Here is a 230,686-nt window from a genome sequence, read left to right on the forward strand (position 1 = left end):
TAAAGACCTCACTGCGGTTGTAGAGCAGTACAACATCTATAAAAACATCATGAGTAACATTGATGCCAACAAGGAAATCCTGTCTACCGAAAAAGATGAGGAATTTCGGGAGATGGCTAAAATGGAACTGGATGAACTGCTGGTACAGCGCGATGAGAAAGAGGAAGAAATCCGTTTGATGCTAATTCCGAAAGATCCGGAAGATGCGCGCCCGGCCATTGTAGAAATACGTGGCGGTACCGGCGGCGATGAGGCCGCCCTCTTTGCCGGCGACTTGTACCGCATGTACATGCGCTACTGCGAACGCATGGGCTGGAAAACCGAACTGGTAGATTACACCGAAGGCACCTCTGGCGGCTACAAGGAGATTGTATTCAACGTAAATGCCGAAGATGCCTATGGTACTTTAAAATACGAATCGGGCGTGCACCGCGTGCAGCGCGTACCTGATACCGAAACTGCCGGCCGCGTACATACCTCGGCCGCATCGGTAGTGGTATTACCTGAGGCTGACGAGTTTGACATTGATTTGAAAGTAAGTGATATCCGTAAGGATTTGTTCTGTGCTTCGGGCCCGGGCGGACAGTCAGTAAACACCACTTACTCGGCCGTACGCTTAACCCACATCCCTACCGGCATTGTAGCACAGTGCCAGGATCAGAAGTCGCAGCTAAAAAATTATGATAAAGCTTTAGGTGTGCTTCGCTCACGCATTTACGAGGTAGAATTACAAAAGCACCTGGAAGAAACCTCGAAAAAGCGTAAAACCATGGTATCCACCGGCGACCGTTCGGCTAAAGTACGTACCTACAACTACCCGCAAGGCCGTGTAACTGAGCACCGTATTGGTTTAACAGTATACAATTTACCTGCGGTAATGAATGGCGATTTGCAAGAGATTATGGAATCATTGCAGTTTGCTGAAAACGCAGAAAAACTAAAAGAAGGAACCGTTGCTTAATTTTTTTTGAAAAAACTTTTGGTGAATTAAAAGTCCTTCTTATATTTGCACACCGAAACGGAGGAGTGGTAGTTCAGCTGGTTAGAATACATGCCTGTCACGCATGGGGTCGCGGGTTCGAGTCCCGTCCATTCCGCAAAGAAGCCTGTAAATTTAATATTTACAGGCTTTTTTTATTTACGCTCAATTTGCCAAAAGATGCAAGCTTTCCCAGGAAAAGCAGTAAGTATTTGCCGAGAACTCGAAGGCATGTAACTCTAAATGTCGTTTATCAGATCACATCCAACAATTCTATTAAACTGATCCTTCGGCCCAAAATCCGGCTAAGTGCATTAAAAGGCCATCATCATTTAACCGGGCATAACTGTGGGCTGTAAAAAGCGCAACACCTTGCTTGTTATATTGCGTCCATTCTGACAGCAGTTGCCCGTGTTGCTGTCGAAACCAGTTTAAACGAAAATAGCCGCCAGGAAACTTTTTTTGGAAGTTAGTTGCATGTGCCAGCAGTTGACTTCGCCCTGTGCCATTCACGCCTGGATTTGAAAACACAACGTCTTCGGCCACACTAGATTTTAGCAATTGTTCCTGCTCAACAGGAGAATCTTTCGCAAATGCGTTTAAATAATTTTCAAAAACAGATTGTAATTCTTTATTAGTCATGGCTCATATGTTTTCTCAAAACTATTCCCTTAATTCGTACTAAACGCACCAGATTGTTCAATAAACTTGATAGATCGTACAAATCTAATGGATGCATTAAGTAAGATTTTAGAATCAATAAAGCTCAAAGGAGTTATATACCGAAAATTTGAGGCAACTGCCCCTTGGGGAATTGAGTTGCCCAAAAGCCGGTTTTTACAGTTTTGGAAATTATTAGAAGGCCCCTGTTGGCTTCAGATAGAAGAACAGGTCAGTATTCAAATGGCTAAAGGGGACTTGGTACTAATACCCAATGGAAGTAAGCATTCTATATCCTACCAATCTGACAGTATCAAGATTCCCCTAAAAACATATATAGATTATCGGGATACACCTAACGCTTATTTTGTAAATGGAGATTCTAAAACCGAGATGCTGGGCGGTCATTTTGAATTTGATGATCAATACGATCATCCTTTTATAACACATTTACCTGATTTATTATACTTAAACGCACTTCATAAAAACGAGCAAGACTGGGTTGAATTTACTACTAACCAATTACTGATAGAAATTAAACAACCACATGCCGGAAGTGATATTTTGGTGAACCGTTTATCAGAAGCACTATTTATACATTTAATACGTGCTTGTTTAGAACGAAAGCTTATTGACCACGGGTTTCTGCTGGCATTGGCAGATAAAAGAATAAGTACCGCTTTACAAAATATACAAAATTCTCCTGAAAAAAACTGGACGATGACTGAACTCGCTAAACTTTCAGGAATGTCAAGAACTCAATTTTTTAATACATTCAAATCTTTAGTAGGCCAAACTCCGCTTACCTATCTTCAAAATTGGCGTATGCAACGAGCAAAAGAAATGCTTCTGAAAAGTCAACTTAAGGTAAGTGTTATTGCTAATCTGGTTGGTTATGGTTCGGAAGCAGCATTTAACCGGTTATTTAAAAATAAATTTAGCATGACGCCTGCAAGTTTTAGGCGGTCAAAACATTGATTACAACAACACCAGTCCCCACTTAAATTATAACATATTTATAGCAGCTCAGATGCATCAATAAAAAGAAATCGGACTAAAAAAGCCCAAACTTCTTTGGTGGATGTTTGAGCTTTTATTATCAATGTTTGTACGATTAAAAATAAGCTGCAGGGTTGCCTAAAATATAAACTCAAAGCGTTAACCAATCCGACTCTAACCTAACTTGAATGGCGTGCTTACCATGATGCCCGAGCGATTTAATAGCACTCCGGCAAGCTTAACAGATTATCCGGCGTGTCAGTGTCGGCTTCTGTTTTCAAATACTTAACTTCATTTCTTGAAGCAATGATTACGTTCTGTTTGTGGCCATTCACTTGGGTATAAAATGTGTATCTACTTTGTTCAATACCCAAAATAGCTTCTGATAAAGATAGTTTCCACTTGAAACCATTGTGCATACCGCCGATACACTGAATTTTTTCATAAGCATCGTTCCTGTCATTTTTACTGATGCAGGAAACTTGTATTGATTCTGCTATATTAAAATCTTAATCAATTATGTAATGTATTTCTACACGCCTATTTTTCTCTCGCCCGGTTTCTGTACCATTCGGGGCAATTGGGTAATCGATACCTTTGCCTTCCGCAACAATTAAGGAAGCGGCGATGCCGTTACGAATCAGATACTTTTTATAAGCATCAGCCCTGCCTTGTGCTATGGCTTGGTTGTAAGCCAGATTGCCTTCGCTGCTGGCATACCCCAAAACTTCAATCTTCCGGACGTGTTGTTTTTTCATCTGGCTTTTGATTTCTGCTACGATATTCTGTGCCGGAAACTGAGGAAGGGAAGATCCAGCCGGGAAAACGGCTGCGATAAGTGCAACATTCTTTTGTGGCTCATCTGTTTCTTCGGGCGACAACTGATCAACCTGTAAATCACCCGCTGCGGCAGCATCAACGCGCCGGGCAAGCGCATCATCACCTACAGAGGCCCTTATATCTTTCGGTTCGTTTTCAACAGCTAAAGCCGTATCATTGCTTGCAGCAAAACCACTTATTGTTACTACCGGACCTACCGTGGTCTCACTTGCTGATGTAGTATCAGCTGCATTGCCGTAAAATAAATACCACACTGCACACCCTGCCACCAGCAAGGTCAGAACGGCAAATATCCAGCTTGGCTCTTTTGTATCTTCAAGAGAAATTTGCCATTTATCGTTTTTAGCCAAATCAAAGTGAGGGCGCTTGGTTGAGCTTACCTGCTCTTTGCTTTTTTGTACGTTAAAAGACATTTGATTATGGTTTAGGTACACTGTAAGCTAAGGTTGCAAACTTCCGGTGTGATCTCTATTGATGTCCTCAAATTCTGAGGTGTTACCGGTGCTACGGAAGTAATCAATAACTAGGTACGCCAACGCATTGCTGGCAGTAAACAGTTTTCAATGACAACAAACTTCAAAAACAGTTATTAACATGCTTTGAATATCATGCCCTAAAGGCGGGGATAAAAATTAATATTCATAAAATATTGTGATAAGGTTTAGGTTCTATGTTTCATTTATTTAATGTGGGTTTAACCACCTGCAAATGGCAGATTATATTTATTGTGCACCTGCTTCATTCACTATCTTTATCCAAATTAGTTTCCCAACGGCAAGGTGATTTTCCCGTTTTTTTCGCTTGGCTTAAACTGATTCCAATGACACGATAAGTGCAATTACTCAGCCCCCGGCATGTTTTGCTATTATGGTACCTGTTCGCATTTGGACTATCGCATACATACACAATTGTAGAATCTTTACAAGCAACAACAGTTAATTCAAACAGAATAACTATGAATACCTTCATCTGCCCGATCTTTGTGCGATAACCCAAGCTTTGAAATAAAACTACTTTGCTATATGTTAATGTTCAGTATTGCCTATAAACACCCATCATGGGATTGAACATAGGCAGATACACTTTCCAACCTCACATACGCCCAACCATCAGCTGTATGCTGGGCAATAAGCTTTTCCAATTGGTTGGCAATGGCGCTCGATGTTTCTTTTTGCTGGTTTAGCGTTGCAATGAAGGGAACTACTTTGTATTCCATTTCAAGTATCAATAATTTTGTATACTTCAAAAGTAAATCACTGCCTAAACCATTTTTTACGGGAACCCGTAATCCATTATTTTTATGAAAATTTATCCGCTTTTATTTAAACCTGCTTGATTGATATTGCAGGCATAGCAAAATCCAGGTACCTGGGAGTAGCTACCGCGTTTATAGCACAAAGTGAGAAAGTCAGTTCAACGCAAAGTAGCAGCACATGTATAAAATAGCTGCATTTCAAAGTCAGGCACTGGTAAAGGGTAGCCGAGAATAAAGCAGCCACCTATAGCAGGTAGCAGGTCTTTTCTCCTTAAATGATACCCATATCTTTACAAAAAGCCACTAATTGTTCATTCTTGGAAAAGCCTAAAACTTCTTTCATTAAGTTCAGTCGCTTTTCGATACTGCTGAGCCCGGAAGGGCGGATTTGGTGTTGTTGGAGATATGCCGGAATATCCTTTTGGCGCATGCCTTGTGCAAGCAGGGAGATGATAGTGATATCAAACTCGCTGAAATCATGCGTATTGCTGTGCTTGATGTTCTGGCGAAGGCGAATGGGAAAGTGTTGTTTACCTTGATATATTTTTTCAATAGCGGTTTTCAGCTCCTGGGCATCATACCGGGCTTTACGCACGTAGCCATCAATACCCAAATCATGAAACAGCGGTTCAATGGTGCCTGCCTTATCCTCGGCCGAAAATACCAATACCTTGAGTTTTGGCTGCACCTTTTTTGCAGCCGCAATAAGATCTGCACCATCTGAAATATGCTGAGTGAAGTCATCCTCCTCAAAAAACAAATCGGTGATCAGCAAATCATAAGGTTGGTCATCGCGCAGTGCCTTCTGTATTTTGCCAAAGGCATCATCACAATAATAGGCAACACCAAACTGGTTAATGTTCAGGTCTTCTAAAGACTTTCTGACCGAAATACTGGTGCTCTCATGGTCTTCCGCAATTAAAACGTTTTGAAACATAGATCAGGGTTAAGCGGCAGGTATGATTATTTTAATTTGCAGTCCTTTTGTGGAACTATTTTCAAAAGTAATCTGCCCTTCCAAACCATTTATACGGGTTCCCGTATTCACCATGCCATTTCCACGTACAAGTGGAGTGGGTAAGCCAATACCGTTATCTGTATAATAAACGAGCAGTTGTTTGCCTTTCCTTTCAAACCGAACGGCTACCTGGCTGGCCTGACTGTGCTTTTTCATGTTAATCATGAGTTCCAATAAAATATGCCTGAGTTCGCTGCGAATGTTAGCGCCAACACCGGCCCAAGTTTCCTGATCGTTGCCTACGCTCACAACTGCTATTTCATCACTCACAAAAGAATGCAGTAAATTGGCCACTCTTTCAACATATTCATCTTCACTAATGGGTTCTTTATCATAAGAGATATCCCTCGACTGCTCATACAAAGATTCAATCTTATCGAGTAAAGCTTCTTTGTCGGGTGCTTCCTCATACTCAATTTCAGTCATGATCCGATACAAGCCATTAGCTACCACATCATGAACCTTCTTGGAAGTTTTCAGCCGATACTCCTGCAAAGCCTGCTGCGCTTCCAACTCGAGGCGCTCTTTGCGTTTACGGTACCATAGTGCAGCAATAATGCTGCTGGCAACCAGTAACAACACCGCTCCACCGAGCAGCAACTGCTGCCTGATGATTTGGTACTTTTTGTCCGCATTATCTTTTTGCAATCTAAAATTATCAGATTTATTTTTTTCGGCATCATACCGAATTAAGGCAAACTGATTTTTAGCAGCATTTCTGGCCGTTTGCAAACTATCGTTAACATGTTCATATAATGCGAAATAACGCCTGGCTTCAACTACCGGTGCCAGTTTGATCAACCTTTGCAATGCCTCCAACTGGTCATCAGGGTTGTTGAATTGATGTGCTATTTTGTAAGCTTGTCCGGCATAAAGCAAAGCGGAATCCGGGCGGGAATGGGTATAGTAATCGACCAGGTGCAGATAGCTGGAACTTTGACCGGGGAGATCGTTTTCACTTTGACGAATCTTTAGCGCTTTCAGGAGCTCAGGCGCTGCATGGTAAGTGGAATCATTAAGGAACTTCGTTTTGGCCAAATTGGTTAACAGCCTGGCGTATGAACTGCCTTTTGAGCCGGCAGCCTTAAGATTTCTTCTGTATAAAGTGAGGGCTTTAGCGTATAGCTTCTTTCTTTGAAAGGCAGTGGCTTCGTTGTTCCATATAATGGATTGGAAATTACTATCTATAGTAAATTTCAGTGCACGATTAAAATAGCCGATAGCATCGTCATAACGTTTTAAATTTATACTTGCTGCTCCCAGCTCATTGTAATTCGCCACTAATGAACTACGGTTCTTTTCATTATTGGCATCCAGGTAGCGCAATGATTGAATTAAGCTTTCCTGACTGCCAAAATAATCGCCTGCACTAGATTGGATGATGGCCATATTCGTATAGGCCATGGAAATTTGCTGACTGTCTCTGGCACTTGTCACTACTTTATTAAAATAATAGAAAGACGAATCTCTGTCCTTATTCAATAAATTATAGGCTCTGGTATAATCCGCCCAATCCACTTTTGGGGTTGCCGGAGGTTTCTTTTTACATGACAACATGCCGCAAAGGCAAATTGTAAAGACATACAATAGCTTTTTCAAGAGGGGGAAACTTTCAAGCTTAAAATTATAAAAAAGTATGGTGTAAAAAACTATTGCCTGAAAATGAAGTAAGGCAAGCACTTGCTTGCCTTACTGAACCTAATCTTAGTGACCGGTTGGCGGCGGTGGCGGCGGCAGAGGGATGTGTCCAATATCACCGGTACCTCCCCCTTCGTCTGATGAAGTGGTGGTGGTTGTAGTGTTTGAAGTATTTATCAAATTTGAAGGCACAGGACACCCTGTTGCCAGTAAAAAGGCAATAATAAGCTCTAACATTTTCTTAAATTTTAAAAGGTGAAAAACTACCGCAGGCGCTACCGGCAAGGGCTGATAGCCGCGCTGCAAAACGGGTAAGCGACAATTGCTTACCTAATTTTTCGGGAAGTATGAGCTTTGATTGCGGGAGCCTTTATCTGCTTCCCGAGCCGGATATTGACTGCCGCTTTCGCTGCTCATTGTTAGAATCTGTTTGGTGCACCATCCTCGTTAGCTACACGAGTTGTTAACTGATTTCTGAAGCAAAAGTATAATAGCGTAAATCGCTCTATATTAGCCAATTCCGACAATTCCGTTAATTCCGGATGGGTTCCGGCAGAATTCCGAAAAGGCGGATCAGATTCCAAAAATTCATTAGCTTTACCTTTTTATTCGTAAGGAAATGTCACCTGAATACTTATCACATGTACTGGAAGACTATCAAAATAAGCTGGGCCGTTACCAACTGTCTCCCAACCTTGAGGCATTAACGACGGCCAAATTCAAACGGGAATGTTTGATCGTTGCTGAAAAGCGCTTTTTAAAAAAAGATGAAAAGTTACTGAACTCTTTTTTCAATGAAAGAGGAAAACATACCGACATCGGCCAGGCAATTAAAATGTGTGAGCCCGACCGGCTTAAGCCATTGATTAATTTTTTGAAAGGGATATCAAAGGGAACGGATGAGCAAAACATTGAGCTACTGGCCTGGCTGATTGATTACGAACCAAGGCCATTTCGCTCCCGTTTGGAGGATATGTATCAAGTGAGCGGGAAAGAAGTTGAAGGGGTAATGTCAACAGGTAGTTCAAGTGAAACCCCGGGCCGGCTTGCTGCGCAGGTATCTGCGGATACCCTGACTGCCACAACCAATTTTCAAACGCCCCTATCACCTGAATATCCTTTTCAGCCAGCTACTGAGCTTCGGCAGGCAGCAAGCCCGGCCAAATTACCTGCCGCCTTTATGTCGGCGCCCAAAAAGCGCCATCTTTTGATGTTAGGTATCATTGCCACACTTGTAGTTCTGATTGGTATAGCGGCTTATTACTTTTGGATGTTTCCGGAGGATAAGGTTACCCCTTTGCGGTTTCCGGTTACCGGAGAAGAGCAATGCATGTTTTGGTCAGTAGATCATTACCAGCCTGTAGCGTGTAATCAAAAAATAGAAGATGTACAGGTGTATGCATTAGACCCGGACAAAGTAGCGCATTTCAAAAAAATAACCACACCTGATACCATTACCACCAAGGCAATCGGAAGGGTGTGGTATATTAAGCTCAACGGGCATATCGAATTCTATACTGCAGCTGGCTTTCATCCTGTTGCCGCCGACAGAAGATTAAAACGGCTTACCAGTTATATACTTTACAAATACGGCCATCCTGAAGCGCGATAAGTGAAAATCGAGATTTAATTCATTACCCAAAAACCTTTCAATTTGCATTTAAATAGGCAAATTGCTCTGCTGTGCCAGCCGGGGTAAGCTCCAGGCAGGAAACAAAAGATTGCTAAAAAATGTATATTTTCGTATTGGTTAATACATCCACCTCTATCTATAAGTAACGTGTCCGAAATATATCCATTTTTGCAGGGAGGAGGTCGCATGGGCGAACTCATACGAGCTACTGATTGGTCTGCAACCTCTCTGGGCCTTCCTGAATACTGGCCCGAAAGCCTGAAATCGGCAGTTGCGATCAGTCTCAATTCCGGCTTCCCGATTGCCGTATACTGGGGCGAAGACTTTACGTTAATTTATAATGATGCCTGGAGCAGTATTCCCGGCGAGAAGCACCCTTGGGCGCTGGGTAAACCCGGCGCCGAAGTATGGCCTGAAATATGGCCGGGACTGATTGATGAGTTTCAGACCGTGCTGAACAAAGGGCAATCCTTTCGCCGGCCTGATGCGCCTTTATATATGCACCGTTACGGCTATACGGAAGAATGCTACTTTGATTATACTTTATCGCCCATTGTAGCCGCCGATGGAACAGTGGGGGGCGTATTCAATGCCGTTATCGAAACCACATATCGCGTAATTAATGAGCGACGGAATCAACTGCTGCACTCACTTTTAAATCAGGCTCATGCTGCCCGCGAGTTTAATGCCGCCATTACCAATATTAACGCCTTGCTTAGCGGCAGTACTGCTGATATTCCTTTTTATGCCTTATACACAACCACCGAACCTGACGGCACTTTGCAATTATCAGCCCATGGTGGCTTAACTGCAGCGCAACTTGCCGGTGTTAGCGACTTGGTGCACCAGCATACCAATTACAATGTTCCCTTGTATGTAGATAATGTAAGTCAGCATTTTCACGAACCTATGTACAGCATTTGGCCCGAGCCGGTTACCGAAGCTTTGGCCGTACCTATAACCAGCGGAGATGCACAACTAAAAGGATGTATGCTGATGGGTGTATCAGCGCGTAAGCGGCTGGATGACGATTACCGCACTTTTTTATCAACTGTTGGCTTTCATACCGGCACTTTGCTTACCAATGCGCTGGCATATGAAGTAAACACGGCCTATCGCAACGAGCAGGCGCTGAATGAAGAACTGGCCGCCGCCAACGAGGAGCTGCTTTCTACCAACGAGGAGTTGAACCGCACGCAGCACAACCTGGACAGGTTAAATACAGAACTGAACGAACGGGTAACCGACCGCACAAAGGCCTTTATGGCAAGTGAGCAGCGCTTGCGCCTGATGGTAATGAGTTCACATTACCCACTTATGATTTTGGAAGGTGAAGAATTTCGGATTGAAATTGCCAACCAGCAACTTGCTAATTTTTGGGGCAAAACGCTTAATGAAATTATGGGTCGTAAGCTGATGGATGTATTACCCGAACTTGAAGGCCAGCCTTTTCCTGAATTATTAAAACGTGTATACACAACCGGCCAGCCTTATGGGCAGGAAGAAGAGATTTTTTACTATGATACACCTGAAGGGCGCACCACCAAATACGTTAGCTTTTATTATGATCCGCTAACTAATGAAGAAGGGGAAGTAAATGCCATTGTAGTAGCTGCTAATGATATTACGGCTACAGTAACCGCCCGCAAACTACTGGAAGAAAGCTATGAACAGCAACAGGCACTAAACGAAGAAATAGCCGCTGCCAATGAAGAACTGGCTACCACCAATGAGGAATTAATAACCACAAACGAAGAACTGAGCGAAACGCAGGAGATACTGAAAAGAACCATCAACAGTTTATCTGAAAGCGAAAACCGCTTCGGTTTTATGCTCAATACCATACCACAACAGGTTTGGACGGCCATGCCTGATGGTGCACTCAATTATGTAAACCAAATGGTTTGCGATAATTTTGGCTACAGCGGCGACGAAGTAGTTGGCCACGGATGGCAAAAATTTATTCACCCGGATGATTTGCCCGGTTGCCTCAGAGCCTGGCAGGCATCGTTACAAAGTGGTAAACAATACCAAACAGAGTTTAGGCTGCTGATGCATGACGGCACCTATCGCTGGCATCTCTCGCGTGCCTTGCCCTTTATTAAAAATAATGAAATTACACTTTGGTTGGGCACCAACACTGATATTGAATTGCAGAAAAACAATGAGCAGCGAAAAGACGAGTTTCTTTCTATAGCCAGCCATGAGCTGCGCACGCCGCTTACCAGTATTAAAGCATTCAACCAGTTAATGCGGCGCACCAGCGATCCTGAAAAACTGGGTAATTTCTTAGCCAAATCATCTGACCATATTTATCGCCTCGAAAAGTTGATTAATGACCTGCTGGATGTTACCCGCATTAACGCTGGCAAAATGAGTTACAACATGGAGCCTTTCAATTTTGCCGAAATGCTAACCGGCAGTGTTGAGGCGGTACAACACACGGCCCCCCAATATGAGCTCAAGGTAGAAAGTAATGCGGATATCACTTATACCGGCGACCGCATACGACTGGAGCAGGTAGTGCATAACTTTCTGACGAATGCAGTAAAATATTCGCCCGAAAATAAATCCATCCTCATCAATTCAAGGGTTGAAGAAGACAGCATTATTGTTTCAGTTCAGGATTTTGGTATCGGCATTGCACCTGACCACCTCGATAAGATATTTGACCGCTATTACCGGGTTGATAACACGGCTATGCGATTTGAGGGATTGGGTTTAGGGCTTTTCATTTCATCAGAAATACTAAAGCGCCATCATGGCACTTTCTGGATTGAAAGCCGGCAGGGCGAAGGCTCGATATTTTATTTCAGGTTGCCACTCTCAGATCAGAATGGAAAAACAGCAACCGTAGTAAAAACCGACCAGCGCTACGAAGACCACTTAATCAGTATTATATACAACCCCGAACAGCAGCAGCTGGAAGCCGACTGGAAAGGCTTTCAAACTTTTGAATCGGTACAATTTGGCTGTATGATGCTGCTGGAACTCATTAACAAAAACAAGGTGCGCAAGCTATATAATGATAACCGCCATGTGCTGGGCACCTGGTCCGAAGCGTCGGAGTGGGTAGGCCAGGAATGGTTCCCGTTGGCGGAGCAGGCAGGCCTGCAATATGTGGCCTGGGTACTTTCTCCCAGTGCTTTCAGCCAGTTATCAGCCAAAAAAAGTGTGGACGTAATGCAGGGCAACGTAGTTACCCAATTTTTTACCGATGTGGCTGATGCTATGGAATGGTTACAAGATAAATAACCGGTTATCCAGGCGGCATACAATTTTATTCAAGCATTTCCAGGTTCAGCTTTAACAGGCTGAACCTTTTTTATGCCACAGCCTACCCGCATCTTTTCTGTGTATTTTTCACACTATTTAAAAACGGATATAAAATCCTTCATCATAAAAAGTTAACATTTCATTAAAAATAACGTGATATATAATTAAGCGGCAGCCCTGGCCTCCAGTCGGCATTTAAGCGTACAACCGTTGACGACATATGCATATATATGTCTAATTATTAACAATATACACGAGTTACAATATTTAACAACTACCTTTTTAACCAGCTCTCACCCCCTATATTTTATCTTTTGTAACATTCTTGCAGGCAATACAAGCATGACAGTGATTTAATTCTGCCTTAATACCACCGAGCGACTTTTGCCCCAGAAATTAACAGGTTATCACCACAATGCTAATTACCAACAAGAATGAATAAAACTTTTACTCACAACTTTATCCGTTATTTAAAATTTAAGATTGGCTTGGCATATCACCCTGCCTTTGCCATCTTGTGTGTTGCTTTTTTGTGCATCTGCACGCCCGGCCGGTTAATGGCCCAGTCTGACCTTGTTACCGTAAAAGGCAGTGTGGTAGATGACGGCGACTCGCAGCCATTGGCCGGCGTTACCATTACCAATGCTGCCAAAAGAGGCTTGGGCATTACCAACATCAACGGCGAGTTTAGCATCACTGTTCCCCGGGGCAGTGAGTTTAGCTTTGGCATGGTAGGTTATGCTCCCACCAAACTATCATTTAAAAACAACGAGAACAAACTGGTAGTGCGGCTAAAGCAGGCCACCAGTCAACTGAACGAAGTAGTGGTTACGGCACTGGGCATTAAACGCGAAGAGCGTGCCTTAGGCTATTCGGCCCCGGTAGTAAAAGGCGAAGAATTAACTAACGCCATTTCTGCCAACTGGACAGACGCTTTATCAGGTAAAGTACCCGGCTTGAATTTAGTACGTTCAAACAGCGGCCCGGCAGGATCAAACAAAATTATCCTTCGTGGCGAGAACAACCTTACCGGTAACAATGAGGCCCTGATTGTAATTGATGGTGTGGTCACCAGTAATAGTAGCGGCCGCCGTACGGCTATCAACGGTGAGTCTACTTATGGTACCAGCAGCGATAACATGCCGGCAGATTATGGCAGTAGCTTAAATGATATCAATCCGCAAGATATTGAAAGTGTTACGGTGCTGAAAGGCGCAGCAGCAGCAGCCCTGTATGGCCAGCGCGGCGCCAATGGTGCCGTATTGATTACTACTAAATCGGGTATCAGAAAAAACCATGGTTTGGGTATTACTTTTTCATCAAACGCATCTATTGAACAAGTAAACCGCTGGCCCGATATGCAGTTTCAATACGGCCAGGGATTGGCCGGTGCTAATTATTACTCTTATGGTGCCAGTGCCGATGGTGCCAGCACCAGTGGTACCAGTTCGGCCTACGGTCCTAAATTTGATGGCCAGCTGTTTTATCAGTACGACCCGATTACACAAACGCAAGGCACTACACGCACGCCCTGGGTAGCTTACCCTGATAAGATACACCAGTATTTTGAAACTGGTAAAACGTATACCAACCAAATTAGTGTAGACGGTGGCACCGATAAAACATCAGCCCGTTTTTCGGCTACCAATGTTAAAAACGAATGGATTATTCCGAATACAGGTTATACCCGCAACTCGGTTTCCATGTCATTCAACTCCAAGGTGAATGATAAGCTGAGCATTTCGTCGAAAGTTATTTACAACAACCGCAACAGTGATAATCTACCTGGCGCAGGCTACGGTAACCAATCGCCTATGTACTGGTTTATTTTCTGGCAACCCAATGCCGATCTGGATTGGCTGAGAAACTATTGGAAAAACGGGCAGGTAGGCCGCGTTATACAATACCCGTACAGTTCGTTCCCTGAAAACCCATATGCTGTATCTTATGAGTTTATCAATAAAACCAACCGGAACGAAGTTACCGGTAACATACAGGCCACATACAATTTTTCCAAAGAGTTAAGCTTACAATTAAGAACCTCACTGGATATGAGCTTTGAGCAGCGCGAGCAAGACCGCCCATATGATGCCGGTTCTAAATTTGTAAGAGGCTCATACCGTACACAAGATATTAACTCTCAGGAAAGCAGTGCTGACTTCTTATTACGCTACAACAAAAACGTTAATAAAGACATTAACATTACCACCACTTTAGGCGGTAGCTTACTGAGCAACAAGTACAATAAAGACGAAGTAAGAGCCGACTCTTTAACCATCCCTCAGATATATAAGCTTTCTAATGCGGCAGGTACCCCAATAGTGATACCAGATGCCAGCAGGTTTAAGCTGAACAGTGCTTATGCATTGGTTTCTTCTTCATATAAAGATTTCTTGTACCTGGATGTTACTGCCCGCCAGGATTACACCAGTACACTGGCTACGCCAGAGCGTACCGCTAACGTAGGCTTCTTTTACCCTTCAATCAGCGGTAGCTTTATTGCCTCAGAGGTATTTAAACTGCCTAAACAAATCAGTTACGCCAAACTCCGGGCTTCTTACGCTGAGGCAGGTAGCGGCGGTACTACTCCTTACTTAACTTCATACAATTATGTACAGCCTCCAGGCGGTGTATTCCCGGGCGGAGCATTGCAAAACCCAACTATATTAACTAATCCTAACCTTGAGTCTTTCCGTTCAAAAACCTATGAGTTAGGCGCTGATATCAGGCTTTTCAACAGTCGGTTAAACTTCGACATTACTTTATATTCCGGTAATACCAATAATCAAATTCTGACCAGACAGCTTGACCGCGCTTCTGGCTACAACGGAGCGGTAATTAACTTTGGCCGTGTAAACAACAGGGGTATTGAAATTGGCATTAACGGCAACCCGGTACGTACCAACAGCGGCTTCAACTGGACTGCCTTCTTTAACTTCAGTGCCAACAGAAACAGGATAACCCAACTGGGCGACAGTGCAGTAGTGTTAAGAACCGGCCCTGTTGGCGGCGGGCAAATTGTAGCCAACGTAGGCGGCAGCACCGGCGACTTATATGGCCGCGGCTATGTACGCGCCCCCGATGGCCAGGTGGTATATGATGCTACAACGGGTATTGCAAAAATATCGCAAAATGTAGTTTACCTGGGTAACACCACGCCTAAGTTTAAAACTAGTGTAGGCAGTAATTTCAGCTATAAGCAATTCAGCTTAAATGTACTTTTTGATGCTCAGTTTGGTGCAGTTGCCCACTCGCTGATGAATTATAAAATGGTAGAGCAAGGCAAGTTAACCAGCACCTTGCCGGGCAGATACAGTGGAATTATTGGTAATGGCGTGGTGCAAAATGCAGATGGCTCTTACAGCCCGAACACTACTATTTCTTATGACATAGATGCTTATTACCGTTCGCATATGGGCGTTGATAATGCTGAGGGCAGCACCTTCAGTACCGATTTTATTAAATTCAGAGAAGCCAGCTTTAACTATACTTTGCCACCGGGACTTACACGCAAATTAGGTTTACAGCGCGCCACAGTAGGCGTTTACGGCCGCGATTTATTTATCTGGTCGCCATGGCCAATGTTCGATCCGGAGTTTGGTACCCTTAGCGGAACCGACATTGTGACCGGCTTTGAAGTAGGCCAGTTCCCATCTACCCGAACCCTGGGTGTAAACCTCATTGTTCAATTTTAACACCTGCGAAAATGAAACATCAAATATTATATAAATTAACATGTTTAATGCTTGCTGCAGTGGTATTACTGCCTTCATGCAAAAAGGATTTCGATAAAGTAAATACCGACCCCATTGGCATCAGCAATGCACTGCCGCAGCAGTTACTGGCACCGGCACTGGCCGCTACCTTAAATGCCAACATGCAGCGCAACCGCAACTTTAACAACGAATTGATGCAGGTTACTGTTAACCAAACAGATGACGACGCTGCCATCTTCAGGTACGAGTATCGGAACACGATTTCTGATTATTTATGGAACTCCTGTTACATTCAGCTTACCAATTTCAAAGATATTTATAAAATTGCCGGCCAGCCTGCTACTGCTAACAAGTCTTACCAGGCCATCTCACTTATCTGCCAGTCATGGATTTACTCTATGCTTACAGATACTTATGGCGATGTTCCTTATTCGAAATCTAACCTTGCCCGAGACAGCAGTATTTATGAGCCGGCCTTTGACAGGCAGAAGGATATTTATACTGATATTTTTCAACAGCTGGAAACAGCCAATACCCTGCTGGCGTCTAACACATCTATTGTTGCCAGCAGCGATCCGGTGTTTAACGGCAATATTAGCAAATGGCGCAAATTTGGCAATTCATTGTACCTGCGCCTGTTGCTGCGGCTTTCGGGTAAAGCTGAGGTATCGTCTACCGTAATTGCAAAAATTAAGCAGATGGTAGACACACAAGCCTCTACCTACCCTATTATGACCAGCAATGATGACTCTGCCATTTTAAGATGGACAGGCGGTGCCTATGTTTCACCTTACCAAACCATACGAGAGCAGGATTGGCGCGCACCAGCTATAGGTAACTTTTTCATCGGGCATTTGGTAGACTGGTTTGATCCCCGCATCAATATTCCCACTTATGGTACCAGTGGGTTTAACCGTTGGAGTATTGCACAGGGGCCTAATGGTTTTGCCGGTGTACCCAGCGGCTATGCTGCCGGAACAGGTGCCCCCAAGCAATCTTACTTTTACTCCAATACCTCAGCTGTGAGCCTGCAAACCGATCCGCTAACAGGCATGATCATGAACTATGGCGAAGTACAATTTATACTGGCCGAAGCAGCCGCCAAAGGCTACATTTCTACCGGTACAGCCAAAACCTACTGGGAAACTGGCGTATTGAGTGGAATTACGTTATGGTTACCTACCTGGCCTAATGCAACTGCGGCCGGCGCACCAGCTACCACAACCACCATTAACACACCAGAATTCCGCAAATATTTGGTCGATGCCGATATCGAGTGGGATGAAACCGAATCACTGGATGCTAAAATGGAGCGCATTCACCTGCAAAAATATTATGCCTTGTTCTTAACCGATATGGAACAGTGGTTTGAATACCGCCGCACCGGCCACCCTATTTTACCAAAAGGCCCGGGCTTAAGAAACGGCGGTGTAATGCCGGCGCGCATGGTATATCCTGTATACGTGCAATCGGCTAACCCTACCAATTACAAAACAGCCGTTGCTGCACAAGGCGCTGATGTGATTTCAACACAGGTTTGGTGGCAAAAACAATAAGACATCAAAAATCCATTTTTGATAATTAGCATGATTCAAATGAAAAGAACAGTATATTATACCATCATATGTTTAGCCGCCCTTGTATGGGCCGGCTGTAAAAAAGGCTCCAACTATCCGGGCGGGCGTGTAAGCCCTTACCTGCCTATTTATGACCTGCGCGAACTGTACAAGGGAACTGACCTTACCTTATCTGAAGATAACATGTATGGCTCTGATCAGATTACAGGTATTGTAGTATCAGACTATACCGGCAAAAACCTGCCCGAAGGCCTACTGATGATTCAGGATAAACGCCGCCTCTCACAATTAAGGGGCATTACTATCCCTATCGGGGCTGATGCGGCCAAATATGTATCAGGCGATTCGGTTACGGTTAAAGTTACCGGCGGCGTACTTACACGCAGCAACGGTACGCTGCAAATCACCAACGTTCCGGCCAGCGCAATTACAAAAATATCCAGCGGCAACGCCATTGCTGTTAACCGGGTAGCCAGCAGCGCTATATTAAATGATCCTTCAAAATATGAAAGTACCTTGGTAGCCATTGTAAAAGGTGGCTTTGACCCGCTGCCAACCCCTACCGATAAGTTTGCAGGTGATAAAACAGTAAACGACGGCTTTGAAAACATTACACTGCACACTGAAACCGACGCTACCTTCGCCAACAATGTATTGCCCGTAAGCGCCAACTTTTTTGGCGTAGTACTTAATACGGCTGGGGCCGATGGTAAAATTACGCCTCAAATACGCATGCGCAAAGCTGATGATGTACAGTTACTGAGTTCTACCATCAATATCACGCCTATTGTCATCAGTGGTTTTATCAATGATGTTTCAGGTACAGATGGCAACTATGAATATATTCAGCTATTGGCTACACAGGATATTGATTTCGCTCAAACTCCTTTCTCAGTAGTGGTTACCAACAATGCCGGTGCCTCAGTACCTGCGGGTTTTCCTACCAATGGCTGGGCTACAGGCGGTGGTTCGGCTGCATCGGGCACTGTGGCAGCTACCATGTTCCGTACGTTTAAATTTAATTTAACTACCGGTACAGCAAAAAAGGGCACCTATATTTATGTTGGTGGTGCTGGTAAAGCCATCAATGGCTCCGGCTCTACCAGCCTTGCTTCTTCTAACTGGATACGTTCTTTTAATTATACCACTATTGATGGCGATGGTTTTGGTGCCCGTAACGGCAACCTGCTTGCCAATAGCGGAAACGCCTTTGGCATGGCTGTGTTTGCCGGAACCACGGTAACCAAAGACACCCAACCTATTGATGTAATATTTGTGGGTACAGGCGGCTCGCTGTTCTCAGCCGGCCCTCCTGCGGTAGGGTATCGGATTGCCAATACCGACTTTTATGATATCATAAATCCGGTTACACTGCAATCGCAGCCTTTTAACCGCCAAGGTTCTAACACCATGGCGCTAACGTATACTACCCCATCTGACCAAGGCTTTTTCTATAAGTTAGGTGGCACTTATAACTCCCGTTTGGGTAAATGGGTAAAGGCTAGAACGCAGTCTATTATTAAACTAAGTAAAACCTCTGCGCTCAACGAAATAGAAGGCATATTCCCGGCAGCTACGGCTACCGATCCGGGCGTTGCAGCTACCGGCCTTAAAGACTAAATTTTTATACTACTAATCAAAGGGCTGCTGCTGGTAATTGCCTAAGCAGCAGCCCTTCTTATATCATCATGAACCGCAGATTATTTTTACAAAAATCGCTTTTTCTGACAGGCGCTTTAACGCTTACCTTCCGTAACACTTTTGGCTTCAAAAAACCGGCCGCTACTGTTACCGGCAAAGTAACATCGGGCACTAAACCCTTAGCCAATGTATTGGTATCAGACGGTTTCAGCATTGTGCAAACCAACAAAGACGGCAGCTATCAGCTTACGCCTGATACTAAAGCCGAATTTGTATTCATCAGCGTACCGGCTGGTTATGACATTCCGCATGAAAACCAGATTGCCCGCCATTATCACCGTATGGACCAGGGCGGCAACTTCGATTTCAACCTGAAACCGCTACCCAAAAATGACAGCAAACACAGCTTTATTGTATGGGCCGACCCGCAGGTAAAAAACAAGAAAGATGTGGCGCAAATGCTGGCCCAGTCAGTACCCGATACACAAAAAACCATTGCCGACTTAGGTGCCGGCGAACTGGTACACGGCATTGCCGTAGGCGATTTGGTTTGGGATAACCATGAACTGTTCCCGATGTATAATGAGGCCGTATCAGAAATGGGTATACCATTTTACCAGGGTTTAGGCAACCACGATATGGATTACCGCCTGGGCGGTGATGAAACTTCAGACCAAACATTTAAAAAACACTACGGCCCTACCTATTACTCATTTAACCGTGGCCGTGCCCACTATGTAATGCTGGATGATGTACGTTACCTGGGCCGCGAGCGTGAATATGATGGCTACATTACCGAGCAGCAATTGAACTGGCTGGCTAAAGATTTACAATACGTAAAAAAAGATGACCTGCTGTTTATCTGCTTGCATATACCGGTATATGATCAGGTGAAAAATAACGAGGACTTATACAAGTTGCTGCGGCCATTCAAAAACGTGCATATTTTATCAGGCCATACCCATTACAACGTCAACAACATTAAAGGCAACATTTTTGAGCATAACCACGGCGCGGTATGCGGCGCCTGGTGGACCGGCCCTATCTGCGGCGATGGCACCCCGCGCGGCTATGCCGTTTACACAGTAGAAGGCAACCAGGTAAAATGGTATTACAAAGGCATGGATATGGACAAATCGCAGCAAATGTCGCTGTACATAGACCAGTCTACCGGCCAAAAGCAACTGGTAGCCAACGTTTGGAATTGGGATCCGGCCTGGAAGGTAGAATACTGGCTGGACGGCCAGCACAAAGGTGAATTAAAAAACCAGCACGGTTTAGACCCCGAAGCAGTAAAATTGTATAAAGGCGATCAGTTACCTAACCCACGCCCATTTGTGGAGCCTAACGATACCGAGCACTTATTCATGCTGCCATTGGCTGCCGATGTGAAAAACATCAAGGTATTGGCTACCGACCGTTTCGGCAACCAATATACCAGCGAAGCTAAAGCTTAAACCTATACCTTATCATACAAAAAAAGCGCTTAACCAATTGGTTAAGCGCTTTTTTTGTGCCCACTCTGCTGAAACTTTTATTTGACCTAAGTTTTTTGTATATTGTTAATATGCCGTTTTAAGGCATGCATACAGTTTAAATTTGGCTCCGGTACAATACATCCGTTTATCGCAGCTGGCCGATTGGGTACAGCAAACCATTGACGAAACTTTAGGTAGTTATGCCTTTTGGGTACTGGCCGAGGTAACCAGTCATACTTACCGGGCACACAACCGGCACCATTATTTCGAACTGGTAGAAAAAGATACCGGCAGCAGTGCGCTTACCGCTAAGTTCTCGGCACGGGCCTGGCAAGAGGGCGCGGAGCAGATTGCCGAATTTGAAGAAGCTACCGGGCAGCGTTTTACCAATGGCATACAGGTATTGGTACAGGTAACCATTCAATATCATCCGGCTTACGGCCTGCAGCTGGTGTTGCTTGATATTGATACCAGTTTTACGCTCGGCGCATTAGAGAAACAAAAGCAGGCTACCCTGCAGCGCCTGCTGGATGAAAACCCGGAGCACATCCGCCTGGCCGGCGAGGTGTATGAAACCAGCAACCGGTTATTAAAATTGAACCGGGTGATACAACACATTGCGGTTATTTCTTCCAGTACTTCAGCAGGGTTCGAAGATTTTCAACACACCTTACAGCAAAACTCGTTTGGTTATGCCCTGCGCATGGATAATTACTTTGCCGTGGTGCAGGGCGAAAACAATGCTAAGCAACTGGTAGATAAGCTGATTGAGATTTACCAATCAGGTATTGCTTATGATGCGGTGGTAATCATCAGAGGTGGCGGCGCGCAAACCGATTTTCTGTTATTTGAACAATATGCCATTGGCCGGGCGATTGCCCGCTTCCCCATCCCGGTGATTACCGGCATCGGGCATCAGAAGAATGAAACCATTGCCGACCTGATGGCGCATACAGCCGTAAAAACGCCCACTAAAGCGGCCGAACTCATTATTGCTCACAACCGGGCTTTTGAAGATGATTTGCTGTTTTTAGAGCAGCAGTTGGTCATCAGGGCACAGCAGCTGGTGGCGGATAAGCATAACGATTTATTACAGCTTAAAAACCAACTCGTCAGTAATACTGTGACTTATGTAACCGACCGTAAAGAAGCATTAAACCAGCAAAACCAAACCATCACTACCCAAAGCCGCGAATTGCTTTTTGAGCAACGTTCAGCATTGGCCGGGGTGAATGCGAAGCTGGTAACTGGCACTCAGCTACAGTTATTGAGCAGTAAGCACCAGTTGCGCTTTGCCCACTACACTTTAAAACTGGCCAGCCGTTATTATTTGAAGCATCGGAAACAACAACTGGACAATATGCAGCAGGTGACGACTCTGCTATCAACTGAAAATATTTTGAAAAAGGGTTTTGCCTTAGTGAAGCCGTTAGACGACACAATAGGTTTAGAGCCGGGCAGCAGCATTGAAATTACCTTAGCCGGGCAGCAGTTGGTGGCCACGGTAACCGAAAACAAGAAACAACCATGAAAAAGAATATAACCTACGAACAGGCCTATAACGAATTGCAGGAGATTGCCCAGGCCATAGAAGAGGAGACCATTGGCGTAGATGAACTGGCCGACAAGCTAAGCCGTGCAGCCGAACTGAGCGCCTACTGTCAATCGAAACTGCGGGCTACTGAGGATAGCGTAAACCGCATTTTAGAGCAGATGGATAAGCAGGGTAGTTGAATTACTAATTGCTCTTTTGAGTGGGATAAGGGGTAAAAGAAAACAATAAAATAAACGCTGTCACCCTGAGGCACTCGAAGGGTAGTTGCAGAGCCGTTTATATAAGCGGCCTGTGCACCCATGCTTCGAGTGCCTCAGCATGATAGTGTTTACTTATTTGCACAGCTCCTTAAATACAGGTGCTTTGCTATCATTCGGCATTGCAATTCCTTTAATTGCTTATTACCAATTACAGTTATATTATCCATTTCTATCTACTCGCCCCGCAAACCCTTTACCGGGTTTACCAACGCGGCTTTTATGGATTGGAAGCTGACGGTAAGGAAGGCAATCATCACCATGCCGGCACCGGCGGTCAGTAATATCCATAGCTGTATGTGCTGGCGGTAGGCGAAAGTTTGCAGCCATTGGTTCATAAAAAACCAAGCCAGTGGTATAGCAATCACCAGGGCAATCAGTACCAGCCGGATAAAGTCTTTGGATAACATCGCGATGATTGTTGCCACATCAGCGCCCAGTACTTTGCGGATGCTGATTTCCTTGTTACGCTGCTCGGCTGCATAAGCGGCCAGGCCAAACAAACCAAGGCAAGCAATGATAATGGCCAGCGAAGTGAAGATGATAAATATTTTACCGATCTGCTGCTCGGCACGGTAACTGGCTTCAAAGTCGGCATCCATGAATGAATACTTAAAAGGCTTGGCACTTAACTCCTTCCAACGGGTTTTCAATTGATCAATCAGCGCGGGTAGCTGCTTGCTGTCTGTACGGATGCTCAGGCTACCGTGATCCTGCCCGTACATTAATATGACCGGTGTAATATTATCGCGCAGCGAACTAAAATTGAAATCTTTAACCACACCAATGATGTGATAAGGCATCATTACCGGCTTCGAATCTACCAGCGATGATTTATACAGCACCTGATCTACCGGATTCTTCAAACCCAAAAATTTTGCTGCCGTTTCATTAATTACAACTGCCGCCGTATCAGTTGGCATCTGGGCCGAAAAGCTACGGCCGGCGGCCAGTTTCATATCCAATGTTTTGATGTAATCTTCATCCACCACCCATTGCTGCGGAAAAATAGACTGTTTACTGTCGGTTACGGCAGTTTTATAAAAGATAGCCGTGCTGCGGTTGCCCGATGTAGGCAAGAAACCGCTCAAGGTAGCATTGGTAACGCCCGGCAGCCGCTTTACTTCTTGCTTAAACGTACCGGCATGGTCGCCCAAATCATATACGTTATTTACAATTAATACCTGATTGCGGTTATAGCCCAAATCACGGTTTTGGATGTAGCTGAGCTGGCTGTATACCACCAGCGTACCAATAATTAAAAAGACAGAAACCGAAAACTGGAACACCACCAGAAAACTGCGCAAGCGCCCCCCTTTAAACCCGGCAGATAATTTTCCTTTTAGTACCTGTATAGGTTGAAAGCCTGACAGGAAAAAAGCCGGATAAGACCCTGCAATAAAGCCGATAACCACCACAGCCAACAGCAAAGCGGGTACCAGCCAAACCAAACTGTGCAAAGTTACCGTAATGTTTTTACCCGAAAGTTGATTGAATACAGGCAGCGCCCCCCAAGCCATAAATACGGCAATCAGCATGGCGCCAAGTGTTAACAGGGTAGATTCGGTTAAAAACTGACCTATCAGGAAATTACGGCTCGAACCCAATACTTTACGCACTCCTACTTCGCGGGCCCGGTCGGCCGAGCGGGCGGTGCTCAGGTTCATAAAATTTACACAGGCAATTAATAAGATAAATACCGCAATAGCCGAAAAGATGTATACATACTGCACGGTGCTGTTAGGGCTTAATTCACCCGTCATGCTGGAGTGCAGGTGAATTTGCGTTAACGGCATCAAATTCATGCGGAAAAAGCTGCCGCTGCGCTCAAAGGAGTCAATGTTCATTTTCAACTCTGTTTGCATCTGGCCGTTGCTATACTGGCGCAGCAATTGCGGAAATTTGGCATCTATCTGCTTATAGTCAGCATCCTTGCGCAGTAATACGTAAGTATTAAAATTGCTCCGCAGCCACTCGGGCGAAGTACTTTCCAGGTTGGTGGCCATAGAAACCAACACATCGTACCTGAAATGCGATTGCTGCGGCATATCTTCGATTACCCCCGTTACCTTCAGCGGACTTTCATCGGTAGCCAGCATTTCACCCACTACATTTAATTTGCCAAAATACTTTTTAGCTGCGGTTACACTCAATACCACCGAGTTAGGTTCTTTCAAAGCAGTAGCCAAATTGCCATACCGCATAGGCAGCGTAAATACATTAAATAATGAGGCATCGGCAAAAGCTGTATTGTTTTCGGTAAACAGCTCTGTGCCTCTTTTAAGGTGCATGCCATAAATAGGCTTAATACGTACGGCATCTTCCACCTGCGGAAAATCGGTTTTCATCACTTTTGCCAGCGGCGGCATGGCTGCGGCATAATGTACCCGGTTTTCACCCAGCTTTAAATCTTCGTTCACACGGTAAATTCGGCCGGCATTAGTGTTATAGCGGTCGTAGCTTAACTCATCTACTACATACAACACAATCAGTAAAAAGGTAGCCAGCCCCAAAGCCAACCCGAAAATATTAATCAGCGTAAACCCTTTATTTTTTTGAAGGTTGCGCAGTGCGGTTTTAAAGTAATTTTTAAGCATGGCGATGAGTGTTTAATGTAACGGATAGATTGAACTTGAAATTTTGTCATTGCGAGGAACGAAGCAATCTCGTAGCTGTGCTTATTCTCTCTGCTTACAACGAGATTGCTTCGTTCCTCACAATGACAAGTTTTACAATATGCTATTGAGGGCTGCTTTATAATTTCCCCTGATAATAATCTAATATTTTAGTACGGATAGCGTAATCATACTTGGCAATAATCAGGTTGGTATTGGCCTGATCCAGTTTGTTCTTGATCACTACAAAGTCAACCGAGGTGAGCACGCCGGAATTGTACCTGATTTGTGCTACCCGGAAAGATTCGTTAAAGGCGTTTACCTGCGTTTGCAATACCTGATAACGACTGTAAGCCGAGGTCATGTTCACATAAGCTTGTTCGATATTTTGCTTCAGTTGTATTTTGGTGCTTTCTTCTACATATTTGGTATTCAGCAAATTAATTTTCGACAATGATACTGCATTGCGCCTGCGGAAGTAGTTGAATACCGGCAGTTGCAAGCTGAGCCCAAAGCTTGAACTATAATTGTTTTTGAGTTGATTACCATAGCTTTGCTGTGCCCCCGGAAAATCATATTGATAAGCATAGCGCGAATACAAGCCACTGTATAAAGACAGCGTTGGAAAAAGTGCGCCTTTAGCCACCTGCACTCCCTTTTCGGCGCTCTCGCGTTTTAAGGTAGCCGATTTTACTTGGGCAAAATCATTTAGCGCCGTACTATATACTTGGTCAGCATTGTATGGGTAATTAGCCATTTCTGCTGCGGTAGAGATGGGCTGAATTTTAAAATTTTTCTGGTAAGGAATGTTCAGCAACTGTAATAAAGACAGCTTGGAAACTTCCAGCGTGTTTTGTGCATTAATAACCGCCAGTTCATCTGAAGCCAGCTGGCCTTGTATATCATATAAATCTGAAGGTTTTACAGCGCCGTTTTTATTTAATATCTCGGTGCGTTGCAGCGTTTGGCGCGATACTTCTACCTGCGCATTGGCCTGCTTTACCAAATCGGCATTGTTCAGCACCTGCAGATAGGCAGTGATCACGTTTAGCGTAACCGCGTCCTTAGCCTGCTGAAAGTCCATTTGCCCGGCTTGGTAGGCTAACCGGGTTTGCTTAATATTATTCAGCAGCGACAGGCCGTTGAATACGGTTAAATCGCCCTGTAAATTGTAATTGGCCGATAACAGCTTTTGATTTACATAAGTATAGGTAGTAGGATCCAAACTGCGTCCGCTGTTGATGTTATGATCTACACTGCCGTTTACTGCCGGCAACAGGTTTTCTTTAGCCTGCTGGTAACTGATGCGGGTACGCTCGGCTTCAAGGCCGCTTTGCCTTACCTGCAGGTTATTGTTTAAGGCCACCGCCACACATTGCTGCAGGGTTAAGCTGTCCTGTTCTGCCTTTACAGCCCGGCCTGCCAGCAAACCGCCAATCAGTAATATTAAATATTTATAGTTCATGGCAATCAGGCGTTGGCAGTTGAACTGATTTTGCCATCCAGCAGATGAATAATGCGAGAGCCGTATTCTGCGTTTTTTTCGGAGTGAGTAACCTGGATGATTGTTACCTTTTCCTCTTTGTTTAACCTGCTGAACAGCTGCATAATTTCATCGCCTTGCTTGGAGTTGAGATTACCGGTAGGCTCATCGGCCAAAATCAGTTTAGGCTTGCTGATGAGCGCCCGCGCTATACCCACCAATTGCTGCTGCCCGCCCGAAAGCTGCGCCGGAAATAAATCTTTTTTTCCTACAATCTGAAAGCGGTCTAGCATATCGGCTACCATGGCTTTGCGCTCTGCTGATTTAATGTTCTGATAGATCAGCGGGGTTTCGATGTTTTCATACACCGTTAACTCATCTATCAAATGATAAGCCTGGAACACAAAGCCAATGTTGTCTTTATACAAAGCCGAGCGCTGCTTTTCTTTCAGCAGGTGCACGGCCTGGTCGGCAAAGTAGTAATAGCCTTCAGAGGGTTCATCCAGCATGCCAATAATATTGAGCAAAGTAGATTTACCCGAACCCGAAGGGCCCATGATGGATACAAATTCGCCGGCATCAATATCAAGGCTTACATCATTCAGGATAAAGGTTTTGTTGCCGCCGGCCTGGTAGTATTTAGAAACGTGTTGTAGTGATAACATTTACAAATTATATAAAGGTTTAACATTTACTCTACTATCAACCTCGTGCCACTTTTTTAGCACCTTGATTTACAGTTAATTAAAAACAAAATAGCAAATACGGGCGTTCGTATTTGCTACTTGGTTGTACGGTTATGATACAGTTAACAGATGCTTTATTCGCTGCGCAAACTTTTTATAGGGTTGGCTACTGCAGCTTTTATAGATTGAAAGCTGATAGTTAAGCACGCAATACCCACAGCACCTAAGCAAGCATATACCGGTATCCACCATTGCATGGATGCCCGGTAAGCAAAGTTTTGCAACCATTTGTGCATTACAAACCATGCCAGCGGCGTGGCTATCAGTAACGCAATAAATACCAGCTTTATAAAATCTTTTGATAGCATGGCTAAAATGGTAGCCATATTGGCGCCCAAAACTTTGCGTATGCTAATCTCCCTGGTACGCTGCTCAGCGGCATAGGCTGCCAAGCCAAATAACCCCAGGCAGGCAATAGCAATAGCCAGCGAAGTAAATACAATAAATAGTTTTCCTGTACGCTGCTCTGACCGGTAGGCAGCATCAAAATCCTGATCCATGAATGAATAAGTAAACTCCTGGCCGGGCGCCATTTCCTTCCATCTGCTTTCTATCTGATTGAGTATATTTTGCACATGCTGTGCCGATATGCGTACACTTAATGCACCTTTATCTTTACCCAATGTTAAAGCCAATGGGGTAATATTATCGCGGAGCGAATTAAAGTTAAAATCTTTGATGACACCAATTACGTGATATGGAATCACTTGATGGGTGTTAATGTTTAAAGGGTAATACAGCGTTTTACTAACAGGGTTTGCCATACCGAGCATCTTCACAGCAGCCTCATTCAAAATCACCCCTGTGGTGTCCGTTCCCATTGTTTTTGAGAAATTACGTCCTGCAATTACTTTCATGCCCAAGGTATTGATATAATCCTCGTCTACCGACCAAAACTGGGTCAGCAACGCGCTCTTGGCATCCAAAGTTGGATCTTGAAACAGCGGAAGGCTGTTCCGCATCAAATTGGTGGGCGTAAAGGCGGTGAGCGTAGCGCCGTTTACACCATTAATCGATTTAATTTCCTGTTTAAAAGCTTCCGCCTTATTGTTTAAAGCCGAAGTATTGTTAATAGTTAGTACCTGATTGCGGCTGTAACCTAAATCCTTCTGCTGTATATATTTAAGCTGATGATAGATAACCAAAGTACCATTAATCAAAAACACCGAGATAAAAAATTGGAATACCACCAAAAAGCTGCGTAACCCGCTGCTTTTAAACCCTGATGCCAGTTTGCCCTTAAGTACTGCCGCCGGCTGGAAACGCGATAAATAAAGGGCCGGATAAGAGCCCGCCAAACCACCAATCACCAATGTGGCTATTAACATTAAGGGCAACAACCATAGCAATGTGTTCGCGGTAATAATCAGCTCTTTACCTGCCATTTGATTAAATTGAGGCAGCAGCACCCAGGCCATAAAGCCGGCTATAACAGTAGCCACAGCCGTAATGAGTACTGATTCAAGTATAAATTGGGTAATGAGTGATGCCCTGCGGGAACCCAATACCTTACGTACCCCTACCTCGCGGGCCCGGTTAGCCGAGCGGGCGGTGCTCAGGTTCATGAAATTTACGCAGGCAATCAATAAGATGAATATGGCTACCAGTGAAAAAATGTATACGTATTGTATGTTTCCGTTGGCAGCAAGCTCTGCTCCTTTGTTTGATTGCAGGTGAATAGCTGTAAGTGGTATTAAATTTAGCCGCCAGTAATTACCGGCCTTGGTAAACGCATCATAATCCATGTGCACGGTAGCAGCAAGCTCGGTACCAACATTTTTCTTAATAAGGGCAGGAAACTTAGCTTGTAACTGGCTGGCCTGCTTACCCGGTTTCAGCAACACATAGGTATTAAAGTTATTACTCAGCCATGTAGGATCTCTGCTTTCATTTAACGAAGGCATGGAAAGAAAAAAATCGAAATTAAAATGCGACTGTTTAGGAATATCTCTAATTACCCCTGTAATTTTATATAAGGCAGTATCATTTAACAGAAATGACTGCCCTACTACATTGGTACGGTTAAAATATTTTTTTGCCGTGCTTTCGTTAATAACAACGGTATGCGGTGCCGTTAAAGCATTAACTGGACTACCACTTACCATAGGCAGCGTGAATACATTGAATATGCTGTTATCAGCATATACCATCCGGTCCTCCATCACATTCTGGCTGCCCTTACGCACCCTGTTTCCGCCTAAGTTGCGAAAACGGGCGGCGCTTTGCACTTCCGGAAAGTTGTTAACCAGCGCTGCAGCCAATGGCGGACTGTTAACTGCCATTGCATTTTGGTTCCCGTTAAATTTGATATCTACATCTACCCTGAAAACGCGGTCGGCATTCAGGTTATACTTGTCATAGCTAAATTCGTCAGCTACATAAAACAAGATGAGCAGGCAGGTGGCCAGCCCCAAAGCCAAACCTGCAATATTGATGATGGTAAAGCCTTTGTTTTTCAACAAGCTTCTTAAAGCACTATTTAAATAATTTTTAAGCATAATGTAAGTGATAAAGGTTGAGAGTAATATATAAAGCTACTCGCTCCGCAGGCTCTTTACCGGGTTGGCTGTAGCCGCTTTAACAGAATTAAGACTTACCGTAGCCAGCGCTGTTAGCAACATGCCCGCGCCACTGAGGGCAAATATCCACCAGCTTACCGGCGTGCGTACGGCAAAATCATGCATCCAGCGGTGCATAGCCCACCAGGCTGCCGGGCTGACCAGCACAAAAGCCAGCGCCACCAGCATCACCAGTTCGGATGATAGCATGGCTACAATTTGCGCCACCGTGGCGCCCAGCACTTTACGTACACCAATCTCTTTCGTACGCTGATTGGCCGTATAAACTGCCAACCCTAATAAGCCCAGGCAGCTGATGAATACAGATAAGCCCGTAGCCCAGGTAAGGAGCTTTGAAGTATGTTGCTCGCCTTGGTAAAACTGCGCTATAGCTTCATCGAAAAAGCTGTAATTAAACTCTTCGTCGGGATATAGGGCCTTCCAGTTGTGCTGCAACTGGCTGATGGCTTGCTTCCATTCATCGCCGCCTTCAGTTTGGGGCTTTAAAGCAATGTGTATAGTGCTGGCACCATATTTTTCGTCAGGAAAAATAGCAATGGGTTTTATGCCCTGATGGAGTGAGTGCTGGTAAAAATCGGCAGTGACGCCCACTATCTGTTTATAAATCTTCTTTCCTTTTTCATCAAAGCCATAATCAATAGCCTTACCCAAAGCTTGCTGAGGCGTTTTAAAACCTAACACCTTAGTATAAGTTTCGTTCACCAGCATACCCGATGAAGTATCGCTGATGGCTATGTTACGGCCGGCCAATAGGCGAATGTGATAAAGTTTAATGTAGTTTTCATCGCCGCTTTTGTACTCTAAGGTCATTTTCACTTCCTTCTTTCCATCGCGGTAAGTAGCATCGGTAGAATTCCAGTTGTTGGAAGATGGCACATCATCGCTCAAACTTGCCATAGCTACCTGCGGCAGGGCTTTAGCCTGGTTAAGTAACATCTTTTTATTCATCAGGTTCTTTTCCTGATAAGGCAACTTGATGGTAATAATTGCGTCTTTTTTAAAGCCCATGTCTTTATGCAATGCAAAGCTGATTTGTTTGCCTACAAGCAACGTAGCCATAATAAAAAACTGGGCGATTACGAACTGCGTAACGGTTAATGATTTGCGCAAAAACGAATTGCGGGTTTTAGAAGTACCGCTGTAAGCCTGGTTCTTTAAAACCGATACCGGCTTGTAACCCGACAAAATAAGCGCCGGATAAAAGCCTGACAGCAAACTTACCACCACTGCCAGCGCCAGTAAAAACAACAGTATGAGGGGTTGATGAAAAACGTTGGCACTAACTCCCGCAGGTACAAAATCGGTAAACAACTTCAGGATAAGCGGCGCTATACCCATGGCAATGAGGATAGCCAGCATTGTAATCAAAAAAGTTTCGCTCAGGTACTGCCCAATGAGTTCACGGCGTGTACTGCCCATAGTTTTACGGATACCGATCTCCTTAGCCCGCTGGGTGGATTGTGCTGTAGTGAGGTTGATATAGTTAATACAGCCTAACAGCAGTAAAAATGCCGCAATAGCCATCAGTCCATAAAGGGTGGTAATGTTGGCGGTAGGCGTGTTATATACAGCATACTTTGCGTTAAAATGGATGTCGCTTAAAGGTTGCAGGCGCAGGGTTTGGGTATTGCCTTTATCCTCTGGTCTGAGTGGCTTATGCGCCTTCAGCACCTTGTTCAGCTGCGCTTCTACGTTTTGTGGCGTAGCACCGGGGGCAAGCTTCAGGTACAACTGCGAATTTGAACCCGTACCGCCCCAGTTTTCCAGGCGCCGCTTTAAATTTGGAATGCTGTTGATGGTGGAGTGAGAAATAAAATCATGAAAGATCAAATCAGTGTTTTCTGAAAAATCCTTTACAATTCCGCTTACCTCTGCTCTTACCGAATCATCCCGGTAAAACAGTTTTTGACCAATCATCTGACTGGCAGAAAGCTTAGGGAAATACTTTTGCGCTTGTGACAGCGTAAGTACTACCTGATTAGGCTTTTGCAGTGATGTTTTAGCAGAACCCGCCAGCCATTGGTATTTAAACAGATTGAAATACCGCTGATCAGCAAAGATCAGGTCATTTTGGTGTTTAAAAGTAGCCGGTGCTTTGCTACCGTTATCCGTCACCACATTAGAACTCCAGGTCATGAAATGGGCAGATTGCTGCAGGCCGCTTACTTCAGTTTTCACGGCCTCGCCTAATGGGGCAGTTACACCACCATTATTATTTACCTCGCCCGAAAATGTAAAATCGGAAACTACCCTATAAATACGGTTGCCATCCGGATGAAATTTATCAAAGGAGAAACTGAAATGCACAATCAGGTAAATCACCAGCGCGGCGCTCACGCCTACCGAGAGGCCTGCCACATTAATCAGCGTAAACAGCTTATGTTTACCAAAGTGACGCAAAGCAGTTTTGATATAGTTCTTCAGCATGGTATTGATGGATTAGACAAGATTATTAAATTATTCGCTTCGTAAACTCCTCACCGGTGTAACCAGCGCCGCTTTTACCGCCTTGTAACCTACCGTAACCCAAGCAATCAGCATAGAGGCGGCAATGGCAACCACAAATATGCCGGCGCTCAAACCAATGCGGTAAGCAAAGCTTTGCAGCCAGGCCGACATTACGTACCAGGCCACCGGCATGGCAATTACAAACGAAAGCAAAATCAACAGCATAAATTCTTTTGAAAACAGGTATACAATGCTGGCTACCGAAGCGCCCAATACCTTGCGCACACCTACCTCCTTGGTTTTTTGCAGCGTCATGAAAGAAACCAGCCCGTACAAACCCAGGCAGGAAATAAAAATGGCAATACCGGCAAATACTTTATATACCAAAGCCAGCTGGTTTTCCTGCTGATAAAATTGCGCTATGCTTTCATCTAAAAAGCCGCCATTGTAGGCATATTCAGGATAATTACGTTCCCATATCGCTTTAATTTCGGCCACAGTTTGTATCAGGTTACCGGTATTGAGGCGAACTGCCAGTTGTGATTCATACCCCTTGTATGAGCCCATGAGTATCGGCCTGATTTCTTCGCGTAGCGAGTTAGTTTTATAATCTTTGATAACGCCTACAATAGGTACCCAGGCGCTGCGTGCGCCCAACCTTACATCTTTACCAATGGCGTCCTGCGGGCGTTTTATTCCCAGTTTGCGAATAAAAGTTTCATTTACCACAATGGCCTGCATGGTATCGGATGCAGCGTAGCCATGACCAGCCAAAAATTGAAATTTGAACGTTTTAAAATAGTCAGCATCTGCATATTTCAGGTTGGTATTATAACCCTCGCCTTCACCGTTGTGATTGTAGTAGATATTTTGTACCCAGTTATTTTCTGAAGATGGTGCATCAGAGGTAAAAGAAACAGAAGTAACTTTAGGATTAGCCAGCAGTTGCTGCTTCACGGTAGCCATTTTTTGCAGGCTGATACTATCGGTATAACCCGGAATCATGAGCACGGCGCTTTTATTGAAACCTAAATCGGCATTATTCACATAGTTCATCTGCCTGATGGCAACGATGGTACCGATAATCAATACCTGCGAAATGGTAAACTGCGCAATCACCAATACTCGGCGCAGCGGAATACCCCCTACTGATGCAGCATTGATTTTATTTTTGAGCGCCAGCACCGGCTTAAAGCCCGAAAGCGTAAGTGCCGGATAAACGCCTGATAACAGGATAATAATTAAAGTGACGATGAATAAAAATGCTACGGTATTGATACTAAACAACCCAATATCATCGGGCACGCTGGCTATGTTCTTTAAGTAAGGCAAGGCCAGTTTAGCTACAACAATAGCCAGTACCACACTCAATACCACAATTAACGTAGTTTCGCCCAACACCTGACCAATCAACTGCAAGCGACTGCTGCCTAATACCTTGCGCACGCCTACTTCTTTTGACCGCCCTACCGACTGCGCAGTAGAAAGGTTAATAAAGTTGATGGAAGCCATTACAATAATCAGCATGGCTATGAACGATAGGGTACGAAGGGTAGCCATGCTGGTTTGATGATCGCCGATGGTGTTGCCAAAGCGGGTATCGAAATGCATAGCCGCCAGTGGCTGCACAAAATGCACATGCTTACGGCCCTGACCGGTTACATTATTTTCATGATACTTATCAGAGAAGGCCTTTAACCGCGCATCTATCTTTTGCTGCGAAGCGCCCTCCGGGAATAGCATATAAATCTGGTGATTACTGCTGTTGCTGTGCCAGTCGTAATTATAATTGTATTCATTAGGGTGCTGCTTCCAGGTCAGATAAGATACCGCTACTTTCACCTGGAAATCTGAGTTTGAGGGCGCATCGGCTAATATACCTGCAACTTTTAGGTTCAGGGTGTTATCCATTTTAATGGTTTTGCCCATGGCTTGCTGCCAGTCGCCAAAATACTTGGTGGCGGTACTCTGGTCAATTACCACCATATCGGGCTGCTTAAGTACCGAGGCACTGCCGGCCAGCCATTTAAATTTAAACAGTTCAAAAAACTGTGGCTGCATAAAAAACACGCCGAAGGGTTCAATAATCTTTTTATCGGCGGCAGCATTGCCACCCGGCGCCGCAATAGTAAACTGGCTGCCGTAGCTGGTATTTAAAGCCGCTACTTTAGCTTCCGGAAACTCCAGCCGCAAGGCATCTACAGCCGGGGTGGGTACGCCGGGAGTATAGTTTAAGTTATCCTCGCCCGAAGACAAGGTAACCACGTGGTAAAGATTATGGTAATTAGGCTGATCTTTATCAAAGCTCAATTCAAAATTTACCACCACAAAAATGAGCAGGCATGAGGCAATACCGGCAGTTAAACCGGCAATATTGATAATAGCGTAACTCTTGTGTCTTAACAAGTTGCGCCAGGCTATTTTGAAGTAATTTTTAAGCATAATGTATTTTTATTGTGAAAAGAATCTATTCGCTGCGCAAGCTCTTAACCGGGTTTATCAGTGCAGCCTTTACCGAACGCGCTCCAATAGTCAATAAAGCAATCCCTGTGGTAATCAGGGCTGCTGAAGCAAAAACCCACCATTGTATATCAATGCGGTATGCAAAATTTTGAAGCCAGCCCTGCATCAGGTACCAAGCTAACGGCGAGGCAATTAATATACCGATGGCTACAGGTTTCAGAAAATCTGCTGATAGCATCAGGGTGATGCGCGTTACCGTAGCGCCCAGCACTTTACGAACGCCGATCTCCTTGGTACGTTGCTGTGCTACATAAGACGCCATGCCTAATAAGCCAAGGCAGGCAATAAAAATAGCCACCAGCGCTGATGACATGAACAGTTTACCCATGCGCTGCTCATTTTGGTATTGCTGGTCGAATAAATTATCTATAAAAACGTATTCGAAAGGCTCGCCCGGAAACAGCTTTTGGTAAATTTGCCGGATGTGCTGCATTTTGCTATAAATGTTGCCACCGGTTATCTTAACCGTGAAATAGCCGTCGGCCACTGAAGGCAAAAATAGCATGGGTTCAATGGCGGTATGTAATGATAAGTGATGGTAGTTTTTTACCACACCAATTACTTCGAAATCACCGCCCCATTTAATTTTTTGCCCTGCAATATTCTCTCCGGTTTTAAAGCCCAACTGTGCAGCAGCAGCTTCATTAATTAATACCTGCCTTGCGGCCGACCACCCAAGCTGTATTGCGGCAGCTGAAAAACCTGTACCCTGGGCCATCTTTATTTGATAAGCATTCAGATAATGATCATCCACAATCAACATGTGGTAGGCTTTTTTCTCGTCTCCGGGTTTTGGGTTAAGCCGGGTAATGCCGTTGGCAGAAAAATTATAACCCTGGCCAGGGATGTTGTTAGAGGCTGCATATTTTTCAACATAAGACAAATTCGAAAGCTCATTTTCAAATTGCTGTGAAGTTTGCTTATGCCCGCTATTTATAATAGCCGGCCCTGTAATGCTTACCAGCTGACTGGGGTTGAAACCTAATTGCTGGGTTTGCATAAAATGCAATTGCCGGTATAAAGTAATGGTAGCAATAATGAATAATACTGATACCGTAAATTGAAATACCATGAGTCCCTGGCGTAAAGAGATGCCACCTGCTTTTGCATCAGCTTTGCTGCGGAGCGCTTTAACAGGAGTAATTGAACTCAGAAACCAAGCCAGGTAACTGCCTGCCGCAAAGGTGCCGAGCCATACCAAAATTAGGCATCCCAGCCACATCCAGCCTGAAAACAGCAGGTTTAATGACAATGGTTTTCCGGTGAATGAATTATACAGCGGTTGCAATGCCCATACCAGTAATAAAGCAATACTTGTACTTATGGTAAGCAACAGGCCGGTTTCGGTAAACTGCAAGCCCATTACCTGCCATTTACCTGCCCCCAGTATTTTGCGCATGCCTACCTCTTTCGAGCGGCCTAACAATTGGGCCGTGGTAAGATTGGTGTAATTTACCCAAGCAATTACCAGCATAAGAAAAGCAATAACCACAAATGAAAATACCAGGGTAAAACTGCCGGTAGTGGGATAGTTGTAAGTAAAGCCGGGCGCCAGGTGTAAGTTGCGCATGGGCTGTAAACCTGCTTTTTCTTCCGGGTGCTCCGGCATCAACCGGTGAATTAAATTCGTAAGCTGAGCTGTCACCGCATCAGCACTAACATTGGGCTTTAACAACAAATAGATAAAGCTATAGCCTGAATCCATTCCTTTAGGATCGGCCCAATCATTACCGTTGCGTTGCGCCGGGTTATTCAGCGTACTGTATGCCAGCAACACATCAGCTTTAATGTCTGATTGCTGCGGCATATCCTGGTAAACAGCAGTTACAGTATAAGCTGTGTTACCGAATTGATTGTTGACCTGAAGCACTTGCCCGATGGCATTGGTATTGCCAAAATATTTATGTGCTGTGCTTTGTGATATAGCCATAGTAAATGGCTGATGCAAATCGGCCCGGCCGGCCACTACCGGAAAAGTAAATACTTTAAAAAAGTTACCATCTACATAAGTAACTGCGTTTTCACGAAAAGTATTTACCGTGGTATGCGTTGCCAGCTTATCAGGCAAGGTAACCGTACCGCTGCCCAAGCCCTCAACTATGCGCACTACCTCGGCTACTTCCGGCACGTTTTGTTGTATCATTAATCCTGCACCCGGGGCTAAATGATAATCGGCCTGCCCCTCACCATGAAATACAGAAGCACGGTATAAGTGATTATAGTTTTTATGAAACCTATTGCTGCCCCACTCAAATGCCACAAACTCCATAATCAGCAAAAACACGGCAGTGCCTATAGCAAGCCCTGCAATGTTAATCAAGGAAAAGCCTTTTTTATTCAGCATTCTTCTCCAGGCAATGGTAAAATAGTTTTTAAGCATAAGGTTGAATTTTAGGTGTTCCCTTAGCCCTGCCCCTGGTTAAAGGGCAGAGTGAACGGGCAAGCAACAACTGTATAAAGGTTTAAGAACTAAAAACTCAAGTATTGAAATGGTAAAGTCAAACACTTATACCATAATGTTTTCCATCACAGTTTGCCCGTCAAGCAGGCGGATAATACGGTGACTGTAGCGGGCATCGTGCTCCGAGTGGGTTACCATTACAATGGTGGTGCCCTGCTCGTTCAGGTCGGTTAATAACTCCATTACCTCGTTACCATTGCTGCTATCAAGGTTACCGGTAGGCTCATCGGCCAAAATCAGTTTGGGTTTATTAACCACAGCCCGGGCAATGGCCACACGCTGCTGCTGACCGCCCGATAACTGCTGCGGATAGTGGTTGCGGCGGTGCATGATCTGCATTTTTTGCAGCACCTCTTCTACACGGCTTTTACGGTCGGCAGCGGCTACGCCGGTATATATTAAGGGGAGTTCTACATTTTCATATACGGTCAGCTCATCAATCAGGTTGAAGCTTTGGAATACAAAACCGATGTTATGCTTGCGCAGATCGGCCCGTTTGCGCTCGTTAAAATGGGCTACTTCAATATCATTAAACATATAGCTGCCGCCGTCCGGGTCATCCAGCATACCCAGTATATTCAACAAGGTAGATTTACCACAGCCTGATGGCCCCATGATGGCCACAAACTCACCACGGTTCACTTCCATTGACAGCTTGTTGAGCGCTACCGTTTCTACCTCTTCGGTGCGGTAAAATTTTTCAAGTTCAGTTATCTTTATCATACACCTCCCCAACCCCTCCAAAGGAGGGGCTTTTTGTTTTAATTGTGATTATTTTTAAGTTACAGTTTGAATGAACGTCTTTGTCTTGATTCTTGGTTCTTGTTTCTTGACTCTATTTTTTCAGCACCAGCTCCTGCATATTATCATAGGTATCGTAGCTGGAAGTTACCACTTTGTCGCCTGGTTTTAAGCCCTGCATCACCTCATAGTAATCCGGGTTTTGGCGGCCTAATTGGATGTCGGTTTTATAAGCCGTTTTACCATCACTGCTCAGTTTGAATATCCAGTTACCACCGGTTTGCTGGTAAAAGCCACCTTTTGGCACCAGTACCGCACGGGTTTCATCGCTCAAAGCCAGCCTGATTTGCAGCGTTTGTCCGCGACGGATTCCATCGGGTACTTTGCCTGCAAATACCATATCTACTTGGAAGCGGCCGTTGGTTACCTGTGTAAATACTTTTTTAATTTTTAATTGGTAAACTTTATCGCCAATGGTGACTTCACCCATCAGGCCGTTATATACACGTGAAATGTAGTGCTCATCCACATCTACCCTCACTTTATACCCCGAGGTCACATCAATTTGGCCCAGGCGTTCGCCCTGATGTTTATTCTGGCCTACTTCGGCATCCATAGAGGTGAGTTGACCGTCAATAGGCGCTTTTACCGTTAAATCCTGCACTTTGCGGCGCATCAGCTCCAGCGTGCTTTTCATGTGGGTGTACTGCTCTGCAGCCTGGCGTTCTTGCTGACGGTTAGAGGCGGTATCCTGACTTAAAATTTGGGTAGTCAGTTTTTTGCGGCGCAACTGGTACTGGTACATGTTCTCGGCCGACTGGTATTCCTGCAAACCGATAGCTTTTTGGTCGTACAGCTTTTTATCAAGTTTATACACACGTTCAGCTTCCTTAAAAGCATTGTCTACATCAGCCATCTGATTTAGTTTGGCTACTGTATTTTGTTGCGCATTATTGTGCGATATCTGCATTTGGGTTTGGGCAGCATATACGGCAGTTTCCTGATTAGCCAGGTTCAATTCCTCATCGGTGTTGGAAAGCTTTAAAATGGGCTGACCTTTTTTCATCATGGCACCATCTTCTACATAAAGCTTCTCTACCCGGCCACCTTCAGTAGCATCGAGGTAAATGGTAGTTACCGGCATTACCACACCGTTTACCGGTATAAACTCCTGGAACGGACCTTTAGTCACTTCGCTTACCGTAATGCGCTCCATATCCACATTCAGCCGGCTTTTACCCGAAGTAAAATAAATACTGCCCGATACCAACAGCACTACTGCGGCTATACCCGTAATGGTCATTACCCGCTTGCTGTTCCATTTTTTCTTTTGTATTACCCTGTCCACAGAAATATAAATTTGCCTAAGCTATATACAAACCTGTGCCACAGTATAAGCTATTAATTTACAGCAACTTAAATAGCAACACCACTATATACTCGTTCGCTTCCAATACATTAGGTGTTCGTTTATGATACAGTGTTTGTCGCAACAACAAAAGAAAAGTAACTGGAATACAACACATTGAATAAGATGGCTATGAATTTGCCAATTTTGGTGAAAAATATGCCACCACACTGCATCAACTATAAATAGTGAACAATAATTTGCAGTAAGGCATAATTAATTTAAATTTATTCAGCCTGTACAACTTAAACATATACACGATATCAGCCCATGTTATTAAGAAAAGCCAGCATACTGATTGTTGATGACGATAACGACGTACTTACCGCAGTAAAGCTATTGCTGAAAACTGAAGTTGCCGAAATCACCACCGAAAAAAATCCTGAAAACTTGCACGCCATTTTACAGCGCAAGCACGTAGACCTCATTATGCTGGATATGAACTTTAACAGTTCTATTAATACCGGTAACGAGGGCCTGTACTGGCTGCGGAAGATCAAGGAATGGAAACCTTCGGTGTATGTGATTATGATTACCGCTTATGGAGATATTGACCTGGCAGTACGCTCATTAAAAGAAGGGGCCAATGATTTTATTGTAAAACCCTGGCATAATGATAAGCTGATTGACACGATACAAGATTTATTGGAGAAAACGGCGACGACTAAACCTAAAGTTGCGGGTAAAAGCAATGCAACAGGCGGCACACCACTACTGGGTGAGTCTGACATTATGCAGCAAATATTTTATAAAGTTGATAAAATTGCCCCTACTGATGCCAACATTTTGCTGCTGGGCGAAAACGGAACCGGTAAAGATTTAGTGGCCAAACTCATTCACGAACGCTCCATGCGGGCCAAACAACCCTTTGTTAAGGTAGATGTGGGCGCATTAACCGATACCCTGTTCGAAAGTGAATTATTCGGCCATAAAAAGGGGGCGTTTACCGATGCCCGCGAAGACCGTGCCGGCCGCTTTGAGGATGCGCAGGGCGGCACCTTGTTTTTAGATGAAATTGGCAACATCAGCCTGCAGCAACAGGCCAAATTATTAACAGTGCTGCAAAACCGGCAGGTAACCCGCTTGGGCACCAATAAACCGGTTGATATTAACATTCGCTTAATTTGTGCTACCAACTTACCCCTCACTGAACTGGCCAATGAAAACAAGTTCAGGAAAGATTTAATTTACCGCATCAACACCGTAGAGGTGAACCTACCACCACTGCGCAGACGCGATAATGATATCATTTTACTGGCTAACCATTTTGCCAAAATATATTCAGATAAATACCTGAAGCCTGCTGTTACCTTTGATGCTGCCGCACTGCAAAAACTGAAGCAATACCCTTTCCCAGGCAACGTGCGCGAACTGCAGTACGCCATTGAGCGCGCCGTTATTATGGCCGAGCAGCCGGTAATTAAAGCTGATGAATTAACTTTTTCTTCGCTCGAAATGGCAATGCCCGAACCGGCAGAGCAGGAAAACGTACCCTTAAGCACCATGGAGAAAAACGCCATTTTAAGGGTGATTGATAAAAATAACGGCAATATCACCAAAGCCGCCAAAGAGCTGGGCCTCACCCGTACCGCTTTATATCGCAGACTGAGCAAGTATGACATCTAAAAGGCACGAGTGGAAAATACTGCTTCATGTGGTATTACTGCTGGCTACTATGTTTATGATTAGCTGGCTAATTAATAAGCACTGGTATAATTTTTTATTGATAGCCATTCCGCTGGGCATATATCAGACTTCAAAGCTGATTACCATTCAAACACGTTTGCACCGGGAAGTTAATCAGTTTGTAGAGGCTTTGTATTACCGCGATTTTTCCCGGAATTTTAGCATTGCCCGCGCCCCGGCCGAATTGCGCAGCCTGCGCGATGGCTTTAATAAAATTACGGCCACCTTTAAAATGGTAAGCCACGAGCGCGAAACCCAATACCGCTATCTCGAAAAAGTACTGGAACTGGTAGATACCGGCATACTCTCCTACAACCAGGAAAGCGGCGAAATTTTATGGCTCAACGAGGCTTTTAAGAAGCTGACTGGTATTCCCTACCTCAAAAACATACAGAGTTTAGAGAAGCGCAACAAAAGCCTGTACCAGGAAATTATGGAACTGAGCGCTGGTAACAGCAAAGTGCTTACCATGCATCAACAGGCACAGCATTTAAAAATATTAATGAGCGCCAGCACACTCAAACAAAACGGTGCACAATATAAACTCATCGGTTTTCAGAATGTAAGCGAAACCATAGCCGAAACTGAATCAAAAGCCTGGCAGCGCCTGCTGAACGTAATGACACACGAGATTATGAACTCAGTAGCGCCCATCTCTTCACTGGCCGACACCCTCATGAACCGCCTGCAAAGCGACAGCATTACCACCTGCTTGCCTGCTGCTGAGCTGGACGACCTGGAACTGGGTATTAACACTATTAAAAGCCGCAGCGAAGGCTTGCTTAAGTTTACGGCCAGTTACCGCAACCTCAATAAAATCACCAAACTGGATTTGGAAAAGGTATTGGTGCGCGATTTATTTGAGAACCTCGATAGCCTGATGCAGCCCACGCTGGAAAAGAAAAACATTGAGCTGGACATTATTCTGCGCGATCCTACCATCAGCATCGAGGTAGATATCAGCTGGATGGAACAATTGCTCATTAACCTGCTCACCAATGCCATGGAGGCCGTAAAAGAACGAGAGGAACCAATGATCAGCCTTTCGGCCGAAGCCGCCGACAGCAAAATTATCCTGAAAGTAAGCGATAACGGCACTGGCATTCCCGAAGATTTGATTGACCAGGTCTTCATTCCCTTCTTTAGTACACGCAAAAACGGCAGCGGTATTGGCCTTAGCTTGTGCAAGCAAATTATGCTGCTGCATAAAGGCTCCATCCAAATACAATCTACTTACGGCAAGGGCACTACTTTTTTGCTGACTTTTCCGGTGTAAGCTGCTTCACAAGATATTATAAGTGTATTACTTACGCTCGTTAACTGTTCGGAAGCGAACATAAACACAAAGCGCTTACAACAAGCAATAAATTGATTATCAATATTTTAAATCCATGGCACGATTTGTTAGGATAATGTGGGAATAACTATAGCTATCACTATGTTTACCAATTACCTGACTACTATTTTTCGCAACCTGCTACGCAACAAAATCAGCACGCTTATCAATGTTACAGGCCTGGCTGTAAGTTTAGCCTGCTGCATTTTTGTGTATGCCTTTTTAAGGCACGAGAATAGTTTTGACAGCAACCAGCCCAACGCCAGCCGCACCTACCGCATGGTAGGCGATTTACAAACAGCACAAGGTACCGAACATCAGGGTTGGGTACATTTCCCGCTGGGTCAGGCACTTCGCAATGATTTTCCGCAGGTAGAGAACGTAACGCAGATATATGCAGAAGGTTCGGCTATTATAGCGGTTAACAAAACAGGCAACAAAAACTTGTTTGAACAAAAGGGTTTGGTATACGCCGATGAAAATTTTTTGAAAATGTTCCGCCACCCCTTGCTGGCCGGAACCTATAACCACCTGCTTACCCACCCTGATGAAGTGATACTAACCAAGACAGTGGCCGATAAAGTTTTCGGTGGGCGAGATAAAAATAATTATACCCGATTGTTAGATAAAACCATCACTGTAAATAAGAACACTTATCGTATTTCAGGGATAATGGATAACATCCCTGCAAATACCAATGTTCCATTTAAAGTTTTACTGCCCTACAGTGCTTTTCTAAACAGTCATCCGGGCATTGGGCACGATTGGAAAAGCCTTTGGGGCAGCAGTTTTGTTTTTATCACCTTACCGCAGGGCGCTGATGTCGCTGCAATAAACAAACAACTGGTTGCTTTTAAAAATAAGTATTTTGAGCCGGCAACTGCTAAAAAGTTTACTTACCATCTGCAACCGCTTAATGAGGTGCATACCAATGAAATGTACGAAGGTACCAGCTATGCTACACCTAAAGTACTGGTGATTGCATTTATCACCATGGGCATTATTGTACTGCTTACAGCCTGTATCAACTTTATTAACCTGGCTACTGCACAGGCAGTTAAAAGGGCTAAAGAAATTGGTATCCGCAAAACTTTAGGCAGCAGCCGTAGCGCGCTCATGATTCGCTTTATGAGCGAAACGTTTGTGCTGGTTTTGTTTGCTTCAACTATTGGCTTATTGCTGGCTAATTACGCGCTACATGCATTTAACAGTTACCTCATCAATATCATCGACCTGGGTTTAAGTATCGATTATACAGTAATATATTTCCTGGCGGCTATTATTGTGCTCACCAGTGTATTGGCAGGTTATTATCCTGCTAAAATCATGTCGGGGTATCAACCGGTTCAAGCCCTGAAGAATACTCTTTCATCTACCAAATCCGGTTTTGCCAGTAAATTTTCGTTACGTAAGATACTGGTGGTTACCCAATTTACCATATCGCAGTTGCTGATCATCGGCACCCTTGTTATTGCCAGCCAGATGCAGTATTTTCAAAAAATGGATTTGGGGTACCGCAAAAGCGGGATGATGGTACTGGATGTTCCTGAAAATAATTCGCAGCAGTTAGAAGTGATGAGAAATCAACTTTTAAAGCTACCCGCCGTTCAGGATGTTTCTTTTAGCTCCACGCCACCTACTTCCAACGTACAATCTACAGTGGAATTCAGTCCTATTTCTGGCGCTACGTCTGAAAAAATGAGTATGGAGCGCAAGCATGTAGACGACCATTACATTCCGGTTTACCATATTAAACTAATGGCCGGTCGCAACTTGCAGCCATCTGATAAGCTGATGCCAAAAGATACCAGCGGCCGTTATAATGCTTTAGTTAACCAAAAGGCCTTACAGGCTTTGGGTATAAAAGATCCGCAGCAAGCCATCGGTCAAACTATAATGATCAACCAAAAAGAAAAAGCTACTATAATTGGTGTAACAGCTGATTTCTTTAACGTACCTGTAAAGCATGAGGTAACGCCATGCATGCTGTTTTATTCAACCGGCTGGGTAGGTATAGCTAATGTGCAATTTAAAACCAGTCAAACGGTAAGTAAATCAACATTAAACGCTGTTCAGCAAATATGGCAGCAAACTTTTCCCGACCATGTTTTTAAAGGATATAATATTGATACTTTTCTGAAGCATCAGGCTTTTTATGTAATTGAGGATGTAATGTACCAAGCCTTTAAAATATTTGTAGCTCTGTCTGTATTCATTGGTTGTTTGGGTCTTTACGGACTTATTTCTTACCTGGCATTGCAGCGGCAGAAAGAAATCGGCATACGCAAGGTACTGGGCTCATCAGTAAACAGCATTGTATTAATGTTTTCAAAAGAGTTTGCGTGGCTGGTATTCTTTGGTTTCATGATTGCCGCCCCGCTGGCCTACTTGGCTATGAGTACATGGCTGGAAAGTTTTGCGCACCGCATTGCATTGAGTCCGGCTTATTTCGCAGGGGCATTTTTTATTTCTTTGATTATTGCAGGCTTTACCATCAGCTTTCAAATGCTAAATGCCGCTTTGGCCAACCCAATCAGAAGTTTAAAGGCAGAATAAATAGTCTATTAAGCATATCCTCTAAATTCCCCCTGCCTGTTTAAGTCAATCAATTTAAACAAGCAGGGGCTTTTTGTTGATGCATTTTTAATAAATCAGTCTCAATTCACTGATAATTATCTATCTTGGTTAAAGCTAAGGGCCGTGCCCGAATGCTGCATTTAACCCAATTATAACCTTCTTTATTAAGTACCTTATGAAAATTGCCATGTTAGGCTCCGGCTTTATTGCGCGCTTTTATGCCGATTCTTTATCCGGCCAGCGCCGTAAAGACACCTTATTCACTGTTTACTCCCGCAGCGAGGAACGCGCCCAAAAATTTGCCGCCGACTACAAACTGCCGCACTACACCACCAGTATGGAAGAGGCCATTAACCACCCGGAGGTGGATGTGGTAATTATATCATTATCGAACGATTTACACTTGCCTGCGGTAGAAGCCTGTGCCAAAGCCGGCAAACATGTACTATGCACCAAGCCGCTGGGCCGTACCGGTGCCGAAGCCAAGCAGATGATGGAACTGGTGGAAAAAGCTGGCATCATGGGTGGTTACCTGGAGGATTTATGCTATACTCCCAAGTTTTTAAAATCATTGGACATTGTACAATCAGGTGGTTTAGGCCGCATCTTGTGGACTAAATCACGCGAGACGCACCCCGGCCCACACAGCGATTGGTTTTGGAACAAGGAGCAGTCAGGCGGTGGGGCCATTGTAGATTTGGGTTGTCACTGTATTGAAATTGGCCGGAATTTCATCGGCAAAAACATTAAACCGGTAGAAGTGATGTGCTGGGCAGCCACCCAAGTACACCCTATTGATGCTGAAGATAATGCGGTAGGCATGGTAAAATATGCAAACGGTGCTATCGGGCAGTTTGAAGTGAGCTGGTGCTTCAGGGGCGGTATGGATTTGCGCGATGAAGTGATGGGCACAGAAGGTACTATTTGGGTCAACAACTTTTTACGTACCGGCTTCGAGGTATTCAGCACCGGCAAAGGCGGGTATGTGGCCGAGAAAGCCGAAAGCAATACCGGCTGGCTGTTCCCGGTGGGCGACGAAGCACACGAGTTGGGTTACAGCCACATGTTTACCAATATGTTTGAGTGTATTGAGAATGGTTCGCAGCCCGCCGAAACTTTTTATGATGGCTACGTGGTAAACGCCATTATTGATGCGGCTTATGTATCAGCCAAATCGGGCCGGTGGGAACCGGTACAATTAGAAGAATGGCGTGGTGATACTGATACTTCTTATGCTACGCAATACAGCAGCTATGATGAGCAGTACTATCTGATTAAAGAAGAAGTGTTGCCCAACGGCGAAAAGAAGCTGTTATTAAAAGATAAAACCACCGGCGAAGTGGTAAGGCGGGATTTGAACTAATGCAGATCATCAAATTTGACACACCGGAAGCCTTAAACAAAGCTGCTGCGGATTTTATGGTAAACACTATTAAAGAAAATCCGCAAGCTTTATTATGCCCGGCTACCGGCAACTCACCTACAGGTGCTTACCGGCAACTGGTGCAGCAAAAAGAAAAACTTGATACCAGTCAGATAAAAGTAGTTAAGTTGGACGAATGGGCAGGTCTGCCCATGAACCATACCGGCTCGTGCGAGTATTACCTGCAAAAAGAGCTATTACAACCACTGGGCCTACCGGCCGAAAATTACATGGCTTTTAACAGTGAATCCGATCAGCCCGACGCAGAATGCGAAAGGATACAAAAATATTTAAACACACAGGGCCCTGTTGATTTATGCATATTAGGCTTAGGCCTGAACGGGCATATTGCCTTTAATGACCCGGCTGAAACATTACAACCAGATGTACACCTGGCCAGGCTTTCGGAGGCCTCGCTGGCACACCCTATGGTGCAGGATGTAGCCGGCCTAACCCACGGATATACATTGGGCATGGCTGATATATTAAAATCAAAAAACATACTACTAATAGTAAACGGCAGGCATAAGCACAATATCTTTCAGCAGTTAATGAAGAAAGAAATTGGCACTCAACTGCCGGCTTCGCTATTATGGCTGCATGCCCATGCCTACTGTTATTATTGTGAAGATTAACGCCTGAAACTTAAACGCTATGAATAGAAGAACCTTTATCCAACAAAGCAGCTTGCTCACTTTAGCTGCCCCGATTAGCAAGCTTTTACCTGCAGTTCAATTGAAATCATTTGGCATTCAATTGTATATGGTAAAAGAAGATATGGAGAAAGATCCATTAGGCACTTTGAAGCAATTGGGCCGTATGGGATATAGTTATATAGAAAGTTATGGCGGCAATAAAGGTCCGTTTTGGGGCATGGGTAATCAGCAGTTTAAAAGTACAGCGGCTGATTATGGACTGACTTTAGTTTCTACCCATTATAATGAAGAAGATATGCCTTTCGAAAAGCTGGCTGAACAGGCCGCAGCTATTGGCATGAAGTATTTGATTTGCCCCTGGAAAGGTCCGCAAAAATCTATTGATGCTTTTAAACGCTTTGCCGATGATTTTAACCGCCACGGTGAAATTTGCAAACAGCACGGCTTACGCTACGGCTATCATCCGCATGATTATCCTTACAAACGTATAGACGGGCAATTGCCTATTGATGTGTTATTAGCCAACACGGATAAAAATTTGGTTTATTATCAAATGGACTTTTATTACACCGTAACCGAAGGGCAAAACCCTGAAAGCTACCTGAAAAAGCACAAGGGCCGCTTTACCTCATGCCATATGCGCGATGTATTGAAGCAGCGCCTGCCTGCTGGCAGCAAAGATGAATCCGCCTGTGATTTGGGGCAGGGCGCTATCAATTATCCGCATTTGCTCAATGTAGCTGCTGCCAATGGTATGGAATATTATTTTGCCGAGCAATCGCGCTTTTACCAGGAAACACCGCTGCAAAGCGCCAGAGTTAATGCCGATTATTTAAAGCAGATGAAATTAGCTTAAATGCAGGAGCAACTCATCATTGGTGTTGACGGCGGCGCTACCAAAACACACATGGCGGTAGCCAATACAGCAGGCGAAATACTGGCCGTACATGAAGCCGGAGGTACTTATTATGTGCTGCATGATGCCTTGGAGCAGATGACAGCCCTGTTAAAGCCGGTAAGTAACCAGCATCTCAAAGTTGCTGTATTTACGGTTGCCGGATGGGATTTTGAGTCTGACCAGCGTCAACAGCAGGCCCTTATAGAACAAGCCCTGGCTTTAAACAGCATCACGGTAGAAAAAGCCATTTATGAGAATGACATCTATGCCACATTGAAATCAGCCAAAGGCATAGCCGACCCCTGTATAGTGATTGCCTGCGGAACCGGAATTATGGGCTTGGCTACAAACGGTGAAAAGTACTATAAAATGCCCGGTTACGAATACTTATCGGGTGAATGGGGCTCGGGCATCCATCAGGCTGAATATGCCATACATCTGGCATGTGCCTCATTATTAGGGCGTGAAGAGGAATATCCCATCCTCATTCAAAAAGCTTTGACTTATTATGAAGCTGAGGATATGGATTCATTGGCTTACAACATTGTCAACCGATTTGCCACCAACCGGCAACGCGGTTACTTTTTAGGCCCTGTATATGAGGCTTATCACGAAGGTTGCCCCGGTGCGGCCCGTGTGGTGCACCGCGCCGGCCACGAACTGGCGCGTACCGTATGGTGCCTGCTTAAAAAAGTTGAAGCCACCCAGGCTAACCTGATATTTAGCGGTGGCGTAACTAAAAATTTCGGCTTACCGCCTAATTTTAAAGATGAGTTATTCCGGCTTACCCAACAGCAGTTCAATTACTTCCAGGTTCACAACGCACCTGTATATGGAGCCTTGTTGTGGGCACTTCAAGAAGCTGGGGCACCTGTAAATGCTGTAGAAAAGCACTTGGTTTGTTCTTCAATGGCATAGTCAATCTTGTTATGCAGGGGTAGTCTTTCCATCAACATTATTACGCCTGCCAGCTAAGTATTTTTGTCAGGATAGTTTCCTACTCCCTATATTCGCCTGTTATAATATATCTATCATGAGATTTAAAAAATTTTGCTTCACCTCACTGTTGATGCTTGGCGGATTTACTGCTGCCTTAGCCCAGTCAAAAGTAGACAGCTGGCTAACCACAGCCGATGAATCTAAACTTTTTCAGCACCAGGCAACAGCCTTGGCATTTAAAGCAGGCGCAGGCAGCAGCAATCCTACCATTGAGGTAAACGAAGCCGAAAGCTTTCAGCCCATTGATGGCTTTGGGTTCACCCTTACCGGCGGCAGCGCACAGTTGCTGATGCAAATGACACCTGCCCGCCGTACCGAAGTACTGAAAGAACTGTTTGCCACCAACAACGAAAATATCGGTATCAGTTACCTGCGTGTATCAGTAGGCGCATCTGATTTAAATGCTTTCGTTTTCACTTATGATGACTTGCCTGCCGGGCAAACTGATTTGCCTTTAGCTAAATTCGACTTAAATCAGGATAAGAAAGATGTAGTACCGGTATTGAAAGAAATACTGAAGATTAACCCTAAAATTAAAATTTTAGGCTCACCCTGGACGGCCCCTGTATGGATGAAAACCAACGGTGATACCCGTGGCGGCAGCCTGAAACCTGAATACGGCGATGTATATGCCCGCTACCTGGTGAAATACATTCAGGCCATGAAGGCACAGGGTATTCGTATTGACGCTATTACTGTGCAAAATGAGCCATTACATGCCGGCAACAACCCCAGCATGTATATGCCGGCACCTGAACAGGGCGAGTTTGTGAAAAAACATTTAGGCCCTAACTTTAAAAAAGCCGGACTTGATACCAAAATTATCATTTACGATCACAATGCCGATAAACCCGAATATCCGATCAGCATTTTAAATGACCCGGAAGCAGCTAAATATATTGATGGTTCAGCCTTCCACTTATACGGTGGTAAAATTGATGCCTTAACAGAAGTGCACAATGCCCACCCTGACAAAAACCTGTATTTCACTGAGCAGTGGATGGGTGCCCCTGCCAAGTTCAGAGATTTCAGGCAGCACATTAAAGATTTAACCATTGGTGCTACCCGCAACTGGAGCCGTACCGTACTGGAATGGAACCTGGCCGGCGATCCGCAAAACAACCCGCACACCGACCGCGGTGGCTGTGACCGCTGCCTGGGCGGTATCACCATTGATAAAGACAATATTACCCGTAACCCGGCTTACTATGTAGCTGCACACTCGGCTAAGTTTGTGCGCCCCGGCTCGGTTCGTATCGCTACCAATTACTCGGATGCCTTACCTAACGTGGCCTTTAAAACGCCTGATGGCAAAAAAGTATTGATTGTAATCAACAGCAGTGAAACCGCACAAAACTTCAATATTAAGTATAAAGGTAAATCACTAAGCACTTCGCTCGAAAGCGGTGCGGTAAGCACCTATGTATGGAAGTAAACACCAGTTTGATACCAAAACAACAAAGGCTTGCCCGTAAAAGGCAAGCCTTTGTTGTTTGCAGCTTTACTTCTTATCTAATATCAAAAAGTTTACGCTGGTGGTATTGCCTTCGCCATCTACCAATGTAAGCTTATGCTTGCCGGGGGCTGGGTTGAGGGCCAACTGGTGGTAATCGCGGGTAACACCCGCATACTGATCATCCAAATGCCAGAATATTTTTGAGCCGGGTTGCCGGTGCGCTACAGTACAAATCATGCGGCTGCGCTGCCCGTCGGCCTGTATGGGTATGTATATTTTCGCGCCCTCTTTAGGATAGATGATTTCCATAGGCTGAATACGTTCAGCGGGCTGGCAATCTGCCCTGAAGGGTGGCAATACCTGGTATTGGTAATTTTTGGTTTTGTAATAATATTCCATGGCCGGGGGCAGCACAAACCAGTTTTTGTTCACTAGTTGGTCTGGCGGTACACAATCCAGGTTTACCTGCCATTGTCCGCTTTTATCTAAATGCACCAATTGGTGGTAAGGGCATACCGGCGATTTCAATCCACCTGCAGGCATCCATTGCTCTTTTACATCCGTACAGTAATCACCTGCCCGGAAACCGCTTTGGGCGCATACTTTGATTTTCACCATATCACTTACCGGCATTTCAAACCAATCGCGGGTAAGGGGCAGCTGCCTGAAAATTTCGAACATAGCCGGGGCAGCCGTATTGATACCCGTTAAATCAGGCCGCCCTTCGCCGGTGGTATTACCTACCCAAACGCCTACAACGTACCGGGGAGTAATCCCAATGGCCCACCCATCCCGAAAGCCGAAGCTGGTACCGGTTTTCCAGGCCACGCGCTGGGTAGAGCTGAACTGTTGCCACAACACTTCTTCACCGGGCCGCATTACTTCTTCCATGGCTTCTAAAGTATAATAGATGGAACCGGCATCCAACAAGCCGTTCTTTTCCAACTGTGGCTTTTCGGCTTTTGTTAAAGTATATACCGGTGCATGATAATCGGCTACAGTGTATTTGCCATTGTAAGTACGATAATGGTTAAGCACCCGTGCCATATCGGCGTAAGTACCTGCTAACTCCCATAAAGTGTTTTCGCCGCCGCCCAAAATGAGCGATAGTCCATAATAATCGGCCGGCTGTTTTAAGGTGCTGATGCCGGCCTGCTTCAAAAAATCATAAAAGCGCTCATACTTGTATTTTTGCAGCATTTTCACCGCGGGCACATTCAGTGAGCGCGATAAAGCTTTGGAGGCTTGTACCGCACCATCATAACCCAAATCAAAGTTTTCGGGGTGATAACCGGCAATTTGGGTAGGAATATCAGGCACCAAACTGTTAGGCAGTAAAAGTCCATCGTGCAGCATAGCCGCATATAATAAAGGTTTAAGCGTGCTACCGGGGCTGCGCGGCGCACCAATTACATCCACGCTGCTTTCCAACTGCGCATCTTCGGGGTGATAAACGTTACCGGCGTAAGCTAGTGTGGCGCCGGTTTCCACGTCCAATACAATAGCGGCAATGTTGTTTACATGATTCGCTTTCAGTACCGTATGATGCCGCTCCACAATCTCGTTCACCTGCTGCTGTAATTGCGCCTTTAAAGTAGTAGTGATGCGGGTGCTACCCTCCTGGTGCAGGGTTTGGTAATCGGCTTTAAAGCGTTCCAGCAAATGGGGCGCAATTTGCGGCAAGGGCACCGGCTTATCGGGCATAGGTTCCAGTTTGGAGAGATAAGCCGTACTACTATCTATCACACCTTCATGCTGCAATTTATCCAGCAACAGGTTACGCTTTTGCAATAACACCTTCCGGTTTTTGCCGGGATGCACTAACGATGGTGAATTGGGCAACACAGCCATAGCAGCCATTTCACCCCAGGAAAGCTTATCGGGGCTGCGCCCGAAGTAGCGCCATGAAGCAGCATCCAACCCCACCACATTACTGCCGAAAGGTGCATTACTGGTATATAAGGCTAATATTTCGGCTTTGCTGTAAGTAAGTTCGAGCCGAAAGGCCATTACCATTTCCAGCAGCTTGTTCCAAAATGTACGGCGATGGCGGGTAGCCAGGCGCACCACCTGCATGGTTAAAGTACTACCGCCACTCGTAACATGTCCGGCACGTAGATTTTGCCGGATGGCCCGCCCGAAAGCCAGTGCATCTACCCCCCAGTGGTGCTCGAAGCGTTTATCTTCAAAAGTGATGATGCACTGCTTGAATTTTTCGGGCACCACCGTGTCATACGGAAAACGCCATTGCCCGTCGGCTGCAATGGCGGCACCCAACAACTGACCCTTTTCATCATCAATTACAAAAGAGGTAGGACTATTAAACAGGCGCTTAGGCAGGCAGAGCCAAAAGAGCAGGAAAACCCCACCCAACCCTCCCCAAAGGAGAGGGCTTTTAAATAGCTTGCGTTTGGTAAGCCATGATGGAAGTTGAAAAATGCTTGCCATAAAAGATCTGTCATTGCGAGGAACGAAGCAATCTCGTAGCTATGCTTGTTCGACATACTTGCGACGAGATTGCTTCGTACCTCGCAATGACAAAAAATGTTATTTTACTTAATCACCTCTACCCATTTCCCCTTCTCCATTGCATTGATTGATGCATTATACATGGCCTCGCAATAGGCAGCCGGCAGATAATAGCGCCCGGTGTAAGCAGCGTTCAGCATCACATAATAAGTAACGGTCTGGCCTTCCGGCAATCCGAAATATGTATTCACCCGGTCGTCGCGGATATCACGGTAATCAGATGCAGAAGATTTGAACACCTCATCATTATTCATCATTCGGGTGTTTAAAATTTCCCATCCCGATGGGAATACCTGTGTGAGCGCCATATTATCATACCTGCCTTGGTGACCAGAGTTTTTGAGCGTTACCTGGGCTACAAAATCAGTACCCTGTTTCAGGGCGGCTATGTTTAGCGGCTTACCTTTTAGTGTAAAATAATTTACGCTCATTTGCAGTACATCAGCATTGTTGGCATGTACTGGTTCCTGACCGGCGGCAGGCTGCCCCTGCTGAATCAAACGCACATATAATAGATTGCTGCCTTGGTTCTTGAGTACCACTTTACCACCGTTGCCGGCCACAGGCGTTTGCCATAAGTAAGACGGCGAATTAACACCCACTGCACCTTTATCCAACTGATAATTGAACTGCATTTTATTACCTGATTTGTTTTGACCGCAATACTCAGCCACAGCCAGCAAAGCATAAGCCGTGGTTTGGGTACTATACCATTCATCCTGCGATAGATGTGCGGCAACGGTACGCAACTGCTGGGCTGCCTTTTGGCGTTGGCCTAATAGCATCAATGATTCCAATATCATGGCCTCATCGCGCAAATCGGAGCCATACGTGCCGTACAATTGCTTGTAAGGCTTAATGGTTAAGGGCAGGTTGGCAATTAACCGCAACCCAATTTCGGGCTGACCGGCCAACTTATAGGCAGCCGCTAAACGCCATTTGGCTTCAACACTCAGGTACTTAAACTCTTTCAGGCGATTCATGGCACCCAGTTCGGGCTGGCGGGCCAGGGCCAGCAGGTATAAGCGGTAAGCCTGGGTTAAATCGGCACCGTAAAAACTGCGGCTGTCGGGTGCCCAGTTGAGGGCCTGACGTTTTTGGTAGCGCTTCCAGTTATCCAGCAAACCTACAGGCAAGGCATAACCACGTGCCTGTGCAGCCAGCATAAAATGACCGGCATAATTGGTTCCCCATTCGTCGGCATCACCTTCGCCAGGCCAGTAGCTAAAACCGCCATCGCGGGCTTGGAAGCCGTTTAGCCGGTTGAGGGCAGATTTGATATTCCGCTCCACTTCTGCTTTCTGCTTTGCTGAAAGTTCTGTTAACTGGTTAATGTACAGTTGCGGGAAAGCTGCCGAAGTAGTTTGCTCAATACAACCATGCGGATAATCAATCAGATAATTTAATCGTTTGGCTAAGTTAATGGCCGGTATAGACGATATCTCCAATGAAGCTTTGTTAGTACCGCTGATGCCAATTGGCGTATAAGCCGTACTAAACGTTTCGCCGGGGCGCAACTCCTTTTGAATAATATGCGTCATGGGCGGGTTAGGATTGCGGATGTTCAGCTGCACATCATAAGCCGCAGTCTCTTTGCCGCTACGGGCAATGATGCTCACTTTACCCACCCCTACAAAATCCTTAACGTTCAAATCAAACGTCAGTAATTGATCACCGGGCTGCGTAAATGTAAGCGTTTGCTGGGTTGCCCCCTGTGCAGCCGTAAAAGCGTTTGATTGTAGTTGAACACTTACCGTTTTAATGTTTTTATCCATGGCAAACACGGTAACCGGCAGTTTAAAGTGTTCGCCCGGCCCTAATACCCGTGGCAAAGTGGCAAGCAGCATTAGCGGCTTCTTCACAGCTACCGGCTTTTCGGCATAGCCGTACCCTCCGGCATGGCCGGCAATGACCATGGCCCGCACCGAACCTACATATTGTGGTAACCTGAATTTCACTGTTTGCTTTTGCCCCTGCCCCAGATGGAAGGGACCTAAGAACTTCACTACCGGTTTAAAGCGGTTAACAGTGATGTTTTTATTATTATTTAAAGCCTGGTCACCACCAATACTGAGGATGCGCTCTAAACCACCGCCATAGGCACCAATAACATAATCATACAGATCCCAGGTTTTTACACCCAAGGCCTCGTGGGCATAAAAGGCGGTATGCGGGTTAGGCGTTTTGAAGTTGGTTAAATCCAACAAGCCTTCATCTACTAAGGCCACAGTATAGGTCATTTCCTTGCCCGATGCCTCTGAAACCGTAATGGCCGAATTGCTTTCCGGTTTAATTTCATTCGGCATACTGATTACCGGCTTTAACACCGTTGCCGGGTCATCCACCGTGAGCGGAATAGCGCCATACATACGTATAGGCAGGTCATTAGCCGTTTGGGCATGGCGTTGTAACAGCGTCACGTTTACAAACACATTAGGTGCCATGCTGCTTTCCACCGTAAACTTGTACTGGGTTTGTGCCTCTTTAGTATCAATCCAAACCGTTTTTACTACCCGGCTACCGGTTTCGAAACTGATTAAAGCTCGGCTGCTTTTCCCTGTCGGAATGGTAAGTGTAGCGGTTTCGCCTACTTTGTAGCTCTTTTTATCTGAAGTAAAAGAAAGCATGGTGGCATCTGTGGAGTTGGCCTCCTGCAAACGCTCGCCATAATCTACATAAACCACTTTGCCGGTAGAGTGCCCGGTAAGCGGGTCTTTAATGCGGATAAGGTACCGGCCCCAATCTGCCTGCTTCACCCGCAGGTTCCAGCGGCCACGGCCATTATTGAGCGTAACATAGGTATCAGATACCAGCTTATTATATTGGTTTTGCGTAAAATTGCTCAGTTCATCGCCGGTTTGGTCCCACCACCAGCGCCACTGCACTTTGTAAACCTCTACCTCTACGTTGCGGGTACCGGCAAAGGGCACGCCATTAGTGTTTACCGCAGCAATATCAATCGGGTTATCGGTATCCGTGTTTAGCATACCACTATAGGCGCTGCCTTCGGGTGTTTTAATACCCACATAACCATTGTACACATTGTAAGGAAGCGATACCTGATTGACGCTAAAATTACCACCCGGCTCAAATACTTTTACTACAAAGTTGGCTCTTAACTGCCCGGGGGCCTGTTTGTCCAAATTGATATTGGCATGCACTGGCGCTACACCGGCGGCATTCAGCCGCCCGTCAAACACAGTTTGCGTTTGCGTACCAAAGCCCAGTGTAGGGTCATCAAACGTGTAGTTTTCAAAGCCTTTAAAAGAGGTGGTTTGGGGCGATAAAAAGGCATCCACCTTAGCTTTCAGGTTTTGAGCTACGCCGCCAAACAGCCATCGGGCCGTAAGCACACCATCGCTGCTGCTGCCTTTGGTGAGTTCTGTTTTGCCACCAAAGGACAGGTCCAGCTTTAAGCGGTTAGGCATAATGGTTTCTACCTTAATGTTTTTTTCGAAAACAGCGCCGCCTACTTTTACCTTCGCCAGCCAGTTGCCGGTGGGCGATGTAGTTGTGGTAGCGGTATGAAAACTATAGAAACCGTCTACTGAACGGGTGCGCACCATCTGCCTGTATAACTGGCCTGATGGGTTGTAAAACTCAAACTGCACCGGATGGTCTGGCGGCAGCGATTTCAATTTATCCTCCAGCATAAAGGTGACATAAATAGAATCGCCAGGGCGCCATACACCGCGCTCGCCGTATATGAAACCTTTTAAGCCATGCTGCACTTCTTCACCGCCTACATCAAATTTAGAGAGTGACAGTGAGCTGCCATTATCCAGTTTTAAATAGCCACGTTCATCGCCATTTTTTGCTACGAGCAGGTAGGGCGTACGTTTAAGGGTGAACCGGGCAAAGCCATCATCATCAGATTTAGCGGTGCCCAGCACTTGTTTTTGATAATCTAATAATTCCAGTTCAACGCCCGACATCGGCATGGCACTGCGTATACCGGTTACGGCTACTAGCAGCTCATTGTTTACACCGCGCTTGGCAATCAGGCCAATGTTGGAAGCCATGATGTTGCGGCTGGCCCATTTATCCTTGGTATAATATGATTTACTGCAAGGGTCTTCGCGCTCATTCCAGTTATAGCCTTCGGGGTAATAATTATCATAACGTTGCCAGAAGTCATCATCTTCATCAATACCACTTCCCGAACTTTCTTCTGAGTCGCCTTCGTCATATCCTTCGTCCCCATCATTACCTTCCTTGGCAGAGAATACTTTGTTGGTTTTGCAATTGAACAGCGAGTATTCTTTCCGGAAACCAATCATGACCCGGTAAATGGCACCCGGCTCGGTGCGCACCAGGTGGTCTATATCCAGCATAAAGCGGTTATGTTTGGTCAGGTTCAGACTCTTGTCGTCATCCAGCCGGATGGTAATCTCTTTTACCGGGCGGCCTACCTGCCTCAACTGACTGCTGCCATCGGCGTTATTATTTTGAAAATATTGCGGAATATTGTTTTCGTAAATCTTAACAATAGTAACGTCCACCGCCTTCAGGTTCACGGCCTCGAAAGGCAAAGTCAACCGGCCGGAATCAGGCAGAATGACGCCTTTACCGGGGATGGTGACCTGCGGCAAACGGTTCTCGAAAAACACATTGGCATCATAAGTATCGGTGTTTTTTTTGCCGGTAATATCCTGCACACCCTCATGTGCATACACAGCATAGCTGCCGTTCAGGTGGTCGGGTGCATAAATTTTCACAAGGCTGCCATCAATGGTATAAGCCGGGTCGGTAATACCGGTGATGCCTACCAAACCATTCACCTCCTGCCCTACCTGTATAGGATTAGAGAACTGCACTTCTACATATTGATCCTGATCCTGAACGGCGCGGGCACCAATGACTTTAAATTCGCCAATAGCAGGAATAGCAAACTCCTTTACATCGTGGTCGGCTGCGCCTATAGGCTTACCATCCCAGTTTACAGTTAAGGTAGCGCTGCCAGATGCAGGCTTTTTGATATGATTGATAATGAAACGGTGTTCGGTTTGCGTAGCATCGTGCTGCCAGTTTACGGTAGTACCAGGCGTATAATTAATGGTCAGAAATTTCTCTACCTGCAGCGCGTTTTCCTTATCCGCCGTGCGGATGGTGCCGCTCAGTTTCATCTGGTCGAGCGAAGTGCGGCTGGTGCTTTGAAGCGCCCCGAACTCCATTTCCATACCCGAGCGGATGATTTGAAACGCAAACTTGAAGTGTTTCAAATCATTGGGCACATCAGTTACTTTACCCAAATCGAAATCGGCTTCATAAAACTCGGCAGGTTTCATATCGCCATCGGGCCTAAACTCTATGGTTTGAGCATCTACCCAATAAGCCTTACCTTTAAGGGAAGGCGAAAAGTCGAATATATCAGCATCTAAAGCCTCGTGTGCAGCATGGGCCGTTTGCACCGTACCTGCCAACTTAATACGAATAGCGCTGCCCTTGGAGATTACGCCAGAAGTATAAGACTCAATGTATTTACTGAAAGCAGGATTAACAGCCGTTGTATGCTTGTGCCTAAACACGAAGAACAAAGCAATACCAATGCTCAACAAAGCGGCTACAACTGCGATTAATGAGGTACGGGAAGCACCCGAAAAGCGGTTAGGTGACATGTAGATGATGTAAAAGGTGCTATAAATATAACTACATTACCTTTACAAAAAGGAGTTCTACAAAATGATTTGTTAATAGTAGCGTTACTTTATAATACCTATCAATCCGGCTTAACAATTAATACGTTAATTTGCAGTATGAAAGTTATCAGAGAAAAGCACTCGCTGGTTATGCGCTGGACGCACTGGATCAATTTTCCGCTGCTAACCATCATGATCTGGAGTGGACTGCTGATTTACTGGGCCAGCGATACTTACAAAATCACCTTATTTGGCCACACTTACTTTCATTTTTTCCCAGAGAGCTTTTACAAGCGCTTCAGCATCGGGCACCGCCTGGCCGAGGGCATGGCTTTCCATTTCTTTTTTATGTGGCTGTTTTTTGTAAACGGGGTGCTTTATGTGCTTTATACTTTATTTTCGGGCCAATGGCGCAACCTGGTGCCTCAAAAAGGTTCGTTTAAACAAGCCTGGCAAGTGCTACTGTATGATTTGCACCTGCGCAAAACAGCTCCGCCGCAAGGCAAGTACAATGCAGCGCAGCGCATTGCCTATACTGCAGTAATTGTGATGGGTTTCGGCTCTATACTTACCGGACTGGCGATTTACAAACCGGTACAGTTTCATACCATTACCTGGCTGATGGGTGGCTACGGAACTGCAAGGGTAATACATTTCATACTTACCATTGGCTATGTGCTATTCTTTATCATCCACATTATACAGGTGGCGCTGGCGGGATGGAACAACTTCCGGTCGGTGGTTTCAGGTTTTGAAGTAGTAAAACAGCCTCAAGCCGTAAGTATCGAGCCCACCGTGCAGGAAGATAACCAACGCACCGACCCTGAACAATAAACTTTTTACCTCTATTGTTATCGTATTCAAATGGAAACCAAGACTCAGCACCATACCCAACCAGAAGATAAAACGGTAAGCGAAAAGCAAATCAAGCGACGCAACTTTTTGGCGTTTACTACTTTTTTTGTTGCTGGCGGGGCAGCCTATGGCGGTTGGAAATGGTTATACCATTCGCCGCTGGAAACGCCGGGTATTACTGCGGGTACCCATAAACCCTTACGCCGCGCCTTAAATAAAACTGAGCTGTTTTTCCGTAACTTTTTCAGCAACAACCATCTGGTAAAAACTTATCCCAAAGAAAGGGCGGCTAAAAAAGTCAGGGTAAACAGTGATATTGGCATGGCGGATAAAAATTACAATACCGCTGCATGGCAACTGCAGGTAGTGAAAAGCCCTACCGAGGTTTTAAAAATCAGTATAGACGAAATAAAGGCGCTGCCTAAAACCGAAATTGTATACAGCTTTAAATGCGTAGAAGGCTGGGACCAGATACAGCACTGGGCAGGGGTAAAAATGACGGATTTTATTAACCATTTTGGCTTACAGGAACAGGCCAAGCTACCCTACATTGGCATGGAAACGCCTGACAGAAAATATTATGTAGGCTTAGACCGCGAAAGCGCCCTGCACCCGCAAACCCTGCTGGCTTATGAAATGAACGACCAGCCCATCACTCAAGCCCATGGCGCCCCTTTACGCCTTATTATCCCGGTAAAATATGGTATCAAAAATTTAAAGCGCATTGGCACTATCACCTTCAGCAATACCCGCCCAAGAGATTATTGGGCTGAACTGGGCTATGATTACTATTCGGGATTATAAGCTTATGATGACATTTTAAGCATTCAACCGGTTATTTAGTGTAATACATTTCAGGTCATCCTCCCTTAAAACCAAAATTCCCCCCTCATCAAATATTTCTCACAACAATAAGTTGTATATTTTCAGATATGCTGGTTACACCCTGAAATATAATGTATTACTGACACTTACGTTAACGGATGACAATTAAAAGCATTATTTACTCCCGTCAAATCGCCTCTATTTGTAACCGGTACACTAAGCTAAAATTGCGGGTTATTAATCGAGAGTTAATATTAGCTTATTGATTAAAACCTGTGTAACTTCATTTATACAGTTACCGTACACCCAACTGTATCCTGACCAATTTAACCAAGCGATAACCAATTTTTGCCTATAAGTATATGCTTTAAACCGGCGTATACCATGCCGATACTGTTGCTTTAAACTATTGATGTACTGTACCCGCTTCTGCTGTTCTTAAACCGCAGCCAGGAAGCCTTTTGCCGTACCATTAACCAATTATTTTATATAAACCAATCTTATGAAGAAGTACTCTACCCTTAACATCAGGGGCTTGCTGGCTATTGCGGCTACGTCGGCCGCTGTAATGTATGGCTGTAAAAAAGATGTAGCCGGCGGTCAGCCCGATGTCGTTGCATCAGCAGCTATGACAACCCCTCGGGCAGCTACAAGTGCTGTATCTGTATGGATGACCACGGGCGACAAATCCAAACTTCTTGCTCAGCAAGCCAGCCTTAATTTTGCTGCCGATGCCGGCACTAACCCTAACACAATTACGGTAAACGAAGGAACCAGCTACCAGGGCATTGATGGTTTTGGCTTTTGCCTCACGGATGGCGGCGCCACCCTAATCAACAACATGGGTGCTACCCAGCAAAATTCATTGTTGCAGGAGCTATTCTCCACCAGCGGTAGCAGCATTGGCATTAGTTACCTGCGCATCAGTATTGGCGCTTCTGATTTAAGCGCCAGTGATTTTACTTATGATGATGTCAACGCCGGAAGCACAGATTATAACTTGAACAATTTCAGTATTGCCCAAGCCCAAACGGCCTTAATTCCGGTTTTGAAGAAGATACTGGCTATTAATCCCAACATTAAAATACTGGCTACCCCATGGACAGCCCCGGTTTGGATGAAAACCAATACCACCGGTAACGGCGGCTTCACAGGCGGCTCGCTGAATACAGCAGCTTATGGTGCTTATGCCAACTATTTTGTAAAATACATTCAGGCCATGAAGGGGCAGGGCATTACCATTGATGCCATTACCCCGCAAAACGAGCCATTGAACCCTTACAATAATCCAAGCATGGTTATGCAGGCCGGAGAACAGGCCAACTTTATAAAAAACAATTTAGGCCCAGCCCTGCGCAATGGAGGTTTAAGCACCAAAATTATTGCCTATGATCACAACACCGATCGCATGGATTATCCGCAAACGGTGCTGGGCGATGCCGGTGCCAATCAGTATGTTGATGGGTCGGCGTACCACTTGTATGCCGGTAACATTAGTGCTTTATCAGACATTCATAACTCCTTCCCCAACAAAAATGTATACTTCACGGAGCAGTTTGTTTCATCAACAGGTGGCTTTGCCGGAGATTTATCATGGCATGTGAACAACCTGATTATCGGCGCTACCCGCAACTGGGCACGCAATGTGCTGGAGTGGAATTTAGCTGCCAATGCCAGTAACGGGCCGTATACCAACGGAGGCTGCAGCACCTGCCAGCCTGCTGTTACCATCAGTTCATCCGTTACCCGCAATGTTTCTTACTATATTATTGCACATGCTTCTAAGTTTGTAAGGCCGGGCGCAGTGCGCATCGGTTCTAATATTGCGGGCAGCATCCAGAACGTAGCCTTTAAAAATTCGGATGGCACCAAAGTAGTTGTGGCTTTAAATTCTGGCAGCAGCAGCCAGAGCTTCAAGGTGCTGTGGGGTAATCAATCGTTTACCTATACTTTACCTGCCGGTGCAGTAGCTACCTTTAATTGGGCAGGCACACCGGGCAGCGGCTCTTCTAACCCAATTGGGCAAACTATTACTTTAAAAGGCATCAATAATGCCTATGTATCTTCTGAAAACGGCACCCAGGCCATGACTTGCACCCGGGCTACAGCCGGCGACTGGGAGAAATTTACTATTGTAGATGCGGGTGGCGGCAAGGTGGCACTGCAAAGCATGGGCAAATATGTATCCTGCGAGAACGGCACCCAAGCCATTACCTGTAACCGCACCACCATTGGTGACTGGGAAAAATTCACTTTAGGCACCACTGCCGATGGCAAAACAACCCTGCAAGGCAGCAACGGCAAGTATGTAAGCAGCGAGAATGGCACACAAGCCATGACCTGTACACGTACCACGGTTTCGGGTTGGGAAGCGTTTGGAGTTAACCAATAAGTTACCGACTTTTAACCTTCCAATTATATAAACTTATACTTATGAAAGTTCTGTTCAAATCACTGTTGGCATACGGTATGTTGGCACTGCCCTTACTGGCTGTTTCTTGTAAAAAAGATACAACTACCAAACTGCCCGATGTGCCTGCCGTTACCGGCGGAGGTACAACTACCGGTGGCTCAAGCCCAAATCAAACCTATAAAATGATATGGAATGATGAGTTTGAGGGTACCAGTGTAAATGCCAACAACTGGGTATTTGAAACAGGCAACCTTAACGTAAATAACGAAAAAGAATACTATCAATCTCAAAATACCACACTAAGCAACGGCAATCTGGTAATTACCGCTAAGGCCGAAAGCAAAGGCATCTTTCCTTACACCTCATCACGGCTGAATACACAGAACAAGTTCTCGGTGCAGTATGGCCGCATTGAGGCACGCATCAAAATTCCGCTTGGTGCAGGTTTGTGGCCAGCCTTCTGGATGTTAGGTGACAATATTAACACCGTAAGCTGGCCTAAGTGTGGTGAGATTGATATTATGGAACACGTAAACGCCGACAATAAATTTTATGGTACCATTCATTGGGACAATAACGGCCATGCGCAGTATGGCTTAAGCGCCACTACCGATACCCCTGATGATTATCATATATATGCTATAGAGTGGACACCCACCGAAATTAAATGGTTTCTGGATGATAAGCTGTTTTGCACAGCCGACACTCATGGCAATGTAAATAGTACTGAGGAATTTAATGCAGGCAAATTTTTCATCATCCTTAACCTGGCTGTAGCCGGAGATTTTCCGGGGCAAAAGGTAGATTTAAGCAAGCTACCGGCCAGTATGTATGTGGATTATGTGCGCGTGTACCAGCTTTCTAAATAACGTTTTTACGTATTGGTTTCATAAGTGAAAGGTTTAAAAATCATTTTTTGAAATTCATTAAACCATCAAACACATAAAACCAATTGTTATGAGAAAACAATGCTTAACACTGCTGCGGGTTATACCTGTAGCTATGACCGCTGTATTATGCCTTGCTTCCTGCAAAAAAGATGTTGGCCCGGTACAAACTGATGCAGCTGCTGCCACAACAACCAATGCCACACCCAGAGCTACTACCTGGACGCAGGTTTGGGCCGATGAATTTGAAGGCCCGAACATTAACACGGCCAACTGGAACTTTGAAACCGGCACGGCACAAAACAACGAGAAGGAGTATTATCAGGCTTCAAATGCCTCAATCAGTAATGGTAACTTGGTTATTACTGCGCGTAAACAAGCCGTAGGCGGCATGCAGTATACTTCGGCAAGGCTTAACTCTTCGGGCAAATATTCGGTGAAGTATGGCCGTATTGAGGCTCGTATTAAGTTGCCAATGGTAAACGGCATGTGGCCGGCCTTCTGGATGCTGGGCAGTAATATCAATACCGTGGGCTGGCCGAAGTGTGGTGAGATTGACATTATGGAGCAGGTGAACACCAGCAATACGGTGCTGGGCACTATCCACTGGGATAACAATGGCCACTCGCAATACGGCGGCAATACCAATACCACTCCCGGCGATTACCATGTATATGCCATTGAATGGGATAGCAGCAGCATTCGCTGGTATGTGGACGGCACCTTGTATAACACGGCCAATATTGCCAACAATATTAACGGCACCGAGGAGTTTAACAACAACCCGTTCTTTATCATCCTCAACCTTGCTGTGGGCGGCGATTTAACAGGTGGTACTGCCATTAACGATGGCGCTTTACCTACCAGCATGTATGTAGATTATGTGCGGGTATACAAGGCCACTACAACCGCCGGTGCACCTATTGGCCAAACCATCACCCTTAAAGGTGTAAACAACCAGTACGTAAGCGGCGAAAATGGCACACAAGCCATGAATTGTAACCGCCCTACTGCCAGCGACTGGGAGAAATTTACCATTGTAGATGCGGGTGGCGGCAAAATTGCCCTGCGCAGCATGGGTAAATACTTATCTTCTGAAAACGGCACTCAGGCTATTACCTGTAACCGCACCACCATTGGTGATTGGGAGAAATTTACCTGGGGAACCACTGCTGATGGCAAAGCTACTTTTCAGGGCAGTAACGGCCGGTTTATTTCTTCAGAAAACGGTACTCAGCCCATGACTTGTACCCGCACTTCGGTTTCAGGGTGGGAGGCATTTAGCTATCAATAAAATTGTACATTAGCCATGCAGCATCATTTTAACATGATGCTGCATTTTAAAATGATGCATAAATCTTTTCTCATCATTATTTTCCTCATTGCGGCAACCGTTCAAGCGGTTAAAGGGCAGTCAGACCAACGGCTGCAATTCAGTATGCACTACGGTTTCCAGCAGGAGAGTTTGCATTGGTCTATTGCAGGCAACAGTAATGGTACCAGCCCCAATATATATTCCGAACTTAAATGGAAGCATTACAACGGCTTTGCCTCAGGCGCTTCGCTACAATGGCAAGTTTGGAAAAACTGGATCATAGCAGGTGGCTTCAACCGCCTGCAAATCAGTTCGGGTAAGGTAGATGACACGGATTATGCACAGGATAACCGAACCGGTGCAACTTATGCCGGTCATTTTGATGCTGATAAAGGATATTCCTCTTTATACCAAGCGAGTGCCGGATATGTATTTACGCTTGTTCCATCATTAAAAATCACACCTTATTTAGGCTATATCACCAGCAGGCAATCGCTGTATATTTTAGACAATAGTGGCCAGTTAACTAATTTGAACAGTACATATCATACTGACTGGAAAGGCCCTTTCATTAAAGCTGATATTAATTATAACCTGACCACCCGTATCGCCTTAAACGCAAATATCAACTACAGCCAGGTAAACTACCATGCCCATGCCGACTGGAACCTGATTCAAACCTTTCAGCATCCGGTAAGCTATCGGCATTATGCTAAAGGTTATGGTTTGGATGCCGGATTAAAGCTGCAATACCGCATCGCCCCTAACCTATCAGTATTTGCCGGCGGCACCTGTTTTAACTGGCAAACCGGTACAGGCACCGATGATTTATTTCTTAATAACGGCAATGTAGACCATACGCAACTGAACGGTGTTTTCCGCAACGGCTTTCAGGTAAATAGCGGCACAACATTTAGTTTTTAACAGCTTCCTTAACACCTGATTCAATTATCTGAAACCAACTTTTAAAGCGCTTGTTGATAGAAGCAAAATGATGTGTTGCCGAAAATGAGAGCTTTATTAATCTGTCTGCTTTTTATCCCTTTATATCTTACCGCACAGAAGCGCGTTCCTTTACCCCATGGCATGGTGTTCGGTGTTAAGCCCGAGGTAGTTAACTTACAACAAGCCACCAATATACGGTCTTACTTGGGTAACCGCAGCCGCATTAGTGCCGTTATAGTAGGCCGGGTACTACGGGTAACCAAGCCTAAAGGCGGCTGGTTTGATATGGATGCCGGTAAGGGCCAGGTGATTGGCGTACATTTTAAAAACTACAATATCACACTACCGGTAGAGTTAAAAGGGAAAGAAGTAATTATTGCAGGTACACTTACCCGGCAGTTTATTGCGGATGACAAACAAAAATATGCAGGCGAAAACCCGGCACGACATCGTACCTTAACCAACCCTAAAGAATTGATGTTTGAAGCTACCGGCTTGTATGTAAACCGGTAGTTAATTCTACAAGTCTTCTATCTCTATAGCCTCCCAGCCCTGCTTTTTGTACTGGCTGATCATCAGCCAGTAAATACCCGCTGCAGGCAAAATCAGTATCCAGATTACAGTTTCCCAGCGCATCAAAAAGTAATGCCCGAACCCGGCTACTGCAATAAACCCCGTAATCAATAATGAATTAATGATGCGCCCGCCCGATTGCTTAAGCAGTACTGGTTTGGAAAAAGGCAGTCCTTTAATTAAAAACAAGGATAACAGGATGCCATAAATAAGGCTGATGAAAAAGGCCAGTATAATATCATTGATAGCTTCAGGCCCCCAAAGGGTAATTATACCAATGCTTACCAACAAGAAAAACGGAAAGTAATATATAGAAACCACCGCTTTAAACATACCGGTTAATACCCGGCCGGGCTGCCTTACCGGCAAGGCATAATATACCCAGGAGGCCTTAAACTTATCACTGTATGATACATGCTGCAAAAATACCGATATCACAAAGGTGCATAGGTAAATGAGCAATATGTAATTACTGCCGCCGCGCAACGAAGAAAATCGGTTGCTTATATCTCCGCTGACATGATTTAAAGCAAAATATAAAAAGTAAATAGGCACATAGGCAAAAGCAGGGTACACTTTAATTTTAAACTCGCGCATACGAGCCGCCATCTTCCAGGTAATTTTAAAACCTGCGTTTTCGGCAGGATCAGGCGCAATTATATTTGCCATTTTATCCCTGAAATCAGATTTTAGCGGTTTGCCTGCCGTTAGCGGCTGTTGTTGTTGCTTACCATCAGATGTGGCCACCACCGCAAGGCGCCGGTTAAAACCGGGCGCTAGTACTTTAGCCACCAGCCACAAACCCAACAAGGGTACCACCAAACCTGCAATGGCCAGCAAACTGGTAACAATATTGGAACGCCCGGGGTGAATCAACACCTCATTCAACGCACCAATCCAAACTGGGGGCAGTGCATAAGCCCAAGCGTGGTCCAACACTTTAAATTGTGCCAGCTCTTTCATATCAATCAGGCGTGGCAACAGGTAGTAGCTACCAAAAATGATTACTGAGAATGCAATCTGGAAATAACTGATAACGCCTTTGAACTGCTCCGGCGTAACCAGGCGCATCAGTACCAGGTAAATCAGATTTACCATAAATACTGTAAAAAATGTAGCCTCAATGATTTGTACAAACAACAAGGGTACAGACAATAAGCCATCTTTAAAACCAATTAGCAGCACTGCAGGTAAACCCTGCAGCATGGCCAGCTTAAAAATATACACCCCAATGTGCATAATGCGCGATACTGCCAATGTGCGGTCATCCACCGGGCGGGGAAGAATAATATACTGGTCGCGGGTATCGAGCAGCACGGTGGTAAAATCGGAAATCATGGTGAGTGAAAGCAACACCATAAAAATGAAGAAGTAAATGGTTTGCCCTAAAAAAGGCTGATCGAACCCCATTAAAATAAACCCCAAAAACAAACCCATCAGCACCAGAAAGAAACTAATTCCCCATGAACTGCTAACCTTACCATTTTTAGCTTTACGTTGTTTTTGAGCAAACAGGGTACTAGGCCGCCTGCTGTCCAGCAGCAGCTTGATACGTAATATCTCATTCAGTTGCTCAATGTTTACACCGGTGCGCTCCAGCAATGGGTAAAAGAACGATACCAGTTTTAAAAAAAACTTATTCATGCGGCTGGCTTAGTCTAAAGCGTTAATGATAGCATCGGCTTCCCCGGCATTTTCTTCGCGGCCGGTCAGTTTAGCAAAAATCTGCTCCAGGGTATCGGCATGGTTTTGCTTTAATGATTCGAAGGTACCATCAGCTACAATTTCGCCTTTATTGATAAGCAAAATACGGTCTGATACCTTTTCCACCACATCCATCATGTGCGAACAGTAAAATATAGTTTTGCCTTCCTGCGACAGGCGCTGAATCAGTTCTTTAATCATAATCACGGCATTGGCATCCAAACCGGATAGCGGCTCATCCAGCACAATAATTTGCGGGTTATGGATGATACCCGAAATTAGCAGCACCTTCTGCCTCATCCCCTTTGAGAATGTATCCATGCGGTCGTTCAGGTTACTGCCCAACCCGAAAGCGGTAAGCAAACGGCGGGCGCGTTCCTGCAATTGCTTTTCTTCCATGCCATACAGTTTACCTATAAAATCCAGGTATTCCATCGGTGTCAGCACATCATACAGTTCAGCATTTTCAGGCACATAACCAATCATCCGCTTAATCTCCATGGGGTTTTGTGACAGGCTGATGCCATTTACTATCACCTCACCCTGAAACTCGGGAATCAGTCCGGTTAAAATTTTAACGGTAGTGGATTTACCTGCCCCGTTAGGCCCGATATAACCGATGACCTGCCCGGGGTATATATCCAGCGTCAGGTGCTTCAATACTGTTTTATCACCATAGGTTTTAGCCAGATTGCGTATCTGTATCAGCGGAGCCGCCTGCGTAGTTTCCATACATTGAGTTTAGAGCAGAAATATACAAAGGAAATTAATGGGATTTTTCGATAAATGAGATTATAAGTTTGTGGTGCTATCCGCTTTTCGGGGTTTGTGCTGTTATGTTAGTTGTTGTTCTTTTGTCTTGATACAAAAGAACCAAAAAATCAAGTATAGCCCCGTAAGGCTTTTTTGCCGCACAAGGCCTTAGCTGCAAAGGCGGTCAGCACCACAGGCTGTGCTTTGTTTCTGGCAGTGCAAACACTAAAAGGCCTCTCCCTTACGCTCGAGGCCACCATGTGCTGCCCGCCTTTCGCCCAAAGCTGAGGGGCTGACGGGGAAGAAGAGAGTCAAGAGCAAAGAGCCAAGAATCAAGAAATAACTGGATCACACACACATCACCATCGCGTCATTGCGAGGAACGAAGCAATCTCTATACGCTTGAAGAGGTTAAATGCAGAGAGATGGCGCCCGTTCCTCGCAATGACGTGTGGGATGAACTAAGCGTCACAACGCATTCTGCTCATTCTTAAATTCTATAAATTCTGATTCAGGCAACTGCAACCACTACACACACATACACTCTAACCTGTGGCCTTGGCTTTTTCGGCTACCACAACAGTTGCCTGCCCACCGCACCCCTCATAGAAAAAAACGCAGCCACGAGTTTTCTTTTTGGTTCTTTTTCTTTTGCGGAAAAAGAAAAAAAACATCCACTGGCTTTCATAACTGACAACTCTATCCTAATGAAACGCCAATTAGAAGTTCTTTACCACAAACTCATCCACAACCCTTACTGCCTCATTATACCGTTCCTGCCCTGTACCGGATATCACCTTGTAATTAGCATTCAAGTCTTTCAACTCCTGGTGCCATACCTGCATAAAGTGTTCACGTTGTGTAGGGAAATTGCGAAGCGGATCATCCTGCCAGGGGAGGTCGATATCCAGCAGCAGGTAGAGATCGTAAGGGCGTTTATGCAGCTCATCTAACACCACCTGGGGTGTTTGGCCAAACCAGGCATCGCTCCATATTTTTACGGTGATAAAAGTAGTATCGCAAATTAACAACCGGTTTGCTTTTGGCGCCAGTTCCTCTTCCAATGCCAATTGTCCGTAAAACATATTTACTTCATCTTCCAAGGTACAATCATGGGTTAAGTTTTCACAATAGCCACGTGCAAATTCGGGCACCCATATGGTTTGATAATTCTCAGCTAAATAGGCCGACATGGTAGATTTGCCGGTAGATTCGGGTCCAACTATTGCGATTTTTAAAATGGGTTTCATCTTATATGTTCTGCACCTAAAGGTATATACAATAGTAAACAATTAATATTTGTATAAAGTTGCACGTAACTCTATACCCATCAAAATTTGCTTATAGACAAATACTATATACAATCTTATTAATCAATAGATGATACCTATGGACCTTGCTTTACTATGTTTGTAATACAAACTCACAGGAGTGAACTAATTTATAATATGACAAACCAAGGGCTTGGCATATAGGTTTATATAACTCAACTCCTGCCTGATAACAACGCCAACTATAGAACTTATTAAAGCTATAACTATGAGCAACGAACAAAATGCCAACCAGAACGGGCAAGACAGCAACAAAACGCTGACTACCCGCCAAGGCCATCCGGTTACTAACAATCAAAACATCCGCACGGTGGGTAACCGCGGGCCAGCTACATTAGAAAATTATCAGTTTTTAGAAAAAATCTCACATTTCGACCGCGAGCGTACCCCCGAGCGGGTAGTACACGCCCGTGGTGCAGGTGCGCACGGTGTATTTGAGGCCTATGGTACTGCAGGCGATGAGCCCATTGCTAAATATACCCGCGCCAAGTTATTTCAGGAAAAAGGCAAGCAAACACCCGTGTTTGTTCGCTTTTCATCTGTAATACATGGCGGCCACTCGCCCGAAACCCTGCGTGACCCACGCGGCTTTGCCGTTAAATTTTATACCGAAGATGGCAACTGGGATTTGGTAGGCAATAACCTGAAAGTGTTCTTCATTCGCGATGCCATGAAGTTTCCTGACCTGGTGCATGCCTTCAAACCCGATCCGGTGACTAACCGTCAGGATGGTCAGCGTATATTTGATTTCATCAGCAATACGCCGGAGGCCATGCACATGATTACCTTCCTGTTTTCGCCTTGGGGTATACCAGCCAATTACCGCCAAATGCAGGGCTCGGGGGTGAATACCTATAAAATGGTAAATAAAGAAGGTACCGGTGTATTGGTAAAATACCATTGGGAACCGCTACAAGGCGTTAAAAACTTAACGCAGGAAGAAGCCGAAGCCATACAGGCCAAAAACTTCAATCATGCTACACAAGATTTGTATGATGCCATTGAAGCCGGTAACTACCCTGAATGGGAGCTTTGCGTGCAGATTATGAGTGATGATGAACACCCTGAGCTGGACTTCGACCCTTTGGATGACACCAAGATATGGCCGCAGGATAAATTTCCGTTCATCCCGATCGGTAAAATGACCTTAAACAAAAACCCGGAAAATTACTTTGCTGAAGTGGAGCAGTCTGCTTTCGGCACAGGTGTACTGGTGGATGGCTTGGATTTTTCTGATGATAAGATGCTTCAGGGCCGTACTTTCTCCTACTCTGATACCCAGCGCTATCGTGTAGGTGCCAACTATTTGCAATTGCCTATCAACGCACCAAAAGCGCATGTAGCTACTAACCAGCGCGATGGACAGATGACTTACCATGTAGATGTACCGCAAGGTGGTAATCCGCATGTTAACTATGAGCCATCAAACCTTAATGGTTTAACGGAAGCGCCTAAAGCCGGTGCCGACCATGAGCCACAATATGCGCCGGCTCGTTTGATACGCCAAAGCATTGACCGAACCAATAACTTTGCGCAAGCAGGCGAACGCTGGAGATTGCACGAAGATTGGGAGAAGGACGAACTGATTAAAAACCTGGTGAGCACCCTGGCGCCGGTTGAAAAAATCATTCAGGATAAAATGATTGCGCTGTTTAACCAGTGTGATCCCGAATACGGTCGCCGCGTAGCAGAAGGTTTGCAAGCCGCCAATACGGATCATATTTCAAGCGGCCCGATTGGCAACCCACATTCTGCCGAAGCGGTTAAACAAGCCGAAGACGTAGCACATGATGCCAAGCCTTATTAGTTCATCAGGCTGCATCAAGTAAAAAAGGTGCCTTACTTATGAAGTAAGGCACCTTTTTTATGATACCATTGTGAGGTAAATACCCTAACGGTATACAACAAAAAAATGCTGATTGCAACGCAACCAGCATTTGTGTTTTCATAGGGTAGATAGGAAAGATTTTATATTAGGCAGCTTTTTTAACCAGCTGATTTTTCAATTGTGCTGCTCTGAAATTCTGCAGATCCTGTTGCAATAATTTTTTCAATTCAATATCTAAAGCCTTAAGCAGTATGTCGGTTTTGTTGATAGTTTTCATAGCAGTTAGTTTTTTAGTTTGATGTGTATATGAATACGATAATGATGCCAAACTCCTTATCATTTTTAACTTTCACCTAAAAAAACGCACTTTATACCTCACATAGCTTTCCTTCCGAAACAAAGACTATCAATATTGAATAATTTGCTGTGCATTTGCGTACACCACACTGTACATCTTGTAATGTTTTCGTACAAGCTGCACTAAATCCCAGCAGTTGACTTTCAAACGCTACTGATTACCCTTTAATACTATTGTACAATTAACAAGGCAGTAACTGTGTATTACGAAATGCAAAAAAGCCACTTAGATTAAAGTGGCTTTTTTGCATTTCGGTACGATAAATCAGTACAAATTTATCTTTTCGACTAATCTTGGGTAATAGGTGTATGATGTGCATGGCAAGCCTCGGCGCAGGTACGGCAGGCCTCGGCACATTGTCGGCAGTGCTCAGCTTCATGCTTACCACATTCTTCGGCGCACATGCGGCATATTTCTTCACACAATAATAAAAATTGGTGGGCAATGGCCGAATCACGCTGCAGCAGGCGGGCAGCCAGTGTGCATATATCCGAACAATCCCGATCCAGTTTAATGCATCCGGCCATCATTTTTACATCCTCTTCCTGCAGGCATGAAGTAGCGCAGTGTTCACAGGCCAAAACACAGTCTAACAGTTTCTGAATAAGTGCTTGATGATTATGTTGTTCCATAACTGTAAAATTTTAGTTTATAGTTAAACAAGCATTTGTAAACTTAATGGTTTTCAAAAATTCAAATTACTCAGCGTTAGCTTTAAAATGGCAAAGGGCAAATGGATAATCCACCTGCCCTTTGCCTAATCAATCACCTTTAAAAATTATTGTTGCGGTTCTTCCGGCGCATCATCATCGCTTGGCAAACCGGCTACCACATAAATTTTGTGACCGCTACTGTCGCGTTGCTCACGGTAGTAAATACCATCCGGAGTTACATACAGCTTTTCGCCGTTTATTTTCACCTTGCGTGCGTCTGACGGAAGGCTGTTGGCTACATCGCCTATTTGCGGATAGTAACCACCGTCTTCAGTATCCACTCCGGCACCAGTTTCCAGTTTACCGTCTTTACCGGCAATTACATAAACCAATGAACCGTCTTCTTTAGTTACCGGCTGATAGTAAACACCATTCAGCTCGTAATACTGCTGGCCGTCTATGACTATAGATTGGGCATCGTCAGGTATTTTGCTGATCTCGGCACCTACCGGTGGCTCAACTACAGTGTATTGGTTGTTATTGTACTGGTAATAAAAACCGTCAGAATAGTAATATTGGTACGGACCGTAATAGAACGGGTAATAACCGTATGGCAATACATTTAAGCTAAAACCTAAACGTGGGTAATAGTAGCGGTTATAAAAGCCGCCATAATAGTGGTAAAAACCACGGCCACCATATCCCGGACGACCAAAGCGGCTACCATAACCAAAGCCACCACGAGGGCCTGCATAGTTAAAGCCGCGGCCACCAAAACCTGGGGTACGGTAAGCATAGCCTGGACGTTGTGCAAAACCACCACGGTTACCAAAGCCGCCTATGCGAGGCGCTACGCCTACGCGGTTACCACCGCCAAAGTTACCCCCAATACGACCACCGAAACCACCTTGTGGAGGAGCAGTCATTACCCGATTATTACCGCCGCCAAAACCACGGTTGCCAAACGACTGGTTGCCACGGCTGCTAAAACCGCCAGAGTTGCCTCCACGGTTGCCACCGCCGAAACCATTGCCGAATGCACGGCCGGCAAAGCCGCCGCCGCCACCACCTCCGAATGAACGGCCACCGCCGCCTCCGAAGCCGCCACGACCGCCAAATCCACCACGTTGTGCTAAGGCATCAGGTGTGGTAAATATGCCCACTAAGGCACTAAATGCTAATGATAAAACTAATTTATATGATGTTTTCATTTGTTTATTAAAAACTCCCTCTTTCTGAGTTGCTAATGATGTAAATAAGACTATAACAAAATGTTAAGGTTTAATGAATTGATTAAAATATTTATATCAATTAGCGCACCAATTTCATTTAACTAAAACCGCATAACACTCACCTCGTTATGATATCATACACTAATTGTAAATGTTATGCAAACACCTAATAATAACGATTTAACAAATCGGGATGATTTTTTAAATACCGATGAGAATGAGCGCCCGCAGGACACACAGAATGCTGATGCGGCTAAGTTTAATACCGATGAGCAGGAACGTGCAGTAAACGAGCGTGAAGATACCGAGTATCAGGATGCAGAAAACATAGATGCCGGTAGTGCTGTAGCACACAGCCAGGAGCGCCCACCATTAACCACTCAAGGTGATATCGGTGAAGTAGAAGAGCAAATGGGCGGTACCACTAATTTGAGCCTGGACCAGTTGAAGAAAGAGGGTGACCCGGAGGGAACAAATAATAGATAATATTGAGAAATGAAAAAGCCCGCTTGAATAAGCGGGCTTTTTCATAATCATTTAAAAAAAATACTATCTAGGTCCAGTGTACTTGAATGTTTCATCAAAAGTACGTGCACCACCATTACTGGTGTATTTTATATGGAATGTTTTTGTTGCAGGATCGTAGCTGCTTGAAGGATCTGTTGCAATTGGCAACAAAGTAGTCATTGATACTGTTACCTTGTTAGTTGCTGGATCTACAGTTAGATTTTGAACATTTGAATAAATTCCTAATAAACCATAAGTAACTATGTTAGCACCAATCGTTTTCATAGTAACTGTATTACTACCACTTGCTAAAGTAGAAGTGAAAGTGTGGGCATATACTCCATCATACGCATTCTTTGCACCAAATATGAATAAACTGGTTGCAAAGTTACCGCTGATAGGAGTGCCAGTGCTAACAGATTTAATAGTGAAACCTAAAGCCAGTTGATTAGCAAAAGAAAACTGGTTGGTATTTAGATTCACATTAAGCACACCATAAGTTTGACCTTTAGGAATAACTACAGTGTAAGTTGGTACAGTATAAGCTGCAGTAGGAAGTGCAACAGTGTAGTTTGCACTTGTACTGGCATAACCGTGATAAGTGTTATAACCTGCTATTATACTATTATTCAATTCCACAGTTACTGTGATATCTTGCGGAGCGGGTTGTCCACCTGAATATTTAATAGGAATTGCGAACGTTGTTGGAGTTGATTTGATATCAAACGACGTGTTATAAGTATTATACTTGAAATCAGCAGATGCATATTCTGCGATAGGGCCACCGGCATCACCAATCTCAATTACAGCAGGTGAGTTACCCTCATCCAATACAGGTTTATCTTTCAAGCAAGAGCTTAAGCCAACAGCTGTTAGCATCAGGACAAATGATAATTTTATATACTTTTTCATGTATTTATTCTTTTAAAAATTAATTTAAGTCCCAAAAAATACGACTAGTAAACACATTTACAGTTGGTACGTTTTGTGAGTTCAATTGATACTCAGTATCTGGATATGGCAGACGCACTGGTAAACGGTCAGGACGAGGTGAAGTTGAATTTGGCGATGCAAAAGTTAATACAGGATCAGTTGAACCGTTAACAATTGCTGGATAGTTAGTTCTTCTAAACTCAGTCCATGCTTCACTACCGAATAAAAAGTTTAAAGCAATATATTTTTGAGTAATAATAGCCTCTAACTTTTGCTCATTACTATTATTCAAATCGAAATTAACCAAACGGGCGTAAGGGTTTGTTTCAACACCATTAACAATTTTGGATGGATTGGCAGCTTTGTATTTAGTTAAATAACCAGCATCATCAGCAGTCGTAGTATTAGTTCCGTTCTTGCTTAAATACAAGTACGATTTTCTGATACCAGTTTCAAAATTGTCTTTAGCAACTCCTGGAAGCCTTCCGTTTAAATTTGCTTCTGCCTGCAAGAAATAGCTCTCTGCTGCCAGTAGTATTGGACGGCCTTGCGTAGCACTTTTAAAGATACCTGTACCGAAAGCTGTACTTGATACAGTAGGGTTATTTGTAGAAGCTAAAGTACCCACGGCTGCGTTTGGATAGCTTTTGTACATCAGCTTACCACGATCATCATCGGTAAGTTTAGCACCGCTGTAAAAGCTGAACGCAAAACGGCCGGGAATAATTACGCGTGATTGAGAACCTTGAGAACCTGCAGCAGTCAAATTATAAGTATTCCAATCAGGATTTTGCTTACCATCTGTTACAATATAACCAGGGTTAACAACTGCGTCGTCTTCTATGAAGCCAATTGAATTATCAAAATTAGCAAACTCGGTGTTTACAAAGCTTGCCAATGCAGGCACTGCTTGTATGTGGGTAAGCATACGCAGTTTTACTGTTTGAGCAAATTTCATCCAACGTGTTATTTCGGCGGTTGCATCTGATGATTGAGTACTGCCTGTAATTTGGCCATACAAAACATCTGCAGTCCGAAAAGCAGGAAGTGCAGTATTTTTTGACTTAAATTTAGTGATGGCTGTATCAATAGTTAAAATCATAGTTTGATACACTGCAGGTGCTGCATCATATTTAGGTGTTAACAGCGTATTTCCGCGAAAAGCTTCGGTGTATGGTACATCACCATATAAATCAATTAAACGGGCAAAATTGTAGGCTTTCATCACTCTGCCCACAGCAGCATATTGTACTAAATCCGGATCTTTATCAGATAGATTAATCATGTACTGATAATCATAGGAGTTGTTATAATTATTGTTATATAATCCTGTATTTTCAGTAGTAGCATAAGCATATGTGAATAAAGAACCGAAACCACCGTATCCGCCGCCGTTTACAGTATATCCCATCACACCAGAACCAAATGCATTTGAGGCTGTTAAAGTAGCAGCTGTATTGGTTAATGCTTGTGACATTAATACAGGAGGCGTGGCGCTTAATGCGTTATTAGGATTAGTGTTGATATCCAAATATTTCTTGCATGATGATGCTGTAATCACCAAAGAACCTAAAGCAAGTATTTTATATAATCTTTTCATTTTTAACATTTTAGAAATTTAATGTTACTGTTGCACTATAAAAACGTGTTGGAGGAGTTTGTGACAGTGTAGTAATACCAACAGCATTGCCATCAGATAAGCTATAATCTGGATCAGTATAGACATTAGATTTTGGCAACCAGATAAACAGGTTACGGCCTTGTAAACTTATACGTGCTCCTTTGATGTATTTATTATTTCTGAACATTGCCTGAGGAAAATCGTAAGACAATGCGGCTTCACGTAATTTCCAGTAATTACCTGAATATACGTAGTTTGTGGCCACACCTCTACGGTACGTATCATTAGTCCAAAACTCGGTACCACCATCACGTACAGTTATATTATTGTTGGCAATATAGCTACCAGGATTGTTAGGGTCAGGAATTGAAGAGTTTGGATATACAAAGCGCTCACGGTTATAAATAGCGCTGGTATAACCTGCACCACTGAAATCAAATCCGTTTCCGCCATCATTATAAACTACGTAGTTGCCACGGAATTCAAATAAGCCTGACAGGCGGAAACCTTTGTAGCTGGCAGCTAAGTCTAATCCTAAACGTTGTTTAGGAGTTGTATTACCTAAAATTTTACCGTTAGGATTAACAGTTGGATAACCGTTGATAGGATCAACAATTACACGGCCTTGAGGGTCACGGTAATAGTCAGTACCTACCAGTGTGGTTGATGAGTAGCCTTTAATAGCATAAACCTGTGCCAAACCACCTGTTGAAAGCGGTAAACGGCTCAAGTCATTAGAAATATCAACAACGGTGTTGTTGTTATAGGTAAAGTTACCACCCACAGTTAATTCCCAGCCAGTTGCTGTTCTTAACGGTGTGAAATGTATAGTAGCTTCTATACCTTCGTTTCTTACTTCACCAGTATTAGCCAAGAAGGTACTGAAACCTGTTGCACGAGAAATATTTACAGGTAAAGTTTGGTTTGAAGTATTAGTTACATAATATGTAGCACTACCCACAATTCTTGACTTGTATAAGCTGAAATCTGTACCAACTTCGAAACCTTTGGTAATCTCAGGTCTTAAACTCAATGATACAGTCTGATCGCTCGCAGAGTAACCACCTAAAGAACCGAATGGGAAACCTGAAGTTTGAACATAAGTTGGCACCAAGCTATATGGACCTACGTTTACATTACCCACTTTTGATACACCACCACGAATCTTGATCTGATCAATCGCCTTGATATCTTTCAAGAACTCTAAGTGAGCGGTTGGAATATAAGATAAGTTAGCTGAAGGATAGAAGAAAGAACGATTTTCTGGAGCCAACAACGAAGTCCAATCATTACGGCCAGTTACCTCTAAGAATAAGAAATCTTTGTAGCCTACCTTCAAATCACCGTATAATGATTGTGTATGAGTACCATAGCTGGCTTGTGATGGAGTACTTTCACCTACACGGTTACCTTGGTTGTAAAAACCTGGGATAACTAAACCGTTGGCAGTAGTAGTTAAGTTGTTCTCCTGATTGTTGGTGATGTTTGCACCTAAAGTAAGGTTGAAATTAAAATCACTTACTTGCTTTTTAAACGTAGCATACAAATCAGTGTACAAAGTAGTATTATAATAAGCATTATCAGTTACACCGCCAGCAATGTCAGTTTTACTTGACGAGATGCCTTTAGTATATTCTGTATAAGTGAACTTACCTGTTGTATTTTTGTAAGACTGGTTTCTGGTAGTGATACCCGGACGAGCAGTGATAGTCACCCAATCAGCAACTTTCCAATCTAACTGTAAGCTACCGATGAAATAATCATTTCTTAATTTTTGACGATTATTACCGATAGCGAAGTAAGGATTTTGATAATATTCGTTATAATAACCGTTTTGGTTAGCGAAAGGATTGTTGTTATAATCTTTGTATGACAACAAAGGCACAAAAGAAGGCGTGTTCAACAAGTTATCATAAACTGATGACGTAACCGTAGTTTGATCATAACGGTTTTGAACATAGTTGGTAGCATAGGTTAAAAATAAACTTTTACCTAAATCTCGTGTTCCGTTCAGGCGGAATGAAGCACGGTTATACTTATCCTGTGGTGTAGTACCTTTTACCGCAACATACTGACCTGCAAAGTAAAGGGTTGATTTTGCATCACCATTAGACAATGAGAAGTCGGTTTGGTTGGTTATACCAGTTTGCCAAAAATTGTATTTATCGCGATTAGCAGTGTAAGGCACTGTTTGAATACTACCGTCAGCCAAAGGACGACCAATTTGAACCAATGAGCCATCATAAGCAGGGCCGTACTGCTGATTTTCGAAAGGTGTATAAATCTGATATCCTGACGCTGAACCAGAACCAAATTTATCTTGCAATTTTGGATAGTAGCTAATTTGCTCTAAGTTGGTAGTGTTTGATACCGTAACACGGGTTGCGCTATTCTTAGTACCTTTTTTGGTAGTAATCAATAACGCACCGTTTGATGCTGCAGTACCATAAAGGGCTGCTGCACCTGCACCGTTTAAAACTTGGATATCGGCCACATCTTCAGGATTGATGTTACCTAAAATAGAGTTTGGAACAATTACGTTATCCAATACAATCAGTGCCTGGTTATTACCAGTTAATGAACGCTGACCACGTAATACAATACGAACGTTGGGATTAACACCACTGCTTACAGCGTTGATTTGCAAACCCGCTACTTTACCGGTTAAGCCAGCAGCAACGTTGGTAGCTTTACCAGCTGTTAAACGAGATGAATCGATACGGGTAGTAGCATAACCCTGAGCGCGTTGCTTAGTTACCAGACCACCTGCTGCCACGATTTGCACATCACTCAGCTGGCGTGCATCTGGCAATAAAGTTACATCAACTACAGTTTGGGTACCTGCAGCTACGTTTTGAGTAATGTAGCCGATAGAGCTAAAGGTTAAAGTAGCACCTGCTGGCGCACTAATTCTAAAACCGCCGTTACTGCCAGTTTGGGTACCTACTGATGTGCCTTTAACCCGAACGCTAACGCCGGGGATTGGCAATCCATCATCTTTCCCTTTTACTGTACCAGTTACTGTACGGTTTTGTGCAAATACATGTGCAACGGAGAGCACAAGAAAACACAAACTTACGAGTAGAAGTTTCTTCATGTTTGTTAATTATAAAATCAGTTAATAGTTAATAGATTATAAAAATAGGTGCTGATTTTTTAAAAATGAAATTTTTTGTTAAAAAAAGTTAAACTTTAACACCTAAAACCGCTTAACGATGAAATTATGCCCGTTTTCCACACAGTAATTTCATTTTCAACATACTAATATTTCAGGTCTGATTTTGCACGATCATTAATAATCGGCATAAAAAAAAATAAATTTAGTACTATGTATTGCAAGATACATTCTAAAACATATATCTTTGCATTATGATTGTTGAAAATACTCAAACCCAAATGAGGAAAGGTATTCTTGAATACTGCATCCTCTCTATTATAGCGCGGGGAGAAATATATGCTTCAGATATCATCGCTGAACTGAAGAATGCCCAGCTATTGGTGGTGGAGGGTACATTGTACCCGCTGCTTACCCGCTTAAAAAATAATGGCCTGCTCACTTACAGCTGGGTAGAATCTACTTCAGGCCCACCGCGCAAGTACTATAATTTATCCGCCGAAGGTAAAAGCGTACTCGAGCAGTTAGACAAAACCTGGCAGGAACTGGTTTTTGCTGTAACCACCTCTATAGATAAAAGAAAATAACCTACCTGAACATCCTGATCATCAATAAGCCATCATGAACAAAACCATCATCATTAACATCAACGGCGTGGTCTTCCATATTGAAGAAGATGCCTACGAGATATTAAAAAACTACATGACCGAGGTAAAACGTCATTTTTACAACTCGGCCGATAGTTTGGAAATTACTACCGATATAGAGAACCGCATAGCCGAAATGTTTACCCAACTGCTAACCGAAGGCAACCGCCAGGTAATTACCGATGCCGACGTAAATCAGGTCATCGCACAAATGGGCAGCGTAAACGATTTCGAGTTTAGCGAAGAAGAGCAGCCTGCTGCCGGTCAGCCGGTCTTTGGCGCGCCTATATCAGCCAAACGCAAACTCTTCCGCGACCCTGACGATCATATTCTGGGTGGTGTGTGTGCCGGCTTGGCCAGTTATTTTGACATTGATACCGTTTGGGTGCGCCTGGCATTTGTGCTTACCATATTTGCAGGCGGCGCCGGGTTACTGGCCTATATCGTGTTATGGGTAGTGGTGCCCAAAGCCCTCTCCCGTGCCGACCGCATGAGTATGCGTGGCCAACCTTTAGACCTACAGGGGTTTAAGCGTAATTTTGAAGAAGAAATGGGTGCTGTAAAAGGCCACCTGGCTACCTTGCAAGACGAAGCACGCCCCTTATATCATAAAACACGCTCATTTGCAGGTGCAGCCGCACAGCACACCGGCGAATTTTTAGGCGGTGCCGGCCGCATAATTGCCAAGGTGATTGCCGTATGTATTGCGGTGGCCTGCTGCTTTGGTATTGCCTCAGTATTAATAGGTATTGTTGCATTTGTAGGCTATGGGGTAACCAGCTTTGGCCCCGGTGGGTTTGAGAACATCTTCCCCATGAGTGTTATCGATTATCAGCACAATATTCTGTTTTTTGTGGCTGCATTTTTAGCCATTGCCATTCCGCTATTTGCTATTATGTTTATTGCCCTGAGCGCTGCTTTCAACCGGGCCCGCTTTACGCGGCAGGTGGGCTCTACCCTGCTCATCTTCTGGCTGGCCGCTATTAGTGTGGTTACTTATTATGGTGCACGCATTGCCAGCGAGTTTAAAGAGTCGGCCAGCTTTACGCAAACTGTAGCCATCAAAGCCGACAGTACCAACACCTACTATTTAAAACTGAATGAGGTGAAATACCTGAGCGCCCAGGATAGCGCCCGTCTTAACATCAGGGAGCGCTTTGGCGACAGAGTTATTATTAATGATGATAATGACAACTATAACGGCTTTGGCCACGATATTGACTTATACATTGAACGCAGCGATGTAGCACAACCCGTACTGGAAGAAACTTACAGTGCCCGCGGCAACACTTATCCTGATGCTTTAATGAATGCCCGCAATACCACCTACCTGTTTACACAGCAAAACCAAACCCTGCAATTCGGCAACCGACTGCAGGTAGCCGAAAATAAACTATGGCGCAACCAGGCAATCAGCATGCGGTTACTCGTACCATTAAACAGCAAGGTGGTCATCGACCAGTCGTTGTCACCCTACATTCGTAATTTAGATTATTATCAATGCCGGGATTTCAGCAAAGATGAAAATGCACGCTCTGCTGCCTTTAAAATGACTAATGAAGGCTTGAAGTGCCTGGCCGATACTGCAAAAGCCGAAACTTTGAAAGCCGATACTACAGATACCGAAAATCAGTAAATGTTAAATAGCGTTAAATAAACCGGCTGTTTGCCGCAGCCGGTTTATTTTTGTACTTGTTATGCAACCCTTTAGCACCTAAACCCGTCTATTTTCACAAAAATTGTAACCTTATCACCCCTAATTGCATCTAACCTCTAAATAACAAATAAAAGGCAGTAGCCTAATCAGCATCATTTTTAAAATAACTCTTTAAAAAAGAATGAAAATTCTTTCTGTGGATAGCTATTGCCTGACAAATACAAACCCTAAACATATAAACACCATGAAACTAATAGCTTGCTTACTTCTTACATTTTCAGCGCTGCTGCTATGCAGCCGGCGGTCTTCTGCCCAGCAGGCTTTACCCTCAAAAATTACCGGCACCCTGCAAACCGAACAAGGTAAACCGCTGGATTATGCTACCGTATCACTTTTACAAGCCAAAGACTCTGCCATAGTAAAAGGTACCTTGAGCAGCGAAAGCGGCATATACGTTTTTGCCAACATCAAACCGGGAAATTATGTGGTTAAAGTTTCGGCTGTTGGCTACAATAAGTTAAGCAGCAAAGCTTTTAACGCAAGCGGCGGCGAGGTAACCGTACCTACTATGATACTGCACGCTACCAGCCGCGAGTTGGGCGCAGTTAATATTACCGGCACCAAACCTTTAATTGAACGCCAAGCCGATAAAACGGTAATGAATGTAGAAAACAGCGTACTGTCTGCCGGTAACTCTGCCATTGAGATTTTACAGCGCGCGCCTGGTGTTACTATTGACAAAGATGACAACATCAGCCTGAAAGGTAAGCAAGGCGTAACCGTAATGATTAATGATAAATTAACTTACCTGTCATCTTCAGAACTGGCCAGTTTGCTGCGCTCTACTGATGGCACTACCATACAAAGCATAGAAATTATCACCAACCCATCGGCCAAATATGATGCGGCTGGTAATTCAGGCATTATCAACATTAAACTGAAGAAGAACCGCCAGGTAGGTACCAACGGCAGCGTTACCCTGGGTGCCGGCTATGGTAAATATGGGAAGGATAATACCAGCCTCACCTTAAACCACCGCCAAGGTAAACTTAATCTGTTTACCACACTGAGCCGTGGCGATAACAAACGTTTCAATAAAATAGGGCTCGACCGTAATGTGATAGATGCCGCAGGCAATAACAATTATTTTACTCAAAATACTGATTTAACAAATACCCGCAGTTTTAATAATTACCGCGCAGGTGCTGATTACGATATTACCGATAAGCATACGGTTGGCGTAGTGGTAAGCGGATACCGTAACACTGAAACAGACCGTGGCACAACACTTACTCAAATTGGCCGCCAAATTGGCAAACCGGATACTTTATTAACCACTACCTCTCACGTGCCCCAACGGTATAATAACTTTGCCGTTAATTTAAATGACCGTTTGCAGCTGGATACCAACGGCCAGCAATTGGGCATTGATTTGGATTACCTGAGATACAAAAACCGTTCAGATGCTCAATACAACGCCATTTATCGTAATATGGATGGCTCTACGCCGCGTGCACCTTCATTTGTGCGCAACCAGTCGCCTTCTACTATTAATATATATACCGGCAAAGCCGATTATACATATCCGTTCAACAAAACGCTGAAACTGGAAACCGGCTTAAAGTTCAGCCATGTAAAAACAGATAATGATTTACAGGCACAGGTTTCAACAGATGATGTAACCTATGCTAACGACACAAGACGCACGAATCATTTCATTTACAGCGAAGATATTGATGCCGCTTACGTGAATTTGAATAAAAGTTTTAGTAAAACATCTGTACAGGCCGGTTTGCGGGCAGAGTATACCAAATCTGATGGTAACCTGATCACCCAGAATAACCGTGTGCAACGCAGCTATCTGAACTTTTTCCCAAGTGTATTTATTAATCACGATTTCTCAGACAAGCACAGTTTGGGTTTCACGTACAGCCGCCGCATTGACCGTCCGAACTATGAGGATCTGAATCCGTTTGTTTTTTTCCTTGATCAATATAGCTATCAGCAGGGTAATCCGTTTTTACGTCCCCAATACACCAATTCATATGAACTGAACTATAGTTACAAAAAAACAGTAAACGTAAGCTTAGGCTATAGCCGTACCACTGATGTGATTACTGAATTGTTGTACAGCAATCCAAAATCCCTGGCTACCATTATCACCAAAACTAACCTGAATGTGCAAAACAACTGGAACCTGAGTTTGAACACCCCATATACCGTAACTAAATGGTGGACTGGTAACTTGAATGCTACTTCATTTTACTTAGGGTTTAAAACCGATACTTCAGCCAACGGCGCTTTAAATAATGGAAAGATTGCTTACCAACTGCAATCCACCCAAACTTATATTTTGGGTAAAACCTATAAAGCTGAATTGATTGGCAATTATCAATCCTCACTGGTATATGGTTATTTCCATGTAAAGCCGCAATACAGTATAGATTTTGGTATCAGCCACAGCTTTGCTAACAAAAAAGCCAACATCAAATTCGCAGTGAACGACATCTTCAATATCCGCCGCAACGATGTAACCAGTGTGGCCGGTGATAACAGGATTATGATTAAGCAGAAAAACGAAACCCGTATATTCCGCCTTAACTTCACCTACAACTTCGGCAACACCAAAATTAAAGGCAGCAGCCACCGAAGCTCGGTTGATGAAGGCAGCCGCGTAAGGGGCAACTAAGCATTTCCCACCCGGCCGGGTGTCAGCATATATATTATATAAAAAGGCCATCCTTTCGGATGGCCTTTTGCATTTTACTAATTACCTACCATAAACACTGCATTGCTGAACAACAATTTACCGCCCTCCCAAAAGCTGCGGAACAGCGGGTCATCCACTATATATACCACACTGCCACGGCCGGCGCTTTGCACACCTAATAAAGTGCCATCTGCAATTTTGGCTTTAGCCTTTTGCCCCACAAAACCCGATACATAAGCAGTTTTACCAACGGTGCCCACATCCCAGCCGTTATCGCCCAGGTAATCATAAATATCATCGCTCAACTTTAAAGTATAATAATAGTTAGGGTAACCATAACCCAATGGGTGGGTGTTATCCAGCTTAACTTTATAAATAGCCCCCGGCACGCCCGATTTAATGGATTCCCGCTCGCGGTCGCCGTACACTGCAGGGGCAGATGGCTTTTTGCTATCCTTTGCTGCTTCTTTGGTCTTAATGTTAAACCCGTTCTGGCCCGACAAGGTACTTACCGCACCTCCCATGGCAATTAGTTTACCGCCATCGCGCACCCAATCACGCAGTTTGTCGGTTGATATATTATTATAATATCCATCTGGCATTATGATTACATCAAAACTGCTTAGTTTGGTGCGGCTTACATCTTGCACTTTCACCTGTGTAACAGGATACCCCAGTTGCTGCTCAAAAAATTGCCATACCTCACCAGCATCAGATGCCGAGGTGCCTTCACCGGTGAGCATCATTACTTTTGGTGCGTTGATATAATGTACGAAGCGCGAGCCTAAATCGGCTCCTTTTTCAACAAAGCCGGTAGTTAGTGGCACCAGTTGCCGGTTAAAAGCGGTTGCCGTTTCATTGATGATTTGGTCGAAATTATTTTCATTGTTTCCCGCCCGGGTGATAATTAATGAACCGGCATTAAACTGTTTGCCTGCGGCATTAAAAGGAGTTTCGGCATAGCGTACCTTAATGCCTTTTTGCAGCAATGCTGCCAGAAAACGGGCATCCTGTACCGACTGCCAGTTGGCTACATAGGCATAAGCATGAGCATTAATGGCTACCGTAGGTGCAGGTGCAGCCGGCATATGGCCGTTTGCTTGCACGGCTTGCTTCAAACCGTATGTTTTTAAGCCATACACATAAGGCAGGGCCCAGGCGGTAATATCATAGGTATTAGAATCGGTAATCAGGGTTTTAGGCTCCATCAGTACATTTAATAATACTGCTTTAGGTTGGGCAGCATTAATAATCAGGTCTGATGGGGTAATGTTTACTTTTTCTTCTTTAGCGGTAAAGTAATTGAAGCCCGAGGCATTCTGATTGCCCCAAAAGCTGTACTGTATACGGTTTTTATCCAGTAGCTGGGTTAAAGCTTTTATATTATCGGCATTGGTATTTTTTACCACATAGGCTTTATATGCACCCGGTGGCTGGTTGCGTGCATCAGTAAAATACTTTTGATACTCGGCCAGCAATTTTGTGGCATTAGCCGAAGCCGCCTCTACAGTGCTTAAACCATTGGAATGGTGATGGGCAATACGGTCGGCCAGGGTAAGCGTATCGCCGCTGCGGGTAATTACGGCCAAACCGGCACCTATGCCGCCCTGCTCATATGTCATGCCGATAGCGCCGTTGTATAACGGGTAGGTATCACCATAAGATGGGTACAGCAAATCAAACTCCTCCTTGGTAAAATACAGCCAGCCGTTCTGATCGAAGTATTTGGCGTTGTTTTTACCAATGGTAACCTGAAAATCCCGCTGCCAGCGGGTAATGTCCCGATGCATAGGTTCGGCAGCCGGGGCAAAATAATACGGACTGTTATAGCCCTGCTCATGAAAATCTACATGTACCTGCGGCAGCCACTGGTTAAACAGGGCCACACGGGTCTGTACTTCCTTTTGCGTTTGCCAGGCCCAGTCCCGGTTTAAATCAAACATGTAATGGTTGGAGCGGCCACCCGGCCAGGGCTCTGCATGTTCGCGGGCCGAGGGGTTGGCATCGGGCATTATACCTTTAGCCTGGTTATAAAAGTTCACATAGCGGTCGCGGCCATCAGGGTTCAGGCAGGGGTCAATCACCACTACAGTATTTTGCAGCCAGCGGCGGGCTTGCGCATTGTTAGGGTTTACCAAATCATACAGCGTTTGCATGGCCGCCTCGCTCGAGCTGGGCTCGTTGCCGTGCACATTGTAACTCAGCCATACCACCGCAGGCGCATTGGCTAAAGCAGCTGACTCTTTACCCAAGCCGGTTAAAGCCATATTATGCTGGCGGATGTCTTCCAGCCTGCCGATGTTCTCATCAGATGCTATGAAAGCTGCTATCAGCGGCCGCCCCTCATTGGTAGTGCCATAACTCACCAGCTTTACATTTTTAGAAGCTGCGGCTACCGCATTAAAGTAGCCTGCTATTTGGTAATGGTAGGTGAACTGGCTGCCCAGCGGGCGGCCCAGGTATTCGGCAGGGGTAGGTATTTTTTGAGCGAAGGCACTCAAGGCAGCAGCCAGGCACAGGGTAAAAAGGGTAAATTTTTTCAGCATAAGGTAGGCTAATGTAAGGATTTTTGGGATGAAGGATGAAGAAGCACAAGCAATAATAGCTTTTACCTGCCTGCTGCGTAGTGCTGCGCGCAGCGGATGCAGCACTACGCAGCAGGCGCAGCACCCTGAAGCAGCGCGCAGCACCACGCAGCACCCGCAGCAGTGGCATGAATGTGTCAGTGGTTTTAGTTATATATTATATATCGTCACAAGGCCTTTAGTTGCAAGTTTCAAAAAGCGGAGGTAGAAAAACGCGTAGAAATAGTTATTTTAACAAAACATAGCACATAACAGCAACATGTATTATATATTTAGCGTACAATAAGCTCGTACTTAAAACCTTATCATGAAAAAATTTATTGCTTATGCTGTGCTATTGTGCATAGTATTGGGTGCATGCCGCAAAGGTCATGATCCACAAATTTCAACAACTGACATTTCTAAAATTGCCTATCTTGGTCAAAACGTCATTTCCAATGCAGGTATACAAAACTGGTTCTCTAAAAAAGAGATAGGAAAGTATATTTCTGTTGATTGGTCTAAAGCGCAGCAAAACATCGTAGATGGTGTTCCAGTGGTTAAAGTGCCGGTTAAAGGCATTCATAATGCTGCAGTGATGTCGGCCACCCAAACCAAAAGCCTTGCAGTGCAAACGCTGACAAATGACACCCTGCATTACTTCAACCCCGAACACCCACCCATGCTTTTCTTTTTTGCAGATAAAAAGGCGACAAATGCTGATAGCATTAAGGCACTACTAATGAATTTTTATCCCGATGACCCTTCTAAAGAAAACGGTAAAGACAAGATATGGACGGGGAAGCTGGTAGAGTGGAATATGGAAGGCGACAAAGTGTATATACAACAGTTGAACAAAAGTTACCCGGAGCAGAAAGGCGTGATCAGCTTGTCTCAAATTTCGAGCTCAACTAATAGTAAATCACAGGTACAGGTACTATCTACAGTAAAGCAGTTCAATATTTTATCTGATATATGGAATGCCTTAAAAAAGGTGGTTGAATTTATCGGTTACCAGTTTGGATTTCCTGGACATTACAATTATTATCATGATGGGACAGACCTCACTTGGTGCGATTTTCTTTGGGGAATGTTTTGTGGCAGTAGTGCTGGCCCTAATGGTGATATAGTTACTGGTGGTGGAAGTTCTAGTGCACCACCAAATTACATAGCTATTTATAATGGATATGTGGACGGTTATAACGGATCAACAGCAGGGAATCAGTGGATACCATATGATGGAAGTGGCAATACTTCCTCTGACCCCTGTGATAACTCTCCCCATCCATTAGCTACCACAAATGGTGTAAAAGTTTTCTATGCTGATCCTCATGGATGCCCTGTGTATATGCCTGTTCCGCCAAGCAATGGAGGAAGTATAATTCATTATTCATATGATGATATTGATGGTGATTTTGATTTTGATTATGATATAAATGGCACCGGAGACCCCAATCCAATACCGTTAACGGCAACACATACTTTTGAATTATTATCTTTAGGTACTTTTTCCGATGGAAGAAAAATTGGCAGCACAAATAATCGTGGAAACACAGAAGACATGACATATGGTACAAATGCAGATGTGAGTAAAATAACATCGAGTGAAACTTCAAAAACTACCAGTCAACTCTTCGATGGAATGACAGATTTGATGCATACATTCTCGATGGGTGAATTGCAGAATGCAACTGATCAATTTGTTCAGCGTTTCCGTAATAATACTGGCGGCACTTATGAGAATTATACTGTTAATAAATATGTTTCGGAAAGTAATGAGTTCAAAAACTTCGTTAGTATGTTCAATGATATACTTGATTCTAAGTTAAAAGCAGTTAACGGTGATCTGTCTAAAATAAGTGAAATTAAAATTAGCAATGCATTAAGAATGCATTTCGGCGGCTTATATAACCGCGCGCACGGCCTACAAATATTAATCAATGACACAGAATACACCGAAATACAAGTTGATAACTATAGTTTATTAGCCAGCGGTAAGTGGGCTGCAGACATCACGATAACAGTACATGATCATTTTGGACTGGATTTGCATGACGCTGTAGAATATCAAGGATGGAATAATGGTTTTGCAGATTGGTGGTTACTTCAGCATGACAGGGGAGTTAAACCTTTTGAAACTTTAGTAAGAATTGGTTTGCGTATTAATGGATCTATATAACTAGAACATGAATAAAAGCAGCTTTTTAGTAACATTTTCGCTTTGTTACTTACTACTAAGTTCTGCCTGCACTCACCGGATCAGGTATAACTATAGCTTGAAAACAAAATACGAAATTTTATTAAACAAGGAACTTTTAAAAAGAAATGTAACCAACAGCTCTAATTTTCATCCAGTAATTGTTGAATTTGCCTATTTAGATACACTGAACATAAAACATTATCAGCCGGATAAATTCGATATTAAAATTTTAAAGGATGGAAAATATATACCACTGTTAACAAAGGATACAGTAGCTGAATTTGATTTTATGCTGGCAGATATATCTTACAAAAAAGACTCATTAGTACTGCGGTTCCATGGCTGGGATAGTAAGCAATCAGAAGTCCATAGCATACATAATAATCGCGTCGAATCTTTTATATTAGAGTCTTACAATGAATTTGAAAGTTTCAAAGAAATAGCAGTTGGACCAATTGTCCATACACTTCGGGTTCCTGCCCGCACAGTAAGCTTTATACTGAGTGAACCGATATCAAAAAGTATCGATTTCATATATGGCGAGGTTGAAATCATTACCTCCCCATATTATTCACAATCAGCATTGTTTAAAGAAGGTTTTATAAAAAAAAGATACCGGGCAAAGTGTTTATTTAAAATTGCTGTTAAGGACTTGAGGTGAAGACCTCTATTTGAATTATAAGTTGGACATGCACATTTTTTGGGGTTAATGTTACCGTACCTTTTGCTGATACTACTTTGCACATAGCTACTCCATAGTACAGAAGCTTTGTTGAGAATTTGATTAAAAAGTATGAATTACAGAATAGCAGAAGCGAAGTTAAATGTATTGAGAGCTATGAAATTACTTCATTTAATATCACTATTTTTCATTGTTATAGTATTTAGTTGTAGCGCACAGACAATTGGACGGACAAGTTCCAATTATTGTATATATGTAGAACGTGGAGACCCAGTTTTTGTAAAGGTGCAGCGAACTCTGGAAGTTATCAGTTATAGATATAATTGCTCCTGCTATACAGAAACCTTTTTAGACTTTATACATGATAATAAAATGAATAGCTACATAGTAGATACTTTATCTCATCAGCCTATCACAATGCGTCAGTTTGCCAAAATTGCGAATGATAACCGCACCAATGATTGGCCAAAGCTTAACCAAAAAATCTACATCATTCAACAAACCAGTGATAAAAGATACCTCTATCAGCAAGTAACGTTTTATCTGATTCCAGGAACAGAGTAGTTGACTTGTTACTGTTAATAACGTTAAATTGACTAGAATGAAATATGTATATATTTTGTTAGTGCTGTTATTGCTGCTATTTTCATGCAGCATTCAAAACGGCGGCAGGTACCACAATCCGAAAGGCAACTATGAAATTAAAATAACAAAAACAGCAAGTGATGCCAACCCAGTAATTAAAGGCAGAACATTTGACCAGCAGACAAATGAAAGTTTACCTTTTACTGCGATAAAGATTAACAATAAAAAGCTGTTTAGGTCTGATAAAAAAGGAAATTACGAATTTAGCGTTTCCCCAGGGGTATATAATTACTATCCCGGAACCATTGGATACCGTTTCTTTAAAACAAAGCGATTTAGAGTTCATCGTGGTGATACAGTAACCATTAATTTTTATTTACAGGATGACCCCACACCTATAAGAGATTAATCTATAAATTTAGCAGTAAAGCATCCTAAAGTAGATATCTCCCTGCGGTTGAAACAACAAACTAAATTACAATCTGCTCATCCCCTTTCTTTTACCACATTCCCCTTTCAAATACTGTAAATTCTTATTACGTTTGAATTTTTTCTAATCGCGTAGCTTGCTTTTATTTTTAAGTTTTCTCTCCTATGCTACGTGTTGACAGTACCAAACCCTGCCAGTTGATATATTCGGTTGCCCGGCACGAGTACCTGTCGTATATTATTGAGCCGCACGTGGTACAATTAAACCCTAACGGCGAGTTTTCGCTCACCCACCAGCGCCTGTTTTCCAACACCGCCCAGGAGTTTACCAGTTGCTTAGACGATACCGACCTGAAGCTGATCAAGCTACTGGAGGATATTGAGCAGGGCAACCTCATTAAGAAATATCACAAAAAGCCGGTACGCCCTTACGAGTTTTTCAGTAAGATTTTTACCGAGCAGATGTATGAGGTCATCCGCCCCAAAATTGAAAAGAAGTTGTCAGAAGCATTGGGCCTGATGCGCCATAAGCCTATCTACCTCATGAGCAAGGAGGGCTACCCGGCCGGTAAGCAGCTGCACATTGCAGCCGATGCTGCCACGGTACTGTTCCACTTTAAGCGCAACGAGGAAGAAATACGCTATTACCCTACTATTAAATACCAGGGCCTTAAAATAGAGTTTATGTTTAAGGGCGCCGAGGTGATCTGTAACCACCCGGCCTGGCTGATGCTGGACGATACCTTGTATTATTTCGACAAGGAGATGGAGGGCAAAAAGCTGGTGCCTTTTTTGAACAAGCGCTACATCGCCATTCCGCGCAGTGCCGAGCAATCCTACTTCGAGCGCTTTGTGGCCCCGCTGATTGAGAAGCACCATGTGCATGCCGAAGGCTTTACTATCAACACCGAAAAGTATGATGCGGCACCGGTGCTCAAACCGGTGTACGTGGCCGACGGCGTATCGCAACTGCAATTGTATTTCAAATATGCAGGTTACGTATTCCCGGCCGATGGTGGCAAGCAGATTTCGGTAAAGGTAGAGCAGCAGGGCGATAGTCATATTTTCCATCGCATTAAACGCTCGGTGACCTGGGAAAAGAATAAGCTGCAGCAACTGCGCGATATGGGTTTGACCGATGAGCACAACCTGTTCGGCCTGCAGGTAAAAGAGCATAAAGAAATCAGCGATGCCTCATTCTCGGTTTTTGAGTGGCTGAACCTGCACCACGAGGAACTGGATAAGGCAGGCTTTATTATTGAGCAACCCGACGGCAGCAAAAAATACCTGTTTGCTAACCCGCGTATTGATTTACAGATTGAGGACAATAACGATTGGTTTGATATCAACGCCGTGGTTTACTTCGGCCCTTATCAAATTCCTTTCCTGGAGCTGCGCAATCACATTCTCAACCATAAAAAAGAATTCACTCTCCCCTCGGGCGAAATTGCGGTGATTCCTGAAGAATGGTTTTCGCAATACGGTAACCTGCTGCACTTTACCGAAGGGCATAACCAGTTAAAGTTGCGCAAGCACCATATCGGTTTAATCAATGATTTGGCCGAAGGCGAGTTGGCGCACATTACCATGAGCCGCAAACTGCAAAAGCTGGCCAATTTTGAAACGCCGGACGATGTACCGCCACCTATCAACTTTTTGGGCAGCTTGCGCCCTTATCAAAAAGCAGGTTATAACTGGTTCCATTTTTTAAAGCAGTACCACTTTGGCGGCTGCCTGGCCGATGATATGGGTTTGGGTAAAACCATACAAACCCTGGCCCTGCTGCAAAAAAACAAGGAGGATGCGGCGGCTATTGACACCCAAACCACCTCATTGCTCATTATGCCGACCTCGTTGGTGTACAACTGGCTGAATGAAGCTCATAAGTTTACACCCGGACTGCGCATTATGGTGCATACGGGTACCTTCCGCTATAAATCGGCCGAGGTATTTGCTAATTACGATGTAGTGATTACCACCTACGGCGTGAGCCGTATTGATGTGGAGATGTTCAAAGCCTTCTTTTTTGATTATATCATTTTGGATGAGAGCCAGAATATCAAAAACCCGTCGTCAAAAGCTTACCAGGCCGTACGGCAGCTCAAAGCCCGCCACAAGCTGATTTTAAGCGGTACGCCAGTAGAAAATACGGTGAATGATTTATGGACGCAGATGTCGTTTATTAATCCTGGTTTGCTGGGTAGCCAGCAATTTTTTTTGAATGATTTTGTAACGCCCATTGAAAAGAAAAAGGACGAGGACAAGGCGCATAAGCTGCAAGCCCTGATTAAACCCTTTGTGCTGCGCCGCACCAAAGAGCAGGTAGCTACTGAGTTACCTCCTAAAACTGAACACCTGTTTTACTGCCAGATGAGCGAAGAGCAGGCTGAGGTATACGAAAAAGTAAAATCGGAGTACCGGAATGAGCTGCTGCAAAGCCTGGAGGACGGCACCTATGCCCAAACCCAGATGCAAGTATTACAGGGCTTAATCAAACTGCGCCAATTGGCCAACCACCCGCGTATGCTGGATGAACAATACGAGGGCGATTCGGGCAAGTTTGAAAATGTAATCCATACGCTGGAGAACGTGATGGATGGTGGTCACAAGGTGCTTATCTTCTCGCAGTTCGTAAAACAGCTAACCATCTACCGCCGGTATTTTGAGCAGAAAAATATCAAATACAGTTACCTGGATGGCAGCACCCAGAACCGGGGCGAAGTGGTGCAGCGCTTTCAGCAGGATAAAAGCATTCAGGTGTTTTTGATTTCCATCAAAGCCGGTGGTGTAGGCCTCAACCTCACCGAAGCCGATTATGTGTTCATCCTCGACCCCTGGTGGAACCCGGCGGTAGAGCAACAGGCCATTGACCGTACGCACCGCATTGGGCAAACCAAAAACGTATTTATTTATAAGTTTATCACCAAAGATACGGTGGAAGAAAAAATCCTCACCCTGCAACAACGCAAACTCAGCGTAGCCCGCGCGCTCATTACTACAGAGGATAGTTTTATTAAATCACTTACAGCAGAGGATATTAAGGAGATATTGGGTTAAAACCTCACTCCGGCCCTCTCCTAAAGAGAGGGAGTAAAAGAGTTGTCATTGCGAGGTACGAAGCAATCTCGTAGTTATGTTTCTTCGCTCTGCTCACGACGAAATTGCTTCGTACCTCGCAATGACAAACTGTATGAATTTTACGGATTAATCACCCTGCACAACAAACCCTTAAGGTACTCTCCTTCCGGGAAGGATGACCGAACGGGGTGGTCTTCGGGCTGACAGAATTGGTAGATAAACTGTACCTGCTTACCTGCATCCAGGGCAGCCCAGGCCAGTACCTGCTTAAATGTTTCCATATCCATAGCGCCCGAGCAGGAGAAGGTAGCCAGCAAGCCGCCATTGTTCAGCAACTGCATACCTATGCGGTTTAAATCTTTGTAGGCGCGAGAGGCACGGTCTAAAGCAGAACGTGAGGGGGCATATTTGGGCGGGTCAAGTACGATGATATCAAAGGTTTGGCCCTCCTCTTTAAAGCGGCGCAGCTGCTTGTTTACGTCTGATTGTATGGATTGTTGTTTACCTACGTCTAAGCCATTTAGTTCAATGTTCTTCTTCAAAGTCTCGATGGCTAAAGCAGAACTATCCACACTGGTTACCTGTGTGGCACCCGCTTGCAGGGCATTTAGGGTGAAGCCGCCGGTATAGCTAAAGCAGTCCAACACCGATTTGCCTTCGGCATGGGCAGCCAGTATGCGTCGGTTATCGCGCTGGTCACAGTAAAAGCCGGATTTCTGACCTTCGGCGATATTGATACCGTAGGTTAGTCCGTTTTCCTTTACTTCTACTAACTCAGGCGGGGCATTGCCGGCCAGCACTTCGTTAACCGTCTCCAGGCCTTCGTGCGCACGCGAGCCGGCATCACTTTTATCAAAAATACCTTTGGGTTGCAACAAGCGCTGCAATTCGTCAATAATTACAGCTTTGTTTCTTTCTATACCTGTGGTGAGTATTTGCAGTGACAGGTAATCGCCGTACTTATCGGCAATTAATCCTGGCAAGTAATCGGCTTCGCTGAAAATCAACCGGCAGGTATTGGTTTGGTCATTTAAAATATAGCTGCGGCTGGCAATGGCAGTGGCTACTTTGTTACGAAACCAGCTTTCGTTTACTGCAACTGCTTCATCCCATTCCAGCAGGCGCACGGCCACGCGCGATTCGTGGTTGTAAAAGCCATAAGCCAAAAATCTGCCTTGGGTATCATTCAGCTTAATGATTTCACCATTAACCGGCTTACCTTTTACTCTCTCTATCGCCCCCGAAAATACCCAGGGATGGCGCTGCAGTACTGCTTTTTCTTTACCTTTTTTAAGGATCACCTCTACCATACCACAAAAGTACGCAAATTGGCGGTAAGCTATATTTCGAACAGCTTCAATTGCCAGGCGCTTTCCCCTTTTACTTTAATTACAGGTTCGTTAAAGTTAGATAAAGTAATACCCAGCAGGCGCACCTTATCTTCTTCTGTAAAAGCGGCTGCCATTAATTGTTTAGCTATAGTTTCAATTTCAGGCGCTTCGCTGATGGCCTGCGTGAAGGATTGACTGCGCGTAATTTGTTTAAAATCACTGTATTTTATTTTTAAGGTCAAAGTGCGACCTTGCAGGTTGTAACGCTTCAGGCGCTCGGCTACCAGTACGGCAATCTTTTCCAGTTCGGCATTCATTTCTTCAAGGGTGGTCAGGTCGTACGGAAAAGTATCTTCGGCCCCCATGGATTTAGTTTCGCGGTGGGGCTGCACTTCGCGGTTATCTATACCGCGCACAATGTGGTAGTAAAAGCGGCCCACTTTGCCAAAGTGCTGTACCAGTTGCTGTTCGGTCAATTGTTTTAAATCAGCACCTGTATGCAAACCCATCTTTTTCATCTTTTCGGCAGTCACTTTGCCTACGCCGAAGAATTTTTCTACCGGCAGGGTTTCCATAAACTTCTCGATGGAGGACGGACCGATAAATTTCAAGCCGTTGGGTTTATTGATATCAGAAGCAATTTTGGCTACAAACTTATTGATGGACACGCCTGCTGATGCCGTCAGCTGCAACTCATCATGAATAGCCTTTTTAATTTGCTGCGCCACCTCGATAGCCGAGCCAATACCCAGCTTGTCTTCGGTGACATCCAGGTAAGCTTCATCCAGAGAGAGCGGCTCAATTAAGTCAGTATACCGGCTAAAAATTTCGCGTATATGCCTCGACACTTCTTTATACACCGCAAAACGCGGCCGCACAAACAGGGCATGCGGGCACAATTGCAATGCTTTTTTAGATGACATGGCCGAGCGGATGCCAAATTTGCGAGCTTCATAACTGGCCGTAGCCACTACGCCGCCCCTACCTTCAGGCAGTCCGCCCACTACCAGCGGCTTGCCCCGGTATTCGGGATGATCGCGCTGCTCCACAGAAGCATAAAAGGCATCCATATCAATATGAATAATTTTACGATGCGGACCAGCGGATGACATGATACAAAGATACGCAGTGTGGCTACCCTTACACAAATGGATAAGTTAATTTTGACTTTGTGAACCTGGTAGTTTATTGCCTTTATTGAGTACTTTAGAACTTGTATTAACCAGCATAAAAGTGACCGGCCTCCGCATCCTCGAAATATTTCTCACCATCTTTCACCTGCTCATTGTTGGGTTTAACTTACTGGGCTGGATATGGCCGGCTACCCGTAAAGCTCATTTGGTGGTAGTAGCCCTTACTGCCTGCTGCTGGCTGTTGTTAGGCATGTGGTTTGGCATCGGTTACTGCCCGGTTACCGATTGGGAATGGCAGGTGAAGGAAAAATTAGGAGAACGTAACCTGCCCAATTCATTCATAAAGTATTACGCCGATAAAATTACCGGGCAGGACATCAGCGCTTCGCTGGTTGATACGATTACTGCAGTGTGTTTCTTTATGGTAGTGGTGCTGGCCGTGTATTTTAACTTTTTTAGTAAGAGAAAAAAGTTGAATATCAATTCATGATAGTGTTCACTTTTATCCACGTCATAAATGAAAAAGTCATTTCGACCGCGAGGCGAAATCTTATCCAAGAAGCCAGATCTGTTGAAGACTTATTGCTCGAAGAAGATTTCTCCCTACGGTTGAAATGACAACAGGAGATATATGAACTTAATGCGTTTTATACCATTGCTCTAAAAAGGCATAACGGGCGCGCTTGGTGTCGGGCTCGGCTTTGCTGTTTACATCGATGTTCATCAAACCGGAGGTATTGCCTTTGGTATTTACCGGCCATTTGGGCAGGTTGCCGCCGTTAGGGTTGCCGGTTTTAATAAAGTTAGCAAAGTAACTTTCCATAGTGTTGGATACTTTGTAGTCATCTGGTGTCCAGGCGTATACGCTGTTGCTGGCCAGGTTTCCTAAAGCATACTCAATTTCTGAAGCGTGAGGTGCGCCTACCGGGGCTGGGGTTTTAGGCATGGCTACGGCTTTACTGTCGCCTTTTACCACGCCACCGGCCAAACCCGCTTGCGCGTTGCCCATCTTGGCCGTCATGGCCGGGCGGATGCGCGAAAAAATGTAACGGTATACCGGCTTACCCCCGGTTTCGGTAGCCAGGTCGGCCCATTTCCAGGTACTGTACACAATAAAGCGGTCGCTGGCCAAATCGGTAGCCGATTTAATGACTTCTTCAGTCGTATTGCCTGGGTACAGTTTCAGCACCTCATCAGTTTGCTCGCCAAAAATGCGGCGCACCGCTTTTGGGTAATTTTCTACAGTAGGTGCATCGCCATACATAACGGCTTGGTAAGGGATTTCGGCCGAGTTCCAGCCAGCCAGTAAAGGCACATGTGCCTGCTCGCCTGCTGCAAAAATTTCGGGCAGACTTTTCGGAATCAACCAGCCATCAATGGCTGTGGCAACCGGTGAAATACCCGGGGCAGAAGCCAAATCCAGTAACTTTTCAGCCGGAATTGCCCGCAATTCGGCCAGTGAGGCAACACCGACTTGCTGCATAAATTCAGCTCCTTTCTTTTCGGCCTGCGCCAAAGGCACGGGTGCCAGCGTTGGATTAATAGCGGCACCGCTTTCACCAATAGCGCCGGCAATCAGGTTTTTAGACAATGGAGAAGCCATTTGTACCGATACCGAAATAGAACCTGCCGATTCGCCGGCAATAGTTACTTTTTTAGGATCGCCACCGAAGGCAGCAATATTCTGCTGTACCCAGCGCAGGGCCGCATTCTGGTCTAAATATCCGTAATTGCTGGATGAATGATGTGCTGATTCTTTGGTCAGCTCGGGGTGAGCCATAAAACCAAATACGCCGAGGCGGTAGTTTACTGTTACAGTTACCATTCCTTTGCGGGCCAGGCTTTCGCCATCATACCGGGGTTCTGAGCCATCGCCGGCTACCAGGCCGCCGCCATAAAAATAAACCAGTACCGGTAATTTGGCATTGGCGGTTTTGGCCGGCGTCCATACGTTCAGGTACAGGCAATCTTCACTCATGGCATCCGCCCTGAAACCCATATCTCCAAACACCGGCTTTTGCATAGCACGATGACCAAAATGATCGGCCTTGCGGATGCCCTGCCAGTTTTGCACCGGCTGTGGTTCACGCCAGCGCAAATTGCCCACGGGTGGTTGCGCAAACGGGATGCCTTTAAACTCGCGGATGCCTTTTACTTCCACACCTTCCAGTTTGCCATTGGCAACAGTTACCAGATTACTTTGCGCAAAAGCATTGATTGTTAACAGCTGACTTGCAGCCAGTAAACAGGTATATAATATTTTCATGAAATCTTTTTAAGCGTTAACAGGCTGAACTAAAAAGCGCATCTTTTGATTAAAGGATGCGCTTTTTGTTAATTTATACCAGGTTCTTTTTGATATAATTGATGCTTTGAGTAATGCTGATGAAAGGATCGCCTGGTGTCATGTCCTGCTCCACAAAAAAGTATTTGAGGCCGGCTTTTTTGGCGTGTTTGAATATGTTCTTAAAATCAATGCTGCCGTTGCCTACCTCGGTAAACCTGTGCTGCGGGGTGCGGTCCATATCTTTTACGTGCCACAACGGGAAACGGCCCGGATATTTTTCAAACATTTGTATCGGATCCTGACCGGCACGGGTAGCCCAATATAAATCCAGCTCCATTTTCACCAGGTTCTTGTCCGTATTTAACAGCATATCATACGGCAGTTTACCATCTTGCGCCACAAACTCAAAATCATGATTGTGGTAGCACAATTGAATACCGGCCTGTTTGCAACGTTCGCCGGCTTTGTTCAACTGGTCGGCAATGGTTTTGTAATCATCTATGGTTCCGCGCTCCGGCTGCGACAGATAAGCACATACCATGTATTTTACCCCTATGGCTGCAGCATCATCCACCGCTTTATCCCAATCGCGCATAATGGTTCCCTTTTGCGATTCGCCGTTGAACTGCTCTTTACCTAAACGGTAGTGGCTGCTGGGCATAATCAGTCCGTTTTGCTTTAACACAGCAGAAAACGCTTTGGCATCCATACCGTAAAACAACTCGTTGCCGGTGTAAGTAGCGCCCTCTAATGAGTTGTAGCCCAATTGTGCCAGGCGGGCCAGGGTACCTGCCGGGTCTTTTTGCATCGCATCGCGTACCGTGTATAATTGCAGGCCGATGTATTTATGGTTATACGAAGCTGCGGCCATTAAACGTGGCGCAACCAGCAGGCCAGCCGATAACATAGCCGACGATTTAAGAAAAGAACGTCTGGTGGTCATATAATTTGGTTTTAATTGGTGGTTTATATAAATGTAGCGGATTTCCTTTTTACCGGAAAGCCACCTGACTCTTAAACTTGCGAACAGGCTGCAGGGTTTAACAGCGTAGATGTAATATGAGATACAATCAACTTATCCGGATATTGCGGTAAGCTGCTCAGGCGCTTCCATTCCGAGTCTGAGCCGAATGATTTCCAAAGCCGGTCATGCGCAGCCATGTCATCAAACGTAATCATATAAGTAAGGTTGGGGCGCTGGGTACCAATCAGTGTTTCGGCAAAAAATACCGGGTTAAAGCCTAAGCGTTTGAATATACCGGCCTCATTATCCTCATCAAACATTTTGATTTTGGTTTTACCGGCGTTTTCAGTTGCGCTTTCATACTGGCGCAATTCGAATATACGCGGCTTTTGCGTGGGTGCTGCCATTTGGGGCGAATGCGGAAAGGCCTTCAGCAATGAACTTTCAATACGCTCATAAGCAGGGTTATCTGCAGGGGCGGCCAGGTAAGCTGTACCATTTTGCTGGTATTCGGCATCGGCGGCCAGGTGCTCAGCCATTTTACCAAAGGCATCCAGGCTGCGATACGGAATAAGCACAAACAAGCGGGTATAACCTTCGGGTTTTAACTCGGTGAATACACCTATGTGCTGACTACCATAGCGATTGTATGCCGGAATGGCTGCTGTAGCCCAGTAATTTTCTACCAGTTGCTGCTGGTACTGGCTTTTCAGGTGATAAACCCGAAGTTCGTAAAATTCTGTATCCTGCTTTTTTGCAGTAGTAGCAAGCGCTGAAGCCGTACCCAAGGCAGGTACCAAACCGGCGGCAGCACCAGTAATAGCAGTTGCTTTCACAAATGAGCGTCTTTTCATATTCAGGAAGAATTGGTGCTCTAATGTAGCAGTTTAATTACAAGATAAAAGCCGATAATGTATTTTTTACACTTTATGCTATCGTTTTATTCAAAACAATTCGCCTGCCTGCAAATCCGGCTTTATTTACTGAAGAAATGGATTTGGTCGATGCGCTTGATTACCTGGTCAATATCCTGGCAGGAAGCCTGTATTTTGTCAATTATTTCTTTAATCTCCTTCACTTCGCTGCAATTTGTTTCCTGTGCCTGGGTAAGTAAATGATACAGGCCCATAATGTTGGCTACAGGCCGGCGTAGTTCGTGTGAATTAAAATAAGCTACTTCCTCGAGGTGCCGGTTTTTAAGTTTTAATTCCTGCTGATGCTTTTTAATTTCAGTAATATTCTGAAAATAGATAGAAACATCGTTAACCGTTGGATAAATAGAAACATAAAACCATTTATCCATTTGCCCGAAATATTCTTCGAACTTTACTATTGTATTACTTTCAATAGCCTGCTGCACCTGGCTGTAAAAACCCGACTGCACAGCATCGGGGATGACTACCCAAAAATTGTGGTTTAAGATTTCCTCTTTCATTACCCCAGTGAGGGCCTCAGCAGACTTGTTCCAGGAGATGACCTCGCCCGCAGGGCTTAATATAAAATGCCCGTCGCTGATGCTTTCCAGCGTATGGGCCATTTTGCTTAAAGTCTGCTCAAGAGCCAACTGGTTTTGCAGCTGAACGGTTACATCAATAGGCATCACCAGCCGGGCGGGGTTGCTTTCCACCCTGATATCGTATGATATAATTTCTACATTAAATACAGTACCGTTTTTGTGCTGATGCCTGAAGCGGCGCTTCATTACCCGGTTACCTTTAAGGTTAATCAGTGCCCGCTCCATTTGAGGATAGTCTTCCGGTGGGCGGATGTCCCTAATAGTAAGCTGCAAAAACTCCTGCCGGGTATAACCATACTGCTGGCAGGCTGCATCATTCACATCTAAAAAGCGCAGGGAGCCCATGTCATAAATAAACATAGGTTGTGGGTTGTCATAAAATAGAATTTCAAAATCAACGCCGGATCTGAGCATGGAAATCAATACATAACAACGATGCAGGTACATGCCGCTGCGGGTGCTTGCCCCTTATTACAGTGACTATGTTTTGCCGCTGGAATTAATTAGTGATGCTAAGTATACGCAGTTTATTTTAAATAGGTTAACCTAAATAAAGGCAAATGTTAAATTCTGTTAAAAAGTGTTAATTATCAATGTGTTGTAAATTATAAATTTCACCTTCGCTCAAACACCTTAACTATTTTATTTGAATTCAATTTTACATACCACACATGCAGTATCACAAAATTAATAACCTGCTGGGCTGGCTTTGCTTCATCATTGCCACCATTACTTACGTACTCACCTTAGAACCATCGGTAAGCTTTTGGGATTGCGGCGAATTTATTGCCTGTGCTTATCGCCTGCAGGTATCGCACCAGCCGGGCTACCCCATGTTTGCCATGCTGGGTAAAGTATTTTCGCTGCTGGCTTTGGGCAATACAGCCAAAGTGCCTTATTTTACCAACCTGCTATCAGCTTTAGCCAGCGGTGCTACCATTATGTTTTTGTTCTGGACAATTACCGCCCTGGCCAGAAAAATACTGGTGAAACAAAGAAATGCACCAATCAGCGCTTATACGCTTGCGCTGATTATGGGTGCGGGCTTAATAGGCGCTCTGGCCTTTACCTACACCGACACCTTTTGGTTTTCGGCGGTAGAAACCATTGTATTTGCGGTATCTTCATTTTGTACCGCACTGGTATTTTGGGCCATATTAAAATGGGATGCCCATGCCGATGAGCCCGGTGCCGACCGCTGGCTGATTTTTATTGCTTATGTGATTGGCCTATCTATTGGCATTCACCTGCTTAATTTGCTTACCATTCCGGCTATTGCCATGGTGTATTATTTCCGCAGGTATCAGCACCATACTTTTAAAAAAGGGCTGCTGGCCTTTTTAGCCGGTATAGGTATTTTGGCCGTGGTACAATTTGGTATTCGTACTTACACCGTAAAGCTGGCCGCTTACTTCGATTTATTTTTTGTGAACTCGCTGGGCTTTGGGTTTGGAAGCGGCGCAGGTGTGTTTTTATTGTTGCTGGCCGGAGTTTTGGCCGCAGGTGTGGTGTACAGCATTCGCAAACGTAAACCTCTGCTCAATCTGGCGCTGCTGTGTGTAGTGTTTGTATATCTGGGCAATAGCACGTTCATGTATATCCCTATACGGGCGGCAGCCAATACCAATTTGGATAATGCCCACCCTGATAATGCTTTTACCTTGTACGGCTATTTAAACCGCATTCAGTATATATCACCACCGCTATTGTACGGACAGTATTTTGATGGTAAAGTGATTGAGGCCCAACCTGGCAGTACCCTATACCGCAAAGGCAAAACACAATACGAAAATTATGGCAAGAGCCAGAATTATGTGTACGACCACAACACACTACTGCCCCGTATGTACAGCAATGACAACCAAGACCCGCTGTTTTACCGCCAGTGGCTGGGCATGGGTGAAAACGACACACCCACCTTTGCCGACAATATGCGCTGGATGTTCAGTTGGCAGATGAATACCATGTACTGGCGTTACTTTATGTGGAACTTTGTGGGCCGCTACAGTCAGGATGATTTTGAAGGCCAGACCGCCCCCAACAGCATTAAAGGCGGCTGGACTACCGGTTTGTTCGACAAAGGCCGACACATCCCGGCGTCTATCTTAAACGACACTAACTACACACCCTTATATGCCCTGCCGTTGATTATCGGTTTATTGGGTTTGGCTTACCATGTACGTAAAAACAAAAAGGATGCATTGGTAATAGCCCTGCTGTTCTTTTTTACAGGGCTGGCTATTGTAATTTATGTAAATCAGCCCTCTATACAACCACGCGAGCGCGATTACTCTTATGTAGGTTCTTTTTATGCTTTTGCCATTTGGATTGGCCTGGGTGTAATTGCTTTGGCCGAATTGCTGCGGAAAAAGGCAGCGCCGCAGGTAGCTCTGATTGCCTCAATAGCTGTATGCTTTCTTGCCGCCCCCGCCTTAATGGCCAAACAGGAATGGCGAGCCCACGACCGCTCTACCAAATGGATACCACATGATATGGCTTATAATTACCTCATCTCCTGTCCGCCCAATGCTATTCTGTTTACCGAAGGCGATAATCAAACCTACTCGCTGTGGTATGACCAGGAAGTGGAGGGCATTCGCCCGGATGTGCGTATCGTGAATTTAAGCCTCTTGGGCGCAGATTGGAATATCAGGCAGATGCAGCAACCCATTAACAAAGCTGCGGCCCTGCCCATCACTATGCCTTATGATAAATATAAAACCGGCGTACGCGATTTTATTCCTTTCAGTGATGCTAAACTGACCGGTTATACCAACGTGAAAGAGATATTTGATTTCATTACTTCGGATAATCCGCAGGCGAAGGTTGAATTCGATAATGGCGAAACCGGCAATTACCTGCCTACCAAAAATTTCAAACTGGATATTAACGCGCAAACCGTGCTTAACAATAAAGTAATTACCCCGGCGCAGCAAAGCAAGCTTACCCGCAGCATGGAGTGGACTTACAACAATAATTACATTACCAAAGAGCACCTGGCCATGATTGATATGTTGGCGCATAACAACTGGAAACGCCCCATTTGTTTTGTTGACCCCCTAAGCTCATCGCTTAAGCTGGGCATGCAGCCTTACCTTTACCGCGAAGGTATGGCCAGCCGCCTGTTGCCATTGCAAAAAGATACTACCGCAGCCGATACCGGCAGGCCGCAGATCAATAGCCTGGTGATGTATAACAATGTGATGAACAAGTTCAAATGGGGCAATTTTAAACATGCCCACTATTTAGACCCCGAAGCACGTAATACCTTTTATCCCCTGATGGTAGCCGCTTTTGCTGACCTTACCCAAGGCCTGCTGAAAGAGAATCGCCCCCAACTGGCTTTAAATACCCTGCACAAATACGACCAGGTATTGCCCGAAATTAATCCTAACCTGCGCGTGGCCGACAACAAAATATTCTTAGCCGACTCTGCTTATAAACTAAATTACGCCGCTTTAGGCAATAAGCTGGTACACGGACTTAACACTTATGTAACCGAGCAATTGGACTATTACCACAGCCAGCTACAAAAAGAGGCGCATGTGGATGTACAGGACGTGCAAAACAATATGTACTATTTAAACAGCCTGGTGAATGTAACCAAAGCTAACCATCAAACCCAGTTGAGCGCACGCCTGGAAGCGCAGCTGGTAGATTATGAAAATAAGTTTGGGAGTTTGATGCGGATGTAAATCAATAAGCAAGCTCAGTATGCATTGTACTGAGCTTGTATATGAATGAAAAAGCCCGTCATTGCGGGGATGGACATCAAGGCCATATATCTGCATGTATCGCTAACGGTGGATAGCATGCATGGCACATCGAACCCCGCAATGACAGGTATTTATGCTTTTTTAGATTTCTTTTTACCCGGTGTAACCGGTGGGGGTACGGGCCGCTGCATAGCTTTCACCTCGTTAAGCAACCTGATTTTTAAAAACACAAACAGGGTACCAACAAATACAGCAATAGCAATATACCAGAAGTGTGCGTGGGTGATGCCAATGTAAATGAAAAACAAGGCAACCATAATCCCAAGGTTATACAGCACATTGAGTGCTACTTTCTTACCCATGCGGCAGTTTAATATACGGTAATATCCGGATCAATTTCCTGCTGCCAGGCCAGTATGCCGCCCTGCAGGTTATATAAGTTTTCAAACCCTTGCTGTTCCAGCTGCATTACAGCCATCGCACTGCGCTTGCCGCTGCGGCACATAATTACTACAGGTTTCTCCGTGCTGATTTTATCGCTTTCAATCAATACGCCGCCCAAAGGAATCAGTTCACCATCCAGATTCGACATTTCGTATTCAAAATCTTCGCGTACATCTACCAGTTGAAAGTCTTTGCCTTCATCTTTCCAGTTTTTCAGCTCCTGTACGCTTATTTCTTTTATAGCCATAGGTTTGTTCTGTATCTTAAGTTTCAAAGGTAAGGTTTTTCTTACTAACGTTTTTAACGTTTGAATGTTAACAACATTGTGCAGGGCAGTTTACAGGAACTGTATTACTACATATGGCAATCCTTTTGCAGTTAGTATTCGTATACTGTTGCATAACCTGCTAATATTGCTGCTGCAAAATCACCTATGCAAACGCCCTCTGTAATTTCAATTGTAATTGTAACCGACGAGCATTATGTAATTATGCTGGCGGCGCTGCTCAAGTCAATTGAAGAAAATCATATTACCACCGAAAACATTGATGTTTATGTGGTAGAAGACGGCGTTACCGCCAAAAGCAAGCAGTGCATTGCTGATACCATTACCTCGGCACAAATCCGTGTGCACTGGATTAACATTAGCGAGGCATTACCCGCAAACGTGCAGCTCCCGGTAGACCGTACCTCTTTTCCCATGATTGCTTACATGCGGCTGTTTATACCTTACTTTATACCGCCTGCGGTAAGTAAAGTTATCTTTTTGGATGTAGACATGTTGGTGATGACTGACATTAGCCGCTTGTGGACAATAGAACTGGGGCAATACCCGGTAGCTGCCGTGCAGGATCCGCTGCTGATGACTTTCAGCAATCATTGGGGCGGCGTTAAAAACTATAAGGCGTTAGGCTTTACGCCCGGCACCCCCTATTTTAATTCGGGGATGCTGGTAATTAATACCAAACAATGGGAGCAGGAACAAATTGCGCAGCAGGTAATTGATGTGGTGAACCGCAATAAAGCTTACGCCAACTACCCCGACCAGTATGGATTAAACATTGTACTGGCCAACCGTTGGCTGAAACTAGATAACCGCTGGAATTACTTCGCCTCCGGCTTGCTGCCCGACCCCTATATTATTCATTTTACTACCCGTAAGCCTTTTTATAAAAGCTATAACAAGAATGATGCTTACCAACAGCTATTTTATAAATACTTAAAGCTAACGCCCTGGCACAGTGCCCAGCCGGTAAGTGAGTTTCGCCGCTTCGGTAAAAAATTAAGTAACGTTTGGCAAAAGATAAAGCTTTCGTTTTAAGCAGATGACTGCCCATTATTAATCGAAAAGCATTGCACCACACATTTACAGCATAAAAAAAAGGGGTACCACATTGTTGTGGTACCCCTTTTTTCGCATTATTAATTTAAATTATTTTACCTCGAAAATATCACCGGGATTCCAGGTTGGCCGCTGCGGATTGTTGGCTACCAGGTAACCTATTAAGAAGTTGAGCTGGGCATAAGTGCGCCCGGCATTAAAATCAAACATACCATTAATATCATCCTGCGGTTTGTGATAATATTTCGCACGCCACTGGGCTACCATTTCATTCAGGTTATTTTTACCATCGGGCGTTTTACTGCCATATTTAATATGCAGCGCAGGTATGCCCTGTACTACAAAGCTATACTGATCGCTGCGTACAAAGCGGTTCTCTTTAGGCTCGGGGTCAGGCTCAACGCTGAGGCCTAAATCTGCCGCAGCTTCATTCACCTGGTTTTGCAACGATGAATGCTCGGCACCCAGTGCAGTTACCGAAAGCAGAGGTGCAATAATGGTAGGCATATCGGTATTTACATCGGCTACTATACTTTTAACCGGTACGGTAGGGCGCTTGGCAAAATAACCGGAACCCAGTTCACCCAGTTCCTCACCGGTTACCATTACAATCAGGATAGAGCGTTTGGGTTTTACTTTTAAATGTGAATACACATTGGCAATTTGCAGCAAGCTGGATACACCCGAAGCGTTATCATGCGCACCGTTATAAATCGAGTCGCCTTCTACCGGGCGGCCCACACCTAAGTGATCTAAGTGTGCACTGTGCACAACATATTCATTTTTCAGCTTAGGGTCGCTTCCGGCAATTTTACCCACCACGTTAAAGCCTGCAATATCAGTATAAGCCGATTCGTAACTGGCTTTTATTTGTGTATTTAATGACAGCGATTGCGGCTGACCACTTTTGATACTTTCTACCACAGCAGCGGTTTGTTTACCTGCTTTAGTCATCAGGTTATTAAGCACCCGGTAACCTATAGCGCCCAATATTTTAATTTGATTGGAGTAATAACTGCTGGATACTACAATATTGCCCTGTGCATCGGCCGCACTGTAAATACCACGGCTTAAATTGGGCATACGTGCTGTAGAATCTGTTTGCGCCAGCAATACACCAATGGCACCGTGTGCCGCAGCTGTTTTCTGGATGGTGATCAGATCGCGGCTGTGTGCTGCTTCTGATGAAGGGAAACCGGCAGGGGCACCACGCACAATCACTACTACTTTACCTTTTACATCAAGCCCCTTATAATCATCATATTTTTGTTCAGCATTTGTAATGCCATAACCGGCAAAGGCTAGCGGAGCATCTACAGTAACCTGTTGCAATACCGGGTTAGGATAAATAGCGGCGGCACGGGCGGCAATTAAATCACCTTCCTGTCCGCTGATGCTTAATTGAGCACCCGGTTTAGGATAAGCACGGCGTAAAGTCATTTTTTGCAACCACGAGCCGTTATCGCCGGCAGGCTGTACGTTATATGCTTTTAACCGCCCAATTACGTAATCGGCCGCCATTTGGAAACCGGGCGTACCGGGTTGGCGGCCCAGCAGTTTATCATCAGCCAGATAAGTAATATCTGCTTTAATCTGGTCGGCACTGGCCGCCTTCATGGCTTCAGCTATTGGTTTGGGTACTGCTTGCTGCGCCTGCACCGTTAGTGAACTTGCTCCGGCTACAAGCAATGAAGTTATAAATGATTTAAAATGCATACGAGAGATTATCGAAGCAAGATAGGGATTATGCTGAAACTTTTACAAGGAGAAACAAATCAAACAATTTTCGGATAAAGTCTAATTAATTTTAATCCGTTCTGTTCTAACTTACAATAACAGCTTGGCATTTCGATCGCAGGGAGAAATCTTCTTCAGGCGATAAGTCTGCTGTATACTGGCTTGGTAAAGAAAATTTCTCCCTGCGATCGAAATGACAAAATGAATGATATATTGTATACGCTATAGGTACAAAACAAGCAAGGCTGCTCTTGTGGAGCAGCCTTGCTTTTATAATGATATACGTGATTATTTGAATATAAAGTTCACATCGCGGTAGCCGGTGCCTGCGTTGCTGTACCAGTCGGTATACAGGGTGCCGCCTGATACTGCCCAATCACCAAAATGCAGGTAGGCCTTGGTTACGTCAACACCTTCGGTGGGGTAACTGAATGGTGCTACCGGCAGGGTTAAACCATAAGGCAAACCGGTTTTGGTTACATAATAACGACCAGCACCAACGTTGGTATCATCCTCCTGCGTACCAAATAAAGCCGTATTGGCTAAATCAGTAGGCACTTTACCCGGTAGGTGGATTTCGCGGCCCCGGGCTGAACCTAAGCCATCGTTCCAGATAAATGGATTAAACTCATCCAGACCAAAGTTTTGCAGGGTTGGGCCATTGGTAACGTTAAAGGTAACATTGTAAGTTTTTGCCGGTGTTAAGGCTTCGCCGGTTTTGGTATTCCAGGTAGCCATTTCAGAGCGCATATTGGTAAATAAGATAATTACCGCTTTACTTTGGTTAGCTTCCAGAGTAGCGCCGTTCAGGTTGCTTACACTGCTGCGTGATATCGGGAACTGCACACCAAAACCATTGCCCAGGTTACCACCAGTAGCCATCAGGTTGTAAGTGGCCGCCACCTGCACCACCTGGTTTTGCCCGTTGGTGATTACATTATATTTAAAAGCAACCACTACGTCGTTCAAATCATAATCACCTTTGTATGGCCATTGGTCTTCAAAAGCCACGGTAGCGCCGGTGCTTAGGTTATTAGGATAATAATTGTTATAGGCACGGCTAGCATCGTTCGGATAATCATCCAGGTCATCGGCTACGTTATCGCCATCGGCATCTGCAATAGCCGGGCTGCCGTTGCCTGCGGTATTACAGCCCGTAGCCGGAATGTACACACTGTTATCCTGCACGGCACCGCTTTTAATACGGTTGCTATACGTATTGCTGATGCCATTAACTGCCCAAACCTGTACGTTCTCGATAATAGCACCTGAATTTTGAAAAGCCGTAGTACCGGTAATTTTAACTAGCGAGGTACCGCCATAACCCTTAATGGTACCATTTACAATCAATCCTTTGGTTACAAACATGGCGCCGTTATACAAACCAAGCTCTACATTATCGTTTAAAGTTGAGGTTCCGCCTACAGTAATTAAGCTATAGTTTTTTACTAAGGCGCTCTGATTGTAATTACCGCCTACAGTTAAAGAGCAATTATTAACAAACGTACTATTGCTGTTGGGCTGGAAGTTGCCGCCAACCCTCATGGTACCATCATTGGTAGCCACGTTTGAGGTACCGTTCTGGAAGCTGCCGCCTACGTTTACAGTGCCGCCGTTATAAAACGTACTGTTGCTGTTCAGATTAAAATCGCCACCGGTGTTCAGGGTACCATAATTGTTAAGGATACCGCCTAGGGCAAATGATGATGAAGCATTAACAGTACCAAAATTGGTAAGCTTACTGCTGCTGGAGTTAAAGTTAAGGCTTAAAAAATTAACAGAGCCACCGTTGGCTACAATCAACTCGGCAGAGCCGCTAAGGTTTAAGTTTTGAATGGTTACGTTGCTGCCGCATACACGCACTGTACCACCGTTAACATTGCGAAAACTTACTGTGATGTTGCTACCAGTAATACAAAGCACATCGCCGTTATTTAAATCTACATTTCCTGCCGAAGCGGTAATTACGGGCAAGGTGCAACCGGTATTACAATCTGGCGAAGCCGGAGCAGTAGCCAAAGTTTTTTTAGCTGCACTATTGGTTTTAAGCGCGGCATCGGCGTAGCCCATAGTTAGGTTTACATCGCCTCCGGTAAGCTGTACCACTTGGGTAAGGCTTGAATTATCAGGCGATGACTTTTGAATATATACCTCTTTTAATTGTGTGGATAACGAAATTTTAGTTACAAAAGCTGAGTTGGCTTTAGCCGAGCCACGGGCCAGCAATTTACCGCCATTATACGGGTCGGCATCATATATTGCAATGCTATGAATAGCGTTGCTATTAAACCGGGTATCGTTTACGCCTACAGAAAAATTGATGCTGCGTGAGCTGGCCCAATTGAACCCTGCCGGCACTTTAATATCATTAACGCCGCCAATGTGAGTAGTACCACCTGAATTGTCATCAGGATTTACATATAATGATTTACGGCACGAAGCAGTTATCATGGCGCCGAGCAGCGCAGCGAAGAGTAAACTTTTTTTCATGAGCGAATAGCTGAAAGGTATGTTGAAAAATTGCGTTGCAAAAATAGATATAATTTCACTTATACGATAAATATAATTGATTATAACAGCAGCTATAAAATGATTATAACTAAATATTTAACGATTATATAAAGATTAAATACCTATGTTATACAATACGAGATAACACAGACATATAGTTTCTTAAAATTACATGTCTATTACTATTTTACTTAGCGTGATTGCACAAGCAAAATCATGGTAACATTTTAACTACGAAAATGATTGCCACTGCTTCAAAAAGTTTTAATCTATTTCCATCAGGTGATGCAATTTCACCCATAGAGTTTCCTTTAAAATGAAAAGATATACACTGTATATTTTATTGCTGTGCAGCGGCATCCTGAGGTTGGTCGAAGGGTAACTGCAGAAACGTTCATTGCCGATTCCTGTGCGCCTACGCTTCGAGTACCTCAGCATAACAAATGTCTGCCCTCTTAAAGAGCTGACTAAATATGAGTACCTTAAATATCGCTCAGTATTATTAAGAAGAAATACTTTACTCTGCTAATGGCAAGGTAAACCAAAAGGTACTGCCTTTGCCTACTTCACTGTCAACACCTATTTCGCCGCCGTGGCGTTTGATGATTTCGGCACTAATGTACAAGCCCAAACCTAAACCCGAATATTGTGCGCCGGAGTGATCAACCCGGTAATACCGATCAAATAAATAGGGTAACTTTTCGGCAGCAATACCGGGGCCGGTATCTTTTACGGCAATGCGTGCCTGCCCGTTTACCCGTTCGGCTATCAGGTATATTTCTCTGGAATTGGGCGCATATTTTACTGCATTATTCACAAAATTAACCACTACCTGGTCAATACGATGCTCATCGGCATAAATTCTTAAGTCCTGATCACCCTGAACAATTAACTCATGTTTACCACCTACTCTGATGTGGTGGCAGCAGCCGTTCAGCATCTCATAAATGGTGAATTTGGTTTTATTGAGCTTCATCTGCCCCTCATTCATGCGGGTGGCATTCAGCAGGTCATCAATCAGGGTGGTAATCTTGTCCATGCTGCGATTGGCCTGATCAATCATTTTAGGCAGCATGGTAGGCGATGGATTGTTTTTCAAACGCCCCATCAATTGCAAAGCTGCTTTTAAGCTGGTAATCGGCGTTTTCAGCTCATGACTGGCAATGCTGATAAAATCGTCCTTTCTTTGTTCCAGTTCTTTGCGGTCAGTAATATCTATCACTGTTCCTGCAAAAAAAGCAGCTTGATCATCAGTCGCCGGATAAAGCCTGCCTGTAGCTTTCACCCAACGCAATTGCTGATCGTGGTATCCCAAAATAGGATATTCCAGGTCGTAGCCGCTGTTCTGCGTAATGGCTGCTTCTACAGCTGCAACAACTTTACTGCGGTATTCCTCAGCAACTTGATTTACCGCAGCCTCGTATAGCATCTCCTCATCAGGGTAATAACCAAAAAGCTCTTTTAAACGTACAGAAGGTACAAATTTTCGGGTTTTGGTATCTATATACCAGGTGCCTAATTCGGCTGACTGGACCGCCAAGCTGAACATTTGCTGAGCACGTTCAATTTCTTGTTTGCGATGCACTGCTTCGGTTACATCCTCTAAAATAATCAGCACCCCTGTTATTACACCTTCAGCATTCTTGATGGGCTGGTAAACCGAATTGATATAGGCATCGCGCAGGCCGCCATGATGGTAGAGCCGGATAGCAATCTCACCATTATTGCGCACTGTACCTGTATGATAAACTTCCTTCAGCCATTGTATTATGGGCTGGCCCTGTAATTCAGGCCGTGCTTCTGCATGCGGCCGGCCTATCATTTCTTCGCGGCTGCGGCCCCATATGCGCAGTATGTTATCATTAGCCAGTTCAGTGATGTGCTCAGGGCCGCGCAGCAGGGCCATACCCAAAGGTGCCTGCTCAAACAAACCCCGCAGCTGGTTCTCGCTTTCTACCAATTGGTTAGTGAGTTTACGGCGCTCAGTTACATCCATAAATGTACCTACACCGCCTTTTAAAATACCGTCACTGTCAAACAAAGGAGCGGTGTTGATGGAAAGGTAATTTACCTCTTTACCCGGGGCAAGCACACCAATTTCCTGGTCAAATACAGGCTTCCCGGTTTTTAGGGTTGTATATATCGGGTGTTCTTCAAACGGAAGCAGCGAACCGTCAAGCCGCAGGTTCTGCCATTTTTCATCATTGTAGGCCCGTTGCGTGAGTTCTGTTAATTGAAGATTAAGCATGCGCTGCCCGATGTGATTCAGGTAAAATACTTTACCATTGGCATCAAATAAGCCTACGCCTTCGGCCATAGTATCCAGTATACCTTGTAAGCGGGCTTCACTGTTAGCCAGCGTTTCGGCAAGCTGTATTTTTTCTGCGAGTGTACGCTCCAATTGCAAGCGCGATTTTACCTGTTCGGTTACCTCTACAGCAATATCGATAATACCTGTAATCTCTTCATTTTCAATTAAGGGTGTATAAGAGAAATTAAAATAGCCGGTTTCTTCCTTTCCGTTACGCTTCAGCATCACCGGCGTTTCGTAACCGTATACGGGCTGGCCGGTACGGTAAATATCATACAGCATATTGCAAGCCGGCTGCCCCGCCAGTTCGGGTATAGCGCTCAGCAGGGGCTGACCAATAATATCGGGCTGCTGATCCAGCAAGTTTAGCATTGGTGGATTGGCAGCATCAATTACCAATTCCGGCCCTCTGAAAATGATAATGGCTACCGGCGACTGTTCAATTACCGCCTTAAACTTATTCTCGTTTTCTTGTGCTGTGAGCTGCTGCTTTACAGCTTCCTGCTGCGCTGAGTTATATTGTGCATTGCTTAGTTTCAAGCCCTCATTACTGGCATTCAATTCGAAATTAACTACACTTAATTCTTCGTTAGTAGCTTTAAGTTCCTCGTTTGATGCCGCCAGGTCTTCGTTTAGGCTTTGTACCCGGCTTTCGCTTTCAGCTATCCTTTTTCGCATCAGTACCTGCTCGGTAACATCGGCTGCCGTATGGAGAATGCAATACGTAGTGCCGTCCTCATTCTTTAAAGCCCGGTACTCGAAACTGTAATAAAAAGTTTGCAATTTGCCGTTAACCTGCAGCTGAGCAGGTGTATCGGCTGCTATATAGGTAACGCCTGTGCGCCATACGTCTTTAAGAATGGAAATAAAAGGTTGGTCCTTTAATTCGGGCACTGCTTCTTCTAAAGGCAAACCTACCACTTCTCTACCCTTGCCCCAAAACGCAATCATGGCGTCATTTGCCATCTCGATAACAATGTCCTCTCCGGCGTAAATTGCGGTGGCATCTTTAGATAAGGCCAGTATATCAAGAAGTTGACGGTCGGTAAAACGCCGGGGGCTTGGGCTCATGAGGGGATCGGAAAAATTAGTGACAAAGGTAATAAATTTTCAAAATAGGAAAATCAAGTCATTAACTTATTATGAAGGTATGATGGTTGAATTAACCATTGAAAATACAGAAAAAAGTATAGCTTAGGTATACGCTGCTTTTTATTTGAAGTTATTTAAAGCAATCAACTTAAACTTTGGTTGCAGGCTCAACCACTGCGCCTTTTACACTGCTAAAATGCGGGCAATGGCAGGGGTGAAATAAACCGCATGAAGAAACCAACGAAGCCACAAGCATTACCCCTATAATTTTAAGATTTTTCATTTTGCGTTGCTGATAATACTACTAAAATACAAAAAGCTGCCATACCTGCACCTACGCTATCGGCAAATAAATCACTCCAATCACCCTCGCGGTAAGTGAATACGTATAGCTGCAGGAGTTCAATAAGCCCCCCGAAAGCAACGCCTGCAATAAAAACACCGGCAATTTGTAGTATTGATAGTTGTCTATGCCGGCGCAGTAAGCCATGAGCCAGGGCTACGGTAAAAACAAAAAACAGCCCGCAATGCACCAGTTTATCAAAACCCGGAAAAAAGAATGAACTTGGCGAACTTTCTACGTTACCGATAGGTGCGCAGCAAAGTACCAAAACAAATAAAGCCCACAACAAGGTGAGCTTTTGGTATTTTAAAATGGCGTTCATTAATTACGCGCCTACTAATTCCTGGTATGCTTCTGCCGATAATAAACCTTCTGTTTCGGCTGCATCCTGCAAAGTAATTTTTACCATCCAGCCATCACCGTACGGGTCGGTGTTTACCAGCTCGGGCTGGCTGTCCAGCATTGGGTTTACTTCCAGCACTGTGCCATTTACCGGCATAAACAAGTCAGAAACTGTTTTTACAGCTTCTACTGTACCAAAAACTTCTTCTTTGGCTACTTCGTTGCCAATGGTATTGATATCTACATAAACAATATCGCCCAGTTCGCGCTGCGCAAACTCAGTAATGCCGATGGTGGCTTCATTACCTTCTACTTTAATCCACTCGTGGTCTTTGGTATATTTCAGTTCTGCCGGAAAATTCATATTCAATACGGTTAATGGCTCAAAAATAATAAAAGTTTAGGCTAACACAACACTGTAAAAATTATACCCGCATTTTATTAAATCAGCAGGCATTCAAACCATAACTTAATGTGTTTGTTATGTATTTCATTAAAACTTAAAAACACATACAACTACTATGAAAAAGTTATTCACCATGGCCATGATTGCCTCTGCAGCATTGGCCTTCCAGGCTTGTAACAACGGCGCAAAAGACAGCAAAGACATGGCTGACAGCAGCAATGCCGTAAAAGACACCTCAACTCAACCAGCCGCTACCGGTGGTATTGCCGTTGATAAAGATGATGCCGACTTTGCAACCAAAGCTGCTGATGGCGGCATGTCAGAAGTAGCTTACGCTAAGCTGGCATTGGAAAAAGCAACCAACCCTAAAGTAAAAGAATTTGCACAAACCATGATCACCGATCATACCAAAGCAAATACTGAACTGATGGCAATTGCCAAAACCAAAAACATTACTTTACCTGCTGCTCCAAGTGCTGAGCATCAAAAAATGACTACTGATGCAGCAACCAAATCAGGTGCTGAGTTTGACAAGCAATATGTAAATGACATGGTTTCTGACCACAAAGAAGATGTTTCTTTATTCGAGAAAGCATCAACTGATTGCAAAGACCCTGAGTTGAAAGCTTTTGCCGCTAAAACTCTGCCGACTTTAAAAATGCACCTGGACATGATCAACAAAATTCATGACAGCATGAAATAAGCTGCAGATAGATTAATATAAAAAAAAGCGAAGCCTTACAGCTTCGCTTTTTTTATGCTTTTACTTTGCACCTCGTTAAGCCTTTTAAGCCATTAGGGCAATTGGCTGAAATTTGGTACTTTACGCTACCTTATTTTTTCAGCATATGAATAAACTTTACGCACTGTTTGCTTTCCTGTTTACCTTTTGCTTTTCCTTACACGTATCATCACAAAACAAAACGCTTAACGAGTTCGACAGCAAAATACAAGGCCTTACCAAATACCCGGGCTATTTTAATTTTTACTGGAACGAGCGCACGGGCCATCTACTGCTGGAAATAGATAAACTGAACCAGGAGTTTTTATATGTGAATACCCTACCGGCAGGTATAGGCTCTAATGACTTAGGCTTGGATCGCGGACAAATTGGCGATACCCGTATTGTAAAGTTTATAAAAAGCGGCCCTAAAATATTACTCATTCAGCCCAATTATGATTACCGTGCGGTAAGCAGCAACCCTGATGAGCGCAAATCGGTAGAAGAAGCCTTTGCCCAATCCGTCATTTGGGGGTTCAATGCTGAGGCCATATCAAAAAAAGGCGGCTCCAATACTGACGATGATCGCATACTTATCGATATTACTGCCTTTTTGCTGCGCGACAGCCATCACCTGGCCGACCAACTGAGTGGCGCCAACCAAGGCAGCTACCACGCTGATGAAATGCGCTCGGCCATTTATTTACCACAAACCAAGAGCTTTCCTGATAACTCGGAGTTTGAAGCTACCGTTACTTTGAGCGGCCGGGGCACCGGCCAGGAGATACGTTCGGTAACACCGGATGCCGATTTTGTAACCGTGCGCATGCACCATTCATTCATTAAACTGCCCGATGGCAATTATAAACCCCGTAAGTTCGACCCGCGTTCTGGTTACTTCAGTACCGATTACATGGATTTTGCCACGCCTATTGAAGAACCCATTGTAAAGCATTTGATTAACCGCCACCGTTTGCAAAAGAAAGACCCGTCTGCCGCCATTAGTGAGCCGGTGAAACCCATTATATATTATGTAGACCGTGGTGCGCCCGAACTGGTACGCAATGCGCTGATTGAAGGTGCCTCCTGGTGGAACCAGGCCTTTGAAGCCGCCGGTTACAAAAACGCCTTCCAGGTAAAGCTGCTGCCTGCCGATGCCGACCCGATGGATGTGCGCTACAATATCATTCAATGGATTCATCGCTCCACCCGGGGCTGGTCATACGGCGCCTCTATTACCGACCCTCGTACCGGCGAAATCATTAAAGGCCAGGTATCTTTGGGCTCGCTGCGAGACCGGCAGGACTTTTTAATTGCCGAAGGCTTGCTGCAGCCTTACGAAGATGGCAAACCCCTCAACCCCAAATTAATGGAACTGGTAACCAAACGACTGTGCCAGCTGGCTGCACATGAGGTAGGTCATACTTTAGGCTTGTATCATAACTACATTGCCAGCACCCAAAGCCGCGCCTCAGTAATGGACTACCCACCGCCCACCATCAGTTTGAATACTGATGGTACCGTAAACGTTGATAACGCCTATACCGGCGAAATTGGCGGCTGGGACAAACGCGCGATCCTTTACGGCTATCAGGATTTTGCACCGGGAGTTAATGAAACAGAAGCTTTAAATAACATTATAAAGGAAACCTTGAAGCAAGGCTATGTTTTTATTTCAGATGCGGATGCACGACCCGCCGGGAGCGCTCACCCCAAAGCACACTTATGGGATAGCGGCACTGATGCCGCTGATGAGTTGAACCGTGTAATGGCTATCCGTAAGCAGGTATTGCAAAACTTTTCGGTTAAAGCCATCCGGCCGGATGCACCGATGGCTACGCTGGAGGAAGTGCTGGTACCCATTTATTTATTGCACCGCTATCAGGCCGAAGCCGCCTCAAAAGTATTAGGCGGTCTCACCTATACTTATGCTTTAAAGAATGATGGGCAGATCGTTACCCAAATGGTACCTGCGGCCGAACAATGGAAAGCCTTTAACGCCCTGATGGCAACATTAACACCTGATGCTTTGGCCATACCCGAAAAACTGATAGCACAGATACCACCCCGCCCGGTAGGCTATCCGCGTACGCGTGAATTATTCAAATCGCGTACAGGTTTAACTTTTGACCCAATGGCCGCCGCCGAAGGTAATGCCGGAACTATCCTTTCGTTTATGCTGCAGCCGCAACGCGCCGCACGTTTGGTAGAATACCAAGCCCGTAATGCCAGTCAACCTGGCTTAATTGCCGTACTTGACCGCATGACCGCCCAAACCTGGAAAGCCCCGCAACCCACAGGCTATAAAGGCGAATTACAACGACTGGTGAATAACTTGTACCTAAAGCAACTGCTTACTTTAGCCGCCACGCCACAGGCTGCCGAAAGTGTGCGCGGCATTGCAATGTTAAAAATAAGCGAATTGAAAAAATGGATGAATACCTCAGCTGCCACCGCATCAGGTTTGCAAAAAGCCCACTTACTATTCGGCCTGACACAAATTGAGCAGTTTGAGAAAAATCCTGATAAGTTTCAGCCTGCGCCGGAGGTACCAATGCCAGATGGCTCACCGATTGGCTGGGATGGAGCATATTAATTGAAAATAGAATTTACAAAGCCCTATTTAAACCGCTAAGTTTGCATCTATGGCATCAACACCTATTGTAACCGGCCTGATGGCTTTTGGCATGTCAGGGAAAGTATTTCACGCTCCTTTTGTAGAGGTAAACCCAAACTTTACCCTTAGAGCAGTGGTTGAGCGCAACCAAAAGAACGCAACCGAAACCTACCCCAACGTAATTAGCTATAATTCAACAGAAGAGTTGCTAAACGATTCGGAGATAGAACTCATTATAGTTAACTCGCCTAATTACCTGCATTATGAGCAGGCGAAAGCAGCTTTGCAGGCGGGTAAACATGTGCTGCTGGAAAAACCGGCAGCAGCTACCATTGCTGAATGGATGGACCTGCAGGAAATTGCCAAACAAACCGGCAAAGCATTAATGGTATATCAAAACCGCCGTTATAATAGTGATTTCATCTCGGTTAAAGAAATTATTGAAAGCGGCCGCTTGGGTAACCTGATTGAAGTACACTTCCGTTACGATCGTTACCGCGCAGCTGTAGGCGCTAAAAAGTTTAAAGAGCAGGCCTCCTACCCTGCCAATGGTCTGCTGTATGATTTAGGTCCGCACCTATTAGATCAGGCTATCAGCCTATTTGGCAAACCGGTATCATTTCACAAATTCACGGCAGCACACCGCGAGGGTTCAGAGGTTAGCGACTACTTCACTTACCAATTGATTTACCCTTATAATTTGATAGTGAATTTAACTGCCAGTTTGCTGGCGGCCGACCCAGGGCCTTCATACTTAGTGCATGGTACAGCAGGCAGTTTTACCAAAGACCGCACTGATACCCAGGAAGCACAGCTATTGGCCGGTATGCGGCCCGATGAAGCCGGGTTTGGCGTGGAAGCCGATGGCAGTGAAGGCCAGCTGGTGACCATACAGGGTATAGATGAAAAAATTACCGAACAAGTGCCTGCACACAAAGCTAATTATATGCATATATTTGATGCTGTGTATCATACTATCCGTAACGGAGCGTTATATCCCGTAACGCATGAACAAATTGGCTGGCAACTGGAACTGCTGGAAGCCGGGCCTCAATCATAAACGACCATAAATTAAGAATGAAACGTATACTATTATTTTTAAGTTTTATCATCATCGTTGCCGGCTGCACCCAGGCTCAAACTCCCGCTGAAGTTCGCGCACAGCATCTGGCACCCTACCGTATTTTGACTACTGACAGCACTTGGTCGACCCCGGCACAGCTGAAGAAAAACCGCCCGGTAATGCTGGTGTATTTCTCTCCCGACTGCGGCCATTGCCAGCGCCTGATGTATGAGATGAAGCCAAAAATGAAGCAATTTGGCAATACCCAGATTGTGCTGATTACCTTTACGCAATACCGCTCTATCAAAGATTTTTATAAAGCTTATGGCTTATCGGCTTTCCCTAATATTACGGTGGGCACCGAAGGGTATACGTATAATGTACAGCGCTATTACGAAATTAAAACCACGCCTTTTGTGGCTATTTATGACCGCAATGGTAAACTGGTTAAAATTTTTGACAAGCAGCCTAATGTAGACGACTTGATTGCGACTGCAAAAAAAGCTTAAGCCTAACTGCTCATTCTTATTACAGGAATAAGAAAATTTATTAATTTACGTAATATAAATATTACCATATAGCCCCCATACCTTAGCAATAAAGTTACAAGCAACATAAAGTAAGCCTTAGCAAAAAACCTGATTTTTGCGGGATGATTTTAAAGTTGTTTAGAACTGTATTTTGCATGGTAGTTCTGCTGGGAAGCACGGCTACTTATATTTTTGCTCAACAGGCAGCCGGTGGCAAAGGCACTGTATCCGGCCGCTTGATTGATGGCGCCAATAACCAACCTCTTGACTATGCTACGGTTGCTTTAATCAGCAAAGCCAATAATCAGGTAGCTAAAAGTTTACAAACCGATGCTCAGGGTAATTTCAAGCTCACCGGTGTGGCTAATGGCCGCTACCAGGTGCGTATCACCTTTGTAAGTTACCTTACTTATACCAAAGACAGTTTAATCATCAGCGATGCACGGCCAGCTATACAACTGGGCACCATCCGCATGCGCCAGTCTAAAGGCACCTTAAAAGAAGTAGTAGTTACCGGCCAACGCAGCCAGATACAACTGGGTACTGACAAAAAGGTATTCAGTGTAGACCAAAGTCTGGTAAGTCAGGGCGGATCTGCAACCGACTTACTGGCCAACGTCCCCACCGTACAGGTAGATGTCGATGGAAACGTAAACCTGCGTGGATCAAATAATGTGCGGGTATTAATCAACGGTAAACCTTCGGCTTTAACCGGCTCCAGCGTGAGCGATATTCTGCAATCTATCCCGGCCAGTTCTATTGAAAATATTGAGGTGATTACCAACCCATCATCTAAATATGATGCTGAGGGACAATCCGGTATTATTAATATCATCCTGAAAAAGAACGCATCTCTGGGCTTTAACGGCTCAGTATCGGGTACGGCAGGTACACAAAAAACTTACAATGGTAACCTTAACCTGGCTTACCAAACTTCAAAAGTTAATATTTATGGCAATTACAGCTACCGCCGTGGCGACCGCGTAGGTAATGGGTTTACCAATAAAACCATCACTTCAGGTAATGATGTAACTACCCAAAACCAGGTATCCGATCAAACATTCAGCTTTAAAGGGCATAACATCCGCACGGGGATTGATTACAACCTGGACAAGAATAACACATTAAGTTTTTCCAACAACATTAACATCCGCGACCGTGACCGCTTCCAGAACGGCACTACCAATACGGCGCTAAATGGTTTCCGTACGCAAATTTTAGAGCAGGATAACAAGAGCTATGGCTCAGGTACCAACCTGGATTTCAACCTGGATTACGTACACAAGTTTGCCAAGCCAAAAGAAGAACTGACCACTAACATTGGTTACTCCACTGAGCGCAATAGCAATACAGATTATTTAAATACCAACCGCTTCTATTTCCCGACTACTTTTGATCCGTTTTATCAAAATAACTATACCAAAGGTCGCCAGGGTAATCTGAATTTACAGGCCGATTATACGCTACCTTTAAAAAATGGTAAAATAGAAGCCGGTTACCGTACTACCATTAACCGTAATGAGAATGACTATATGGTTGATACTGCGGGTGCAATAACTGGCCCTTTCTTACGCCAGTTAGACCAAACCTATAATTTTGTTTACAAAGAAAATGTAAACGCAGCCTACACCAACTACCAGCACCAGTTTGGTCAATACGGTGTGCAGGTAGGCTTACGTTTAGAGGATGCACACATCCGTACAGAGTTGGAAACCCGCCAGGCCAACATTGGGCCAACTAACTTTAAAAATGATTATTTCAGGGTATACCCCAGTGTATTTTTAACCGATAAACTGACCGAAAATCAAACTTTACAGTTGAGCTATACCCGCCGTGTAAGCCGTCCGCGAGATCGCCAGATTTCACCATTTCTGGATCGCAGCAACCCTTTGAATTTCCAGCAGGGTAACCCCAATTTATTGCCGGAGGATATCCACTCCTTTGAATTGAGCTACATTAACTATTATAAAACGCTCACCTTAACATCATCCTTATATTACCGTTTAACCAACAACAATATTCAGAATATCCAGGAGCCATATTTAAATAGCTTAGATACCACGTTAAACACATTCCGTAACATTAAAAGCGCATCAAATGCCGGTTATGAATTGATTGCCAAGGTAACACCGAGCAGCGCACTTGATTTTACCTTCAATGCCAACGTGTTTTACCGTTACATTGATGGTGTGCCGGAATACAAAATTCCTACCACCTCAGGCTGGAGCTACAATGGCAACTTAACCGCCAACATAAAGCCATTGCCTAAATTAGGCTTTCAATTACGTGGTGATTACCAGGGTCGCCAGGTAATTGCACAGGGTTATATGCGTGCTATGTACGGCCTGGATGGGGCAATCCGTTACGATATTACCAAAGCGCTAAACGTAAGTGTAAGCGCACGTGACATTTTTAATACCCGCCGCTTCAAATCGGATATTAATTTCCAAAATACAGCAGGCACACAGTATACCAATCAGTATTCGGAGCGCCGCTTTTCTACCCGTGTGGTACTGTTTACAGCTTCGTACCGCTTTGGTTCAACCGGTGCCAACCGCCAGCGCCAGCGCCGCCAGCAACAAGATCAGGACAATCCGGATGATACCATACAGCCTACCAACAGCGTTGGTGGCGGTCCATCCGTAAAATAATAGCTTTCAAGTAAAAAAGCGGCTTAGTGATAAGCCGCTTTTTTGTTTTACAGGTAACTAAAATTATAGTCTTGAGCACCGTTAAGGTACAATCCAACTTCCCTGCCAATCATTCCCCTCAAGTTTAAACCTTGCACGGCGGTTACCAGTTTCACGGTTAAGTTTCAAATACTCAAAGGCATCTGCCTCAATAGTAATTACGGCAAAGTTTTTGTAACCAGCCATATCCTCATCGTCAAACTTCTGCCCTTGCAAATACGCTAAACCATCAGTTGGTTCGGTAACAGGTGTAGATGGCGGCTGCTGGGCCAGGTACGAAGTACGGCCTTTATACCCGGCCTCTTTCCAGTGCTGTAGTGCAGTTTCGTTTTGTGCATCAATCACAGCATTACCTTTCACAATTAACTGGCATTGCTGCTCTTTATCATAAAATAAGGCGCTAATGCGGGCATCGGCTTTTATATTGGCCACTTTCTCCGAGCGCACATCAGTATAAAAAATGATGCGATACGGTTGAATTTCAGCATGGCGTAGCACAACTGTATATTGGTTGACACCACCCTGCAAAGCCATATGTGATGCCGTTAAATTGCGGTAAGCGTGATGCGATTGCTTACCGGCTTCTACCAGTTGCTGCCAGCACTGTTCAAATATTTTCTCGAGGGTTAAATTCATTAATGAGTTAGATTTCAGCAAATTATATAAACCAAAATTATTTTAAGTTGTATAGTAACTATATAGACAATGTTAGCGTCTAACCTATAAAAAGTATAGTATTTTGTTCTTTATAAAATCAGTTAATAGTTAGCGGCTGCACAAATACTTGCAGCCGTTTTTTTATGCGCCAGTCAGGCGTGCCATAGTTACCGGCAACTGCTCAATCAGTTTACCTGGCAGTACCACCCGCATACGGTTGGGCAAGGCCAGTTCATCGCCGGCTTTACCATGTATATAATTACCTATAATGCAAGCTTCCTGGGGCGAGTGCTTTTGTGCTATTAATGCGGTAATAATGCCGGTTAACGCATCGCCCATCCCTCCACTGGCCATAGCCGCATTGCTGGTAGAATTGAAATACAACCGCCCGGCAGGTGTAGCGGTAATGGTATAATCGTTTTTAAGTATAATACATATTTTGAGTTCAACAGTTTTTTGCTTTAGGGTTTGCAACCTTTGCCACCAGGTTTGATGTTCGCCAAACAGGCGGTCAAACTCTTTCATGTGCGGGGTGAGCACACTGTTTTCAGGTAGCTGGGTTAATAATTCGGGATGTTGAGCCAGCAGGTTCAGGGCATCAGCATCAAACACTATAGGCTTTTTATAATTGGAGATCATATCCTTTAAAAGCGCCAGCGTATCGTCGTCTTTACCCAAACCGGGGCCCACACCTATTACACTGAACTTTTCCCAGTCAATATCAGGTTTTTGGCTACCTTGCCTTACCACTGCCATCACCTCGGGCTGATACGTATTGAGTGCAACCAAACCGCTTTCAGGAATACACGCGGTGGTTAAGCCCGCCCCGGCGTAGGCACAAGCAGAAGAGCAAATCAACGCTGCACCCATGGTTTTAGCCTGGCCTGCCACAATTAATGCATGGCCATAAGAGCCTTTGTTACTGAAACGCTGGCGCGGTGGCAAAATTTTTCGCACATCTTTTTCCTCTACCAACTGGTAAGGCGACTGCAGCGATTGCACGAAGCCCTCGTTGATACCAATGTTTACCACCTCGAAGCATTCGATATATTTACCCGACTCGGGTAACAAAAAATTGATTTTAGGCTGTTGAAAGGTAATTACCAGGTCGGTTTGTAAAATGATAGCATCAGGGTCAATACCCCCCTCGGCAGGCATCCCGGTAGGGATATCAACCGCTACTACAGTTTTATTTAAACTGTTCAGGTGCTTTACCAAACGCTCAAAATCGCCGCTTAACGGTTTATTTAAGCCGCTGCCCAGTAAAGCATCAATAATAACAGTACTTTCCTCAGCAGGGAAGTTTTCGCCTTTATTCAACTCCAATAGCTTTATGCCCGTACTTTGTAGCCGTTGAAGGTTGGCGTTGAAATCATCTGTAGTTTTATCAGAAAAACGGGCCACTTTAACCGTTACGTTTCCGTAACCATGCCCATGCAGCAAGCGCGCAACAGCCAGGCCATCACCCCCATTGTTACCTGTACCGCAGTAAACAGCAATAGCTTGAGATGAATCGGGAAAGTGATTGATAAACCATCCGGTAAAAGCTTTAGCCGCACGTTCCATCAAATCGGTTGAAGAAACGGGCTCATGAGCAATGGTATACGCATCAGCTTCGCGTATTTGGGCAGATGTTAATAAGGGCAACATGCTTTTAAAGCGAATAAAAAACATATTTGTTTGTATGCGCTTTTGCCTGATGACAAAGAAAAAGGCAACCCTGTTAAGAATTGCCTTTGATGATATAGTAAATTAATATTTGAAATTACTTTACCTTTTCGGGTACACGCATTTCTTTCGCCAAAAATTTACCTGTAAAGCTGTCTTTTACTTTGCACAAACCTTCGGGCGTACCGCTAAAGAGTATTTTACCGCCGCCGGCACCGCCTTCTGGGCCTACGTCAATAATATGATCCACCACTTTAATTACATCCAGGTTGTGTTCAATCACCAGTACGGTATTACCTTTATCAACCAGTTGCTGCAGCACACCCAACAATACATTGATATCCTCAAAATGCAAACCAGTAGTAGGCTCATCCAGAATATAGAACGTATTGCCGGTATCTTTTTTAGATAGCTCAGTAGCCAATTTTACGCGCTGCGCCTCACCACCCGATAAGGTAAGCGAAGACTGCCCCAAGGTAATATACCCCAAGCCTACGTCGTTCAGCGTTTTTATCTTGCGATAAATAGAAGGTATTGGTTCGAAGAAGGCCACCGCATCTTCAATACTCATATCCAGCACATCGCTGATGGATTTGCCACGGTAACGCACTTCCAGTGTTTCGCGGTTGTAGCGGCGACCGCCGCATTCTTCGCATGGCACCTGTACATCAGGCAAAAAGTTCATTTCAATTACCTTCAAGCCTGCCCCTTGGCAGGTTTCGCAACGGCCACCTTTTACGTTGAATGAAAAACGGCCGGGTTTATAGCCACGTATCCTGGCCTCGGGCAACTGCACATACAGGTTACGGATATCAGAGAACACACCTGTGTACGTAGCCGGGTTAGAACGCGGTGTACGGCCAATAGGCGTTTGGTCAATCTCAATTACTTTATCAATATGCTCCAACCCTTCAATTTTATCGTAAGGCAGCGGATGCTTTTTAGCCCTGAAGAAATGATGGTTCAGGATGGGATACAACGTTTCAATAATCAGGCTGGATTTACCACTGCCTGAAACCCCCGTTACCCCAATAAACGTACCCAATGGAAAAGTAGCTGTTATTTTCTTGAGGTTATGCCCGGTGGCCTTTTTGAGCACCAGGCTTTTGCCGTTACCTTTGCGGCGTTCCTTCGGGATGGCAATTTCACGCTCACCGTTCAGGTACGAAGTAGTTAAGGTGTGCGCATGCATTAATTGCTGCGGTGTGCCTTCGGCTACTACTTGGCCACCATGTACACCGGCTGCCGGACCCATATCTATCACGTGGTCGGCTTCCAGAATCATATCCTTATCGTGCTCTACCACCAGTACGGTGTTGCCCAGATCGCGCAGGTTTTTGAGGGCTTTAATCAGGCGGTCGTTATCGCGCTGGTGCAGGCCAATGCTGGGCTCATCCAAAATGTACATCACGTTCATCAGCTGCGAGCCAATTTGTGTAGCCAAACGGATACGCTGCGCCTCACCGCCTGATAAGGTGCGGGCGGTGCGGTCTAAAGTGAGGTAACTTAAACCTACATCCAGCAGGAAACCAATACGGGCTCGGATTTCTTTCAAGATCTCGCGGGCGATAACGTTCTGGCGCTCATTCAAACGGTCTTCCAAACCCACAAACCAGGCTTGCAGGGTGTTGATGTCCATACAAGCAAGTTCAAATATATTTTTCTCGTTTACTTTAAAATGCAGCGATTCTTTTTTAAGGCGGGCACCGTGGCAAACCGGGCAGGTTTTCAGCACGCGATAGGCTTCCATATCATCTGATATCTCTTCGCCTTTACGCTCCTGCTGTTCTTCCAGCATTTTAATTAAACCGTCGAAAGTAATCTGGTAGTTCTGTACATTCCATTTATTGTACTCCACTGCTACCGAAATCATTTCATCAGAACCGTTCAGGATGATATCCAGCTTCTCACGTGGTATTTTTTCAAGCGGCACCGACAATGAAAAATCATATTTCTTACCCAAAGCTTTCAATACCTGAAAAATCCAAGTTTCCCGGTATTCACCAATCGGGGCCAAACCACCGTTAACAATGCTCAGTTTCGGGTTAGGAATTACGGATGACTCATCAATTTCGAACACATAGCCTAAACCGTCGCAGTTTTCACAGGCACCGTAAGGCGAGTTGAACGAAAAGGTGTTGGGCTGCGGCTCGTCATAAGAAATGCCCGACACGGGATCCATGAGGTACTTACTGAAGTAAGATACGTTATTGTCTTTATCAGCAATACGAATGATGCCTTTGGCAATCTTTAAAGCCGATTGTACGGAAGTGTGTAAACGCTTGCTATCCTTTTCGCTTACCTGCAGGCGGTCTACCACAATATCAATATCGTGTATTTTATAGCGGTCTACCTGCATTTTGGGCTCTACGTCCATTATGGTACCGTCTACATAAACTTTCAGGTAGCCTTGCTTGCGTATTTGCTCAAACAGTTCGCGATAATGCCCTTTACGGCCTTTCACCACCGGGGCCAGGATATTGATGGGTTGTCCGTCGAAACGCTCGCTGATGGCGCGCATAATCTGGTCTTCACTCATGCGCTCCATCTTCTCGCCGCTTACATAAGAGTAAGCCTCGCCGGCGCGGGCAAAGAGCAGGCGCATAAAGTCATAAATTTCGGTTATGGTACCTACTGTAGAGCGCGGGTTTTTACTGGTGGTTTTTTGCTCAATGGCAATTACCGGGCTCAGGCCTGAAACTTTATCTACATCGGGCCGCTCCATACCGCCCATAAACTGGCGCGAATAAGCCGAAAAAGTTTCCATATACCGGCGCTGGCCCTCGGCATAAATGGTATCAAACGCCAATGATGATTTACCGCTGCCGCTTAAACCGGTAATAACTACCAGCTGGTTGCGCGGAAAAGAAACATCTATATTTTTTAAATTATGCACCCGGGCACCGTAAACTTCTACTTCGCTTTGTTCGCCCAGGTCAATTGTTTTATCTGCCATAGTATCAATAAGCCCAATCGTTATATAACTTTAATTATACCGCTAAGTTTGAGCCGCTTATAATTTGCTAAAAATAATGGCAAATATACAAAAAAAGGCCGGCATGCTTATCTAACATGCCGGCCTTTCAAGTGCTCCGTTATAATGCTAATGTCAATTTAACAGCAGTGGCTCAGCCGAGGGCAGCCAGGCATAAACGTTGTTTTGTTCAGGCTTTACTTCTGCAGGCGGGGCCAGTATTTTTTTAAGGGCCATCAGCTTATATACATAGCTGCCGGTTTCGCGGTTTAAACGCATAAAAAAGTAGTTGCCATGGTTACGGCGATTAATGGCATGCTTAATGCGCGGCGAACCCGCATTGTAAGCTGCTGCAGCCAGTGTCCAGCTATCCAGTTCGCCATATAATTCTTTAATGTACTTACAGGCCGCAATAGTTGATTTCCGTAAATTAAGCCGGTCATCATGGTGGCGGCTTACCCTTAAGCCATACTCGCGGGCGGTACCGGGCATAAACTGCCATATACCTGCTGCACCGCGAGGCGATACGCCCCTGCGCAGGCCCGACTCAATTAATGGAATGTATTTAAAATCTTCAGGGATGCCATAAGCATCTAAAATAGGCACAATCACATCAAATAACTGTTCAACCCGGCGCTGCATGGCCGCAGTTTTAAACGCATTAAAACGGTTGTGATGAAAAGATCGCGCCAGCTTGCCTTTTACTTTTTCGTTATGAACAGGCAGCGCCTCATGGGCAAAATTAAAGTTCCTTTTTTCCGATTCAGTGTAAAATGTAAACTTCGAAACATACCCGAAACGGGCAGCCGGTTTAACATCAGTAGTACTGTAAATAAAGAGCTTTGAAACGATGGTTAGCACTAGCATTACGGAGCACGTAAGTAAGTGTTTTTTGATCATTCTTATTCTTTTAAGTTTAACATACAGGTCAGGATGTGTTGCAAAGGTAAATAAACAAATCAGATTATCAAGCATTTAGGTAGCCTTAGTGTTTCTGAGGCATTTTTACAATGTTGAAAAATTGTTAAAACAATGGCTTCAGCGTGTCAAAAACACACTTTTGCGCTGTTGAAAAAAATTTTATTAAAGCTTAAAAAAAACGTACTTTTACAGGCTCTCTCAAGAGGTAACAATATAAAATTTATGGTATTCAGAAAACCAGGGAACAGTCGCGAAGACAAGTCCGGCAGATCATCAAACCGCAACCAGCGCGATGGTGATTCTTTCAAAAAATCATCCTTTAACAAAGACAACAACAGCCCTTCACGCTTCAAAAAATCAGACGCCGGCAGCAGCGATCGCCCAGCCCGGAAATTTGGCGATAACGCAGGCGGTAAAAAACCGTTTACTGCAGGTGGTGGCCGCTTTAAATCGGCAAGCGAGGGTGACCGCCCCTTCAAAAAATTTGGTTCACGTACCGATGGCAACCGCTCGGGCGAACGCCGCAGCAGCCAGGGCGAGGATACCCGCCCATTCAGAAGCCGCAACAACAATAACGAAGGTGGCTTTAACAAACGCGAAGGCGGAAATGACCGGCCTTACAGCGGAAAACCAAGAAGTACAGAAGGCCGCCCCGAAAGAGGAAACAGCCGCCGCAGCGACGATAACTCAAGAGGCAGCTACGGCGACCGCCCATCATCAGGCCGCCCGTACAATACAGAGCGCTCACGTTCAATTGATGAGCGCCCAGTGCGCACTATGCGCAGCCGTAATAAAAAAGCGGATGAGGATGCAGCGCCTAAAAGTAAATCTTCGAAAAGCGATAATAGCTTAATCCGCTTAAACCGTTATATATCCAACGCTGGTATCTGCTCACGCCGCAAGGCCGATGAGCTGATTGAAGCTGGTGTGATCTCTGTAAACGGAGAGGTGGTTTCAGAACTGGGTTTTAAAATTAACCCAACGAAGGATGTGGTAAAATACAACAACGAAACGCTGAAACGCGAGAAAATGGTGTATGTACTGCTGAATAAACCTAAAGACTATATTACCACTACCGATGACCCGCAGGAGCGCCGCACCGTAATGCAACTGGTAGATAAAGCCAGTAAGGAACGCATTTACCCCGTTGGCCGTTTAGACCGTAACACTACAGGCTTACTATTAATGACCAACGATGGCGATCTGGCCGATAAGTTATCGCACCCGCGCAACAATATCACCAAATTATATCAGGTAGAGCTTAGTAAAAGCCTTACTCAGGGCGATTTGAATAAAATCAGTTTTGGACTGGAACTGGAAGACGGTTTGATTAAGCCCGACATGATTTCTTACGTAGCCGGTGGCAGCAAGCGCGAAGTAGGCATACAAATACACAGCGGTAAAAACCGCATTGTACGCCGCATTTTTGAGCACCTGGGCTATGAAGTGGTAAAACTCGACCGCACCATTTACGCTAACCTTACCAAAAAAGACCTACCCCGCGGAAGGTGGAGATACTTGGAAGAAAAAGAGATTATACAGTTAAAGCATTTGATTTAAGCCCCCTAACCCCCTAAAGGGGGAACTGGAGTTGGAGTATACTAATACAGCAAAGAGCCGCTTATTTAAGCGGCTCTTTGCTGTATTATGCTACCACGTCATTGCGAGGAACGAAGCAATCTCTATATGCCTAAAAATCATGTGCAGAAAGATTGCTTCGTTCCTCGCAATGACGTGGTAATACAAACAATCAGGAAAACTTCCTATTCCACCAATTCCTTAAATCTAAAATTCGGGTTCCACCAATATTTTTGTTTATTTGTTTAATACCAGATAAACAAACCGATGAAGAAATTTTTCCTGATAGCGGCCCTGCTGATTCCCGCCTTGTCGCAGGCGCAAAAAAATAAAAAAGGACCTTCCAGCTATGATTTAGTAATTGGCACCTACACCAGCGGCCAAAGCGAAGGCATTTACGTATACCGTTTTTATGCCGAAACCGGCCGCATGGCCTACCTCAACAAAGCCACCGGAGTATCTAACCCCTCATATCTGACCGTATCTTCAGACAATAAATTTGTATACGCTGTAAACGAGAATGATAATGGCGAGGTAAGCGCCTTTTCATTCGAACCCAAATCGGGCCGGTTGGATTTCATCAATAAGCAATCCACCAAAGGCGGAGCGCCTTGTTATATTACTGAAGATAAATCATCAAAACATGTATTTGTGGCCAATTACTCAGGCGGCAGTGCTGTGGTTTTACCGGTAAATAAAGACGGATCCTTAAGTGCAGCTTCGCAGGTATTGCAGGACCAGGGGCATGGAGTAAACGCCGCACGTCAGGAAAAGCCGCATGTGCATACCACGGCTTTATCGCCCGATGAAAAATACCTATTGTACACCGATTTGGGTACCGACCGCATCAATATCATGCGTTACAAATCGTCGCAGCCACAGCCTTTAAGTCCGGCTTTGCCGCCCTACATTGCAGTTACAGCCGGCCATGGCCCACGCCATTTGGCTTTTACGCCTGATAAAAAGCACCTGTACCTGATCACCGAGATGGGCGATGCGATTCACACCTATGATTATGATAACGGCCAGTTAAAGCAAAAGCAGGTATTATCTATCCTGCCTGATGGCTTTACCGGTAAAAAAGAAGCGGCAGCCGATATTCATGTATCGCCTGATGGCCGCTTCGTATATGCCAGCAATCGTGGCGACAGTAATGATATTGCCGTATATGCGGTTGATGCTGAAACCGGCCTGCTTACTTTTGTAGAACGGAAATCGAGCATGGGTAAAGGCCCGCGCAATTTTGTAATTGACCCCAGCGGTAAATTTTTACTGGTAGCTAATCAAAACAGCGATAGTATTTATGTATACAAAATAGATACCGCCACCGGTAAGCTCACTTTAACCAACACACATCTGGAAATTCCGAACCCGGTGTGTTTAAAGTTTGCACCGGCTGAGTAGTATCATCACTAAAAAGAACGCGCCGTCATTTCGACCGTAGGGAGAAATCTTCTTCGCTTAGTTTTACACAACGTAGACCAGCTTGATGAAGAAGATTTCTTGCTATCGCTCGAAATGACAAAAAACATCTACCAACATTAATAACTAAACATCTTACATCTTCCTCACTTATGAATAAACAAGCATACGGCATTGTTGGCCTGGGCAAAATGGGCAGTAACCTGGCACTGCAGGCAGCCGAGAAAGGGTTCACCATTGCCGGTTACGATCGCTTTGTTTCGGCTGCGCCCGAGCACGAGAACCTGCATGTTACCGCTACTTTAGCCGAACTGGTAGACAGCCTGGAAACACCACGCAAAATATTTATGTACATACCAGCCGGTAAAGCAGTGGATGATTTGATTGCTGAACTGGCTCCCTTGCTCAGTTCAGGTGATATTTTGATTGATGGCGGCAACTCTTACTGGGGCGACAGCATCCGCCGGGCAGAAAGCTTGGCCGACCAAAACCTGTTTCTAATTGATTGTGGAACCAGCGGTGGTATTAGTGGTGCCCGTAACGGTGCTTGCTTTATGGTAGGCGGCGCTGCAGAAGCCGTAAGCCAGATTGAAGGCTTGTTAAGAAAGCTGGCCGTACCCGAAGGTTATTCATACACCGGTAAATCAGGCTCGGGGCACTTTGTAAAACTGGTGCACAACGGCATTGAGTTTGGCATGCTGCAGGCCATTGGCGAAGGCATGGCCCTGTTGGCTAAATATCGCGAACAACTCGATATCAGTGATATTTTACACACCTGGAACCACGGCTCGGTGGTACGCTCGTGGCTCATTGAGCTGATGAAACAGCTGTATGATGAAAAGCAAGGTTTCAATGTACCTTCATATGTGGATGATACTGGCGAGGTAAACTGGCTGGTAACCGATGCCATGAAAATGGAAGTATCCATTCCGGTTATTGCCCAATCGGTAATGCAGCTTATCGCCTCACGCGAGGCCGACCATGTATCGCCCAAAGCGATCGCCATGATGCGTAACGGTTTTGGCGGTCACCCCTTCGGCCCTGATGCACATATTGCTTTCGAGCGCCATCATGGCCAGGTAGGCGGCTATGTAGAGCCTTCGGAGTAAAAGTTTTAAATCAATATTGACTCATGAATGTTGAATAGCGAATAAAGTATAATAACTTGTTCAAATTCAACATTCATTATCAGTATATGCGTTACTACCTTTCACTTTTATTAGTACTGCTTTCAGTTACCGGCTTTTCTCAAACGCAGCCTGCCGCAAACACTTACACTTCGTTCGACGGTACCAAAATCAGTTATGTTTCTACGGGCACCGGTTACCCGGTGGTATTGTTGCATGGCTTTGCCAATACCAGCGCCAACTGGCTTAAAACTGCCACGTATGCCACTTTGGTAAAAGCCGGCTACCGCGTTATTGTGCCCGATATGCGGGGGAACGGCAACTCCGGCATGCCCGAAGAACAAGGCTATGCTAATGATGCACAGGTAAAAGATTTGGTTGGGCTGATGACCAGCCTCAATATCAACAAATACGATGTGGTGGGTTACTCCCGCGGTTCTATCGTAGCAGCCAAACTGTTAACTATGGATAAGCGCATTCGTAAAGCCATACTGGGCGGCATGGGTGATGCCTTTACCAACCCTAATTGGGACGTACCTCAACGCTTTTATAAAGTGTTAAGCGGCGATACCACCATTCGTAACAAATACAATATGCAGGGCACATTGGATTATATTGACAAAATGCACTTTAACCGCATGGCCCTCGCCTATCAGCAAAAATATCAGCCGGTAACCACGCCTCAAGAGCTCGGTAATATCCGCATCCCGGTAATAATTTTGCGCGGCAGCGAAGACGTAGATAATGGCTCGGAGATGGTATTGCAAAACCTCATTCCGGGGGCACGCCTCAAATACGTACCCGGCGACCATAACTATGCCTACAACACCCAGGAATTTGCCGATGCCGTTTTGGGGTTTATTAAGGAATTGTAGCAAGTTTAATGATTTTTAGCGGCTCATATTGTTCGTTTACAATTAATCTGCTACCTTGCCATACCTTTATAACTTATTAAATTACTTTACTTTATGAGAAAACTGCTGGCCTTATTGTGCTGCTGTGCCCTGCTTTCATCGGTGGCGTCGGCGCAGGTAATCCCTAACGATGTTACTGTAGTACCGCTTCCGGTAAAAACCACCCGGCTATCCGGCTACTTTACCTTGCCCAAAAATGTAAGCATTGCGGCACCCTCCAACGCGGAGTTAGCCCCTACAGTTGCCATGCTGAAATCAAAACTCAGTACAGCTACCGGAGCGGTAGTGACTTCAAAAAACAACGCTTCAGCAACCATCAGTTTACTGTTAACGGTTTCTAACAATGCCACTATTGGTAAAGAAGGCTACCTGTTATCGGTTACGCCAAGTAAAGTAGTGGTTACTGCCAATACGCCGGCCGGCTTGTTTTATGGTGTACAAACACTGTTGCAATTATTCCCGCCTGCTATTGAAAGTAAAACCAAAGCCACCAACGTAGCCTGGAAAGCCCCATGCGTACAAATTACCGACTACCCCCGCTTTGAATGGCGTGGTTTGATGTTTGACGTAGCCCGTCACTTTTTTACAAAGGCCGAGGTTAAACATTATATCGATGACATGGTGCGGTACAAATTCAATATACTGCATCTGCACCTGGCCGATGATGAAGGCTGGCGCATTGAAATTAAGAGCCTGCCCCGCCTTACCCAGGTAGGCGCTTTTAACGTAAAAAAAGAAGGCTACTTTGGTACATTCTCGCCTCCCGGTCCAAATGAGCCTCGTAATTACGGCGGTTTTTATACCCAAGATGATATTCGCGAACTGGTGAAATATGCCCAGGATCGTTTTGTAAACATTCTGCCCGAAATTGATGTACCTGGCCACAGTTTAGCAGTTATTGCCTCTTACCCCGAACTTTCATGCACACCAGGTGCCGATAAATACCAGGTACGTTCAGGTGAAGTAATTATGGACTGGAGCAAGCATCCACCTCAAGCTTTAGTTGACAATACCCTTTGCCCGGCTAACGAGCAGGTGTATACCTTTTTAGACAAGGTGATGACCGAGGTGGCACAGTTGTTTCCGTTTCAATATATCCACGTAGGTGGCGATGAGTGCCCGAAAAACTTCTGGGAAAAAAGCGATGCTGTAAAAGCCCTGATGCAGCGCGAAAACCTGAAAACGCAGGAAGAAGTACAGAGCTATTTTGAAAAACGTTTGGAAAAAATTGTAGAATCAAAAGGCAAGCGTTTTATGGGATGGGATGAAATTTTGGAAGGCGGCCTGGCGCCTAACGCTGCTGTAATGAGCTGGCGTGGTATGGCCGGTGGCATTGCCGCTGCCAAAATGCAGCACGATGTAGTAATGAGCCCTACCACTTATGCTTACTTGGATTACATGCAGGGCGACCAAGCGATTGAACCACGCGTGTATGCTACACTGCGCCTCAATAAAGCCTATCAGTTTGAGGCTGCGCCTGATAGTTTGGGAGCCTATACCAAATACATTAAAGGCGGCCAGGCTAATTTGTGGACTGAGCAGGTTTACAACATGCGCCATGCCGAATACATGACTTATCCGCGTGCACTGGCCATTTCTGAGTCGGTATGGTCGCCTAAAGCCAACAAAAGCTGGCCTAATTTTGCCAGCCGGGTAGAGCAGCAGTTTAAGCGTATGGATGCCGCTGAAATTAACTACTCGCCTGCCGTGTACGATCCGATTTTTACCGTAAGTACCAATGCAGCGAATGATTTACAAGTAGGCTTGAGCACCGAAATATCAGGACTGGATATTTATTACAGCTTTGATAATACTTTCCCCGACCGCTTTGGCCAGAAGTATACGCAAACATTAATCGTACCTAAAGATGCTTTCCAGATGCGGGTAATTACTTACCGGGGCAAGCAGCCGGTAGGCCGCATGATTACCTTAACGGTAGAAGATATGAACCGCCGCACCAAACGTAAAGTGCCGGTTGCAGCCGCAGAATAATAAGCATTTTCTATAAAAAGAAGCGCCGTTGCAGTAAATGTAACGGCGCTTTTTTATGCTCCATTATTTGAGGTTTAAGGCAATATGCTTTACTTTGTAACTTTATTGTTATAGCAAACTACTTAATAGCAATAAGCCCTGAATGAAATATTGCTTAACCTTATTGTTGCTGCTTACCCTTGGTTTATATACACGCTTATTAGCGCAGGAAACCAAGTCGGTACCCATCCCTTCTATTATCCCGGCAGGTAAGAATACCACACCTCAGAAAGATACACTGGTAATAGATAACAAAGGCGTACCGCAAAAAGATTTTGGCGATGTCATCCGTCAGTTGTTTCACCGGCCACCTGCAGCCGGTATTGACTCGGTTACTTCTAAACCCGAAATTTCTATAGTGCCAGCTATTGGTTATACTTTGGTTTCGCGTTTTGCCATTGTATTATCAGGCAACGTGGCCTGGCGCAGGGCACCGCAATCGCGCATATCTACCATCATCGCCAGCGCCGATTATACACAAAACAAGCAGTTCACTATCCCAATCCAAACCAGTATCTGGTCTAAAAATAACGAGTGGAACTTTTTGGGCGATTACCGCTTTTACAAATACCCGCAAAGCACCTACGGTTTGGGCAGCAATGCTGATATCAAAGACGAAAACCCGATGGATTTTAGCTTTGCCCGTTTTTACGAAACTGCATTGCACCACATTACCGGTAACCTGTATGCCGGTTTGGGTTATATTGTAGATACACACTGGAACATCTCAGACCAGGGGCCATTGAACGGAGCACCCAATGATTACCGTAACTATGGTGCCCGAAGCCATACCATTTCTTCAGGCAACACCTTAAATGCTGTATACGACTCGCGCGATTTTGCCATCAATCCGTCCAACGGCTGGCTGGCTTCGCTTACTTACCGCCGCGCCGACCGTTTTTTGGGCAGCACCACCCCGTGGTCATCTTTGCTGATTGATGTGCGCCGCTATTACCGCTTTCCGGCCAGTTCCAACAATATCATCGCTTTCTGGACCTACGACTGGCTCACCCTCAACGGCCGCCCCTCGTATTTAGATCTGCCCAGCACCTCCTGGGATCAAAACTCGGCCACCGGGCGCGGCTATATCCAAGGCCGGTTCCGTGGCGCGCAGATGCTGTATTTAGAAAGCGAGTACCGATTTCAGCTCACCCATAACGGCCTGCTGGGCGGCGTAGTATTTGTAAACGCACAAACCCTGTCAGCAGCACCAGGCACCAAGCTGCAATCTATACAGCCAGCCATAGGCCCCGGCCTGCGCATCAAGCTTAATAAAACCTCTCGCACCAACGTGGCTATTGATTATGGCTTTGGCCGGCAGGGTTCGAAAGGGTTGTTCATTGATGTGGGTGAGGCTTTTTAAAAAATCACCGTACCCTCTTGCATGTAGTTATAATATGTTATAACTTTATGCATGCGCTCTACATTAAGAAGTATAGGAAATTCAAAGGGAGTCATTTTACCTCAGTCACTGCTTAAGCAATGTTCAATTGACAACGAAGTGAACATTGAGGTAAAAGATGATGCCATTGTGATTACACCGGCAGGTGAAAAACGTAAAGGTTGGGCTGAAGCCTTCAAAACCATGGCCGATAATGGTGATGATGTGATGCAAATACCTGATGTATTTACCGATGAAGACCAAAGCGACTGGACATGGAAATAAAACAGTACGCTATCCACTGGATTAACCTTGACCCTACCCAAGGCAGTGAAGTGAATAAAACACGCCCGTGTGTTATCTTATCGCCTGATGAAATGAACCAGTATATCAAAACTGTAATCATTGCACCGCTTACCCATACCTTAAAGAAATATCCTACGCGAATTTTGTGTAATATTAATGGCGAGCAAGGTGCCATCATGCTCGACCAGATCAGGACGGTGGACAAATCCAGAATTGGTGCTCGACTGGGCAAGTTAAGTACAACTGAAGCAACTGCTGTTAAACAAATTTTATTTCAGATGCTGTGTTAGGTATATATTAATTAGAACAAGCTGAACATTGTTTCTGTTGTTGATAAGTAAGGTATTGTTTTATATTCTTTACTTATGCCATCTAACACTCCTCCTGCTTTTCTCTCCGGCACCAGCAACGTAGTAGTACCGGCTAAAAATAAGCAGGCCTACCCAACCGAATATCAGGAGAAAAGCCGCTTAACCTATTACGGCTCGTTGTTTAACAGCGTAGAAGTGAACAGTACCTTTTATAAACTGCCCATGGCTAAAACGGTAGCTAAATGGGCTGCTGAAGTACCTGATGATTTTAAATTTACTTTTAAACTATGGCAGGAAATCAGCCATCAGAAAGGTTTGAATTTTGATTCGGACCTGATCCATAAATTCATGGAGGTGATTCACCAGGCTGGTGATAAAAAAGGCGCACTACTGGTACAGTTACCACCCAGTACTACGCTAAATTTACCGCAGCTGAATTATTTGTTACAGGAAATACGGCAGGCCGATGAACAGCAAGCCTGGCAGGTAGCTGTTGAGTTCCGCAACCGTTCCTGGTACCAGGATGAGGTTTATGAACTGCTCGACCAGCACCAAATGGCCATGGTATGGCATGATTTACCCGCCTCTGCTGCCCCCCTACAAGAAGGTGATGTTGATTTCGTTTACCTTCGCTTCCACGGTCCGCAGGGCGGCTACCGCGGCAGTTACAGCGACGACTTTCTGTACGAGTACGCCCATTATATACATGATTGGCAACAAGAGGGCAAAACGGTTTATGCTTATTTTAACAACACTATGGGCGAAGCAGTGCAAAACCTGATGACACTAAATAAAATGATAAAAGAAATTAACGCTTAATCTTTTTACTTACAATACCACCCGCTTCCCGGTAGCAGCCGAGCGCTTGGCCGCATCCAGTATTTCCATTACAATCATATTGTATTTCAGGGAGGATAAATCATCCGTTCCGGATAGTTGGTGATGTAGTACGGCCGAAAGGTATACCAATGGGTCGGCATTCAGTTGTGGCAGTGGCTGCGCCTGCTGTGTGCTGATTTTCTTTTCGCGCATACGGCTGTAAATATGCACATCATCCAGCGCATAATAATAGCCGGTTTCACCGAACACTTCTAAATCTTTTATCGAATAAGGCCAGTTCCAAGAGGCTTCAATTAAGCCGGTGGCTTCCGGGTATTCCAGTACAATGGTGGCATCATCCTCCACTTTAGGGTAAACAGATGGTTTATAATGCCGCGTAATGGCTGTTACGGCTATGGGTTTGCGGCCCTGCATCATCCAGGTCATCATATCGGCCCCATAGCAGCCAAAATCATTCAGCGCCCCTGCACCATTGGTAACCGGGTCGGTGAGCCAGGCCAAAAACTCCGGATTGCAGCCAATTTCTTTCGGTCCCTGGTGACCATCGTGCACCACCATCTTTTTGATCTTACCGATACTATCTGCCTGTAATTTATTTTGCACGGCAGTTACCGAAGGGTACCAGGTAGTTTCGTAATTGGTCAATACCTGAATTTTGTATTGATTGGCCAGTTGTTCAATCTGCTTTGCTTGCTGCAAAGTAGCAGCCAGAGGTTTTTCTACCATTACCGGCAGGTGCAGCGGCGCACAAATTTGTACCACGCGCAAATGGCCGGCCACTTCATTATACCCCAGTACGGCATCAGGTTTCTTTCGCTTTAAAAGTTGTGCCAGATCAGGATAAAACAGTGAATCGGGCAGATGATACTGGCGACCAAACTTGCTCCATAGCTGCCGGTTAGGTTCAGCTATACCTATAATGTTTACCTTGCCCTCGGTATACGCATGTAAAATATTGTGCACATGGTCGTGGTTTAAGCCGGCCACCACCACACGCAGTTTGGGCTGGGCATGGGCAAAAGTGCAACAATTCAACAGCACTGCAAGCAGCAGCATTCGTAATAGATTAACCGATAATTGCTGCGGGAAGGAAAACAGTTTGTTCATAACAAGCAGATGTTTTTGGCTATTTCAATAGTAGTAATTTTAAACTAAACTTCTGGCGGCTACATACTATTTTTAATCCATATAAATAAGCATTTTACTTTTACGACAATTATAAAAACTACTATCTTGACATACATTAGCGATAATACTCTATGAAAGATAAAGATAGCTGTAACCTGCCGCCCGAACAGCAGCCGCAAGATAATCCGCGCCGTAATTTCCTGAAACAAACATCTTTGCTTACTGCTGTGGCTTTAACGCCGGGCGTAGCCGTAAAAGCTGCCGAAGCGCATCTGGATGAGCAGATTGCCGGGGTATTTGAAAAAATGCCTTTACACATTGAAGTAAACGGCATGAAGCATAGTCTTTCCATTGAGCCCCGCGTTACTTTGCTGGATTTACTGCGCGAGCAACTGGATTTAACCGGCACCAAGAAAGGCTGCGATTTGGGCCAGTGCGGTGCCTGTACTGTACATGTGAACGGTCAACGGGTTAACTCCTGCCTTACCTTAGCCATGACCACCGAAGGCAAAAAGATAACTACGATAGAGGGCTTGGCCAAAGGCGACAAACTGCACCCCATGCAGGAGGCCTTTATTAAGCACGATGGTTTTCAATGCGGATATTGTACACCGGGACAAATCATGTCAGCCGTGTGCTGTATACGCGAGGGGCATGCCAATTCAGAAGCCCAGATACGCGAGTATATGAGCGGTAACATTTGCCGCTGCGGTGCCTACCCTAATATTGTAAACGCCATTCAGGAAGTAAAAGCAGGAGGGCAACAGGTATGAAGCAGTTTCAATACATTCGTCCGGCCAACCAGAAAGCCGTACTGGAAGCCATTACCAAACCCGGCACCAAAATTTTGGCCGGCGGTAGCAACCTGGTCGATTTAATGAAGCGCGGTGTGATGTCGCCCGATAAACTGGTAGATATACAGCACCTGCCGCTCCGCAATATCAGTCTTAATGGCAACAGTGTAACAGTAGGCGCATTGGCCCTGAACAGCCAAGTAGCAGAAAGCAGTATCATCAAACAACACCTGCCGCTCCTGTCTATGGCGCTCAATGCCGGCGCTTCACCCCAATTGCGCAACATGGCTACAGTAGGCGGCAACATGATGCAGCGCACCCGTTGTAATTACTTTTACGATGTGACCATGCCCTGCAACAAGCGCGAACCGGGCACCGGCTGCGCTGCCATTGGCGGCTTTAACCGCATGCATGCCATTTTTGGCGCGAGCGATAAATGTATTGCCGTACACCCCAGCGATATGTGCGTGGGCTTAGTTGCTTTAGACGCCAAGGTGGAGCTCACCAGCCGAAAAGGCAAACGCATAATTCCGTTTATTGATTTTCACCGCCTGCCGGGCCAAACCCCGCAACTGGACAATAACCTGGCGCATGATGAACTGATTACACAGGTATTCATCCCCGCCAACAACTTCGCCAAAAACAGTTATTACCTCAAAGTACGCGACCGCGCTTCTTATGCCTTCGCCCTGGTATCGGTAGCGGCAGCCTTACACCTGGAAAACGGCACCATCCGCGAAGCCCGTTTGGCCATGGGCGGCGTAGCCCATAAACCCTGGCGTTTGCTGGAAGCCGAAAAATTTCTGGCAGGCAAACCGGCTACCGAGGCTACTTTTCAGCAGGCGGCACAGCTGGCTATGCAGGGTGCTAAAGCCTATGAGAATAATGCTTTCAAATTAAAAATGGCTCCGGCCAGTATTACCGAAGCTTTAAAACACGCCGCAGGACTGGCATAAATCCTACCCACACATGAAGAACGTAAAAGACGATACCTTAAACGCCATCAGCCGGGTAGACGGCCGCCTGAAAGTGACCGGCGGTGCCCGTTACTCAGCCGAATATAATCAGCCGGGACTCACCTACGCGGTGTTTACCGATAGCACTGTTACTAAAGGGGCGATCAAATCTATTGATACCAAAGCCGCCGAGCGTGCACCAGGCGTACTGGCAGTAATTACTTACCTGAACGCCCCCAAGATACCGGGCTATGAAACCGGTCGCGACCCCAGCAAACCACCCACTAAAGGCGGTCCGCTGAAATTATTTTACGACGAAAAGATATGGTTCAACGGGCAGCCGGTAGCCATGGTAATTGCTGATAGCTTTGAGCGCGCTACCCATGCCGCCGGACTGGTTAAAGTCCAATACACCAAAGAATCATACCAAACCGATACCATGAAGGCGATGGATAAAGCCACCACCCCAAAAGGTGAACGCTTTGCCGACTATCAGCGCGGCGATAAAACTGCGCTCGACAATGCGCCGGTAAAAGTAGAAGCCGAATACCTGGTACCCATCAACGTGCATAACCCGATGGAGCTGCACGCCATAATTGCCCGCTGGGATGCCGAGGATAAAGTAACCGTATGGGATAAAACCCAGGGTGTAAAATCAACCCAAAGCAGCATTGCGCAGGCCTTTAAATTAAAGCCGGAGAATGTGCAGGTAAACTCCAAGTTTGTAGGCGGTGCCTTTGGTGCCGCACTGCGTACCTGGCCGCATGAAATTGCTGCAGTCATGGCTGCACAAATGGTAAAAAAGCCGGTAAAACTGGTGCTTACCCGTACCGCCATGTTCAACTCGGTTGGTTACCGTCCTTTTACCTGGCAGAAGATTAGCCTGGGTGCTACTGCTGATGGTAAACTTACCGGTATCTATCACATTGCTACGGCGCAAACCAGCAGTTATGAAGAGTTTACCGAGGGGACCGTAAACATGACGCGCTTTATGTATGCCTGCCCCAACGTAGGCACACAATATAAAATTACCGGCCTCGATGTAAGTACCCCTACCTGGATGCGCGGACCCGGCGAAGCCACAGGTGCCGTAGCGCTGGAATGCGCCATGGACGAACTGGCGGCCAAGCTCGACCTTGACCCTATTGAACTGCGGGTACGCAACCATGCAGATGTTGACCCCGAGAACGGCAAACCCTTCAGTACTAAATATCTAAAAGAAGCTTATGAATTGGGTGCCGACCGCATTGGTTGGAAGGAACGCAAACTGCAACCCGCTACATTAAAAGAAAACGGCTGGCTGGTGGGCTATGGCATGGGCTCGGGTACTTTTGGTGCCGGGCGTGGCCGTGCTACGGTAAAAGCGACCATGCGTGCCGACGGTACCCTGCTCCTTCAAACAGCCGTGAGTGATATCGGCCCGGGTACTGGTACGGTAATGGTGCAAGTGGCCTCGGAGGTAATGGGTATCCCGCCTGAGCGGATTAAATACGAACTGGGCGATTCATCATTGCCGCCTTCGCCTACACAGGGGGGCTCGATGATTACATCTACCGTAGGTTCGGCGGTGCATGATGTGTGTGCGGCGCTGCGCGAGAAGTTTCAGCAGTTGCTGGGTAACGGCGGTACCGACAAGCCGGATTATGCAACCATACTAAAGCAAAAGAACCTGCCGCAGTTGGACGTTACCCTAGCTTCGCAGGGCGATCAGGAATCGCGTAAATACTCGATGTATTCATTCTCAGTACACTTTATTAAAGTGCTGGTGAACCCGGCTACCGGTGTAGTGAAGGTGGACCGTGTGGTATCCGTAGCCGACTCAGGCCATATTGTGAGCCCTAAAACGGCGCGCAGCCAGGTGGTAGGCGGTGCTATTGGCGGCATTGGTATGGCGCTGATGGAAGAAGGCATCATTGACCACCGTTACGGCCGGTATATCAACAACACGCTGGCCGATTATCATGTGCCCATCAGTGCGGATATCCCGCAGATTGACGCGCTGTTTGTGAATAAACCTGATTATAAGGTAAACCCCATAGGTGCCAAAGGCATGGGCGAAATTGCCCTCATCGGTATGGCGGCCGCCGTGGCTAACGCCATTTACAACGCCACTGGCAAGCGCATCCGCGAGCTGCCGATTACGCCGGATAAGCTATTGATGTCTTAAACAATAAAGAAGGCAGATTTGCACACCCGCAAATCTGCCTTTTTTATATGCTGTGCCCTGCTGCGTAGGTGCTGCGTGCAGCAGACGCAGCAGGCGGAGCACTACGCAGCAGGCGCAGCACCCTGCAGCAGTGCGCAGCACCCGCAGCACCACGCAGCACCTCGCGCAGCAGTGGCATCAACGTGTCAGTACAACAATGTTGATTTTTCAACCCGTTTACCTTATTTATTATACTGATTGATAGCGAAGTACTTGTACGCTTGATTATTCTACATCTTTCATATTGTCATTTCGACCGTAGGAAGAAATCTTCTTTAAGCGATAATTGTGCTGAAAACCGGCTTGATGAAGAAGATTTCTCCCTACGGTCGAAATGACAAGTTGGTGATTAGATAAGTATTTATGCAAGAGATTGGACAAACAAACCAGCATTACCGCTTGTCACCCTGAGCCCCGTCGAAGGGTAGGTGCAGAAACGTTGCTATGTAAGGCTTGTGCAACCATGCTTCGAGTGCCTCAGCATGACAATATTAGCTCATGTGGTAAATTAATGTACAGGTGCTTCGCTTTCACTCCGTATGCCATGAACTATATCAGGTGGCATCTCCCTTATTTTGGCATAACAGCAGGCAAAAATATTTATACTTGCATTAGCCACAACTCACCCTTACATGCTAAAATTTATTCACCTTGCATGCTTGCTATTTGCCCTTACCGCCAGTAGCCTGGCACAATCCACGCTTTCACCGCTGGTGCAGCCGCGTATGCGGGTAATTATAGATAATGATTTTGGCGGCGACCCGGATGGTTTGTTTGCGCTGGCGCATTTGATGCTGTCGCCTTCGGTGGAAGTAAGGGCCGTAATTGGCTCGCACCTGCGGGCGGGCGATGGGTTCGATCCTTCGGCGCAGCAGGCAGACCATGCCGCCCAAAAGGCCACCGAATTGTTGAAAGTGATGGGCCTGCAAGGCCTGGTACCGGTACTGGCCGGCTCCAATACCGCCATGCCGAACGACAGCACCCCGGTACACAGTGCCGCGGTGGATTTTTTGATTAAAGAAGCCCTGCGCACCGATACCCAACTACCCCTGTACGTACTCTGCGGCGGCGGACTCACCGAGATTGCTTCGGCCGCCCTTACCCGTCCCGAAATTGCCGGCAAACTCACCCTGGTTTGGATTGGCGGCCCCGAGCATGCCGGGCAGGCCCTGCCACCGCCCAATTACACTAACCCCGAGTACAATGTGAATATTGATATGGCGGCCACCCGGGCGGTGTTTAACCGCACGCAGCTGCGCCTGTGGCAGGTGCCCCGTAATGCTTACCGCCAGGCACTGCTGCCCTATAGCCAGCTGCTTACGCAGGTAAAACCCAAAGGCAAACTGGGCGCTTATTTAACCCATGCCGTTGAAACTCTGATGGCCAAAACCCGGCAATGGAAGCTCAACATAGGCGAAACTTATGTGGTGGGCGATAGTCCGCTGGTGCTGCTCACCGCCCTGCAATCCTCATTCGAGGCCGACCCCTCCTCGAGCACCTATACGCTGCTGCCCACACCCCGCCTCAACACCGAGGGCGGCTACGAGTACAACTCCACCGGGCGCAACATACGGGTGTACCAGCAGTTGGATGTGCAGTTGATGCTGAATGACTTTTTTGCGAAGTTGGAGCTGGTGAAATAAATTAATTTAATGATATATATATAAAACTTTGTCATTGCGAGCGGGAGCATAGCAATCGCATATTATACAGAAGCGCAGATACCTTTTTGCTTGCATTAATGTTGATTCAAATCCTTATTTTTTAAATTTTATAGTATACTTTGGGATAATATGACATGGGCCTTTCAAAAAATAATCAATTCCTTATTTACAAAGCCTAATCTTTTAAATACTACATTAGATATAGAAACCATATCTAAGAATATTAATCGATTAGAAAGTATCGATTTACATACTTGTCCTTATGATGACTTATTAAATCTTGTTAAAGATTTAGTTAAAGGTTATTTGAGTACAACTGTTATCTTTCCAAAAGGCGGTAGCCTTTTTAGAGCCATTCCATATGGTACAAAGCCACATAACTTTGATTACTTAAGTTACCCTCCTTCAAATATTGCCAGGCAGAATAGGGCTAATCGACATGGCGTTCCAGTGCTCTACTGCTCTACTACAAAAGGGACACCTTTATTTGAAGTTAAACCCGCAGTGGGATCTTATGTAGCTTTAGTACAATATAAAATTGAAAAGAACTTAGAAGTTGCCAAAATCGGATTTACAGATTCAAATTTTGAGTCATTAAAAACCAATAGAGAAGTTCCTCATTCTTTTGTCGAAAAGAATGAGCTTTGTTTAACAGATGAGAACAAATTTCTTGAAAATTATTTAGCTAAAACCTTCTCCCAAAATATAACAACTGATAAAATACATTTATACAAGCTTACTACCGCTATTGCAGATGTTCTTATAAGACATAATCATATTTTTGGTTTAGTTTACCCATCAATTGCAGCAAAAGGAGAAAGAGAAAATATTGTAATAAAAAAAAGCTTCATTGATGAAGGAGGAATTGGTATATCGCATGTCGAATGGGTAAAAATCACGTCTATTAATGAAGACACCATCGATATTTTTGAAGAGGATTTTGCAAGGGATTTTGGTAGAGATAAGAGCATTTATTGGAAGGGAGGGCCAGGCGTTTGGGAAACCCCGTTAGGATTTGAAATTAAAGAATCAGACGGATTACAAATTGTAGTTGATGCTAACAACCACATTGTCAGAAAATATTGATGTTAGCATCAACTTAGTTGTTTTCCTTGGCATATTTAATTTTTTGCTATATAAGTATGTAATAAGATTACCTATAATATAAACTCAAATTTTTCAGCCTCAACTAAATCTTCATATTGTTTTATCAAAGCATCATAATCCAAAAAGTTTACCCGTTTACTTGTATTCAAAGCACCAAAAGAAGAATATTTAATCTTGCTCTCATATTCAGTTCTCCGCGCTTTATCTGCTACTACGACCATCCTTGTATAAAAGTCCTGTAAGTCATTAAACTTTAACAAGGAATTTTGGATGTCCGTGGAATGCTCCACCTCAAAAAGTGAATGTGGCATGCTTCGCTCATTAAACCATATTACATCAATAGTAGAACTGCGCTGTAAAGTACTGTCATAACTAAATTTGGGCACTGCATTAAAAGTTCTCAACTCTCCCAAAGTCTGTCCTAAAAAAATTCTATTCTTATCCTGATTAGGCACGAAAGTATTTAGCTTTTTCAAATTACCTACTTTCACCAACACACCTTGATAATAAGAGTGATTAAGTTCTATAACTTCTTTTGAATCTTTATTTTTTGCAGTTTCCTGAATTAGTCCTTTAGCCTCATTTTGCTTTTCGTAAGCAAGCAGTCCATATAATCCCGGCTTAATTTTATAAATGTATTTAGGGTCCGTTTGTACGATACGTCGGATGCTGGCGAAAGGGGTTTTCGTTTTCCAAACGCAGTCTTTAATTTTCAGCGTTTCGTAGTTCAACTGCTCCAATGTTGCACTTCCCCCTAAGTTCTCTAAAGCTAACCGTACTGCTTCGTTCTGTTTCATTGATTAATAAATGGTTGAGGCAAACTAATCATTTTTACCAAAATACAATTCATCCGCTTCTATTAAACCCAAACACCACTTAATAGCCATATCTTCAGTTTTTGCTTGTTCTACCCAGCAGTTCCAATGTGAGTTATCAAAACATACATAATAATTTTCCTCCTTATAATAACCAACTATTGCAGGAGAGCTATATATTTCTCCAACGTCATACTTCTTGAGTAAATGCTTTAAAGCTATTTTAGCAATTTCTCCTACAAAAACTTCCATATTAGCCATAACATCACAAGATACACACTTATCCATGTTGTATTAACATGTGTTCCAAATCAATGTTAATGGCGGCTTAAAAATTAATGTCATTGCATCCCTCCCCTCAATTCCCTATCTTTCCCTCAACCAATACAACTAAATATGAACAATGAACCTTTGGTGATCGGGGTGGATTATGGGACGGATTCGGTGCGGTCGGTGCTGCTGAATGCGCTGAACGGGCAGGAACTGGCCACCTCGGTATACGAGTACCCGCGCTGGAAACAGGGCCTGTACTGCAATGCCGCCGCCAACCAGTTCAGGCAGCACCCGCTGGATTACCTGGAGGGGCTGGAAAGCACTATCAAAGCCTGCCTCCGTATGGCCGGCGGCGAGGCGGTGGCCGGGCGGGTAAAAGGCATTTCGGTAGATACCACCGGTTCTACGCCCGTGGCGGTTAACGCCCAGGGCGTACCGCTGGCCCTGCTGCCCGGTTTTGCCGAAAACCCCAACGCCATGTTCATCTTGTGGAAAGACCATACCGCCGTGCCCGAGGCCGCCGAAATCAACGCCCATGCGGCCACTTTCGGGGGCGATTATTTGAAATATTCCGGCGGCATCTACTCGTCCGAATGGTTTTGGTCTAAATTACTGCGTACCCTGCGGCATGATGCCGGGGTGCGCGAGGCCTGCTACTCCTGGGTAGAGCATTGCGACTGGGTATCTTTCCTGCTCACCGGCGGAACGGACGTGCACCAAATGAAACGCAGCCGCTGTGCTGCCGGCCACAAAGCCCTCTGGGCCGAAGAGTTTGGCGGCCTACCCCCCGATGAATTTTTCAGCACCTTAGACCCCGTATTAAGCGGCTTTACCCAACGCCTGTTTACCGATACCTATACGGCCGACCATGCCGCCGGTACCCTCAGCGCCGAGTGGGCGCAGCGTTTGGGCTTGTCTACTGATGTAATTATCGGTACCGGTGCTATTGATGCCCACATGGGAGCCGTAGGCGGGCAAATTGAACCCTACTACCTCAGTAAGGTAATGGGCACCTCCACCTGCGATATGCTGGTAGCCCCGCCTGCCGATGTGCAGCACAAACCCGTAAAAGGCATCTGCGGCCAGGTAAACGGCTCCATCATCCCTGGCCTCATTGGCCTCGAAGCCGGGCAATCTGCCTTCGGCGATGTATACGCCTGGTTCAAAAACCTGATTTCGTGGCCGATAAAAACAATGCTGTCGCAATCGAAAGTAATAGACGCTGATACCGCCGTTAAATTGGCTCAAGAACTGGAAGGCCAGCTGCTATACGAACTCAACCGCCAGGCAGCCCTGCTGCCCCCTGCCCAACAAAGCGAACTGGCTATCGACTGGTTGAACGGCCGCCGTACGCCGGATGCCAACCCGCTGCTGCAGGGCGCGCTTACCGGCTTAACCCTGGGTTCTGATGCGCCACAAGTATTCCGGGCACTGGCCGAGGCAACGTGTTTCGGAGCCAAGAGTATTGTGGATCGGTATATCGAAGAAGGTATCCCCGTGAAGGGCATCATTGGCATTGGCGGCGTGGCCAAAAAATCGCCCTTTGTGATGCAGCTAATGGCCGATGTACTGAATATGCCTATCCGTATCCACCAGTTTGAGCATACCTGCGCCCTGGGCGCGGCCATGTTTGCCTCGGTGGTAGCGGGCATCCACCCCGATACCGAAGCCGCCATGCAGGCCATGGGGACCGGTTTTGATGTGGAGTATACGCCCAATGCAGAGCTGGTACCGGTGTATGCCGAGCGGTATAAGGCGTATCTGAAGTTGGGGAGATTTTTGGCGGGAGAATAATCTGCTTTTGTCATTGCGAGCGACAGCGTGGCAATCGCACGGAGGCATTTGCGCCTCTGTATAGCAAGCGGTTGCCACGTCGTTCCTCCTCGCAATGACATTAGTGTTGTCATGCTGAGGCACTCGAAGCATGGGCGCACAGGCTGCTGCTATAAATGGCTCTGCACCTACCCTTCGAGTGCCTCAGGGTGACAAGTGGCAGTGTATTTTCAAATTAAAAAGCGAAGCACTTGTACGAGTGATTACCTCAGTACAGGTTCTTCGCTTTCGCTCAGCATGACATTAGGGGTTTGTTATGGGCGTTTACTTATCTCTTATATAAACCCCTCCCTGCCCTCCCGGGGGAGAAATAAAAATCCTTTTGGATTCTACTCTACCGTTACCGATTTGGCCAGGTTGCGGGGCTGGTCCACGTTGCAGCCGCGCAGTACGGCAATGTGGTAGCTCAGCAGTTGCAGCGGGATGGTGGCCAGCAGCGGCACAAAAGCTTCGGCAGTTTGCGGGATCTCGATAATATAATCGGCCATACCCTTTACCGTAGTATCACCTTCCGATACAATGGCAATCACCTGGCCTTTACGGGCCTTTACTTCCTGTATGTTGCTGATCACTTTCTCGTATGACGAATGGCGCGTAGCAATAAACACCACCGGCATTTCTTCGTCGATGAGGGCAATCGGGCCATGCTTCATCTCGGCAGCCGGGTAGCCTTCGGCATGGATGTAAGAAATCTCCTTCAGCTTCAACGCACCTTCCAGTGCTACCGGGAATGAGCTGCCCCGGCCCAAAAACAGGCAGTTGCGGCTATCTTTAAACTTTTCGGCAATCTCTTTAATATGCTCATTGCTTTGCAGGGCTTTCTCTACCAAATCAGGTATCTGGTTCAGCTCGGTCAGCAATTCAATCAGCTTGCTTTGCTTAATGGTGCCGCGCTGCTGGGCAATATAGAAGGCCATCAGCGTAAGTACGGTAACCTGCGCGGTAAAGGCTTTGGTAGAGGCTACACCAATTTCGGGGCCGGCATGGGTATACACCCCGGCATCCGTTAAGCGCGGAATGGAAGCGCCTACCACGTTACAGATACCGAACAAGGTAGCACCTTTCTCTTTAGCCAGTTCCAGCGCAGCCATAGTATCGGCTGTTTCGCCGGATTGTGAAATGGCAATTACCAGGTCTTTCTCGGAGATAATCGGGTTACGATACCTGAACTCGGAGGCATATTCTACCTCTACCGGTACACGGGCATATTCTTCAATCAAATATTCGCCCACCAAACCGGCATGCCACGAGGTACCGCAGGCCACGATGATGATACGGTCGATGTTTTTGAGTTTATCCGTATACTCTTTAATACCGCCCAACTGTACCTTGCCCTCATTAGGATAAATACGGCCGCGCATACAATCGCGGATGGAGCGGGGCTGCTCATAAATCTCTTTGAGCATAAAATGCTCGTAACCGCCTTTTTCCAGCATTTCCAGCTGCAGGTCGAGCTTTTGAATGTAAGGGGTTTGGATAGTATTATCAATATGCTTAATCAGCAGGTCATCCCGGCGGATGTAAGCAATCTCGTTATCATTCAGGTAGATTACATTTTTGGTGTACTCTACAATGGGCGTAGCATCTGAGGCCACAAAGTATTCGCCTTCGCCTACGCCAATTACCATCGGGCTGCCTTTGCGGGCGGCAATCAACAGGCCTGGATCATCAACACTCATTATCACAATAGCATAAGCGCCAATTACCGTAGTTAAGGCCACACGCACGGCTTCCTGCAGCTCGAGGCCGGTTTCGTGCTGGATATCTTCTACCAGGTGCACCAGCACTTCGGTATCAGTATCGCTCTTGAAGGTATGGCCTTTAGCTAACAATGCTTCTTTGATGGTAGCATAATTTTCAATAATGCCGTTGTGAATAATGGTCAACCGGCGGTCACCCGATGAATGCGGGTGTGAATTGCGGTCGCTGGGGGCACCGTGGGTAGCCCAGCGGGTATGGCCCATGCCGGCGGTGCCGCCCAGGTCAACATCTTTTACAAAGTTTTCGAGATCGCTTACCTTACCAGCCTTTTTATATACTTTCAGCTTGTCGGTTTGCAGGGCAATGCCGGCGCTGTCATAACCGCGGTACTCCAAACGGTGCAAGCCTTTAATCACAATGGGGTAAGCATCCCTGAAACCTATATATCCTACAATTCCACACATAAATAAATGCTCTTAATTTAAAATAAGGGTCAATTATACACAGCCTAACGCTTCGCCCTGTCATCTGTGTATAACAAAACCCGGGGCGAATATATTTTAAAAAGCTGAAGCAAAAAAAATCCCCCTAAGCGGGGGATGTATATTTTACTGGTTAGTTTTGGTATAGTAGATATTGAGCTTAATACCATACCCCGATAGCTTATCGGTACCTACCGCTATGGTTCGACCTGCAGTTTCGGCTGAGGGCAGGTAGTTGATACTGTTCTGCAAGGTAGCGGTGGTATCTACTGCCGTAATATAAGTACCATAATCGGTTAACTGTCCACGCAGCAATTGCTGTAAATAGCCGGTGACTACAAACCGGTAAGATTGCAGCGTACTGTTATAGCCCCCACCGAAAATGCCTGTACTTAAAAAATATTTGCTGGCAGAACTGGCATCAGGCAGCAAGGTAGGCTGCTTGGCCAGGTCATTGCGGTACATGGAAAGCTTTGGCTGCGGCACAAATGGCACCCCGCTGCCGGGGTTAGGCGTAATTACCAGCTCTGCACGGTTCAGGATGATGTTGTTGGCATTTACATTACCAAACAGTGTTGTCAGCGTCGGGAAAGCGATACGCGCTTTTAAACCCGCCAGTCCCTGCAAATAAAATACAGGGTTGGTGCTGGTGCTGCTGATCGCGCTGTTTACAGCTGCGCTGTACGTATGTTTGATTTCGGCCGAATGATTGGCCAGAGGTAAAGATACGATAGCGGTATCTGTGCTGGTAGCGCCCACATTACGATAATATACGTCAATCCGGCTCGAATCGAGATTGAACATGATGTTGCCGCCTACGCCGCTCTGGCCTTGATCCAGTTTCAGGTACAGACCTTTAATGGCCGCCTGAAAGACAGGATTATTAGCCAATTGGGAAGTTGAGGCATTCCAGAAGTTGTTATTGATAAAACCTGCATTAATAGGCACGCGCAGTTGTGCAGGTACTGTTTTCAGCGTATCGGCTTTACCGGGTACAATATCGGTAATTTTGATTTTGGTATGCGTATAGGGCTTAAATGCACGGCCGCCTATTACCGCAGAGCCCACACTCCAGCTTTTATTGCTGTAATAAACCTGTTTGGCCAAAGGCAATTCGTTTAACTGGTATACATTTACACGGTAATTGGAGTTTAAAGAATCGCCGTAAAAGCCATCAGCATAACGCAGCACCAGCACTGCCGAGTCGGTAGTAATGGTACCGGTGGGCTTGGTATAGGCTGATGACAGCGGCAAACTTACACCGCTCACTACATTGGCTTCAGTAGTACCCAGTACCGGGTCTTTAAAATAAGCCAAAGGCGTTTTAGCCAGCGCAGTAGTCAATACGCTGTCTACCCGCTCGGTTTTTACCGTAATATCATTACTTACCAGTTGTGTACCAGTTACCTGGTCTTCACTGTTTACAGGTAAACCTACCGTATCAGTATTTTTACAACTGCCTAAAATAAAAAGACTTATCAACAGGGTTAATAAGTCTAATCGTAAAAATTTCATATAAAGTTTCAAATCTTATCCAACGTTTACCAATTCATCATTGGTGATTTCGTCGTAAAAATTGTAATAATTTTCGAAATCAGCAGTAGCCGAATAATCTAAAACAGGTTTTTGACTGTTTTTAACATTATTTAACACATCAGCGCTGATGTTTTCGCTGCCTAATACAATGGCATCCGAGTATTGGATAGCGCCTGCATACAGGGCATCGCTGGTACCCGGCTTAAAAGTTTCAACCGTAGCTTCGGTCATATCCTCCATTACGGCTTTGGCAGCAAACTCAGGAGCCAGGGCCTCGCTGAAAGAATTTTCGTAAATAGAATATACCACTTTTGAATGTTTGAAAGTAGGATCATCTTTATACGTAGTTTTCAGGTAAGTTGGCACCAGGGCACTCATCCAGCCGTGGCAATGCACAATATCTGGCGACCAGCCCAGTTTCTTCACCGTTTCCATCGCACCCTTGCAGAAGAAAATCATGCGCTCGTCATTGTCGGCATAAAATTTACCTTCTTTGTCATTAAACACATGCTTGCGCTGAAAATATTCTTCGTTATCCAGGAAGTATACCTGCATACGTGCTGCGGGTATAGAGGCTACCTTGATAATTAACGGATTGTCATTGTCATTAATAATGATATTCATCCCCGATAAGCGTATAACTTCATGCAGTCGGTTCCGGCGCTCATTAATGTTTCCGAAACGCGGCATCAGGATACGAATCTCAAAGCCTTTGTCCTGCATGGCTTGTGGCAGCTGGCGGGTAATTTCAGAAATTTTTGTGAGATCAAGGAAAGGCGACATTTCATGAGTTATAAACAAAAGCTTAGATTTACCCATCTCCAAATCAGTATTAAGTATATGTTAAGAAATCAAAATAATTTGAGTGTGCAAATATACACATTATTTTAGCTTTTATCAACGAAACGAGCAAGTACTTTTGGAATTATTTGGCGAAATACACAATTTAGCCCACTTTTTACCAACGCTAAGGGTTTGAAAATTTTTACCACCAAACACGAAGCCGGCGCTTATTTGCAGCAGCAGCAAGCCGCCGGTAAAACCATCGGTTTTGTACCTACCATGGGTGCACTGCACAAGGGCCACCTCTCGTTGCTGGCCCGTGCCCGGCAGGAAACCAATATTACGGTATGCAGTATTTTTGTAAACCCCACACAGTTTACCAACGCCGCCGACCTGGAAAAATATCCACGCCCTATTGAGGCCGACATAGCCAAACTGGAGCAGGCTGGCTGCGATGTATTGTTTAACCCGGCGGTAACCGAAATGTATGACGGTAATGAGCAATGGCATTTAGAAATTGGCGAACTGGAGCACCTGCTGGAAGGCAAATTCCGGCCCGGCCATTACCAGGGCGTTACCCAGGTGGTGTACAAACTGTTTGATATCATTAAGCCTAACAAGGCCTACTTTGGCCAGAAGGATTACCAACAGGTATTGGTGATTAAAAGGATGCTGGAACTTACCCAACAGCCCGTGCAGCTGGTAATGTGCCCCATTGAACGCGAGGCCGACGGCCTGGCCATGAGCTCGCGCAATATCCACCTCACCCCTGCCGACCGCCAGCATGCCCTGGTACTGCACCGCGCGCTTGACTATGTAAAAACCCATTACCAACCCGAAAACCTCTACGCCCTGCAGCAGCACGCCGAGCAGCTGATAGCCGCCGAACCGGGCGTGGTACTGGAATACTTTGAACTGGCTGATGCGGATACTTTACACCGGGCAGGAAGTACCACCGAGCATGTGGTGGCTTTAACAGCAGCGCAGGTGGGGAATACGCGGTTGATTGATAATGAGGTGGTGCGGTAAGTGCGATTTATTATTACAAGAAATTAAAATTGTAAACATTTATGAGCGGCGGATGGATCGGAGTAGAAACGCCGGTGAATAGGAAAGAGGTGTCCAAAATGATACAAGAAATCAAGGATAAATATCGAACATTTAGTGATGCTGTAATAGAAAAAATTGAGTACCAGATTTTATCCGGTTCCGATACCAATAAGTACCTGAATGCATATATCACCTGTTTTAATTGGAAAACAGAAACATGGGAAAGGGTGATGTTCCAATTTACAGATGTTAAAAATATTAGACTAATAGAAACGCCCAGACTTTCAAGCTCTGTTATATTTGAAGCTCTACTACTACAAGATGATAGAAATGTTATTGTTGACTTTTTTCCCATACAGGTCGATGGATTAGGAAAATTAAAAGAAGATCCCCATTCAACCTTTTCAATACGTTGCAGTAAAATAACTTATGAGGTAGAGAATAAATAGCCCCTTTCTTTCTGCCTGTGGTCGGTGTTATCACCGCACCATCCGCTGGCAGGTCAATTATAAAGCAGCGCATATACAAACACTTTCATACTTCAAATCATTCTTATTTAACTTCTTTAAGCATCATGGTGATACTTGAGCCGTCTAAATTGTGATAGACCAGCTTTATAAACCCGAATTGCTCATTAAAATAAGAGGTAAGTGTACTTCGTCCGCTGGCTGTGGTGGCAATAGCTTCAACTTTTGTGGCTTCTATATTCCCAACAGGTAAGTTCAGCATTTCCTTTCCCTGCACCACATATCTGCAATTCAGCGTGAGCTTACCCTTCCAATCAAAAGCCTGAAACTCGGGCCACTTTTCGCCTACATCAAGTTTCCAGTCATACGTTTGCCCGGGTTTATACGGCAGCTTGATGTACGGGAATGGCGATAATTGCAATATTTCCAGCGCATGGAAGCGGAAGGGGTGCAACCACACGTTAACTTTGTTCTCCACCACACCAGTGAGTTCAGTTTCCAATGGTTTCATATCAGCATTATAATGGTACAGGAATACTTCTGTTTGATTATAATCCGGCTTATCCATCATAATCGGGCCTATTTTTCCTAATGTGGTTATACCTAAATATTCAACTTTGCTGCTGTCCTTTTGCCTGCTTGGGACGTAATGCCAAGACTTGGTTCCATCAGGATGTGATGCAATTGCATACTTAAGTGTATCATGGCCTCTAACAATGAAATAATCGTACACGTAAGTCTTTCCCTCCACAAAAAGCTTGTTGTCATAATTAAATGGATTGATGCCTTTGTTATTAGGCACCTTGGGTTCAATATACAACCTTTGGCTTTGTGCGAACACTGAAACATGAAAGGTCATCACAAAGCAGCACAGGAAAGACAAGCGAAATAAATTAGATGCCATATAACGAGTTATTGCTCCTAATTTATCACAATAGCGGCACACGGCAACCAAAAGTTATTTTTAATACTTATTTGCAGTCGGTGTACGCACCGTACCCCCTCGTGGGTCAATTATAAAAGTGGTACAGTGCGCGCACCGACCACAGGCAACTTCGAGTTTTTTGCAATCAAACCCACAACAATCGCTACCTTAGCTTTCCAATTTTACCTGTCTATGAAACAGCTATTTTATACTGGCCTTTTGTTATTGGCCGGCCTGAGCGCCTTTGCACAAAAGGGTGGCGATTTTTACCAGATCAGCATGTACCAAACCGCCAGTCAGGCCCAAACCGACTCGCTGAGTGCATATTTGCAGAACAGCTATGTGCCGCGCTTGCATAAGGCTGGCTTTAAAACGGTGGGGGTATTCACTTCCATGCAAAAAGATGCCGGCAGCGGGCAACAGGTGGTGGTTTGGGTGCCGATGAAAAGCTTGAACGACCTGACCAAAATCAGCCTCAGCGCTGAAGCGCCTAAATATACCCGGCTGCAAAATGTAATATTGAGCGCCTTCCCAAAAGCACAGCAGTTTAAGCTGCCGCACCTGAACGGCCCGCGCGCCGAGCATATTTTTGAGCTGCGCAGCTACGAGGGCCCTACCGAAGAGCGCTACCTCAACAAAGTAAAAATGTTTAACGTAGGCGATGAAGTCAGCCTGTTTGCGCGCCTCAATTTTAACGCCGTATTTTACGCCCATGTACTGGCCGGCAGCCGCATGCCCAACCTCATGTACATGACCAGCTTCGACAACCAAGCTGCCCATGATGCGCATTGGAATACGTTTAACAACGACCCGCAATGGAAGCAACTATCGGGCACCCCTGAATATAAAGGCAACGTGAGTAAGGCCGACATTATGCTGCTGCACCCAACGGCCTACTCGGATGTGTATTAAGCAAGATAATTTTAAAGCAGCTGAGTAAATTACTCAGCTGTTTTGGTATAACTTACCGGCGCATTTTCCTCAATAATGCGCTCTGCTTTCAGCTCCTGCCAAAAGGCTTCAGGGATATTCACTTTAAGCGATTCTACATTCTGCCTTACCTGCTCCGGTGTATGTGCGCCGGGGATGACCGATACAGCCACATCAGGATATAAGGCAAATTGAAGGGAAGCGGTACGCAGGTCTACCCCATGCGCCGCAGCAATGGCTTTTAATTTATCGCGTTTTACTATGTATTCCTGCGGAATTGGCTTCTTCGGGTCATAGTTGTACCGCTCACTGCCCGACAGGAAACCGGCGTTCAGGTTGGAGCCCATCACCAGCGACAAGTTGCGTTTTCTGACCTCCGGAAATACCTGATGAAGCGCATTGGCATGGTCAATCAGCGAGTATTGCGAGGCCAGCAGAAATACATTGGGGTCGGCCACTTCCATGGTTTTCAAAATCGGTTCCGGGCTATTCACGCCCAGGCCCCATGCTTTAATCACGCCTTCATCACGCAGCTGGCTCAGTGCCGGAAAAGCGCCTTTTTGAGCAATGGCAAAATGTTCCAGCCATTTGCCTTCCAACAGTTTATTATCGGGCGAAAGGTCATGCACAAATACCACATCCAAACTGTCAACACCCAGGCGTTGCAGGCTGTCTTCGATGGAACGTTTTACGCCATCAGCGGTATAATCAAAAATCACATCATTGGGCGAATGGGCGTTGGGGTAATATTCGGCACCTTTGTTATGCTTGCCGGCTTTGAGCAGTTTGCCCACTTTAGAGGAGATGATGTATTCCTCGCGCTTCTGGTTATGCAGCGACATGCCATAGCGGCGCTCGGCCAAACCCAAACCATACCAGGGCGATACATCATAATACCGCACCCCGGCCTGCCAGGCCGCCTCTAAAGTAGCATGTGCTTCCTCATCCGACACGTATTCAAACTCATTGCCAATGGCGACGCCGCCCAGGCCAATTTCGGGTATATGCTGCTGCGCCCAGGTGCGCTGTGTTGTTGTAGTCATAGCTTTGTGGTGGATAGGTAAATGGCTATCCGCTTTATTCACAACAGCAGAGTGTGGGGTGGGTTTTAGTATAGTTTAAACTATTGGTTTATGGATTTGAAGCCATAGGCTTCGAGAAACGAAGAATACAATCCTTTGTAAATAAAAATGTCATTTCGACGATAGGAGAAATCTTCTTTAAGTGATAAGTCTACAGCAGACTGGCTTAATGAAGAAGATTTCTCCTATCGTCGAAATGACAAGGGGTGGGGAATTTATTCTAGTTTAATGTGCCTCTAACCAATTCGTTCCCGTGCCAATTTCCACCACAATCGGCACTTCGGTAATAATAGCCGTTTTCATAAAATGCTCAATGATGGGTTTGGCTTTTTCTACTTCATGCTTAGGGGCATCAAATACCAACTCGTCATGCACCTGCATGGTCATGCGAGCGTCCAGCTTTTGGGCTTTAAATTCGTTCTGGATGTTGATCATCGCAATTTTGATCATATCTGCTGCTGAGCCTTGTATTGGGGCATTAATGGCATTTCGCTCGGCAAAGCCACGCACGGTAGCGTTGGCCGAGTTAATATCACGCAGGTAACGGCGGCGGCCTTTCAGGGTTTGTACATAGCCATGCTCGCGGGCAAAGTTGGTAGTATCGTTAATATAGCGCTGTATACCGCTGTATTTGATAAAGTATTGCTCTATAATATCATTGGCCTCCTTACGTGGTATGCCCAGCTTTTGCGATAAGCCAAAGCTCGACTGCCCGTAAATAATGCCAAAGTTAACCGCCTTGGCATTGCGCCGTTGGGTACTGGTTACCTCCTCTACCAGGATGCCGTACACACTGGCCGCTGTAGCGGTGTGGATATCAATATTCTTGGCGAAGGCATCCAGCATCGCCTCTTCCTTGCTGATTTCGGCAATTAAACGCAGTTCGATTTGCGAGTAGTCGGCAGAAATCAGGATATGGTCGTCATCGCGCGGAATGAAGGCTTTACGTACTTCGCGGCCACGCTCGGTGCGGATAGGAATGTTCTGCAGGTTGGGGTTATTGGAACTTAACCGCCCGGTAGCTGCCACCGCCTGGTTGTATGAGGTATGCACCCGGCCCGTTTTAGGGTTAATCATTAGCGGCAGCGCATCTACATAGGTAGTTTTCAGTTTCAATAACTGGCGGAAATCCAAAATATCCTGTGCAATATCACTTTTACCGGCCAAAGCCATTAGCACGTCCTCACCGGTTTGATACTGACCGGTTTTGGTCTTTTTAGCTTTGGGGTCGAGCTGTAGCTTTTCAAACAATACCTCGCCCAGTTGCTTGGGTGAAGATATATTGAATTTGACGCCCGATTTATCATAGATAGTTTGTTCCAGGCGGGTAATGTCGCTTTCCAAATGTCCGGAAAACTCTTTTAAGGCATTTTGGTCGATGCGAACGCCCTCAAACTCCATATCGGCCAATACATAAATCAGTGGGTGCTCAATTTCGTTAATCAACGTATCAGCGCCTACCTTTTTCAGTTTGGGCTCAAATACTTCTTTGAGCTGCAGGGTTACATCAGCATCTTCGGCAGCGTATTCTTTTACCTTTTCTACTTCTACATCGCGCATCGTCAGCTGGTTCTTGCCTTTGGGACCGATGAGAGAGGTAATGGATACTGGCTTGTAGCCCAAATAGTTTTCGGATAAAATATCCATGCCATGGCGGGTATCAGGGTCAAGAATGTAGTGAGCCATCATGGTATCAAACAGAGCACCCTGCACCTCTACATTATACCATTTCAGTACCAGGATATCATACTTTAAATTTTGTCCTATTTTGCTGATGGCCGGGTTTTCGAGCAAAGGCTTGAACTCGTTTACAATGGCCTGCGTTTCTGCCTGGTCGGCCGGCACAGGTATATACCAGGCTTCGCCCGGTTTGCAGGCAAAGGATAGACCTACCAGTTCGCAATTATTGGCATCAATACCAGTGGTTTCGGTATCAAAGGTGATGCTGCTTTGCTGTTGCATCAGCGCCAGTACTTCGGCGCGCTTTTCGGCAGTATCAGCTAAATGATACTGGTGTGGTACGTTGTCAATGTTTTTAGCTGCCACCACCGGTTCAGCCGCTTCAGCTTCACCTACGTTTAGCATAATGGTGGTGCGGTTACCGCCGCCTACCGGGTTGCCAAACAAATCGGTTTGTGCCGAGGCAGCTTTGATTTCCGTTACGCTGAAATCTTCGCCAAACACCCGGCGGCCCAATGTGCGAAACTCCAGCTCGGCAAACAGCGGCTCCAGCAATTCGCGGCTTGGCGGACAAACCAGCAAGCCTTCTTCATCCAGTTCTACCGGTGCATCCAGCAGGATGGTGGCCAGTTTTTTAGAGAGCAGGCCCTGTTCTTTATATTGTTCCACGTTCTCCGCCATTTTGCCTTTCAGCTGGTGGCGGTTTTCAATCACTTTCTCCATCGAGCCGTATTGCTTAATCAGCATTTTGGCCGTTTTCTCGCCAATGCCGGGGATGCCGGGGATATTATCCACTGCATCGCCCCAAAGGCCCAGAATATCAATTACCTGGCAGGGGTCTTGCACTTCCCACTTTTCACATACTTCCTTTACGCCCATAATTTCGATATCACTACCCATGCGCGAAGGCTTGTATACAAATATGTTTTCTGATACCAGCTGGGCAAAGTCCTTATCGGGCGTCATGCAGTAAACCTGGTAGCCTTGTTTTTCCGCTTTTTTAGCCAGAGTGCCAATAATGTCATCCGCCTCATAACCATCCGAGGTGATGAGTGGGATATTGAAGCCCAGTATCAACTTAAATACATAGGGCATGGCTTTGGATAAATCTTCGGGCATGGCCTGGCGGTGGCCTTTATAATGCTCAAAATCAATATGCCGCTCGGTGGGGGCATCGGTATCAAACACTACCGCCATATGGGTAGGGTTCTCTTTACGCAGTAAATCGAGCAGGGTATTGGTAAAGCCCATTACCGCCGAGGTGTTTAAACCATTGGAAGTAAAACGCGGGTTTTTGCTCAATGCAAAATGCGCCCGGTACATCAGGGCCATACCATCTAAAAGGAACAGTTTTTTCATAAATAATGATTACACCGATTAATTTAGGATTACACTGATTTAAATTGGCGATTTCATTGATTTTTAAAATGATCACACCTGTTTTAAAATGCAACTATTAAATCCGCTATCAGATTTACATAGTTAATTTAACCCTAACTATATGTTTTACGGGCAAGTCAAAAGTACAATTTATCTTTAATCAATCGGTGAAATCCTAAAGTAATCAGTGTAATCCTTATTTGAAATCGCAACTGGCCAAATGGTCGTTCACCATACCCGTGGCCTGCATATAGGCGTAGCAAATGGTGGTACCAAAAAACTTAAATCCACGTTTTTTCATGTCCTTACTAATGGCGTCCGACTCGGGCGAATGCACCGCTACACCTTGTTGCGGATGGTTAATGAGAGGTTTGCCCTGAGGCATAAAGTTGTATAGGTAGCTGTTAAACGAGCCAAATTCTTTTTGCACCTCCATAAACAACTGTGCATTGCGAATAGCCGCTTTAATTTTAAGCTGGTTGCGTATAATGCCGGCATCCTGCATCAGGCGTTCTTCGTCTTCAGCCGTAAAGGCAGCTACCTTTTCTACCTCGAAATTGGCAAAGGCCTTGCGGTAATTTTCGCGTCGACGCAAAATGGTAATCCAGCTCAAACCGGCCTGAGCCGATTCGAGGAGGAGAAATTCAAAAAGTACTTGATCATCGTGTACTTCTTTACCCCATTCCTGGTCGTGGTATTGGATGTATAAAGGGTCGGTGCCGCACCAGGTGCAGCGGTTTGGAGTTTGTGTTTCTTTCATGTTTAGATGTTTGCTGCTATCCGCTGGCTGGGTTAGTACTTTATGTTCGTTATTGTTCTTTTGTCTTGATACAAAAGAACCAAAAAAATCAAGTGCAGCCCCGTAAGGCTTTTTGCCGCACGGGGCCAGCCCTGCAAAGACGGTCAGCACCACAGGCTGTTTAGTGTTTGCGTATGAACAGGTTGTGCTTTCTTTGCAGGCAGGCAAACACTAAAAGGCCTTCCCCTACGCACTATCCATCAGTGCTGCCCGCCTTTCGCCCAAAGCTGAGGGGCTGACAGGGATATTCGTAATAACTTACTTTAAATTGCTTTCTTCGCCCAGGCGCGGTGGCCCGGCGGAAAAAGCGGGCCATGCGTCGGCCTTGCGCGGGGAAACTTTTTTTCTGCCTTGATTTTTTGTTACTTTTTGATCAAGCAAAAAGTAAACGAACATTCAATAAAGCACAAACCCCACAAAGCAGATAGCAGCACAATAATCAAACAACAAAACGCCTAATACTTCTGATATACATTATACAACACATTCAAATCCAGTTGACTCATGACCGGCGAACTATTTTGTTGTACGAAATGGCGCTTGAAGGCGATAATGGCGGCGTTGAGATCCCGGGTATCGTAACCAATAAGGCGCAGGGCGGTGGTAACGTCGAAGTTTGCAGGGGCCAGTTCCAGTATGTCATCGCTCCAGTAACCGAAGCCTTTTTGGGCCAGCAGTTTCCAGGGGAAATATACACCAGGGTCGGGTTTGCGCCTGGGGGCAAAATCCTGGTGACCGATGAAATTGGCTGCCGGAATGTTGTAAGTAGTTTTCAGAAAACTGAGCAGCGCCAGCAGGCTTTTAATCTGCACATCGCTATAAGGCTCGCTGCCGTTGTTGTCAATTTCAATACCAATGGAGCAGCTGTTCATATCAATCACATTGCCCCATTTACCCACACCGGCGTGGTTGGCGCGCAGGTAATCATTCACCATGTGTACCACTTTGCCATCGCGGCCTACCACGTAGTGGGCGCTTACCTGGCTCACGGGGACAGTAAAAGTGCGGATGGTTTGCGCCAGTGAATCCTGCGCGGTATAGTGGATAATGACATAATTGGCCTTGCGGATGCCCGAATTTACGGTACCCACCCATTGCGACGGGATAGGCACACCCATACTATCGGTAAGGGTAGCCGGGTTGGTTTGCGCAATTTTGGTTAAGTATTCGGCCACATGGTCGTTATATACCTTATCGGTTTCGGCATAGGGGCTGGCGGGCGTAGCTATAGTGATGGTTTTGGTCACCTTAGTTACTTTAGTTTTAGGCGAGCAGGACGCCAGTACAGCCACAGCCGCTACCAGCAGGTATAATTTAGATTTCATTGTTGATTAACCCCAGTTCGTATTTTCAATCCGTTGCATGAACTCAGCTAAGGTAAGCAATGCAATGAATGTTTACGCGGCCGATTGGTGCTTTTATAATTCAATTTATAATGAAAATACATAAGCGCCTGATGATTCTTATAAGCAATAACTTTAGTTCAAACTCGGGTCAGCAAATGTATTCCCCTGCCGCATATCCCCGGTTTCGAAACCTTTTTTGAACCAGTAGACGCGCTGGGCGCTGGTGCCGTGGGTGAAGGAGTCGGGCTCTACGCGGCCCTGGCTTTCCTGCTGCAGGCGGTCGTCGCCAATCTGCGAGGCTGCGTTCAGGGCCGATTCAATGTCGCCCCGTTCTAGCACTAGGCCGTTGTGGTGATATTTGTTTTCGTAATACGCCCAAACACCGGCATAAAAATCAGCTTGGAGTTCCAATTTTACAGAGAGGCGGTTGCGCTCTTCTTCAGTAGCATTCTGCTCGGCCTGCTGTACCTTATCAAAGGTACCCAACAGGTTTTGCACGTGGTGGCCTACCTCATGCGCAATTACATAGGCCTGGGCAAACTCGCCGGGTGAATTCAGGCGGTTGCTCAACTCATCAAAAAATGATAAATCGATGTATACTTTCTGGTCGCCGGGGCAATAAAACGGTCCGGTTTGCGAGCTGGCAAAGCCACAGCCTGATTGTACCTGCCCTTTAAAAAAGTGCATTATAGGCTTGCGGTACTCAGCATTGGAAGCGCGAAACAAACTATCCCAAACATCTTCGGTACCGGCCAGTACCTTACGGGCTAATACCTGCTCCTGGCTTTCGGGCCCGGTTACTTCTGTATTGTTTTGCTGCTGACTGCTTTGGCTATTGCCGCCATTCAATATCTGTGAAGGGTTTACGCCTGTGAACATGTAGATAATAAACCCGATGATGCCCAGCACACCACCGCCTACGGCCAAACCGCCGCCACCGCCGCCGCTGCCTTGTTCTACATTATCACTTTCGCGTCCGCCAAACCATTTCATAAGCTGCTGTAAAATTAATGTGAAGATTTAACAGCAGGCAGCGCCAGTTTGTTTAGGTGCAACAAAAAAGGCTGCATTATGGTGGGTAATGCAGCCGCTTTGAGTTAAACTCATTGTTATTGCGAGCAATAGCGTGGCAACCGCTTGTTATACAGAGGCACAGAGATGCCTACGTGCGATTGCTTCGTTCCTCGCAATGACATATTTTATAATTGCCCCTTAGTCAATCCACTCAAACCGGGTATAAGGCACCAGCACTTCGGGCACTTTAATGCCGTTTTCGGTTTGGTTGTTTTCCAATAAAGTAGCTACAATACGCGGCAAAGCTAATGCGCTGCCATTCAGCGTATGCGCCAGCTGGGTTTTACCCTCAGCATTACGGAAACGCAGTTTCAGGCGGTTGCTCTGGAAGGTTTCGAAGTTAGATACCGATGATACCTCCAGCCAGCGTTGCTGCGCTGCGCTCCAGGTTTCCATATCATAAGTTAAAGCCGAAGCGAAGCCCATATCGCCACCGCATAAGCGCAGCACGCGATATGGCAAGCCCAGCTTCTGCAGCAGGCCCTGTACGTGGGCGCTCATTTGCTCTAAAGTGTTATAAGACTGGTCGGGGTGTACCACCTGCACAATTTCTACTTTATCAAACTGGTGCAAACGGTTCAGGCCACGCACGTGTGCGCCGTATGAACCAGCCTCGCGGCGGAAGCATGGGGTATAACCGCAGTTTTGTACAGGCAGTTCTTCGCCTTTCAGGATGACATCGCGGTAAATATTCGTGATGGGCACTTCGGCGGTAGGAATCATATACAGGTTGTCGGTTCCCATATAATACATCTGGCCCTCTTTATCAGGCAACTGGCCGGTACCAAAGCCGGAGGCTTCATTCACCATTAAGGGTACCTGCAATTCGTTGTAACCCGCCTTTTCGGCTTCGTCTAAAAAGAAGGCGATCAGCGCCCGTTGCAGTTTGGCGCCTTTACCCTTATATACCGGGAAGCCGGCACCGGTAATTTTTACCCCCAATTCAAAATCAATCAGGTTGTATTTGGCAGCCAGCTCCCAGTGCGGCAGGGCGCCGGTGGGCAGGTTTGGTTTTTCGCCGTTTTCCAGCACCACTTCATTATCTTCGGCGCTTACGCCTTTGGGTACCGAGCTGTGCGGCAGGTTGGGCAGCAGTACCAGCTTTTGCTGCAGTTCGGTTTCTATATGCGTAAGCTGTTCGCTCAGTTGCTTGCTTTCTTCTTTCCAGGCACCGGTTTTAGCTTTAATTTCGTTGGCTTCGTCTTTTTTGCCATTGCGCATCAATTCGCCAATTTGCTTGGCGGCTGCATTGGCTTCGGCCGAAACGCTGTCGAGCTTGTTTTGCGTTTGCCGGCGTTGCTCATCCAGCTTCACTACTTCATCAACCAACTCGGGCTGCTTAAAATTTTTTACAGCCAATCGTTCCAAAACTTGTTCCCGGTTATCGCGGATATAACTAACTTGCAGCATTTATTTCAAAATTTAAGGCAAAGATATAATTGTAAGTTCATTGGTTCATTAGTTCATTGGGTTTTATTGATGCTTTATACAGTTGCTATAACTTTTAACCTAATGAACTAATTACCTAATGAACCAATGAACAATACCCATGACAGGCAAACTATATTTAGTACCCACCCCTATCGGCAACCTTGAGGATATAACTTTCAGGGCGGTACGGGTACTGAAGGAAGCGGATTTAATTTTGGCGGAGGATACCCGCACCTCGGCACCTATGCTAAAGCATTTTGGGGTAAGCCAGCGCGTGTTTGCCCACCACCAGCATAACGAGCACCAATCGGCCACTGAGATTGTGCGGCTGCTGAAGGAAGGTAAAAACGTAGCCCTAATATCGGATGCCGGCACACCTGCCATCTCCGACCCTGGCTTTTACCTGGTGCGCGAGGCCTTGAAAAATGAGTTGGAAGTTGAATGCCTGCCCGGTGCTACCGCCTTTGTACCGGCACTGGTAAACTCCGGCTTCCCTACCGACCGCTTTTGTTTCGAGGGCTTTTTGCCTTTGAAAAAAGGCCGGCAAACCCGATACAAGTTTTTGGCCGAAGAAGAGCGCACCATCATCCTGTACGAATCGCCGCACCGGCTGCTGAAAACGCTGGATGAAATGGCCACTTATTTTGGGCCGGAACGCCCGATTTCCGTATCGCGCGAGCTCACCAAATTATATGAAGAAACCGTGCGGGGTACAGTAGCCGAGGTAAAAACTTATTTTGAAACCCACCCCGTAAAAGGAGAGTTTGTGATGTGTGTGGCAGGAAAAGCGGATGCAAAGGGTAAAAAAAGCGAATAGCAAACTTTTGTCATTGCGAGCGATAGCGTGGCAACCGCACGAAAGCATTTACGCCTCTGTACAGCAAGCGGTTGCCACGCTATCGCTCGCAATGACAACTTAAACATTTCAACATGAGAAACAATATACTCCTTTCCCTCCTCTCCGGCCTGCTGCTATGGATTGCCTGGCCGCCTACAGCGTACACCCCCTGCCTGCTGTTTATCGGGCTGGTGCCCATGCTGGTGGCGATGGAAAATATTATACAATCTAACGTTACCAACAAGGGCAAGAAGCTGTTCTGGACTACCTTTGTCGGCTTTTTTGTATGGAACAGCTTGAGCATCTGGTGGGTGTATAATTCGTTAAAAACCATTGGCCCGCTGGTAGCCGTACCTATTACTTTAGTTCCGTATGCGTTAGGTCCTTTGCTGATGTCAACCGCCTGCTGGTTATATTATCGTTTACGCTTACAGGCAAAGCGTAATTTGGCGCTGACCGGACTGGTTTGCTTTTGGATAGGGTACGAATACCTGCACCAAACCTGGGATTTAAACTTTCCGTGGATGACCCTGGGCAACGGTTTTGCTATTAGTCACCAATGGGTGCAGTGGTATGAATATACGGGTGTATATGGCGGCACGTTGTGGATTTGGCTCACCAATATTTTTGCCTTCCTGGTCTACATCAGTCTACGCGAAGCACAACCTAAAGCTTATAGAACCCGGCTGGTTACAGCGTTTACATTAACACTGATTGTACCGCTGGCCTTGTCACTATATCAGTATCATACTTATGAGGAATTGCCTAATCCGGCCAACATTGTGGTGGCACAGCCCAATATTGACCCTTACGAAAAAGAGGGCAGCATCCCGGCAGGGCAGCAAATTGCTGTATTAACGCATTTGTCTGATTCGCTGGCGCAGCCCAATACCGAATATTTTATCTGGCCCGAGACCGCCATTGCCGAGAACGTAGACGAAGACAAACTGAGCAGCAGCCCTTATTATACCCAAATCAGGCAGTTTTTAGGTAAGTATAAAAATGCCAATGTGCTTACCGGTGCCGAAACTTACAAACTGTATAATGATGACCACACCCCTTCGGCCAGTAAACTGCCGGGCAGCAATCAGTACATTGATGCTTTTAATACGGCGGTAAATATTGAAAACTCATCTAAAATCCAGTTTTACCATAAATCAAAACTGGTGCCTGGCGCCGAAATGATTCCCTTTAGTGCGGCTATGTCTTTTTTAAAACCTGCTTTTGAGCATTTAGGTGGAGCCACCGGCAGCTATGGCCGGCAGGACTCGGCAGGAGTATTTTACTCGCAGGAAGGCATTGGCGTTGACCCGGTCATCTGCTATGAATCCATCTGGGGAGAGTATGTGGCACAATCAGTTCGGCAAGGGGCACAGTTTATTGCTATTATTACCAATGATGGCTGGTGGGAAAACACTTCAGGTAAAGACCAGCACCTGGATTATGCCAAGCTGCGGGCCATTGAAAACCGCCGCTGGGTATGCCGCTCAGCCAATACGGGTATATCAGCTTTTATTAACCAACGCGGCGATGTGGTTAAACAAAGCGGCTGGTGGGTAAGAACGGCTTTGAAGCAGGATATTAATTTAAACAGCGACCTTACTTTTTACTCCCGCTTTGGTGACTACCTACCTAAGATGACCAACGTACTGGCACTACTGGCACTGGCCTGGCTGCTGGTGAAGATGTGGAAGAGGTAAGGGAGGTTTACTTTGCCGCGTCGAGGGGTAGATGCAAAAGTGTTCATTGGTGCGGACTCTGCTACTATGCTTCGAGTGCCTCAGCATGACAGTGGTAGTGGTGTTTTGAAAAAGCTTTAAAATTGTCTCTTTGCCAACTGCGGTAACAGGTTCCAGTTGCCGGTAATTAACGCTTCTTTCTTTTCACGCCGCCAGCCTTTAATCTGTTTTTCAAAAATGATAGCCTGATTGACATAATTAAAGCACTGTTGGAATACCAGTTTCAGCGGACGTTTATTATAAGTAAAGCATGTAAGATTAATTCCATCCTGATGCTCTCGCATTCGCCTTTCTAAGTTGTTGGTTAGTCCCGTATAATAAGCACCATTGCTGCACTCAAGAATGTAAACGAAGTATAGCTTCATCATTAATAAATATTTCCTTTTAGACGCAAGCACCACTGCCGCTGTCATGCTGAGGCACTCGAAGCATGAACGCACAGGCCACACCTATGAATGTCTCTGCTACTACCCTTCGACGGAATTCAGGGTGACAATATTAGTGCTTATAGATAAGTGAAGTTACAATCCTCAATTGTAACTCAGCATAATAGCGTTAAACTATTACTTAATCAGCTTATTATCTGTATCGGGGAAAATGAGGATGGGTTGGTAGGCACGGGCTTCGTCCTGCTCCATGTAGGCGTATGACATGATGATCACAATATCGCCCACTTGCGCTAAACGTGCGGTGGCGCCATTGAGGCATATAGTACCGCTGCCGCGTTCGCCTTTAATCACATAAGTTTCGAAGCGGGCACCGTTGTTATTATTCACAATCTGCACTTTCTCGTTCGGTATAATGTTGGCCGCTTCAATCAAGTCTTCATCAATGGTAATACTGCCTACATAGTTCAGTTCGGCTTGTGTTACTTTAGCACGATGAATTTTTGATTTTAAAACTTCAATAATCATGCGGCAAAGTTAGTAAATATTAACGGATGCGATAATAAAGTAAAGCGCAGGGCTCATTTCTGACAATCGGACGATAGAGCAAGCACTAAATATTCACGTTCATTAACTGCCGCTTATAATCCCTGCGCCAATCTATATATCCTTTTACCGCAATCAGCGCATAAATAGCAAACATAAAAGCTGTAGGTTGCAAGCCTTTCACCAGGTAAATGCCTACATAAATTACATCTACAAACACCCAAAGCAGCCAGTTCTCTACCACTTTGCGAGCCATGTATACCTGTGCGGTAAGGCTGCAAACAGTGCAAAAACTATCCAGGTAAGGAAAGGCGGCTGGCTTGTAATGGAGTACCGGCGCAAGTTTTACCAGCGCGAAACCCAAAATAGGTGATACCAGCACAATAACCAACAGCGCTGTAAGTACCTGCTTAGAGGTCACCTGTGTTACCGGCACTTTTGGTGCATTTACCGGTTGCCTGCTCCAGTAATACCAACCGTAAATGTTAATGCCGAACAGGTAAATGTTTTGCCCCATATCGGCATATAAAGCCTGCTCTTTAAAAATAAAGATATAGATACCAGTGCTGATGATGGCGAAAGACCAGTTCCAAATATTATTGATGGCCGCCAGGTAAACACAAAGCAGGCCGGTAACTACACCTATGAGTTCCAGCCAGCTTTGGTGTTGCAACCAAGAGAAAACTGATGTGCAGATATGCAGATGTGCGAATATGCTGATGCAGGAAATCAATATTAATTAACTAATTATCGTGAAATTTACTTCGTCATCAGCATATTCGCACATCTGCATATTTGCACATTCACCTACCAAATCCTCACCCGCTTGGCCGGATCAAGCCACATTTTATCGCCAGGCTTGATGTTAAACGCTTTATAGAACTCCGGAGTATCCATAAATGGCCCGTTCACACGTAAAAAGCCGGGAGAATGTACATCGGTTAAAATCTGGTTAGCCAGTGCCTCGTTACGGGTTTGACCCAGCCAGCCTAAGGCATAGCCTAAAAAGAAACGCTGCAACGGGGTTAAGCCGTTGATGGGTTTACCTGTTTTATATTGCGCTGTTTTTTCAAAGGCACTTAAACCAATAGCAATACCGCCTAAATCAGCAATATTTTCGCCTAAGGTGGCTTTGCCGTTTACATGAAGGCTATCGAGCACTACAAAATTATTAAACTGATCGATCAGCATTTGCGCACGGGCGGTAAACTTTACCGAATCCTGCGGTGTCCACCAACCTTTCAGGTTACCCTGGGCATCATACTGGCGACCTTCATCGTCAAAACCATGGGTCATCTCGTGGCCAATGGTAGAAGCAGCGGCATAACCGTATACCACGGCATCATCCACCTCGCTATCCTTAGCGCCGGGGATAAGGAACTGGGCAGCAGGCAGTACAATCTCGTTGTTAGATGGATTGTAATAGGCATTGTAAGTTTGCGGTGTCATGCTCCATTCGGTGCGGTCAACCGGTTTGCCCAGCTTGTTTACATTTTTCAGGTAGGCCCAGTGGCGCGCCTGCAGCACATTACCATCATATGAAGTACGGGTGATGGTCAGCGTAGAAAAATCTTTCCATTTATCCGGGTAACCTACCTTGGGGTGAATGGTATTCAGCTTTTCCAAAGCTTTTTTCTTGGTAGCTGGGCTCATCCAATCCAGTTTTTCAATATGCTCGCGGTAGGCGGTACGCATATTGGCCACCATAGTTACGTAGCGGGCTTTGGTAGCGGCCGGAAAATATTCTTTCACAAACAGTTGCCCCAGCAGTTCGCCCATCAGGCTGCTCTCGGTATCCAATACTCGTTTCCAGCGCGGCAATTGCTCTTTACGGCCGGCCAGCACGGTACCCGTAAAACGGAAGTTTTCATCATTTAATGCCTGTGTTAAATAGGCGGCATTGGCAGTTAATACTTTGGCGCGCAGGTAAGCTTTCCAATCATTAACATTAAAGGTTTGCAGTGCAGTATTTACCGCGCGGTAATATTCGGGCTGACCCACAATCACAGTATCTACCGTTTTGTATTCCAAGTTTTTGAATACGGTAGGCCAGTTGATGAGCGGCGTCAGTTTATTCAATTGCGCTACCGGCATTTTGTTATAGTTGCGGTAAGGGTCGCGCAGGTCCTCCAACTTGCGGTTGCTGTCGGCCAAAAACTTTTCAATTTTATACACACTTGCCGCATAGGCTGAGGCCTGCGCTGCACTGAGGCCCGACAGCTTCATCATGTTGGGCAGATAGGCCGTTTGATAATCATTACGGATGCGGGTAGTGCGGGCATCCGTTTTAAAATAATAATCGCGATTGGGCAAGCCCAGGCCGCCTTGTCCCATTTGCAGCATCATTTTACTGCTGTTCTTATCATCCTGCCCTACCCCGGCGCTAATGAAGTTGCGCGAACCGTAGGTAGTGAGATAAGCTGCTGCGTATAAAATACCGTTTACATCTTTAGCGGCCTCAATGGCATCCAACTGTGCCTTTACCGGGGCAAGACCCTGTTTTTCGATGGCGGCGCTATCCAGGCCGCTATAATAAAAATCACCTATTTTTTGGGTGGCAGTACCCTGGGCGGCATGAGCGTTCAGGGCATCCTCGTTAATTTTTTTTAGTCGGTTACGGATATCCTCATTCACCACATTGCCAATCCCCCAGCTGGCGTAAGCCGCAGGTATAGGGTTGCGTTTCAGCCAGCCACCATTGGCATACTGAAAAAAGTTATCCTGCGGCCGCACCGAGGTATCAAGATTGTCAAATACCGGATCGTTGGTGAGCCGTTCAATAGTATAAGCGCTTAAAGCCAGGGCAGTTGCTGCTAAGGTGCAAGCCAACGCCTTTTTATAAATTGGAAATGTTTTCATGCAATGTTCAAACTTAATAAAAGTTCACCAGCATTACTACAGTTCCGGTTGTGGTTACCAATTAGTCATTAAAGCAGTATGATTTACAACAAAAGGGGCAGTTCCCTTTTAGAAACTGCCCCTTTTGTTGTATCCGTACGCACCACAACTGGAACGCACTATATTGCATTTATAAGCCGATTAATTACTGCCCACCATATTATTGGTCAGATTATTGGGTTTACCCAAATTGATATAATCTGTCAAAATTTGGCCAGCTTCAATTTTCAAAAAGTCCAAATCCTCGTTTTTAGGACGGGTTTGACCTTTTTTGAGCGGTGATAAGCCTAATGCGGCACGGCGCAGGTTGTCATGCTCCAGCGTGCGGGCATCATCAGCATCACGTTGCTGTTTCAATTGCTGCTCGTTCAGCGTAATGCTTTTTTCAGCTTCGCGCTTTTTAATTTCAGCAATGTCTTCCAACATATATTTATAATTCACATTATTAGCCATACGCTGCTCATGCAGTTTAGTGAGTTGCGGCACCACACCGGTTAAATCGCCAGCTTTAGTATAGTTGCTGCGCTGTATCATATCAAATGGCAGGGCAGACGGTTCAGTATCTTCACCATATTTATCCAGCGGAATAACAGACGGGAAAGAAATATCCGGCATTACACCCTTATGCTGGGTAGAACTACCACTGATGCGGTAAAACTTTGCCATGGTTAAGTTTAACTGGCCGAATTTGGTTTGGCTGCCGGTAGCTGTAGTTTTGCTGCTGCCACCCACTTTACCGCCGGTAAGGTTAGAGAACATATCGCGTACAGAGGGGCTAATAACGCGGTCAAGCTCGATAGCGCTTTGCACAGTGCCTTTACCATAGGTTTGCGTACCCAAGATGAGGCCACGGCCATAATCCTGAATAGCGCCTGAGAATATTTCTGATGCAGAAGCACTAAAGCGGTCAACCAGTACAGCCATTGGGCCAGTCCAGGCAATAGCCGGGTCTTCGTCCTCATCTACTTCTACGCGGTTGCGGGTATCGCGCACCTGCACTACCGGGCCGGTTTTAATGAACAGGCCTGTTAGTTCAATGGCTTCCATCAGTGAGCCGCCGCCATTCTGGCGTAAATCCATCACTACGCCGTCTACGTTTTCACGTTTCAGGGTATCTAATATTTTGCGCACATCGCGGGTGGTACTTTGGTAGTTCGGGTCATTGGCACGGTAAGCATTAAAGTCGAGGTAAAATGCAGGCACATTAATGATACCGATTTTTACCGTTTTGCCATTTACGTTATATGTGCGAATTTCCTTTTTAGCCAATTGATCTTTCAGCACAATTTTTTCGCGCACCATTTCCACAATCTTTGGCTTATCAGAAGCGCCTTTGCCTTTGGGCAGAATTTTAAGGCGTACAATGGTACCTTTTGCGCCACGAATTAAGGTGATGGCATTATCTGTACGCCAGCCTACAATATCAGTAAACTCACCATTGGCACCTTGCGCTACGCCAATAATTCGGTCATCCACATTAATCTGACGGCTTTTATCCGCCGGACCACCGGCCACAATGCTTTTAATGGTTACATATTCGTTTTCTGAATTCAGCGAAGCGCCAATACCTTCTAACGAACGCGACATTTCAATATTGAACTGGGCTGCATTGGCCGGGTTAAAGTAATTGGTATGCGGATCGATAGCTTCGGTAAAGGAGTTCATGAATACCTGGAACACATCCTGATTTGAAAGCTTGTTGGCTTGAGAAAGCAGGTTATTGTAACGTTTTTTCAGCGTTTCCTTGTTCTTGGTCATATCCGGCGTAGCCAGCTTCAGGTTCAGCAGGTCATACTTTACGCGCTTGTTCCACAGCTCGTTCATTTCACTCTCCGAGGCGATCCAAGGCTGGTTGTCACGGTCGTAAGTGAAGGTTTCGTTAGAAGTGAAATCGTAATTTTTGCCTAACTGCGCCAGCGAGTAACGCACCCTTTCCAGGTAGCGCTTTTGATAAACGTTGAAGATGTAAAACACATTGTTGAGGTTACCCGCTTTCAGGTCATCATCCAACGCAGTTTTATATTTATCAAAGTCCTTGATATCCGATGCCAGCAGATAGTTGTGATTTTCGTCTAATGCTTTGATAAAACGATCGTAAATAACGGCCGATATGGAATCATTAAGCGGAACCTTTTTGTAATTGTAGTTTGATATTAATGACGCTACTTCTTTGGCCACCACGCTTTGCTGCTGGTCGGGCTGCAAATCGGTAGAGCCTTCTACTTTTTTAGGATGCGATGGAGATGCCTTACAGGCCAGCGCAGCGCCCAGCATCATCATCAGGTATACATTCTTTAACATGTTTTTCACTTCTTTTAAATCCGGATATGTATTAAACATCAATACGTGTGCCTATAGTATGAATTTGCTAATGTAAAAAATAAGAGACATCTGCAAAGATGTCTCTCTATAGGAAATAACAATATTACAAATAATGTTTTAGCACTGACAATTATATCGGCCTGAGCAGGCAAGGGAGTTGACTGAATATGAATAGAATAGATATGGTATGCGAAACATACTGTAAGTGCTTATGCTATCACGATAGCAAGCAATAAAAACTGCTTAACATCAACTGCCTTGTGTCATGCTGAGGCACTCGAAGCATGGGTGCACAGGCCGCTCCAATGAACGTTTCTGCAACTACCCTTCGACGGAGCTCAGGGTGACAAAAGGAAGCCTCGTTATTTGTAGAGAGTTTCTCCCTACGGTCGAAATGACAAGTCAGAAAAAGTTGGGGTGAAAAAACTTAATTCACAGCTACCGTTTGCAACGCATCATCATACCGTAAATCGGTACGAACTGATACGAAGCGGCTGCGCTGCAAACTGTTCAAACGCTTTTCAATATCCAGCACATTATTTAAGTAACCATTGTTGCTGGCAATCTCCCGGGCTTCCAGTAAATCCTGCTGGGCCAGTACAAAATCGCCAATAGTGGCTTTAATATTGGCTAACTGCAACAGGTTGGCAATGGTAAGCCTGTGGTTATTTTGATTGCGAGAAATATTATTACTTTGCAGAAAGAACCATTTGGCTTCTGACAGGCGGTTTTGCTGCATGTACAACTGGGCCAAATCGCTGAAGTTATAGCTGGCTACATCGTAAATACGGAACCGCATATTGTGCTGGGCCGTTTTCATTACCTGTGCTTCGGCCAGCTCCAGGTTGTAATCGCTGCGGCCCACCGAAGTGGCATATAACCTTGGCCGGATTACCTTGTTTTTAGGCAATTTATAAACTAAGCCATGTGCCGGATTTAAATCGGGCAGGTGGGTACGTTTTTTAAAAAAAGCAAATTGTGCCGAAGCAGAATAACTAATGCAGGCGCACAATAACAACAAGGATAAACGTTTCATCGAATACTTACGCGGGTTTAATTAATTAAATTAATCAGTATGTAAATATAGCTATACTTTCACGAAAGTTGCAATCCTCAAATTGTCATTTATTCAAAAACCTGCACCTGCCCGTCATGCAGAGCCCATACCATATAAGGGTGAGTATCGGCATGGTAAACTTCGCCAGTGGCCGACAGCGCAATGATGCCTGCAAAGCCGTCATAAGGTTTTAATTCCTGCAGGGTTTTATCGCCGGCCTGGGTTAGGGCCATGCCATCGGTAACGCGGGTAACTACCTTGGCAGCAATGGCCCCGCTTACAATATCCTCGCCTACACCGGTGCAGGAAATAGCCGCATGCGCATTGGCATAATTGCCGGCCACAGTGGCTGAATCACTTACCCGGCCCGGAATTTCAAAACCTTTGCCACCGGTTGAGGTGCCGGCAGCCAGATTACCCTGCGCATCTAAAGCCACGCAACCTACAGTACCCAGGCGAATAGAATCGCTTAATTTTTTATTGTACTCCTCACGGCGCTGCGGTATCTCGGGGTTATAATACTCAAAGCCATGATCGCGCGCAAATTGCTGGGCACCTTCGCCACCCAGTACACGGTCATCCACCACCATCAGCTTTTCGGCTACCTGTATAGGGTTTTTAATGTCTTCCACATTAATTACACCCGAAAACCGTTGGGTTTTGCCATCCATTAATGCAGCGCTCAGGCGTATTTTACCATCGCTTTGTATTTGCGAGCCGGTACCGGCATTAAACAGGTCGCTATCTTCAAGCAAGCTCACGGTGAATACCACCGTTTCGGCCGCAGTATGGTGCTGTAAAAAGTTATACCCTGCTTCAACAAGGGTTTTTAAAGCTTCCTGCTTCGCTTCTTTTATTTCCTGATTAGTACCCGATTCGCTGAAAAAACCGCCGTGGATGATGAGTTTCATTAGGTGTTATTTTGGTTGCCACAAAGGTATGGCATTCTGTGCAATTAGTATATTTTCAGCTAATTTAATCTCCTACACGCTTGGGAGAGAGCCGGGAAGAGGCCCTATTGCAAATCGTTCTGGTCCGGCACCTGTATGTAAACCCCTTCTTCTACCTTTACTTCATTTTTAATCACTAAACGCTGCTGGTGCAGGTCATATTTATCATAAATAGAAAGCACGTGCACCTTCAGGTTTTCAATAGATACCGGTGCGCCCATTTCTACCTCGTAAATATTGGTGCGCACAATGCCCCGGCCATCCACCAAAATGGTTAAGCCCGAGCCAATGGCTTCCATGCAGTTGCCTTCGGTAATCAGCAGGCCGGCATCTTCGCCCAAACCAATGCCCAGCAGACCGGGGTTGGTAGCTACCGCATAAAACAAACGCCCAATGCGCCCGCGCTGCACAAAGTGGGTATCAATAATTACCGAGTCAATAAAGCCCAAGCCGGCAGTAATTTGTACTTCGCCCTTTACCAGGGCATCGCTGCTCTGGCCGCGGTAAATCATGTTGGACGAGGCCGCAGCTGCACCGGCTGAGGTACCGGCTACTACAAAGTTTTCATGGCAATAACGGCGCTTCAATATCTGCAAAAATTCAGTTCCGCCGAAAATAGAACTCAGGCGCAGTTGGTCGCCCCCGCTAAACATCACCACATCGGCTTTACGGATGCGTTCCAGTACCTCCGGGCTCATGGCATCTTCGCGGCTGCGGATATCGAGCACGTTTACATTGGGAACATTCAGCTGGTGGAAGGATTTGATATACTCAGCGCCTACCAGTTCGGGTATTTGCGAGGCTGTGGTGATAACCTCTACTAATGAACCCTCTTGATGCGCCGATTCGGTGATGATGCGACGTAGGATACCCTTTTCGAAAAACTTAATATAGTTGGGATGCAGGATGTGCTCCTGGTCGCTGATGCCGCTACCCATATCTACCGCACCGCCTATGATGATTAATTTACCTTTCGGGACGTTCATTATTTACTGCTCCTTGCTATTGCTATTTACAAATTAATAGAAAATGTGATAAAAACGCTATTTTTTATTAAAAATATTGAATTACAACACCAAAAGTTTCATTGTATTGTTACAATTGTTAGATTAGGAAACAGAAAATCACATTCTAAACATCCCATTAAGCTATTTATGAAAATTGAAAATATACAGGTGCTGCGCGGCCCCAACATCTGGAGCGTAAGCCGGAAAAAGCTGATTCAAATGCGGCTGAATCTGGAAGAACTGGAGCACCGGCCTACTAACACTATAGAAGGCTTTCTTGAACGGATGCAGGCACTGATACCCAGCCTGTACAATCACCGCTGTTCGCCGGGTGTACCGGGCGGCTTTTTTGAGCGGGTAAAATCGGGCACCTGGATGGGACATGTGATTGAACACATTGCGCTGGAGATACAAACCCTGGCTGGTATGGATACCGGCTATGGCCGTACCCGCCAAACCAAAACCGAAGGTGTGTACAATGTGGTATTTAACTACGTGGAAGAAAAGGTAGGCATTTATGCTGCTGAAGCCGCCGTGCGCATTGCTGAAGCCTTAATTAACGGTACCGAATATGAGTTGGACAAGGATATTCAACAAATGAAGGAAATACGGGAGCGTACCCGTTTAGGCCCAAGTACCGGCTCTATTGTAGAAGAAGCCATCAGCCGCAATATCCCGTGGATCAGGCTGAACAACCAATCATTGGTACAACTGGGTTATGGCAAAAACCAAAAGCGCATACGCGCCACCATGACGGAGAACACCAGCAGCATAGCGGTGGACCTGGCTGGCAACAAAGATGAAACCAAACGCATTTTACAGGAGCAAGCCATTCCGGTAGCTAAAGGTATTACCATTACTTCAGCCTCACAGGTACCCGAAGCCATACGCAAAGTAGGTTTCCCGCTGGTATTTAAACCCTTGGATGGCAATCATGGCCGCGGTGCTACCATCAACGTAAAAACTACAGAAGAAGCCATTGCCGCTTTTGAACATGCCGCAAAAATATCGCGCAAGGTAATTGTTGAAAAATTCATCACCGGTTATGATTTCCGGGTGTTGGTGATTGATAATAAAATGGTGGCCGCCGCCCAGCGCCAGCCTGCCCACGTGGTAGGCGATGGTATATTAACCGTGCAGCAACTGATTGACAAAGAAAATGAAGACCCGCGGCGTGGCTTTGGGCACGAAAACGTGCTGACCGAAATAAGCATTGACCGCGATACCATGGACCTGCTCACCAAAAAAGGTTATACGCTGGAAACTGTGCCGGAGAAAGATGAGGTGGTTTACCTGAAATCAACCGCTAACCTGAGCACCGGTGGTACCTCAATTGATGTAACCGACCAGGTGCATCCGCACAATGTGTTTTTGTGCGAGCGTATTTCGCGCGTCATCGGCCTGGATATTTGCGGTATTGATATTATGGCGCAAAACCTGACTGAGCCGTTGACTGATACCGGTGGTGTGATACTGGAAGTAAATGCAGCACCCGGCTTCCGGATGCACATTGCCCCAAGTGAGGGGCTGCCGCGTAACGTAGCGGGCCATGTGATTGACATGCTGTACCCACAAGGTCAATCTTCGCGCATACCTATTATTGCGACTACGGGCACCAATGGCAAAACCACCACAACCCGTTTAATTGCCCATATTGTGCGCAATAATGGCTACCGGGTAGGCTATACCACGTCAGACGGTATTTACGTGCAAAATACCATGATGCTGGAGGGTGATACCACCGGCCCCATGAGTACCGAGTTTATTTTGAAAGACCCCACAGTTGACTTTGCCGTGCTGGAAACTGCCCGCGGCGGTATACTACGCTCCGGCCTCGGTTTTGGGCATTGCGATGTAGGGGTAATTACCAACATACAGCCCGATCACTTGGGCATAGCCGATATTCATACCCTGGATGACCTGGCCCGTGTGAAAAGCGTAGTGATTAACGCTGTGAAAAAAGATGGCTGGGGTGTATTGAATGCCGATAATGAACACTGTGTACGAATTGGTAAAAAAGCTTACTGCAATATTGCCTACTTCAGTCGCTTTGAGGATAACCCGGTAATTAAAGCCCATTGCCAGAAAGGCGGCATTGCCTGCATCAGTGAAAACGGTTATGTGACGATTAAAAAAGGTGACTGGAAAATCAGAGTGCAGCGCCTGGGCTATATTCCGCTTACGTTTGGCGGTACTTTGCCATTTATGGTGGAGAATGTACTGGCAGCTACTTTAGCGGCTTATGTATATGGTTTTAAAATAGAAGACATTAAAAATGCCCTGGGCACCTTTGTACCTTCGGTAGCACAAACGCCGGGGCGGATGAACATCTTCCAGTTTAAAGAGTTTAAATTTATGGTGGATTTTGCCCATAATCCCGACGGTTACAATGGCATCAAAGAATTTTTAAGCCATGTGGATTCGCCTCAGAAAATAGGCTTGATTGCCGGCACCGGCGACCGCCGCGACGATGACATCCGCGAACTGGGGGCTATTGCGGCTACGATGTTCGACCATATTTTGCTACGGCAGGAAAACCACCTGCGCGGCCGTACCAAAGAAAACATCATTGGGCTAATGGCAGAAGGCATCAAATCCGTGAATCCTGATTTTCCTTATGAAATAATGGATAGTAAAACCGATGCCATTAAATACGCTATCGACCTGGCCAAGCCTGGTGCCTTTATTACCACACTAAGCGATGCCGTGGATGATGCCATTGATATTGTACAGGATTACATGGAGCGGGAAAGAGAGTAGAAGAGAGAGTCAAGAGCCGAGAATCAAGAGTCAAGACTTTTAGATAAATGATAGAAAGAGAAAGGACAAAAGATAAAGGAATTACACCCTTCGTCTTTTGTCCTTTCTCTTTTTATTTGGAGCTCCTCTTGGTTCTTGATTCTCGGCTCTTGACTCTATCTCCCTTCAACAGGGCTCAACTCTACCAGCACCGGGCAATGGTCGGAGTGTTTGGCTTCCGGCAAAATGGAGGCGCGTTTGATGTGCTTTTCCAATTCTTTGGTTACCATAATATAATCAATACGCCAGCCTAAGTTTTTGCCACGAGCCCCGGCGCGAAAGCTCCACCAGGTATAATTGTGCGGCTCAGGGTTTACATGCCTGAAGGTATCTACAAAACCATTGTCTATAAATTTATCCATCCATGCACGCTCTTCGGGTAAAAAGCCGGAGGAGTTGGCGTTTGATTTAGGGTTATGAATATCAATCGGCTTATGGCAAATGTTATAATCCCCGCATACCACCAGGTTTGGGTAAGCCCATTTCAACTGGTTCAGGTATTCGCCAAACTGGTCTAAAAAGCCATACTTAAACGTTTGCCGCTCATCGCCGCTCGAACCAGAGGGGAAATAAACGCTCATTACCGAAATATCCTCAAAATCTACCCGGATGTTACGGCCTTCGCGGTCAAATTCGGGAATGCCGCAGCCGTATTCTACATGCCTGGGTGTATGTTTGGTTAAAATGGCTGTACCACTATAACCTTTCTTTTCGGCCGGGTACCAGTAGTGCTGGTAGCCCAATACCTCTAACAGGTGCAAATCGGTAATTACATCAGGCGAAGCCTTAATTTCCTGTAAACATACCACATCGGCATCAGAGGCCTGTAGCCAGCTCAGCCAGTTTTTACTCATGGCCGAACGGATGCCGTTTACATTATAGGTTATGATTTTCATCAGTTTAAATCGTATTTCGGGAGAGAAAATTCCCATACAAATTAAGCAATTGGTACGGGCTTGAAAAAGTGTTTACGCGAATTTAAAATTGCACACATTTATGTACAATGTACACGCCGCTGATGTATTAACTGAACAGTTTTTAAGATATGCTATTGATGCCAGATGCAGCTAATGGCTGAAATACACAAATACAGCTAACACTGGCTTAACATGGAATGACTTTTGTTCACAGCTAAATACAAAACAATTACGTCCGTGAAAGCCGAATACCTGAAGCAGCTGATTGACGAGATGAGGCAACAAGCTGCAATTAACCAAGCCCGCCTGCAAGCCGTTAAAAACGGCGCTACCGCTTTTAAACAAAGCGTAAATACCTTGCAACGCGATTTAATTCAAACTCAAGACCAGTTTACAGCATTAACTACAGGTATTGCTTATGATACCCCGGTGAGAAATATGAATGCTCCTGAAGTTGGCTTACGCCAAACAGGTTCTTATTAAAGTTTCATTTTTTTGTACTGACTTTAAACTGTTAAAGCCTTACAGCCTTAACAGTTTATCCATTGCCTTACATTCTTTCTTGCTCAATACTTCCACCGTCATCGGTATATCTTCCATCGGGCGGTCGCGGCTGTCTTTTTTGACGGCAGCAATGCGGTCTACCATATCAATACCGGTTACCACTTCACCATATACGGTATAATTTTGGTCTAAGTGCGGCACGCCGCCTACTGAGGTATACCAGTTGCGCTGCCATGCGGGTATTGTATGGCCTGTCAAGCGGGTTTGTTCTAAGGTATCTAAACGGCCGGAGGTAAAACGACGGCCTTCTACAATATAAAACTGGCATCCACTGCTGGCTTTTTTAGGGTTATCATCGCGTGCAGCCGCCAATACGCCTCGTTTGTGAAACAGGCTATCATTAAATTCGGCAGGTACCGTATAACCTACATCACCATTGCCCAGTTCTGCACCCGGCTTGGATTTTTTCGAATCCGGGTCGCCACCCTGAATCATGAAGTTTTGTATTACCCGGTGAAACAGCGTGCCGTTATAAAAACCCTGTTTAGCCAGTTTAATAAAATTATCGCGGTGCTGCGGCGTTTGGTTATATAGCCTGATGATCACTTCACCGTAACTGGTTTTCATACGCACATACTGGTTTTTAGGCGGCTTGGCGTACGTGGCGCTAAAAGTAAACAGGAGCAGAAGGATAGTAAAAAGTTTTTTCATGAAGTGAAATATAGAAAAAAGATGCGATGTTGAAGAAACTGAGTTTTGTATTAAGCCAATAACTTGCGCTGTCATGCTGAGGCACTCGAAGCATGGGTGCACTGGCCACGCCTCTGAACGCCCGTGCAACTCTCCCTTCGACGGAGCTCAGGGTGACAATGGTAGTGCTTTAAAAAAATAAAAGAGAAGAATATAAGTACAGGTGCTTCGCTGCCGCTCAGCATGACATTGCTGGAGAAATAGAAGAACTAACTTTCCATTTCTTCAAAATAATTCACAATCAGCGTTTTCATCAGCATTTCCTGCTCCAGCAGGGTATAGGCAGGGATAGGTTTTACCAGTTTCCAGTGCGGCCAGCCGTCCTGGTCCTGCCCTTCCAACTCGTAAAAGCCCAGCTGACTGAACAGCTTGCAGTTGGCAATATGCATCAGCTCTTCTTTTTGTCGCTTGTTGAACTTTTTGGGCCCCTGGCCCAGTTCCTGCACACCAATCAAGAAGAGCAGTACTTTCAGGTCGGGAATATCGCTGTCAAAATCGGCAGCAATGCGTTGTTGCAGGTCGGCAAACCTCTTATTTACTTCGGCAGGGGTCATTTCAGGGCAAAAATACAGGTAAAAGATGGCTTTGCAGGCGTAAGCTAACAGTATTGTTACTTTTTTACCCTGATGTTATGAAATGGATGCCTATTTTTGCAACAGCATAACTGTTACCCGTAAGGTTTAGGTTTGAAATCAGGTAAACTACATATCGCTTTCTCATGGATACTGCTGCTGTGCTTTGTGGCCGGCCAGTACATGGTGTATGCACACCAGCACCATGCCAAGGTACATGCGATAGTAGTTAACAAAAAGCCCTTTCCGCCCACAGTAAAAGAACGTTGCGATTTGTGTGATGCCATGCACCACAACGTAATGCTGCCCGGCGTGCAAACACAGCTGCCGGTATTGTACAGTACTTCTTATTTTCACTTTGTGGCCAGCGAGCAGGACTTTGTGCCTATCGGCCTGGTACTGGCTTCCGGACGGGCGCCACCTGTAGCTTAAGTATTCCGTTTAATTTTTCGTATTCCTTGTTTTTTTGAATTGATGATGCTTCAGTAGCATTATCTTATTTAAGCTATTTACAAATTTTAAAAATGAAACTTAAGATCTCAGGCCTAATGCTGTTGATGCTGATTAAGCTTACCGCATTGGCCCACGTTATAAATTTTACCGGCCGTGTAATTGATGCCGATAATAAACAAACCCTGCCCGGCGCTACCGTTATTATTCCAGAACTTCGGCTATCTACTGCTACCAATGCAGATGGGCAATTTACTTTTCCTTCTATCCCGCAGCGCGGCCGTTTTGTGGTACAGGTACAATTTATCGGTTACCAAACCCTAACCCAATCTGTTGACTTTTCATCGCGCGAGCCTATTACCTTCAGCCTAAAGCGTAGTATTGTTGAAACACGCGAGGTGGTAATTACCGGTACACCCATTGGCGGCAGCAGTAAATCAAACAGCACCTCGGCCGATGTGGTGCATAAAGACCAATTGCTGCAAGCAGCGCCTACCAACTTAATTGACGCCTTAGCCCGGCAGGTACCCGGCGTAAGCCAGATCACTACCGGCCCCGGCATTTCAAAACCCATCATCAGAGGTTTAGGATATAACCGGGTAGTTACGGTAAATGACGGTGTAAAGCAGCAGGGCCAGCAATGGGGCGATGAACACGGTGTAGAAATAGACCAAAATCAGGCCGACCGTGTAGAAGTACTGCGCGGCGCGGCTTCTTTACTATACGGTTCGGATGCCATTGGTGGTGTAATTAATATTTTAGAGCCGCTTACCCCGGCCGAAGGCCATATCAAAGGCGAGGTGGTATCCAGCTACTCAACCAATAACGGCTTAACCAATAATTCGCTGATGCTAACCGGTAACGAAAATGGTTTTGTATGGCGTGGCCGTGGTTCTTACCAGAATGCCTACAACTTTAAAACACCAGACGGTTATTATTTTAACAGCGGTTACAACAACACCAGCCTGAGCGGTATGCTGGGCCTAAACAAAGAGTGGGGCTACTCGCATTTAAACCTGGAGTATTTTAAAAACAACATCGGTTTTTATGATTCCGAACCCGGCGATCCGCTGTATACCCAAGACAAAACCCGTACGCTGGATTTTCCCCGCCAGGATATCCGCCACTATAAAGTAGCCTTAAATAATAATTTCATTATTGGCAGTGGCTCATTAAAACTGGATTTGGGCTACCAGAAGAACCAGCGCCGTGAGCTGGACGAACCCACACCCGCTTTATTTTTCGATCTGAATACATATTCATTGGATGCTAAATATTACCTACCTGAGCAAAACGGATGGCAGCCTATTATTGGGTTGAGCGGCAGCCAAGAGCACAGCATCAATAAAGGAACTGAATTTCTGATTCCGGCGTATGACCAATTTTCTGCCGGCGCTTTTGGTTACATTAAAAAAAGCTGGAACCAAAGCACCTTCAATGCCGGTTTACGGTTTGATTATGTAAATAACCAAGGCAAGCAGTTGTTTGTAGAAGGCGCGGAGCAGTTCCCTGGCTTTAAAAACAACTTCGGCAACATCAGCGGCGCATTGGGTTATACCCACATCTTTAATGAGTATCTAAATTTTAAAGCCAACGCGGGTTCTGCCTTCCGTGCGCCTAACCCTGCCGAATTAGGCTCTAACGGTGCGCACGAGGGTACTACCCGTTTTGAAATCGGTAATGCCAACCTTTCACCCGAGCGCAGCTACCAAGCCGATGCCACATTGGAGTTTGACAAAAGCATCATTACCGGCAGCATCGGCATTTATGAGAATTATATCCATAATTACATTTATGCCTCGGGCGCTAAAGGCGATACCCGTACAGAGTTGGATGAAAACGGCAATCCGCAGGTATTGGATGTATACCGCTACGGTCAGGTAAATGCTAACTTGTATGGTGTTGAAGGAAGTTTAAACCTTCACCCTACCAAGTTTTTGCATTTGGATAATACATTTGGTTACACCCATGCCCGCAATACCAGTTTTGATAAACCACTGCCGCTCATTCCGGCAGGGGTAGTGCACAATACGCTGCGGTTTGAACCAGATATTAAAGGCCTCACCAATTTTTATGCATTTGTGGGTATAGATAACTTTTTCAAGCAATACCGCATTGATCCGGTGTTTGAAACCCCAACCAATGCCTATACGCTTTTAAATGCAGGTATCGGAACTACATTTAAAATTGGCAACCAGCAACTGAAAATATATGCCTCGGGCAATAACTTAACCAACAAACGCTATTATGATGCCCTGAACCGTTTGCGCCCGGGCCGGCTTTCGCAAGAAGACCCTACCTACGGCGTTTGGAACCCGGGCCGGAATATCACCTTCGGCGTGTACCTGCCGCTGAACATTAAATAAGCCCTTATTAAATAAGAGTGCTGTTAAGCGCCAAAACCTTACTGTTATGGTAAGGCTTTGGCGCTTTTTTTTATGTGAGTAATTTTACTGAAAAATAATCTGCAAACTACCGGCGCTATATAACAGCACCCTGTGCTTCTAAAACCAAAGCAGCCGTTCAAAGGTTGTTTAATTAATGGCTAAAGCACCCTTACTTGAATTTACCGACAAAGGCATTTACTGCAGCAAAGGCAAGTTTTATATTGATCCCTGGAAACCTGTAAACGATGCCGTCATCACCCATGCTCACTCCGACCATGCTTATGCCGGCCACAACCATTACCTGGCTCACCATTTATCGCGCGAGGTACTGCGCTACCGTTTGGGCGAGATTAACCTGCAAACGGTAGAGTATGGCGAAACGGTGTATAAAAACGGGGTGCAGATTACCATGTACCCAGCCGGCCATGTCATCGGCTCAGCACAGATACGGGTGGAAAGCCAAGGCGAGGTGTGGGTGGTATCAGGCGATTATAAAGTGGAGGATGATGGTGTTTGCACTCCCTTTGAACCGGTGCGCTGTCACCATTTTATTTCTGAATGTACCTTTGGTATGCCCGTCTACAAATGGAAGCCGCAACCACAGTTGTTTGAGGATGTAAACCGCTGGTGGCAACATAATGTAGAAAATAACCTGGCTACCGTAATCGTAGGCTACTCTTTAGGCAAAGCGCAACGCATTTTACAAAATCTGGATCTGTCCATCGGTAAAATATACACACATGGTGTGATTGAAAACACCAATGAAGCACTGCGCCGTAATGGCATCATCCTGAACCCTACTGAGCGTATTACGCCCGAAAGTAATAAGGAGGCCATACGCAAAGGAATTGTGATTGCACCGCCATCAGCTGTAGGCACGCCCTGGATGCGCAAGTTTCAGCCCTATAGCTTTGGTTATTGTTCCGGTTGGATGGCCCTGCGCGGAGCCAAGCGCCGCCGTGCGGCCGACCGCGGTTTTATCCTCTCTGACCATGCCGACTGGGATGGCCTCGTAAGCGCCATTGATGCCACCGGCTGCGAAAAAGTATACCTTACTCACGGTTATACCGCCAGTTTTGCCCGCTACCTAAGCGGCATTGGCTTTGACGCACACGAGGTACACACGCTATATGGTAATGACGAAGGTTTAGCTGCCAACGAGGTGCCAGCCGAGGAAGCCGGTTCTCAGCCCAATGACCAGGAACAGGATTTGGCCCAAGCCATGAAAGGAGCCGAAGCCAAATGAGAAACTTTGCCCAACTGTTTACCTCGCTCGACGAGACGAATAAGACCAACGAAAAGGTACGGGTCATCAAGGAATATTTCAACACCGTACCCGATACCGATAAAATGTATATGCTGGCCCTGTTTACCGGCCGCAACCCCAAGCGACAGATCAACGCCACGCAGATACGCAACTGGGCCATTGAGGCCTCGCACATACCCGCCTGGTTGTTTGAGGAAAGCTACCATGTGGTAGGCGACCTGGCTGAAACTATTGCCCTGCTGCTGCCCCAGCACGACCAAAGCAGCAACAAAACCCTCACCGAGTGGATGGGTGAAATTACTGCCCTGGGCGATCTGCCCGAAGAAATGCGCAAAGCCTGGCTGCTGGAATCATGGGCGGCGCTGGATGCACAGGAGCGTTTTGTGTTCAATAAGATATTAACCGGCAGTTTCCGAGTAGGGGTATCTCAAAACCTGGTAATTAAAGCACTGGCCGAGGTGACCGGCATGGAGGCCTCCGTACTCACCCACCGCATTATGGGCAACTGGAAGCCGGAAGTATACCAGTTTACCGAATTGATTGAACCCGGTGGCGCACTGGATGATGTATCGCGCCCCTATCCTTTCTTTCTGGCTTATCCCATTCAGGAAACCTCGGAACGCCAGAAAACGCATGAAGATTTGCAGAACGCTTTAGGCGATGCCGCCGAATGGCAGGTAGAATGGAAATGGGATGGCATCCGCGCCCAATTGATTAAGCGTGATGATCAAATTTTCATCTGGAGCCGGGGTGAGGATTTGGCTACTGATAAGTTTCCGGAACTGCATGCCTTTTTACATGAACTACCTAACGGTACGGTGATTGACGGCGAGCTGCTGAGTTTTAAAGAAGGCCAACCCCTGCCCTTCAGCTTTTTGCAAACCCGCATCGGGCGTAAAAACCTCACCAAAAAAATTATGGAGGAAAGCCCGGTAGCCGTAATTGCTTATGATTGTTTAGAGTATGATGGCGAAGACATCCGCTATAAAACTCAAACCGAGCGCCGCCAACTACTGGAAGGCTTGCAGGCGGCTACTTCATACCAGGAATTGTTCCGCATATCGCAACTGGTGGAGTTTGATACTTGGGAACAGCTGGCCGGTATCCGTGAGCAATCACGAGCGATGATTGCTGAGGGGTTGATGCTGAAGCGCAAGAGCGCCCACTACCAGGTGGGCCGCCGCCGGGGCGACTGGTGGAAATGGAAAATTGACCCGCTCTCGGTAGATGCCGTAATGATTTATGCCCAGAAAGGCCACGGTCGCCGGGCCGACCTGTATACCGACTATACCTTTGCCGTTTGGGATGGCGACAAGCTGGTGCCCTTCGCCAAAGCATACTCCGGCCTTACCGATACAGAGATCAACAAGGTGGATGCCTTTGTGAAGCGCAACACCATTGAAAAGTTCGGCCCGGTGCGTACCGTAAAGCCGGAGCTGGTATTTGAAATAGGTTTTGAAGGCATTAACAAATCCACCCGCCATAAATCGGGCGTAGCCCTGCGCTTTCCGCGCATACTACGCTGGCGGCATGACAAGCCGAAGGAGGAAGCCGATACCATTGAAAGTTTGCGGGCCCTGCTGGGCGAGTAAAGCAGGTGCTGCGTGGGTGTTGCGCGCAGCGGATGCAGCACGGCAGCACTACGCAGCACCCGCAGCAGTGGCATCAACGTGTCAGTAGTTTTTTAGTGAAGGTTTGGTAGGATTGTTACTGTAGTTATAATCTACAGGCATAGGCGTTCGAAGTTATAAACTTCGCACAGCAGGAGCCTCCGACAGGTATTTCCTTTTCTGGATGTGTGATGATGAGTACTCGGCATCTCATCGAATGATAGTTCACACTTTTATTTACAATGTAATCTTTTTTAATTTGATGAAAGGCGCTTACTTTAGCTCACCTTGTCCTGCAAGTGTAGGTTAATAAGCTGCAACGTCATCATACACCCGTAATCTACTGCCCCATATTTAAATCAATCAATAATGAAATACGCCCCCTTTTACGCTGTGTTATTTGCCTTTATTTCCTGTACCTGCTGTGGTCAGAACAAACCCACATTACATCAGGATACCAGTAATTATGCGGTAAAAGACCCTGTTTCATCCTTTGGGCCGAGCAAGATGATCCGGAATATCATACAGGGCAGAAACGGCACCATTCTTATGGCGGCATCGTTTGCCGGCATCTTTAGCTATGACGGCCACTCCTTCAGGAATTTGACTACTAAATTAGGCCCGCGCAGATACTGGAATGTGCTGGAAGACCGACTGGGCCATCTCTGGATAGCAACAACAGATTCAGGAGTGTATCGATATAGCGGTCAATCGTTTTATCATTTTACCACCAGAGAAGGGTTGGCGAGTAATAGCGTCTTTTCCATTTGTGAAGATAAGGCGGGGCACCTGTGGTTCGGCACCGGGAATGGACTCAGCCGCTATGACGGTCAATCTTTCCGGAATTTCAGCACTCAGGACGGACTTTCCAATAACAGCATACATACGGTCATAGAAGACCGGACCGGGAAGTTGTGGCTGGGCACAAGTGGAGACGCTTGCGTTTATGATGGGCAGACATTCTCCGTGCTTAAAAACAAAGAGGGGAAAGCCTTTTACAATGTGTGGTCGATTATGGAGGATAGAAAGGGTAATATTTGGTTCGGTGCATCCATCATCGACGATAAGAAGGGCAATACACTGTTCGTTTCCAACGGTCTTTGGCGGTATGATGGCCGCACTTTTACCAAAGCAGCCAACCGGGATGCTACTGCAATCATAGAGGATAAAGAAGGGAATATCTGGACGACCGGCAGTTCGCGTCACGATGGGGTGGACAACTGGATATTTTCACGTTATGAGCACAAATCATTGTACGACAAGATACCCATAGTTACCGACATCATGTCGGTAAAAAAAATGCTGTGTGGAATACTCGAAGCCAGCGATGGAAGTATTTGGTTCGGGTCTATCAACGGGGTGTACCGGTACGATGGCAAAACCATCACCGATTTTAGAAGTCAGCCACATCCAAACTAAGGGAGCAGCTTCCCAGCTGTTCGAAATTTCTAACTTTATACAGCCAAGGTATTAATATTAGAACACGACAAAATGTACAGATCAGTACTTGTCGAATATGGGCTTATCTCTTGGTGTCCATATACATGCTTTTTGCCCACAAGCTTTTAGCGCGTTATTGGCCCAGGTATTACAGGTATAAAAAATGTTGTATTTTCTTTTCGCCTCATAAAAAGCATCGTGATCATTATAATTAGCAGTGGTTTTTATATTTATTACGTTTCCGTTTGCATCCATTTGCAGGCTACTTTCAATATATCTGATTAGCCTTAAATATTGTTGCCTGCTGATGGTAATCTTTTTGCATGACGAGTTTTCGTTCAACTGGTTATAAAACGTTGCGTGTATGGCCGAACTGCTTAACCCAAAGGCTGCCTTAAAAGCAATACTGAATTTTAGCTGTGCCCAAGTTGGTGTGTTTAAATAAAAACCCTTATCGCCCCAGCCAAAAGCTATTAATGTTGCATTAGTATCAGGCTTAATTACGTTATTAAAACTAATTTCCTGGCTCCAATCCTTCTCTGCTGTTTTTAAAGGAACAACTACATCTGTATGCACACCGTTGGTTAGAATGTAGATAATAATATTTTTATCTAATTCCGCTTCCGCAGGTACACTAATCGCTGGTATAGTAAAGGCAGCAATTAAGTAAACAGCCACAAAGCCGATCAAGCTTAGCACTGTGTACATTATGACTTTGAGCAGTTTTTTCAAATGTTTAGTATATCAGTTAAAGCTTAATACATTTTTAAAGTCGAGGTAACCCATTTTTAAAGCAGAAGAAATAGCAAATGCTGGCTTGCTGTTCGAATTTTTCAACTTTGAACCATTATGCGATTAGTTTACAACTACCCGTCATTGCACATAAACCTTATCCTGCCCAAACCGTTATTTAACAGAATAATGTAAATTGCAGTTAAAATACAGAAACCATATGAGTACAGAAAAAGCCATTTTGGCTGGCGGATGTTTTTGGGGCGTGGAGGAACTGATCAGGCATCAGCCGGGGGTCATCTCTACACGGGTAGGGTATACCGGCGGCGATGTACCTAACGCCACTTACCGCAACCACGGCACCCATGCCGAGGGCATTGCCATTGAGTTTGATCCAGAGCAGCTATCATACCGCAAATTGCTGGAATATTTTTTCCAGATCCATAACCCCACTACCCGTAACCGCCAGGGTAATGATGTGGGCATGTCATACCGTTCGGCCATATTTTACCTGAACGATGAACAACGCCAAACGGCCGAGCAGTTGATTGCCGAAATGGAGGCTTCGGGCAAATGGCCAGGCAAAATAGTAACCGAAGTGGTACCCGCCGGCGATTTTTGGGATGCTGAAGAAGAGCATCAGGACTACCTGCAAAAAAATCCTTACGGCTATACCTGCCATTACGAGCGGCCGGAGTGGACGTTGTAAAAGCATTTGAACTAACAGCGCCCCGTCGTGGTTAATGTGATGACGACGGGGCGCTGCTTTTGTGTGGTTGTTCAGGCTTGCAATCTATAATAACACCTTTCGTTTATTACCATGGCGGTCAATGGCTTCAACCACGGCTTCATCTTTTTCATTTACATAAATCTGCAGGCATGGGTTTCCTTTGCTATCGTTCAGGAACAGGCCCACCGTCCCATTTCCATTTTTGCCCAAAAAGAGGCGCTTCTCCAAATGATGTGCGGCTTTAAACCGGCTAATACCTGCACTTAAGGCTGCAGTATCCTTCAAACGCTTTAACGAGTCGAAATAGTCCAGCTGTTGTAATAACGAAAAATCGTCCCTATCGTTAATAGTGAGTCCGTACCTGCGCTCCGGTTTACCCTGCCCGTTCTGCTGGCTATAGTTCAGCTGCACAATCTGGTCGTTCTTATACTGGTCCATAGTAAAACTCATATCAGCCGATGCCTTGCTACCTTCTGCTATCAGGCCGCCGCACTCATCGCCTTCATCATTAAAAAATATAATACCGGCAGGGCGATCCCGCTGCGGCAGATTTTGGTTATTCATACGCCCGGGGTGCTGCCGGGGCCGGTTGCTAATCACCATGGCCGGTTTACCATCGGGGTTAACTATATTGATGCGTTGCACGGTCAAGGTTCCGGGTTTACTGAACCGGGGTATCAGCGCCGTAGCGATCAAAACTATTACTGCAATTCCAAGGATGGCTACACATATTTTAAGCTGCCAAACCTGACGTTCAATTGATGAAGACATAATTCACATATTGAGAAATACGTTAAGTTAGCAAACCAGCCATTATTGATTATTGATACCTGCTTCAGCAGGTCCCCGCTTGCCTTTACTTACGCAACATTTAAAATAAATTTAATTAAATATTTGATTACGCGGATATAGTAGAAACCGGGAAACTTTTCTGCACACAGTAGAACTTTGATTTCATTACCCCCTGTGCTATTTTTCTAAGCCAGATTAAAGTATCGGCACTTAACTGTTCAATAGTGGCGATATAAAATAGCAAACCCCTTAATATCCTCATTATCAACTTAAATTAATTTGCCAAATTTACAGCCGCTGCAAAACTCAAATCAAAAGCAGCACTCATAAGTTATATTTATACATGAGTAACATATTGCATATTTTAAACGGCGATGCTACCCTGCACAGCTTTGAACAAACCGGACTGGAAGGCGACGTAATGATATGGCGTGAGGTACTATCGGAAGGGCCGCTGGCCGAAGATGTATCAACTGCCGAATTTTGGAAAGCACGCAAAGCCTGGATTACCCAAACCTTTGATGATACTGATGAGAATTACGAACAAAAAGTAATCACAGAACTGGCCAAACTGAATGAGCCTTACGAAGAAATCAACCTGTGGTTTGAATTTGATTTACATTGCCAGGTGAATTTGCTGGCCGTCATGCAATTGCTGAAGCGGCAGGTTGATTTATCGCAACCCCGTTTATACCTCATTAGCCCTGATGATTACCCGGAGGTAACCGATTTCAGGGGCATGGGCCAATTAAACGGTAGCCAGCTGGAAAACCTGTACGACGGCCGCCTCAGTATCAGCGAGGTAGATTTTTATGTGGCTGATATTGCCTGGAAGCTATTGGTGAAGAATAATCTGCCCGAACTGCGCCAATGGCTCAACACCAATAAGTATTGGGGTAACCTGCACTGGCTGTATGCCGCTTTAGAAGCGCACATTAACCGCCGCACTACCAATGCCAACGGTTTCAACAGTGTTGAGCAGGCCCTACTCAACCTGTACCAAAGCGGCATCACCGAGAAACACCATTTGCAGGAGCACTTTTGGCGTCAGTACCCCATTTATGGTATGGGCGATAAGGAACTGGATTTGTATTTGGCTAACTTGCAGCAAAAAGATTTAATTGCTTTATAAAATGAACCTCACCTCAAAAACATACCTCATCAGCGGGGCAGGCAGCGGCATTGGCCGCAGCATAGCACAGCAATTGGCTGCCGCAGGCCACCGGTGTGTGTTGCTGGGCCGCAGCACAGATGCGCTTACCTATACTTTACACATTTTGCAGGGCACAGGCCACCAGGTAGTGAGTGCCGACATACGCCATACAGACAGCCTGCGAAAAGCTGCCTACCAATGCAGCGGCATTCCGATCAACGGCTTAATTGCCAACGCCGGTATAGGTGGCGAGAATTACTGGGGCGAAGCCGATCGCTGGGATGATATTATCAGCACCAACTTAACCGGCACTTACAATTTTGTTAACACCTTTTTGCCCTTACTGCGTAAAACCGAAGGCACCCGGCACGTGGTAATCACCTCATCGGTACTGGCGCGGTTGGGCGTAGCCAATTACTCGGCTTATTGTGCCTCCAAGGCCGGACTGTTGGGCTTAATGCGTTCATGGGCAGTACAGTACGCACCCGAAGAAATTTTGGTGAATGCCATTTGCCCCGGTTGGGTGGATACCCAAATGTCGCAGGAGGGGTTGCAGGGTATTGCCGATGGCATTGGCATCAGCAAGCAGGAATTTTATGATATGGCTATGCAAAGCGTACCACTGCGCCGCATGAGCCAACCCGAGGAGATTGCACAATTGGTTACTTACCTGGTTAGCCAGCGCTCCATCACCGGCCAGGCACTGGATATCAATTGTGGCGCAGTGATGGCCCCCTAACCCCCTGAAGGGGGAATTGAAGTTTGGGAAATCAGATAAAAGAGAAAGGACAAAAGACAAAGCAAACAGCTTCCAATCTTTTGTCCTTTCTCTTTTAACCAAATTTCTGTTCCCCCTTCAGGGGGTTAGGGGGCAACGGTTACCGTAAACGGTTCCGAATGTTCGCTCTCGTTTTTGAGGCGATCAATGGCGGTTACGGCGTAAATGTACTTTTTGCCAGGTTGGGCAGTGGCGTCTTCGGCTGTGGGTGTAGCATTGTATTGTATGCTGATGATATGTGCCGGGCTGTTGAAGTCCAGCTTTTCGTTTTCTTCAAAGCGATAAACTACATATCCATACACGGGTTCTTTATCGCGGGCCGGTAAAGGTGCCGTCCAGTGTAGCAATACGCGGTTACGCTCGGTACGGGCAGTGAGCAGGCGCGGTGTATTAGGCGCCACAGAATCTAACCATAGCATGGGTGGCGGCAGGGCTTTGTATTGGTAATAATGCCGGCGCAGAGAGTCGGTAAAGCCCAACAGGTTTTGCTTCAATGAGGCCGAACTAAAGTAGATACTTCCCTGCACCCGTGGGTTGTTGCGGATGTAACGGATTTGTGCCGGCAACTGGTCGGGTTGCCTGAAACCGGGCGAGCGCACCTCATTAATTCGGTAGGCCGCCTGGCCTATATATAAGTGATGTCCGTTGGCCTGTAGGCTCCACCAATCCACCAGTTTCTCAAAAGCAGCCGAGCGGTTATTAAAAGGCCAGTATAGCTGTGGGCTAATGTAATCAATCCAGCCTTCTTTAATCCATTTACGGGTATCAGCAAACTGCTCCACGTAAGAAGCCCCGCCGTTGGTAGCCGAGCCTTCGGGACTTTGATTGGCATTTTGCCAGATACCGAACGGACTGATACCGAATTTCATTTGCGGCTTGTACTTGTGAATACTGTCGGCCATCATTTTAATCAGCACATCCACATTATTACGGCGCCAGGCGCGGATGTCGGTAAAATCACCGCCGTATTTCTGAAAAGCCTCGGCATCGTTAATGCGCTGCCCGGCAATAGGATAAGGGTAAAAATAATCATCCATATGGATGCCGTCTACATCATAGTTCTTAACCACATCCAGTATCACCTGCACAATGTACTCGCGTACATCGGGCAAACCCGGATTAAACAGTTTGATGCGCCCATAAGTAAAAAACCAGTCGGGATGAACTTTGGTCACATGCTGCGGGCTCAGGCTGGCAAAGTTACCATCAAAGGTGGCCCGGTAAGGGTTAAACCAGGCATGCAGCTCCATACCGCGCTTGTGCGCTTCGGTAACGGCCAGTTCCAGTGGGTCATACCCGGGATCGCGCCCCTGCTGGCCGGTGAGGTATTTTGACCAGGGCTCGCGGCTTTTGGCATACAGGGCATCGGCCGCAGGGCGCACCTGCAGCATTACAGCATTAATACCGGTTTGGTGATGAAACTCCAGCAGGTTGGTTAATTCCTGCTGCTGTTTTTCGGCAGTGGCCCTGGCATTCAGGGGCCAGTCAATGTTAACTACGGTAGCTATCCACACCCCTCTGAATTCGCGTTTGGGTGCAGGCTGCAGCTGTTTTATGGTATCGGTTTGCGCTTGTAAGGTAAAATGCGTTAATAAAACAGCCAGCAGCAGTATCCATCGTTTAGTCAAATTCATCTTCCTATAACCCCGTATTTTTAAAAGAGTTGCAAAGATATACAAACTCTTTTTACCGCTGCTTTAGTACGCTGCACATCGCCGAAGTTTTGATTTTTTAACTGATTATAGTACTTTAGGGCTGTTGTTACTTTACATCTGCCCCATTAAAAACAATATTTTTTACGGTGTGAAATACTTAAACCCGTATTTACATAGTTAATGAAGTAAAGCCCAACAATAATTTAAATATTGAATTTGCCTGCATTTGTAATTTACATAGCAGCATTTAACCAAGCACAGCCCGTAGGCTGCTGTTAATTATTTACTATTTTTTTATACGAATGGAAGTAAAAACTCAACAGAACCCTAATTCTAAAAAAAACTCTAACGTTATTTATTTTTTAGTGGCTGTACTGGTGGCTTTGTTGGGTACAGATGTATATCTGTACATGCAAAAGAAACAGGAAGTGCACAGCATCACTACGCGCAGCGAAGATGAAAAAAGCCGCCTGAAAACAGAGCTGGACAGCCTGGAGGTACAGCTGGAAACCCAGGTACAGGAAGCCAATGCCAGCAAAACTAAAATGACCTCAGCCATGCGGGCCCGTACCGATTCATTGCAGGCCAAAATACGCGAGTTGCGCGTACAGTTAGCTAAAGGCAAGCTTACCGCGGCCGATTTAAAAAACGCCCAGGAAGATATTAAACAACTACGCTACTTCGTAACCAAATACACTGCTGATATTGAGGACCTGAAACGCCAGAAAGCAACACTGGCCGAAGAGAATGATACTTTGAAAAGCAACCTGGCTGTAGTATCAACCAAGGCCACTACCCTGCAAAAGCAAAACGAGGAACTGACTACCAAAGTTAAAGTAGCATCGGCCCTTAAAGTAGCCGGCGCCGAGGTAACAGCTTATAAAATTAAAGGCAATGGCAAAGAAACCGATGTAACCAAAGCCAAGACGGCCAAAAAGCTGAAAATTAACTTTACAGTAGCCGCCAACGCCATTGCCGAAAAAGGCCTGCACGATATTTACATCCGTGTAATTGACCCTACCGGCAACCTCATTACCGGTACCGATGCGGGCACCTTCAATGCTGATGAGCAGGATTTGCAGTATACCTACAAAACCGCCATTGATTTTAAAGATGATGGGGCTACTTACACTATTGACTGGGTTAACCCGGCTACCTTTCAAAAAGGAGCTTACACTATTATCCTGTATGCTGATGGTTACACCATGGGCAAAACAACACTGACCTTGAAATAATTTTTTTCATTTCATATTTTATAAAAAGCGCCTTGGAATCATCCAAGGCGCTTTTTATTTAATCTTACTTTTTGGCAAGCCTGCAATTTGTCGCAAATACCACCCTATGTTGCCGTTTTTGCACCATGTGGTTTCGAGCCGCGCCACTTAACTTTGATTATATCAAACCAGCATTTAAAACGTAAATTCAATTAATTAACCTTTAACTTTTATAAACCCCTACCCTTATGTTTGCTTTAAACCCTTATTTAAATTTCAAAGGCAACGCAGAAGAAGCCTTTAATTTCTACAAATCAGTATTTGGCGGTGAGTTTGCCATGGTGATGCGCTTTAAAGACATGCCAGGCGAAGGCAGCGTTGACCCTTCCCTTCAGGATAAGATTATGCACATTGCCCTGCCGGTTGGCCCCAATATGCTAATGGCTTCTGATGTGATTGGCCCGATGGGTGACAACATGGTAATGGGTAACAGCACCTACATCATGATCAGTCCAGAAACTGAAGCCGAAACCCGCCGTATTTATGAAGCCTTATCAACAGGCGGCGACATCAACATGCCGCTGCAATTAATGTTCTGGGGCGATTTATACAGCAGCTTTACCGATAAATTTGGCACTAACTGGATGATTAGTTTCAACGAAAAGTATCACCAGCAGCAGTAATTTAATCAACTCTACACCTGTCATCACCTAACATTTAACCGTTCATATACAGAATGAAGAAATTGAATGCACTCTACTGGAGCTTAACGGGCCTGTTTGCCTTTGTAATGCTTGGCTCTGCCATTCCTAATATCTTGATGGTTGAAATGTCGGTCAAAGGGTTTGCCGAAATCAGCCTGCCTGCTTATCTGCTTCCTTTTTTAGGTGTGGCTAAAGCCTTAGGTGTAATTGCCATTTTGGTACCCGGCCTGCCCCGCCTCAAAGAGTGGGCCTACGCCGGCTTAACTTTCGATTTGATTGGCGCTATTTACTGCGTAGCGGCCAGTGGCAAACCGGCAAGCAACTGGGCACCTATGTTTATCTTTATTGCATTGGCCGCCGGCGCTTATATTGTTTATCATAAACGCGAAAAAACCCGGCTGCAGGCAAAAGTTGCAGCACCTGCTGAACCGGGAAGCTTATCTTACAACTTGGTTTAAGTATGTTGATTAATGAGTTATATTGTGGTAAATCCGTTGCCATTATATAACTCATTAATTAAAAATCTACCATTCTGACTTCCATTAATGCCTTGCATGGCATTAAACTTATATGTCCTTGCATATAAGTTATTTTCGGTTTTAATGCATCTTTACTGTCACGTTTCTATTTCTTGGGTGTCTTGTGTAATTGTATCATGAAACCTTACCTGCTTTGTTTTATTTCCTGTTTATTATTTGCCACCACAGGCCGCGCCCAAAAGAGCAGCGTTAATTTGATTACGACCGACATTAATCATTTTTGGAATGCTTATGACCGTATGAGTACAGTTAAAGACAGTGCGCAGCAGTACCAATTACTGAATGAGCTGTATATTAACAAAGCCACGCCCGGCCTTAAAGCCATGATGCAGGCCAGGGATTACACCACAAAAGATTATATAGATGCCATTAACCGGTATCCATTGTTCTGGAAGTCCCTTCGCCCCAATACCTACAAGGCAAAAACTTATGCCAATGCAATTGCAGCTAATGTAGCCCGTTTAAAAGCACTATATCCCAACCTTCAGCCTGCAGACATTTACTTTGTAATAGGTGCATTCCGGTCACCGGGTACCACACAAGGCCGCATGGTTTTAATTGGCAGTGAGACTGCTATGGCTGATAAACACGTGGTAACACAAGAATTGGCTGAAACATTACCCAATACAGCCGCCTTTATTAAAACCAGCCCCCTGCACACGTTGGTATTTACCAATGTGCACGAGTATGTGCATACCCAGCAAAAAACTACGGTATGTAATTACCTGCTGGGGCAATGTGTAATGGAAGGTGTAGCCGAATTTATGGCGGAAAAAGCAACCGGCCAGGCGTCTGAACTACCCGCAATAGCTTATGGAGAAAAAAACGCGGAAAGAGTTAAACAGGCATTTTCAAAACAATTGTTCAACGCATCAAATGGGTACTGGCTTTACAGCAATGCCAGAAACGAATTTAATGTACGCGACTTAGGTTATTACGTGGGTTATGCCATCTGTAAAGCTTATTACAACAAAGCAAAGCATAAAGTAGCCGCCGTTAAAGAAATGATAGAACTGGATTATAATAACGAGGCTGCATTAAGCCGCCTTGTAGATCAATCCGGTTACTTTAGTAAACCTATAACCACGCTGAAACTTGAGTATGAAAATGGCCGCCCGGCCATTACAGGTATCAAACCGTTTAGTAACGGAGATACAAAAGTAGATCCGGCTATTACACAAATTACCCTGGAGTTTTCGGCACCCATGAATAAAGAAACCCGTGGATTTGAATTGGGTCCGCTGGGAATAGATCACCTGTTGCGTGTTAAACGGTTCATCGGCTTTGCTAATGACGGCAAATCAGCCACGTTTGAAGTGGAAATAAAACCCAACCAGCATTACCAGCTAATGCCCAGTGAAAGGTTTACCAATATAAACGGCGCACCGCTTAAACCTTACCTGTTAGATATTACTACACGCAGTAATTAGCAGGCGCAAGTACAGGGTTTACGCTGCTTTGGCAACTCCTGCTTTTCCACGGCATGTAATGGTTAATTAATATTCTTATCCTCAATCATGGCAAAAAAATCATCACGATAAGTATCACCTATAGGAATAACTTTATCACCAATAAAAATACGGCTGCGCTCAATACTGTCTATTTTGCTGAGGGATACAATATATGATTTATGTACGCGGATAAAGTGACGCTCAGGCAATGCTTCCTCCATTTTTTTCATGCCTTGCAGGGTAATAATGCGCTCGGCCGGTGTAAAAATGGAGATGTAATCTTTCAGGCCTTCAATAAATTTAATGTCGTTAAGGTACACCTTCTGAATTTTATGCTCCGTTTTCACAAAGATGAAGTCGCTCAGAAAATCATCATAAGCTACCGGCGCGGGCTCTTCTTTTGCTACCTGCTTAACGGCAGGCTCTATCATGCCCTGCGCCTTTTGCACGGCTTTGAAAAAGCGGTCAAAAGCAATAGGTTTCAGCAAGTAGTCTATCACATCCAGTTCATAACCCTCAAGGGCATATTGCGGATAGGCGGTAGTGAGTATTACCTTGGCGCGGCCATTGGCAATGCGTAAAAATTGCAGGCCGGTCAATTCAGGCATTTGCACATCCAGTAGTACCAGGTCGGCCGCCCCCTGCTGCACCAGGGTAAGTGCCTCAATAGGGTTGGTGGTGGCTTTTACCAGTTGTAAAAACGGCACTTTTGCAATGTAATCTTCCAATACATGCAAAGCCAGCGGCTCATCATCAACTACCAGGCATCTGATCATGGTTATAAAAGTAATAAGAGTTTTTGTTTAGACGAAGGATGGAAAGACAAAAGATAAAGGATTAAGATGTATAGAGATAGCTAAACGGGTCTCGATTTATTGTTTTAAAGTCTTTTTGTCTTTTGTCTATCCTCTCTACACTTCCAATGTCAATTCACAACTATAGCTGTCAGGTTCATTGTTTACCGTCATGGTATGCTGACCGGGGTACAGTAATTCGAGGCGGCGCTTTACGTTGTGCATACCAATACCGCCTCCCGCATCGCGGTTGTGATGGTGCTTTTTGTTGTGCAGGTAAAAGTATAGCTGGTGCTCTTCTTTTACATATACCTGCATTAAAATGGGTTGTTTGGGATCATTGGCCAAGCCATGCTTAAAAGCGTTTTCAATAAAAGCAATCAGCAGCAAAGGAGCAATCTTTTGGTGAGTAACCTTTCCATGAACACTAAAATTCACAAACACATTACCGTCATAGCGTATTTTCTGCATGTCAATATAGCTCTGCATGTACTGTAGCTCTTTGGCTAAATCCACCTTGGCATCGTTACACTCATATAGCATATAACGCATAATTTCTGCCAGTTTTAAAATAGCTTCCGGCGTGGTTTCTGAGCGTTGGTAAGCCAGTGAATAAATACTGTTGAGTGAATTGAATAAAAAATGAGGATTGATTTGTGATTTCAGGAATGACAACTCAGCTGTTAAGCGCTGGTTTTCCAGATCGCGCTGGATGCGCTCGCTCCTGAACCAGTCGGTAGTAAATTTTAAGCCGGCGCTTAACAGTATAAATATAGTGGTGCTAATGCCGGCGCTCAATATATATTCACCAAAGGTTGCCATGCGTCCATTTTCATGCACCAGGGCAATAGATTTTAGGCTTAGCGCAAGTATATATTTGATTAATACATAACCCACAATAGTCAGACAGGCGGCAATCACATATTTCCGGTACTGGTTTTTGTCCAAAAACTGCGGAATCAGCCACAGGTAATTCAAATAGAAAAGGCTGATGTTTATTAGCCCGTATCCTACAAAAGTAACCAGTATGGCCAGTATGGGCATCTTGGTATTGGTATACGCCACATAAGAAAAGAAGCTGATACTTACCACCCAAAACAAGACGTGCCCCAATATCCTACGGCTTTTTTTCATGCATCTAAATTAAATGTTACAACGGTAAAGCGCAGTTTATTTATATCTACGGCACCTATTTTCAGACCAACGCCTAAAAATTACCGATGAACGCCCAAAACAGATGCTTTACCCGTTCATCTACAATAGGTGGCAGTTGGTCTAATACTTTTTAGCAGCCCGATGATTTGCTTTTTCTTTGTTTCATCAAATCAATCACAACCATGAAAAAGCTGAGCGATGTTTTAAATCCGTTTGTATTGTTACTGGTACCAGTAATTGCTGCTGTACTGATGGGCCTGAGCTATGAATTGCACCAACAAAGTGAAACTGCTCTGAGCCACATACAAACCACTGAGCAGGCTGTGCCTTTATTTTATAAAGGCGTTAACTTAGTGAAAACCGTATGCACTATTACAAAAGATAACGTATGGTAATCGCAACCAATAACCTAAGCTTTAATTTCGGCAATCAGGCAGTAGTTAAAAACCTGTCGCTGGCTGTGCCGGCCGGCAGCATTTATGGCTTTTTAGGGCCAAATGGTGCCGGTAAAACCACCACCATAAAACTGCTGCTCAACCTTCTGCAAATTCAGGAAGGTGATATCCATATATTCGGGCAGGAACTGCAGCGTAACCGCATCAGCATCCTTTCAAAAATAGGCTCGCTTATTGAACAGCCAGCCATTTATGCCCATTTAACCGGCCGCGAAAACCTGGTCAACCGGGCTATGCTGCTGCAGGTACCCAAAAGCCGGGTAGATGAAATGCTGCGCCTGGTGCACCTTACTGACGCAGCCGGTAAAAAAGCCGGCAACTATTCATTAGGCATGAAACAGCGCCTCGGTATTGCCCTGGCCCTGCTGCCCGACCCCGAACTGCTGATTTTGGATGAGCCCACCAACGGCCTCGACCCAAATGGCATCATCGAAATGCGTGAACTGCTGATTAAGCTGACGCATGAGCAAAATAAAACAGTATTTGTATCGAGCCACCTGTTAGCTGAAGTGGAGCGTATGGCTACCCATGTAGGCATCATCAATCATGGTCAGATGATGTTTCAGGGCAGTATACAGGAATTGCAATCGGTTAACCAACCTACTATTACCATTGAAGCTGAGCAGGCGGTGGATGCCGCTAACCTGCTTAACCGCAAAGGCATTGCCGTTACCGCTTTGAATGACAACCAATTAAGCGTGCCTTATACCAGCAAGCAGCAAATGGGCGAGATTAACTCATTGCTTATATTAAATGGTTATAATGTATATAGCATTCACAAGGTACAACAAGACCTTGAAGCGCTGTTCTTATCCATCACCCAAACCGCCTGAACCACATGAAAGGATTTTTACTCTCTCTCCGCTCCGAATTTTATAAAAGCCGGAAAACTTTAGGCTTTTGGTGCGCCGTAGTTTTACCGCTGCTTATAGTGGGCTTAATACTTATTGGCTTTTATAGTAACGCCGCCAAACTGAGTATGCTGCCGGGCCAAGCTTTATGGGCCCAGTTTGCAGTAGCCATATTTGGGGTGATGGGCATACTGTTGCTCCCTATATATGTGGTATTTGTAACCTATTCAGTAAACAGTATGGAGCACAAATCAGATACCTGGAAAACGCTGTTCAGCTTACCCATACCGAAGTGGTCTATATATACTTCAAAGTACGTATATGCTACATTTTTAGTTGCACTATGCCTTGCCCTGTTTGCCTTGTTTACTATAGGCGGGGGCAACCTGTTAAGTGTATTAAAACCACAGCTTAAGTTTTCCGAGTACAATTTTGCCCCTCAATTAGCCAAATTGTATACCAAGCTGTTCCTGGCTTCACTGGGTATATTATCTATCCAGTTTTTATTGAGCTTATTATGGCGCGATTTTTTGAAACCTATGGGTGTAGGCTTTGTGTGTACCATTGCTGGTGTAATTCTGGCCTCTAATAAATGGGAGTATGCCTATCTGTTCCCTTACTCGCACCCGGTATTGGCTTTAAATATGGCTCCTTCTAAAAAACACGGTGCAGTACCTGTTTTCGAATATTTTACCAAAGATATTGTTGCCGGATTGATTATAGCAGCGATAGTTTTCATCGCCGGTTTCTTTATCATCCAAAAGCGTAGCATCAAATAATACTTTCTGACCTGTACAACCTCACAATGGAAAAGGGCATTCATCCTGTAAGATGAATGCCCTTTTTTGATTATTTTCTTATTCTAAATTTATTGGATAATTATACAGTTCAATTGCTCCGTCAGGAGCTACCTGTTTATAGAGAATTATTGCCTATGTGCCTGTGCCCCGTTAGGGGCTACCCTTTTGTGAAAAAATGGGTAACCCCTAACGGGGCACAGTATTAAGGCTGTTACGCTGCTATAAACAGGTAGCTCCTGACGGAGCAATTGAACTGTATAATTGCAAGAGTAACTTAAGGATGAAAAGCTGATTTTATCAGATACTTATCTCGCATTACCTCACCGGTTTCGGAAACACGGGCAGGCTTTCGTGGCCTTCGGTATCTACAGCCTGTACGGCAAAAAAATAATTATCTTTAGAGTAATCCAGTGTGGCCTGGGTATCGGTTACAAAAAATTTCTTTTCCCAATAGGGGCTAATGGTTTCGCGCATCAAGATGTAATAGCCCGCAGGCTTACCGGCTTTGGGCGCTTCCCACTTCAGGGTGGTGCGGTTAGTTAAACCACTGGTACTTACGCCTACGTTTTGCGGTTCTGATGGCGCTAAAGCTAAGTTAGCAAGCGTTGACAGGTTAGCCCGCGCTACTTTCTGGATGTAATCATAATCGGCATATTCCGGGTAATCACCATAGTTAAAGCCGTTGGCAGTGCGCAAATCCTGATGCTGGCGGTTAAAGTCTTCATTCATTTCGGTAAAGCGCACAGCGCTAAAGCCCTGCTGCAGAAAAGGCACATGATCGCCGCTGCGCAGAAATCGGTCGCGGCGGTATACCATTTTAATATTCAGCTGATCTACATATCGCTCGGCTACTTCTTTAATATAGCGGGCCAATTGGCGCGATGGACTGTCGACTTCGCCCCCATTGCCTACCAAACTGTTAATAGTTTGGGCCATACGGCGCATGGCGGCGCTGTCGCGGCCACCGGATACCACTACTGACGGAATACCATCACTGAATACGCGCAGGCTGCGGTTATCTTTCAGGCCAGTTTCCATGCCGTAGGTGTTGCCTACAATATCATTGTTCAGCATGGCGTCAATGTTCCAGCCCTCGGCCTTGGCGCGCTGGGCTACATGGCCCGAGCCGCTCAAACCCTGCTCCTCGCCGGGCACAGCCATAAAAATAATGGTAGCCGGAAACTTGCGCTTGGCCATTACCCTGGCCATTTCCATGGAAACGGCGGTACCTGAGGCATCGTCCACCGCGCCGGGCGCATCAGATTTGCGGTTCATTACATCGGTTACCCGCGAATCGTAATGACCCGATACCATGTAGATGCGGGTATCATTGGGATCGGTACCCCTTAGTATAGCCAATACGCTTTTCAGCACTGTTGGCTGATCGTAACGGCCGCCGGGCTGCTGGGTATAAGTATCAAACTCCACGTGCATCCGCCCGCCCGATTCCTTTGCATAGCGCTCCAGTTCAGCTTTAATCCAGTTACGGGCAGCGCCGATGCCTTCGGTTTTGCTGGTGGTATCGCTCATGGTATGGCGGGTTTTAAAGCTCACCAGTTTACGTACAATGCCCTCAATATTTTTACTGGACACTTCATCATTCATTTGCTTGATATAAGCGTCCCGCTTTACTATAGTAGTTTGCGCCATGGCCGGCACTGCAAGAAGGGCAAAAGGAAGTAAAAATCTATATCTCATATAAAATCCAGCTGGTTAATGGCTTAAATATAAGCGGATGAGGAGGGAGAAGCAAGCTTTTGGGATGAAAGACGGTAAGATAAAGGACAAAAGAATTAAAAGACACTTAAAGGCATTAGTTAATAGATCCCGTCATTGCGAGGAACGAAGCAATCACTATACGTCCAATCAAAACAAAGGCGCAGAAAGATTGCTTCGTACCTCGCAATGACGTGGTGGGATGCTTGCACACTTTCTTATCCCTTTTATTCTTCTTGTATCTTGCTTCTTGGCTCTTGATTCTTGACTCTCACTCCTGCCCTAAATCTGCCTTAATGGCCTGCTCGGCTTTCAGCACAGCATCGGCAGCATTTGTTTCGGAGGGATTGATGGGTGGTAATACTTTAAACTTTAAATGTTCAAATGTACTAAGCGGGAATATACCCCATTGCACTACCTTCCACGAGTTTTGAATAGTGACTGGCACAATCAGCGCATGGGGGCATTTTTTAAGCAGCGTGGCTATACCTGCTGATTGAAAGCTGCGTACCAGGCCGTCTTTTGAACGGGTGCCTTCGGGGAAAATAACAGCGCCCCAGTTATTTTCTTTCATGCGGGTGCCCAGTTTTACCAATTCCTGGATAGACTGGCGCGGATCCTTGCGGTCAATGTTGGCACCACCGCCAACCTTCAGGTTATAAGAGATGGAAGGAATGCCTTTGGTTAGTTCAATTTTAGAAATAAACTTGGCGTGGTAAGCCCGCAAAAAGTAAATCAGCGGCGGAATGTCATATAAACTTTGGTGGTTGGCTACAAAAATAAGCGGCCTGTTCAATGGTAAACTTTGCTGGTTTGTAAAAGTAACACGGCTGCACAAAGTATAGTAATTGGCGGTAATCAACCCGTTTAAAAAATCAACTACCCGCTTATGCGTCAGGTAACCAAAAAACTTATAGCACACCCACTGCACCGGTTGAAACAGCGCCAGCAACAGGCCAAACATGATATAATGCAGGGGCGATAATATAAAGCCGAAGAACTTTCTCATAAAATGGGCTTAAAGATACAGGTTTCTATCGCTCTTATGCAATACTCGGGTGGTTACAAACTGCCTTCCAGCAACAGTAATTGTACTTTTAATATACCGGCCACACTCATACTATCAGTAATTTCTTGGTTGCACACCATGCGGTAGGCTTCACTAAACGGGAGTTTCTTAATGATCAGTTGCTCAGTTTCTTCGGGTTCGGCCTCGTGCTGTTGTAAGTCTTGCGCCAGGTAAACTATACTTTCCTCATCGCTTACCGAGTTGGATAAATCCATGTGCTGCAATATACGCCACTTTGCGGCTTTCAAACCGGTCTCCTCTAAAAGCTCACGTTGTGCAGTAGCCAGCGGCTCTGTATCCACCGGACAACCGCCGGCCGGTATTTCCCAGCTGTACTTATTCATGGTAAAACGGTACTGGCCTACCAGGTAGGTGTTCATATCTTCATCCAGCGGTACCACACCAATGGCCAGGTTTTTGAAATGTACCTTACCATAAATGCCGGGATTACCTGCAGGATTGATCACCTGATATTCAGTAACCTGTATCCATGGATTATCATATACAGGTTGCGCTGCTGTAACCTGCCAGGGGTTATCTTCGGTAGTTTGCATAAGGGCAAATGTAGTTTTGTGAGGAGATAATTAAAATAGCTACGGCGCATTTAAGTGCCCAGGAAACCCATGCGGGTTTGCAGAACTTTTTTGCACTTCGCCCTGTTATTAACCTGAACTTAAATAAATTTAACATGAAAACCGCACCAGAAATAGCTGCCGAGATAGTTGATGCCATTGAAGCGTTTGACAACCACCACGAAGCGGCTCAAACCGGTTACCAGGATAAAGGTGTTGACCATAGTAACTTGCAAGTTGTACGCGATTCGGAACGGATGCACGTGAAGAACTTTTTGGGCGATATGCAATTTACCCGTACCGACGGCCAGCCTGTTAACCGCAAAGACCTTGAGCAGCACATAGCCGGCATACTGGCCAACAAAACCCAGGATGAAGTAGATACCTTTTTACAGCAATTACACAACGATGTAAACATTGCCCGCACACTGCACCAACATTTGAACCAGTAAGGCTACAGCTGTATAGAATCACAAACTTGTCATTTCGACCGTAGGGAGAAATCTTCTTCATCAAGCCGGTCTGCTGTAGGCGTATCGCTTAAAGAAGATTTCTCCCTACGGTCGAAATGACAAGCGGGTATGGATTTTTACTTAAATAGTTGCATTCAATTACAACCCCGTGCCATTCTTAAATTGCTCATTTACCGTTACTGAGAGTTTGCCGGTTGGCTTTAACTGCCCGGTAATTACTTTTACGGCCGAGCGCTGCATGCTGTCATCTTTCTGGTAACAGGCTAACAAGGCCCCTGCCTTTTCAATACCAGGCAAACCGGTAATACTGTATGGATTAGCAAATAAGCTGATTACCGTATTTTTGCGGGCAGCCACATTAGTAACAAACTGCTTTACAATGTTGGTATAATTTAACTGGCTGGCGGGGCGGGTACGAATATCATGTATACCCACAATAATCTGGTCGTAGCCATTTAAGTTAGTCATCATCTGGTTCAGCTCATTGGTAGTGATGTCTTTATCTACCAAAAAGTAAGTGCTGTTGGCATAAGTTCTTTTCAGCTCCTGCTGAAAAACCGTTGGCGTTCTGATACCCACGCTGATGATAGCTGTTTTTTTAGCCGGATTTAAATTTCTGATCAGGGTATCACCTTTCAACAGGGTAACAGCCGCGTCGCTCAGTTGCTGCACCAGGTTTGTTCCGGCTGTGCGGTTCAGGTCGGTTACCAGATTGTTAATTTCTGCCGGGCGGTAATGATTCAAACCAGCCCAATACTTGGCAGTTAACACCTTCTTTACCCGGAGGTCTAAATCTTCTTTACTTACCTGCCCTTTACGTACCGCTTTACGCATCAGCTTAATAGCACGCTTTGAATCCTGCGATAGCTCAAGCATATCATTACCGGCCACAAAAGCCAGCACATCGGCCTGCCCATCCGGAAAAAATTTAACCACGCCTTTCATGTCCATCGCATCAGATACTACTAAGCCTTTAAACCCTAACGAGTTTTTCAGCAATCCGGTAATAATAGGCTGCGATAAAGTAGAAGGCAGGTTTTTGGTGCTATCCAGTGCCGGTATATTCATGTGCGCCACCATAATACCGCTGATGCCTGCTTTAATGGCCTCTTTAAACGGGTACTCTTCTAAAGTATCCAGCCGCTCGCGGGTAAAAGGTAGCTGGGGTAAATCCTGATGAGAATCTACATTGGTATCGCCATGGCCGGGAAAGTGTTTGGCGGTGGTTAATACCTGCCCGTTTTGCATACCTTGCATGTAAGTAATACCCTTAGCGGCCACCTTGTATTTATCATCGCCAAAAGAGCGGTAGTTGATGACCGGGTTAGCCGGGTTATTATTGATATCCATATCAGGTGCGAAATTCATCTGGATACCCATACGGCGCAGGTCGTAGGCTACGTTCTGGCCCATTTTATAAAGCAGGCTGTTATCCTGTATTGCACCTAATGCCATTTGGTAAGGATAAGCCGTGGTTGAATCCAGGCGCATGCCTGCGCCCCATTCAGCATCAATAGCAATCAATAATGGTATTTCTGAAATTTGCTGGTAACGGTTGCTCAACTGCGCCTGCCTTACCGGCCCACCCTGAAAAAACACCAACCCACCTATCTTTTGATCTTGAATAACCTGGGCAATTGAATCTTCATAGGCTTTTCCTTTGTTGGAGTAAGCCCTGACCAAAAGCAACTGGGCTACTTTTTCGCGGCGGTTCAACGTTTTAAAAACCGAATCCACCCATACATTAGGCCGGTTTAATAAATCAATGTAGGAAGTTTCTTGTGCTAACACTGGCGCTGCACTCATCAACAACAGCAACGCAAAAACAAATTGTATTTTTTTCATAAAATATGATAGTCAAAGGTAATTGAATTGTGCTGAATCCAAATACCGTTTAAACCCTTGATCCCGTAAAGCGGACAACATATAACCCCGTTTTTAACGTTATAGTTTGAAAGGATTTTCAGCTACGACGAAATGTCAGTTTGCACAAGCTACAATGGAGATTTCACAGGCACGGAATACTTTTTGAAGTATAGATAGTATAGAATACAGTTAAAGAAACAACGAACATGCAAATACAAATGATAACCGCTTATATTGCTGCCGGCGGATTTAATTCGGCCTGGCTGCTGCTGATTGCCGTTGGGCTCGTCAGCTTTGTGGTGCAGTGGCGCTTTAAAAGCAAATTTAAACAATATGCCGAAGAAGGCCTGCTTTCAGGCTTATCAGGCGCCGAGGTAGCGGAGCAGATGCTGCGCGATAACGGCATTTACAACGTAAAAGTAATTTCGGTAGAGGGCCAGTTAACCGACCATTATAACCCTGAAACCTACACTGTAAATTTAAGCCCTGATGTATACTACGGGCGTAGTGTAGCTGCTGCTGCCGTAGCGGCGCACGAGTGTGGCCACGCTGTACAACATGCCAAGGCTTATACTTGGTTAAGCCTGCGTTCGGCTATGGTACCGGTGATTAACATTGCCTCTACCGTTACCCAGTGGACGCTAATGATTGGCGTAATGCTGCTCATTTTTTCGGGCAACCCTTTTATTTTAGGTATTGGCGTAGCTGCTTTGGCTATAGTAACTACCTTTAGTTTTGTTACCCTGCCTGTAGAGTTTGATGCCAGCCGACGTGCGTTGGCATGGCTAAACAATAACTACAGCGTAATGCAAACCCGCCAGGAACATGAGCAAGCTAAAGACGCCTTATGGTGGGCTGCCATGACTTATGTGGTAGCTGCTTTAAGCGCCCTGGCTACCCTGCTGTATTATGCTTCGATGCTGAACAGAAGGAACTAATTTTGTTTATGCGAACAAGAAAAAGCAACCCGATCGAGGTTGCTTTTTTTTATACCCTGCAAGCAGGTACATCCTTTACACCCTGTCATTTCGACCGTAGGGAGAAATCTTCTTTAGGCGATAAGCCTACTGTAGACCGACTTGATGAAGAAGATTTCTCCCTACGGTCGAAATGACAAGAGGGTTACTTGGTATGTATGTCTTTATAAAAAACAATGCGTTAAATACAAAAACTTCGCTATCGCTTATCGTGACAACCTATTCATAGTTGGCTCTACTCATTCAACAAATGCTTAATCTCCTCTGCGGTTTCTGTTACATCAAAGTTGCTGTCGCCTGTAAACACTTTGGTGGTGTTGCCGTCAAAGTCGGCTACTTCATAAAAGTAAAGGATATGGTCGGCGTTAAAATACAACTTGCGGTTATCCGGCGCTTCGGAGAGTACTATAATTTTGGGCATGTGCTGATGATTGTTTGTAAATTAATGTTTACATGCAACAGCATAGGCAAGCGTAGGTTTGCCTGGTGGTAAATATAAGCGGGCAATTTATCATATCTATTAAACAAAAAACGCCTGCTGTATCAGCAGGCGTTTTTTGTTTATGTTAAACTCTCAATTCATTTTATAAGGCGCAATTAAATAAAATTCAGGTATCTCCGCATCAAATAAAGCATTATCCATCAGGCGCACCATTTGGTATTCGCCCTTCATGGTACCCATATCTGTTTTCAAGTTACAGCCCGAAATGTATTCGTGCGACTCACCTGGCTCAAGCACGGGTTGCTGGCCTACCACGCCCTCGCCTTCTACTTCGCGGTAGCTGCCGTTTGAATCAAAAATACGCCAGTGGCGGCGCAGCAGCTGTACACTAAAATCGCTTAAATTCTCTATGTTAATTTTATAAGCGAACATAAAATGCTCATTGGCCGGGTTTGAATACTCGGGCTGATATTGCGTTTCTACAGAAACCCTTACGCCATCTGTAACTGTGGTAACCATAAATCTGATGCTTTGGTTAATCAAATATATCAACCAGTATTACAACAATCAAGCCATTTCGGTTGAATATTTTTCGTGCACTTCGTGCAGTATCTCATCCAGCTCTTCCAGGCTGCCGGCAGTTACCAGCCGCATCCGGAACTCTTTGAAATGGTCAATCCCCTTAAAATAATTACTGTAATGGCGGCGCATTTCAAAAATGCCGGTTTTTGGCCCCTTCCATTCTATTGATTTATGCAGATGCGTTTTGCATACCTCAATGCGCTCGTCAATGGTTGGCCCTTCCAGGTGCTCGCCGGTAGCAAAAAAGTGTTTCACTTCACGGAATATCCAAGGGTAGCCAATGGCAGCACGACCAATCATCATTCCATCCACACCATACTCCAAACGCCAGTTGGCTGCTTTCTCGGGCGAATCAATATCCCCATTACCAAAAATCGGGATTTGGATGCGCGGGTTCTTCTTGATCTCGCGGATGAGTGTCCAATCGGCCACGCCTTTATACATTTGGGCGCGGGTGCGGCCATGTATAGTGAGGGCTTTAATGCCTACATCCTGCAGGCGCTCGGCTACCTCATACACGTTTTTGGTATTGTCATCCCAACCCAGGCGGGTTTTTACCGTTACTGGCAAATGGGTAGCTTCCACCACGGCCTTGGTCATAGCTACCATTTTGTCAATATCCTGCAGTAAACTGGCACCGGCGCCACGGCAGGCTACCTGCTTTACCGGGCAGCCATAATTAATATCCATCAGGTCGGGGCCGGCCTGTGTGGCTATCTCGGTAGCTTCGCGCATGCTGTTGATATCGCTGCCAAAAATCTGGATGCCAATGGGGCGTTCATATTCAAATATGTCCAGTTTCTGGCGGCTCTTGGCGGCATCGCGTATCAGACCCTCCGAGGAGATAAATTCGGTATACATCATATCTGCCCCGTTCTGCTTACACACGTAGCGAAAGGGTGGATCACTTACATCCTCCATCGGCGCTAATAAAAGCGGGAACTCACCTAAATCAATATTTCCAATTTGTACCGACATCACTTATATTTATCCACTGCAAAAATACGAAATTTGCAGCGTAACTATGCGCACAGAACGTCCTTATAACCAGCCCGCTCCCGGCACGCAATTTTTAATATTTATTGGTATCACCATTGGCTTACTGGTGCTTGGCGGGTTTATAGCCCTCGCCCTTATTGCCTTAATGTATGGCGGCGATACCGCAGCCCAGGTAATGCAAATGAATGTGAGCAACCCCAAAGCGGTACAAGCCTTATGGTTTTTGCAGGTAGTAAGTACTACGTTGCCCATATTCCTTATCCCGGTGGTATTTGCCCGCTGGGTAGTGCGCGAGCCACAAGCTTACCTTAAAGCCAATACCCATTTCGCACCATCTATTTTAATGCTGGTTTTGCTGGTAATGATATTTTCGTCGCCTATTGTTGAAGTACTGAGTAATTTAAACCAGCGCATGGTATTACCACCTTTTTTGCGTGGCTTAGAAACCTGGATGCGTAATTCAGAACAATCGGCACAAAAAGCGACTGAGGCCCTGTTAAAAATGGATACCATTTGGGACTTGCTCAAAAGCCTGCTGCTGGTTGGGTTATTTACGGCTATTGCCGAAGAATTTATGTTCAGGGGTGGCATGCAAACCATTTTTATCCGCTGGATGCGTAACCACCATGCTGCCATCTGGATTACAGCGGCGCTGTTCAGCGCCTTTCACATGGAGTTTTACGGCTTTTTACCACGGATGATGCTGGGCATACTGTTTGGATACTTTGCTTACTGGAGCGGCAGTATATGGCCGGCAGTGTGGGCACATTTTATTAACAACGGATCGGCCGTGGTTATTACTTATTTGTATCAGCATAAAAAAACTGATATTAACCCTACCGACCAGCATGTTTTTAATTACACCAGCTATGTGTTAAGTATCATAATTACCGTATTTTTGCTATATACCTACCGCAATATGGCGCTGGCGGGTAACAGGGAGCGTAATTAATAATGGAAAGAAACTGGGTAAAGGTATTTACCTCCACCAATTATATACAATCTGAAATTGTGAAGCAGATGCTCACCGAGCACCAGATTGATGCTGTATTATTAAACAAGCAGGACTCATCACACCGTACCTTCGGGCATATTGAGGTGTATATTCATCGCGAGGATTTTGGCCAGGCGGTTGAACTGCTGATTGCCAATCAAATTGCTTTATGAAAACACGCGCCATCACGGGCATTTTCTTTATTGCCGTTATGCTGGGCTCCATGCTGGCCGGCCCGGTAGTATTTAGCTTATTTTATTTATTACTGAGTTTGCTGTGCCTGCAGGAGTTTTATAAACTGGTAAAGCAAAGCGGCCAGCAGCCCGATATCATCAACGGCATACTGGTGGGCGGAATTACCTTTGCTGCTTTTGCTTCTGTGTATTACACCAGTCACAACTATGCCTTTGTAGCTTTAGTGCCGGTAGTATTAGTCAGCATTTTTGTACAGCAGTTATTTAAACAATCGGCTACGCCGTTTACAGCTATTGCCTACACTTATTTAGGGTTAATTTTTACCATTCTGCCGTTTTGTTTCTTCCATGCTTTAGGCTTTGTACAGGGCGGCGATTTTAATTTTCACTTACCGCTATCCTTCTTTATTTTATTATGGAGCAACGATACCGGTGCTTACCTGGTGGGCCGCTTTTTGGGCCGCACTAAACTGTTTGAGCGCCATTCGCCTAAAAAAACCTGGGAAGGCTTTTTTGGCGGCGTGGCTATTGCAGCAGGCGTAAGCTTGGTTCTAAGCCATTTCTACCCGGAGCTGAGCTGGCGGCAGTGGATATCAGTAGCTGTGCTGATCGGCTGCTTTGGCACCCTGGGCGACCTTACCGAATCTATGCTGAAACGCAGTATCAATATTAAAGACTCGGGCAGCATATTGCCCGGCCACGGCGGCCTGCTTGATAGGTTTGACGGTGTTATACTTTCGGCACCTGTGGTTTTTACCTATCTCTACTTGATCTTTAATTCGTAATTTTGCTTTTTAATTATATCGTATTAGCTTTATATCATGACGTTTCATAAAGAAGGTTATACCTCAATGGCCCTGTGCATTCTGTTTATTTTCGTATTGAATGCGCTGGTTCACTTTTTTTACCCTGATGTAGCCGCCCTGCGCTGGTTTGTATACCTGTTATCCTTTGTGCTGTTTGTTATTATCCTGCAATTTTTCCGCAGCCCTAAGTTTGCCCTTACCACCGGAGATCAACAGGTCATCTGCCCTGCAGATGGCAAAGTGGTAGTCATTGAGGAAACTGAAGAAACCGAATACCTTAAAGATAAACGCATACAGGTATCGGTGTTTATGTCGCCCATCAACGTGCACGTTAACCGTAACCCTATTGCCGGTGTAGTTAAATATTTTAAATACCATCCCGGCAAATACCTGGTTGCCTGGCACCCCAAATCATCTACTGATAATGAGCGTACCACCATTGCGGTAGAAAGCAACTCAGGCTATACTGTATTATTCCGCCAAATTGCCGGTGCATTGGCTCGCCGCATTGTTTGGTATGTAAAAGAAGGACAGGAAGTAGAACAAGGCCAGCAATTTGGCTTTATAAAATTTGGTTCCCGTGTAGATATTTTTTTACCTTTAGGCTCGCAGGTGCTGGTAGGCCTGGGCGAAAAGGTGAAAGGCGGCCGTACCATACTGGCCGAACTGCCCGCTGCAGATAACGTATAAACCCTATAAACTCAAAATAAAGAACATGAAAAAATTAGCATTAATGATGGCGCTGGCTTTCTCAGTAGCTTCAGTAAGTTCATTTGCCGGCGATAAAGACAAAGGCAAAAAAGAAGAAAAATGTGCACCCGGCAAATCTTGCTGCAAAAAAATGAACAAACTAAGCGCCTCTGAAAAAGCCAAATGCGCTAAAGAGTGTGCAGATAAAGAGAAAAAAGCTGCATAAGCTTTTCTTTTAAATGTATAAAAAGCCGTTTAACATTAAGTTGAGCGGCTTTTTTTGTGGTTTATAAACATTGGTAGTAATACTTTACAATCGGTTGAATTATTTACTACCGATTGTCATGCTGAGGCACTCGAAGCATGGTTGCACAGGGTGCTGCTATGAATGGCTCTGCAATTACCCTTCGAGTGCCTCAAGGTGACAAGCGGAAGTAGTTTAAAACAAGAGCGAGTATATCAGTAAGTGGCAGACAAGCGCACAATCACTTAGAACGACAAAATGATTGTATCAAATTAACTAACAACAAAAAAGCCTTTATACATAAAGTATAAAGGCTTTTAAAAAATAAAAATATGAAAAGTTTTGTATAAAGCGGAGTTATACGCGTTTTGATTTGATACGGGCAGCTTTACCGGTAAGGGCACGTAAGTAGAACAGTTTTGCTCTGCGTACTTTACCGTAGCTGTTTACTTCAATTTTATCAATGTTTGGAGAATTGATAGGGAAGATACGCTCAACGCCTATACCGTTTGAAACTTTACGTACAGTGAAAGTTTCGGTAGCACCATTGCTGTTACGCTGGATAACTACGCCCTGGTACACCTGGATACGCTCCTTGTTACCTTCTCTGATTTTATAGTGTACGCTTACAGTATCGCCTGCATTAAATGAAGGAATCTCTTTTTTTACTATTGATTGCTCTTCAACAAATTTTACTAAATCCATGATTTTAAGCTCTTAACGCAATTTTTAACCCGTAAAAATCGGATTGCAATAATAGGGATATTTTTTGTGAATTAAAAGTGGATTTGAAATTTTTCCACAAATATTGTTTTTACTTATGTTAATAAATCGGGCCGGCGCTGCTTGGTTCGCTCCAGCGATTGCTCAAAGCGCCATTTTTCTATTTCGGGCGTATTGCCACTCAACAAAATTGCAGGCACCTCGTGGCCTTTCCAGTTAGCCGGGCGGGTATATACCGGCGCATCCAATAATTCGCCTTGAAAGGAATCAGACAGCGCCGAGGTTTCATCAGACAGTACACCAGGAATCAGCCTCACCACGGCATCCACAACAATGGCAGCGGGCAATTCACCACCGGAGAGTACATAATCCCCAATGGACAGCTCACGGGTTACATATAGGTCTCTTACGCGCTGATCGATGCCCTTATAATGACCGCACAGGATGATAATATTTCCTTTAATAGAAAGCTCATTGGCAATAGACTGATTAAGCGTTATGCCGTCAGGCGTCATGAAAATGACTTCATCATACTCGCGCTCACTCTTTAAGTGCTCTATACAGGCTGCAAAAGGCTCTATCATCATTACCATGCCACTACCGCCGCCGTAAGGATAATCATCTACGTTTTTATGCTTGCTGGTGGCATAATCGCGCAGGTTGTGTACATGTATTTCGGCAATACCTTTTTTTTGCGCACGCTGTAAAATAGAGTGTGCAAAAGGACTTTCTAATAAGCCGGGTAAAACGGTAATAATATCAAAACGCATAAAGGCAAAGATACATGATTATATAGCTTGAAGGCTTTATTGAAATGAGCATAATCAATCAGTTTCTTCGAGTGTAAATACTTCATCAACAGATTTACCGAATACCCGGGCTATTTTAAGTGCCAGTACTGTAGAGGGCACATAACGATTGCTTTCAATAGTGTTTATAGTTTGTCGCGATACGCCAATGAGTTCGGCAAGTTCTGCCTGAGTAATACTTTTGATAGCACGCTCTATGCGAATAGTATTTTTCATGCTAAACTTGTTTCTTTACTTATCAGCTTGTTATTCTTATAGATCATCCATCTGAAGCGTATAATGAAAAATACAAGCAGGGTTAATATGTTGTACATGGTGTAAAACAAGAAATTAAGACCGTAGCTACAAAAAATAATGACGATGAAAATGGCATAGTTTACATATACAGCCCACTGAAGTGAATCTAACCGTAGTTGACCTATGTGTTCATCTTCCACGCGTTCTTTTGAAAATGCAACCAGTAACAAGCCCAGCACTATACCAGCCAGTTGGATTTCATCATCAAAGCTTTCATCATTACTAAGTGCACCGGATGCACCCTCTATCTTGCTGTGAAATTCGGGCCAGATAAACCTATTGGTTGAGGCTTTTAAATCAAAAACAAAAAATAGCAGGCTGGCTAATATTAACACATAACCAATCATGCGCCAGTGCGCAGCGAACAAAAAACGTGCTTTCATATATCAAATAAATTTTACCAAATGTAAAATTTATTTGATATATGTCAAGTTTATTTTACACTTTAAGATAAATATACATCTAACAGCCCATCAGGTAAATCAATATACACTTCGCCACCTTCTACATCAATTCCTTTAATCAATTCGGTATTGAGCGGGAATAGCACCTCGTGACCCTGGTAATTCACCGTAGCGATAATCTGCTGTGGATAATCTACAATTTCAATAATTTCACCCAGTTCACCTTTTTGTTCATCTACTGCAATAAAGCCTTTTAAATCTTTCAGGGTAAATTCTTCTTTCTTTTTTTTAGGCTTTAATTTATTGGGCAGGTACACATCCTTTTTAGCAAGCAGGCTGGCCTTTTCAATAGTGTTTACATCTTCCAGCCATATATAAGCCGTATTGGCCTGCGGGTACTTAATATTTTCAATAAAGAAAGGCACCAGTTTACCAGCCACATCAATAAAAACCGATTTAAAATTAATCTGCTCCAGGCCTTCAAAATCCACATATAACTGCATTTCACCTTTTAATCCGCGGGTTTTGGTGAGCGTGCCTATACGGAAGCTATCTTCTATTTTCATTTACAGTATTTGTATTAAAACAACAATAGCGAAGTGCTTTTAAAGGCGCTTCGCTATTGGTATAATTTAAATAAGAGCTTAACTTATGCAGTTGCTTCAGGAGTTTCTTCAGCAGCTTCGGTTTCATCAGCAGCAGGTGCTTCTTCGGCCGGAGGGGTATTTTTAGCAGCAATGGCTGCAGCTCTGTCTTCTTTCTTTTTAGCTTCGGCAGCTAAAGCAGCTTTGCGGGTTTCTTCTTTAGCGCTGCTCAGGCTATCTTTCTTACCGGTAATTTTACCTTCTTTCTGATCCATCCAGTTGGTAAATTTCTCATCAGCTTGCTCTTGGGTTAAAGCGCCTTTAGCAACACCACCTTGTAAGTGTTTTTTGTATAATATGCCTTTGTATGACAGGATAGCACGGCAGGTATCAGTTGGCTGTGCGCCATTGTTTACCCACTCAAAAGTTTTGTCGAAATCGATGTTGATAGTCGCCGGGTTGGTGTTTGGGTTATATGAACCAATACGCTCAATAAAGCGGCCATCACGTGGAGCACGGGCATCGGCTACCACAATGTAGTAAAAAGGCTTGCCTTTTTTACCATGTCTTTGCAATCTGATCTTAGTTGCCATTCTTTTTTCTTTATGTATTCAACATTCCCCCGGAGTTCTTTCTGCGGGGCTGCAAAGATAAGTAATCAAAAACAGCAATGCAAGTGTTTGATTATCAAATTTAACAGGGTATTACCCAGTAAACTTAAGCTTTCGGCTTATAATTACAGCAAAGCTTTTATATCTTAGCGCCTTATTAATCAACTCAATTAACCTTTTTCACGAAATGAAAAAATTTATTCCTTTGATGGCGGTGGTTATTATGCTGTCAACTTCGCTAACCTCATGCTATGTTAACACCTTTGCAGTTGGTAAAGGCGCACAATCAAACAATTCAGTAAGTAAGTGGAATCATTACCTGATTGACGGCTTAATTCCTATTTCTGTATCGAATGTAAATGACCTTACAGGCGGCGCAACAGATTATACTGTAACTGTTAAGCATAGCTTTGTAAACGGTTTGTTAGCAGCTATTACATTTGGTATTTACACCCCTACCACCACCACTGTAACTAAGTAACAACTTAGCTTTACCCACCTCTGATATAGCAGCATAATGAAGTATTTTATTTTTGTGTTAAGCGTTTTACTGATAATAGGTATTGTGATCAATCTGATTACCCTTCAGTTAGATTACAGTAAACTATCAAGGTTTGGCTATGGATACATGACGGGAGAAATATTACTACTAGTTTTATTAAGTTTAGCTGTGTTCTTTTCTGGAAAGAAAATACTAAAAAGCTACTATGCAGGTATTGAAGTATAGTTGCGATTTAGTAGCTATACTTCATAAAAAAAGCCTTTTATCTAAAATAAAAGGCTTTTTTTATGAAGTATAATTTATATAAACTCCTTACAACGATAATATCTCTACAATCTTCAGCAGGTTTTGGTCTACTTCAACCGTATGCTTAATGGCATGCTCAAATGGCGTATAGGTAATCTGATTATTAATGATACCTACCATTTCGTTGCTGCGGCCGGCTAATAAGCCCTCAACAGCAGCTACACCTACACGGCTGGCCAGCACCCGGTCCATACAGGTGGGATGTCCGCCGCGCTGCATGTGGCCCAGTACCGATACGCGGGTATCATAGTTCGGATAACGTTCTTTTACCAGTTTGCCAATTTCAAATGCACCGCCGGCTTCATCACCTTCGGCTACAATTAATATTTTTGATGATTTATCACGGCGGCCGGTATCCAGGCGCTCATACAAGCGGTTGATATCGGTTTTTGATTCCGGAATTAAAATCGCCTCAGCGCCCGAAGCAATGCCGGTACGCAGGGCAATCAAACCTGAATCGCGGCCCATTACTTCTACGATGAACAAACGGTCGTGCGATTCGGCGGTATCACGTATTTTGTCCACGGCTTCAATTACGGTATTGATAGCGGTATCGTAACCGATAGTAAAATCGGTGCCAATCAAATCATTATCAATAGTACCAGGCAGGCCCAGTACGGGGATGTCATACTCGTGGCCGAACACTTTGGCACCTGTAAATGTACCATCGCCACCTATGGCTACCAATGCATCTACATTATGTTTTTTTAACTGCTCATAAGCTTTTTTGCGGCCTTCCGGCTCACGAAACTCCAAACTGCGGGCGGTTTTTAAAATAGTACCGCCACGCTGAATAATGTTGGCTACCGAGCGGCGGTCCATCGGCAGTAAATCGCCGTTGATCATGCCCTCATAACCACGGCGGATGCCGGTTACTTCGAGGTTATAGTATAAAGCCGTTCTCACTACCGCGCGGATGGCGGCGTTCATGCCGGGCGAGTCGCCGCCCGAAGTATATACACCTATGTTCTTTATCTGAGTCATTATCGTTCGTTCTGATAAGCGGTAAGGCCGCTGTCTAAAAACTTAATATAATTTTCTACGCTATAGTTAGCCCCCTGCGGTGGCACCAGTACCTTACCCTGGGCGTCAATAATTACATAATAAGGCTGCGAATTTACATTAAATTTTGAAGCTTCATAATCACTATTTTTCGCACCAATGGTAGTTATTTTTTTACCGCTGAAGGTGGATGTGTATTGTTCTGCCGACGGTAGCTCGCCGCGCTTTTCATCTACATACAGTTCAAGCAATACAAACTTATCGCGCAGGCGCTTATGCACTTCAGCATCAGACCATACATCGGCTTCCATTTTACGGCAATTAGGGCAATTCCAACCGGTAAAATCTATCAGTATAGGTTTCTTTAACTCTTTTGAAACCTGTATAGCCTGCTCATAATCATACCACTCATCCAAACCTTTGTGCTTTCCACGCACAAACAGGTCTTCATACTTTTTCTGTTTGATGGAAACAGCCTGGGCCGGCGCAACTACATTATTGCCGTTACTAATGTCAGACAAATCAAAATCCTGCGTAGCCATAGGTGGCAAAAATCCGCTGATGGAACGCAACGGCGCTCCCCACAAGCCAGGTACCATGTAAACAGTGAAAGCGAAAACGATTATTGCAAAAAAGGTGCGGGTAACCGACAGGTATTGCAAATCACTATCGTGCGAAAATTTAATTTTACCTAACAGGTATAAAGTAGTCAGAACACCTAAAACAATCCAGATGGACAGGAACACCTCACGGTCAAACCAGTTCCAGTGATAAGCTAAGTCTACGTTCGACAGAAACTTAAGTGAAAAGGCCAGTTCTAAAAAGCCCAATACCACTTTCACGCTATTCAGCCATCCGCCCGATTTGGGCAGGCTTTTCAACGCCGAAGGGAACAAGGCGAATATGGTGAAAGGAATAGCTAACGCTACCGAGAAACCCAGCATACCCATAGCCGGAGCCAGGCGCTCGCCTCTTGAGGCTGCTTCTACAAGTAAGGTACCGATGATAGGGCCAGTACAAGAGAATGATACCACTACCAGCGTAGCGGCCATAAAGAATATGCCAGTTAAACCGCCTTTATCCGAATTTTCATCCAGCTTATTGGCTAATGAACTTGGAAGCGTAATTTCGAATGCACCCAGAAAAGAAGCACCAAACACCACCAGCAGCAAAAAAAAGCAGAAATTGAATATACCATTTGTGGCCAGGGCATTTAAGGCGTTAGAACCAAAAAATGCGGTAATCAGCAATCCAAGCAATACATAAATAACGATGATAGACACACCATAAAGTAAAGATTGATAAACCGCTTTACTGCGCGAGCCGCTCTTTTTGGTGAAAAAGCTTACCGTTAGCGGCAATAGCGGATAGATACAAGGCATAATCAATGCTGCAAAACCACCCAGCAAGCCGGCAATAAATATTTGCCATAAAGTTTTAGGCTTTTGATCGGCACTTGGTGGTACTGCGCTTGCTATAGCGGTTTTAGTTGCAGGTGCCTGCTGCTGCAATTTGGCTTTGGCAGCCATACTATCGCGCGCAGTAGCAATAGGCGTAAAATCGACATCAGCCGTTGAAATGGTATCAGCTTTTCCGGAAGCCTGTGCATGTGCAGCATTGCCGCTGGTAGTTAACAGCAAAGCAGCGCACAACAGCCATACCGTAAATAAAATGCGGTTTAAAAACTTCATCAGCTTAATCAGTATTACTTAGCGGCTACAGGAATGGTAAAATCTACATCCTCCGGCGGAAGACATTTACGGTCGTTACAGGTCATGTAAGATAATTTGCCTTTTACTGTAGTAGCCTTAGGCGATTTTAATTTGATGCGCTGCTGAAACACTACTGAGTTTTCAAAAAAGCCCACATTCATTTTAAATGAGTTATCGTACTTCTCAATAGCCTTAGGCTCAGCTGGTTTGCCCACCAGGGTATAATCTTTTGAAGGTGCAAAAGTAAATTCGGTAGCCGATGGGCCGCCATCCTTTACATGCTGCGAATAAATATGCCAGTCGCGGTCAATGGTGGCTTTAATTAATACTACAGCTTCGGTGGCGCTTACCCGTTTAGCGGCATAAGCCCACTGCACATGGCTTTCAATCTGGGCAAAAGCCGAGCCGGTAAGAACAAGCAGGGCTACCATTGCAATTAACTTTTTCATGTATCTGTTACTTATTTAAAAACTCAATTTCTTTAAAATCATACTCGTGCAGGCCATCCGCTTGCTGTACCTGCAACAGGCCGCGCTCAGTGATACCCGTAACTTCACCGGTAAACACCAATCCGCCGGCCTTAAAATTTTTCACCTCTCGGTACCAGTATAAAGCATTCAAATAGGCTGTTTTAATTTCGTCCAATTGCCCGGCTTTCAGCCTTAAATACCAGCCTTCTATGCGGCTGCAAATGTCTGATAATAATAGCCGTAAATCATAATCTTTATGTAAGATTTGTTTCAGCGACACCGGGTTGGGCACCCAATCCGGAAACTGCTCCTGGTTGATGTTGAGCCCGATGCCTGCCACAGCGTGCTTAATCTGGCTGCCCTGTAAAATATTTTCAATTAAAATACCACCCAGCTTCTGATCGTTATAATAAATATCGTTAGGCCATTTGATGCTGATGCGGCTTTGCGCTGCGGCTTGCAGAGCTTCGGCCACACCCAGGCTTATGACACGCGTAAGGTAGAACTGGTTTAACGGCGATAAAAAAACAGGATTGAGCAGCAAACTGAAGGTTAAATTTTTACCGGGCTCGCTGTTCCATTTGTTTTGCTGCTGCCCGCGGCCGGCATACTGGCTTTCTGCCATTATGACCGTTCCTTCGGGTAATGGCTTAGAATTTGACAATATATTCTTAAGGAATGTATTTGTAGAGTCAACTTCTTTTAGGGTAACTAAATTTTGCCCAACAAATAGTGCTGAAAATATGTTATTTTGCAAAGTATAATATCCTTTAAACCAAAATCGTTCAAAACTAATTCTTTTTGATGGTAAAAAACAAAGTGTTAAATGAATCTGCTGTAATTTCCGAGTTAGCCATCCACGGTATTCAGGAAAAAAAAGGCAACGATATCGTAAGGCTCGACCTTCGGAATATAAACGGTTCAGTGGCAGATTACTTTATTGTATGCCATGCTGATTCCACTACCCAGGTAAAGGCAATTGCCAACAGTGTTGAAGAAGAGATTTTTAAAGCCATAAAGCAGGACCCCTGGCGCAAAGAAGGCCTGCAGCACGGCGAATGGATTCTGCTCGATTACGTGGATGTAATTGTTCACGTTTTTAAAACTGATAAGCGCGAATTTTACGGTGTAGAAGAACTGTGGGGCGATGCTGATATTCAGTATTACAAAAGCGCCTGATGCTGCTTTATGCGCAGCCTAATTAATTATTTAAACTATACGTTTGAGGTTACAATAAAATGAGTGAAGAAAGACCGGATAAGCCTAAGTTTATTAGGAGACCGAACAATAAAAGAATTACGCCGCGCCCCCCACGGTTTAACTTCATGTGGATTTATGCCATTGTGATTTTAGCCCTGCTGGTGGTGCCTTACATTTTAAATGGCAACGGCGGCAAAGAAATCAGCTTTCAGCGGTTTGAAACCGAAATGCTGAAAAACAATGATGTTGAAAAAGTAGTGGCTTTTAAAGACGGCGACCGCGTGGTAGCCGAAGTTTACCTGAAGGATGCCAGCAAGAACAAGCCTGAGTACAGTGATATCAAAGATCAGCGTTCGTTGAACATTTCATCGGGCGGGCCACAGTATTACTTTACCCATGCCTCTTATGACAGCCTGAACCAGGCATTGGCCGCTGCCCAGAAAGATATTCCTGATGCCGCAAAAGTGCCTGTACAGTATGCCCAGCAACGCGAAAGCTTGTTATCTAACTGGCTGGTACAGGGCATTATTATGCTGGTGCTGTTTGCAGCCCTGTGGCTGTTTATTATGCGCCGCATGTCTGGCGGAGCCGGCGGTGGCCCGGGCGGACAGATCTTCAACATTGGCAAATCAAAAGCTACGCTGTTCGACAAAGAGTCGCAGGTTAATGTAACTTTTAATGATGTAGCCGGTTTAGAAGAAGCCAAGCAGGAAGTAATGGAGATTGTTGACTTTTTGCGCAATCCTAAAAAATATACCAACCTGGGCGGTAAAATTCCGAAGGGTGCCTTATTGGTAGGCTCGCCGGGTACAGGTAAAACCTTGCTGGCTAAAGCCGTTGCAGGTGAGGCTCAAGTACCTTTCTTCTCCTTGTCAGGTTCCGACTTTGTGGAGATGTTTGTGGGTGTGGGTGCATCACGTGTACGTGATTTGTTCAAACAAGCCAAAGACAAGGCCCCTTGTATCATCTTTATTGATGAGATTGATGCTATTGGCCGTGCCCGTGGTAAAAACAATATTGTAGGTGGTAACGATGAGCGCGAAAACACACTGAACCAGTTGCTGGTTGAAATGGATGGTTTCGGTACCGATTCTGGTATTATCATTCTGGCGGCTACTAACCGCCCCGATGTACTGGATTCTGCTTTGATGCGCCCGGGCCGTTTCGACCGTCAGATTTCTATCGATAAACCGGATTTGATTGGCCGTGAGCAAATTTTTAAAGTTCACTTAAAACCTTTGAAACTGGCTGATGATGTAGAAGCTAAAAAGCTTTCTGCACAAACTCCTGGCTTTGCCGGTGCCGAAATTGCCAACGTATGTAATGAGGCTGCCCTGATTGCTGCACGCCGCGATAAAGCTGCGATTGATATGCAGGATTTTCAGGATGCGATTGACCGTGTGATTGGTGGTTTGGAAAAGAAAAACAAAATCATTTCACCGGAAGAAAAACGCATTGTGGCTTACCACGAAGCTGGCCACGCCATTGCAGGCTGGTTCCTGGAACATGCCGACCCACTGGTAAAGGTTTCTATCGTTCCGCGTGGCGTTGCTGCGTTGGGTTATGCCCAATATTTGCCTAAAGAGCAGTTTCTGCACACCACCGAGCAGCTGATGGACGAGATGGTAGTATCAATGGGTGGCCGCGCTGCCGAAGATATTGTATTCGGCCGTATATCTACCGGTGCCTTGAGCGATTTGGAACGCATCACCAAGCTATCTTATGCCATGGTTAAGATCTATGGTATGAACAGTAAGGTAGGTAACCTATCATTCTATGATCCGCAAGGCGAGTACCAGTTTAATAAACCTTACTCTGATACCACAGCCGAGCTGATTGACGAGGAAGTGCGTACCATGATTGACGGTGTATACCAACGTACTAAAAACCTCTTGAACGAAAAGCGTGAAGGGTTAGAAAAACTGGCTGCCAAACTGCTGGAAAAAGAAGTATTGTTCCAGAGCGATTTGGAAGAACTGCTGGGTAAGCGACCGTTTGAAGAACGTACCACTTACGATAAGTTTGTGAACGGCGAAGCGGCACTGAACCCCGATACTGATAATAACGCCATACCTGAATCGGTAACCAACCCCGAAACCAGCCATATTGACGATATTCAAACCAGTAAAGGTTAATTTATATTAAAATTTTATGTTAAAGCCACTACCTTAGTAGTGGCTTTACATTTTTATATGCGCGATATTACTACCTCGAAAGAAAAATTACTGAAAAAAATCAGGAAAGCATTGCTGGTAAAACGGGATAACCCCTACCCTAACCAGGAAGAGCAGCCCTTGTATCCGGCCACAGACGAGATACTGGAAGTGCAGTTTGCCGAAGAGTTTGTAGGCGCTGCCGGGCAGTTTATGTTTTGTGAGGATGAAATTCAGTTTATTGAAAGCTTACTCAACCTGGCCGAAGAGCGCAAATGGCATAAAATCTACTGCTGGGAGCCTGCCCTGCAAGAACTGATGGACAAGTACGGTTACCCTTACTACGCTACTGACAAAAGCTTTGAGCAGGCAGAAGTAGGTTTTACCTTATGCGAAGCTTTGGTAGCCCGCAATGGCAGCATCATGCTTTCCAACGGCAATATGGCTGGCCGGAGGTTGAGTATTTACCCACCTGTGCACATTGTGCTGGCTTACAGTTCGCAACTGGTATTGGACTTAAAAGATGGTTTTAAATTGCTGAAAGATAAATACGGTAACCGCCTGCCCTCTATGGTAACCACCATTACCGGCCCCAGCCGCACGGCTGATATTGAAAAAACGCTGGTGTTGGGAGCCCATGGGCCTAAAGAGGTATTTGTGTTTTTATTAGATGGTTAAAATTTAAATTCCTTTTGTAAAAGTTGACTATAAAAGTAACCTGTTGTAGTTTCTAAAAGCGTAAAATTATCATCTAAAAGCTGGTGGCCGTTTACCTGTTTGGTATTGGGGTCAATCAGCCAGTATTCTTTTACACCGTAACGCTCATAAATTTCTTTCTTTTCTATCTGATCGTATCTGGCATTTGAAGGAGATAATATTTCTATAACTAAATCAGGCGCATAGTGTAACCCGTTATTACGGATATGATCCAAATGAGCATTTGCAATAAAAATAATATCCGGCTGGTATACATTCTCCTCATCAAAATGCACATCATAAGGTGCAACCCTTGTTACGCCCAAATCTTGTTCCTCCACAAAGTTGCCTAACAAGCGGTATATTTTATCCAATACTCTTTGGTGGCTTTCAGAAGGAGAAGGTGACATGATTAAATGATTCTGAATAAGTTGGCAAAGCGTTCCTTCTGGCAAAAGCTGGTATACTTCAAGTAAAGTTTTGGGAGGATGAAATGCGGTTTCCATGATATAACGCCTTTATATAAAGATACAACTATAACTTTAAATCTGCCAATTTGCTTTCCTCCAACACATACCTCCCTGAAACATTATCCGCATCGTATTCCCATTTAATGAGCCTGATACAGCCATCAGCAATTTCAATTCCGGTAATGTCACCATCATTATAACAGCAGCAGCCGCTGTTAAAGTAGGTATCTTTGTAGCCTTTAAAGTTAAGCGAAGCATCTCCCTTTAAATGCCGATGGTCAATCTCTGCTTGCAGTTTCGCCACTATAGCGGTATCAGCTGCGGCTTTAGCCCTATCTAACAATATATACAGTCGCTCAATATGGGTAACTGAGGCAAATACAGGTTGATGCGTGTGGCCGGTAATCAGCAGCAAATTGCTTTGGGCAGCGCTCCACTCGTACATTAGTGTATTGTGCAGTGTTTTTAAATCATCATTGTTAGCAGGCGTATTAGGGTTAATGCGAAGGTAAGCCTGCAGCCGCTCCCATACATTGGCTACAAACCATTTACTAAACCAGTTTCCATCACTTTGTAAATCGCCCTGATGTCCATGCGTGAGGTAAACATCTGCACCTTCACCCACTAAAGCTTTTAATATAAGCCCTTCGTAAATCTTTACCTCTTGTCCATAAATACCTTTAAGGGTTAAAGGTGCCAATGGGTCGTTATCCCAATACAAATCATGATTGCCGAATACTTTAATGAAGGCGCCCCGCTGTAAAAACTGCTGTTCGGCAGCAAAAGTATTTTGATTGTGCTTTCGAACGGGTTCCAGGCGGTTTTTCCATAACTCTTCACTGTCGCCCAGGCAAATCAGGGTGTAGCCTTGCTCGTTATAATATTGCAAAGCTGTAAGATAGTTTCGCTCAGCCATAGCAAAATCATCTACCTCATTGCGGGTACCTTTATGCTGGTCGGAAAATATGATGAACTTATCTTGTAACGGATGGAAAGGAATAACCAACCCACGCTTGGTTTTATGATTACTGATCTGCTCATATAACTTAGAAAGTGCTTCAAACACCCTCCCCTTATCTGGCCGCGAT

The 230,686-nt window shown here is 45.2% G+C and carries 186 protein-coding genes and 1 tRNA gene (2 of these 187 only partly in view); 93 read left to right on the forward strand and 94 right to left on the reverse strand.

What is annotated here, in order from left to right:
• Together prfA and ACYVNW_RS12425 are read left to right on the forward strand one after the other, a co-directional pair.
• A protein-coding gene (gene prfA / locus ACYVNW_RS12420; RefSeq protein ID WP_460680191.1) for a peptide chain release factor 1 crosses the window boundary here: on the forward strand, nucleotides 1-961 show its 3' portion. It extends 113 nt beyond the left edge of the window; only the last 961 of its 1,074 coding nucleotides appear in the window; its start codon lies off the left edge, out of view; the stop codon is at nucleotides 959-961.
• A 62-nt stretch (nucleotides 962-1,023) separates the two neighbouring features.
• Nucleotides 1,024-1,097: transfer RNA gene (locus tag ACYVNW_RS12425), tRNA-Asp, on the forward strand.
• Nucleotides 1,098-1,255: 158 nt separating this feature from the next.
• Here the strand turns inward: ACYVNW_RS12425 and ACYVNW_RS12430 are convergent.
• Nucleotides 1,256-1,621 (reverse strand): hypothetical protein, encoded by a 366-nt coding sequence (locus tag ACYVNW_RS12430; protein ID WP_460680192.1) that lies wholly within the window; start codon nucleotides 1,619-1,621, stop codon nucleotides 1,256-1,258.
• A gap of 87 nt (nucleotides 1,622-1,708) precedes the next feature.
• Between ACYVNW_RS12430 and ACYVNW_RS12435 the strand changes: the two genes are divergently transcribed.
• Nucleotides 1,709-2,617, forward strand: coding sequence for an AraC family transcriptional regulator (locus ACYVNW_RS12435; RefSeq protein ID WP_460680193.1), 909 nt, complete (start codon nucleotides 1,709-1,711; stop codon nucleotides 2,615-2,617).
• Between the two features lie 239 nt (nucleotides 2,618-2,856).
• Here the strand turns inward: ACYVNW_RS12435 and ACYVNW_RS12440 are convergent, their stop codons facing one another.
• From ACYVNW_RS12440 to ACYVNW_RS12465, 6 genes are all read right to left on the reverse strand, one after another.
• A complete protein-coding gene (locus ACYVNW_RS12440) occupies nucleotides 2,857-3,138 on the reverse strand; it encodes a DUF3892 domain-containing protein (protein WP_460681015.1) in 282 nt (93 codons plus the stop codon).
• Between the two features lie 9 nt (nucleotides 3,139-3,147).
• Nucleotides 3,148-3,828, reverse strand: coding sequence for an OmpA family protein (locus ACYVNW_RS12445; RefSeq protein WP_460680194.1), 681 nt, complete (start codon nucleotides 3,826-3,828; stop codon nucleotides 3,148-3,150).
• Nucleotides 3,829-4,520: 692 nt separating this feature from the next.
• Nucleotides 4,521-4,694 carry a hypothetical protein gene (locus tag ACYVNW_RS12450; RefSeq protein ID WP_460680195.1) on the reverse strand — a complete coding sequence of 58 codons (174 nt, stop codon included), beginning with the start codon at nucleotides 4,692-4,694 and terminating at the stop codon, nucleotides 4,521-4,523.
• Nucleotides 4,695-5,004: 310 nt separating this feature from the next.
• A complete protein-coding gene (locus tag ACYVNW_RS12455) occupies nucleotides 5,005-5,670 on the reverse strand; it encodes a response regulator (protein WP_460680196.1) in 666 nt (221 codons plus the stop codon).
• Nucleotides 5,671-5,679: 9 nt separating this feature from the next.
• Nucleotides 5,680-7,188 carry a sensor histidine kinase gene (locus tag ACYVNW_RS12460; protein WP_460680197.1) on the reverse strand — a complete coding sequence of 503 codons (1,509 nt, stop codon included), beginning with the start codon at nucleotides 7,186-7,188 and terminating at the stop codon, nucleotides 5,680-5,682.
• Nucleotides 7,189-7,455: 267 nt separating this feature from the next.
• Nucleotides 7,456-7,626, reverse strand: a complete 171-nt coding sequence (locus ACYVNW_RS12465) for a hypothetical protein (protein WP_460680198.1) — start codon at nucleotides 7,624-7,626, stop codon at nucleotides 7,456-7,458.
• A 382-nt stretch (nucleotides 7,627-8,008) separates the two neighbouring features.
• On the opposite strand from ACYVNW_RS12465, the gene ACYVNW_RS12470 reads away from it, so the two are divergent.
• The 8 genes from ACYVNW_RS12470 to xseB all read left to right on the forward strand — a co-directional run bounded on the left by ACYVNW_RS12470 (nucleotide 8,009) and on the right by xseB (nucleotide 22,444).
• The gene (locus ACYVNW_RS12470) at nucleotides 8,009-9,001 is read left to right on the forward strand and encodes a hypothetical protein (protein ID WP_460680199.1); all 993 of its coding nucleotides are present in this window, start codon (nucleotides 8,009-8,011) and stop codon (nucleotides 8,999-9,001) included.
• 168 nt (nucleotides 9,002-9,169) lie between these two features.
• A complete protein-coding gene (locus ACYVNW_RS12475; RefSeq protein WP_460680200.1) occupies nucleotides 9,170-12,277 on the forward strand; it encodes an ATP-binding protein in 3,108 nt (1,035 codons plus the stop codon).
• 455 nt (nucleotides 12,278-12,732) lie between these two features.
• Complete coding sequence (locus tag ACYVNW_RS12480; protein ID WP_460680201.1) at nucleotides 12,733-15,993, forward strand: SusC/RagA family TonB-linked outer membrane protein; 3,261 nt, start codon at nucleotides 12,733-12,735, stop codon at nucleotides 15,991-15,993.
• Nucleotides 15,994-16,004: 11 nt separating this feature from the next.
• Nucleotides 16,005-17,570: a SusD/RagB family nutrient-binding outer membrane lipoprotein gene (locus tag ACYVNW_RS12485; protein ID WP_460680202.1), complete on the forward strand. Its 1,566-nt coding sequence runs from the start codon at nucleotides 16,005-16,007 to the stop codon at nucleotides 17,568-17,570.
• A 39-nt stretch (nucleotides 17,571-17,609) separates the two neighbouring features.
• Nucleotides 17,610-19,211, forward strand: a complete 1,602-nt coding sequence (locus ACYVNW_RS12490; protein ID WP_460680203.1) for a DUF5689 domain-containing protein — start codon at nucleotides 17,610-17,612, stop codon at nucleotides 19,209-19,211.
• A gap of 68 nt (nucleotides 19,212-19,279) precedes the next feature.
• Nucleotides 19,280-20,689 carry a calcineurin-like phosphoesterase C-terminal domain-containing protein gene (locus tag ACYVNW_RS12495; protein WP_460680204.1) on the forward strand — a complete coding sequence of 470 codons (1,410 nt, stop codon included), beginning with the start codon at nucleotides 19,280-19,282 and terminating at the stop codon, nucleotides 20,687-20,689.
• A gap of 142 nt (nucleotides 20,690-20,831) precedes the next feature.
• Nucleotides 20,832-22,241 carry an exodeoxyribonuclease VII large subunit gene (gene xseA / locus ACYVNW_RS12500; RefSeq protein WP_460680205.1) on the forward strand — a complete coding sequence of 470 codons (1,410 nt, stop codon included), beginning with the start codon at nucleotides 20,832-20,834 and terminating at the stop codon, nucleotides 22,239-22,241.
• Nucleotides 22,238-22,444 carry an exodeoxyribonuclease VII small subunit gene (xseB, locus tag ACYVNW_RS12505; protein ID WP_460680206.1) on the forward strand — a complete coding sequence of 69 codons (207 nt, stop codon included), beginning with the start codon at nucleotides 22,238-22,240 and terminating at the stop codon, nucleotides 22,442-22,444. The genes xseA and xseB overlap by 4 nt, the downstream gene beginning before the upstream one ends.
• A gap of 254 nt (nucleotides 22,445-22,698) precedes the next feature.
• Here xseB and ACYVNW_RS12510 read toward each other — a convergent pair whose 3' ends face one another.
• The 9 genes from ACYVNW_RS12510 to ACYVNW_RS12550 all read right to left on the reverse strand — a co-directional run bounded on the left by ACYVNW_RS12510 (nucleotide 22,699) and on the right by ACYVNW_RS12550 (nucleotide 39,466).
• Entirely contained in the window at nucleotides 22,699-25,119 is a 2,421-nt protein-coding gene (locus ACYVNW_RS12510) for an ABC transporter permease (RefSeq protein WP_460680207.1), read from the reverse strand.
• 157 nt (nucleotides 25,120-25,276) lie between these two features.
• Entirely contained in the window at nucleotides 25,277-26,602 is a 1,326-nt protein-coding gene (locus ACYVNW_RS12515; protein ID WP_460680208.1) for a TolC family protein, read from the reverse strand.
• Between the two features lie 5 nt (nucleotides 26,603-26,607).
• Nucleotides 26,608-27,285: an ABC transporter ATP-binding protein gene (locus ACYVNW_RS12520; protein ID WP_460680209.1), complete on the reverse strand. Its 678-nt coding sequence runs from the start codon at nucleotides 27,283-27,285 to the stop codon at nucleotides 26,608-26,610.
• Nucleotides 27,286-27,440: 155 nt separating this feature from the next.
• The gene (locus ACYVNW_RS12525; RefSeq protein WP_460680210.1) at nucleotides 27,441-29,864 is read right to left on the reverse strand and encodes an ABC transporter permease; all 2,424 of its coding nucleotides are present in this window, start codon (nucleotides 29,862-29,864) and stop codon (nucleotides 27,441-27,443) included.
• 36 nt (nucleotides 29,865-29,900) lie between these two features.
• Complete coding sequence (locus tag ACYVNW_RS12530; RefSeq protein ID WP_460680211.1) at nucleotides 29,901-32,372, reverse strand: FtsX-like permease family protein; 2,472 nt, start codon at nucleotides 32,370-32,372, stop codon at nucleotides 29,901-29,903.
• Between the two features lie 30 nt (nucleotides 32,373-32,402).
• Entirely contained in the window at nucleotides 32,403-34,835 is a 2,433-nt protein-coding gene (locus ACYVNW_RS12535; RefSeq protein ID WP_460680212.1) for an ABC transporter permease, read from the reverse strand.
• Between the two features lie 25 nt (nucleotides 34,836-34,860).
• Nucleotides 34,861-37,296 carry an ABC transporter permease gene (locus ACYVNW_RS12540; protein ID WP_460680213.1) on the reverse strand — a complete coding sequence of 812 codons (2,436 nt, stop codon included), beginning with the start codon at nucleotides 37,294-37,296 and terminating at the stop codon, nucleotides 34,861-34,863.
• 126 nt (nucleotides 37,297-37,422) lie between these two features.
• The gene (locus ACYVNW_RS12545) at nucleotides 37,423-38,100 is read right to left on the reverse strand and encodes an ABC transporter ATP-binding protein (RefSeq protein ID WP_460680214.1); all 678 of its coding nucleotides are present in this window, start codon (nucleotides 38,098-38,100) and stop codon (nucleotides 37,423-37,425) included.
• A 112-nt stretch (nucleotides 38,101-38,212) separates the two neighbouring features.
• Entirely contained in the window at nucleotides 38,213-39,466 is a 1,254-nt protein-coding gene (locus ACYVNW_RS12550; protein ID WP_460680215.1) for an efflux RND transporter periplasmic adaptor subunit, read from the reverse strand.
• A 330-nt stretch (nucleotides 39,467-39,796) separates the two neighbouring features.
• Here ACYVNW_RS12550 and ACYVNW_RS12555 point away from each other — a divergent pair, with 330 nt between their 5' ends.
• The 8 genes from ACYVNW_RS12555 (at nucleotide 39,797) to ACYVNW_RS12590 (ending at nucleotide 50,536) form a co-directional block, all read left to right on the forward strand.
• Nucleotides 39,797-41,152: a sigma-54-dependent transcriptional regulator gene (locus ACYVNW_RS12555; RefSeq protein ID WP_460680216.1), complete on the forward strand. Its 1,356-nt coding sequence runs from the start codon at nucleotides 39,797-39,799 to the stop codon at nucleotides 41,150-41,152.
• Nucleotides 41,142-42,488: a sensor histidine kinase gene (locus ACYVNW_RS12560; RefSeq protein WP_460680217.1), complete on the forward strand. Its 1,347-nt coding sequence runs from the start codon at nucleotides 41,142-41,144 to the stop codon at nucleotides 42,486-42,488. Before ACYVNW_RS12555 ends, ACYVNW_RS12560 begins: the two co-directional genes overlap by 11 nt.
• A 162-nt stretch (nucleotides 42,489-42,650) precedes the next feature.
• Nucleotides 42,651-45,104, forward strand: a complete 2,454-nt coding sequence (locus ACYVNW_RS12565; RefSeq protein WP_460680218.1) for an ABC transporter permease — start codon at nucleotides 42,651-42,653, stop codon at nucleotides 45,102-45,104.
• A gap of 196 nt (nucleotides 45,105-45,300) precedes the next feature.
• Nucleotides 45,301-46,488, forward strand: coding sequence for a Gfo/Idh/MocA family protein (locus ACYVNW_RS12570; RefSeq protein ID WP_460680219.1), 1,188 nt, complete (start codon nucleotides 45,301-45,303; stop codon nucleotides 46,486-46,488).
• Nucleotides 46,488-47,183, forward strand: a complete 696-nt coding sequence (locus tag ACYVNW_RS12575) for a 6-phosphogluconolactonase (RefSeq protein WP_460680220.1) — start codon at nucleotides 46,488-46,490, stop codon at nucleotides 47,181-47,183. Before ACYVNW_RS12570 ends, ACYVNW_RS12575 begins: the two co-directional genes overlap by 1 nt.
• Nucleotides 47,184-47,202: 19 nt before the next feature.
• Nucleotides 47,203-48,060 (forward strand): sugar phosphate isomerase/epimerase family protein, encoded by an 858-nt coding sequence (locus tag ACYVNW_RS12580; protein ID WP_460680221.1) that lies wholly within the window; start codon nucleotides 47,203-47,205, stop codon nucleotides 48,058-48,060.
• Nucleotides 48,061-49,020 (forward strand): N-acetylglucosamine kinase, encoded by a 960-nt coding sequence (locus tag ACYVNW_RS12585; protein WP_460680222.1) that lies wholly within the window; start codon nucleotides 48,061-48,063, stop codon nucleotides 49,018-49,020.
• A gap of 115 nt (nucleotides 49,021-49,135) precedes the next feature.
• Nucleotides 49,136-50,536 (forward strand): glycoside hydrolase family 30 protein, encoded by a 1,401-nt coding sequence (locus ACYVNW_RS12590; protein WP_460680223.1) that lies wholly within the window; start codon nucleotides 49,136-49,138, stop codon nucleotides 50,534-50,536.
• 66 nt (nucleotides 50,537-50,602) lie between these two features.
• Here ACYVNW_RS12590 and pbpC read toward each other — a convergent pair whose 3' ends face one another.
• Entirely contained in the window at nucleotides 50,603-53,005 is a 2,403-nt protein-coding gene (gene pbpC, locus ACYVNW_RS12595) for a penicillin-binding protein 1C (RefSeq protein WP_460680224.1), read from the reverse strand.
• A 104-nt stretch (nucleotides 53,006-53,109) separates the two neighbouring features.
• On the reverse strand, nucleotides 53,110-58,704 hold the full coding sequence (locus ACYVNW_RS12600) for an alpha-2-macroglobulin family protein (RefSeq protein ID WP_460680225.1): 5,595 nt from the start codon (nucleotides 58,702-58,704) through the stop codon (nucleotides 53,110-53,112).
• 138 nt (nucleotides 58,705-58,842) lie between these two features.
• On the opposite strand from ACYVNW_RS12600, the gene ACYVNW_RS12605 reads away from it, so the two are divergent.
• From ACYVNW_RS12605 to ACYVNW_RS12635, 7 genes are all read left to right on the forward strand, one after another.
• On the forward strand, nucleotides 58,843-59,559 hold the full coding sequence (locus tag ACYVNW_RS12605) for a cytochrome b/b6 domain-containing protein (RefSeq protein ID WP_460680226.1): 717 nt from the start codon (nucleotides 58,843-58,845) through the stop codon (nucleotides 59,557-59,559).
• A gap of 30 nt (nucleotides 59,560-59,589) precedes the next feature.
• On the forward strand, nucleotides 59,590-60,384 hold the full coding sequence (locus ACYVNW_RS12610) for a molybdopterin-dependent oxidoreductase (protein ID WP_460680227.1): 795 nt from the start codon (nucleotides 59,590-59,592) through the stop codon (nucleotides 60,382-60,384).
• A 523-nt stretch (nucleotides 60,385-60,907) separates the two neighbouring features.
• A complete protein-coding gene (locus tag ACYVNW_RS12615; RefSeq protein ID WP_460680228.1) occupies nucleotides 60,908-62,797 on the forward strand; it encodes a glycoside hydrolase family 30 beta sandwich domain-containing protein in 1,890 nt (629 codons plus the stop codon).
• A gap of 41 nt (nucleotides 62,798-62,838) precedes the next feature.
• Nucleotides 62,839-63,687, forward strand: coding sequence for a glycoside hydrolase family 16 protein (locus ACYVNW_RS12620; RefSeq protein WP_460680229.1), 849 nt, complete (start codon nucleotides 62,839-62,841; stop codon nucleotides 63,685-63,687).
• An 88-nt stretch (nucleotides 63,688-63,775) separates the two neighbouring features.
• A complete protein-coding gene (locus ACYVNW_RS12625; protein ID WP_460680230.1) occupies nucleotides 63,776-64,999 on the forward strand; it encodes a family 16 glycosylhydrolase in 1,224 nt (407 codons plus the stop codon).
• Between the two features lie 15 nt (nucleotides 65,000-65,014).
• Nucleotides 65,015-65,944, forward strand: a complete 930-nt coding sequence (locus ACYVNW_RS12630; RefSeq protein WP_460680231.1) for a hypothetical protein — start codon at nucleotides 65,015-65,017, stop codon at nucleotides 65,942-65,944.
• Between the two features lie 84 nt (nucleotides 65,945-66,028).
• Nucleotides 66,029-66,478 carry a DUF4920 domain-containing protein gene (locus ACYVNW_RS12635; protein ID WP_460680232.1) on the forward strand — a complete coding sequence of 150 codons (450 nt, stop codon included), beginning with the start codon at nucleotides 66,029-66,031 and terminating at the stop codon, nucleotides 66,476-66,478.
• Nucleotides 66,479-66,484: 6 nt separating this feature from the next.
• Here ACYVNW_RS12635 and ACYVNW_RS12640 read toward each other — a convergent pair whose 3' ends face one another.
• From ACYVNW_RS12640 to ACYVNW_RS12650, 3 genes are all read right to left on the reverse strand, one after another.
• The gene (locus ACYVNW_RS12640) at nucleotides 66,485-68,182 is read right to left on the reverse strand and encodes a hypothetical protein (protein WP_460680233.1); all 1,698 of its coding nucleotides are present in this window, start codon (nucleotides 68,180-68,182) and stop codon (nucleotides 66,485-66,487) included.
• Between the two features lie 9 nt (nucleotides 68,183-68,191).
• The gene (locus ACYVNW_RS12645; RefSeq protein WP_460680234.1) at nucleotides 68,192-68,974 is read right to left on the reverse strand and encodes an ABC transporter ATP-binding protein; all 783 of its coding nucleotides are present in this window, start codon (nucleotides 68,972-68,974) and stop codon (nucleotides 68,192-68,194) included.
• Nucleotides 68,975-69,714: 740 nt separating this feature from the next.
• A complete protein-coding gene (locus tag ACYVNW_RS12650; RefSeq protein WP_460680235.1) occupies nucleotides 69,715-70,245 on the reverse strand; it encodes an AAA family ATPase in 531 nt (176 codons plus the stop codon).
• 289 nt (nucleotides 70,246-70,534) lie between these two features.
• Here ACYVNW_RS12650 and ACYVNW_RS12655 point away from each other — a divergent pair, with 289 nt between their 5' ends.
• Nucleotides 70,535-72,133, forward strand: coding sequence for a catalase (locus ACYVNW_RS12655; protein WP_460680236.1), 1,599 nt, complete (start codon nucleotides 70,535-70,537; stop codon nucleotides 72,131-72,133).
• A 166-nt stretch (nucleotides 72,134-72,299) separates the two neighbouring features.
• Here the strand turns inward: ACYVNW_RS12655 and ACYVNW_RS12660 are convergent, their stop codons facing one another.
• The 3 genes from ACYVNW_RS12660 to ACYVNW_RS12670 all read right to left on the reverse strand — a co-directional run bounded on the left by ACYVNW_RS12660 (nucleotide 72,300) and on the right by ACYVNW_RS12670 (nucleotide 74,376).
• A complete protein-coding gene (locus tag ACYVNW_RS12660) occupies nucleotides 72,300-72,431 on the reverse strand; it encodes a hypothetical protein (RefSeq protein WP_460680237.1) in 132 nt (43 codons plus the stop codon).
• Between the two features lie 368 nt (nucleotides 72,432-72,799).
• Nucleotides 72,800-73,144, reverse strand: coding sequence for a four-helix bundle copper-binding protein (locus ACYVNW_RS12665; protein ID WP_460680238.1), 345 nt, complete (start codon nucleotides 73,142-73,144; stop codon nucleotides 72,800-72,802).
• Between the two features lie 146 nt (nucleotides 73,145-73,290).
• Entirely contained in the window at nucleotides 73,291-74,376 is a 1,086-nt protein-coding gene (locus tag ACYVNW_RS12670; RefSeq protein ID WP_460680239.1) for a DUF6515 family protein, read from the reverse strand.
• A 177-nt stretch (nucleotides 74,377-74,553) separates the two neighbouring features.
• Between ACYVNW_RS12670 and ACYVNW_RS12675 the strand changes: the two genes are divergently transcribed.
• The gene (locus ACYVNW_RS12675) at nucleotides 74,554-74,883 is read left to right on the forward strand and encodes a hypothetical protein (RefSeq protein WP_460680240.1); all 330 of its coding nucleotides are present in this window, start codon (nucleotides 74,554-74,556) and stop codon (nucleotides 74,881-74,883) included.
• Between the two features lie 63 nt (nucleotides 74,884-74,946).
• On the opposite strand, the gene ACYVNW_RS12680 is transcribed toward ACYVNW_RS12675, so the two are convergent.
• Genes ACYVNW_RS12680 through ACYVNW_RS12690 form a run of 3 tightly spaced genes read right to left on the reverse strand, consistent with a single transcriptional unit; the run spans nucleotide 74,947 to nucleotide 80,555 of the window.
• Nucleotides 74,947-75,816, reverse strand: a complete 870-nt coding sequence (locus ACYVNW_RS12680; protein WP_460680241.1) for a DUF1735 domain-containing protein — start codon at nucleotides 75,814-75,816, stop codon at nucleotides 74,947-74,949.
• A 19-nt stretch (nucleotides 75,817-75,835) separates the two neighbouring features.
• Entirely contained in the window at nucleotides 75,836-77,437 is a 1,602-nt protein-coding gene (locus ACYVNW_RS12685; protein ID WP_460680242.1) for a SusD/RagB family nutrient-binding outer membrane lipoprotein, read from the reverse strand.
• Between the two features lie 10 nt (nucleotides 77,438-77,447).
• Nucleotides 77,448-80,555, reverse strand: coding sequence for a SusC/RagA family TonB-linked outer membrane protein (locus tag ACYVNW_RS12690; RefSeq protein WP_460680243.1), 3,108 nt, complete (start codon nucleotides 80,553-80,555; stop codon nucleotides 77,448-77,450).
• Nucleotides 80,556-80,827: 272 nt separating this feature from the next.
• On the opposite strand from ACYVNW_RS12690, the gene ACYVNW_RS12695 reads away from it, so the two are divergent.
• The 3 genes from ACYVNW_RS12695 to ACYVNW_RS12705 all read left to right on the forward strand — a co-directional run bounded on the left by ACYVNW_RS12695 (nucleotide 80,828) and on the right by ACYVNW_RS12705 (nucleotide 85,566).
• Nucleotides 80,828-81,160: a PadR family transcriptional regulator gene (locus tag ACYVNW_RS12695; RefSeq protein WP_460680244.1), complete on the forward strand. Its 333-nt coding sequence runs from the start codon at nucleotides 80,828-80,830 to the stop codon at nucleotides 81,158-81,160.
• 34 nt (nucleotides 81,161-81,194) lie between these two features.
• Complete coding sequence (locus ACYVNW_RS12700) at nucleotides 81,195-82,856, forward strand: PspC domain-containing protein (protein WP_460680245.1); 1,662 nt, start codon at nucleotides 81,195-81,197, stop codon at nucleotides 82,854-82,856.
• A gap of 265 nt (nucleotides 82,857-83,121) precedes the next feature.
• Nucleotides 83,122-85,566: a TonB-dependent receptor domain-containing protein gene (locus ACYVNW_RS12705; RefSeq protein WP_460680246.1), complete on the forward strand. Its 2,445-nt coding sequence runs from the start codon at nucleotides 83,122-83,124 to the stop codon at nucleotides 85,564-85,566.
• A gap of 77 nt (nucleotides 85,567-85,643) precedes the next feature.
• On the opposite strand, the gene ACYVNW_RS12710 is transcribed toward ACYVNW_RS12705, so the two are convergent.
• Entirely contained in the window at nucleotides 85,644-88,133 is a 2,490-nt protein-coding gene (locus tag ACYVNW_RS12710) for a M14 family metallopeptidase (RefSeq protein ID WP_460680247.1), read from the reverse strand.
• A 346-nt stretch (nucleotides 88,134-88,479) separates the two neighbouring features.
• On the opposite strand from ACYVNW_RS12710, the gene ACYVNW_RS12715 reads away from it, so the two are divergent.
• The 5 genes from ACYVNW_RS12715 (at nucleotide 88,480) to ACYVNW_RS12735 (ending at nucleotide 95,104) form a co-directional block, all read left to right on the forward strand.
• On the forward strand, nucleotides 88,480-90,330 hold the full coding sequence (locus ACYVNW_RS12715; protein ID WP_460680248.1) for a DUF3289 family protein: 1,851 nt from the start codon (nucleotides 88,480-88,482) through the stop codon (nucleotides 90,328-90,330).
• A gap of 97 nt (nucleotides 90,331-90,427) precedes the next feature.
• Nucleotides 90,428-91,012 (forward strand): hypothetical protein, encoded by a 585-nt coding sequence (locus ACYVNW_RS12720; protein WP_460680249.1) that lies wholly within the window; start codon nucleotides 90,428-90,430, stop codon nucleotides 91,010-91,012.
• A 132-nt stretch (nucleotides 91,013-91,144) separates the two neighbouring features.
• The gene (locus tag ACYVNW_RS12725) at nucleotides 91,145-91,597 is read left to right on the forward strand and encodes a hypothetical protein (RefSeq protein WP_460680250.1); all 453 of its coding nucleotides are present in this window, start codon (nucleotides 91,145-91,147) and stop codon (nucleotides 91,595-91,597) included.
• 37 nt (nucleotides 91,598-91,634) lie between these two features.
• The gene (locus ACYVNW_RS12730; RefSeq protein ID WP_460680251.1) at nucleotides 91,635-92,027 is read left to right on the forward strand and encodes a peptidase associated/transthyretin-like domain-containing protein; all 393 of its coding nucleotides are present in this window, start codon (nucleotides 91,635-91,637) and stop codon (nucleotides 92,025-92,027) included.
• Nucleotides 92,028-92,212: 185 nt separating this feature from the next.
• Nucleotides 92,213-95,104, forward strand: a complete 2,892-nt coding sequence (locus tag ACYVNW_RS12735; protein ID WP_460680252.1) for a DEAD/DEAH box helicase — start codon at nucleotides 92,213-92,215, stop codon at nucleotides 95,102-95,104.
• 140 nt (nucleotides 95,105-95,244) lie between these two features.
• On the opposite strand, the gene ACYVNW_RS12740 is transcribed toward ACYVNW_RS12735, so the two are convergent.
• Both ACYVNW_RS12740 and dinB read right to left on the reverse strand, forming a co-directional pair.
• The gene (locus ACYVNW_RS12740; RefSeq protein ID WP_460680253.1) at nucleotides 95,245-96,435 is read right to left on the reverse strand and encodes a class I SAM-dependent rRNA methyltransferase; all 1,191 of its coding nucleotides are present in this window, start codon (nucleotides 96,433-96,435) and stop codon (nucleotides 95,245-95,247) included.
• A 29-nt stretch (nucleotides 96,436-96,464) separates the two neighbouring features.
• Entirely contained in the window at nucleotides 96,465-97,568 is a 1,104-nt protein-coding gene (dinB, locus tag ACYVNW_RS12745) for a DNA polymerase IV (RefSeq protein WP_460680254.1), read from the reverse strand.
• A gap of 85 nt (nucleotides 97,569-97,653) precedes the next feature.
• On the opposite strand from dinB, the gene ACYVNW_RS12750 reads away from it, so the two are divergent.
• Nucleotides 97,654-98,079, forward strand: a complete 426-nt coding sequence (locus ACYVNW_RS12750) for a DUF2784 domain-containing protein (protein WP_460680255.1) — start codon at nucleotides 97,654-97,656, stop codon at nucleotides 98,077-98,079.
• Between the two features lie 147 nt (nucleotides 98,080-98,226).
• Here the strand turns inward: ACYVNW_RS12750 and ACYVNW_RS12755 are convergent, their stop codons facing one another.
• The 4 genes from ACYVNW_RS12755 to ACYVNW_RS12770 form a co-directional block, all read right to left on the reverse strand.
• Nucleotides 98,227-99,855 (reverse strand): carboxylesterase/lipase family protein, encoded by a 1,629-nt coding sequence (locus ACYVNW_RS12755; RefSeq protein WP_460680256.1) that lies wholly within the window; start codon nucleotides 99,853-99,855, stop codon nucleotides 98,227-98,229.
• 73 nt (nucleotides 99,856-99,928) lie between these two features.
• Complete coding sequence (locus ACYVNW_RS12760; RefSeq protein WP_460680257.1) at nucleotides 99,929-100,819, reverse strand: sugar phosphate isomerase/epimerase family protein; 891 nt, start codon at nucleotides 100,817-100,819, stop codon at nucleotides 99,929-99,931.
• Between the two features lie 71 nt (nucleotides 100,820-100,890).
• Entirely contained in the window at nucleotides 100,891-101,694 is an 804-nt protein-coding gene (locus tag ACYVNW_RS12765) for an NIPSNAP family protein (protein WP_460680258.1), read from the reverse strand.
• A gap of 122 nt (nucleotides 101,695-101,816) precedes the next feature.
• Nucleotides 101,817-102,770, reverse strand: coding sequence for a PAS domain S-box protein (locus ACYVNW_RS12770; protein ID WP_460680259.1), 954 nt, complete (start codon nucleotides 102,768-102,770; stop codon nucleotides 101,817-101,819).
• A gap of 257 nt (nucleotides 102,771-103,027) precedes the next feature.
• Here ACYVNW_RS12770 and ACYVNW_RS12775 point away from each other — a divergent pair, with 257 nt between their 5' ends.
• Nucleotides 103,028-106,051, forward strand: coding sequence for a glycosyltransferase family 117 protein (locus ACYVNW_RS12775; RefSeq protein ID WP_460680260.1), 3,024 nt, complete (start codon nucleotides 103,028-103,030; stop codon nucleotides 106,049-106,051).
• A 152-nt stretch (nucleotides 106,052-106,203) separates the two neighbouring features.
• Here the strand turns inward: ACYVNW_RS12775 and ACYVNW_RS12780 are convergent, their stop codons facing one another.
• Complete coding sequence (locus ACYVNW_RS12780) at nucleotides 106,204-106,434, reverse strand: DUF6358 family protein (RefSeq protein WP_460680261.1); 231 nt, start codon at nucleotides 106,432-106,434, stop codon at nucleotides 106,204-106,206.
• A gap of 8 nt (nucleotides 106,435-106,442) precedes the next feature.
• Nucleotides 106,443-106,757 (reverse strand): rhodanese-like domain-containing protein, encoded by a 315-nt coding sequence (locus tag ACYVNW_RS12785; RefSeq protein ID WP_460681016.1) that lies wholly within the window; start codon nucleotides 106,755-106,757, stop codon nucleotides 106,443-106,445.
• Between the two features lie 192 nt (nucleotides 106,758-106,949).
• Here ACYVNW_RS12785 and ACYVNW_RS12790 point away from each other — a divergent pair, with 192 nt between their 5' ends.
• Nucleotides 106,950-107,837, forward strand: coding sequence for a glycosyltransferase family 8 protein (locus ACYVNW_RS12790; RefSeq protein WP_460680262.1), 888 nt, complete (start codon nucleotides 106,950-106,952; stop codon nucleotides 107,835-107,837).
• Between the two features lie 111 nt (nucleotides 107,838-107,948).
• Here the strand turns inward: ACYVNW_RS12790 and ACYVNW_RS12795 are convergent, their stop codons facing one another.
• From ACYVNW_RS12795 to gcvH, 5 genes are all read right to left on the reverse strand, one after another.
• Nucleotides 107,949-109,574, reverse strand: a complete 1,626-nt coding sequence (locus tag ACYVNW_RS12795) for a M28 family peptidase (RefSeq protein WP_460680263.1) — start codon at nucleotides 109,572-109,574, stop codon at nucleotides 107,949-107,951.
• A 309-nt stretch (nucleotides 109,575-109,883) separates the two neighbouring features.
• Entirely contained in the window at nucleotides 109,884-112,085 is a 2,202-nt protein-coding gene (locus ACYVNW_RS12800) for an LruC domain-containing protein (protein WP_460680264.1), read from the reverse strand.
• 538 nt (nucleotides 112,086-112,623) lie between these two features.
• Nucleotides 112,624-115,488, reverse strand: a complete 2,865-nt coding sequence (locus ACYVNW_RS12805; RefSeq protein ID WP_460680265.1) for a PAS domain-containing protein — start codon at nucleotides 115,486-115,488, stop codon at nucleotides 112,624-112,626.
• A gap of 290 nt (nucleotides 115,489-115,778) precedes the next feature.
• Nucleotides 115,779-116,174 (reverse strand): VanZ family protein, encoded by a 396-nt coding sequence (locus tag ACYVNW_RS12810; protein ID WP_460680266.1) that lies wholly within the window; start codon nucleotides 116,172-116,174, stop codon nucleotides 115,779-115,781.
• A gap of 3 nt (nucleotides 116,175-116,177) precedes the next feature.
• Entirely contained in the window at nucleotides 116,178-116,558 is a 381-nt protein-coding gene (gene gcvH / locus ACYVNW_RS12815) for a glycine cleavage system protein GcvH (RefSeq protein ID WP_460680267.1), read from the reverse strand.
• A gap of 157 nt (nucleotides 116,559-116,715) precedes the next feature.
• Between gcvH and ACYVNW_RS12820 the strand changes: the two genes are divergently transcribed.
• From ACYVNW_RS12820 to ACYVNW_RS12840, 5 genes are all read left to right on the forward strand, one after another.
• On the forward strand, nucleotides 116,716-117,303 hold the full coding sequence (locus tag ACYVNW_RS12820; protein WP_460680268.1) for a DUF4142 domain-containing protein: 588 nt from the start codon (nucleotides 116,716-116,718) through the stop codon (nucleotides 117,301-117,303).
• Nucleotides 117,304-117,448: 145 nt separating this feature from the next.
• Nucleotides 117,449-119,917 (forward strand): zinc-dependent metalloprotease, encoded by a 2,469-nt coding sequence (locus tag ACYVNW_RS12825; protein ID WP_460680269.1) that lies wholly within the window; start codon nucleotides 117,449-117,451, stop codon nucleotides 119,915-119,917.
• Between the two features lie 49 nt (nucleotides 119,918-119,966).
• Nucleotides 119,967-120,998, forward strand: coding sequence for a Gfo/Idh/MocA family oxidoreductase (locus ACYVNW_RS12830; RefSeq protein WP_460680270.1), 1,032 nt, complete (start codon nucleotides 119,967-119,969; stop codon nucleotides 120,996-120,998).
• Nucleotides 120,999-121,015: 17 nt separating this feature from the next.
• Complete coding sequence (locus ACYVNW_RS12835; RefSeq protein ID WP_460680271.1) at nucleotides 121,016-121,510, forward strand: TlpA family protein disulfide reductase; 495 nt, start codon at nucleotides 121,016-121,018, stop codon at nucleotides 121,508-121,510.
• 176 nt (nucleotides 121,511-121,686) lie between these two features.
• Nucleotides 121,687-124,182: a TonB-dependent receptor gene (locus ACYVNW_RS12840; RefSeq protein WP_460680272.1), complete on the forward strand. Its 2,496-nt coding sequence runs from the start codon at nucleotides 121,687-121,689 to the stop codon at nucleotides 124,180-124,182.
• Between the two features lie 81 nt (nucleotides 124,183-124,263).
• Here the strand turns inward: ACYVNW_RS12840 and ACYVNW_RS12845 are convergent, their stop codons facing one another.
• The 4 genes from ACYVNW_RS12845 to ACYVNW_RS12860 form a co-directional block, all read right to left on the reverse strand.
• Nucleotides 124,264-124,857 (reverse strand): hypothetical protein, encoded by a 594-nt coding sequence (locus ACYVNW_RS12845; protein WP_460680273.1) that lies wholly within the window; start codon nucleotides 124,855-124,857, stop codon nucleotides 124,264-124,266.
• Between the two features lie 162 nt (nucleotides 124,858-125,019).
• Nucleotides 125,020-126,528, reverse strand: coding sequence for an NAD(P)H-hydrate dehydratase (locus tag ACYVNW_RS12850; RefSeq protein ID WP_460680274.1), 1,509 nt, complete (start codon nucleotides 126,526-126,528; stop codon nucleotides 125,020-125,022).
• A gap of 115 nt (nucleotides 126,529-126,643) precedes the next feature.
• A complete protein-coding gene (gene uvrA, locus ACYVNW_RS12855) occupies nucleotides 126,644-129,502 on the reverse strand; it encodes an excinuclease ABC subunit UvrA (protein WP_460680275.1) in 2,859 nt (952 codons plus the stop codon).
• Between the two features lie 153 nt (nucleotides 129,503-129,655).
• A complete protein-coding gene (locus tag ACYVNW_RS12860) occupies nucleotides 129,656-130,387 on the reverse strand; it encodes a lytic transglycosylase domain-containing protein (protein ID WP_460680276.1) in 732 nt (243 codons plus the stop codon).
• A gap of 276 nt (nucleotides 130,388-130,663) precedes the next feature.
• On the opposite strand from ACYVNW_RS12860, the gene ACYVNW_RS12865 reads away from it, so the two are divergent.
• The 9 genes from ACYVNW_RS12865 (at nucleotide 130,664) to ACYVNW_RS12905 (ending at nucleotide 140,330) form a co-directional block, all read left to right on the forward strand.
• Nucleotides 130,664-132,001 (forward strand): pseudouridine synthase, encoded by a 1,338-nt coding sequence (locus tag ACYVNW_RS12865; protein WP_460680277.1) that lies wholly within the window; start codon nucleotides 130,664-130,666, stop codon nucleotides 131,999-132,001.
• Nucleotides 132,002-132,286: 285 nt separating this feature from the next.
• Nucleotides 132,287-133,423 carry a lactonase family protein gene (locus tag ACYVNW_RS12870; RefSeq protein ID WP_460680278.1) on the forward strand — a complete coding sequence of 379 codons (1,137 nt, stop codon included), beginning with the start codon at nucleotides 132,287-132,289 and terminating at the stop codon, nucleotides 133,421-133,423.
• Nucleotides 133,424-133,593: 170 nt separating this feature from the next.
• Nucleotides 133,594-134,550 (forward strand): phosphogluconate dehydrogenase (NAD(+)-dependent, decarboxylating), encoded by a 957-nt coding sequence (gene gnd / locus ACYVNW_RS12875; RefSeq protein WP_460680279.1) that lies wholly within the window; start codon nucleotides 133,594-133,596, stop codon nucleotides 134,548-134,550.
• Between the two features lie 86 nt (nucleotides 134,551-134,636).
• A complete protein-coding gene (locus ACYVNW_RS12880) occupies nucleotides 134,637-135,443 on the forward strand; it encodes an alpha/beta fold hydrolase (protein ID WP_460680280.1) in 807 nt (268 codons plus the stop codon).
• 93 nt (nucleotides 135,444-135,536) lie between these two features.
• Nucleotides 135,537-137,474 (forward strand): beta-N-acetylhexosaminidase, encoded by a 1,938-nt coding sequence (locus tag ACYVNW_RS12885; RefSeq protein ID WP_460680281.1) that lies wholly within the window; start codon nucleotides 135,537-135,539, stop codon nucleotides 137,472-137,474.
• Between the two features lie 142 nt (nucleotides 137,475-137,616).
• Complete coding sequence (locus ACYVNW_RS12890) at nucleotides 137,617-138,876, forward strand: BamA/TamA family outer membrane protein (RefSeq protein WP_460680282.1); 1,260 nt, start codon at nucleotides 137,617-137,619, stop codon at nucleotides 138,874-138,876.
• A gap of 51 nt (nucleotides 138,877-138,927) precedes the next feature.
• Entirely contained in the window at nucleotides 138,928-139,179 is a 252-nt protein-coding gene (locus ACYVNW_RS12895) for an AbrB/MazE/SpoVT family DNA-binding domain-containing protein (RefSeq protein ID WP_460680283.1), read from the forward strand.
• Nucleotides 139,170-139,490: a type II toxin-antitoxin system PemK/MazF family toxin gene (locus ACYVNW_RS12900; RefSeq protein ID WP_460680284.1), complete on the forward strand. Its 321-nt coding sequence runs from the start codon at nucleotides 139,170-139,172 to the stop codon at nucleotides 139,488-139,490. Before ACYVNW_RS12895 ends, ACYVNW_RS12900 begins: the two co-directional genes overlap by 10 nt.
• 75 nt (nucleotides 139,491-139,565) lie before the next feature.
• On the forward strand, nucleotides 139,566-140,330 hold the full coding sequence (locus ACYVNW_RS12905; protein ID WP_460680285.1) for a DUF72 domain-containing protein: 765 nt from the start codon (nucleotides 139,566-139,568) through the stop codon (nucleotides 140,328-140,330).
• 9 nt (nucleotides 140,331-140,339) lie between these two features.
• Here ACYVNW_RS12905 and ACYVNW_RS12910 read toward each other — a convergent pair whose 3' ends face one another.
• Nucleotides 140,340-141,458 carry a Gfo/Idh/MocA family protein gene (locus ACYVNW_RS12910; protein WP_460680286.1) on the reverse strand — a complete coding sequence of 373 codons (1,119 nt, stop codon included), beginning with the start codon at nucleotides 141,456-141,458 and terminating at the stop codon, nucleotides 140,340-140,342.
• 152 nt (nucleotides 141,459-141,610) lie between these two features.
• Between ACYVNW_RS12910 and ACYVNW_RS12915 the strand changes: the two genes are divergently transcribed.
• From ACYVNW_RS12915 to ACYVNW_RS12925, 3 genes are read left to right on the forward strand one after another with little or no spacing between them, the layout of a single operon-like run.
• The gene (locus tag ACYVNW_RS12915; RefSeq protein ID WP_460680287.1) at nucleotides 141,611-142,252 is read left to right on the forward strand and encodes a (2Fe-2S)-binding protein; all 642 of its coding nucleotides are present in this window, start codon (nucleotides 141,611-141,613) and stop codon (nucleotides 142,250-142,252) included.
• Nucleotides 142,249-143,229: an FAD binding domain-containing protein gene (locus tag ACYVNW_RS12920; RefSeq protein WP_460680288.1), complete on the forward strand. Its 981-nt coding sequence runs from the start codon at nucleotides 142,249-142,251 to the stop codon at nucleotides 143,227-143,229. Before ACYVNW_RS12915 ends, ACYVNW_RS12920 begins: the two co-directional genes overlap by 4 nt.
• A gap of 13 nt (nucleotides 143,230-143,242) precedes the next feature.
• Nucleotides 143,243-145,396, forward strand: a complete 2,154-nt coding sequence (locus tag ACYVNW_RS12925; RefSeq protein WP_460680289.1) for a xanthine dehydrogenase family protein molybdopterin-binding subunit — start codon at nucleotides 143,243-143,245, stop codon at nucleotides 145,394-145,396.
• 43 nt (nucleotides 145,397-145,439) lie between these two features.
• On the opposite strand, the gene ACYVNW_RS12930 is transcribed toward ACYVNW_RS12925, so the two are convergent.
• Nucleotides 145,440-145,607 (reverse strand): hypothetical protein, encoded by a 168-nt coding sequence (locus ACYVNW_RS12930; RefSeq protein WP_460680290.1) that lies wholly within the window; start codon nucleotides 145,605-145,607, stop codon nucleotides 145,440-145,442.
• 460 nt (nucleotides 145,608-146,067) lie between these two features.
• Between ACYVNW_RS12930 and ACYVNW_RS12935 the strand changes: the two genes are divergently transcribed.
• Complete coding sequence (locus ACYVNW_RS12935; RefSeq protein WP_460680291.1) at nucleotides 146,068-147,078, forward strand: nucleoside hydrolase; 1,011 nt, start codon at nucleotides 146,068-146,070, stop codon at nucleotides 147,076-147,078.
• A 150-nt stretch (nucleotides 147,079-147,228) separates the two neighbouring features.
• Entirely contained in the window at nucleotides 147,229-148,185 is a 957-nt protein-coding gene (locus ACYVNW_RS12940) for an RES domain-containing protein (RefSeq protein WP_460680292.1), read from the forward strand.
• 71 nt (nucleotides 148,186-148,256) lie between these two features.
• Here ACYVNW_RS12940 and ACYVNW_RS12945 read toward each other — a convergent pair whose 3' ends face one another.
• On the reverse strand, nucleotides 148,257-149,003 hold the full coding sequence (locus ACYVNW_RS12945) for a hypothetical protein (protein ID WP_460680293.1): 747 nt from the start codon (nucleotides 149,001-149,003) through the stop codon (nucleotides 148,257-148,259).
• A 24-nt stretch (nucleotides 149,004-149,027) separates the two neighbouring features.
• Nucleotides 149,028-149,309 carry a hypothetical protein gene (locus ACYVNW_RS12950; RefSeq protein WP_460680294.1) on the reverse strand — a complete coding sequence of 94 codons (282 nt, stop codon included), beginning with the start codon at nucleotides 149,307-149,309 and terminating at the stop codon, nucleotides 149,028-149,030.
• Nucleotides 149,310-149,417: 108 nt separating this feature from the next.
• Here ACYVNW_RS12950 and ACYVNW_RS12955 point away from each other — a divergent pair, with 108 nt between their 5' ends.
• Nucleotides 149,418-151,088, forward strand: a complete 1,671-nt coding sequence (locus tag ACYVNW_RS12955; protein ID WP_460680295.1) for a ribulokinase — start codon at nucleotides 149,418-149,420, stop codon at nucleotides 151,086-151,088.
• Between the two features lie 368 nt (nucleotides 151,089-151,456).
• Here the strand turns inward: ACYVNW_RS12955 and glmS are convergent, their stop codons facing one another.
• From glmS to ACYVNW_RS12970, 3 genes are all read right to left on the reverse strand, one after another.
• On the reverse strand, nucleotides 151,457-153,292 hold the full coding sequence (gene glmS / locus ACYVNW_RS12960; RefSeq protein WP_460680296.1) for a glutamine--fructose-6-phosphate transaminase (isomerizing): 1,836 nt from the start codon (nucleotides 153,290-153,292) through the stop codon (nucleotides 151,457-151,459).
• Between the two features lie 144 nt (nucleotides 153,293-153,436).
• Nucleotides 153,437-154,825 (reverse strand): DUF4270 domain-containing protein, encoded by a 1,389-nt coding sequence (locus tag ACYVNW_RS12965; RefSeq protein WP_460680297.1) that lies wholly within the window; start codon nucleotides 154,823-154,825, stop codon nucleotides 153,437-153,439.
• Between the two features lie 15 nt (nucleotides 154,826-154,840).
• Entirely contained in the window at nucleotides 154,841-155,665 is an 825-nt protein-coding gene (locus ACYVNW_RS12970) for a glycogen/starch synthase (RefSeq protein WP_460680298.1), read from the reverse strand.
• A gap of 156 nt (nucleotides 155,666-155,821) precedes the next feature.
• Here ACYVNW_RS12970 and panC point away from each other — a divergent pair, with 156 nt between their 5' ends.
• Together panC and ACYVNW_RS12980 are read left to right on the forward strand one after the other, a co-directional pair.
• Nucleotides 155,822-156,658, forward strand: a complete 837-nt coding sequence (gene panC / locus ACYVNW_RS12975) for a pantoate--beta-alanine ligase (protein WP_460680299.1) — start codon at nucleotides 155,822-155,824, stop codon at nucleotides 156,656-156,658.
• Nucleotides 156,659-156,699: 41 nt separating this feature from the next.
• Nucleotides 156,700-157,128, forward strand: a complete 429-nt coding sequence (locus ACYVNW_RS12980; RefSeq protein ID WP_460680300.1) for a hypothetical protein — start codon at nucleotides 156,700-156,702, stop codon at nucleotides 157,126-157,128.
• Nucleotides 157,129-157,231: 103 nt separating this feature from the next.
• Here ACYVNW_RS12980 and ACYVNW_RS12985 read toward each other — a convergent pair whose 3' ends face one another.
• Nucleotides 157,232-158,050, reverse strand: a complete 819-nt coding sequence (locus ACYVNW_RS12985) for a hypothetical protein (protein ID WP_460680301.1) — start codon at nucleotides 158,048-158,050, stop codon at nucleotides 157,232-157,234.
• Between the two features lie 213 nt (nucleotides 158,051-158,263).
• Here ACYVNW_RS12985 and ACYVNW_RS12990 point away from each other — a divergent pair, with 213 nt between their 5' ends.
• A complete protein-coding gene (locus ACYVNW_RS12990) occupies nucleotides 158,264-158,983 on the forward strand; it encodes an NIPSNAP family protein (protein ID WP_460680302.1) in 720 nt (239 codons plus the stop codon).
• Nucleotides 158,984-159,012: 29 nt separating this feature from the next.
• On the opposite strand, the gene ACYVNW_RS12995 is transcribed toward ACYVNW_RS12990, so the two are convergent.
• The 6 genes from ACYVNW_RS12995 to serS all read right to left on the reverse strand — a co-directional run bounded on the left by ACYVNW_RS12995 (nucleotide 159,013) and on the right by serS (nucleotide 167,772).
• On the reverse strand, nucleotides 159,013-160,044 hold the full coding sequence (locus ACYVNW_RS12995) for an aldo/keto reductase (RefSeq protein WP_460680303.1): 1,032 nt from the start codon (nucleotides 160,042-160,044) through the stop codon (nucleotides 159,013-159,015).
• Nucleotides 160,045-160,308: 264 nt separating this feature from the next.
• Nucleotides 160,309-163,122: a DNA polymerase I gene (polA, locus tag ACYVNW_RS13000; RefSeq protein WP_460680304.1), complete on the reverse strand. Its 2,814-nt coding sequence runs from the start codon at nucleotides 163,120-163,122 to the stop codon at nucleotides 160,309-160,311.
• 217 nt (nucleotides 163,123-163,339) lie between these two features.
• Nucleotides 163,340-163,903 (reverse strand): DNA-3-methyladenine glycosylase I, encoded by a 564-nt coding sequence (locus tag ACYVNW_RS13005; protein WP_460680305.1) that lies wholly within the window; start codon nucleotides 163,901-163,903, stop codon nucleotides 163,340-163,342.
• Nucleotides 163,904-164,397: 494 nt separating this feature from the next.
• Nucleotides 164,398-165,267, reverse strand: a complete 870-nt coding sequence (locus ACYVNW_RS13010; RefSeq protein WP_460680306.1) for an N-acetylmuramoyl-L-alanine amidase — start codon at nucleotides 165,265-165,267, stop codon at nucleotides 164,398-164,400.
• Between the two features lie 153 nt (nucleotides 165,268-165,420).
• Complete coding sequence (gene ypfJ, locus ACYVNW_RS13015; protein WP_460680307.1) at nucleotides 165,421-166,281, reverse strand: KPN_02809 family neutral zinc metallopeptidase; 861 nt, start codon at nucleotides 166,279-166,281, stop codon at nucleotides 165,421-165,423.
• Nucleotides 166,282-166,500: 219 nt separating this feature from the next.
• Entirely contained in the window at nucleotides 166,501-167,772 is a 1,272-nt protein-coding gene (gene serS, locus ACYVNW_RS13020) for a serine--tRNA ligase (protein ID WP_460680308.1), read from the reverse strand.
• A gap of 139 nt (nucleotides 167,773-167,911) precedes the next feature.
• On the opposite strand from serS, the gene rsmI reads away from it, so the two are divergent.
• Nucleotides 167,912-168,610, forward strand: a complete 699-nt coding sequence (gene rsmI / locus ACYVNW_RS13025; RefSeq protein ID WP_460680309.1) for a 16S rRNA (cytidine(1402)-2'-O)-methyltransferase — start codon at nucleotides 167,912-167,914, stop codon at nucleotides 168,608-168,610.
• A 113-nt stretch (nucleotides 168,611-168,723) separates the two neighbouring features.
• The gene (gene lnt, locus ACYVNW_RS13030; protein WP_460680310.1) at nucleotides 168,724-170,331 is read left to right on the forward strand and encodes an apolipoprotein N-acyltransferase; all 1,608 of its coding nucleotides are present in this window, start codon (nucleotides 168,724-168,726) and stop codon (nucleotides 170,329-170,331) included.
• 116 nt (nucleotides 170,332-170,447) lie between these two features.
• On the opposite strand, the gene ACYVNW_RS13035 is transcribed toward lnt, so the two are convergent.
• The 8 genes from ACYVNW_RS13035 to ACYVNW_RS13070 form a co-directional block, all read right to left on the reverse strand.
• Nucleotides 170,448-170,738: a GIY-YIG nuclease family protein gene (locus ACYVNW_RS13035; RefSeq protein ID WP_460680311.1), complete on the reverse strand. Its 291-nt coding sequence runs from the start codon at nucleotides 170,736-170,738 to the stop codon at nucleotides 170,448-170,450.
• Between the two features lie 195 nt (nucleotides 170,739-170,933).
• On the reverse strand, nucleotides 170,934-171,284 hold the full coding sequence (panD, locus tag ACYVNW_RS13040; RefSeq protein ID WP_460680312.1) for an aspartate 1-decarboxylase: 351 nt from the start codon (nucleotides 171,282-171,284) through the stop codon (nucleotides 170,934-170,936).
• Between the two features lie 85 nt (nucleotides 171,285-171,369).
• Nucleotides 171,370-171,975 (reverse strand): nicotinamide riboside transporter PnuC, encoded by a 606-nt coding sequence (pnuC, locus tag ACYVNW_RS13045; protein ID WP_460680313.1) that lies wholly within the window; start codon nucleotides 171,973-171,975, stop codon nucleotides 171,370-171,372.
• Between the two features lie 134 nt (nucleotides 171,976-172,109).
• Entirely contained in the window at nucleotides 172,110-174,161 is a 2,052-nt protein-coding gene (locus tag ACYVNW_RS13050) for a M13 family metallopeptidase (protein WP_460680314.1), read from the reverse strand.
• Between the two features lie 180 nt (nucleotides 174,162-174,341).
• Nucleotides 174,342-176,501 carry a carboxy terminal-processing peptidase gene (locus tag ACYVNW_RS13055; protein WP_460680315.1) on the reverse strand — a complete coding sequence of 720 codons (2,160 nt, stop codon included), beginning with the start codon at nucleotides 176,499-176,501 and terminating at the stop codon, nucleotides 174,342-174,344.
• A 448-nt stretch (nucleotides 176,502-176,949) separates the two neighbouring features.
• Nucleotides 176,950-177,558 (reverse strand): hypothetical protein, encoded by a 609-nt coding sequence (locus ACYVNW_RS13060; RefSeq protein ID WP_460680316.1) that lies wholly within the window; start codon nucleotides 177,556-177,558, stop codon nucleotides 176,950-176,952.
• 89 nt (nucleotides 177,559-177,647) lie between these two features.
• On the reverse strand, nucleotides 177,648-178,490 hold the full coding sequence (locus tag ACYVNW_RS13065) for an isoaspartyl peptidase/L-asparaginase (protein ID WP_460680317.1): 843 nt from the start codon (nucleotides 178,488-178,490) through the stop codon (nucleotides 177,648-177,650).
• Nucleotides 178,491-178,594: 104 nt separating this feature from the next.
• Nucleotides 178,595-179,515 carry a cyanophycinase gene (locus ACYVNW_RS13070; RefSeq protein WP_460680318.1) on the reverse strand — a complete coding sequence of 307 codons (921 nt, stop codon included), beginning with the start codon at nucleotides 179,513-179,515 and terminating at the stop codon, nucleotides 178,595-178,597.
• A gap of 168 nt (nucleotides 179,516-179,683) precedes the next feature.
• Here ACYVNW_RS13070 and cphA point away from each other — a divergent pair, with 168 nt between their 5' ends.
• Nucleotides 179,684-182,296 carry a cyanophycin synthetase gene (gene cphA, locus ACYVNW_RS13075; protein WP_460680319.1) on the forward strand — a complete coding sequence of 871 codons (2,613 nt, stop codon included), beginning with the start codon at nucleotides 179,684-179,686 and terminating at the stop codon, nucleotides 182,294-182,296.
• 155 nt (nucleotides 182,297-182,451) lie between these two features.
• Here the strand turns inward: cphA and ACYVNW_RS13080 are convergent, their stop codons facing one another.
• Nucleotides 182,452-183,231, reverse strand: coding sequence for an exodeoxyribonuclease III (locus tag ACYVNW_RS13080; protein ID WP_460680320.1), 780 nt, complete (start codon nucleotides 183,229-183,231; stop codon nucleotides 182,452-182,454).
• A gap of 258 nt (nucleotides 183,232-183,489) precedes the next feature.
• Between ACYVNW_RS13080 and ACYVNW_RS13085 the strand changes: the two genes are divergently transcribed.
• Nucleotides 183,490-183,735, forward strand: a complete 246-nt coding sequence (locus ACYVNW_RS13085) for a hypothetical protein (protein WP_460680321.1) — start codon at nucleotides 183,490-183,492, stop codon at nucleotides 183,733-183,735.
• A gap of 39 nt (nucleotides 183,736-183,774) precedes the next feature.
• On the opposite strand, the gene ACYVNW_RS13090 is transcribed toward ACYVNW_RS13085, so the two are convergent.
• Entirely contained in the window at nucleotides 183,775-184,467 is a 693-nt protein-coding gene (locus tag ACYVNW_RS13090; RefSeq protein ID WP_460680322.1) for a peptidylprolyl isomerase, read from the reverse strand.
• A 248-nt stretch (nucleotides 184,468-184,715) separates the two neighbouring features.
• Nucleotides 184,716-185,060 carry a hypothetical protein gene (locus ACYVNW_RS13095; RefSeq protein WP_460680323.1) on the reverse strand — a complete coding sequence of 115 codons (345 nt, stop codon included), beginning with the start codon at nucleotides 185,058-185,060 and terminating at the stop codon, nucleotides 184,716-184,718.
• 132 nt (nucleotides 185,061-185,192) lie between these two features.
• Here ACYVNW_RS13095 and ACYVNW_RS13100 point away from each other — a divergent pair, with 132 nt between their 5' ends.
• From ACYVNW_RS13100 to ACYVNW_RS13120, 5 genes are all read left to right on the forward strand, one after another.
• Entirely contained in the window at nucleotides 185,193-185,510 is a 318-nt protein-coding gene (locus ACYVNW_RS13100; RefSeq protein ID WP_460680324.1) for a hypothetical protein, read from the forward strand.
• Nucleotides 185,511-185,602: 92 nt separating this feature from the next.
• Nucleotides 185,603-187,894, forward strand: a complete 2,292-nt coding sequence (locus tag ACYVNW_RS13105) for a TonB-dependent receptor (protein WP_460680325.1) — start codon at nucleotides 185,603-185,605, stop codon at nucleotides 187,892-187,894.
• A 175-nt stretch (nucleotides 187,895-188,069) separates the two neighbouring features.
• Nucleotides 188,070-189,161: a ligase-associated DNA damage response exonuclease gene (locus ACYVNW_RS13110; RefSeq protein ID WP_460680326.1), complete on the forward strand. Its 1,092-nt coding sequence runs from the start codon at nucleotides 188,070-188,072 to the stop codon at nucleotides 189,159-189,161.
• Entirely contained in the window at nucleotides 189,158-190,774 is a 1,617-nt protein-coding gene (locus tag ACYVNW_RS13115) for an ATP-dependent DNA ligase (RefSeq protein ID WP_460680327.1), read from the forward strand. Before ACYVNW_RS13110 ends, ACYVNW_RS13115 begins: the two co-directional genes overlap by 4 nt.
• Before the next feature lie 387 nt (nucleotides 190,775-191,161).
• On the forward strand, nucleotides 191,162-192,211 hold the full coding sequence (locus ACYVNW_RS13120) for a ligand-binding sensor domain-containing protein (RefSeq protein WP_460680328.1): 1,050 nt from the start codon (nucleotides 191,162-191,164) through the stop codon (nucleotides 192,209-192,211).
• Between the two features lie 81 nt (nucleotides 192,212-192,292).
• Here the strand turns inward: ACYVNW_RS13120 and ACYVNW_RS13125 are convergent, their stop codons facing one another.
• Nucleotides 192,293-192,940, reverse strand: a complete 648-nt coding sequence (locus ACYVNW_RS13125; protein WP_460680329.1) for a TIGR02117 family protein — start codon at nucleotides 192,938-192,940, stop codon at nucleotides 192,293-192,295.
• A 244-nt stretch (nucleotides 192,941-193,184) separates the two neighbouring features.
• On the opposite strand from ACYVNW_RS13125, the gene msrA reads away from it, so the two are divergent.
• Nucleotides 193,185-193,673, forward strand: coding sequence for a peptide-methionine (S)-S-oxide reductase MsrA (msrA, locus tag ACYVNW_RS13130; RefSeq protein ID WP_460680330.1), 489 nt, complete (start codon nucleotides 193,185-193,187; stop codon nucleotides 193,671-193,673).
• Between the two features lie 84 nt (nucleotides 193,674-193,757).
• Here msrA and ACYVNW_RS13135 read toward each other — a convergent pair whose 3' ends face one another.
• Nucleotides 193,758-194,465 (reverse strand): hypothetical protein, encoded by a 708-nt coding sequence (locus tag ACYVNW_RS13135; RefSeq protein WP_460680331.1) that lies wholly within the window; start codon nucleotides 194,463-194,465, stop codon nucleotides 193,758-193,760.
• Between the two features lie 364 nt (nucleotides 194,466-194,829).
• On the opposite strand from ACYVNW_RS13135, the gene ACYVNW_RS13140 reads away from it, so the two are divergent.
• Nucleotides 194,830-195,618, forward strand: a complete 789-nt coding sequence (locus ACYVNW_RS13140; RefSeq protein ID WP_460680332.1) for a DUF1835 domain-containing protein — start codon at nucleotides 194,830-194,832, stop codon at nucleotides 195,616-195,618.
• A gap of 1 nt (nucleotide 195,619) precedes the next feature.
• Entirely contained in the window at nucleotides 195,620-196,378 is a 759-nt protein-coding gene (locus ACYVNW_RS13145; RefSeq protein ID WP_460680333.1) for an SDR family NAD(P)-dependent oxidoreductase, read from the forward strand.
• A 125-nt stretch (nucleotides 196,379-196,503) separates the two neighbouring features.
• Here the strand turns inward: ACYVNW_RS13145 and ACYVNW_RS13150 are convergent, their stop codons facing one another.
• Nucleotides 196,504-198,051: a glycoside hydrolase family 10 protein gene (locus ACYVNW_RS13150; protein ID WP_460680334.1), complete on the reverse strand. Its 1,548-nt coding sequence runs from the start codon at nucleotides 198,049-198,051 to the stop codon at nucleotides 196,504-196,506.
• A gap of 323 nt (nucleotides 198,052-198,374) precedes the next feature.
• Here ACYVNW_RS13150 and ACYVNW_RS13155 point away from each other — a divergent pair, with 323 nt between their 5' ends.
• From ACYVNW_RS13155 to ACYVNW_RS13170, 4 genes are all read left to right on the forward strand, one after another.
• Nucleotides 198,375-199,307 (forward strand): hypothetical protein, encoded by a 933-nt coding sequence (locus ACYVNW_RS13155; RefSeq protein WP_460680335.1) that lies wholly within the window; start codon nucleotides 198,375-198,377, stop codon nucleotides 199,305-199,307.
• 227 nt (nucleotides 199,308-199,534) lie between these two features.
• Entirely contained in the window at nucleotides 199,535-199,969 is a 435-nt protein-coding gene (locus ACYVNW_RS13160) for a VOC family protein (protein ID WP_460680336.1), read from the forward strand.
• A 53-nt stretch (nucleotides 199,970-200,022) separates the two neighbouring features.
• A complete protein-coding gene (locus ACYVNW_RS13165; protein ID WP_460680337.1) occupies nucleotides 200,023-200,448 on the forward strand; it encodes a DoxX family protein in 426 nt (141 codons plus the stop codon).
• Between the two features lie 197 nt (nucleotides 200,449-200,645).
• The gene (locus ACYVNW_RS13170; protein WP_460680338.1) at nucleotides 200,646-201,959 is read left to right on the forward strand and encodes a DUF2268 domain-containing putative Zn-dependent protease; all 1,314 of its coding nucleotides are present in this window, start codon (nucleotides 200,646-200,648) and stop codon (nucleotides 201,957-201,959) included.
• 62 nt (nucleotides 201,960-202,021) lie between these two features.
• Here ACYVNW_RS13170 and ACYVNW_RS13175 read toward each other — a convergent pair whose 3' ends face one another.
• Nucleotides 202,022-202,756, reverse strand: coding sequence for a LytR/AlgR family response regulator transcription factor (locus ACYVNW_RS13175; RefSeq protein ID WP_460680339.1), 735 nt, complete (start codon nucleotides 202,754-202,756; stop codon nucleotides 202,022-202,024).
• A 135-nt stretch (nucleotides 202,757-202,891) separates the two neighbouring features.
• The gene (locus ACYVNW_RS13180; RefSeq protein ID WP_460680340.1) at nucleotides 202,892-203,908 is read right to left on the reverse strand and encodes a sensor histidine kinase; all 1,017 of its coding nucleotides are present in this window, start codon (nucleotides 203,906-203,908) and stop codon (nucleotides 202,892-202,894) included.
• Nucleotides 203,909-204,111: 203 nt separating this feature from the next.
• On the opposite strand from ACYVNW_RS13180, the gene ACYVNW_RS13185 reads away from it, so the two are divergent.
• From ACYVNW_RS13185 to ACYVNW_RS13195, 3 genes are read left to right on the forward strand one after another with little or no spacing between them, the layout of a single operon-like run.
• Nucleotides 204,112-204,324: a hypothetical protein gene (locus tag ACYVNW_RS13185; protein ID WP_460680341.1), complete on the forward strand. Its 213-nt coding sequence runs from the start codon at nucleotides 204,112-204,114 to the stop codon at nucleotides 204,322-204,324.
• A complete protein-coding gene (locus ACYVNW_RS13190; RefSeq protein ID WP_460680342.1) occupies nucleotides 204,318-205,217 on the forward strand; it encodes an ABC transporter ATP-binding protein in 900 nt (299 codons plus the stop codon). The genes ACYVNW_RS13185 and ACYVNW_RS13190 overlap by 7 nt, the downstream gene beginning before the upstream one ends.
• 5 nt (nucleotides 205,218-205,222) lie before the next feature.
• Nucleotides 205,223-206,014, forward strand: a complete 792-nt coding sequence (locus tag ACYVNW_RS13195) for an ABC transporter permease (protein WP_460680343.1) — start codon at nucleotides 205,223-205,225, stop codon at nucleotides 206,012-206,014.
• Between the two features lie 336 nt (nucleotides 206,015-206,350).
• Here the strand turns inward: ACYVNW_RS13195 and ACYVNW_RS13200 are convergent, their stop codons facing one another.
• From ACYVNW_RS13200 to ACYVNW_RS13210, 3 genes are all read right to left on the reverse strand, one after another.
• Nucleotides 206,351-207,733, reverse strand: coding sequence for a M20/M25/M40 family metallo-hydrolase (locus ACYVNW_RS13200; RefSeq protein WP_460680344.1), 1,383 nt, complete (start codon nucleotides 207,731-207,733; stop codon nucleotides 206,351-206,353).
• 289 nt (nucleotides 207,734-208,022) lie between these two features.
• Nucleotides 208,023-208,760 (reverse strand): lysophospholipid acyltransferase family protein, encoded by a 738-nt coding sequence (locus ACYVNW_RS13205; protein ID WP_460680345.1) that lies wholly within the window; start codon nucleotides 208,758-208,760, stop codon nucleotides 208,023-208,025.
• Nucleotides 208,761-208,813: 53 nt separating this feature from the next.
• Nucleotides 208,814-209,374: an NUDIX domain-containing protein gene (locus ACYVNW_RS13210; protein WP_460680346.1), complete on the reverse strand. Its 561-nt coding sequence runs from the start codon at nucleotides 209,372-209,374 to the stop codon at nucleotides 208,814-208,816.
• A gap of 134 nt (nucleotides 209,375-209,508) precedes the next feature.
• On the opposite strand from ACYVNW_RS13210, the gene ACYVNW_RS13215 reads away from it, so the two are divergent.
• Nucleotides 209,509-209,844, forward strand: coding sequence for a hypothetical protein (locus ACYVNW_RS13215; RefSeq protein WP_460680347.1), 336 nt, complete (start codon nucleotides 209,509-209,511; stop codon nucleotides 209,842-209,844).
• 159 nt (nucleotides 209,845-210,003) lie between these two features.
• On the opposite strand, the gene ACYVNW_RS13220 is transcribed toward ACYVNW_RS13215, so the two are convergent.
• Complete coding sequence (locus ACYVNW_RS13220) at nucleotides 210,004-211,710, reverse strand: glycoside hydrolase family 3 protein (RefSeq protein ID WP_460680348.1); 1,707 nt, start codon at nucleotides 211,708-211,710, stop codon at nucleotides 210,004-210,006.
• 239 nt (nucleotides 211,711-211,949) lie between these two features.
• On the opposite strand from ACYVNW_RS13220, the gene ACYVNW_RS13225 reads away from it, so the two are divergent.
• The gene (locus ACYVNW_RS13225) at nucleotides 211,950-212,669 is read left to right on the forward strand and encodes a zinc metallopeptidase (RefSeq protein ID WP_460680349.1); all 720 of its coding nucleotides are present in this window, start codon (nucleotides 211,950-211,952) and stop codon (nucleotides 212,667-212,669) included.
• 8 nt (nucleotides 212,670-212,677) lie between these two features.
• A complete protein-coding gene (locus ACYVNW_RS13230; protein ID WP_460680350.1) occupies nucleotides 212,678-212,845 on the forward strand; it encodes a hypothetical protein in 168 nt (55 codons plus the stop codon).
• A 98-nt stretch (nucleotides 212,846-212,943) separates the two neighbouring features.
• Here ACYVNW_RS13230 and ACYVNW_RS13235 read toward each other — a convergent pair whose 3' ends face one another.
• From ACYVNW_RS13235 to dusB, 3 genes are all read right to left on the reverse strand, one after another.
• Complete coding sequence (locus ACYVNW_RS13235; RefSeq protein ID WP_460680351.1) at nucleotides 212,944-213,129, reverse strand: hypothetical protein; 186 nt, start codon at nucleotides 213,127-213,129, stop codon at nucleotides 212,944-212,946.
• Between the two features lie 153 nt (nucleotides 213,130-213,282).
• Nucleotides 213,283-213,669, reverse strand: coding sequence for a Co2+/Mg2+ efflux protein ApaG (apaG, locus tag ACYVNW_RS13240; protein ID WP_460680352.1), 387 nt, complete (start codon nucleotides 213,667-213,669; stop codon nucleotides 213,283-213,285).
• A 48-nt stretch (nucleotides 213,670-213,717) separates the two neighbouring features.
• Nucleotides 213,718-214,710 (reverse strand): tRNA dihydrouridine synthase DusB, encoded by a 993-nt coding sequence (dusB, locus tag ACYVNW_RS13245; protein WP_460680353.1) that lies wholly within the window; start codon nucleotides 214,708-214,710, stop codon nucleotides 213,718-213,720.
• A gap of 46 nt (nucleotides 214,711-214,756) precedes the next feature.
• Between dusB and ACYVNW_RS13250 the strand changes: the two genes are divergently transcribed.
• Genes ACYVNW_RS13250 through ACYVNW_RS13270 form a run of 5 tightly spaced genes read left to right on the forward strand, consistent with a single transcriptional unit; the run spans nucleotide 214,757 to nucleotide 217,641 of the window.
• Entirely contained in the window at nucleotides 214,757-215,683 is a 927-nt protein-coding gene (locus ACYVNW_RS13250; protein WP_460680354.1) for a lysostaphin resistance A-like protein, read from the forward strand.
• A 2-nt stretch (nucleotides 215,684-215,685) separates the two neighbouring features.
• Nucleotides 215,686-215,898: a putative signal transducing protein gene (locus ACYVNW_RS13255; RefSeq protein ID WP_460680355.1), complete on the forward strand. Its 213-nt coding sequence runs from the start codon at nucleotides 215,686-215,688 to the stop codon at nucleotides 215,896-215,898.
• Complete coding sequence (locus tag ACYVNW_RS13260) at nucleotides 215,895-216,704, forward strand: phosphatidate cytidylyltransferase (RefSeq protein WP_460680356.1); 810 nt, start codon at nucleotides 215,895-215,897, stop codon at nucleotides 216,702-216,704. The genes ACYVNW_RS13255 and ACYVNW_RS13260 overlap by 4 nt, the downstream gene beginning before the upstream one ends.
• Before the next feature lie 36 nt (nucleotides 216,705-216,740).
• Complete coding sequence (locus ACYVNW_RS13265) at nucleotides 216,741-217,415, forward strand: phosphatidylserine decarboxylase family protein (protein WP_460680357.1); 675 nt, start codon at nucleotides 216,741-216,743, stop codon at nucleotides 217,413-217,415.
• 25 nt (nucleotides 217,416-217,440) lie between these two features.
• The gene (locus ACYVNW_RS13270) at nucleotides 217,441-217,641 is read left to right on the forward strand and encodes a hypothetical protein (protein WP_460680358.1); all 201 of its coding nucleotides are present in this window, start codon (nucleotides 217,441-217,443) and stop codon (nucleotides 217,639-217,641) included.
• 375 nt (nucleotides 217,642-218,016) lie between these two features.
• On the opposite strand, the gene rplS is transcribed toward ACYVNW_RS13270, so the two are convergent.
• From rplS to ACYVNW_RS13300, 6 genes are all read right to left on the reverse strand, one after another.
• Nucleotides 218,017-218,364, reverse strand: coding sequence for a 50S ribosomal protein L19 (gene rplS / locus ACYVNW_RS13275; RefSeq protein WP_460680359.1), 348 nt, complete (start codon nucleotides 218,362-218,364; stop codon nucleotides 218,017-218,019).
• 113 nt (nucleotides 218,365-218,477) lie between these two features.
• Nucleotides 218,478-219,152, reverse strand: a complete 675-nt coding sequence (gene trmD, locus ACYVNW_RS13280) for a tRNA (guanosine(37)-N1)-methyltransferase TrmD (RefSeq protein WP_460680360.1) — start codon at nucleotides 219,150-219,152, stop codon at nucleotides 218,478-218,480.
• Between the two features lie 54 nt (nucleotides 219,153-219,206).
• On the reverse strand, nucleotides 219,207-219,407 hold the full coding sequence (locus tag ACYVNW_RS13285; protein WP_460680361.1) for a helix-turn-helix transcriptional regulator: 201 nt from the start codon (nucleotides 219,405-219,407) through the stop codon (nucleotides 219,207-219,209).
• Nucleotides 219,404-219,871, reverse strand: coding sequence for a hypothetical protein (locus tag ACYVNW_RS13290; RefSeq protein ID WP_460680362.1), 468 nt, complete (start codon nucleotides 219,869-219,871; stop codon nucleotides 219,404-219,406). The genes ACYVNW_RS13285 and ACYVNW_RS13290 overlap by 4 nt, the downstream gene beginning before the upstream one ends.
• Nucleotides 219,872-219,933: 62 nt before the next feature.
• A complete protein-coding gene (gene rimM / locus ACYVNW_RS13295) occupies nucleotides 219,934-220,458 on the reverse strand; it encodes a ribosome maturation factor RimM (RefSeq protein WP_460680363.1) in 525 nt (174 codons plus the stop codon).
• Nucleotides 220,459-220,541: 83 nt separating this feature from the next.
• Nucleotides 220,542-221,069 carry a 30S ribosomal protein S16 gene (locus tag ACYVNW_RS13300; RefSeq protein WP_460680364.1) on the reverse strand — a complete coding sequence of 176 codons (528 nt, stop codon included), beginning with the start codon at nucleotides 221,067-221,069 and terminating at the stop codon, nucleotides 220,542-220,544.
• Nucleotides 221,070-221,274: 205 nt separating this feature from the next.
• Here ACYVNW_RS13300 and ACYVNW_RS13305 point away from each other — a divergent pair, with 205 nt between their 5' ends.
• Entirely contained in the window at nucleotides 221,275-221,568 is a 294-nt protein-coding gene (locus ACYVNW_RS13305) for a Bor family protein (protein ID WP_460680365.1), read from the forward strand.
• 333 nt (nucleotides 221,569-221,901) lie between these two features.
• Here ACYVNW_RS13305 and pfkA read toward each other — a convergent pair whose 3' ends face one another.
• Genes pfkA through ACYVNW_RS13325 form a run of 4 tightly spaced genes read right to left on the reverse strand, consistent with a single transcriptional unit; the run spans nucleotide 221,902 to nucleotide 225,836 of the window.
• A complete protein-coding gene (pfkA, locus tag ACYVNW_RS13310) occupies nucleotides 221,902-222,879 on the reverse strand; it encodes a 6-phosphofructokinase (protein WP_460680366.1) in 978 nt (325 codons plus the stop codon).
• Nucleotides 222,879-224,588, reverse strand: a complete 1,710-nt coding sequence (locus tag ACYVNW_RS13315) for a protein-disulfide reductase DsbD family protein (protein WP_460680367.1) — start codon at nucleotides 224,586-224,588, stop codon at nucleotides 222,879-222,881. The genes pfkA and ACYVNW_RS13315 overlap by 1 nt, the downstream gene beginning before the upstream one ends.
• Nucleotides 224,589-224,602: 14 nt before the next feature.
• Nucleotides 224,603-225,058, reverse strand: coding sequence for a protein-disulfide reductase DsbD N-terminal domain-containing protein (locus ACYVNW_RS13320; protein WP_460680368.1), 456 nt, complete (start codon nucleotides 225,056-225,058; stop codon nucleotides 224,603-224,605).
• A gap of 7 nt (nucleotides 225,059-225,065) precedes the next feature.
• Entirely contained in the window at nucleotides 225,066-225,836 is a 771-nt protein-coding gene (locus ACYVNW_RS13325; protein WP_460680369.1) for a biotin--[acetyl-CoA-carboxylase] ligase, read from the reverse strand.
• A gap of 47 nt (nucleotides 225,837-225,883) precedes the next feature.
• Between ACYVNW_RS13325 and rsfS the strand changes: the two genes are divergently transcribed.
• From rsfS to ACYVNW_RS13340, 3 genes are read left to right on the forward strand one after another with little or no spacing between them, the layout of a single operon-like run.
• Nucleotides 225,884-226,258, forward strand: a complete 375-nt coding sequence (gene rsfS, locus ACYVNW_RS13330) for a ribosome silencing factor (RefSeq protein WP_460680370.1) — start codon at nucleotides 225,884-225,886, stop codon at nucleotides 226,256-226,258.
• Between the two features lie 59 nt (nucleotides 226,259-226,317).
• On the forward strand, nucleotides 226,318-228,414 hold the full coding sequence (gene ftsH, locus ACYVNW_RS13335) for an ATP-dependent zinc metalloprotease FtsH (protein ID WP_460680371.1): 2,097 nt from the start codon (nucleotides 226,318-226,320) through the stop codon (nucleotides 228,412-228,414).
• A gap of 57 nt (nucleotides 228,415-228,471) precedes the next feature.
• On the forward strand, nucleotides 228,472-229,110 hold the full coding sequence (locus ACYVNW_RS13340; protein WP_460681017.1) for a LutC/YkgG family protein: 639 nt from the start codon (nucleotides 228,472-228,474) through the stop codon (nucleotides 229,108-229,110).
• Here the strand turns inward: ACYVNW_RS13340 and ACYVNW_RS13345 are convergent.
• Both ACYVNW_RS13345 and ACYVNW_RS13350 read right to left on the reverse strand, forming a co-directional pair.
• The gene (locus ACYVNW_RS13345; RefSeq protein WP_460680372.1) at nucleotides 229,107-229,634 is read right to left on the reverse strand and encodes a Uma2 family endonuclease; all 528 of its coding nucleotides are present in this window, start codon (nucleotides 229,632-229,634) and stop codon (nucleotides 229,107-229,109) included. The two genes, ACYVNW_RS13340 and ACYVNW_RS13345, sit on opposite strands and share 4 nt — an antisense overlap.
• Before the next feature lie 28 nt (nucleotides 229,635-229,662).
• Nucleotides 229,663-230,686, reverse strand: partial view of a metallophosphoesterase gene (locus ACYVNW_RS13350; RefSeq protein ID WP_460680373.1) — the 3' portion only. It continues 62 nt past the right edge of the window; 1,024 of the gene's 1,086 nt are visible here — the last part of the coding sequence; its start codon lies beyond the right edge, outside the window; its stop codon occupies nucleotides 229,663-229,665.

Source organism: Mucilaginibacter koreensis (assembly GCF_054783355.1).

Bases quoted from the DNA above. Each gene is read 5' to 3' on its own strand.
- ACYVNW_RS12865 (WP_460680277.1), top strand. From the start codon at position 130,664: ATGGTATTCAGAAAACCAGGGAACAGTCGCGAAGACAAGTCCGGCAGA.
- ypfJ (WP_460680307.1), bottom strand. From the start codon at position 166,281: ATGAAATGGTTTGGCGGACGCGAAAGTGATAATGTAGAACAAGGCAGC.
- uvrA (WP_460680275.1), bottom strand. From the start codon at position 129,502: ATGGCAGATAAAACAATTGACCTGGGCGAACAAAGCGAAGTAGAAGTT.
- ACYVNW_RS12480 (WP_460680201.1), top strand. From the start codon at position 12,733: ATGAATAAAACTTTTACTCACAACTTTATCCGTTATTTAAAATTTAAG.
- ACYVNW_RS12570 (WP_460680219.1), top strand. From the start codon at position 45,301: ATGAAAATTGCCATGTTAGGCTCCGGCTTTATTGCGCGCTTTTATGCC.
- ACYVNW_RS12850 (WP_460680274.1), bottom strand. From the start codon at position 126,528: ATGTTGCCCTTATTAACATCTGCCCAAATACGCGAAGCTGATGCGTAT.
- glmS (WP_460680296.1), bottom strand. From the start codon at position 153,292: ATGTGTGGAATTGTAGGATATATAGGTTTCAGGGATGCTTACCCCATT.
- ACYVNW_RS12760 (WP_460680257.1), bottom strand. From the start codon at position 100,819: ATGACCACCAGACGTTCTTTTCTTAAATCGTCGGCTATGTTATCGGCT.
- ACYVNW_RS13145 (WP_460680333.1), top strand. From the start codon at position 195,620: ATGAACCTCACCTCAAAAACATACCTCATCAGCGGGGCAGGCAGCGGC.
- ACYVNW_RS12455 (WP_460680196.1), bottom strand. From the start codon at position 5,670: ATGTTTCAAAACGTTTTAATTGCGGAAGACCATGAGAGCACCAGTATT.
- ACYVNW_RS12620 (WP_460680229.1), top strand. From the start codon at position 62,839: ATGAAAGTTCTGTTCAAATCACTGTTGGCATACGGTATGTTGGCACTG.
- ACYVNW_RS13285 (WP_460680361.1), bottom strand. From the start codon at position 219,407: ATGAAAAATACTATTCGCATAGAGCGTGCTATCAAAAGTATTACTCAG.
- ACYVNW_RS12510 (WP_460680207.1), bottom strand. From the start codon at position 25,119: ATGCTTAAAAATTACTTTAAAACCGCACTGCGCAACCTTCAAAAAAAT.
- ACYVNW_RS12640 (WP_460680233.1), bottom strand. From the start codon at position 68,182: ATGAATAAGTTTTTTTTAAAACTGGTATCGTTCTTTTACCCATTGCTG.
- ACYVNW_RS12680 (WP_460680241.1), bottom strand. From the start codon at position 75,816: ATGAAAAAGTATATAAAATTATCATTTGTCCTGATGCTAACAGCTGTT.
- ACYVNW_RS12770 (WP_460680259.1), bottom strand. From the start codon at position 102,770: ATGCTCAGATCCGGCGTTGATTTTGAAATTCTATTTTATGACAACCCA.
- ACYVNW_RS12565 (WP_460680218.1), top strand. From the start codon at position 42,651: ATGTTTACCAATTACCTGACTACTATTTTTCGCAACCTGCTACGCAAC.
- lnt (WP_460680310.1), top strand. From the start codon at position 168,724: ATGAGAAACAATATACTCCTTTCCCTCCTCTCCGGCCTGCTGCTATGG.
- ACYVNW_RS12735 (WP_460680252.1), top strand. From the start codon at position 92,213: ATGCTACGTGTTGACAGTACCAAACCCTGCCAGTTGATATATTCGGTT.
- ACYVNW_RS12695 (WP_460680244.1), top strand. From the start codon at position 80,828: ATGATTGTTGAAAATACTCAAACCCAAATGAGGAAAGGTATTCTTGAA.
- ACYVNW_RS13340 (WP_460681017.1), top strand. From the start codon at position 228,472: ATGCGCGATATTACTACCTCGAAAGAAAAATTACTGAAAAAAATCAGG.
- ACYVNW_RS13150 (WP_460680334.1), bottom strand. From the start codon at position 198,051: ATGAATTTGACTAAACGATGGATACTGCTGCTGGCTGTTTTATTAACG.
- ACYVNW_RS13160 (WP_460680336.1), top strand. From the start codon at position 199,535: ATGTTTGCTTTAAACCCTTATTTAAATTTCAAAGGCAACGCAGAAGAA.
- ACYVNW_RS12820 (WP_460680268.1), top strand. From the start codon at position 116,716: ATGAAAAAGTTATTCACCATGGCCATGATTGCCTCTGCAGCATTGGCC.
- ACYVNW_RS12555 (WP_460680216.1), top strand. From the start codon at position 39,797: ATGTTATTAAGAAAAGCCAGCATACTGATTGTTGATGACGATAACGAC.
- ACYVNW_RS12805 (WP_460680265.1), bottom strand. From the start codon at position 115,488: ATGAGCCCAAGCCCCCGGCGTTTTACCGACCGTCAACTTCTTGATATA.
- ACYVNW_RS12790 (WP_460680262.1), top strand. From the start codon at position 106,950: ATGCAAACGCCCTCTGTAATTTCAATTGTAATTGTAACCGACGAGCAT.
- ACYVNW_RS12990 (WP_460680302.1), top strand. From the start codon at position 158,264: ATGAAACAGCTATTTTATACTGGCCTTTTGTTATTGGCCGGCCTGAGC.
- ACYVNW_RS12800 (WP_460680264.1), bottom strand. From the start codon at position 112,085: ATGAAAAAAAGTTTACTCTTCGCTGCGCTGCTCGGCGCCATGATAACT.
- gcvH (WP_460680267.1), bottom strand. From the start codon at position 116,558: ATGAATTTTCCGGCAGAACTGAAATATACCAAAGACCACGAGTGGATT.
- rimM (WP_460680363.1), bottom strand. From the start codon at position 220,458: ATGAAAATAGAAGATAGCTTCCGTATAGGCACGCTCACCAAAACCCGC.
- ACYVNW_RS12655 (WP_460680236.1), top strand. From the start codon at position 70,535: ATGAGCAACGAACAAAATGCCAACCAGAACGGGCAAGACAGCAACAAA.
- ACYVNW_RS12780 (WP_460680261.1), bottom strand. From the start codon at position 106,434: ATGGGTAAGAAAGTAGCACTCAATGTGCTGTATAACCTTGGGATTATG.
- ACYVNW_RS12450 (WP_460680195.1), bottom strand. From the start codon at position 4,694: ATGGAATACAAAGTAGTTCCCTTCATTGCAACGCTAAACCAGCAAAAA.
- ACYVNW_RS12730 (WP_460680251.1), top strand. From the start codon at position 91,635: ATGAAATATGTATATATTTTGTTAGTGCTGTTATTGCTGCTATTTTCA.
- ACYVNW_RS12840 (WP_460680272.1), top strand. From the start codon at position 121,687: ATGGTAGTTCTGCTGGGAAGCACGGCTACTTATATTTTTGCTCAACAG.
- ACYVNW_RS12600 (WP_460680225.1), bottom strand. From the start codon at position 58,704: ATGTCACCTAACCGCTTTTCGGGTGCTTCCCGTACCTCATTAATCGCA.
- ACYVNW_RS13155 (WP_460680335.1), top strand. From the start codon at position 198,375: ATGGAAGTAAAAACTCAACAGAACCCTAATTCTAAAAAAAACTCTAAC.
- polA (WP_460680304.1), bottom strand. From the start codon at position 163,122: ATGAAAAAACTGTTCCTTTTAGATGGTATGGCCCTGATGTACCGGGCG.
- ACYVNW_RS13140 (WP_460680332.1), top strand. From the start codon at position 194,830: ATGAGTAACATATTGCATATTTTAAACGGCGATGCTACCCTGCACAGC.
- ACYVNW_RS12465 (WP_460680198.1), bottom strand. From the start codon at position 7,626: ATGTTAGAGCTTATTATTGCCTTTTTACTGGCAACAGGGTGTCCTGTG.
- ACYVNW_RS12690 (WP_460680243.1), bottom strand. From the start codon at position 80,555: ATGAAGAAACTTCTACTCGTAAGTTTGTGTTTTCTTGTGCTCTCCGTT.
- ACYVNW_RS13180 (WP_460680340.1), bottom strand. From the start codon at position 203,908: ATGAAAAAAAGCCGTAGGATATTGGGGCACGTCTTGTTTTGGGTGGTA.
- ACYVNW_RS12490 (WP_460680203.1), top strand. From the start codon at position 17,610: ATGAAAAGAACAGTATATTATACCATCATATGTTTAGCCGCCCTTGTA.
- ACYVNW_RS13035 (WP_460680311.1), bottom strand. From the start codon at position 170,738: ATGATGAAGCTATACTTCGTTTACATTCTTGAGTGCAGCAATGGTGCT.
- ACYVNW_RS12515 (WP_460680208.1), bottom strand. From the start codon at position 26,602: ATGAACTATAAATATTTAATATTACTGATTGGCGGTTTGCTGGCAGGC.
- ACYVNW_RS13320 (WP_460680368.1), bottom strand. From the start codon at position 225,058: ATGAAAAAGTTAATTGCAATGGTAGCCCTGCTTGTTCTTACCGGCTCG.
- serS (WP_460680308.1), bottom strand. From the start codon at position 167,772: ATGCTGCAAGTTAGTTATATCCGCGATAACCGGGAACAAGTTTTGGAA.
- trmD (WP_460680360.1), bottom strand. From the start codon at position 219,152: ATGCGTTTTGATATTATTACCGTTTTACCCGGCTTATTAGAAAGTCCT.
- ACYVNW_RS12610 (WP_460680227.1), top strand. From the start codon at position 59,590: ATGGAAACCAAGACTCAGCACCATACCCAACCAGAAGATAAAACGGTA.
- ftsH (WP_460680371.1), top strand. From the start codon at position 226,318: ATGAGTGAAGAAAGACCGGATAAGCCTAAGTTTATTAGGAGACCGAAC.
- ACYVNW_RS12520 (WP_460680209.1), bottom strand. From the start codon at position 27,285: ATGTTATCACTACAACACGTTTCTAAATACTACCAGGCCGGCGGCAAC.
- ACYVNW_RS12715 (WP_460680248.1), top strand. From the start codon at position 88,480: ATGAAAAAATTTATTGCTTATGCTGTGCTATTGTGCATAGTATTGGGT.
- ACYVNW_RS12965 (WP_460680297.1), bottom strand. From the start codon at position 154,825: ATGAAATTTTTACGATTAGACTTATTAACCCTGTTGATAAGTCTTTTT.
- ACYVNW_RS13215 (WP_460680347.1), top strand. From the start codon at position 209,509: ATGAAAACCGCACCAGAAATAGCTGCCGAGATAGTTGATGCCATTGAA.
- ACYVNW_RS13230 (WP_460680350.1), top strand. From the start codon at position 212,678: ATGCGAACAAGAAAAAGCAACCCGATCGAGGTTGCTTTTTTTTATACC.
- ACYVNW_RS12880 (WP_460680280.1), top strand. From the start codon at position 134,637: ATGCGTTACTACCTTTCACTTTTATTAGTACTGCTTTCAGTTACCGGC.
- ACYVNW_RS12530 (WP_460680211.1), bottom strand. From the start codon at position 32,372: ATGCTGAAGAACTATATCAAAACTGCTTTGCGTCACTTTGGTAAACAT.
- ACYVNW_RS12430 (WP_460680192.1), bottom strand. From the start codon at position 1,621: ATGACTAATAAAGAATTACAATCTGTTTTTGAAAATTATTTAAACGCA.
- ACYVNW_RS12630 (WP_460680231.1), top strand. From the start codon at position 65,015: ATGCAGCATCATTTTAACATGATGCTGCATTTTAAAATGATGCATAAA.
- ACYVNW_RS13090 (WP_460680322.1), bottom strand. From the start codon at position 184,467: ATGAAAAAACTTTTTACTATCCTTCTGCTCCTGTTTACTTTTAGCGCC.
- ACYVNW_RS13115 (WP_460680327.1), top strand. From the start codon at position 189,158: ATGAGAAACTTTGCCCAACTGTTTACCTCGCTCGACGAGACGAATAAG.
- ACYVNW_RS12575 (WP_460680220.1), top strand. From the start codon at position 46,488: ATGCAGATCATCAAATTTGACACACCGGAAGCCTTAAACAAAGCTGCT.
- rplS (WP_460680359.1), bottom strand. From the start codon at position 218,364: ATGGATTTAGTAAAATTTGTTGAAGAGCAATCAATAGTAAAAAAAGAG.
- ACYVNW_RS12545 (WP_460680214.1), bottom strand. From the start codon at position 38,100: ATGATAAAGATAACTGAACTTGAAAAATTTTACCGCACCGAAGAGGTA.
- ACYVNW_RS12615 (WP_460680228.1), top strand. From the start codon at position 60,908: ATGAAGAAGTACTCTACCCTTAACATCAGGGGCTTGCTGGCTATTGCG.
- ACYVNW_RS12660 (WP_460680237.1), bottom strand. From the start codon at position 72,431: ATGAAAACTATCAACAAAACCGACATACTGCTTAAGGCTTTAGATATT.
- ACYVNW_RS12995 (WP_460680303.1), bottom strand. From the start codon at position 160,044: ATGACTACAACAACACAGCGCACCTGGGCGCAGCAGCATATACCCGAA.
- ACYVNW_RS13205 (WP_460680345.1), bottom strand. From the start codon at position 208,760: ATGAGAAAGTTCTTCGGCTTTATATTATCGCCCCTGCATTATATCATG.
- ACYVNW_RS12885 (WP_460680281.1), top strand. From the start codon at position 135,537: ATGAGAAAACTGCTGGCCTTATTGTGCTGCTGTGCCCTGCTTTCATCG.
- msrA (WP_460680330.1), top strand. From the start codon at position 193,185: ATGAGTACAGAAAAAGCCATTTTGGCTGGCGGATGTTTTTGGGGCGTG.
- ACYVNW_RS13050 (WP_460680314.1), bottom strand. From the start codon at position 174,161: ATGAAAACATTTCCAATTTATAAAAAGGCGTTGGCTTGCACCTTAGCA.
- ACYVNW_RS12670 (WP_460680239.1), bottom strand. From the start codon at position 74,376: ATGAAAACATCATATAAATTAGTTTTATCATTAGCATTTAGTGCCTTA.
- ACYVNW_RS13260 (WP_460680356.1), top strand. From the start codon at position 215,895: ATGAAAACACGCGCCATCACGGGCATTTTCTTTATTGCCGTTATGCTG.
- ACYVNW_RS13110 (WP_460680326.1), top strand. From the start codon at position 188,070: ATGGCTAAAGCACCCTTACTTGAATTTACCGACAAAGGCATTTACTGC.
- ACYVNW_RS13300 (WP_460680364.1), bottom strand. From the start codon at position 221,069: ATGGCAACTAAGATCAGATTGCAAAGACATGGTAAAAAAGGCAAGCCT.
- ACYVNW_RS12625 (WP_460680230.1), top strand. From the start codon at position 63,776: ATGAGAAAACAATGCTTAACACTGCTGCGGGTTATACCTGTAGCTATG.
- ACYVNW_RS13060 (WP_460680316.1), bottom strand. From the start codon at position 177,558: ATGAAACGTTTATCCTTGTTGTTATTGTGCGCCTGCATTAGTTATTCT.
- ACYVNW_RS12950 (WP_460680294.1), bottom strand. From the start codon at position 149,309: ATGGATAAGTGTGTATCTTGTGATGTTATGGCTAATATGGAAGTTTTT.
- ACYVNW_RS13290 (WP_460680362.1), bottom strand. From the start codon at position 219,871: ATGAAAGCACGTTTTTTGTTCGCTGCGCACTGGCGCATGATTGGTTAT.
- ACYVNW_RS13220 (WP_460680348.1), bottom strand. From the start codon at position 211,710: ATGAAAAAAATACAATTTGTTTTTGCGTTGCTGTTGTTGATGAGTGCA.
- ACYVNW_RS12835 (WP_460680271.1), top strand. From the start codon at position 121,016: ATGAAACGTATACTATTATTTTTAAGTTTTATCATCATCGTTGCCGGC.
- ACYVNW_RS13210 (WP_460680346.1), bottom strand. From the start codon at position 209,374: ATGCAAACTACCGAAGATAACCCCTGGCAGGTTACAGCAGCGCAACCT.
- ACYVNW_RS13270 (WP_460680358.1), top strand. From the start codon at position 217,441: ATGAAAAAATTAGCATTAATGATGGCGCTGGCTTTCTCAGTAGCTTCA.
- ACYVNW_RS13125 (WP_460680329.1), bottom strand. From the start codon at position 192,940: ATGTACACAGTGCTAAGCTTGATCGGCTTTGTGGCTGTTTACTTAATT.
- ACYVNW_RS13080 (WP_460680320.1), bottom strand. From the start codon at position 183,231: ATGAAAATCATAACCTATAATGTAAACGGCATCCGTTCGGCCATGAGT.
- ACYVNW_RS12645 (WP_460680234.1), bottom strand. From the start codon at position 68,974: ATGGAAACTACGCAGGCGGCTCCGCTGATACAGATACGCAATCTGGCT.
- gnd (WP_460680279.1), top strand. From the start codon at position 133,594: ATGAATAAACAAGCATACGGCATTGTTGGCCTGGGCAAAATGGGCAGT.
- ACYVNW_RS12685 (WP_460680242.1), bottom strand. From the start codon at position 77,437: ATGAAAAGATTATATAAAATACTTGCTTTAGGTTCTTTGGTGATTACA.
- ACYVNW_RS12495 (WP_460680204.1), top strand. From the start codon at position 19,280: ATGAACCGCAGATTATTTTTACAAAAATCGCTTTTTCTGACAGGCGCT.
- ACYVNW_RS13265 (WP_460680357.1), top strand. From the start codon at position 216,741: ATGACGTTTCATAAAGAAGGTTATACCTCAATGGCCCTGTGCATTCTG.
- ACYVNW_RS12955 (WP_460680295.1), top strand. From the start codon at position 149,418: ATGAACAATGAACCTTTGGTGATCGGGGTGGATTATGGGACGGATTCG.
- ACYVNW_RS13055 (WP_460680315.1), bottom strand. From the start codon at position 176,501: ATGTTAAAGAATGTATACCTGATGATGATGCTGGGCGCTGCGCTGGCC.
- ACYVNW_RS12945 (WP_460680293.1), bottom strand. From the start codon at position 149,003: ATGAAACAGAACGAAGCAGTACGGTTAGCTTTAGAGAACTTAGGGGGA.
- ACYVNW_RS12890 (WP_460680282.1), top strand. From the start codon at position 137,617: ATGAAATATTGCTTAACCTTATTGTTGCTGCTTACCCTTGGTTTATAT.
- ACYVNW_RS12675 (WP_460680240.1), top strand. From the start codon at position 74,554: ATGCAAACACCTAATAATAACGATTTAACAAATCGGGATGATTTTTTA.
- cphA (WP_460680319.1), top strand. From the start codon at position 179,684: ATGAAAATTGAAAATATACAGGTGCTGCGCGGCCCCAACATCTGGAGC.
- ACYVNW_RS12860 (WP_460680276.1), bottom strand. From the start codon at position 130,387: ATGCTAGTGCTAACCATCGTTTCAAAGCTCTTTATTTACAGTACTACT.
- ACYVNW_RS13315 (WP_460680367.1), bottom strand. From the start codon at position 224,588: ATGAAGTTTTTAAACCGCATTTTATTTACGGTATGGCTGTTGTGCGCT.
- ACYVNW_RS12895 (WP_460680283.1), top strand. From the start codon at position 138,928: ATGCGCTCTACATTAAGAAGTATAGGAAATTCAAAGGGAGTCATTTTA.
- ACYVNW_RS12485 (WP_460680202.1), top strand. From the start codon at position 16,005: ATGAAACATCAAATATTATATAAATTAACATGTTTAATGCTTGCTGCA.
- ACYVNW_RS12590 (WP_460680223.1), top strand. From the start codon at position 49,136: ATGAGATTTAAAAAATTTTGCTTCACCTCACTGTTGATGCTTGGCGGA.
- pbpC (WP_460680224.1), bottom strand. From the start codon at position 53,005: ATGGCAAGCATTTTTCAACTTCCATCATGGCTTACCAAACGCAAGCTA.
- ACYVNW_RS12585 (WP_460680222.1), top strand. From the start codon at position 48,061: ATGCAGGAGCAACTCATCATTGGTGTTGACGGCGGCGCTACCAAAACA.
- apaG (WP_460680352.1), bottom strand. From the start codon at position 213,669: ATGGTTACCACAGTTACAGATGGCGTAAGGGTTTCTGTAGAAACGCAA.
- ACYVNW_RS12870 (WP_460680278.1), top strand. From the start codon at position 132,287: ATGAAGAAATTTTTCCTGATAGCGGCCCTGCTGATTCCCGCCTTGTCG.
- ACYVNW_RS12725 (WP_460680250.1), top strand. From the start codon at position 91,145: ATGAATTACAGAATAGCAGAAGCGAAGTTAAATGTATTGAGAGCTATG.
- ACYVNW_RS13135 (WP_460680331.1), bottom strand. From the start codon at position 194,465: ATGTCTTCATCAATTGAACGTCAGGTTTGGCAGCTTAAAATATGTGTA.
- ACYVNW_RS13070 (WP_460680318.1), bottom strand. From the start codon at position 179,515: ATGAACGTCCCGAAAGGTAAATTAATCATCATAGGCGGTGCGGTAGAT.
- ACYVNW_RS12985 (WP_460680301.1), bottom strand. From the start codon at position 158,050: ATGGCATCTAATTTATTTCGCTTGTCTTTCCTGTGCTGCTTTGTGATG.
- ACYVNW_RS12650 (WP_460680235.1), bottom strand. From the start codon at position 70,245: ATGAAACCCATTTTAAAAATCGCAATAGTTGGACCCGAATCTACCGGC.
- ACYVNW_RS12525 (WP_460680210.1), bottom strand. From the start codon at position 29,864: ATGCTTAAAAATTATTTAAATAGTGCTTTAAGAAGCTTGTTGAAAAAC.
- ACYVNW_RS13225 (WP_460680349.1), top strand. From the start codon at position 211,950: ATGATAACCGCTTATATTGCTGCCGGCGGATTTAATTCGGCCTGGCTG.
- ACYVNW_RS12825 (WP_460680269.1), top strand. From the start codon at position 117,449: ATGAATAAACTTTACGCACTGTTTGCTTTCCTGTTTACCTTTTGCTTT.
- ACYVNW_RS12560 (WP_460680217.1), top strand. From the start codon at position 41,142: ATGACATCTAAAAGGCACGAGTGGAAAATACTGCTTCATGTGGTATTA.
- ACYVNW_RS13175 (WP_460680339.1), bottom strand. From the start codon at position 202,756: ATGATCAGATGCCTGGTAGTTGATGATGAGCCGCTGGCTTTGCATGTA.
- ACYVNW_RS13120 (WP_460680328.1), top strand. From the start codon at position 191,162: ATGAAATACGCCCCCTTTTACGCTGTGTTATTTGCCTTTATTTCCTGT.
- dinB (WP_460680254.1), bottom strand. From the start codon at position 97,568: ATGTCATCCGCTGGTCCGCATCGTAAAATTATTCATATTGATATGGAT.
- dusB (WP_460680353.1), bottom strand. From the start codon at position 214,710: ATGTCGGTACAAATTGGAAATATTGATTTAGGTGAGTTCCCGCTTTTA.
- ACYVNW_RS13065 (WP_460680317.1), bottom strand. From the start codon at position 178,490: ATGAAACTCATCATCCACGGCGGTTTTTTCAGCGAATCGGGTACTAAT.
- ACYVNW_RS12925 (WP_460680289.1), top strand. From the start codon at position 143,243: ATGAAGAACGTAAAAGACGATACCTTAAACGCCATCAGCCGGGTAGAC.
- ACYVNW_RS12700 (WP_460680245.1), top strand. From the start codon at position 81,195: ATGAACAAAACCATCATCATTAACATCAACGGCGTGGTCTTCCATATT.
- ACYVNW_RS12470 (WP_460680199.1), top strand. From the start codon at position 8,009: ATGTCACCTGAATACTTATCACATGTACTGGAAGACTATCAAAATAAG.
- ACYVNW_RS13190 (WP_460680342.1), top strand. From the start codon at position 204,318: ATGGTAATCGCAACCAATAACCTAAGCTTTAATTTCGGCAATCAGGCA.
- ACYVNW_RS12920 (WP_460680288.1), top strand. From the start codon at position 142,249: ATGAAGCAGTTTCAATACATTCGTCCGGCCAACCAGAAAGCCGTACTG.
- ACYVNW_RS12710 (WP_460680247.1), bottom strand. From the start codon at position 88,133: ATGCTGAAAAAATTTACCCTTTTTACCCTGTGCCTGGCTGCTGCCTTG.
- ACYVNW_RS12540 (WP_460680213.1), bottom strand. From the start codon at position 37,296: ATGCTTAAAAACTATTTTACCATTGCCTGGAGAAGAATGCTGAATAAA.
- ACYVNW_RS12635 (WP_460680232.1), top strand. From the start codon at position 66,029: ATGAGAGCTTTATTAATCTGTCTGCTTTTTATCCCTTTATATCTTACC.
- ACYVNW_RS12940 (WP_460680292.1), top strand. From the start codon at position 147,229: ATGACATGGGCCTTTCAAAAAATAATCAATTCCTTATTTACAAAGCCT.
- ACYVNW_RS13010 (WP_460680306.1), bottom strand. From the start codon at position 165,267: ATGAAATCTAAATTATACCTGCTGGTAGCGGCTGTGGCTGTACTGGCG.
- ACYVNW_RS12970 (WP_460680298.1), bottom strand. From the start codon at position 155,665: ATGGGTAAATCTAAGCTTTTGTTTATAACTCATGAAATGTCGCCTTTC.
- ACYVNW_RS12755 (WP_460680256.1), bottom strand. From the start codon at position 99,855: ATGAAAATATTATATACCTGTTTACTGGCTGCAAGTCAGCTGTTAACA.
- xseB (WP_460680206.1), top strand. From the start codon at position 22,238: ATGAAAAAGAATATAACCTACGAACAGGCCTATAACGAATTGCAGGAG.
- ACYVNW_RS12810 (WP_460680266.1), bottom strand. From the start codon at position 116,174: ATGAACGCCATTTTAAAATACCAAAAGCTCACCTTGTTGTGGGCTTTA.
- ACYVNW_RS12605 (WP_460680226.1), top strand. From the start codon at position 58,843: ATGAAAGTTATCAGAGAAAAGCACTCGCTGGTTATGCGCTGGACGCAC.
- ACYVNW_RS13105 (WP_460680325.1), top strand. From the start codon at position 185,603: ATGAAACTTAAGATCTCAGGCCTAATGCTGTTGATGCTGATTAAGCTT.
- ACYVNW_RS13200 (WP_460680344.1), bottom strand. From the start codon at position 207,733: ATGAGATATAGATTTTTACTTCCTTTTGCCCTTCTTGCAGTGCCGGCC.
- ACYVNW_RS13170 (WP_460680338.1), top strand. From the start codon at position 200,646: ATGAAACCTTACCTGCTTTGTTTTATTTCCTGTTTATTATTTGCCACC.
- ACYVNW_RS12830 (WP_460680270.1), top strand. From the start codon at position 119,967: ATGGCATCAACACCTATTGTAACCGGCCTGATGGCTTTTGGCATGTCA.
- ACYVNW_RS12935 (WP_460680291.1), top strand. From the start codon at position 146,068: ATGCTAAAATTTATTCACCTTGCATGCTTGCTATTTGCCCTTACCGCC.
- ACYVNW_RS12705 (WP_460680246.1), top strand. From the start codon at position 83,122: ATGAAACTAATAGCTTGCTTACTTCTTACATTTTCAGCGCTGCTGCTA.
- ACYVNW_RS13345 (WP_460680372.1), bottom strand. From the start codon at position 229,634: ATGGAAACCGCATTTCATCCTCCCAAAACTTTACTTGAAGTATACCAG.
- ACYVNW_RS13005 (WP_460680305.1), bottom strand. From the start codon at position 163,903: ATGAAAGAAACACAAACTCCAAACCGCTGCACCTGGTGCGGCACCGAC.
- ACYVNW_RS12845 (WP_460680273.1), bottom strand. From the start codon at position 124,857: ATGAATTTAACCCTCGAGAAAATATTTGAACAGTGCTGGCAGCAACTG.
- ACYVNW_RS13255 (WP_460680355.1), top strand. From the start codon at position 215,686: ATGGAAAGAAACTGGGTAAAGGTATTTACCTCCACCAATTATATACAA.
- ACYVNW_RS12980 (WP_460680300.1), top strand. From the start codon at position 156,700: ATGAGCGGCGGATGGATCGGAGTAGAAACGCCGGTGAATAGGAAAGAG.
- ACYVNW_RS12900 (WP_460680284.1), top strand. From the start codon at position 139,170: ATGGAAATAAAACAGTACGCTATCCACTGGATTAACCTTGACCCTACC.
- ACYVNW_RS12435 (WP_460680193.1), top strand. From the start codon at position 1,709: ATGGATGCATTAAGTAAGATTTTAGAATCAATAAAGCTCAAAGGAGTT.
- ACYVNW_RS12740 (WP_460680253.1), bottom strand. From the start codon at position 96,435: ATGGTAGAGGTGATCCTTAAAAAAGGTAAAGAAAAAGCAGTACTGCAG.
- ACYVNW_RS13195 (WP_460680343.1), top strand. From the start codon at position 205,223: ATGAAAGGATTTTTACTCTCTCTCCGCTCCGAATTTTATAAAAGCCGG.
- ACYVNW_RS12905 (WP_460680285.1), top strand. From the start codon at position 139,566: ATGCCATCTAACACTCCTCCTGCTTTTCTCTCCGGCACCAGCAACGTA.
- ACYVNW_RS13185 (WP_460680341.1), top strand. From the start codon at position 204,112: ATGAAAAAGCTGAGCGATGTTTTAAATCCGTTTGTATTGTTACTGGTA.
- rsmI (WP_460680309.1), top strand. From the start codon at position 167,912: ATGACAGGCAAACTATATTTAGTACCCACCCCTATCGGCAACCTTGAG.
- panD (WP_460680312.1), bottom strand. From the start codon at position 171,284: ATGATTATTGAAGTTTTAAAATCAAAAATTCATCGTGCTAAAGTAACA.
- ACYVNW_RS12535 (WP_460680212.1), bottom strand. From the start codon at position 34,835: ATGCTTAAAAATTACTTCAAAATAGCCTGGCGCAACTTGTTAAGACAC.
- ACYVNW_RS13235 (WP_460680351.1), bottom strand. From the start codon at position 213,129: ATGCCCAAAATTATAGTACTCTCCGAAGCGCCGGATAACCGCAAGTTG.
- ACYVNW_RS12915 (WP_460680287.1), top strand. From the start codon at position 141,611: ATGAAAGATAAAGATAGCTGTAACCTGCCGCCCGAACAGCAGCCGCAA.
- pfkA (WP_460680366.1), bottom strand. From the start codon at position 222,879: ATGACTCAGATAAAGAACATAGGTGTATATACTTCGGGCGGCGACTCG.
- ACYVNW_RS12765 (WP_460680258.1), bottom strand. From the start codon at position 101,694: ATGAAAAGACGCTCATTTGTGAAAGCAACTGCTATTACTGGTGCTGCC.
- ACYVNW_RS12580 (WP_460680221.1), top strand. From the start codon at position 47,203: ATGAATAGAAGAACCTTTATCCAACAAAGCAGCTTGCTCACTTTAGCT.
- ACYVNW_RS12795 (WP_460680263.1), bottom strand. From the start codon at position 109,574: ATGCATTTTAAATCATTTATAACTTCATTGCTTGTAGCCGGAGCAAGT.
- ACYVNW_RS12665 (WP_460680238.1), bottom strand. From the start codon at position 73,144: ATGGAACAACATAATCATCAAGCACTTATTCAGAAACTGTTAGACTGT.
- ACYVNW_RS13095 (WP_460680323.1), bottom strand. From the start codon at position 185,060: ATGACCCCTGCCGAAGTAAATAAGAGGTTTGCCGACCTGCAACAACGC.
- rsfS (WP_460680370.1), top strand. From the start codon at position 225,884: ATGGTAAAAAACAAAGTGTTAAATGAATCTGCTGTAATTTCCGAGTTA.
- ACYVNW_RS12775 (WP_460680260.1), top strand. From the start codon at position 103,028: ATGCAGTATCACAAAATTAATAACCTGCTGGGCTGGCTTTGCTTCATC.
- ACYVNW_RS12910 (WP_460680286.1), bottom strand. From the start codon at position 141,458: ATGAACAAACTGTTTTCCTTCCCGCAGCAATTATCGGTTAATCTATTA.
- ACYVNW_RS13250 (WP_460680354.1), top strand. From the start codon at position 214,757: ATGCGCACAGAACGTCCTTATAACCAGCCCGCTCCCGGCACGCAATTT.
- ACYVNW_RS13165 (WP_460680337.1), top strand. From the start codon at position 200,023: ATGAAGAAATTGAATGCACTCTACTGGAGCTTAACGGGCCTGTTTGCC.
- ACYVNW_RS13305 (WP_460680365.1), top strand. From the start codon at position 221,275: ATGAAAAAATTTATTCCTTTGATGGCGGTGGTTATTATGCTGTCAACT.